Consider the following 230,686-nt stretch of genomic DNA (forward strand, 5'->3'; position numbering starts at 1 on the left):
TGCCCGTACGGAATATTTTGCAGTGCACGCCATACCTGTTCTTGAAAAGGAGTCCCTCTCAAATCATAGGCTATACTAAATTCCCGTCGTTCTCCCGCAAAATATTCACGCAGTTGATCTGCGGCTTCGCGCAGTTTTTCCGGCTCCTGCACATAGACATATTCCCCTATCCATGTCCGGGCCCATTGCTGAAGCAGTGCTTCCCTCGCATGAAAAACGCCATAGTCTATTCGGCACAGCCCCCGATCCGTAGCACACAGCGTCAAAGTGCCCACAGGTGTCTCCATTTCATTATAATAAATGGTAGTCGGTCCTTCTGAGACCTTTTGCTGTTCAGCCTGTTCTCGTTCCTCAAGTTTGGAATGCGCCTGCGCGACCATTTCGCGTACTTGCTCATGTTGTTCCTTCTCAGATGCTTGCTCGATCGCTGTCATTGCGTGTTTTCCTCCAATTCGGCTCAAAGCCCATGCTGCCGTACCCCGAAGCTCAGGACGCGGATCATCCAACAGAACCTCCGTCAGCTTGGGCACGGCGCTAATATCCTTGAAATTGCCGAGCGCAATAACCGCATTGCGCTGAATCGGCTTCTTTCCTCGCCAGGCTGCCGCACTTTGACCAAATCTCTCTTTGAATTCACGATTGCTCAAATCCAGTAACGGCAGCAGCAATGGCTTCACAATCTCGGGATCGGGTGTAAGCTCAGGATGATGATCCCAGTTGAGGCCCCGATTTTTGGGGCATACGATTTGGCAGGTATCACATCCGTACAACCGATTCCCGATTTTTAGCATAAATTCCTCATCCAGAAAACCTTTCGTTTGCGTCAAAAAAGACACACACCGCTGGGCATTAAGCTGCCCCGGTCCGACAAGCGCCCCCGTAGGGCACGAATCCAGGCATTTCGTACACTCCCCGCAACCGTCCGTCACGGGCTCATCCGGCTGAAAAGGGATATTCGTCAGCAGCTCACCAAGATAAATCCATGATCCCAGTGTTGGTGAAATCATCATCGTGTTTTTGCCGCTAAAGCCAATACCCGCCCGTTCCGCTACGGCCCGGTCCGACAGCTCTCCGGTATCCACCATGTTTTTCATAATCGCGTCGGGAACCCGTTCACCTATAAAAGCCTCCAGCTTTTCCATCGCCTCGCGCAGCACCAAGTGGTAGTCCTTACCCCAAGCGGAACGCGCCAAAATGCCACGGTACTTGCCTTTGTCCGACTTCGGCGGGTCCTTCATTTTGGAAGGATAAGCCACCGCAATGGCAATCAGGGATGCAGGCTGCGAACCGTACAATTCCGGGTAGATCCGTTTATCAATGTCCGGCTCCTCAAAACCGGATTCATAGCCTTTGGCGCGATGCTCTTCCAATATTGCTTTCAGAGACAGAAAGGGATCGGCGGATGCGAACCCGATGGAGTCGATGCCCAGCCCCGGAGCCGCTTCGATAATCTCCTGCTTGAGCGATGCCCAAGTCAAAGCGGTTCCAGCAGCCGTTGGTGTCTGTCCGCGTTGCATCCGATACTCACCTCTCTTTCATATCACTTATATGAGGATTTCTGTAAAATCCCCATATCTCAAATTTCAACAGAATATAGCAGCAGATGCTACCGTAAATTTTTAACAGCGCTGGTCGCCAAGAAATCACAATGATTGTTCAGCTCGTTGTCACTGTGACCTTTGACCTTCACGTACTCAACCTCATGCTTGCTCATCAGTTCCCACAGTTCTTCCCATAACTCCTTGTTTTCAACTGGCTGATTTTTACTGTTACGCCAGCCGTTACGAAGCCAATTCTTAATCCAGCCCTGTTTGAAGCAGTTTACAACATAGGCGGAATCACTGTGTACCTTTACATGGCAAGGCTCCTTGAGCAGCTTGAGCGCTTCGATCACGGCCTTGATCTCCATGCGATTGTTTGTCGTCATTTTTTCGGCCCCGGACAACTCCTTGCGATGCTCTCCATATAGTAAAACGACGCCCCAGCCCCCAGGACCGGGATTTCCCGAACAAGCGCCGTCGGTATATACCATCACTTCTTTCATATTTCTCTTTCCTTCCTGATCGGTCACCGCCTGCCCCGTCATGGTCCTGACGATTTGCACACGTTCCCCATTAATTTTCAGCATACAGACTATGGCTGCTCTACAGCCACTTCCACTCGGATAACGGCCAAAATACAAGCTCCGCACGCCCCAGCAAATCCTGAGATTTAATGCTGCCAAAATATCGGCTGTCCTTGCTGCCCGCGGCGTGTCGGTTATCGCCCATGACAAAAAAGTGCCCCGGCTCCACTGTAAAAGGACCATAATCACCGTCCTCAATCTCAGAGTCGGTGTAAGGCTCGTTTTGCAGCTTGCCGTTCACATATAGATGATTATGCTCAACCCGGATTACATCCCCCGGAGTGCCTATGACTCTTTTCACTAAAAATCTCGGACTGGACGGCTTGGAGTCGGGATCTTGTAATATCACAATATCACCCCTGCCCGGATCATGAAAATTGTAAACCAGCTTGTTAACGAACAAATGCTGGCTTTCCATCAGCGTCGGCTGCATTGAATGTCCCCTGACCGTAGACAAATTAAACACGAACAGGTTTAGCAGCAGCAAGACGGTCATCGCGATCAGAAGAGTCACCAACCAATCGCGTATGTAACTCCAACGACCTGCATGTTTGGACGTTTCCGGCGAAGGAAGCGGGCCTGACGAAGGAGCCAGTGTGTCCATAATAAACCTCCTCAACCCTGTTATAAATAGAAAAGCATATCCCGTACCCGATTGCAACGGTTACTCAGATATGCTCTAAATGGAAATATTAGCTTTAAAAATATTCGATTCTCTTTATATCCATTGCCGATTAATGAGGAGCCAAAATGCTGAGCTTCTGAAAAGTCTGTAAAATCTGACTTGCCCCGTAGCCCATCGCTTCATATAAAGGCATGGCCGCGCTGTTATGCTTGTCTCCGGCTACCCAGATGCGGCTAACCTTACGTTGCTGAAAACGCTGCTCCATAGACTCGACAAGCGATTTGCCAATTCCCATCCGACGATGGTCCGGGTGAATAGCAATACGATAATAACAACCATGATTCTGATCAATCGTGCCGATTAGAGCGCCAACCAGCTCTTCATCTTCTTCCGCAACGACGATCAAGCCGGAATCCCACGAAAGCTGACGGGCAAAAGCGCCCACCGTCTCTTTGTAGCACTCCTCAGACAAGGCAATCTGCATGAGTTCCATTACTGGATTCACATCACTCAATTGAAAGGAACGAACGTGCATAAGTAATATCTCCCTTTTCGTAAGCTTAATAAGACATTTTGAGACAGCACCGTCATTTTTACATAAATCCTTAAAGTTCTTAGCATGGTGTTAATCACAAGGCATTATGATAAAAATACGATCTGCTATATATGAATTGAAGAACAGGAAAAGGGTATATGCCCTCAAGTTCGTCATATCCGCAGACATGACAAGATATAGCAGACGACAAAAAAGCCGAAATTTCTGCTTCCTTGACCATTAAACCACACTTTTAGATGGAATACATCCCTTTTTCTCATGTAAGCGCTGTATATGAAGCGTTTACATTTAGAGCTGTATAATTCGCCTCTTATTACCTATACACCATGTATTCCAAGCGGGTTTTTGGACATGATAGCTACCAGGTCGTAATGCCCAGTTTGCTATTTTACAAACAAAAATGTTGATAAAATAGCCTGAATGCGGTTTAATATAACTGTAGAGGGTATTATTACATAGGAATACCTTACCCAAACCATATAATCAGGAGGGATTTTACAATGGCATTTCAATTACCAGAACTTCCTTACGCGAAAGACGCACTGGAGCCGCACATTGATGCGCTGACAGTAGAAATTCACCATGATCGTCACCATAACACATATGTAACAAACCTGAACGCAGCTCTGGAAAGCGCTCCTGAACTGCAAAGTAAAAGTCTGGAGGATCTGATCTCCAATCTGGACAGCATTCCTGAAAGCATCCGCACTGCGGTTCGCAATAACGGTGGCGGACACCACAACCACAGCCTGTTCTGGGAAGTTATTGGCCCTAACGGCGGCGGACAACCAACTGGCGCTATTGCTGAAGCAATCAGCAACGAGCTAGGCGGCTATGACAAATTCAAAGAAGATTTTACAAAAGCAGCTACAACACGCTTTGGTAGCGGCTGGGCTTGGCTGGTTGTCGGCAAAGACGGCAAACTGGCAATCACCAGCACTCCTAACCAAGACAGCCCACTCTCCGAAGGTCTGACTCCGGTACTTGGACTGGACGTTTGGGAGCATGCTTACTACCTGAAATATCAAAACAAACGCCCGGATTACATTGCAGCATTCTACAATGTTATCAACTGGGATGAAGTGAACAAACGTTACGCGGCTGCGAAGAAATAAGCCAGTAACAACATCTCTATCCTATAATAAAGGGCTGTCTCAAAAGTAGATTTTCTACGAGTGAGACAGCCCTTTTCAATTTAAGCTTCTTCGCTAAAGTAAATGTTAGATGTCTGTTTAATAGAGAAAGTGTCCATACTGTCTAGTAATAATAGGAAGAGGACGGGATGGAACATGTGGACCCCATTAAGCAAAAAGGATAATCTAATGAATGATGTGTTCAAGTTCATGTTAGACCTTGAAGAACCCTGGAAATTAGCTGATATTGAGTATGACCCGCAAGAAGAAGCATGGCACTTATTTATTGATTTTGAACGAGGAGCCCTGTTTGCCTGTCCGCATTGTGGAGCACCTTGCAAGGCCTACGATGCAGAGAAAAAACAGTGGCGCCATCTCGATATTTGGAAATGGAAAACCTATTTACATGCCCGGGTTCCCCGAACAGACTGCAAACAATGTAATAAAATCACGTTGATTCCCGTGAAGTGGTCCCGGCCGTTGTCGCATTTCACCTTGGATTTTGAGGCCTGGGCCATGCGTTTAATGGCTGAAATGCCCGTCAACGCAGCAGCGCGTGAATTACGAGAACATGACACACGCATGTGGCGGATTTTTCATCACTACGTCAATCAAGCCATGACCGAACTGGACGTCAGCTTAGTTCGGCGGATCGCCATCGACGAAACGTCCTCGCGTCGGGGTCACCGCTACATTACCTTGTTTGTGGATGTGGACACCAAAACGGTACTTTTTGCAACCGAAGGAAAAGGCAAAGATACCTTAGCGCGTTTCAACCAGTATTTACTACAAAAAGGCGTAGAATCGGCACAAATACAGGAAATCTGCTGCGATATGTCTCCCGCCTTTATTCGAGGTATTGAAGAGCAGTTCCCCACAGCCGAAATTACCTTTGATAAGTTCCACGTCATGAAGATGGTGAATGAAGCCGTGGATGAGGTGCGTAAAGCCGAGCAGAAAGAAGAACCTGGGCTCAAGCGAACCAAATATCTATGGTTAAAGAACAAAACGAACTTGAAGGCAGAGCAGCGAGATACCTTGGAAAGCCTGAAGGACAAAAACCTAAAACAGGCAGAGCCTACCGCTTAAAATTAGCCATGCAGGAACTATGGACGACCCCGCACGTCTTTGCTGACGTCTATTTACGGGAGTGGTTAGGCTGGGCTAGGCGCTCACAGTTGGGAGCGATGATGGATCTGGCAAAGACCGTGAAACAACATGAAGAAGGCATTCTGCGTTGGTTTCACAGCCGGATGACCAATGGTCTGCTTGAAGGCATAAATGGATTAGTGCAAGCAGCCAAACGAAAAGCACGTGGGTACAGAAACGTCCATAATCTAATAGCTATGGTCTACATGACCGCGAATAAACATCGGCTTCCAGCACTTGCAGCACACAGGCCCTAAACCCATTTTTACCCCGTTCCCTTTATACCATTTCTTTAAGAATCTACTGAAACAAGCTTGACTATGAACCTATTTCTATACGGCGTTACCCATCCAATAGAGCGAAGAGCCCAATTTAAATTGGTGCACAAAAGATTCTGTCCATTCGAGCCCTACTGGAGCCGCCAGAGTGAAGCTGAAAAAGGTTTGGCATTCCATGGTAAACTGGTGGAGACGTTTCTTAAATACAATCTCTGGAGGTTCATGGATGCAGACCTTTTTTCGTTACAACTGGATGATTCGGGAACAATGGTACCGCTGGTGTGAAGAGGTGCCGCAGGAGGAACTACTGAAAGAACGCGTCGGCGGGGTTGGCGGCATTCTGAAGACGTTGTTTCATGTCGTCGATGTAGAGTGGAGCTGGGTTCAAACAATTCAGGGCAAACCCGACTTTCAGGAGGACTTCTCGCGGTATGATACGCTGGACAAGGTTCGCGAGCTGGATGCGAAGTTTCGAATCGATGTCGAGCCGTTCGTGCTCTCCTGGCATGAAGGTCTGGAACGAAAAAGGTTTGAAGATCACCTCCCGGACGGCAGGATTGTGATTGATGCCTGGGGCGAGGTGATGCGCCATGTCATTGCTCACCAAATCCACCATATTGGGCAGTTGTCCATATGGTCCCGGGAGCTCGGCAAGCCTCCGGTTTCGGCCAATGTAATCGGCAAAGGGCTGATTGAGAGTGATCGTGGTGTCGATTAGCTTTAACGGCGTAAACGTATATCCATGTGAACACAGGGCCGTCCTCAGTAGTTTTTAACTGCTGAGGACGGACTCTTTTACTTTCTGGATATGTTTCGCATTACGTAAGAACTGCTTGCCGCTGCACACTCATCTGATACTGCTTGGGCGTAACGCCATACTTCTTTTTAAAAAGTCCAATAAAATAGGAAACGCTCTTATAATTCAAATCAAAAGCGACTTCCGTCACGTTCCGGTGCTGGAGCCATTGCTTGGCGAGCTGCATTTTTTGATTCGTTATATAGTCAAGCGGGGTTAATCCTGTTATTTTTTTAAACTGATTCGTGAAATTCGCATGTGACATATTATAGTTATCCGCCAAATCCTTCACATGCCTAATGCCAGGCAACTGCTCCTGAATATCCCGGATCGCTCGAAACACAGGATGCCGATGGTTCGTAAGCAGATTCTGCTCAAGCACCTGCATCTGTAGCAGATGATAGGCCATTTCCTGAGCGCTCAGATCAATCAGGAAATTTTTTCTTTCAGCGGGATGTGTCATATATTGCTTGATCCGCTCCATCGATGCGGTAAGTGAATCCGCCTTTTCGTTCAGCTCGCAGCGAACCACCGAATGGGTCGGGTAACTCTCCGGGACCTGAAATTCCTCCTCTACCACGTTCCTTAACCGTTCCATCAACTGATCGCTTAATTCAAAGACCAGTGCCTTGGTGTGTTCTTTGATTTTCATTTCAACGCTGGACTGTGGAGGAAGCAGGATAATCTCCTGAGAATCGTATTCAAAATGCTCCGTTTCATTAATTTTGACTTCTTTTCTCCCCTCCAAAATCGTACACAGCTTCGGGCATTCATATGAAGCATATTTCTCGTAATAATTTTCTGGAAGATCATAATACAAAATTCTGATCAGATCGGTTTCATATCCATATTGCAGTTCGCTATAACGATTAAAGTCGCCTAAAGTCTTGGAATGTTCCATCCGTCTCACCCTTTTAAAAATCACGATATTTTATAATAAAATGCGTTAGTTCCCGCCAATATAGGGCAGTATGATAAGGATATAAGGATGGTTGCAAGATCCTTTAATTCCATCATTATACCTTGATTTACCTCAAAATAATAACAAAGGTGGATGCATATTTATGACGGGAACTTCCAAATTCATGATGCCGGGTATGAGTCTTATGGGCTCAGGCGCACTGGCGGATGCAGGTACAGAAATCGGAAAATTGGGCTTTAAAAATGCATTGATCGTAACCGATAAGCCTTTAGTTGATATTGGGATTGTGGAAAAAGTAACAACCATGCTGGAAAGTCATAACGTAAAATCCGTCGTATACAGCGGCACACAGCCGAATCCCACGGTTTCCAATGTCAACGAGGGCTTGGCGCTGCTGAAACAATCCGGGTGTGATTTTATTATTTCGCTCGGAGGCGGGTCACCGCATGACTGTGCCAAGGGAATCGCTCTTTTGGCCTCCAACGGCGGACAGATCGGCGACTACGAAGGCGTGGATAAATCCGGGAAGCCTTCCTTCCCACTGATTGCCATTAACACTACGGCAGGAACAGCTAGTGAAATGACTATGTTTTGTATTATTACGGATGAAGAGCGTCATATCAAAATGGCGATTGTCGACAAGCACACGACACCACTCATTGCCGTCAATGATCCTGATCTAATGATGGCTATGCCCAAATCATTAACTGCCGCAACGGGGATGGATGCGCTCACTCACTCTATTGAAGCTTATGTTTCCACAAATGCCACACCGATCACAGATGCTTGCGCGCTTAAAGCAATTGAGCTGATTCGGGATCATCTGGTCAAAGCCGTCGATGACGGAAATGATGTGGAAGCCCGTAGCCAAATGGCCTACGCCGAGTTCCTCGCAGGGATGGCGTTCAATAACGCCGGATTAGGCTTTGTTCACGCCATGGCGCATCAACTGGGTGGCTTCTATAATCTGCCGCACGGGGTCTGTAACGCCATTTTGCTGCCGCATGTAGAGCGCTATAATGCCAAGGCTTCCGCCGAACGACTCACCGACATTGCCCGTACACTTGGCGAAAAAACGGACGGTGTTACACCGGAACAAGGTGCCAACCTCGCCCTGCACGCTATCGAAAAGCTGGCTAAACGGGTCAACATCCCTTCCGGGCTGGAAGAACTCGGCGTCAAACGCGAAGATTTCGCTGTTCTCGCCGCTAACGCACTCAAAGATGCCTGCGGTGCAACGAATCCGATTCAGCCTACGCAACAAGAAGTGATCGACATTTTTGAACAGGCGATGTAAATAAAGAATTAGCCTAAAACCTCAGCTACGACTATGGATAGGTATTGCCTATACGTACCGTTATTTAAATGAGATGTCGGGCTTAATAAAAAAAGAACACAAAAAAACTGCCGGGACTTCTCCCGACAGCTTGGGGACCTACATCAAGGTCCCTTTTTGCTTTGCAAAATATTCAGTGATCAGATCGAGGAACACCTTGGGAAACGCCAAGGTGTCCATATCGGCCTCGCTGATCCAGCGGTACCCCGCCAGCGGCGCCGTGCGCTCCTCCTGCTCCGCCAGCGCAAGCAACGCACCCGGCTTCGCACCGCTAGTGCTGTAGCCTGCCCGCTGCTCGGCAGCCAACGACTGTCCGCCAGCCTCTCCGGCAGGGCTGGCGACCTCTTCACACTGGAACACACGCAGGTTCCAGTGGATGTGGCTAAACGTGTGCTCCGCCTCACGTACAAACCGCACCGGACGCGCGAGCACGCCCTCCGCCAGCAAATGAGCCGCCAGGTGATCCATGGCTGGCTCATCCGGCACCGGGCCGTTGTAGCCCTCCGGCCCGACAAGCTCGTGCGGCAGCTCCCACATGCGGGCCAACAGGCCCTTGGCCGGGCGCTGACGCACGAGCAGGCGGCCTGCGTTCGCGCCGCTGCCCTCGATGAGGGCGACGGAACGCGGCTCCAGCCGCGGCGGCTTCGCCTTGGTCTTCACCGGTAGCGTCTCCTCACGTCCTGCCAATCGGCCCGAGCAATGCTCCATGACCGGGCAGGTCAGGCACTGGGGCGACTTCGGCGTGCAGACCAGGGCACCCAGCTCCATCAGTGCCTGATTGAAGTCGGAGGCTCTCCCTTCGGGGATCAGCTCCCTTACCAGACTTTCCATATGCGCTCGCGTGCTGCCTTTCATGATATCCTCTTCAATCAGGAAATATCGTGACAGCACCCGCATCACATTCCCATCCACAGCAGGCTCCGGCCGATTGAAGGCAATGCTCATAATCGCTCCCGTCGTATACGGGCCTACGCCTTTCAGAGCGGCGACAGCCTGCGTATCATCCGGCACTTCCCCGCCGTGAAGCTCAACCACTTGTTTCGCTGCAGTTTGCAAATTCCGGGCCCGTGAATAATAACCTAGCCCTTCCCACAGCTTAAGCACATCCTCCTCAGGCGCCTCCGCCAGCGCCTCAATCGTAGGAAAGCGTGCAATAAAACGGTTAAAATACGGAATCACCGTATCCACACGCGTCTGCTGGAGCATAATTTCCGAAATCCAGATGTAAAAAGGATTCCGGTGGCGGCGCCACGGCAAATCACGCTTGCTTCGTGTATACCAATTCAGCAGCTCGAAGCTGAAATAACGTTTTTGTTCCAATGTATGGGTAGTCATCACATCACGTCTCCTTATATTCAACAATCACAAAAGCAGAGGCAATGTTAGGTTGATGTGTAATACTCAGGTGAATGCTGTAATCCGAGCCGCCCGCACCTGGCAGCCCCAGTCTGTCCCACGCAGGGGCAGATAAATAAACCGTCGGCTTGCCCCCTGGCTCCGGTAAAATATCCATATCGCCGAACCCGATCACCTGCCCGATTCCGCAGCCGAAGGCTTTCGTTATCGCTTCCTTCGCGGCAAAACGCCCTGCAACAAACTCCGTCAGCCTGCCCTTTCGTTCCACAGCAAGGTCGCGTTCAGCCGGGGTCAACACCCGATTTAAAAAAGCATCTGCATACTTGCCTGCCAATATGTCAGCCATCCGGCTTATTTCCAGCACATCATGTCCAATTCCGTAGATCATTGGGTATTCCCCGTCCTTTTATACTTTACTGCACCTATTGTAACAGCGTGTCCACAACATGGCGAGTCACAAAGCCGTAAAAGCAGCACCAAAATATGTTAAAATAAGAGAGGCTATATGCGCATGTTGATTTAGCTTATATGCCTATTAAAAATTCCCGTAGAAAGGAAGGATAGGATGTCAGAATCACTCGTTATTGAAGCAGGTACGGAAGCAGGAACAGATGCGGTAATCCGGGCTTCCTGGTTTCCCGCCAAAAATACAGCCAAAAGCTTGCTCGTCATCGCTCATGGCTATAAGGGCTTTAAGGATTGGGGCATGTTCCCCTATATAGCAGAAGCCTTGAGCATAGACAATCATGTCGTAACCTTCAACTTTTCACATAATGGCATAGGTGAGGATCTGACGAATTTTACCGAGCTGGAAAAGTTTGCACGGAATACCTACAGCCGGGAACAAGAGGACTTGGACGTATTGCTGACAAATCTGCGAGCACGCCACGAGTTCAGAGAGCTGCCGTTGTTTCTGTTAGGACACAGTCGTGGCGCGGGAAGCTGCTTCATATACGGTCTGGATCATCCCGGCGAGATATCCGGCGTCATTTCATGGAATGGCGTAACTGACCTGGACCTGTTCACCTTGCCACAAAAAGAAGAAATGCGGACCAAGGGACGCAGCTACGTGCAAAACGCCAGAACCGGACAGCAGCTTCCGCTGGACCTTGTTATTTTGGAAGATATGGAGCAAAATCGCCAGCGCTTTGCCATCGTGGACAGGCTTAAAGACAGCCAACTGCCTGCCGTACTCATTCAGGGTACCGATGATTCCAAACGCCTGCGTGAAGGCTCTGCCCTGCTTACCTCGGTTCGTCCTGATATTGAATGGGTGCAAATTCAAGGGGGCAATCATACCTTCAATACCGTTCATCCGTTCCAGGGAAGCAGTCTTCCGCTGGATCAGGCGATTACCGAAACCCGCCGCTTTATTGAATGGATCACTAATTAAGCTACAACCTGTCGCCAAAATAAACGGCGATCCGCCGGGCGGATCGCCGCATTATTATTTTACAATTCCATAATTGTTCGCTGTTTAAATGCCTGGAATGCTTGTCCGCTTATGCGCTGTGCGTGTGAAGAAGCTTTCCAGCTTTTCACGTGCCGCCGGGTCAATTTCCTTGCCTTCCAAATAGTCGCTGTTCGCTTCGTAAGAGATACCCAGTTCCTTTTCATCCGTCTGGCCTTCCCACAATCCCGCTGTAGGGGCTTTGTCCAGAATGGCCTGCGGAACTCCCAGGTAACTCGCCAGCAAACGCACCTGACGTTTGTTCAGCGTGCTGAGCGGCGTAATATCAACGGCACCATCGCCCCATTTGGTATAAAAGCCTGTGATGGCTTCCGAGGCATGATCTGTGCCCACAACGAGCAGATTCAGCTCATTCGCAAGCGTGTATTGAACCACCATACGTGTTCTCGCCTTCACATTCCCTCTCACCTGCGGAGTAATGGAACGCTCAAGACCGATATCCTTCAACGAACGCTCTACTTCCACAGCAATCGTGTCCACCGCTTCCTGAATGTTCGTTTCCCCGGCAAATTTCAGGTTGAACGCTTTGGCTACTGCGTAGCTGTGCTCGATATCTTCCTGCTTGCCATACGGCTGGAATACTCCAAGCGTTTTGTACTCTTCACCTTGCTCCTGCGTCAGCTCGTCCGTTGCCTGCCTGCACAAGGCAGCCGCTACGGCACTGTCGATCCCGCCGCTGATGGCGATCAACAAACCCTTGCTTCCCGTTTTCGTGACATACGTCTTGAGGAAATCCACACGCTTGCGGACCTCAGCCTCTACGTTAATGGTAGGCTGTACTCCCAATTCAGCAATAATCTGTTCCTGCAAACTCATCAGATAAGCACCTCTTTTTTAGGAATTTCCTTCACAAGCCAACATGCAAAAGCCCCGGCAAGTTTCGCAAGCGAAAAATGCGGGGGCATAGCTTGAGCAGTTTTACCGGCAAAAACGGTCAAATGCACTGGTCAAATCAGCAGCGATTTGATCTGCCGAACGATCCTCCACCTGATGACGCTCGATGAAGTGAACCAGTTCGCCGTCTTTCAACAGCGCGATCGAAGGAGAAGATGGAGGATACGGTGCGAAAAATTCGCGTGCCTTCGCGGTTGCTTCCTTATCCTGACCAGCAAAAACCGTGTACAGGTGATCCGGTGTAATATCATGCTTCAGCGCTTCGGCTACCCCCGGTCGGCATTGACCTGCGGCACAACCGCATACCGAGTTCACAACGACCAGCACTGTACCTTTGGCATCAGGCAGCTTGGCCTCCACATCTTCCAGAGTACGCAGCTCCTGAATTCCGAGACTTGTCAGTTCATCGCGCATCGGCTGAACAGAATCTTTCATATATTGATCAAAAGACATTGACATATTCGTTCACTCCTTTTCGAAAAATCATGTATATTACATTGCTAATTTCAGCCTCTGCCGTGTTAAAGACATGGACATCTAATCTTTATTATACAATCTTTTTCACGCAGTTTGCAAAAATCCAGACATATATTTGTACAATTATTTCTGTATGGAATTCATGGAAGGGGATTCAGAATGTTCCCTGTAAGCAGGAATAGTTCTGCGCAATCGAACCCTAAACTGCGTTCCCATTCCTTCCACCGAATCTACGGCAATGGTACCGTGATGACGTTCCACAATGCTTTGGCATAAGGCCAGGCCCAGACCTGTCCCTTTCGTTTTGGTCGTGTAAAAAGGCTGGAACAGCTTTTCAAGCTGATTTTGCGGAATACCGGGACCCGTATCCTTCACTTCCAGCTCCACAAAATCGCCCTCTTCATGAGTCGAAATCGTCAGCACGCCTTTATCCCCCATAGCCTCCATCGCATTACGCGACAGATTAAGCAGCAATTGCTTCATTTCCTTAGGGTTCAAATGTAGCATAGTGATATGCTCCTCCAGCTTCAGTTCAATCGTCTGTCCTCTCAGGTTGGCATCTGCCCACAACAGAGGAGTGAGTTCACGAATAATGTCATGAAGATGGCATTGCTCCTTCTCGACAATTCGGTTCTGGGCAAGTGACAGGAAATCGTTAATAATTCCGTTCGCCCGATCCAGCTCCTCCATCACAATACGGTAGTAATGACCGAGGGAGTCGGGACTCTTTTCGCGCATGAGCTGTAAAAATCCGCGCACAACCGCCATTGGATTGCGTATTTCATGAGTAATGCCTGCCGCCATCTGTCCGACCAGACTAAGCCTCTCGAAATTACCCAGTTCGCTGCGCAGTGTCTCCAGCTCTGTAATGTCCTGCAAGGCGATAATGACACCTGTCGTTTTGCTTGCATGTTTATCACGAATGGGAAGGAAGCTTGAGAAAAACACTTTGGGAGACACATTTATAAAATCAGCACCCGCCTCCCCTTCAAGAGCCCTCGCAACCCGCTCATTGACCACTGGTGCAGTGCTAAAACCAAACAGCGATGTCAATGGACGACCCACCACCTCAGGGAGCGTAATAAACGGATCGACGTCCCGATAGAGTTCCAGCATCGTTTTGTTCATATGTATAACCCGTTCTTCGCTGTCCAGAGTGACCAGAGCTAACGGCATCAGATCCATAACTTGACGCAGCTTATCGGCTTCAATTAAATATTTGCTCGTAAACTCGGTCACATCCCGCCGTAACGCTATCTTCTCGAAGGCATTTTGCATCAGACTGACGACCATAAAGCTTGCCAGCACACCTACTGCAATGTTCCAAAGCGTCGTAAGGAGATCAGGAACATATACCCAAACATCCTGTTTGCCCCACAGTAGTGGGAATAACGCCTTAAACAGCATATCAGCTGCAACATAGGCAGAAATCAGAAGTTTTTTGTCCAACAATGTTCCTCTTTGAAAGAACTTGACGTGCAGCAGCATAAAAGGAAAAAGAATAAAACCCGTACCCACATACATTGGCGACATTGCCGTAGACTGCGCTATAATCAGAACACTGACCAGCGCAGAAGCGGCAAGAACAAATGCGGTGCGCCGTCTGCCGTACATGATGCCAACAGCGAGGGGGATAATTCCCAGGTTGGAAGGCAGGCCATAAGGAGACTGATATTGAAAGAGCGAACATAGCAGTATGGCCGGCAAGCAACACAAATAAAGGATCCCTTGATTAGATCCGGGAAGCAGATTGCCACCCCAAACCTTTTTCTTATCCCCACAATCCGTTAATATAGAGAAAAAACCCGCCGACATCACGGCAAGGAGAACTTGAAGCACACTTTCCTTCAACGCAATTAACAAGGACTTCTCCCCCTCATCATCTTTCCTTGACGCCGTTAGTTGAATTAAAGCACAGGCTACAATATATTACAATATATGTGTTAAAATCCCGGTATAGAACGACAAATTCTGCGAAACACCAGATAGATATGAAGATGACGGCTTTACGTATTTTCTGGAAAAATCGAGATGATGGCTTCTACTATCTATATATGGACTGAGATAATTTTATTCATCTATATATTGCATTCTAGAGCAAATGAAATCGAATACCCAAGATTGTGGTATGCTATATCTTTATACAAAAATACTGCGATAATGTGTATCTAAGATAACGGTATTACGATATGATGAAAATCCTGTTACTCCATTTTGGGTTTTCGAAAAATTTTTCTACAAAAAGGAAGAGGTTCATGAAATACGACGTTATTGTGATCGGAGGCGGCTCAGCCGGATTAATGGCCGCTGCGGCAGCCAGCGGTGAGAGCGCCAAGGTGCTTTTACTGGAAAAGGGAAATAAACTCGGACGAAAGCTGGGTATTTCCGGTGGAGGGCGCTGCAACGTCACGAATGCAAAAGAGCTGGACGAGCTGATTCGGCACATCCCCGGCAATGGCCGTTTTCTGCACAGTGCGCTGGCTGCCTTTGGCAACCGGGACATCATCGCCTTTTTTGAACAACTGGGAATAGCCTTAAAGGAAGAAGACAACGGGCGTATGTTTCCCGTGACGGATAAGGCCAAAACGGTTGTCGATGCTTTGGTAAACAAGGTACGTTCTCAAGGAGTGGACATTCGGACAGGAAGTCCCGTACAGGAGGTTCTTTACAAAGAAGGCCACACTGCCGGGGTAAGACTGCGTTCCGGTGAAACCCTTCGCAGCCGCAACGTTATTGTCGCGGTCGGCGGCAAATCTGTTCCGCATACAGGCTCGGAAGGTGACGGCTACGCATGGGCCGAGCAAGCAGGACATACGATTACCGAGCTGTATCCAACGGAGGTACCGCTGACATCAGGTGAGACCTTTATTCAGACGAAAGAGCTACAGGGGCTATCCTTGCGCAACATCAGCCTGACCGTGTGGAATGCGAAGCAAAAAAAGGTCGTCGTCCACGAGGGAGACATGATTTTTACACACTTTGGCCTGTCTGGTCCCTCCGCCTTGCGATGCAGCCAGTTTGTCGTTAAAGGGATGAAAAAGGATAAGACCAGCACGGTACTGCTGACTCTGGATTTGCAGCCTCATAAGCATGCCGATGAAGTCTACCGTGAAACACTGGAGCTGGCGGCAGCAGATGCCAAAAAAGCAATTAAAAACGTACTCAAGCCTTATTTGCCGGAACGCCTGATTCCGCTGCTGCTCCAGCAAACCGAGCTGCGTGAGGATTTAACGTACGATCATATTCCAAAGCAGCAATGGCAGGAGTTAGCCCATCGAATCAAGGCATTTCCGATTCGGGTGAACGGTACGCTCTCTCTGAAGGAGGCGTTCGTTACCGGAGGCGGTGTAAATTTGAAGGAAATTAATCCGAAAACGATGGAGTCCAAGCTGATGCCGGGATTGTTTTTCTGCGGCGAGATTTTGGATATTCACGGGTATACGGGCGGCTATAATATTACGGCGGCGTTTACCACGGGGCATACGGCGGGAACACAGGCGGCTTTAAACGAAATTCTTTAGGAGTGTGGAGACGCTACGCGTAGGCTTTGATCTTACAATCGCTGTCGCTTCTCCAGATTCAAATCCTCCGCTTCGCTGCATACCGCCACCACATCCTCGTTTTTTGGGGGAGGTAGGAAAAGGAGATTAAAAAAAGACTTAAATCATTCGTATTACTGATTTAAGTCTTTTTTTAATTGAAGGCGTAACGACCAAAATCTATGCCATTTTCTTAAACCTCAATAATGATAGGTAAAATCATGGGTCTTCTCTTCGTCTGACCGTAAATAAACCGACCAACATCATCTTTTAACATCTGCTTAATCAGTCCCCACTGACTCATTTCGATTTCTGTTAACTCGTTCACTGTGGACATAATCGTGTCGTGGATCTGACGCATGAGCTCTTCGGAATCCTTAACATATACAAAGCCTCTTGAAATGACCTCTGGTGTTGCGAGCATTTGCTTCTCGTTTTTGCTCAACGTCATCACAATAATCAGCATTCCGTCTGAAGAAAGCTTTTTACGGTCTCGCAGTACAATATTACCTACGTCCCCTGTTACCAACCCGTCTACCAAGCTATTGCCGGCTGGTACTTTGGGCCCCAGGGATGCCCTTCCCTCTTCAATTTGAATAGTGTCACCGTTATGGACGATAAATACATTCTCCATCGGTATCCCCACAGACTCCGCTAGCTGACGATGCTGATACAACATCCTGAATTCACCGTGTATGGGAATCAAATACTCGGGTTTCATCAGGGTCATCATTAATTTTAACTCTTCCTGGCTGCCATGACCGGATACGTGCATCCCTGTGGAGCTGCCTGATCCATAAATAACCTGGGCACCCAGCACATACAAGTTGTCAATGACCTGGGAAAGGTTTCGCTCATTCCCCGGTATGGCTCCCGCAGCAATGATGACCGTATCACCAGGCAAAATTTCGATTCTGGGATGCAAGGAATTGGCTAGTCGGGACAGTGCAGCCATCGGCTCACCCTGACTTCCTGTACATAAAATAGCAATTTCTTCTGCGGGAAACCGCTCTGTTTCCCCCGGCTCAATCAGCAAATCCTCAGGCATATGCAAGAAGCCCAGCTCCTTAGCCACCGATACCACATTTATCATACTGCGTCCGAGTAAAACCAGTTTGCGACCTGTTTCCACAGCCGCGTCAATGACTTGTTGGACACGGTTCACATTAGAAGCGAACGTGGAGATAAATACCTGCTGCTTGGCTCTGGCAAATGCATCTAGAATATGCCCGCCAACCAAACGTTCTGAAGGGGTAAATCCTGGCCTTTCCGCATTTGTACTTTCAGAGAGCAGCACTTTTACCCCCTTCTTTCCTATTTCAGCCATTCGATGAAGATCCGGAAAAGGTCCGCTTACGGGGGACATATCGAATTTGAAATCGCCGGTATGGACCACATTTCCTTCCGGTGTCTGAAAAAAGACACCCAGGCAATCCGGGATACTGTGGACCGTGGTGAAAAAGGATGCCTGAATCGTTCCCGCTTGAACGGTTGAATCCGCATCTATAAGATGAAGCTCAGCATCACGTAAAAGGTTGTGTTCCTTTAGCTTAATCTTAATTAATTCGATGGTGAGCTTTGTCCCGAATACGGGAATGTTGATCTGCTTCAGTAAATAAGGAATACCCCCGATGTGATCCTCATGACCATGAGTTACAATGAGCGCTCTGACTTTATCCTGATTTTCCAGCAGATAGGTGACATCGGGCACAATGAGGTCAATACCAGGCAAATTTTCATCAGGAAACTTGGAGCCACAATCGATAACGACAATATCCTGATCGTATTGGATGAAATACATGTTTTTCCCGATTTCATTAACACCGCCTAGAGCAGCAATGAGTAATCTATTATCAGCAAGCATCAAGTTTATTTCCTCCTTAGGAAAATGCTATCCATATTATTCATTTTCCCCGCAAACTTATGCACCATACAGGGAAAGAAGTGAACAAAAAAACCCTTGTCTCTAAAAGACAGGGGTTCTGTGCTTGATTTATTAGATACCCACCGCAGCCGAAAAGCAGCAAAAATAACAGCAACTAGCCACAGAATCGGGAATAGCTTGAAGATTACCTTTAGCCACTGTCCAAAGCTGATCTGGGCAATGGCCAATTCTGCCAGCAGTACGCCACCCGTCGGTGAAATGAGATTGGTTAACCCGTTACCGAATTGATACGCTGTGACTACGGCTTCACGATTAATGTCTACAAGATCGCCAAGCGGTGCAAGTACAGGCATGGTTAGTGCAGCTTCCCCCGAAGAAGAGGGTACTAGGAAAGTAATGATATTATGCGCAAGCAACATAATAGTAGTGAACAAATAACTTGGCAATCCTTCCAGGATGTTTGCGAGTGAATTCAATACGGTATCGATGATCATACCCTGCTCGGCGATGATCAGAATTCCGCGGCGAGACCTATGATCACTACAGCGTAGATACTTTTTTTATAACAAGTCATTAAAAAAGCTCTAATCCTTTTGTGGAAGAATTAGAGCTCCTATTGGGATTTAATTTATTGAGTGTTTGGTCATAACGAGGCTACTCCTACAATATACGCAAAAAATTGGTCTTACCCATGGGTTTGTCCGAATAAACTAAAATAGACAAATACATAACATCCAATAAAAAATCAAGGAGGAAAACACCATTAATACATTTATCAGTTATATTTTTCTTGGTCTGTCACTTTCGGCCCCCATTGGACCGATTAATGCTGCACAGTTGGATCGAGGTATTAAGAATGGGTTTTGGCATGCTTGGTTTATCGGGCTTGGGGCAATAACCGCAGATATAATCTATATGCTGCTTGTCTATTTGGGAATGATCCACCTTCTTAATGCCCCGTTTGTCAAAGCTTTTTTATGGATGTTTGGTTTTTTCGTACTTGTGTATACAGGTATTGAAAGTATCAAAAATGCAGGTGTGATTTCAGAGTCTGAATTAAGGGGAAATGGTAATACCCTAACCAACTCATTTCTAGCGGGCTTCCTGATGTCATTATTCAATCCTCTCTCCATCCTTTTCTGGCTTGGCATTTACGGATCCATACTCGCAAACGTCGCTAATACATATCCAGTACAACAGCTATTGATCTTTAGCGGAGCGATTGTATTAGGCGTGTTACTCTGGGATGTGACCATGGCAGCCGCTTCAAGTATTTTCCGGAGGTTTCTAAAAACCGGATTGCTTAAAACCATCTCTTGGATGTCCGGATTATCTCTTATCGGTTTTGGCTTTTATTTTGGTGTACAAGCATTTCAATTACTCTTTTTCCGCTGACTCTTGGTTTCTTGGAAAATTACCGAGACGCCTTCGTATGCTTTCGGCGAACCCATTGTACAATGAGGTCACATATTGCAATTAACAAAACAAGCAGTAAGCTGATGTAGACCCCCGGGCGGCTAAGTTTATGAAAAAATGATCCGACCACGGCCATAGCTATCAACAACAATCCAATCCAACGTTTAATATTGTTTGATCTGCTCGATTCCAGTAGCTTACCTGAAGACAGCAAAATAAAGCACCAATTATACAACAGCATTAAACCCGCTGCTGTAGTGATATATTCATATACTTTTCCCGGTAGCAGCAACGACATTACGATGGCTGAGATTAATCCAACGGAGATTAAACTAAGTGCATAAAGAGGATATTTGCCCTTCCACTTCCGTGAAAACAATTTGGGCGCATCTCCTTCCTGTGCAAGCGTAAGCATCATAGATGTCTCTGCATATAGAGATGCTGTCATTGTTGAGAACCCTGCAATAATAAGCACTCCATTAAATAAATGAGGCACAAAAACCAGATGATCGCTGCTGAGCGCAAGCACAAAAGGACTCTCTTTCGGGTTAAAGGCACTTAATGGCACCATAGACACAGCCAGACCAATCGAAAGCACATACACTACAACCAGCGTCATCAGCATCACTTTTCCTGCTTTGGGTGCATCCTCCGGTTTCTGAAGCCGATTAGACATAATTCCGAGCACTTCAATACCTCCGTATGCATAAAAGGCAAAAATAAAAGATGACCACAATCCCATGCCCCCAGTTGGAAAAAATTCTTTGTAACTGATGGGGAACTTTGGATTATATTTTCCTCCTCCGATCCAGCCTGCCAAAAGAGCAACGGCCAAGACCAGAAACATAACAATAGCTGCCATCTTAATGATGGCCAGTACATTTTCAACTCGATCAAAACCCTTATTACCAAAAAAAACAATCACAAGCCCTAAAATCCCGAAGCCTGCCGCAAAGATCCACATCGGTACCTGAGGAAACCAGAAGCGTGAGAATATAGACAGCGCGGTTAACTGGCTCCCATTAATAAGTAGTTCCGAGAACCAATATACCCAGCCACTGCCGAATCCTGCCCAACTCCCAAATGCTTTTTGGGCATAGGAACGGAAAGAACCCTGTTCAGGATGATCTGCCGTCATTCGCGAAAGAGCATCAAACACTATATACGTTCCCACTGCTGCCAAAAAATATGCAATCAGTACGGCTGGACCGCCAATTGAAATCGCTAAGCCGGACCCTAGAAAATATCCTGTACCGATAGTACCTGCAACTCCTAACAAGCTAAGTTGCCACCATTTTAGTTTTTTTTCTTTTTGCATATCTGACGATTTGTCCATTTAAAAAATCACCCTAATCCTGAATTTTGGGACAGATCTCTCCCCATTCTTTAGATTGCCCTCTCCAATATATTTCATGTGAATGAGTCTTCTTTATCTAAAAAAATGATATTGAGTAATTAATTAACTTATTATTAATTTAAAATATGGTGCACAATACCTTTCGAAACACTTCAATCACATTAAACGGAGGTATTACGCATGAGCGAACATCATTACCATGAGCATAAAGATGGATTTATCCCGAAATATCTACTTGAAAAATTAGCAGAAAGAGGTAATGAAGACGCAAGGAGAACGCTGGTACAAACAGAAAAAATCGAAAAAAAATCGAGGAAATAAAAAAAAACAGAATAGAAAGTAACTCTTTTCTAGCCAATGTCTCCGATCAATCCAAACGTTTTATTTACAATAGCGAAAACACGCCCAACTTTAAAAGAAAGCTGGAACGTAAAGAAGGTGACCTTCCTGCCCAAGATGAAGTTGTCAATATCACTTATGACTTTTGCGGCAAGACTCTTGAGTATTTCAAAAATAAGCTAGACCGGAACTCGATAGATGGTCAAGGTATGGATGTAATATGTAACGTTCACTTTAACGATGATCCTTCAGAAAAGGGATTGAATAATGCTTTTTGGGTTGGTGACCAACTTGCCTTAGGCGACGGCGACGGTCGAACGTTTATCAATTTGGCACGTAGCATTGATGTTGTCGCTCATGAATTTGCTCACGGTGTGACTCAATCTGTCAATGAGCTTATTTATGAGCGTCAATCGGGTGCACTGAATGAGCACTTTTCCGATGTGATCGGTACTGCTGTACAGCAGTATGTCAAAGGACAAAACGCCCAAACGGCAGATTGGCTAATCGGGGATGAAATTGTGGGACCAGCTTGGCCGGGAAAAGCGCTCCGCTCCATGAAAACACCTGGAACTGCTAGTGAAATTGACGATCAGCCTGACCATATGAGAGATTATAAAAAATTACCGTTAAGTAAGGATAATGGTGGAGTACACATTTACAGCGGTATTCCCAATAAAGCGTTCTTCCATGTAGCGATGGACATTGGCACAGATGCAGCTGCCTTTCTTTGGTATACCGCTTGGCATGATCGTGAGAATATTCATCCAAGGGCTACTTTCCTTGAAGCCTTCAAAGCCATTCTAAAAGCAGCAGAAGCGTTGGTTGAGAAAGGAAAATTGCCAGCAAAAACAATTGATTCTGTAAAAAGCGCCTTTGAGGAAGTAGGTATTACCTCATTGGTACACGCCTAAGAGGCCATTTTATGAAACCTAAACAAATATATGTCGTTCGCCATGGACTTGCTAAGGGGAATCTCCCCGATGATCCTTTGACTGAAGAAGGATGCCTAGAGGCAAAACAGGTCGCTGCCTTCCTGCGACAACGTCTTGCAGGAAGAGAACTTCAAATTATATCAAGCCCTTATATGCGTGCTATTCAAACTGCCGAAGAAATTGCTAATGTTCTGAATAAGGATTTTAGGCAGGAAAGTGGGTTAAAAGAACGGAATTTGGGAGATATCGGGGCGTTGCATAAGGAAGAATTATCTAATGAACTAAAGAAACAGTTTGATGATATTACATTGTTCTTCCCTAATGGTGAATCGAACTATGATGTAATTGAACGCATTAAACCAGTGCTTCACAATATTAATTCAAACCTAATTAACCAACCCATTATTCTAGTTACTCATCGATTGACGATGACGTTGCTATTACAGCAATATAACAAAAACATCGGTTACAAGGAATTCAATGAGATTACTCATCCCGATGTATATCTAGTAGATATAATATATGATGGTGTTCAGGTGAAGCATATCTGGAATAATTAAAACAATCCAACATATAAGGAAAAGCGCCTTGAACCATAAATAGTGGTTTGAAAGGCGCTTCTCCATTTCAAGAAAAGCCTAAACTTTAGGACTGAAATCAAAAGCTAAATATGGATGCTTCCAGAAAATCCATCCACTTCGTCTTCCAGTTGTTGATCAGAGCTGACGTTGTGCTCCTCCGTTGTGTTGCTGTACGTTCGAGAGGAACCGTTTTTATACGCTTCACTCCAATCCTCGTTGATCGTGTGCGCTGGGATAATCCAGTCCTCTGGGCTATAACCTGGATTTTGTACACCGACATTTCCTTGCAGATCGGGAATTGCATCCGGTCTAGAGAAAAGAGTCCCTGCCTCAATCATACTTCCTTCATAGGCTTGGCAAATCTCCAATGCAGACAGCACATCCTGGTTCTCAATATGAACACTGAGACCTGTGTCACCATTTGTGCTGGCAGAGTATCCAATTTCCTTTAATGTCTCACAGGCTTGGGCGGCTTGCTGCGGATCACGAAATTGAAAACGGAAAGAACCCGTATCCATGTGTTTCATCTCCTCTGAAGTAGCTTATTTTGTTAATTGGGGTTCATTAGGTTAGGTATGTTATTTTTAATATAACCAACCGGAACAGTATTTTTACATTCAAAACCTTTATTTTTCAAAAATTTACTTTAAAGCTTTGAAATTAAATAGTTAAAAAAGCAGCTACTGTGACAAATCGCATGTTTTCGCTACGTAAATCCCTTTATGCTAGTAACAAGGGTATGGTTGCCCGGTCATCCAAGCCGAGCGGTCAAAGGATGCCCAAATCCATACATAAAGGCGGAATGAAGATGATAGATTACCGAACATTGGTGACACAGCAATCCATGCATTTGTATAGCGTGTTTGGCAAGTCATTCAAAAGTGTAAATGAACATGCGGTTGCTGGCATCAAAACGGTGGGCTTTAACCCAACGGCCTTTGCCGTGATGGAAGTTTTATATCACAAGGGCGCGCAGCCGATCCAGCAAATTGGAGCAAAGCTGCTACTGCAAAGTGGAAATGTCACCTATGTTATTGACAAGCTGGAGAGCCGCGGTTATTTGCACCGTCACCCGTGCGACCAGGATCGTCGGATTATATATGCAGAATTGACGGACGAAGGACAACGTGTCATGGACGAAATTTATCCTGATTATACACGTCAGATTGAACGTGCCTTTAGCGGAATCAGTGAAACCGAAAGAGATCAACTCATCGGCTTGCTCAAAAAATTGGGCCGTAGCGCTGATAACCTGTCACCTTATCATAAATAGAATGAATAGTAGTTTAGCAAATGATAGTTTGTGAATAAACGAACAATCTTATAGCTGTGCTAAACGAAAATTAGATTTACACCAGAAAAGTCCACCCTTATATTCATGGGTGGACTTTTTATATACCTGAATGGAGCGAAATATGCCCAAGCTTACGAGCATCATAAGTACCTGCTAACGACTAAAATGTTTGACCACTACATTGTTAAACATAGCCGGGCCGCCATCGGTAAAAAGAGTAATTCCCTGATCCTCTAATCGCGGGAATATTAAACTGGAATACGCTACTTCTCCGTCATCTACAAAGACTTCAATGCTGGTTTTATCGACGAGAATTTTCAGGTGGACGTTTTTCTTAGTGGCATCAAAAGGCGCCCTGCTCTCTATATATTTTCCACTCTGATCCGGCTGCCCGGTGTTGGCTCTATTTACGTAAGAGTATTGCCCATCCACCGAAACACCGACATCCACATGACGCTTGCCGTCCGCTGACTCTCGAAGCCTGAATCCCGCATTTTTGATCATTGACCAAGATACATCCGCCTCTAACTGATAGGCATCGCCTGCTACCGGAAGCGGGTGAGCACCCTCTACCTTGATCTGTCCAAATGATTCCGTTGAGGTTTGGAATTGCTCCAAAGCTTTTACCGGCTGTGAAACCAAGCGATATCCGGCATCTGCTGTATGCTTCAACCGAATTTGACGAACAATCGAATCCATTCCATTAAAGCCTTCCTTCAGGGTAGGCGTGTTATTGGCATAATCCCAATTGTTCATCCAGGCCAGAGCATAACGGTGACTGTATTTATCTTTGTCTTTCCCATCCTCGAACGTAACTGCACCATACCAGTCAAAGCCATAATCCAGCCACTCAGGCTCACTGCGATCAGGGAGAAATGCTTCTCCATTAAAATCTCCCGTCCAGTAGGCATACGTGTTGGGTCCACCTGTCGATTTGCTATTTGCGCTCACGCCCAGAATCCATTGATAGCTTCCATCATCCGCCCGCATCTGGTAAAGGTCAGGACATTCCACAAGCCCGATATTTTCCGTTTGAAAGCCGCTTGTATAACGCCAATCCTTTAAATTATCAGACTCGTAAAAGCCAATCTTCGTTCCTTCCGCCATGACCATCATCCATTGATTACGTTGAATATCTCGGATGATTTTGGGATCTCTGAAGTCCTTTGTACCGGGGTTGGACATCACAGGCTTGTTGCGGTAAGAAGTAAACGTCTTGCCTTTGTCCGTACTGTACCACAAAAATTGTTCCTGCTTTCCTCCATCTGCGGAGGGCTGTGTCACAATGGCTACCAGCGTGCCTTTTCCAAAACCTGCGGTGTTATTATCGTCGATCACGACTGAACCGGACCAAGGATCTCCATTCGGGTTCGTATATTTGGGAATCGCCACCCCTTCATCTTTCCAATGAACCAGGTCGGTTGATGTGGCATGTCGCCATTCTGTACCGTTCTTTTTGGGATAGTCACGATTATATAAATAGTAATAATGATATTTTCCATCGAAATAAATGGGACGTTGAGGATCATTCTTCCACTTATCCGGAACGGTAAAATGATAGGAAGCCCGGTAGGTTGGCCTCTTCTGTGTTTCTAGACTTTCACTTTTAGCCGGGTGATAAAGGCTCCAGCCGATGGCTATTAATATACTCAGGCCCACGATGACCACGATGGATCGTATCCAAATGCTCTTAGAAGCTATGTTTTTCATCATGACGATCCTCCCCACTCTCTTTGTCTGGATAGTCTGACGAGCATGCGGGAATGGTCGGTTCCCATCCTCTCATTGCACGATATGTATCGTCCGGTATGGGACGGCTCGGTGAATCAAGGTAACCCTTAATTCACCAAGTTACTCAGAGACGTATGTATCTCAGTCTCAGTCCCCGATATCGTCCCACCGGAATACTTACTTATTTCTTTCCATAGTCATATGGTGGTACTTCCTTATCGTCCGTTGGATCAATTGTGATTTGCCCTTGTTCCAGAATTCTGTTCTTCACAACAGAAGTTTTGGTGCCTTTAATGTTCAGCAGGAAGCTTGGCGCAAAAGTGGATTTGTGATCCGGGAACAGTCCACGGTTCGTCATATAGCTGGTTACCACAACGTTATTTCCTTTGCCTTGCGGAATAGCAAAATGGGCATACGTCCAGGTAATATCATCACGATCCAGATTTTGGTGAAGAACGAGACCGGTTCCATTCAGGGGCTTATAAGGCCCTGTCAAAGAAGTCGATACGTAACCCAGCATGTAAATATCGTCGTCTCCAACGGCATCAACGGTAACTTTAGAACCTCTGGTGCTTGTAAACATATACCACAAACCGTTCATTTTGAAAACATTAGCACGCTCAATCTCATCTGTTACCAGATTGGATGCAATTAGCGGGTCCATAACTTTTTTCAATGTATAGTCATTATTTAATTCCACGATTCCCAGAGCACCGTTCGCCACTTCGGCCCCATTTTTTTTAGGACTTTGCAGCAGATTTTGTAGCTCTTTGGTGAAAAATTCGTTATTCCCGCCATAATACGCAGATTTATGAAGGGAATCCTCTCCCTGATAACCCGTCTCTGTACCGGTATTTGCTTCAAATATGATATATTTCTTCCCTTGATCTTCAATGTAGTGAGGGTCCCTGAATGTGTGATTATCCAGGTTTACTCCCACGCTTTGCAGGACATTCTGGTAAATTTTCCCGTCTCCAGCATCATAAATCGATTTGAGGTCCTCTATACCATTCACTTTCAGGGTTTCATCATCGGGTTGAGAGAGATTGACTTGGGCCGTAGCCAAGGTTTGCTTGCCGTACAGTTTGTTTTCCGGCTCATAAGGCTGTCTGCTGGTATAGAATAAACGCACTTCTCCATCCGATGTTAAAGTAGCAGAACCGGACCATTCCTCCGCCTGATTTTTCAGAATCGCATCATTGGCTAGGATTTTATCGTTATCCTTAAATACTCTTCCGGCATTTTTCCAGCCTTCCAACGAGGTGTTGCCTGCTTTTTGATAGAACAGATAAATAAACGTATCCTCTGCTCTTTTAGGATCGCCTGCCAATCCAAACACAATATTGTACCCCTTGTAATTAGCTATCGTGCCATCGGCATTTTGTAACGGCCAAGTATCCCACACATCAAAATCAATGAGCTTGCCCGACCCGTCGCGGCCTTTTGCCGAAGGAATATTTTTGATGGAAGATGCATCAAAGGATGGAACTTCGAATTTTTCCTTGCCCTGCTGTTTGAAAATGTTCAGCATATCATGACGCGTGATTTGAGTAAATCTGCTGTCATCCTCGAGATCACCACTGTCTTTTTCCTTCGCAAAAGCTTGAAAGCCGCCCCCTAACAGCAAGGTAGTTGCTACTGTTACGGTAGCTGCTTTTCTGAACAAGTTGTTAAACTTCAAGTACTCCATCTCCCTTATTCTAATTATGCTTTCTAGATTAGAAACCCAACTTTTTGGTTGGTAGGGCCATTTTATATTGTATGTCAAACGATTGATATAGACTAGATATCCCCTTTTATTCAAGGCTAAAAGAAGGAGATACGTCGAAACTCTATCCTCATATTTTCCTATTTATTTTCTGAAAATACCATTTCTTTCATTTCATTTACATTTAAATAAGTTCGTTCCTTGCTTTTTTTGCATATTCAATTTTGCTAGGTAGGTCGCTTTATTTTCCTTCAAAATCATTCAGAAACATTCATCAAAAAATCCATTTGCAAACGAATTCAGAAAAATGGTACTTTAGGGCCCCTTTAATTTTTGAGAAAAATATTAGATACATATGTAATAAGACTATTCTACCATTAATTTACTTATGTAATTATTCACATACAGTATTTCTGACATAAAAAATACACCTTTGATGCTCATTAGCCCAACTATATAAACTGAACTTAAAAGTTACCTATGGTGCCACTACGCAGTCGGATGTTGCTTCCCATCGCCACCACCCCTCGGATTTCTCGAAAAAAGCCTGTGATTAGGGGGGGGATTCCAAAAAATAGCAGTAGCTCTGGACGCTATTTCCCTGTCCCAAGCTACCGCTATTTTCCTATATATTCTGTATTTTCATACCGCTATACAAGCAATAAACATTCTGTTGGTAAGCACCACATGTAACAAGGAAACGATCTACGATTCCTTTATTCCTATGCAGTTCCTCCCTGTGCTGCCTTTGCAGGCTTGCTTGCTTCTTCCTCCGTACCCGGTGGACGGTTCCGCAACCCGAGGACGACAAACCAACTAATGACTGCAATAACGACCATGATGATGAACAGGGAATGCAGACTGTTTTCCAGCACGGAACGGAGCAAGCCAGCGGTTTTGTCACTCAAACTTTGTGAGGCATGAGGTGCAAGCAAGCCGTTAATATCCTCCTGCGTAACCCCCTGCTGTGTAAGCTGTCCATCTGCTGTCTGGGCAGCAATGCGATAATTCAGCCATGAACCGAAGGCTGCCACACCAATGGTTTGCCCCAATGTTCGCAGGAACGTATTCAATGCTGTAGATGCACCACGCAACTGGAACCCGACCGAAGACTGGGCAATAATGGTAAACACAGTCATGGAGAAACCAAAGCCCAATCCATACAATAATGTGGATAGGAACAGCAGCCAGATTGGCGCCGTTTCGCCCATTAGGGTCATCACGAAAGCACCCAGTACAATCAGGGTCAGTCCGACTAATGAGGTTCGACGCGAACCCAAAGTCAGCAAAATGCGTCCCCCGATCATGGAGCCGAACAGCCATCCTACTGACATCGGAGCCAGCGCCAGACCGGATGAAGCGGCATCTCCACCGTGTACGCCCTGAATCCAAAGTGGCAGGTAGCTGGTCAGCCCGATCAGCAGAGAACTGACCAGCAGTGCTGCGGCACAGGAAAAAGCGATATCCCGTATCCGAAACAGCTTTAGGGGCACCATCGGTTCCTGAGCGCGTTTTTCGATAACCAAAAACAGAATCAGGAATAAAATAGCAACGGCTGCCAAGGCCAGCAGTTCAGGAGAAGCCCAACCGATATATTGTCCGCCCAGTGCCAATACGAGCAAAAGGGCCGTCATTCCAATGGTAAAGGTAACAGCTCCCGGTACGTCGATGCGCGCGGTACGCTTGGCTACCTGCTCCCGCAGGTAACGAGCGATGAAGAACATTGCAAGCAGTCCAAAAGGGACGTTAAAACCGAAAATCCATTCCCAGCCAAAATAAGTGACCACGTAACCGCCCAGCAAAGGCCCGATCAGGGAAGAAATCCCCCATACCGAGCTGATCATTCCCTGAACTTTTCCGCGTTCCTCCATTTTGTATATATCTCCGATAATGGTAAAGGTAACGGGAATCACGCCGCCCGCTCCAATCCCTTGAATAGCCCGGTACAAAATAAGCTGCTCCATACTACCAGCCAGCATACAAAGCAAAGAACCGAGTATAAACAATGAACAGCCGATCAGAAAAATCGGTTTGCGACCAAATAAATCGCTAAGCTTGCCGAAAATAGGTGTAGTTACAGCCATCGTCAGCAAATAGGCCGTAAAAATCCAGCTGAGCAAATTCACGCTGCCCAGTTCACTAACAATAGTCGGTCCGGCAGGACCGATGACGGTTCCCTCAATCGCGGCCAGAAAGGTGGCCAACAGAACACCGGTCAGCACGAGCCCGCGCTTTATGGGTTTATCTTTTCCCAAGCAAATCACAAATCCTTTCCTTGTGTAAACTGGCTGCACCTGTGCAATTCGACTGCACAGGATTGGTATTACCCGCACTGCATAATCGTAAACAGGCGGCCTATATAGGCCGCCTGTTTTATACGATGTATATATATTATTGTCTACATATACTTAAATTTTGTCAACTGTAATCGTATGATAAATCCCCGGCACTTTCCGCTTCCTTAATCTGCCCCTTTTCCATGTACAGCATATGGCTGGAAAAGCTTTCAGCGAACTGCATATCGTGGGTGATGATCAGAAAGGCTGCTCCCTGGTCCGCTTGTTCAGCGCACATGCGAAGCAGGATGTTCGCTCCTTCATAATCCGTTCCGCCAGTAGGCTCATCCAGAATGTAAAGCTTTTTGGGCAGAATGAACTGCGCGGCTAAGCTTAAGAGCCTTTTTTCACCGCCACTCAGCAGGTACGGAGAGGCATTCAGCCTGTGATCCAGTCGGGCGGCTGTCAGCAACCGCTGCGCCCGTTCCTCATACGCAGCAGGAATCGCCTCCCCAGCCCGTAATCCAAGCTTGACGCGGACGCTGTACAAGCATTCGTCCCATACCGTTGTAGCCGCAAACTGATGCTCCGGCTGCTGGAACACGTAGCCGATCCCGGCGGCCAGTTGATGGATCGGCAGCTTCGCCATATCCTGACCCTCCCACCACATGCACCCCTTAGGTGCAGGCAGGAGGCCCATCAGCAGCTTGCCGAGCGTTGTTTTGCCGGAGCCGTTCTCGCCCAGCAGGACGGCTCGTTCGCCGGGGGCAAGGGCAAGGCTCACGCCTGCCAGTGCTGCCCGGCCACTGCCGGGATAGGTGAAGGTCAGCCCCTTCACCTCCAACAACGGCAGACCGGGCTTCGCCCCCGGCCCTTGGGGCACGCCTCCCCTCCCTGCGGGAGAGGGCAGCAGCCCCAAGGCGGCAAGCTGCGCGCCATGCTCGCGCAGCAGCTTGTCGGGCGGGCCTTGCAACTGCACAGCCCCGCCCTCCAGCACGATGACGCGTTGCGCTGCACGCGCGGCATCGTCCATGCGGCCGGACACGGTGACCACCGTCCGGCCTGCGGCATGGAGCCGCCGGCATAGCAGGGCGAAGTCGCTTTGGGCCGGCGGGTCCAGTTGCGCCGCTGCGTCGTCGAACACGACGAGCGGCGCTTCCAGCGCCAGCACCGCAGCGATAGCGGTGCGTTGGCGCTGGCCTCCCGAGAGGCGGCGCACGAAGGAGCCGCGCTCGGAGGCAAGGCCGACGGCCTCCAGCGCAGCCGTCAGGCGCTGCGCTATTTCCGCCGGAGGCACGCGCAAGTTCTCCGGCCCGAAGGCAATCTCGTCTTCGACGATTCCCTGCACCAGTTGGGCATCCGGGTCCTGAAGCACGACGCCGACGGTGGAGGCGACAGCAGCCAGGTCAGCCGTGTCCGGGTCCATCCCGTACACGATCAGCTCCCCAACCCGTTCTCCTTCACCGGAGCGGGACAATCCGCCGTGGAGAAGCTGGCACAGCGTAGATTTTCCACTTCCGCTGGCCCCGACAATCGCAACATGCTCACCTACCGCAATATCCAGCGTCAAGCCATGTAACGCGTGTTCCTCCTGATCATCATATCGATAGCCAAAATCCTTCATGGACACAGCTATTTTACATCCAGAACCATTATCGCTATGTTCATTCATAACCGAAATACCCTCTATCCCTGTTCTTGAAGAATACAATCTCGCCATGGCAAGTGCTATGTACGTGAAGCGCGCCCCAGCTCAAAACGTTTTAACAGTCCTGTCCGATTCAATGCATCGCCCAACAACTTAGTAAGCAGACCGCACAATACGATACCGCTCAGGATGCGCACGACCAGTGCAATCGTCAGCACCTTCCACCCCCAATGCATATATCCGAACATATTGGCTGCCACGATAAACCATAACGGCACCATAGCCCCGCCTGCCAGCATCAGCGAAACGGCATTCCAGCGTCGATAGCGCAGTACAGCAAATACCAGTTCAGCGACAATCATATAGCAGACCGCAGCCGCGATGATAGATGCGATTCCGTAGACTGAACCCATAAAGGACTGCACCACTGCGCCAAATGAATAGGCAATTACCGCCGTTCCCGGCTTACGAATAATATAATAGGCCAGCAAACCATATATCATGTACAGCCCGACAATGGAGGAAGTCGCGATAGGCCCTCCCAGACTGTTTAATGTTTTGTTAATCATCGACAAATAAACCGTCATGACTCCATTCAGCGTTGCCAGCATCGCCATCAATACGATATCCAGCGTCGTAAACTTTGCAAAAATACGAGATTCCTTCATATGTAATTCCCTATCTCCTCTCCAAATATAAACGAGCACGTTCTAAATGTATTCATACAAGCTCTCATTGTCAACCTAAATTTATTTATATGGTTGACAATGAGATCGAAAAAAGAGGCTGCTCCCTATAAGCTCCACCATAAAACAACAGTACCTAATACAGCAACCACAGCACATACATAACCGGAGCGCCCCTTCTCCAGCGAACGGAGATAGGTACGATCAGCATAAGCACCAAAGCCTTTGCCCTCCATCGCCAGCGCCGTCTGCTGAACTCGCCTCACGGCATTCACCAGCATAGCACCGACATACCCGCCCCACCATAATAGCCGGTTCCGCAGCCCTCGCGGCGGTTCCTGTCCACGCACACGCCGTGCCGCCATTATAGTACGTCCTTCCTCTTCCAATAAGGGGAGAAACGTCAGCGCCACAGAAATACCGAACGCAAACCGATAAGGAACACGCAAACGCAGATTTAAAGCCTGTACAAAATCTCTGGGATCGGTTGTCGACAAATAAATATACGAGGCCAAAAACAGCACAAAAATGCGAAGCGTCAACGCCCCTGCGATATCCAGTCCTTCCGCTGTAATCCAAATCGGCCCCCAGGCTGCCACGATATGTCCTTCCCGAATCGCCAGAATAGATAATATAAAATACGGAATACCCAGACCAATCAGAAATGACATGGCCCGAAGCTGACGTGCCAACGTTATGCCTGCCCCAAACCAAGCTGCAACGATCAATACAACCAGCAGTGCCGCTTCATGCAGTGTTGAATCCCATGCCATCGACAGCAGGCTAAAGCATCCCACCAGAATCAGTTTACTTAATGGCCCCAGCCTGTGCAGCGGGGACGCCCCTCCGTTATACTGAAACAGCATTTCGCTTTGCCTCCAGTCTGAGCCATTCTTCATGTAGCAAGGAGTACATCAGCATATCCTTAAAGCCTGTAGACGTATGCTGCACTTGCCGTAACAGCCCTTCCTGCGTCCAGCCCATAGAGGACAATAGAGCTTGCGATCCCGTATTTCGCGGGTCCACTAGCGCCTCCATCCGATTCAGCCGAATCGTGTCATACCCGAAAGACAACACCAGCCGCAGCGCCTCCGACATATAGCCCTTTCTCCAATAGGGCGTAGCTAGCTCGTAGCCGATTTCGGCTTTATAGGCTCCCTCGGTCTGCCAATAATTAAAGCCACAGCTGCCGATCAGCTTCCCGTCCTCCTTCAGCTCTATGCCCCAGCGCAACGCATCCTCGGTCCTCGCCAGCTCATTCAACAACTCGATCATATCCTCCGCATCCTCACGTCCGGACATCCCCGTCAGGTTCATATAACGGTGAACCTCCGGATCAGACCAGCAGGCAAACATCGTAGCCGCATCCCCGGTTTCCATCTTTCGGAGCCGAAGACGCGGGCTTTCCAGCGGTGGTATATGCCCCTTACATGCATATGCGCACATGTTCAATCATCCTTCCAGCATCAAAGTGACAATAAATATACGCTACATTTAAGCATACCCCTCCAACAAACGCAAACACCCCCCTGCTCCACAAATGCGCCGATCCGGCATCCATGAGAAAAGGAGGGTATGTTTTGAGCCGCTCATTTCCAAGTAGTTAGGCAGACATGAATGTTGACTATACTCTGCATTCCAATGCCACTTTAGGAGGAGGCGCGGGAAGCGGCACGGGCCTGTTTCTTCACAACATCCTTGTACAATACGCCCAGCATCGACTGAATTTCCTTCAATTCCTCGATCCCTGCACCGGTAATGCTGAACAAATCTTCATGCGGGGTCAGGAAGTTTTCCTGCGTCAGGTTCTCCAGCTCCTGCTTGACCTCACGTTCTCCTACGCGGTACCCGCGTTCTTCGAGTACAGGTTGAATATCTCTCACCGTCAAATCGTTTTGATGTGCATAGGAAAGCATCTGTATACGGATAAACAAATTTTGAACATCTGCATGCATGGTTGTAGCTCCTTCCCGGCTTAAGGCCAACATCGTTATATTGTTTTTACCCATAGGAAACAAGCCGGAAACAAATGAGTGGCAACCCTTTTGAATTGTAGAAACCAAGCAGCGAAGGCGATCCACTTTTCATAAAATGTACGACTGCCGTCAGAATCAGACTGGTCACCACCGCTGAGCTGATTGCACTATGTACCTTTTTCATACCTGACGACTCCTGTTCTTCTCCTGAAATTACGCTGTACAAAGATTAGAGTACGGAGGTCGCTGAAAAGGTTACAGATGTATTTTCCTCTTGACTGAATATATACAATCGTTATATCTTAAATTAATTAACCAATGGTAAAAGTAGCTTGCAGAATTACCTTTTTCTGCCCACATATACAACAGATAATGGTAAAAAATTTCACTGATAGGAGCGTGGACTACATGTTTCAGGCTATTCCTTATGAAGGCACACGTCACGAACAATTTGAATCGGTTCTCGGGCAACTCCGGGCACTCATTCATGATGAACCCAATACTATTGCAAACCTGGCGAACGCTTCTGCGTTGCTTGGTCATTTTCTACCGGATATTAACTGGAGCGGCTTCTATCTCTATGATGGAACCGAGCTTGTACTCGGTCCATTTCAGGGCCAGCCCGCGTGTATACGAATTCCGCTGGGACGCGGTGTATGCGGTACAGCCGCAGTGGAGCGACGGACCCTTGTCGTAGAAGATGTCCATGCGTTTCCGGGCCATATCGCCTGTGACGCGGCTTCCAACAGCGAAATCGTCATCCCCCTCATCAAGAACGGTGAACTGCTGGGAGTGCTGGACATTGACAGCCCGCTAAAAGCCCGCTTTGACCACGAAGATCGTGTATTCCTAGAGGAATTTACGGCTATTCTGGTAGCCAGTTTGTAATCAAAATCCGCGTATAATCATCGTCTTCCTTCGCCACAATATATAAGGGTCTGGAACCCGAAACCATCCGGTGAAGGAGATTAATGACAATGTACAACAACACCATGGCTCCACAACAGCAGCTTCGTCAATGTGAACAAATTATGCAGCAACTGGTTCAACAAACACAGCAAGGGACAACGATGTATCAACAGTTGCTGCAACAGGAGCAACAAAATGCATCCAGTCTTGAAAACCTGGTGCAACGTGAACGTAATGCAGCTCAAACGATCCAAACCGCAATCCAGCACCACCAACAAGCTATGGAGCAATACCAACAAGTCATTCAATTGTGTAGTCAGTTGGAAAACACTATCCGCTCCAGCAGCCAAATGACTCAGCCCGGATTTGGCGATAATTACGCCTCCCGCAGTATGCAGCCATCCTCCTATGGTACGGGAAGCCACATGAGCCAAAGCTTTCCGCAACACATGGGTACGGCTGGGCAGCATTATGCAAGCAGTGGTAGCATGCAGCAGTACGGAAACAACAGTCAGCAAGGCATGAGAGCGACACATAGCAGCATGTAAAGCTGCTTTACACACAAAAAGGGTGAACAGCAGGCCATCGGATTGGGTTGTTGTTCATCCTTTTTTCATACCTCTTACAGCCTTTTTCACCAGCTAGTGTTATTTTAATTCCCGCTTTGCCAGCACCTTCATCCCGTCTCGCAAATACTCAGCCAATCCGGGCTCATATCCTTCATACATTTTTCTGAAGTCCTCATGCTCCACATACAAGTCTCCCAGCCCGCTATAAATCTCTGCTGTAGGTGTATAGAATCTGCTTACCCATTGGAGATGGCGGCGGATCAAAGCCTGTACTTCTTCACTGCTATGCTTCAATCCCTTATTCATAGCTTCTGCCAACTGCCGATGAATTTGATCCGCCTCTGCCTGAGAATCCAAATAATCCTCTTTGGACCAATTCTTCGTTGCTGTTTTGCTCTCCTGAATTTTTTCATCTGCCTCATGACCATAACGTTCCGTCAGATCACGTTCATACATTTCCTGCTTTTCCGGGTCAAACCCTTGGTACAATTGCTCCGGTTTCATCGTCTGTTCTCCTTTCACATGAGCCACCGTTTCGTCGATGGTCTGTAGGAGAGTATGCAAGCGGAAGACTTTGTTCTGCACCTTGCTTCTATGCTCCAACAAAACCTCGGCCGTTTTTTCCTTCGTCTGCTCCAGCAAGTCGCCAATGTCGGATAATGGTAATTCCAGCTCTCTGTATAACATAATCTGCTGTAGTCTCAACAGTTGCTCCTGTTCGTAATAGCGATACCCGTTATCCCCGACATGATGGGGTTTTAGCAATCCGATTTCATCATAATAATGTAAAGTTCGTACGCTGATTCCCGACAGACCGGATACTTCCTTCACCGTGTAAGCCATTCCGCTTCACCTCCCTTGTTACACAGTCTACAGCCTCACGTGGCGTGAGAGTCAACCCAGCATTATTGTCCTAGTATTACCTTTTACCCGTTAAGCTTGTGGTGAACCGTCCCTGTGACTAGGATAAAATCAATTCCTTTATTTAAAGATCGTGATCAGGCGACTCATATATTTACGCATATTTACAATTAAATCCGAGTCGCCATCATGAAGACACCAGTTGTACATGACTCCACGAGCTGCAATAAATAAGTAGTCTGTTATCTCTTCGGATGTCATGCTTTGATCCAACTCTCCCACGGCTTGCCCTCTCTCTATAATCTGTTGAAGTATACTTTGCATACCACGACCCTTAGTAATGAAAAGCTTGTTATTACTTGTATATAACTGTTTGACCGTCTCTAAACCAACATTCTGATTATATTCCGCATAAACCTCAAAATATTGAATAAGATCCTGCATAATACTTTCTGATGGTAGTTCATTCTTAAATTTCAATTCAAAGTAGCCATCCGCCTGTGCATACATCTCCACCAAAATATCACTTTTAGTCTTGAAATGATTATAAAATGACCCTACTGACACGCCGGCCTTCCGACAGATATCCTCAATTTTAATTTTTTCCAGGCTCTTTTCATGCATTAGCTCTAATGTACTGTTATATATATTTTTTTTAGTCTGCAGACTTTGCAGCTTGCGTCCATTCAATTGTTTTTTTGACACTCACTTACTCTCCCTCTCTATTGTAAATATTTCTCTTTCTCAGGTGCCTTGTTCATATTACTTAATTATAATAGGAAATGCTATTTTGTTTAATTGTGAAAATAATCACATAATAATACCTACTCCTATTCTATACTGAACCCATTCGGTGAATGTATTCAGTTAAACGAATGATCCATACTTAGGAGGTATTCTTATGAAAGAAGAACATCAAATTTTATACGAGCCTATGAAAATTGGAAAACTGGAAATTAAAAACCGCTTTGTCATGGCTCCCATGGGTCCTGGTGGGCTTTGTGATGCCGATGGTACTTTTAATGAACGTGGCGTCGAATATTATGTTGAACGGGCAAAAGGTGGGACAGGTCTACTCATTACAGGTGTAACGATGGTTGAAAATGAAATTGAGAAATGTGCCCTGCCGTCCATGCCCTGTCCTACTCTAAATCCCTTGAATTTTGTTAAAACGGGTAAAATGATGACAGAGCGGATTCATGCATACGGCGCAAAAATATTTCTACAATTATCCGCAGGTTTTGGCCGGGTAAGTATCCCTTCAATTGTTGGTAAAACGGCTGTCGCCCCTTCTCCCATTCCTCATCGCTGGCTTCCCGATGTCACTTGTCGTGAGCTGACCATTGACGAAATCCACACCTATATCAGAAAATTTGCGGAATCCGCAGCTATTGCCAAAAAGGCAGGCTTTGACGGTATTGAAATCCATGCGGTTCATGAAGGCTATTTATTGGATCAATTTGCGATTTCTTTCTTTAACCATCGGAAAGACGAATACGGAGGAAGTCTGAGAAACCGCTTAAGATTTGCCATAGAGATCGTTCAAGCCATCAAAGCCGAATGTGGTCAGGATTTCCCGGTATCTCTTCGATACAGCATCAAAAGCTTTATTAAAGATTGGCGTCAGGGCGGATTGCCAGGCGAAGAGTTTAAGGAGCAGGGACGGGATATTGAAGAGGGGATTGAAGCTGCCAAAATATTAGAGGAAGCCGGGTATGATGCTTTCAATGGCGATGTCGGTTCTTACGACTCTTGGTATTGGGCACATCCACCCATGTATCAGGAAAAAGGACTTTATCTTCCTTACAACAAAATTTTAAAAACCATTCTAAAGGTACCTGTGATTACTGCTGGCAGATTGGATAATCCAGATTTGGCCAGCAAGGCTATACGTGAAGGAAAAACCGATATGATTGCACTTGGTCGACCATTGTTAGCTGATGCTGATATCCCCAATAAAATCAAGGCTGGGAAAATAGAAAAGATTCGTCCTTGCCTCTCCTGCCAGGAGGGCTGTATGGGTCGATTGGCATCTTTTGCAACGATTTCATGTGCCGTTAATCCGGCTTGCGGCAGAGAAAAAGACTACGCACTTGGAAAAGCAGACCAGTCCAAAAAAGTTTTGGTGATCGGTGGAGGGCCGGCAGGATGTGAAGCTGCCCGTGTAGCTGCTATACGGGGACATCACGTTACCTTATTTGATAAAAATAACCGATTGGGAGGTAATCTAATCCCGGGCGGAATTCCAGACTTCAAGGAAGACGATCATTTACTTGCGACCTGGTACGAAGGGGAATTAAAGGATTTAAAAGTTGACGTCCGATTGAACACCGAGGTTAACCGGACTACCGTAAAGGAATATGCAGCAGATGCCGTTATTTTTGCTACCGGCTCCTCTCCAAAAACCTTCTCCATCGGTACATCTACCAAGGTGTATTCCGCAGAAGAGGTTCTGCTTGGGAAAAAAGATCCCGGTGCTTCCACTGTGATTGTCGGGGGCGGGCTTGTGGGATGCGAAACTGCACTCTGGCTTGCTGATCAAGGTAAAAAAGTAACCTTGGTGGAGATGCAAGAAGATATTTTAACTGTAGGCGGACCCCTGTGCCATGCAAATGAAGATATGCTGCGTGACCTTGTTGCATTTAAGGATATCCATCTCCTGACCAACACCAAAATTGTCGATGCCAACGATCAAGAATTTGTTCTTAAAAACAAAAATGGTGAAGAAACGATTCTAAAGGCCGATTCAGCGATTCTAGCTGTAGGATATACTCCTCAACAATCGCTTTATGAAGACATCCAAAATGACGTTTCCGAAGCCTACTTAATCGGTGATGCCAAGCAAGTACAAAATATTATGTACGCTGTCTGGGATGCGTATGAGGTTACCAGAAATATATAGTGCCCTGCTCCCTCCGAAGAGCCGTTTGCTTTTTAAGCAAACGGCTTTGGCTTTTTTACCTTTGCATCAAATACTTGGTTAAGAGAAGTTTTTTCCCATAACCACATGATCATAATAGGCAATCTTCTGAATGATTTTCTCCAAATTGTGTTGTGTTTGGGCCATATGTTCTTCTACCTTTTTCTTATGAGCTACGAGAAGATCTCTTCTTTCATGTACGGTGGCTTCGCCTTTTGCATTAAGCTCAAGGTATGCCTTAATCTCTTCAATCGTCATCCCCGTATCTTTCATAGCCATAACAAACCTTAACCAGTCAATTTGTTTTTCCGTATATACTCTTCTTCCACCCTCATCCCGCCCCACTTCAGGTAATATCCCCTCTTTTTCATAATAACGAAGTGTAGATGCAGGCAGTCCGCTCTTGATTTGAACTTCTCTGATGGAGTACATTCTCATTCTCCTCCTCGTTATTGTTGTACTTCTTTAAGTCAGCTTTAACTATAAGTATAAGTTTTCATAGAAAAGAGTGCAAAGTAATGAGAAATATACTAAAAAAGAGCGAGTGACCCACGAAGGTTTCTCGCCCCAGAGTCAATTACTTTAAGCCGGTGGCTTTTTGACTCGCCTATAAAATGTTCGATTGTATTGATTAATCAACTCATCCAGAATCATAGATTGATTGAGCACAAGTGCATGTTCTAATCCGTATTTCGCTTGCAGATCGCAGAGCTTTTGTCTTGCCTTCTCTAATCTTAGTTTCAAAAGTTCTTGTTTTTCCATCCTTCCCCCTCCTTATTTAACCTCATTTTGGAATATTATGACTATATTTGATGAAAGTTTAATTCAGAAATTTTGTTTATTCATAACGAAAAAGACCAGCTCAGAGAGCTGATCTGGGAAATTCTATCTTGATTTAAAAGGGATCTGAATTAAAACCCTCCAACTTGGTCGGTAGGTCGTATACTATGGGAGTGGTTATGAGCTTGTCCAGGTATAGCCACTATGAACAGAAAGCTAGTTGCGACTACTAGAAGAGCCACTTTTCTTAACATTTTCTAACCACACCTTTTCAATCAAATTTTGATACTGAGCATGTATTTCAGGAACAAAGTACATTCTAAAATGTTCAAATAGTCCCGTACAGTTTATGAAGTATATTTTATTATTCAGTATATTCGCTTTTACTAAAGCATCTCTTAAGTATTTAAAGCCAACAGAATACATCCCTTTATATAAATAGTAATATGCCAATTCATATCCAAGACGCGCAAACTGCTCCGGTATCACTTGTTGAGTATACATATCAGTAGAGGATTGCTGATGAGCAAAAGAATCAATCTCTGTTTCAAATCGTTGAAGTATATCATCCACATCTATTTGATAGCGGTTAGCCGCCATCATAATATTCAAAAGCTCTGTAACCAATTCTTTTTCGGATTTATCCGGAGGAGCACAAATATACTCCACATAATCAGAAAGTACGCTTACATCTCCAGATAAAAGCTTGTTTACATAGATATTAACTTGTGCCCAATGCTGAAATAATTCCATCCAATGCCGCGTATCTTCATCCGTTTCTTTGACCCAGCTTAAATCAGCGTATGCGTAAGTATATTGTAATGCCTGCTCATAATCTCCATGTGCTTCACAGACACTTGCGCACAGCAAATCAGCGTAGGCGATGTATCCGAACAATGGACCCCTTGTTTTCCTTTCATTTCCCCTTTTCTTTCGCTTATGCTGACGATGGTCTAGGGAGTATTGAATTTTCGCTTTATCCCGCATTTTTTGAACTGTCTTATCAACCTTCGCCCACTGACGCAAGGAACGATATACATTCGCCAGGTCTTTCAGCGCATCAAGCTGGTCTATTTCATCAAGCCGCTCTACGAAGGGATGAAAATGGCATGCTGCCTCGAAATTTTGATTTTGGTCATCTCCGATGTTAATCGTAAACAAACGATACTGGCAAAGGGCCAGTCGTTCCGAATATTGCTTTCTCTCGCTGATCGCCACGCTCTCGTAAAGAATGGCTGCCGCCGCATGTTTGCCGTCTTTGAAGAAGTCTTCCGCCACATTAAACAGCAACACGGAATACACCAGATTATCCATTAACAAATCGGCCATTTGCTGGATACAGTCCAGCTTGTCCAACTCAGCGCAATTATACAAAAAAGGCCTGATCCTCCGCCAGTTAGGCGTGATATCCGTTAAATATTCCTGCATATATTGCTTGTAATAATGCCCTCTGGGATGCCCCATAACTGCCGTAATCCGATCCAGTTGATCGACGGAAAACGTACGATTTCCATTTACCAAGGTACTCACCGTACCTGCATTTAGTCCTGCTGTTCGTCCAAGTCGGGTAATGTTCAGTCCGTTTGTCTTCATGTATGTATCAAGCTCTGCTCGAATCGTGGTTGTATGGTTCACAATAAACAACCCCTTTAACGTTCATAGGATAAAGTTACGATGCTGCTCTATGGCAACAAATCCGATTACAATCTGGTATTAGACGCAAGCTGTACTAGAATCATTGTTTTTTCTACAAAATAGTATACCATTTTATAGAATTTTTTTGTATACTTTTCAACAGTTTACTTAATATATGCGATTGCTCCTCTAAGCCTATTTTTTTTTCTCCTCTTTATTTAGTATTATAAGGATATAAAAAAAGGAGGTTATCATTTGAAAAGTACAGGTATGACACGTCCCTTAGATTCGTTAGGTCGTATCGTCATTCCCAAAGAGATGCGTATTTCAATGGATTACAATATGGGTGATCCAGTTGAGATTTTTGCTGATGAGGAAACGGGTATTCTCGCCTTACGAAAATATACCGGGGTGACGTGTAAAATGTGTGGTTCTACGGAGCAATTGACTTATTTTAGAGACAGCTTTATTTGTGGGGAATGTATTCATAATTTGAAGAATGGTACAAATTCCACCCCTATCACAAGGCCGTCCAAATCGACTTTCTCCAACGGAGAAAGGCCAATGAAGCATTCCAAACGTCTGCGCCGTTCGACGCAACAAATGATCGAAAGCCTAAAAGAATTGATGCAGAAGCAACCCAATGCAGCACAGCACGAATATGCAAAGATACTTGAGGTTTCCCAAGCCCGTATATCCCAGCTCAAAAAATTGCTATAACTACAGCTTGCTACCCTACATAGGTATACATCACAAATTCCATGTACAATTACGTTTGAACCATGATACGCAGCATCATAGCTAACCAACAAAATCCATGGACCAACATGACGAGAATTTCATACTAGGCATAAAGAACCACCGGACGCCAGGCGAATAACCTGTATCCGGTGGTTCTTTATATCTAATTTTCAGTTTTCTTCAATTCTAAACAATTTTTCTTCTTGGGATAATTTCACAACATAGTACTTTTCATTCTTTATTTCCTTAGGAAGTTTATCCTTTAATATTGATGCTACAAGCTGAATATTTTTGTCACCAATATATCTTGCGACATTAAGTAGCTGATTATCATGCATAAGTTCTTTTTTATCGTTAAGTAAAAAATGTAGACAAGGAATATTTTCTGAATCAGCAAAAAGTATATATGCCAAATCAAAACATAAGATTTCACCTTGCTTTTTTCCTGAACTTAAATTCGCATTAAATGAGCTAAACTTATATAACGTTTGTTTGTTTTTATTCGTTATTTTATCATATTTTAAGGCGTACCTTTCTCCATAAAGCTCATTAGAAATTGCTGCAAAGAATTTATTGAACTTAAATGTTTGATTTTTAACAATTTGTTCAAATTCATCAGAAAACAAGACATCATCAATACCCTTTAGTTGATCATTGTAATCAACTATATTAGACTCTACCTCATTTATTTGGGAGATCACACTTTCATACTCTCCCTTCTTTCTATATCTCTCATTAAGTTCTGCAAGTAATTTTTCTAACTCGTCGAATGAATCACTTTTAGACAAGATCTCTGCCATTTCTTTCTCTTGAGATAAAAACTTTTTAAGTTTATCAGATTCTTCATTTATTTTTTCTTCTAAATGTGGAAGTTCACTAGCAATGAACCTCTTTTTTTCAGCAATCATGTTATTATGATAACTAACTAGCTCTTCAAAAGATTTTTGAATCCCACCAATTAAATTTGTAGCTTGCTCATAAATCAATTTTAACTGTTGTAAATCAATGTTAGAAATATTAGAATCAAGTTCTTCCTCAGTTTCTATAATCAAATCTCTACGCAAATTTAGATTACTAATAGTGGAACTGGCTCTATTAATTTGGTATTTTATATTATTTAGCTTATCCAAATCCTTCTCAAAATTTTCATTTATATTTAGGTTTGTCTTACGTTTATTTAATTCTAATATTTCGTCTTCAATTAGCAAAAGAGCGGCTTCATAAGCTGTTTTTGTTTGATTTTTCTCCAAACGTATTCTGTATGTTTCTTCTTGCTTCAGTTTAGTGAGAATTTCTTGTTTAACTTCTCCCTCCGCAAAAACACAGCCTAATAAAAACAAATACAGAGTCTCATACTCTGCATCCGAAGTAAAACGATCTAAGGTTTTTAGAGTATTATTTATGCTTAAATCTTTATATCTTATATTATGAGAAATAATTTGTCTAAATGTAGGTTTTCCAAAATGATAGTTTGGAAATATCAATTCTAATAGTGTAGGCTCAAAATCATCTTCCTTTAGATTCTCGCCATTAATTCTCCGAATTATTCTATTTCTGGACAGAAAGTTGCGCTCAATTTTAATTTCTTTTGAATCTTTATCATCTAAATCCCATGTTAAAATAAGAGTTACCAAAACTTCTTTATCAATCAAAAAATCCTTAACAGCCTTATACGTATCACGCTTTGACTCAGTATCAGCATATATAATAGACGGTTTGGCTCCTAGACAAAAATCAATGAGTTTTAATACTGTCGTTTTCCCCACATTATTTCCTGTACTTTGGTAGTCTTGAGTCGGAGTCTCATCTACGATTAAATTAAGCCCCTTATGAAATTTAATTTCTCTTATGATTTGATCTGCAGTTGAAATTTTCAACAATTTCAAGAACATAAATTAATCTCCCCCTCACTATTTATCTCTGCAATTTCAATCAAATATAGCCAATCTAAACACAAAATATACACTGGAAATGACATTTTTTTCTTTCTTTTTACATTCTGATATAAATCTAAAAGCCCCTGTGAGGGGTTAATTTGTAGTTCTCTCAAAACAATAGCCCCATTAAAATATATGCTGTCATCAGGATGCATATTATCTGGAAGTAACATAATCATACCCCTCCGGATTCTCAAATATTTTACAACGTATAAATGCATCTACAACGAGTATATTGACGCACAAATCTAATTCTTCAAAAGAAATATCAGCACATTCATTATTATTTTTAATAAAACAGTTTAGTTCTTCAATTACTTTCAAAAAAATTAGGTCGGAATTTTCAAAGCTCTTATCACTACATAATTTTATATATTGCTTACGAATAAATTGAAGAACAGCGAAACTTTTATTAGAACCTTGCTTATCAAATTCCTTATACTTTTTATCCAATTTACCGTAATGAATCTTATAATCATCAATTATCATTTTTGTTACAGTCAATTCATTGAATACTATTTTGTTATCAATCTCGAAACTATTTATAGTACTCAAATTGTCCATAATAGTGAAGTTTTCTTTTGATAAAATGTTAATTATAGTAGCTAGATTTGAATCTAACTTAACTATATCCAACTCTCTACCTAATTCTTTCTTTATGAAATCATAAATTCTCTTTTGAACCTCTATATCAGAGGAAAGTATATCTCTAAGTACTATTTGTGTATCTAAAATATCATTCTCAGGTGTAAAATCAACACTAAATGGATTTTCAAAAACGCTGCTTCTTAGGCTAGTGGCATCTTTTGAAATTGATATAAATTTAAATCGATAATCGGAATATTGCGATAGAATCTCTTTATTCAGGGCACTATTAACCTTTTGTTTTGTTGATGTTGAAGAGACTTGAACTATTAACTTATTTGTATCATCTATCAGATCAATTCCTTCAACATTTTGTTTAACATTATTCAGATTTACCAATTTCCATCCATAAAGTAGGTTCATGAAATTTAGATAAAAGTCTTCAGAGTGTATATGTAAATCTAATATATTTATTTTACCTCTACTATTTATCCTTGTTGCAAGAGTGTTCAGTTTCTCTTCTATATAATCAAAATAACGCGAACGGTTCATTTTGAAGCATCCTTTCACACTATATTAATCCAACAATTATCTTTAACAATAGTAACAGAATAAAGTTGAAAACAATATAATGAGTTATTAGTAAAAATGCTAATGTGCAAATTCATCGAATTCCTTAAGAAGGATTATATTAACAAAAACTACACCATGATTAAATAAATACTATGTGAATAAATGTATATTATTACGTATTATATTCACCATATATATTAATAATAAGAAAATAAATTATAAGAGCTTAAACACTAGTTCGTCTTATGAAAATAATAAGAATAATAACTTTTTCAACTTGTAAAATCTTATCCAGACCCCTATACTCCTTCCATTAGGTTTAAATGTTTAAACATTTAAGGAGAACTTATAGATATGGGAAAACAAGCAAACTACTCTTCTGGAGTCCCAATCCTGGTCTGATGCTGCGATGCAGGATGTAATATTCGGTCCGATCTGCCGATGCTGGAATTTGAACAGTGGAAGAGGCCATCCAGACGGTAATGGATCATCTGAAGCCACTGGCACTGTATTTATTTACAGAAGATAAACAGGTTGAACATGAAGTGCTTACCCGCCTTACGGCGATAAACTCAAGTGGGTTCGGAAAATTTTGCGCTAAAGATCCTTACTAAAAAAGCCCGCTGAATCTGGGTAGGTACACATTACGTGTATCTCCTTCCCTTTTCAGACAGGCTTTTGTTATCTTTTAATCACGACCAGCTTCACTTCCAGCATTTCTTCCATAGCGTACTTCACGCCTTCGCGTCCGGTACCGCTTTGTTTCACACCGCCATACGGCATATGATCGACGCGGAAGCTCGGAATATCATTGATCATCACACCGCCGACCTGAAGCTTGTCCGCCGCATCCAGCGCAGTCGTTATATTACGGGTGTAAATCCCCGCCTGCAAGCCATAGATCGAATCGTTCACATGATGAACGGCTTCATCTATGGAGCTTACGGAATGAATCAGCACCAGTGGGGCAAACACCTCGCGGCAGGACACCTTGGAAGTCGGGTCCACATTCAACAGAACGGTCGGCTCCAAAATCCCGCCTGCGGCTTGACCGCCCAGAGCGATCTTTGCGCCCGCCTGAACGGCTTCATCCAGCCATTCACGAACACGTTTGACGTCCTTCGCTGAAATAAGCGCAGATACATCCGTGTCCGGATCAAGGGGATCACCTGTTTTCAAGCGTTGGGCCGCCTCTATGAATCGGGATACAAAAGTATCATACAGCTCGTCCATGACGTAAATACGCTGGACCGAGATACATACCTGTCCCTGATTGGCAAAAGCTCCGCTCACACAACGGTCAATGACTGCGTCCACGTCCGTATCGCTGTCGACGATGACCGCTGCATTGGAGCCTAGCTCCAATGTGACCCGCTTCAAGCCAGCCTTGGAGCGGATTTCCGTACCTACCGCCGGGCTACCGGTAAAGGTGATATAGCTGACGCGCGGATCGGTAACGAGAACGTCGCCGATCGTTTTGCCGTCGCCGCTGATCACGTTAAGAGCGCCCGCAGGCAATCCTGCCTGCTCCAGCAGCTCCGCGATCAAGTAAGCCGACAGCGGCGTCTGCTCCGCTGGCTTCAATACGACCGTATTGCCTGCCGCCAAAGCGGGACCCACCTTGTGAGCGACCAGGTTCATCGGGAAGTTAAACGGCGTGATGGCTCCCACAACGCCGACAGGCTCCTTGAGGGTGTAGGCCATACGCCCCTCACCCCCGGTGCGGCATCCATCGGGATCGTTTCCCCGTGAATCCGCTTGGCTTCCTCGGCTGCAAACTTGTAGGTCTGCACCGTCCGGTCAACCTCTGCCAGCGCAGCCTTCCACGGTTTGGACGCTTCGCGTGCAATGATACGCGCCGCATCATCACGCCGCGCGTCCAGCAAATCAGCCAGCTTCTCCAAAATGGCTGACCGCTGATGCGCAGGCATAGCCCGCATTTCAGCGCGGGCATCAGATGCCGCCTGAATGGCAACCTTAGCATCCTCTGCTGTGGCCTCTGCCACCTCAGCAATCACCTCACCGGAATACGGTGAGGTGATTGCTGTATACGATAGTGCTGCTTTCCATTCACCGCCAATAAATAAATGCTGCTGCATACTTATGGCCTCCTTCTCCCTATATTAACGTTTATTCTACCGTTTATTTTACCGTCAGCACAGGGCAAGGTGCATGCTGGATCACATGATGGCTGACGCTGCCCAGGATCATTTCGGAAACCAGCCCTTTGCCCCGTGTTCCCATAATGATCAGATCCACCTGCTCTTGCTCTGCACTTTTGCAAATGATACTCGCCGGATCACCATGACCCGCCAGCATGCGGTAAGAAATACCCCCGTCCTTCAAATAATCGGATGCTGGCTCCAAAATATGGCGCCCTTCTTCCTCAATTTGCTCATCCACATCCACCCCAACCGGGGGCTCATTCATGGATAAAGCCGGGTTCACATGCAATACGGTCAGACGCGGTTCACCCTGAAGCTGTTTGGACAGCGCTTTGGCTGTCTCCAACGCCTTCATAGCCTGTTCCGAACCATCGAGCGCGACCAGAATATGCTTGTATTCGTTCATACTCTTTTCCTCCTCAGAAGTTCATTGTTAGTGAGCATCAATCTGTATATCCTGCATATGTCGACGACGTACGATCAGTACCACTACACCCAGCAGTACCATCAATGCGCCAAAATAAAATGGAGTTTCCGCCGTATACCACTCGGACAGCTTCCCTGCAAGCCACGGCGAGATCGCCCCGCCCAAAAAGCGCATAAAGCTGTAAGCCGCAGATGCCGTGGAGCGCTCCACCGGAGCTGCCTGCATCACAGCCGTTGTGATCAATGTATTGTTAATCCCCAGAAAAATACCAGCCACGATCACCGCAACAATGACAGTCTTCGGTGATCCTGCGACCGTTCCTATCGCCATAACGCCTAAATCAATGGCAAACAGCGTCAGCATGACACTAATGGAAGATACCACGCTAAAGCGTGCTTGAATCTTCGGTGCTACAAACACCGAGGTAAAGGCCAGCATAATCCCCCAGCCGAAAAAGACATAGCCCAAACCGTGCTCGTCCAAATGCATCACATATGGAGAATACGCCATCAGCGTAAAAAATCCGAAGTTATACAACAAAGCCACAATGCCCAGCGTTAGCAGGGCCGGATAAGTGAGCGCTTTGAACGGATCAGCAATCGAACCGCGCTTTTTAGGCTTCGGAATCGAAGGCAGCATAAATGTAATGAACAAAAATCCCACGACCATCAGCGCAGCTACACCGAAGAACGGACCGCGCCAAGAAATGGAGCCTAGCTCACCGCCAAGCAGCGGGCCGACCGAAATCCCTAGACCCAGGGCCGCCTCATACAAAATAATGGCTTTGGCTGTTCCCGAAGTGGACAGACCTACAATCGCAGACAGCGCCGTTGCAATAAACAGGGCGTTCCCCAGACCCCAGCCTGCCCGGTAGCCCACAATCCCGCCAACCGTATCGGCTGTACCTCCCAACCCGGCAAACACAATAATCAACAATATCCCGGTCAGCAGCGTCCATTTGACACCCAATCGGCTGGACACTACGCCCGTAATCAGCATAGCTACGCCTGTCACCAGATTATAGCTGGTGAACAGCAGTGACACCTGACTCTTGGTGGCATGAAGCTGATCGGCGATGGCCGGAAGGATAGGATCGACTAATCCCAGTCCCATAAATGAAATAACGCAGGCAAAAGCAACCGCCCATACCGCCTTGGGCTGAGACAGCAAGCCTGCCTGTTTTTTTAACTCATCAGGTAATGCGTGTTGTGAACTCATAGTAGGATGTAACCTCCATATCTAAATGTAAAATGATTCGCTTATGACGGGTCGCTGCCAAGCTCCTTATCAAGCAGAACCTTTCGTTCGCGAACCCTGACCCGCAGCTCCTCCAGCTCGGTCTGGAGCATACGGATGCTGTTGATTTTTCCCTCCATCAGCTCCAGTTGTTCGTTCAGTGTTACCTCCATATCCTCCAACATGGCCCGGCGCTCAACAGGATGCAGGATATCCGTTCGCTCACGATATTCCTCCCGCTGACCCTTGAGCATTTCCGCTGCGGACATGTAACGCTGAAGCTCTTGCAAGGAGAAACCAAGCACTTCCTTGGCACTCACAATTTTTTTCAGTAAATCCACATCCTCCTGCGTATACAGCCGCATATTTCCTTCGCTACGCTGCGGGGAGGGCAACAGACCGATTTCCTCATAATAACGAATGGTTCGCTTGGTCAAACCGCATCGCTTGGCGACCTCATCAATTTTATACGTAACCATGACACCCACCTTATGAAAAAGTTTATATATAAATACTACGCCTATCTAACATTAACGTCAACGTTAACTTTGGAGAAAAAAAAGAAACCGCTCCTATTAGAGACGGTTCCTGTTTCGACTTGCATGTTCATAGGCCCGAAGCATCGGCGCTCAAGCCCATGAAATATATAATTTAGATGAAAATAGTGCGAGTGATGATAACCAGCAAAATGAAGAGTACCAAAATAACACCAGTGGAAGTCCACATGCCGTAGCCACCACCGCCACAACCTCTGTCTACTTCACCCATCTCAAATTCCTCCTCCCTCCGTTGATTACAAATACATCGCCTGAATTCAATTCAGATTGTTAACAACGAGTTAGATAACGAATGCTTTAGAGATGATAACGAGCAAAATGAAAAGTACCAGAATCGCTCCTGTAGATGTGAAAGCTCCATAACCAGCGCCTACTCCAGACATACTGATTCCTCCCTTCATGGTTTACAAAAGCATCTTATGCGTATGTTGCCAACCATGATAGGTACAGATGCCGCGCCTCCCGCCCAAATGTAGGTCATTCGCTTTGGTTCCGTTATCCTTCATGCGCCAGCATGCCGTGATACAACAGGTTTCGCGTCTGCTTGGCAAGCACGGATGGACTTTCGCTGCCAGTCAGCAGTTTGGTTAACGTCAACCGTTCAATCAAACCAACGACGCATTCCGCTGTCAGCTCCGGGTCCAATTCCTCACGGCAAGAACCCCATCGTTGTGCCGCAAGCAGATGCTTTTTAATATGACCTGCCATTTCTGCCTTGATACGCACCGAGTCCGACGCCTGGTAAAATCCGACACGGGTTATCGCCGGATTATTGGATAACATACGAAAAATGGATTCCAGAAACACTAGCCCCCGGCTCAAAATTTCAGCTTGGCTTTGATCCGGTTCCACCTTCATGCATTGGACCGTCTCATTCACCAACACTCGGAAGCTCTCAACAAGCTCCTCATACATTTGTTCCTTACTCTCAAAATGAATATAAAAATCCGGCTGCGTCAATCCCGCACGCGCCGCGATCGAACTTACCTTGGTCTGATAAAAACCGGTCTGAGCGAACTCCTCAGCCCCCGCCTCCAGTAACAACCGTCGACCTTCCCGACTTCTGACTCCTGCTCTCGTCACGGTCCCTGCCCCCTTACTCCACAAATCTATCGTATTATAAAGTTCCCTTGCGGTAAGAACAATGGGCTTGAGGATGATATATGCCTGTCCTTCCAAAGTCCTAATACAGAAGAAATGAAGGTTTTGAATATATAAGGGCATCTCTCTTTAAGGTAGTATTAACCAATTAGACCGTGAGCAAGCAAGAATGATGACGCCGGATCAGTGGTGAGGACAATATTTGCGCATCATTTCAATGGTTGTCAGATCATCATCCCGCCCTCGGTTTTGCAAACCGTCGATAATCTGTTGACGTTCCTGCTCTTTAACATTCTGCCCGAATTTGAATTTTGCGGTCCACTCATCCGGTACAATCTTGATCAGCGCAACCCCTTTCAGACGTGAAGCATACCGGGGATCGCTGGCATCGATAGGTTCATAGCCGCCCTCCGGTTGCAGCTTACTCATAAAAATGGAAAAGGCAGATGCCTTTTCTTCCAGTTCCACTACCTGTTCCGCATGACCTCGCACGGTAATACTTTTAAAAAATGATGTCGCCGGACATGCCATATGTTCATCCGTAAAATAAGACGGGATGAGCGCATACTCTTTGGCAGCGGAAAAAGTAACCCGGTTGTCCTCCTTCATCCGTTCCATCTTCTCTCCGGCACGGCTGCCATGAATATAAAAAACACCATTTCCATAAGCAAAATTCAAGGGTACAACCCGCGGGAATCCATCCTCGCTGTTCATGCCCAGAAAACCGAAACTGACCTCGCTCAGAAATAGCTCTATTTCCTCTTCTTCTGCCACCGTAAATTCTTTTCTTCTCATGGATCATGCTCCTTTCGTCTATTGACCAGCGCTACATTTCAGATTATGTTAAAAATGGATCAATGAATAGATCCAATATGATCGAAAATGAGTAGTCCAATGGAAGGAGAAGGCTATGGATATTACGATTGCTTATCAGCGTGCTATTCAACTGTATCATCATAAATATTTGGCCTTGTATCATGCTCTTCGGGAAGGAATTCTGAACGGATCACTTGCCAGCGGTACGCGCCTGCCTTCCAGTCGTGATCTGGCTGTGATGTATGGAATTTCGCGGGGCAGTGTTGCAGAAGCCTACGATATGTTGTTGGCAGAAGGGTACGTGGAAACGGCGGTAGGCAGAGGGACTTTTGTCATTGAACAAACCGCGTTGCTACCCAACACATCATCGATTGATAAGCAGACCCGACAAGCACCTTCTGTTAAACAAACACCCCCAGCTCTGTCCACATGGGGACAACGGATTATGCAGATGGAAAGAGAGTCACGGCCGTCTTCTGCTTCTGGTGTAAATGAAGATGCGGCTCAACAACCCCTGATTTCTTTTCAGGCAGGAGAAGTGGTGTTGGAAGGCAATTCACTGACCGCATGGAAAAGCGCAATGGCTGCCGCTGGCAAAGACTTGCAAAAGCCTTCGTCTGCCTTGATGACAGCACCCGTGAATGGCGATGAATGGTTGCGTGAAGCGATTTGTCAGCATGTTGGAAGAACGCGGGGAATTATGGCCCACCCGGATCAAGTCGTATTATGCAGTGGCTCCATGGAAGTGATCACCTTATTATGCCAGTTGCTTATTAATGAGCAAGATCCCATCGTGCTGGAAAATCCCTGTTATCCCGGTATTCACCGTGCGGTTACCGCATCGGGCGGACAGGTGCAAGCTGCTGAGCTGGATCAACAAGGAATTATTCCGCAGGATTGGGATTCCAGATTACTATTTGTTACACCGGGACGACAGTTTCCAACCGGAGCTGTATTGCCATTAGCCCGCCGTCAACATATTTTGCAATGGGCGGTGTCCAGAGGCGCGTGGATTATCGAAGATGATTATGACAGCGAATTCCGTTGGGCAGGACGACCGATTGAACCGCTGAAAGCACTGGATCGCGCGGATTGTGTCATCTATGTCGGTTCCTTTTCCAAAAGCATGTTCAGCAGTCTTCGACTGGGCTACGCTATTCTGCCCGCTGCACTGGCTCAAGCGCTAACAGCCGCCAAACGGCTATATGACCCGCTGCCTCCTGCCCGTCTGGAACAGCGCGCACTGGCACGCTTTATGATACGCGGCGACTATGTTCGCCATCTGCGTCGGATGACCCGGATGTACAGATCACGTTACGAGGTGTTCCAGCGCGAAATGCAGCAGTTGAGTGGACTGTTTCAATGGCATCAGACTGACTGCGGCCTGCATGCCTATGCGGTCTGGAAGCATGAGCCTGCTCAGTATCAGCAATTGATGCAGGCGGCCCGGTCTTTCGGAGTCACATGGCGTGATGCAGCCGATTACCAACTGACGCCAGGCCCCCCATCCGCCTGTTTTATTTTTGCCCATTTAACGGAACACCAAATGATTGAAGGCATTAACCGTCTGCGCCAGGCTTGGGATAGTATTAAAAAATGAGTGGAACCTTCGCCTCAATCGACCTTCGCACCATATGAACGCAAGAACGCCAGCGCCTGGTCTCGATCCATCCGTGCACCTTTGACAACAAGTGCTTTAAAATCGACTCCATCCATAGTAGCACCACGTAAATCGGCTCCCTGTAGCTTGGCATGAGCTAAAATAGCTCTGGTCAGGTCGCAATCTCTGAGGTCTGCCTTCTGCAGATTGGCATCCGAGAGATCCGCTTCATAAAAGCGTACTCCTCTCAAATCCTGCTTTTCCAGCCGGGCCTGCCGCAGATTGGTATAAGACCAATCCCCCTGAACGAGCGTAATGCCGTCTATTTTTGCTTTTGAAAAGTCCGAACCCGTCATTTTACAATTGCTGAATTTGGTGACGAACAGATTGGCTTCAATAAAGTTACAATTTATAAAAGCTGATTCAGTATGAATAGAACCGTTCAACAGCGCCCCTTGAAAATCACATTCGATAAAACGACATTCGCTGGTCATGATTTCCTCCAACGAACCGTTCGTAAAAGTACAACGTTCAAAGGTGCAACGAATAAGTTCACCCTCCCTTAAATCTTTCCCACTATAATCAATGCCCTCATATTGCTGCTCTTGATACTGAAACATAATGATCCCCCTTATTTAATCACTAGCCCTAACAGCCCCACAAAAGACGAAGCTTGATGCGGAGAGATCATGCACCCATCCAGGTCTTCGATATCCACCTGTAGTCCATCGAATTCGCAATCGCTCAGATCAATCCCCTTGAGCTTGGACCCCGACAGCATGGCCTGATCCATATTGCAACGGGTAAAAAAGGTTTTTTGTAGCGTCAAATGATAAAGGTCAGAGCTTATCAATGAACAATCCTCAAAACCAACCTGCTTGAAATTGGCAAAGCGAAACATTGAATAATCTCCTAAGCAATCCAGAAAACGAACATTTTGGAGTCTGCTTCTGGAGAAGTCTGTTCCGAGCAGTTTGCAATTTCTGAACTCTACCCGGTGAATAAAGGAACCGGAAAAGTTAATATTAGACAGGTCGCATTTATCGAAAATAACATCTGTCCATTCACTTTCCGGCAATGACGATTCCATAATCGTAACATTTTTAAAAGTCATCTTCTCAAACGAAACCCTGGTAGCTTCCACATTATCCATGGTCATATCCTCTACAGACCCCGTGTTAAATTCATCCTTGGATCGTAAGGAGTACATTTCATCGGTTAATACAGGTAAGTCTGAAGGAATTTTCGGCAACTCTATCTTAATTTCCATAGCTATCTCCACCTTCTGAGTGCTTATTCCGGCATATGTCTAGTTTATATGATGATGCGACGCAGTAACAATGGCTTTATACACGTACCTGTAAAATGAGAAAAGCCGCGCTACCCAGAGGGTCACCGGATTTCGAATCTGTCATCTATGCACCCTAATATACGAATCTATTTTCTATCAATCTCCACACATAGCGTAGCAAAAGCATGTCTGTCACATATATTAACGTTGTGAGTATACTCACGAACCTTTTTTTAAGGAGGTTGATAGCATGGCAGTACAGCTATCCAATAATGTGTTCTCCATCTCAGTCGGAGATTACGGCGATATCTCTTCCTTACGTCTGGTAGGAGACACATTCAATACGAACTATGTCATGAACAGCTCCAACGCACCCAAACAGAATACGGTGGATCATCAGTGGCTTGGTGAACTCATGTTTACCTACCGTCTCGGTAACGGGGCGTGGACTCGGGCATGGACAAGCAGCTCTGCGGATGCACGCACGATCACTTCATCCGGCAGTAGTGTTCAAGTATCATACCAAAATTCGTCAAACAATCAGGGAATACGTAATTTTACATTAAATGAAACATATTCACTGGTTAATGATTACCTGCATTGGCAGATGAAAGTAACGAACACTTCCAATCAAACGCTGGAAATCGGAGATTGGGGGCTGCCGCTGACTTTTAACGAGTATTGGTCTGGCGGCAATAACGAACAAATCTATGAAACAAGGGTACTTTCCCACTCCTTTGTAGGGCATAACAGTTCTTTTATTACCGCTGGACGGCCTAGCGGCATCGGGCCTTATCTGCTGCTTGTCCCTGATTCCTCTACAGGCGCAGGTCTCGAATATCAGGACCATTGGAGAGTCGAGGAGCACCCGGGCAGCACGTGGGCTATGGAGCAAGGCGGCTGGTCCGAAGGACTAAATGTGTTCTATATCCACTCCAATGTCATCAAGAGTACCAACCGTGGCTATCTTTCCAACACCAGTCTGTCGCTGGCTCCAGGCGAAAGCAAAACGTATGCCTTTAAATTTTACAAGGTAGCGGACGAGCAGGCCGTGAAGGACAGGCTGTACAGCGAGGGACATGTGGATGTGACCGTGGTTCCGGGCATGATTTTCCCTACGAATCTCAAGGCTAAATTCGATCTGCATACCAGCAAATCCATTACCTCTGTCACAGCGCAATACCCGTCCGAAACGACCATCAGCTATTTGGAAACAGCCCCTACAAACCATAAAATATATGAACTTACACTGGGACGACTGGGACACAACAATATTACCGTGAACTACGGTAACGGCGAAAAAACCGTTCTCCAATTCTATGCCATCGAGCCAGTCGACGCTGCACTTCAGCGCCACTCTACCTTCATGGTCAACAGCACCCAATGGAACATGCCGGGCGACCTGCGGGATAAGGTGTTTGACGACTGGATGATGCAATATAAGGCCAAGCGCAATAGCTTTGCAGGCTACTGGGGTTGGGGTGACGATTGGGGATTAACCCATGGCCAGTTCCTGGCTGAGAAAAACGTTCAGAAGCCCGTGGCATCCGAGATTAAAGCAGTCGATGATTATCTGGAGGTTGCTGTCTGGACAAATCTGATGGAAGGCCATCATACCGATTATCTGGTTCCCGATTTCCTGATGCCGCAGCCCAACACAACACCGACGTACCGGGGCTATGCCTATCCGCATATTTACAACACGTTTTTCAGCATGTATAAGCTCGCCAAGCTGTATCCGAACCTGATTAGCTACCGCAATAGCAAAAACACGTATTTGCTGCGCGCTTATCGTATTTTCAAGGCATTGTATGAAGGCCCTGTCGCCTACAACTGGAACACAGGGCTCATGGGTGAACTGACCACGCCGGATATCATTAAAGCGCTACAGGAAGAAGGCTTGACCACCGAGGCTAACGACCTGATCGCCAAAATGGCTACCAAGTACAACAATTTCAAAAACACCACCTATCCCTACGGCTCCGAGTATAACTATGACAATACAGGCGAGGAGGCGGTATATACGCTCGCTAAAATGAACAGCAATACGACGATGATGAGTAAAATCAACGCCAAAACACGTGCCGCACGCGGTCATATGCCTGTGTGGTATTACTACGCCGATCCGGTCACGATTACCGGGGAAAATTGGTGGAACTTCCAGTACACCACCTCGCTGGCAGGCTATGCGATGGATGACTGGACACGCCGTTATTCATCCAAGCCCGAAGTGGATCAACGCTTGTCCTATGCCGCCAAGCTCGCTAACATCGGGGCGATTAACTCGGGACAGATTAGCTCCGACCCAGCCAATATCGGCGCGGTATCGTGGACGTATCAGGCGGGTAAGGGCAATTACGGTGCTCTTGGTCTGGACGGCGGTCCGCTCTTCAACGGCTGGCGCGGCATGTCCGGGGAAGCGGATTTGGGGCTGTTCGGAGCGATTAAAGTTCTAAGCTCGGACATTGCTGTCGATCCCATTTTCGGCTTGTATGGCTATGGCTGTGACGTTACAGAAAGCGGTAACAACTATACAATCACTCCCAAGGACGGTGTATTCCAGCGGCTGCATCTGATCACCCAAAAGCTGAGTCTGGAGCTGAATCGGGACCAATACAGCTCAGCCATCGTGTCCAAGTCCAGGAACAACGTTCGCTTCACGCTGAAAAATACAACAGCAGGCACAGCTCACACTACCATTCTGACCTTGACCGGACTGGCCGCAGGTACGTATGACGTGCTCGTAGACGGAACGAAAACTGGCTCCGTCACGGCTATTAACAGTTCAGCGGCTACGGTCAGATTGAGTATCGGTACGGCAGCCTCCTACGATATCCGTATTCAGACAGGCTCAGGTAATCCGACTCCAGCCGGAGACGTTGTAGCCCGCTATGATTTTAATGAAACAAGCGGATCTACCGCAGCCGATTTGTCAGGCAATGGGCAGCAGGCCAATGTGAACGGCGGCTCGTGGGGCGTCGGACGGAACGGCAACGCCCTGCTCTTAAACGGCACAGCCGCCTATGCCAGCCTGCCCGGTGGACTGGTCAGCAGCGTTAACGATTTTACGATTGCGACTTGGGTGCGGGTGAACACCCATAACGGCTGGGCTCGCCTGTTTGATTTTGGAGCAGGCACGGATCGATATATGTTTTTGACACCCAAGGCCGAAGGGACAGGTATGCGCTTTGCCATCACCGTCTCGGGTAACGGGGAGGAACAGCAGTTAAATGCCCCGGAACTGGCGACAGGGGTCTGGAAACATGTGGCCGTGACACTGTCGGACAACACGGGAATTATGTATGTAGACGGTATAGAAGCGACGCGAAATACGAACATGACGTTAAAGCCGTCCAGCCTTGGGCTGACGGACCGGAACTATATTGGAAAATCCCAGTTCGATGATCCTTATCTGAACGGGGCAGTAGATGAACTGATCATCTACAACAGAGCGCTCACAGCTCAGGAGATTCGCAGCTTGGCCTCGGTAAGCAGTACTGTTGCAGACCATAAAAAGGTAGCCAGTTCGTATGCCGAAGGGGCAGATTAAGCAGATGTAATTATTTTATACCATTAACTTTTTAAGTTGTGAATGATTCGTGTCGTGAATGATTTGTATCGTGAATCATTCACGCTATGAATGGTTTTATGCCCTATTCATTTGAGTAAAAAAGGCGGGCGGCTCACGTGGAAGCCTTGTTGCTGCCCGGTTTAGAGGCCGTCCGGCTTATGAGGAGGATTCCGCCATGTGTAAAGAACATGCAAGACCACCCCTGTTGGCAAGTGTTGACTGTGATTCAAGCTATACTGCTTCTGCTTCTGCTTCTGCTTCTACAAACCAGACTCTCCTCGAATCCATAACTGCACAAGTCTCAGCTTCCGGCGTATCCCCGCAAGCGATTGGCAGCGATGCCGAGGTGATTGACCGCTTCGGACGGATTATTAACTGGTACGGCGTTGAACTGGTGGATTGGCAAGGCTATATCGCCAATCCGTTCATCAATCTGACCGTGAAGCCACCTGCCAGTGCGGCGTATCCGATCAGCATCACGCTCAAGGCGCAGGGAACGTCCCGGCTTATGATGAATCTGCCCAGTACGTTATCTGCCACTGGCGCTACGAAGGTGCTGAATTTTAACAATGCATCCGAGAGGAAGGATTTTAAGCTGGAGGTTGCACCTGACCGCAACGGTGGCCCGGACGAGATTGAACACTATACGTTGTATCTCACCATTGCAGACAGCGCGGGAGCCACGCGGACCCATACGATTCCAATCCGGGTATGGGATCAGGACGATAATCAGGATACCAAATTCCCATTGGTGTTCGATTATCGCTACGATACAGTCAATCACTATTTTGACGATCTAGGTACTCGTAAGGCGGCCGAGCAGGCGATTAAGGACTGGTTCTATTTCTTTGATGTCCAGCCGTTCGATACTGTTCCCGCCGGAGCTGAACGCAACTATATTCCGAACAACGACTGGAACGGGCATACGATTGGCACGAATAACGCTCCTTATAATGGAGAATGGATTTTCCTGCGTGGTATCGATGGCCCTTATTCGACCGGATGGCCCGGTAACAGTGGTTATTACCACACGAAAAACGGCGTCCGCGTTCCGGGTCCTATCCACCGTTCGCTAGGAACTGCGCTCGATTTTTATCCAGATGCTCAGGTATTTACCTCGCTGAATGACGACGACTGGTACAAAACTGATCTGACTCAGGTAACAGACGTATACGGACTCATCATGCATGAGTTTGGCCATGCCGTCGCTTTCAGTGATACATGGTCGGGGATGCAGGCTTATCATAGCAGCGGCGGCGCCGATTCCGTCGTTGAAGCGTACCAAGGCGTCCGGGTTCCGCTGGATGGAAGCTATCACATCCCGGCGGATCGGCAATACTGGGACCGTCTCAGCGGACAAAGCGCAGGCTGGGTGGCAGAATTCCCGGTACGCCGCTGGATGCTGAACAAGCTGACGCTGCTCATTGCCGAGAAAGCAGGCTGGAAGCTGAACCGCAAGCTGACACCTTTCCTCGAACCGGAAATCGTCACAGCCTCCTTGCCCAAAGCCGTCAAAGGACAAAGCTACAGCCAAAAACTTATAGCCAAGGGTGGAGTCCCCTTCTACGACTGGACACTGAAAAGCGGCAATCTGCCTACCGGGCTGACACTCGACCGCTTTACCGGAACGATCAGCGGCACTGTATCCGCCAGCCAGTCGCAAAACAGCTACACCTTTACGATCGAGCTTCGGGATTATGATGAGTTGGCGAAGCCGTTCACACGCAGCTTTACGATTAGTTTGTGAGAAAGCAGTTATTCCACCTATGGGACATTAGCTCCGTCTAATCCGTGTCGTTCTTGGTCTTAAGCGAACCAGCTCCTCACTGGTGAGTTGCCTAGTATAGGAGCGAGGGGAAGATCCTGTATCGACCCTGAGCACCCTGCCTGCCCCGTTGGGGCGGGCTACCCGTGTGTTGAATACCTGCATGAACCACTGCACCGGAAAGGCTATGGATAAGCGGCCATCTGCCGTGCCTGCATAGTTGACCGCAGCTGCATAATTATCTGACTGTCTGAGCCATACAGAGCCGGAATCCCCAGGTAGTGATACAGGAGTCGTACCTCTAATAACCGTCTGATCTTCGAAGGTCAGCAGGCCCAACTCTCCGCCATAATTGATTTGCAGGTCCGTATAGACGGACTCTACCGTGCCATTGACCCGCCCGGTCGTACGCCCTACCTTCTTCAATCTTTCTCCTATGCGATAAGCGGTAACATGACCTGGAATCGCTCCTACTGTAGCATAACGCGGATTGAGCAGGTTGTTACGTGTCGGAAGCGAAAGAGCCGCATCAATCAGGTTCGTACCGGTGGGATTCAAGCGTACGTAACGATACAACCGCCCTATACGATCTCGGGTATCCGTCCCCCCATCGGCTCCGCCTGGCTGTATTGTAGCCTCTCGGTTATCTGTATTGGAGGGATTGAGGACATGATTATTGCTAAAAAGATAACGCGTCGCCGGCGCTCCAGTTGGGGCAACGATCAGCCCGGTCGTACCGGAGCCTTCAATCGTTCCGACACTGTAGCCGGCGATGACCGGGCGTATGCGTACCCTGTAGTCCGTGGCATTGGCTTTGATCTTTCCGGATTTAACAATCCGGACAGGAACGCTCGTTTGCTTGCCTAGTGCTGTGGCCGACAGAAGTCCGGTAGAGGCCGTGGCCAGCCGATCTGTGTACACAATGACAGCGGCCCCCTTTTTGGGATGTGCAGGGTCCCTATACCCTACGCCGATGCCGTGGACACCGGACATTTTTAAGACTCGCTTGGCCATCCGCTTTTTCACTTGAAGGGCGGCCGAGAAGGTAGCCAACATAATCATCCCCTTTGACATTCAGATGAAATATTGTATGGCTGTGGCCGCTCCGCGTTCCATTTGATCTTACGATCGCTGTTGCAGATTCAAATCAACCGATGCACTACCAAACGCCGTAAGATTAGTTGAATTCGAAAAATCCCCCAAATTATTATATATATATAAAGTAAACCATTGAAAGGTATACAAAAATATCCCAAAAGATGGTATACTCATTTCCGAAATTGACATTTTATCATTTGATTTTGATGTTCTTATTTTAAAATGATTGATATCCTATTTATTTAAAGGGGTGGTTTATTTTGTCCAATACAACCACGATACTCGCAGAACTGATGAAGTACATGAAAGAAAAAAAATTAGGTGTTAGCGATTTAGCCAGGGCATGCAATATGAATCCCGGCACAATTAGCGGCTTCGTCAATGGAAATCGCAAGCTCTCAGTCTACCAATTGGATCGAATCACAGAAACGATGGGACACCCTATTGGTTATTATTATGAGCACTATATTTCTGAGTACTTGGCCGATGCCGACCCCAACTGGCGAAGAATGAGTCCTTTTTTGGAAAGTTGTGCAAAATTGAATAAATTGGATTGTATTCAGCAAGTCGTGAATATGTTATTGGATAAGTTGGGCTATGCTACTCCATTATTTGAACTGGCTGAGAAACTATTTGAAGACGGTTTGTATGAGGCAGCAGCTATACTTTATGAAAACGTGGCTCTAAGTGAGAATAAGCAGCACTCGGAGCGCTTGGCTCTATGTCAGTACCGTCTGTTTCAGAGCAGGCAAGGGGATAACCAGGAAAAAAACTATGAAGCAGCCGTGCAGTTTGGGACCTACGTTGATCGTTTGGACGAACTAGACCAACTAGATGGGCTAAAAGCTTTAGCGAATACATATCGTTCGTTGCGTAAATGGGACAAAGTAGAATTATTCGCTAAAGCTTTGGGAGAAAAGGCTGAGATTCAATACAAATTGAGCAAACAGCAACATCGAGCAAAAAAAGAAAATTCAAAGCAACCAAGCTTCCCTTTGTTTGCTTACTGGGCTTTCTCACATTTACTTCGCGCACAAGCCTATGACGAGAGGAAAGACTATGAAAAGGGACTTCAGCATATTAAAAAATATGCAAATTTAGGCTGGGTAACGGATACGGATGAAGAAACCTTGAAATGGAAAAAGAATTATGAGGATTGGGCAGTAGTAAATATGTATGTAAATAAGCTTCTTTCGGGCGACAGGAACGTGCTTCCCGATTATGTAGCTTATATTTCTTCAAGAAAAGATGAGGTTCTTCCCGCGCTTGATAACATCCTTGAGGCTGCTAACCGATATCATTTTGATGTAGATGATATTCTAAAGCAATTCGAAGCAGATATTTCATCTTATCTGGGGCAACAAAAAGTTGAAAGCTTTTATACTCAACGATTAACAGAGCGTTTTATACATTTTTCAAGAAAGTTAGCGCTCTATTATTTGCGTAAAAGTATGTTTTCAGATGGGTTTAGATCTCTGTTGATTTGCATGGAAATATCTATTGCAATCAATAACAGGATACAAGCAATGAGGTGTATGAGGCTTTTCGTTTCTTTTCAAGAACATGCACCTTCTAATACGAGGGCATTTTACAGAAAATTGGCTAATGCTGTGGGTGAAGACGAAGAGTAAGACCCTTTTTAGTAACCAGCTTTATGTTAGTATCCCTTGTAACTGTTCCCTTACAACTTCAAGATAAAGGGTCCAGCTATCAACCGACATACCACGGCGAAATGTAACCCATTTTAGATGAAGTGAATTAAGGGACGTACTCTTAGAGTACGTCTTTTCTCTTTGGAATATATAGAACGCTTACCAAACATATACTTTTCAATGGTTTCCACATGAATCCCTAAAATAAGAGTACAAAGGGGGAACTGTGATGCAAACCGACAACATTTTGAGTCACCATGTAGAAGCAGCTAGACAAAAACTGCATGATCTCCAAAATAAATATGGCTTTGGTCACGCTAGTGTACTCAAACAATCCATGGTTCTGGACGAACTTATCAATCAATATCAATACACTTATTATAGACGTAAAAAAAATCCGACTGTTTAAATGTAGCTGATTTGGGTGAGTAAACGCGTCACTCAATGTGTTCACTCCTTCAATTTTTATGATCCTTATTTTAATAAATATAGTAATATATGCTTTTAATGAATGAAATTTTATAATATAAAGGATAAATGTGGTTATATAATGCTTTAGCATCATTTTACATTTTTTTCAATAAAAATATACAAATGATACCTTATATATGTTACTCTTGTGTGGTAATACAAAAAATAGAAATGGACGTGTTAGTATGTTAACATTGAAAAATACAGCAGTAATTCTTACGGGGGTCTTAGCTCTTACGGCAGTAGTTCCACTGGCAGCCTCTGCTGCTCCTACTGCGGGAATCAAAGTATCGAAGGATGGTAGAGGTATAGGTATCCAACAAACTGGTCAAGAGGTACATGAGCTTCTTGGTGGGACAAGTCCGACGATGAGCTTAATTGTTGAAAAAGGTTATGGACATGTAAGGATTAAAGTTCGGAATGCAGGAACATCAAATCTCACTTGGAGCTTGCAAGGTAACGGGAAAGAGTATGTCTATAAAACTGTTGGCAAAGGAGACACATTAACGTGGACTAGCGTTAATTCATTCCCTAATGGGATGCCTTCAGGAAAATATGTAATTCAATTCAGAGCCAACGGTAACGAAGTTAGAGGCGAAGCTTGGGGTACTACTGGTCAGTACACAGGAGACATTAGCTAACCATACTTGGGATTTTAATTAACTAATATTAATGAAAAAGAAAACTATTTTAATCATTGTCGGAGTCATTTTAGCGATCTTTATTCTCTGTTTCTTTTTAAACGTATGGGTGGTCAATAACATTCGTGTTGTCCCTAACTAATAGTCAAGGAGATTAATGAATAAGAAAAAAGTATGGAAGATTGTAGGGTTCTCTGTTTTGGGAATTGTTTTAATCTACATTTTCTTGGTTATTGTAGGAATTTCTCAGTTTGTTACTAACGTAACACCATAGGACTTGACTTTATGCTTTTTCGTACTTACAGTTGAATTATTGTAGGCTCTATCACAGCGGTCAAACACAAAAGACTTCCTTAATTATAGGAGGTCTTTTGTGTTTGCGGTAGAAGTAGCTAGACAACAACTGTATGATCTCCAAAATAAACATGGCTTTGGTCACTCTAGTGTACTCAAACAATCCATGGTTCTGGGTGAGAAACTTGTGGTGAGGTCGCTCGCCTATTTATTGTAACACCTAGTCTTACTTAGGGGGGATCTAATTCAGTCGTCTTACTTTTAAGGAGAGAGACATAAGTTGGTGAAATCTTCAATAGCTGCGCATAGGTTTTCATGGAAGCACCGGGATACTGTTTCATGAGGCTTAGCAGGAGCTTAACCATTTCTGCATCAGACAAATTTTTAATATCTTCTGATGTAGAGGGTAGCTGATTTTTTGGGATTGGGTACCCTTTGAGGTCATTTGCACAATAGATACATACATAAGATTTTTTGAAGCGAATGAGTTGTTTGTTTCCCCCGCATAGGAGACATGATTCACTTTCTAATCTACGCATAACAATAGCGCTTTCAGTTATGAAAAACTCCATTTCTGTGTTCTTGTTGATACCCAACCGATTTCTTATTTCCACTGGGATTACAACTCTCCCTAGGCTATCTAAATCTCTTTTCATTATCGCATCATTCATTGTATACACCCCTCCAAGACATATGATCCTTATTTTCATAAAGATAGAAATATATGCCTTGAGTGAGAGAAATTTTATAAACGAAAGGATAAATGTGGTAGTATGGTACCTTAGTATGATTTTACATTTTATTCTAGAAATCCAGCGCAATTATTGGAATATATATGTTATATTTCTATCGTTACATAAAATACTCAATAATAGGGAGAGATTGGGATGAAGAAATTTTTTTCCGTTTTCGCTGTGTTGGCCTTATTGCTTACAATTGCGCCATTCGGTTTAGTGTCAGCGCAAGAGATAACAACACAAGTCCAATCGAGTAACAGTATCGCACAGTCAGGTACACCCGTAACCGTCGATACTTATGAAACTAATGTGATAAGTCCTCAAAAAGCAAATTTTTACGTTGATCTGTCTGTACAAAAGTACGGAGGACTACTTGCTAAGTGGACTTATAAAAATCCGGGTAAGGTTATTACTGATGTGGACTTAATAATGACTTTAGAATACCGAGAGGATTTTCTACATGCTTGGAAGACAGTAGACACTGTAAGATTTGATTACCCCGGTGGTCTTGGTGCTACAGAACAAAATGAACGTACTTTCTACCCTGATCAAAAAGGAACGTATAGAGTGTTTGTGTCTGGTAACGTATATCACACTCCAGGGTTTACTAACATCCAAATGTTTTCTGGATCCAGAGCGTATGATCCGAAAATCATTATTTCCAATGATCCAGATAAAATTGAATTGAAATAAGTATAAACTTTATAAATGGACAATGGTCAGGACTTTAGAGACAATGTAATCATCTATGTTCCTGACTATTGTCATTTTGATTGAAAGGGGATTTTAAGGTGATAGATATCGAACAAGTGAGAGAGCGCAAAAAATTAAGATTAGATATACTAGCAGAGTTATATCAGCTTTGGTTTGGCGGTGAGAGTTCGTCTTTAGTTGGTACAAAACGAGATATATATCAAGAACGAAATACCGAACGCCACTTAGCTTTCCATTATCTGTTTGGCATGAAGTTCATTCATATTAAACCAAAGGATGGAGAAGGAATGGATGAAATATTGTCGATAAGTATTACTGCTGAGGGGATCGAGTTCCTAGAATCTAACTTAGACAATGAATAAGAAGAGGATTTGGAAAATCGCAGGCTTCTCAGCCTTAGGATACGTTGTAGTTATAGTTTTCTTGGTTGTTGTAGAATACTATCAGCTTGTTACTAATGTAAGACCGTAGAGCCTCTTGACTTTGTTCTATAATCGTACTTACAATTGAATTGTTTTGAACGCACTATTATAGCGTCCAAAACAAGGGCCTTCCTTAACGGAGGGTTTTTGTTTTATCACATTAAATCCGAACAATCCTGGGTAGGTAGATCAAGGAGTTGGTATTATCTATAATTCATTTACCCCAATGTTTTTCACTGCACTTACTATAATAATTCTTATAACGATACGAAAATTGGAACCTCGGACAAGTAAGAGAACAATGTTGAAAGTGAGAATTGCAATAATAACAACAGTCCTGCTTATCGGAGCCGTGTTGTATATAATCGACCCTCAATGGTGGATCATTGTAGCTTTTGTATTCTCCTTTGTAATCTTGTTTGTGATTACTGCTATTTTTTTATTGAAACGTTGGCGAGAAAAAAGTTGAATCATAAAAAAAGCCTTCCTTGTTGATAGGAAGGCTTTGATATATGTCATGGGGGGCGATGGGAAGCACCATCTGATTGCGCAGTGTCACCTCATGTACAACCAGCTTAACTACCTATCCACCTTATCCCTTAATTACTCTCTCCGCAATGCCCAAGGAGGTGCTTCATGGAACAATCTTTTTCATCAATATTGACATACAGCATACAAGCCATTGCGATTTTACTAATTATATTCAATTTTCTAAAGAAAAACGAAAAAAAAGTAGGTTGGGGATCACTTTCACTGCTTTTATCTCTTCTTGGTATGCTTGTTTCTTTTGAATTTGGCAATTACATATTTGGGGATCAGTTGCTTTCCCTTTTAGGATTACCCGCATGGTCTAACAGTGTTAATAATACTGGGTTTCACTACACCTTTTTTCTATCCATTATTTTCTTTATTCCCAGTTTAATCATTGGATATAAAAATCCTAAAGCATTTGGAGCTGAAATGGGAAAACTGGTTTCTAGTATATATCTAACTTTGATAACAGTTACGCTTTTATTTTTAATTATAAGCTAATTTCTCAAAGTGAAAGTTGTCTTAACGGAGGGCTTTTATTTTATCACATTAAATCCGAACAATCCTGGGTAGGTTGATCAAGGAGCTGGTTGTAACCCTTCCTATCTTTTTATTGAAACGTTGGCGCAAAAAAAGCTGAGTCAGAAAAAAAGCCTTCCTTGTTGATAGGAAGGCTTTCCACTTTATCCCTTAATCGCTCCCTCCGCGATGCCCTCCATGATGAATTTTTGGAAGAACGAATAGATCAGGATAACCGGGATGGAGGTCAGTACAAGTGCAGCCAGAATGAGCGACCAGTCCTTGTTATACTCCCCGAACAGCATATTCGTTGAAAGAATCAGGGTGTAGTGGTTCACATCCGTCAGCATCAACAAAGGAAGTAAAAAGTCGTTCCAAATCCACAGGAAATCCAAAATCGCAATCGTAACAGTGATCGGCAGCAGCAAAGGGAATATAATCCGGAAGAACGTTTGGAACTCATTACAGCCATCCATCTGCGCCGATTCCTCCAGCTCACGCGGGATGGATTTGACAAATCCGTGATACAAAAAGATCGCCATATTCACACCCAAACCGATATAGATCAGTGCCAAACCATACGTACTGCCTTGGACAGACAAATCCTTTGCCATCCGTGTAAGCGGTATCATAATGGAGTGAAACGGTACCAGCATGGATGCGACAAACAGGAAGAAGATCGCACTGCTCATTTTTCCCCGTGTACGAGAGAGCTTGTAGCCCGCCAGCGCCGAACAGATCACGATGCCGCCTATTCCAATAAAAGAAATGATCGTGGAATTGAGGGCGCTGTTCAGCAAATGAGTCTGGTGAAAAGCCTGACTGTAATTTTCAAAATGAAGCTTCGTCGGCAGCGACGTAAAGGATGCGAACATCTCACCTTGCGTTTTAAAGGAATTAATCACCGCCATGTAGATCGGGAAGAAGGACACCACAGCGCCCACGCAGAGGATCAGGGTAATCAACAAGGAGTTGGCTTTTTTCAGACTCATGCCTCCACCTCCCTCTTCTTCATCACACGTAACTGGATCAGCGTGAAGATCAGCACGATGGCGAACAAAATAACGGATTTAGCGCTTGCATAACCATAACGGAAGTTGTTGGAAAACGCCTCCTCATAAATGTTCATTGTAATTACCTGCGTACTGCGCCCCGGCCCTCCGCCAGTCAGTCCATAGACGACCTCGTAGACTTTGAAGGCACCGTTCAGCGTCAGGAAGAAACAGATGGTAATCGCATGGGTAATCATCGGCAGCGTCACACTTCTTAACGTCTGGAACGCGTTCGCCCCATCAATAATAGCGGCCTCTTTCAAGCTTTGCGGTACACCTTGAAGCGCAGCCAGATAAATGATCATCATATAGCCGACACCATTCCAGAGCGATACAATAATGATGGAAAAGAAAGATACCTTCGGATCGCCCAGCCACGATTGGCCCAAAACGGCGATAGCCGTCTTTTCGGCGATCTGTGGCAGCACGGAGGAAAACACGAACGTCCACATAAATGCGCTAATAATGGTACTGATCATATTGGGCATAAAAAATATCGTCCGAAAAAATCCTTTGGTGCGCGTACGTGATTCAATCAGCACCGCCAGCACCAGCGCCAGCACATTTTGCAGTACAATCATGACCAGTACATATTTGAGCGTGAACCAGAGTGAATTTAGAAAATCCGGGTCCTCCTTCAGCGCCTCCACAAAGTTCCCCAAGCCGATAAAGCTGTAATTCGGATTCAATCCGTTCCAGTCTGTAAAGCTGTAGTACATGCCGCTGATCGTCGGAATGAGCAGGAAGATGGCATAAAAGATCAGCGCCGGGGCGGTAAACGCCAGCAGCATCACGTATTTTTTATAGATTTTAAAGGGCATGGAGTCTCCCCCTCCTGATGTATTTCTGTAGGTTTCCGTTACTTGTTCACTTTGTTATACGATTTCCATGCCTTATCCAGCGCCTTAATCACGTCATCCTGCGAGAGCTGGCCTGCATAATAGGATTGCAGCGATTTGCCTGCCTCATCCTTGACCGCTTGCGGGATGGACGGATCTTGATACGACTTGCCTGCTTTCACATACTCGGTAGCATCATTGACCCAAGGATAGCTTTTGAACGTATGCACTTTAGAGATTGGGTTGAATTTCAATGATTCATAGAACGCGCTGGAATCCTTGTCGTCCAACACATAGTTTACAAAATCGAGTGCAACCTCCTTGTTCTTGCTTGTAGAGGATACAGCCAGCGAAGTCGAAGTGGACAGATTGATCAATGTCGCATTCGGATCATCATTGATTGGCAGTGGGGCTACTCCAAAATCCATCTTCGGATCAGATTTTAAAATCGTTTCCGCAAACCACGGCCCTTGAATCCACATCGCTGCTTTCCCCACAGCAAAGGCCGCCGATCCATCATCCCCGCCAATTTCCAGCGCCTTGTCTGTACCGTTGCTATTCACCAGATCAATAATATCGAACATACTCTTCATTTCGGAAAAAGAGCCCTTATCCTGATTCATCCGGTCAATAAAATCCTTATTCTGTGTGTTCATCATCGCACCCGCCGTCAGCGGCACGAATAACTGTGGAATCCACGATTCCTTGTAGGAGAGCAGGAACGGCTTCACATTATTCGCTTTCAGCTTCTCAACCACAGCCTTCATTTCGGTTAACGTTCCCGGCGGCTTCAAGTCCAGGTCCTTAAATATCTTTTTATTGTACAAGTACCCCCATGAAATCGTTTCCAAAGGAACAGCCACGACCTTACCGTCTTTCGTCGTCACCGAAGGCTTCACACTATCCAGCAATTTGCCGACAAACGGCTGACCGGACAAGTCCTCCAAATAGCCCGCTTTATAAAACGGAGGAATTTCATTCACTGCATGCAGTGCGAACACATCCGGCGCATCGTTGGATGCAAGTCTTGTCTTCAAAATTTGTGCGGCATTGTCGGAAGGCGGCATCTCCAATTGGACCGTAACGTCGATATTTTTATCTTTCTTTTCCTTCGCTACGAACGCGTTAATATATTTATCGTAATGCTCCTTCAAGCGGGGCTGTGCGATAAACATTTTGAGATTAACCGTTTTACCGTCTCCACCGGAACTGCTACTGTCACTACCTGAAGAATTCGCTCCACACCCGGCCAATAACGTGCCAACCAGCATCGTGCTCAATACACCTTTCCACATTTTCATGCAAAATGACCTCCTCTAAGTTGAAAATAACTGTGACCCACTGGCTAATCAGTTGTTATTCAGTACAGCTATGCTGTCGGTTTTCAACCTCCAATGATGCACTGTGTGAGCTGCATAGAGGCTAAATTCCTTTGTGCTGTTTGTTTTGTATACGCTTTCATTATAGAGTGGGAGGTCACTTCTGCCATTGGACACCATTAGCCTGTTGGGTTGGATTTTTTTAAACTACGGCTGTTAACAGCCTACATCATTGCTCCTTCCTCATTTCACCGGGAGCCATGCCAAAATGCTTTTTAAACACCCGGTAGAAATACGATACGTCCTCATATCCCGCCATCTCCGCCACCGCTTTAATCGAAATCTGTTTATCTGCCAGCCACTCGCGCGCTTTTTCCATTCTCCGCTGCACGATATAGTCCGTTACATTTTGACCATACTCCTGCTTGAATACCTTGCTCATATACTCCTTGCTGACAAAAAAGTTTTTCGCCAGTTGCTCCAGTGTAATCTGCTCGGCAAAGTGGCTGTCCATATAGCGCCGAACCTCCTTCAGATTCAGCTTGTTCTTATACTTCCGCTGCCGAATGAGCCGCTCCAGCTCCTGCACATAACATGCTGACACGAACTCCAGCGCACGATCCGCGGAGGATAGCGTGTCCTGCGAAAGCGGAATTCCAGCCTTGGCAGTGGGCGTATCCAGCTCGTTGGACGCTGCCAGCTCTTTAAGCTGGGAAAGAAGCTCCTGCACCAGCCTGCCCAGCATATGTGGACCGGGTTCCCCGTAGCTCTCCAGCTCCTGCAAGACCTGCTTACATGTCATTTGTACGCCTTCCCGGTTCAGCTCATTAAAATAAAGTCGCAGCAGTTGCTTATACCGGGACAGCTTGTGGAAGAACTCATAGTCCAGCTCCGCCGCCTCCTGCTGCTGTTCCGCTGCCTTGGCTTCCAGATCATCTTTGCATTTAAGCAGTACTGCATTCAGCTCGACGGGATTGACGGGCTTCAGCAAGTAATCAACGGCCTTGTACCGAATGGCATGTTTGGCATACGCGAAGTCGTCATAGCCGCTCACGACAATGATTTTCATATCGGGAAAATGGTTATTCAGCGCTTGCAGCAGCTCCACTCCGTCCGCGCCCGGCATACGCATGTCGGTAATCACAATCTGCGGGGACAATTCCCCGGCCAGCCTGAACGCCTCATCCCCGTCCTCAGCCTCACCAACCACCGACATTCCAAGCCTTTCCCATGCGCCGAACGTCTTTAGAATATCCCGGTTCCACGGCTCATCGTCGACAATTAATACCCGGATCATCCATTTCCCTCCTCTGCTGATGTGAATGGAATGCGGATGGTGACACGTGTACCGATTCCCGGCTCACTGTCTATCGTCACCCCGTAATTCACTCCAAAATTCATCCGTATGCGTGAAGCCACATTGCTTAATCCGATATGGCTACCCTGCGCCCAGATCGGCTCCTCCGATGGATTTTCCAGTCGTGCCCTTACTTCTTCCACTCTGTCGGGTGCCATGCCGCTACCATTATCGCAGACTGTAATGCATATGTCTTCTTTCATAATCTCCACCCGGATTCCCACCCGCCATGCTCCAGCCTTACGATCCAGACCGTGCTGAAACGCATTTTCCAGCAACGGCTGAAGCGACAGCTTGGGCAGACGAACATCCAGCGCCTGTTCATCCGTCTCCACCTGAAACACCAGTCGTTGCGGAAACCGCCGCTGCTGGATGCGCATATAGTGGCCTACATGGTCAATTTCCGCGCGTAAAGAGGCCATATCCTGCGGCTCCCGTACCACGTAGCGGAACATCTCACTCAGCGACCGAATCACCTCATACGTGTCCTCCGGCTTTTGGGAAAATACCATGCTTCCGATCATTTGCAGCGTATTTTGCAGAAAATGGGGGTGAATCTGCGCTTGGAGCGCTTTTAGCTCAGCCGTCTTTTTTTGCAAATTCATACTGTATTCCGTCTGGATATGCTCACGGATTCGTCCTGCCATGCCATGCAGACTTCTTTCCAGCAACCCAATCTCATCCGGGCGTGTACTGGGTTCTCCGGCAGGTCCCTTGATCATATTCAGTTCCTGCACCGAACGGGCCAAATGGACAATCGGACGTGCAGTACGCCAGGCAATAAAAACAGCAATGCAGATCGAAACCAATATGGAGATCCCGCCGATAATAATACCGTACAGCATGGTCGAAAAAGCGCTGTGGTTAATGGAGGAAGTAGGTACGATTTTGACCAGCCGCAGCCCTACCACATCCAAATCATTATAAAATACATAATTACCGGCTGTCTTGATCATTCCCGGACCCGACCGAACATCACGCAGTGCTGTTAGTACCTCCGCAGGAGGCGACTGGTGGGCCTGCGACGGATACATCACCTTTCCATCTGAACCTGTAATAAAAACCTGATGCTGGTCTCCCCGCCCCAGCAAACCCAGCGTCTGATCAAATTGGGACCACAGCACATCCAGCGAAATAGCTCCCGTCTGCTTCTGATCTTCAAAACGCCGAATACTGCGCGTCAGTGTAAATCGTTCCGGGTCAGCGTGACTTGTGCGAATCGAATAATCCTTATTCGCTTTCCACATCTCGGCATACTGAGGGGGTATACCGTTCACCGTCGTAATGTCATTTTGCATACCATTGAAGGTAAACAGCGTTTGCGGCTGCTTCAAATAGAGCTGGATGCCGATTACATGGCTCCCGGCCGAATAATATACATTCGCCAGCGTATTGAGCATTTTTCGCTGTGCATTAAATTGGCTGGAAAGGTTGCCAGGCTCACGCTCATTCAAATAATCACTCAGATCGGGGCTGATCTGAATGCTGTAAATCAGGTGGTTCAGACGATCTAACTGGTCGCTGACATAGATCCCCGTCCATTTCATGTTGGACATATTCGTCTCCACCACTTCGGTTTCCATCGACGCTCTGCTTTTTTCCGCAGCCAGCGCCGTGACGGCAATAACCGGCAGCACAGAAAGGACGATCATCGTCAAAATCAGCTTGAGCTGAATGCTGCGTCGATACGGGGCTGTCAGTGCCCGAAACCAGCGGACTACTCGGGTTGGCATAGCGATGCTCTCCTCTGTTCAGCCATATGCGAAAACGCCCCGCTATACGCAGGGGCGCTCATTTTCCGGGTATTCCCGGCTGGACACATATATGATTTCATTCATATGTCAATTTCAGCTCATTACTCATCATTTACGCTTCTTCGATAATTATAACACTCCAAGGCTCTAATTGAAGCGTTTGTCCTTGAGTAACTGTCTGCTCCCCGATCAGCTCCTTGCCGTCTCCATGCGGATACACAACTGAGCTTGCTTGTTCGGAATAGTTAAAATAGTACCGGATCGTCCGTTCCAGCTCATTTGTACCGGATTTAACAATGATCGGATACGACGCTTCCTGGTCCACTCCCCACACTCCCGCCTGCTTCGCGACAGAACGGAACAGCTCACGAATGACCGCCGGGCTTACGACACAGCCGATGTAGATCGCCGTTCCCTGACCATAGCGGTTTTGCGTAATTGCGGCATATTTGCCCCAATACGGATGGTCGTAATAGGCCAACACCTCGGCAGTTGTCGGTGTAATCAGCTCCATCCACGTATCCACCTGATTGTCCTCCGGTGTCACCTCAAAAGGATTATCTTTAAGCGTTACATTCTTCGGCTCCACGAACAGGCTGTAATGAATGCCGCAAGCTTCGCTAATCACGCCCGGCTGCCGGGAGGTTCTCACCTGCACATGCTCATCGGTAAACCCGCTTCGGAACGTGTATACCACATGACCGCCGTTTTCCACATAACGGTTCAGCTTTTCCAGTAACGCATTCGGTGCAGAGTAGAGAACGGGTACGATCAAGAGATCATAGTCGTCAAATGACTCCGTACCCGGATGAACGATATCCGTACCGATATTCAGCTTATACAGCTCGTCATACAAGCGACGTACAATGTCATTGTAATTCAGCGGACTATTCATATTGAACTTGAACCAGTCAATCGACGTTAACGCTTCGTTACTGACGAGGATCGCTGTCTTGTTTTTCTTTTTCAGGTTTACCAGATGAGGGGATAATCTTGCAAAATCCTTCCCAATCGTCTGTGCTTCCTCATAGACAGGATTGGGTTCAAAATCATGACTCAGCAGACCCTTCCAGTAGGTTTCGAAGGAATTATGGATGGAATGCCAATGCCAGTAGGCCACCATATTGGCCCCGGAAGCCAGATGACTGAACGCTTGCAGTCGCAATTGTCCCGGATAAGGAACCCAATGGGTAAAAGCCTGCGCTTCCGTTTCCAGCACCAGATAATTATTATTCTTCGTGGATCGCGCCACATCACCACCGAAGGAAATTTCAATCCCGGTCAAATCATCCTGTGTTGGATGGTAAATATCCACTCCCGTCACATCAAATGCTTGGGATGCCGCAAAATGATCCACATCCCGCTGAATGCCGAAGGAATGGCCTCTCCACTCAAAATCAAAGTTTTGCGTAACAAACTGATCTTCCCGCTTGTATTCATTCACGAGCGCAACCTGCCAGGCGAGGAAATCCGTGACCAGCTTGCGCTGGAATTGGGAAAATGCTGCGCCCAGGCTTCCATTAATCGTCCCGACCACGGAAGGGAAATCCTCCCAGCTATTGATCCGATTGCTCCAGTAATCAAGTCCGAATTTGCGGTTCAGAGCTTCCAGTGATTCAAACTGCTCACGCAAATGCTTAACGAATCGCAATTGTACATTCGGCCCGCTTGTGTTGTAATGCTTCGTTTCGTTATCCGTCTGAAAACCGATGACCGCCGGATGCTGACTCACCCGCCCAATCAGCTTGCGTATAATTCGCTCGGCATGGAACAGGTACACCGGGTTCGTAATGTCCATAATCTGACGGGCACCGTATTTCCCCGGTCCCTGAGGAGTTGTCGCCAATACGTCAGGATGCTCCTTGACCAGCCATGTCGGTACAGCATAGGTGGGCGTGCCCACGATGACCTCAATACCCGCCTTATGCATTGCGTCCAGCACCCGATCCACGGAGGTGAAATCAAACACTCCGTTTTGCGGTTCATGTGTACTCCAGGTGGATTCGGCAATTCGAACCACGTTGATGCCCGCATCCTTCATCATTTGAATATCCTGGTCCAGACGGTCATAAGGCATATATTCATCATAATAAGCAACGCCATACAGTAGCTTTTTCATCAGGTCGTCCTCCAATATGTTCGTAGTAGAGTGTCATGTGCTATGCGCATTATTTTTAAATGCCGTGGCTTTTATGCGGTTTTGACAGAGATTGAACGGCTATGGGTAATTGCCAGCCAGCGCATATCATATGTGGGTTGATGTTGTTTACATAGCTCTTCCTGATTCCAAAATGGAACCGTTTTCAACCGATCCTTATATAAGCACTCTCTTTTATATAAAAGCTTATATTATAGGATTTGTAAACGCTCTTTTATTATAGTTACATGTTAGGTACAATGAGATTGTCTAAGCCGTGTAAAATTTGCCCTAATCGAAGGTGATCTTATGATATTGAATTCTGAAGTTGATCCAGCTCTATTCGAAAATTGCCACTGGCTTCCTATCATTGATTGGAATGTAAAGTTTTTCGGCGCTCATATTCACCGGGTAAAAGCAAACTGGTGTATGCCGGAAGAGTCACATATCGGTTTTGAAATTGTACTGATTTTGGAGGGTCGTCAGGAGACGATCATGGAAAATAACGTGTATTCGGTTGGTGTCGGCGATATTCTGATCATCCCACCGGGATTCAAGCATGTGAGTCAATGTGCTTCCCCAGACGGGATGTATTATTTCAGCACCCATTTTAATATAGATGATCCGTTGTTCCGTCAGGAGATGATTAAGAGCAATCAGCTTTTTTTTCCGGCCGGTACTGAAACGAACAATAAGCTGCAAAAGGTCGTGCACAGCTGGATTGGCATGATGCAGGAGAACGGAGAATATACGACAGCGGATCGTTTTCGCATGCAAATTGCCTTGTTTGAGCTGTTCGGAATATTCTCGCAAATGATATCTACCGGGATGGAGCCTACGCTTTCGCCCTCATCCGTTCAGTATGCCAAGGCCATTATGGAGGCCATTCAATCCAGATTCAAGCCTTATCGGGATGATGAATCTGCCGAGCCGACGTTCCGAATTGAGGATGTGGCAGCCTCCCTCGGGATCAGTCCCGGATACGCACAGGAGGTATTCCGCAAGGTATACGGCTATTCGCCGCGTCACTACCTGTCGGAGACGAAGCTACACGAGGCGAAAGTGCTGATCCAGCAACCCAATCTGCCGCTGAACAAGATAGCTTCTCTGCTCGGCTACTCCAGCTTGGCCCATTTCAGCAGACAGTTCAAGCGCTGGACCGGCACCAGTCCGCTTAAGTACCGCCAAACGCTGAGTCCAGTTACTGATCAGGAGCAAGGTAGCTAAATAGAGACACGGTAACAGAGACTTCACTATTTTCATAGTGAAAAAAGAGCGTGACACCGAGCATCCCGGTTGCCGCGCTCTTTCTATTTTATTGCTATCGACACGTGTTCCATCCAGGATTACTCCTTCAGGGTATTCGGGTCACAGCCTTACATCCCCTATATGCTGGTGTACCACATACATCATCCCCATCAAAAACAAGGCCAGCCCCAAATAACCGATCCCAAATTTCCAGCGTGATGACGTGGGTACTTCGTAATATTTATCATTTTCAAACGGAATGTAATCAATCCCACACAGCAATCTGAGCTGGTACGCATCCGGTGTCGGGATATGCTCCACACCATTCAGCCATACATGCTGGACAAGACACTGCTGTGGCAGCAAAAGCGTCTGCTCCACATCAAGACTTTCCATATACACCGTCACATATTGCTGCCCTTCCAGATCCGAGTAGGTATTAAAGGATAGTCTACGAGTATGCTCCGGTCCGGGCAGTGGGTATCCTTGCTCATAAAGATGCTGTACGTTAACCAGCGGCTTTAGCAATAGAGATTGGACCTTGACCTCTCCTTTATTGCGTTTAACATATTTTTTGTACAAATCGTAGGCAAAAAACGCCCATATCAAGAAAAATAAAAAGGATTTTAAATATACTACTACTACAATTCCACCCAATAGGCCCACCAGCCACAGCCAACGCGTCACTGCCGTGGAAATCCGTCCTCCGTCGAGCGGATGAATCGGCAGCAGGTTGATCAGGTTCAGGAAAAAGCCGACATACGCCAGCGCATACAACAGGGGACTGTCTGTTGCATAGGCTCCTGCGTATACCGCCATAGCCCCAACCGTCCCCAGTAACGGGCCGCCCATCGCCACATAAGCCTCTGTCTGCGCATCCAACGGATGCCGTTTCATCGTAATCAGCGCACCCAGAAAAGGGATAAACAACGGTGCCGACACCGGAAGTCCTTTGCGCTTGGCAGCCCACACATGCCCTAGTTCATGCACAAACAATAGCAGCACAAAACCGACCGCAAATCCCCACGGATAAATGATCGCATATGTGCCAATCGTTATCGCCATAGATATCAGCACACCGCCGAATTTACCGAATTTCAATAGAGCCAACAACGACTTCCCTTTCAAAAGAAGCAGCGCCGCCGCACTGCCTAGATACCATTTGGATGAGCCGGATTTGGACTTAGCCTTTTTATCTTCTTTTTGCAAAAGCATCTGCCCCCTTTCTCTACACCTCCATTGTATCCTTCTATGTACGGCTTGTAAAAACTTCCTTGCTTCAATTAATGTACTGCGTCCGTTCGCTTCATCAATTCAACGTACTGGATTAACTCTGCCTTTTGCTGCTCCAGGACATGAATCCTGTTCGTTAACCCGGCAAAAAAAGCTTCGATTTGGTCCCTGATCACATTAGCCGAATGCCCTCTCCATTCATGCAGACGACCATACAACACCCGCGCCGCTTGTTCATCTGTGCGAAGCTGAGCGAGCAGCCATGTCAGCTCTTTTTCCGCAAGTAATAACTCTTCCAGTTCCACCCGTATTTGTCCGTTCAAATTACTGTCCGCCTCCTATGTATCCTACTGACTATAAAATATATAATCATTATCAGTACCTTGCTACTAGCTGTTGTCAGCTTGGATGAATTGCTCTATCTTGTGCTGAAGGTAATACAGAAATTCATTCGTATGTTGCAAGTACCATTGGCTGAATTCTGTCATGGAGGAATCAAGCTGCGTTACAATCGGTTGTAATCGGCGGCTTTGACTTGTATGCATATAGCGGGAAAGTCTTACCCTCACACGCTGAAAATCCGCATCGCATTGTTGCGCGTTTGCCTTCCATTTTTCGGCTACAGCAAGTAAATGCTCCGGCATGACCTGAATCGTACCCGCAGAAGCAGATGTAGCTGCCGTTACCAGCGCTGCCTTTTGAAATTGAGTTAAGGTCTGCCCCAATTGATGTATCCACCCGTCCACCGTATCCATCAGGTTGAAGTCAGATGGAATACGCGGAGAATCCGCAATTCGTTCGCCTGTTACGGGATCGTACAGCGGATTAGAGATATAGCCATTCTCATCAAACTTATAATACTCAAGGGAGTGATAGTAAGGTCCGCCCAACGTGTTGTCAATTTGCTCTTTTAACCCTATGCCGTCATTAGCCGTTTGATAATTACTGTTGATATGGTAAGAAGATCCTACGTGAAGATCGTATCCTCCCCCAATAAAGCTGGCTATCATATCACCTGGATGAAGGAAATTCGTAATTTGATGGTCAAATTCGCCTTTTTCTGCTTTATCCCTGTATTCTGGCGTCAAGCTGGAAATAACCGAAGGCGCACTGAATGTAACAGCACTCAACCCCGTGTAAGCTGCTGCATATTGTGCATTTCCTCCTCCCAGCGAATGTCCAGTTAGCGAGAAGTTATAGTTCTTGTATTTGCTTTGTAAATCCTTCGCATAGTCCTCTGCCTGATAGAACTGGTTTGAGCTACCGAACAAAGCCCTATCTACACTCTTTTCTTTTTCCCCCATCCAGTTGTTAAATGCCGTGAACCCTAACTCGTCGTCCATTTTCTTCATATTCTCGTTGTAAGCATCCGAATGAATATTTAAACTACCATGAATTTTTCGGTTAATTTCAGGAAGTGCGAGGGTCGCATCGTTATACAAATCCTGTGGATCATCCGTTTCCGTCCCACGATAGGCAATGACAGCCTGTTTCGTTTCTTCGTTGTAGAATGTAGTGGCCGCTAATCCTGAGTCTTCACGATTAATGGAGTCCAGTACCCTCCAGCCTGGAAGCTCTTCTACTTTTCCACCTGCTTCCCGATCTTCATATGCTATTTTTGACATTGTTCTATAAGTTTTATCGTCTACACGAGTTGAAATACTCATTTATAAAAACTCCTGTCATCGCATCTTAAAACAAGATACATTAGTTACAAACTCTAGCTCAGTTCATATCCTTTCTCTAATAAGACCTTCTCTAGCTCAGGGCTAATTATAAAATCAGAGGTTTCCTGTGTCTTATAATTTACTGAAATATCAAAGGTCTGTTCTTTTTGGCCCTTTACATTTCCTTTAAAGTTTATTGAATAAGCTACATACTTTGGTAACTTGTGTTCATAGGTGATTTCTACGTCTAGCTTGTATTTCTCCTTCAAATATTGGACAGCCGTAGCCTTCGCTTTACTAATGAGTTCAGCATCTTCATCTTTATTCACCTTTTGGCATCCTCCTAATATTAAAATTAGAGCTATTAACACCATTATTCCTTTTAGATATCGGTGGCCGATTCTAATCATTCCTTTCATATGCACAACGTCCTATCTTATATCCACAAAATCCCTTTTATGAATTGTACCTTTTCTCTATGGAAACAAACAATACGCCTTTAGGCTTAAGACATGATTAAGTCTACAGCATCAAAAGGATGTAGAAAATCCACGTTCTTAGCTGAATAGTTTCAGTTCAATAATAAAATTATCCATATTTTTCAATAAAATTTCGGTTATGCCCTTATAATATTCGCCTCCAACTATTAATTACTTGTCTAATGAATTTGTATTCGGATAGGTTCCATTTTCGATAAGGACTTTTTCTAATTCGGGACTTATAGCAAAATCCGAAGTTTCTTGAGTTTCGTAATTCACAGAAATGGTGAAATCCTCTTCCGCATGGCCTATTACATTACCATTTATATCGACCTTACTTGTTACATAAGTTGGAAACTTTTTTGCATATGTGATTTCTACATTTAATTTATACTTATCCTTCAAATACTGGACAGCCGTATCCTTAGCTTTATGAATTAATTCAGCATCTTCATCTGTATTCACTTTTTGACATCCTACTAGTATTAAAATGAGGACTAGACATAACCTCATTCCCCTCAAAAATCCCACTTGTCTAATCTCGATCACCCTCTCTCAGTACGTAGATGTCTTCGTTTATATCCAAAACTCTATTTAGATATAAGAATAAAAATCAGCTACTCCCTTGGTTTATATCCTTTTTCCATAAGAACAGTTTTCAATTCAGGACTGTATAGAAAATTGGAAGTTTCTTGAGTTTTATAATCTACGGAGATTCCAAATGTCTGTTCTTCACGACCTAGGACATTGCCCTTAAAATTCACTTTATAAACCACATAAGTTGGCATTTTTTTTGCATCAGTAATTTCATTTCTACATCAAGACCATATTTGTCTTTCATATGCTTAACTGCCGTAGCCTTGGCTTTACTGATCAGTTCAGCATCTTCATTTTTATTCACCTTTTGGCATCCCACCAGTACTAAAATGAGGGCTATCAATACCAGTATTCCTTTTATAGATTGGTGACTAATCTTCATCATCCTTTCGTGTACATAACAACGATTTAAGCCGAACTCAAAAAATGAGTATAAAAGCGAAGTAGGCAGAATGATGCTGTACAAGTGAAGCGGTGGTGATAAGAAGCACCATCCGGCTACGCAGTGTCACGATAAGAAATTTTTAAGTTCAACTTATATAGCTCAGTTTATGTCCTTTCTTTAACAAGCCCTTTTCCAATTCAGGTTCTATAACAACATTAGAAATTTCCTGATTATTATAATCAATCATTATTCCAAATGTCTGTTCTTTATGGCCAATGACATTCCCCTTGAAAGTGACTACATCGTCCACATACGTTGGTAATTTATGTTCATAGGTAATCTCTACATCCAGCTTGTATTTCTCCTTCAAATACTGAACTGCCGTAGCTTTCGCTTTACTGATCAGTTCAGCATCTTCATCTGTATTCACCTTTTGACATCCTCCGAGTATTAAAATGAGGACTATCCCCAACATCATTCCCTTTACAAATCTGCCACAGCTAATTTTAATCACCTTTTCCACAACGAAGTCATCTTGATCTATATCCACGACGCCCTTTCTCTTTCCATAAATTGTATCGTTAGTTCCCCTGTTCATTCAATAAGCTTTTAGACATAGAACTCATTTCATCCTATAGTAATAAATCGGAAAAGTTTTTCCACCCGTATAGTTTGTTAGTTTCATTTTTCGCATAATATTATCCATATATTTCAATAACCATCCGATGTGTCCACAATCACGCCTGTTCTGTTATCATAAAAGAAAACGGAATGACTCAGGAGAGGATTGCGAACCATGAGCTTTGAACTTACCCGGCGGGTCATTAGACAGCTATGCAGTCAAGCCGCTTATGACGACGGGGATGCCTATTATCGGGCCAAAAGAGTGGCCTTTACGCAAATAGATCATGATGATGGTGTATATGAGGCCACGGTCAAAGGCAGTCGCTTTTATGCCGTTGCTGCTATGATCCGCCCCAACGGCAGTATTCGCGCGGAATGCACCTGTAACACATTTCAGACTACCGGACAGTATTGTAAGCATATTGCTGCCGTTCTCATTAACGCCCATGAAATGCTGCACGGAAAAAGCCTGTCTGTACGTTCTTATGCTTCCAGACTCCATTCGGGCATGACCCCGGATTCAGTAAAAGGAACTGAGAAAGACGGAACCTACACCGCTACTGATGCTCAGCATGATCACGCCCGGACCGCACGCTTCTCTGGCATCACGCAAAGTGACCTCCAACTGACCGACAGTATGCTAAAGTTATTCAGCAGCAAGAAGCCGCTACGCAGCACCCCTACCCTGCTGGATACTCGCGCTGTTCTGGATTTTCAGTTTGTGATTCGGCCCTTTGCCTACGGTTATCAGAAGTACATGTTTGGCATAGAGATGAAAGCCGGACCCAAACGGTTGTATATTGTCCAGAAAATCCGTTCATTTCTCGACAGCATTGATCATGGCGACAGCTACATGTTTACGAGAAACTTTTCATACGAGCCTCAGTTATACCGATTTCGGCTTGAACATGATGCCATTCTCCAGCAGTTGGTTCAAGTTCGCCGCAATGAGCGGATGATCCGGGAAACCTCGGGCACATATTCATCCTCTGGCAGCCACATGAGTGGAGAACGGATGCTGCTCATTCCACCTGCGGCCTGGGAAAAGCTGCTCCCCTTGCTGGCAGCAGCACAGGGCGTCCAGTTTGAGATTCATGGAAACACAACCGAGGGTATTCCTCAGTCAGGCAACATGCTGCCGCTGCAATTTGAATTCGACAAGGCCGAGGCTGAAACCGAAGGCTACCAGCTAAGCATTCAGGGACTGGCTGATCTAACCATTATGGAGGACTACGGCATCGTCATTGCCAATGGCAAGCTCGTAAAGCAGAAGGATGATCCGCTGCGACGTCTGTCCGAGCTAAAACGGATGGTGGAAGTCCACCACAAGCGGAAAATTCAGATTGCACCGGAACAGATGGAGTCTTTTATGGACAAGGTTGTCCCCGGGTTGACGAAGCTTGGACGTGTCCATATGACACGGTCTGTCTCTGAGCGGGTCACACAGCAGCCATTGAAGGCGAAGCTATATCTGGATCGTGTAAGAGACAAGCTGCTGGCAGGACTGGAATTCCAATACGGGGAAATCATCGTGAACCCACTGGAAACCGACGAGCGGAAGCCTGACAACGAGCGTATTCTGATACGGGATGGAGAGCAGGAACAACAAATTTTGGATCTGATGGAGCATAGCTCCTTCGCCAAGACAGACAGTGGATATGTTATGGAAGATGAGGATGCGGAATATGATTTTCTATATCATACGGTGCCACAGCTGGAAAAGCTGGTAGAGGTGTATGCCACGGGTGCTGTTAAATCGAAAGTAAACAACACCCTGCCCACCCCGAAGGTACGAGTAGAGCTAGACGAACGTACCGATTGGCTTGAATTTAAATTTGATATCGAAGGCATTCCGGAATCCGAAATCCGCCTGCTGCTAAAATCATTGGAGGAAAAGCGAAGATATCACCGCTTGCCGAATGGTGCTTTGCTGCCGCTGGAAACAGAGGAATACAAGGAACTGATCCGGTTCATGAACGAAACGGGAATTCGCAAAAGCGACCTGGATGCCGCACAAATTCGCATACCCGTTACGCAAGGACTGTATTTAATAGATCCCCATGATCAAGGGAAGAATCTGACGCTGGGCAAAACGTTTCGCCAACTGCTGGAGAATATTCGTAATCCCGATCATCTCGACTTTCCAGTACCCGATACACTCGCTCCGATCCTGAGAGATTATCAGGTCTACGGCTTTCAATGGCTCAAGACGCTGGCGCATTACCGTTTCGGGGGCATTTTGGCAGATGATATGGGACTGGGCAAAACACTGCAAAGTATCGCCTTCCTCGTCTCTGTGCTGCCGGAAATCCGCAATCAGCAGCTTCCAGCCATGATCGTGTCCCCTGCGTCACTGGTGTACAATTGGCGGAATGAGCTTGAGAAGTTTGCACCCCATATCCGCGTCGCTATTGCAGACGGTAACACGGATGAACGCAGTCGGATCATCAGGGACGCAGCCCGGTATGATGTCATCATCACCTCCTATCCTCTGCTGCGTCGGGATACGGACTTGTACGGCAAGCTATCGTTCCACACGCTGATTCTGGACGAGGCGCAGGCATTCAAGAACCATGCCACCCAAACAGCACAGAGCGTGAAGGATGTAAAAGCCCGTTATCGTTTTGCCCTTACTGGAACGCCGGTGGAAAACACACTGGAAGAGCTATGGTCCATCTTCGATGTTGTATTTCCCGAGCTATTTCCCGGTGGCAAAAGAGCATTTCACAATCTCACCCGGGATGTGATCGCCAAGCGGGTACGACCGTTTCTGCTGCGCCGCCTCAAGAGCGACGTCCTGAAGGAGCTGCCGGAAAAAATCGAATCCGTTCAGGTATCGCGGCTCCTGCCGGATCAGAAGAAGCTGTATACGGCCTATCTGGCCAAGCTCCAGCATGAGACATTAAAGCATCTGAATGAGGAAGGCTTCCAGAAAAACAGGATCAAGATCCTTGCGGGTCTGACCCGGCTTCGCCAGCTCTGTTGTCATCCGGGCTTGTTCATTGAGGGCTACACCGGAAGCTCAGCCAAGTTTGAGCAGTTGCTTGAGATCGTTACGGAATGCCTTAGCTCGGGCAAGCGGATGCTCATCTTTTCACAATTCACGACGATGCTTCAAATGATCGGACGTGAGCTTGCTCAGGAAGGAGTGCCCTACTTTTATCTAGACGGGCAGACTCCTGCTTTGGAACGCGTGGAGCTGTGCAGCCGTTTTAATGAAGGAGAACGCGATCTGTTCCTGATATCTCTGAAAGCAGGAGGAACCGGCCTGAATCTCACCGGAGCAGATACCGTCATTTTGTATGATCTGTGGTGGAATCCAGCTGTAGAGGAACAGGCTGCCAATCGCGCACACCGGATGGGCCAGAAAAAAGTCGTGCAGGTGATTCGTCTCGTCGCGCAAGGTACGGTAGAGGACAAGATGTATGAATTACAGCAAAAAAAGAAAAATCTCATCGATCAGGTCATCCAACCGGGACAAGAAACCCTTTCGGCACTGACTGAGCTGGAGATTCGTGAACTGTTAATGATCTAGGCTGCGTCATTTTTCATAGAAGAGACTTCTGGATCATACCGCCTGACGCTGAAAGAATTCTATGTTCTCATGTTTCTTACCTGCACATCGCCGTGTGGCTCACGCGGCTGTGCAGGTTATTTTTTGTGATCAGACAAACCACCCGATCAGTAATGACCGTCCCTCTTTCTTCACAATCCCTCCAACCTGAAATGACTGGGGATATTTTTCAATGTTCAAACCATAACCAGAGCCCGTGAAATGGTACATTCCACGGACCTTGCATAGTTGAGTATAGTGGATTAATTTGAATGATGCTGTACATTAACAATGTGGATTCGTAAATGTTCTTGTTGTTGAAGCTCTCCAAAAACCCTTATTTATATAAGAATTTAGATAATCCATAATTACTTGTTCGATGCAACCATATTTATTTGTATTGTACAACTATAAAATTTCATATCAATCATTTATTTAAAATTATAACTATTCCAATAATCTGATGAACCACCACATTAAGGAGGAACTTATAATGAACCATCCTCTTCATGATTCTCACAGGAATAAAGCAGTGGAGCTTATTGAGTATGAGTTAACAACATTTATACGCCGCGCAGTATATATTGATCAGTCTGAGCACAAAATCGGCACTTTGGAGCGCGCCACGTATCTGCTATTGAGGCAGCTCATGGAGTATGGCCCCACTCGTGTAAAAACGCTCGCAAATATGTTTCTGCTCGATATTTCTACCGTCAGCAGGCAAACGGCCGCATTGGAAACCAAGGGACTGATTCGCCGTCTATCCGACCCTTCGGACGGGCGCGTCAGCCTGTTTGAAATCTCGGAGCTGGGTAAGAAACTGTTGCTGAAAGACAAGAAAATGAGAGTAGCCCGGTATTGCGAAATGCTGGAGAGCTGGACAGATGAGGAACAGGAAAAATTCGGGGAGCTGTTAGTAAGGCTGAACAAAACCTACATTGAGGGATAACCCCATACAGATGTCATAAAGCAAGATGCCACTGAAAAAATCTAAAACAAAAGGTCCAATTGCGGTAGAAGCACCCCGCAATTGGACCTTTTGTTAATCCTGCTTCAATACTCTAACTTCAATGGGAACCAGATTAGACTCAATCACGGAACGCTGAGGCTCAAACCACTCTGGCAGCATCAGCTTGTGCCCCAATTCGTTCAGCTCCTCATCCACGGTAAAGCCGGGTGGATCGGTCGCAATCTCGAACAAAATACCACCTTGCTCCCGGAAGTATACAGCATTGAAGTATTGCCGATCCACAATGCCGCTTGTCCCAAATCCATGCTGGCGAACCGTTTCGTTCCACACCTGATGTTCTGCATCATCCTGCGCACGCCAGGCGATATGGTGAACTGTACCCGCGCCGCCGTTACCCCACGGCACATCTTTTACTGGAATGTCGATCAGGTTGCCCAAATCTCCAGTCGCCTGATAGCGGATGTAGCCTGCATCTGCATCTTCTCCGATGGGAGTCATTCCCAGAATGTTCTCCAGCACGCCTTGCGTATGCTTGGAATTAGCACTGAACAGCACTGCGCCGCCGAAGCCCTTGATCGCTTTATCCGCTGGCACGCCGCCTGCCGTCCACGTGTTGGCCGGGCCTTCTTCCCGCTCCACCAGCTCAAGACGCAAGCCTTCATTATCCTGAAACTGAATAAATGATTCGCCGAAACGAGCTGATTTTGTGAAGGATACCTTCAAGCTGTGCAGGCGATTTTCCCAATAATCCAGAGTACCCGGCGGCACTACATACGTTGTAATTCCTACCTGCCCGCCTCCGAGCTTGCCCTTGCGTGTACCCGGAGCCGGAAAAAAGGTAATGATCGTTCCCGGGCTGCCTTCTTCATTACCAAAATACAGATGATATACTTCAGGAGCATCAAAATTAATCGTCTTTTTAATCAATCTCAACCCAAGCACGCCTGCGTAAAAATCTACATTACCCTGCGGGTCTGCTGCAAAGGACGTGATATGGTGAATTCCTGCGGTTTTCAATGACATCTCAATCACTCCTTTGGATAGTCTCATATATTATAAATTTCAAAATCCGTTGTAGCTGACAAATTGTCCAACCGGCTTGCGGTATCCCCGCGCCCGCTGACCAGATACATCTTCTTTACCCAAAGTAATCAGCATAACTGGCACGAAATTTTCTGGAATATTCAATACTTCCCGTACCTTCTCCGGGTCAAAACCGATCATCGGACAAGTGTCCCATCCTTTGTCCTTAGCAATCAACATGAACTGCATGGCAGACAGGCTGGCATTGCGGATCGCTTCTTCTCTTTGGAAAACAGGTCCCCGCTCGCGATAAAACTGGGTTACCGATTCCACCGTGCTGTCATACTCCTGCTTACTCAGGACGCCCAGGTTCAGAAATCCCTCATTAAGGTCAGCTACTTTCGTATATGCCTCTGTATCCCCCAGTACCACAATGGTCGCCGAAGCCGTTAATATTTTATACTGTTTACTTGCCTCATCATGCAGTCTTTGTTTCGTATCCGAATCCTGTACCACAATATAGCGTGCATGCTGTAAATTAAAAGCCGATGGAGCAAACTTCACCAGCTGGAATATCTCTTCCAGTTCTTTTGCATCTATTGTAACATCAGGGATAAATTTAGAAGCTGATCTTCTCTCTTGAATAATATTCACCAGTTCGCTCATGTTCAGTTCCACTCCTCAATATTATTCTCAAATGAATTATCTTTAAATTAAGAATATATCTTCAAAACCTTTCTGTCAAGTAAAACTATAAAAAATGTTAGTAAATATGTACTTAACCCTGTAGCGCGTATGAGAAGGATTTTACATAGAATCATCGTCAAACACACCTTTCACAGATCAGCTGCCCGTATTCTCATCGTAATCGCTTCACGCTGCGCTTTGGTCAAGCTTTTGAACACTAGCTCATATGAATGGTCAATCATGCTATATAAATCCTCTAATGGGAAGGTAGGATCAACCGTTACCGTGTTCCAATGCTTTTTATTCAAATGATAGCCTGGCTTAATCGCCTTGTTTTGCTCACGCAGGTTTTCCGCAATAACCGGATCACATTTCAGAGATACTTGGCAAATACCGTTCGCTTGCCTCAGAAGAGCAAATACTTTGCCTCCCACCTTCAGCACCAGTGGCTCAGGACCAAAAGGGTAATCCTCTATCGCTTCTTTTTTGCTTAGACCATACGTTACAATTTGCTCGTACATTAGCCTTCTCTCCTCTGCTCTAGTCATCATCCTATGAATCTTATTAAAGTCGTATTTGATCCTAATTATATCACCTCCGCACTCTTCAAATACACCACGTCCATGCTACAATTAGGGTATCTGTGCCAAAAGGAGAGTCATTATGGATACCATTACACATACATTGTTCGGCTTGGCCTTATACGGCGCAGTCAAGAAGCCGGACATGACGCGCAAGCAAAAGGGCGCACTGCTATTCACTACTGTTATTGGCTCGCAAATCCCTGATATAGATGTGATTTCTACGTTGTGGGATGTGTCGGGGCGATACCAGATGTGGCACAGGGGTCTTACCCATTCGCTGTTCCTCGTTCCCGTATGGGCGGCATGTATTGCCTTGCTGGTGCGCTTGCTCTTCCGACAATCCGGCTGGCGGTGGTTTGGAATAGCCCTGCTAGCTGTGTTCATTCACGATACGAGCGACCTGTTTAACGCTTGGGGCACAGGGTATTTTGAGCCTTTCTCGCAGATGAGAGTGACCTTCGGAACGATTCCGATTGTGGACCTTGTTCTATGGGCGTTGATGCTGGCGGGATTCCTCTATGTCCGCTTCCGGCGTTCTGCCCGGATATCCTCAATGGCTGTCTACCGGATCGTCTGGGTGCTGATGGCGCTGCATTTCGCCGTCCAGACTGCCCAAGGTATGCTGATTCTGCACCAGCAAAAGACACAAGCACCTTATGAGCAGGCAGCGCTATCTGCCGATTTTGTACCCGGTGTGTTTACGGTAATTAGCAAAAAGGACTCCGTGGTCACCTTGAGCAAAGGCTCCCTCTGGACAGGCTTTCACACGGTGGCAATGCTGCCATCCAAGGATGAGGCCAATCTAGATTCGCTGTTTGCTGGCAATCCGAAGGCGCAAACGCTTGTGCAATGGTCGCCCTTCGTGGTTGTAGTAGACGACGGACAGCGTCTGGGCGTATATGACCCGCGTTTCTATCGGGAGGGTCAATCCTTTCTATATGAATCTATCGACCGTCCGTGACCTCATACACGTCCTAAAGATTTAGCGATATTTCATTTAGTGTATCTGCCAAGCTGACAGCCCTTTCACTTCCGAATAGGAAGTTGGAGGGGCTTGTTTTGTTCATATAGTAGAGAATGTTATGCAACAGCCCTATATTTTGGTATACTTCCGTGAGAGGCTGTATCGATACATTCGAATGGTACTCTAGTTAGTGTAATTCAAATATGTAGATGTGTGAGCCTATGGAGGTGAACTCGTTGGATTTTGCTCTGATCCGCAAGGACCGAGACAAAAGAACGGTCGCAAATTGACTCTTTTTTTGCCTTTCGGACCTTTTCAGCCATATGCTGAAAGGTTTTTTTTGTGATCTAAAATAAAGGTAGGAAAGGATTTGAATGCAACCATGGCAACCTCGAAAGCACTTAATATTTTGCAATTGAAGAAAATGAAACGAGAAGGTTTACCTATAAGTATGATTACGGCGTATGACTATCCATCTGCTCGTTTGGCTGAGGAAGCCGGGATCGATATCATCCTTGTCGGTGATTCCGTAGGTAATGTGTTATCTAATTATAACTCCACACTGCCCGTCACTATGGACGATATGGTCTATCATACACGGTCTGTCGTGCGCGGTGCGGAACATACTTTTATTGTCGCGGATATGCCATTTATGACGTACCACGGGAGTAGTGAAGAAGCCCTTACTAATGTGCGCAGGCTCATGCAAGAGGGACATGCCCATGCCGTGAAACTAGAAGGGGGGATGGAAATTTGCGACACCGTGAAGCGAATTGTTCAATCCGGCGTCCCACTGCTGGGGCATATCGGACTTACACCACAGTCTGTGCATCAAATCGGCGGATACTTCATTCAAGGTAAAAACTCACAGGCCGCTGAGCGCCTTTTAAATGATGCCCGGGCCCTGGAGCAAGCGGGAGCTTTTGCCATCGTATTGGAGCTGGTGACAGAGGAAGTGGCGAAGAGCATTACCCGAGAGGTATCTATTCCGGTCATTGGCATCGGTGCGGGGAGATACTGTGATGGCCAGGTTTTGGTGTATCATGACATGCTGCAATACTCAGCTCCTTACCGAGAGAAAAAGTTCGTAAAAACCTATTCAGATATAGGTACTTTGATTCGCAACAGCGTCGGGCAATACGTCGAAGATGTGAAGAATCGTTCTTTTCCGGGCGAGGAGCATGTTTTTAAGGCAGATGAGAACGTAGTAGAAGGACTATACGGGAATGCAAAAGGAAAGGCAGGGACCCTATAATGCGATTTCTGATTGTAGGTGCAGGGGCGATTGGAGGCTATTTCGGGGGACTTCTTGTTCAAAAAGGAGAAGACGTGACCTTCTTCGTACGTCCTTCCAAAAAATCTCAGTTGAAAGAGAACGGTCTAATTGTTAAAAGTGTTCATGGGAATTTTCAGACGCCAATCCGTGCTATTACAAATGGTGAAGCTGCCGATCCGTTCGACTGTATTATCATTTCGGTCAAAGCGTATCATCTTTCCCAATTGCAATTCGATCTTGAGCCTTATGTCGGTGATCATACCATGATTCTTCCGTTACTTAATGGTTACGAACATTTTGACTTTTTGCGCAAGCAATTCGGTTCTGAAAAAGTGCTGGGCGGACTTTGTTATATTGAAACTACGCTGGATCATGATGGTTCTGTTGTTCAGACAAGTCCGTTCCACCGTATCGTCTTCGGTGAATGGAACGGAGTGCAATCAGAGCGTACACAACTGCTGCTGAATCATCTCGATCATGCAGGCTTCACAGTGGCACGAAGTCAGGATATCCAGCGTGAAGTTTGGCAGAAATATATATTTATTGCCAGCTTGAGTGGAATTACAACACTGATGGATGCCCCGGTTGGGACTATACTTGCCACGGCAGAGTCACGTGCCATATACGAAAAGTTGTTGCATGAGATTGTCACACTTGCTCGCAACGCAGGGATGCCGATTGATTCAGAGATGGAAGCTCATACACTGAAAACGATGGAGTCCTTACAACCAGAGATGATGTCATCCATGCAACGTGATATGTATAAAAAGCTTCCGATTGAAGCCAGTCACCTGCATGGTTCACTTCTTGCATTGGCTTCTGCCAGTAATACTGTTTATCCCATACTCGAAACGGTATATGCCCGATTAAAGGTATATGAGAGCTTATTAGTCACCGTCTAAAATTCAAACTTTAAAGTCATCTAAAAGGGGGCAGCGGCAGCTTCGAAGGTGAAAATGAAATCTTAGACTGCCGCTGCTTTTCCTTTATTAAACTTTAAAAATCTAAAGAGTTCCTGTGCTTAAGCAAGCTTGCTCAAGCCCTTGAAGTAATGCTTCTAGCTCCTGCCTAGTTTCAGCGTTTGTAATTTCACCTTCCTGATTTAGCTTCAAGGTGATATGCGGAATAATGACCTTTCCATTCTCCACAATCTCTGCATTGATCATTTGCAATGTGAGCAGCAGCGAGGCATGCGCCAGATTGCCGCCCATAGGAGACGGTGATGCACTAATGACCGCTGTAGGTTTATTTACAAACTCACCTGAAGATACGAGCCAATCCAAAGCATTTTTCAAAGCACCCGGCACACCATTCCCATATTCCGGTGTACAGATCAGCACTCCATCCACTTGTTTCAATTGTTCCCGTAGCTCTCTTACGGAAGCTGGCCCCTCATCTACATCCAAGTCAGGGTTAAAATGCGGAAGATCCCCCAATCCATCATAGACTGTGAACATCATATTTTCAGAAGCCAGCCCTATAGTAGCCTTCATAAGCGCTGTATTGGAGGACTTTTGACGAAGGCTACCCGATATAGCCAATACCTTAATTTTCTGTTCCATCCGTATCATCTCATTTCTTTTAACTTGATCTAATCTTGCATATTCAGTGTACTAGCTAACAAGAGAATTAAAAAGTAGGTGAGAACGCGGAATCGACCATATTGGAATCACGGTACCTGACGTGGAACAGGCAACGACCTTTTTACAGGACGCCTTCGGGGCCGACATCTGCTATGATGCCCTCAACAAGCCGGAGGAACACTCTTGTCCCCTCCACATGCGCTAACCGGAATTGAAGCAGGAGCACGTAACCAGTTTGTATATGGAAGATCACCCTGGGGAACGATCATTGAACTGATTAGCTACCCTGACGGTATTCATTATCCCCAAGAAAGCGAAACGTACCGTTGGACACCTCCTGCATGATAATGCAGCGTCAGCGATCCTTCCTATGCATAAAAGGGTAATAAAAAAATGCCTGCGGTTTCGCAGGCATTTGTGATAAACCAATGGCCTTATATACAAGGCCGGAATCTGTGGCGCTGAGTTAAGTATCCTTCTCTTGCTTGCGTTTTACCCCAATTAGATCGAGGAAGAAAACAAACAGCGGAATACCTACAATCAAGCCCCAAATTCCAATCAGATGTTCAGAGAAAATCAATACGACAAAGGTAAAGAAGATCGGTAAATTGGTTTTGGAAGACATCAGCTTCGGATTCAGGAAATAGGCTTCAATGGCATGTATCACCACAATCAGAATAACCAGATAAATGACATATTGAATGCCGCCGACACTGAAAGCAATCAGACCGAGCGGCGCCAGCGAGATAAACACACCTGCCACCGGTACCAATCCCAGCACGAATATGATGAGCGCAAGACCCAGCAGATTAGGAAAGCCCATAATCCAGAGCGCTATCGTGGTCAAGATACAGTTAATCAGTGAAATCAGCAGTTGAGCCTCCAGCACCTTCCCGAACGTGCCCAGGAACATACGACCAAAATGGCCCACTTCCTTGAAAAACCAACCCAGCTTGCTATCCACAAACGTTGCTGTAAAGCGTGTAATATAGGATTTTTCCATCAGGAAGAATAAGCTCAAAATAATCGAGACCAGCAGTTGTGTTCCCAATTGACTGACCTTCATCACTGCATTCAAGCCCGGCTCAAATAGCCGCTGGACATTCAACGTATCCATAAACTCAATGATCGTTTCATTCCATTGATTAAGATTAGGGTGCAAATACGCTTGCTGAATCATAAGATACACCTGCTTGACCTGTATGCTGATTAGCGGCACCATTCGGTAAACGCCCCACACCATAATCAGGATTAGCAGCCCATACACCAGTAGCAGCACGACCATTGACGGCACATTGACGAACCGCTTGACCAGCTTATTCACTCCGTTATATATGCTACCAATCAAGATCGTAAGCAGCAGTGTTAACAACATAATATTCATCATGCTTCTTAACATAAACAACAGCAAAACGATTATCGCAAGGACGGCTACCCGCCTGACGCCCGCATGATTCATCCAGTTTCTTACCATTCGTCTTTATTCCCTCTTTCCCACTTGACTGTCAACCTTGTAATCTGTCCTAACGATCAGCTTTCTCTTTTTAACAATTTACTGTTAGCGATCAATAGAGAACCTACCATGACCAGGATGGCAATGGACCACCAAAATGTGTTCTTGGCATCATCGTGATCTACAATAATGAGCCTGATGACGGCCGTGATACCGATATAGATAAAATAACGCAAGGGAAAATGGAGATTGGTTTTAAAGTACTTAACAATTAATGCAATGAACTCAAAATACAAGAAAAATACAAGCAGTTCCTCAGTGAATTCATAGTAATTCTTATCCGACTCTGTAGACAAAAAAACATAGGAAAAGATGGACCATGTTTCTCTCAGCAGCAAGAAGCTTAAAATCAGTCCGACCAAAAACAACGAGATATTCAAGATCATTTGCAGAAAACTAGGTAATTTTTCAATATGCTTCATAAAACCGTTCACTATAGATCCCCTCACTGGTTGTACAGTTTCTTTATTATATTATCGGCGGAATACATGAAAAATGCTACATTACTTTTGGTGTAACCTTATTGAAAGTGTATATTTGCTCCGGTAATATAACCAATCGAAATAAAAACGAGGGTCCATACGAGTGAGCCTGTGCTTGCCACCAGCATATATTTTCGAACAGGCATTGCGCTTATTCCAGACAAGTAACTTGTCGCATGCCTGACGCCCGGAATGAAATAACCGACCAGAATGGTCCACAGCCCGAAGCGTGCAAACCACCCCTTCACCCTTGCAAACCGCTTCGGTGTCAGCCCGACCCACTTGCCGTGCTTATCCACCAAAGGCTGTCCCAGCTTTTTGCCGAGCGTGTAGCTGATCATCATACCTGTCATGGCCCCCATAAAGCTGACCAGTACAGACATTGAATAATTCAGTACCATAATAGAGGACAGATAGCCGACAAAGACCATAATAATTTCATCAGGAACTGGAAGGCCGATAATCCCGAGAGCAAGAAGTGCAAAAATAGCAATGTACCCGTAATGTGTAATCATGCTCATAGCCCATTCCATAGGGTGCTACCTCCTGATCGGTTTTTTTTTGAAGGACGGGAACGGAATACGGCTAATCATCAGGAAAGACAGCACTACCATGAGCCCAAGCAATAATTCGGGTCGCAAATGCTCACTCCATAAAAACATAAAGGACAAAATAACACCCGCAGCCGTAATTGGCATACCTACGAAGCCTGTACTAAAAGCCATCAAGTTGAATCTTGCCAGCCTCACTGCACCGCATATCACAAACAAAACAGCCACAAGCGGCCCCATCCAATGTGTACCTCCCAGTTGGTAGAACAAGGTCAAGAAAGCAGGGGCAACGCCAAATGAGACCACATCCGCCAGCGAATCGAGCTGCTTGCCAAAATCACTGGAGCAATGCAGCAGCCTTGCCAGCAAACCGTCTAGCACATCCCACAAAGCAGCCACCATAATCAGAATAAAAGCGGTCGTATATTGTTCATGAATCGTGTAAAACAGGGATAGTACCCCTGCCCCCAGATTTGCCATCGTGCATAGTGAAGGCAACCAATTCCATTTCATACTGCTTGACTCCTTTGCCATAGCTTAACCTCCAAATATGACGACAAAACGAACGCCATCCCTGGTATTCTCCGCCATATAGCGAAAATCGTGCAAATCCAAAATCCGTTTGACGATCGACAGTCCCAGTCCCGTTCCCCTGTCTGACGGCTGCGTGAAAGCTCGGCCCGGTAAAACCGTTCCCAAATTTGCTCCAGTTGATCGTCGGGAATCGTTTCTCCTTTATTTTGAATGGAAAAGGTATTGATTTCCCCGGAGCCTTCGATACGGATCGTAATCGAGCTTCCTTCCTCAGCATGCCTTATGGCATTCATGACGAAGTTAAAAATCACCTGCTCCAGCCATCCGGCATCGGCGTGAATCGGCAGCTCATTAGCAGGGATAATGACCGCTTCCAGATGCTTTTCCTTTAGCAGATGGAACAGCTTGTCCACGACTTCCTCCACCAACTCGCTCAGTATAAAAGTCGTTTTGCGAAGCTTGAGGGTGCCGGATTCCAACTTGGCGAGATCCAGCATATCCTTGACCAGCCGCTCCATTTTGTCCGCTTCCTCCACAATCACCTTGATATAGTGGTCCTGCTTCCCGGCACTAACGCCATCCTGTAACCCTTCGGCGAAGCCTTTAACAATACTAAGCGGGGTCTTCAGCTCATGAGAGGCGTTGGCAAAAAAGTCCTGCTGCACAGCCTCCATCCTCTGTTTCTGCTCCATATCCTCAACCAGTTGCTGGTTAGCCTCCTGAAGCTCGCGCAAAGCGGTGTCCAGGTTCTGGGACAAGGTATACATGCTGTAGGACAGGCTGCCCAGCTCATCATTTTGCCGAATCGGTGTATGGGCTGTAAAATCGAGCTTTGCCATCCGCTTGGCGGTCTTGTTCAAGGCAATGAGCGGACGGGTCACCATTCGGGAATAGAACAAGGACAAAATAAGAATCAGTGCAAAACCCCGATGCCCAGGTACAGATAGAACCAGCGCAGAGCTTCATTCGTCTCGCTGATTTCCTGCAACGATGTCACTGTGAACAGCAGGTCGATCTCTCCGGTGCTTTGTCGCACAGGATGGACAATGACCGCATTACGCACACCCGTCCAAGGCTCCTTCCACTCTTCCTCCAGCACTTCAAAATTCTTGAGCTTCTCTAAATGGGTCTGCGACAAAGGAAACCATTCCTCCAAAGCACTAAACAGCAATCCTTGCCGCTGGCTCCAGGTTTTCAGATCCGGCAGCGCAATTTCTGTCACCGTACCGGACAACCTTACACTACCCTCTGTGCTCGACTCTTCCGAGGTCGTTCCTATATGTTTGGAGCCAGGCTTCTGAATGCCTGTCGGATAAATTAAATTGGCAGAAGAGATGCCGTCGGTTTCCAACACTTCACCTTCAACGGTTAATGAGTCGCCCGACTGAATCCGGGCTGCCCTCAGTTCATCTCCAAATTGACTCATAAACAGAGACAGCGATATTTTAACGATCTGCCCGTCTGCTTTTCGGAGATTGATATGGAACGGGTCATCCAGCTTTACTTTGCCGTCCAGCGTGACAATCGCCAACTGGTTCTTATTCTGAAACATAAAACGGGCTGCTTCTCGTGAAACCCTATCGGAGCCCCAGGCTTCCTTGACATAGCTTTGACCGAAGCTTTGCAAACGGCTTTCCACACGCCCGATCTTCTGTTGCTGATAAAAATTTTCAAAAAATAGCAGTTGGCACAAAATCACCATGCCGTAAAAACAAAGAAAAAATACAACGGTCATAATGAACAACTTAAAGGTAACTCCCCGTTTGTTCATTCTTCCTCCTCAAACCTGTAGCCTGTTCCAAAAACAGTTCGGATATGGCGTGATTCACGGCCCAGCTTGCTTCTCAGCTTTTTGATATGCGTATCCACGACCCTCGTGTCTCCTTCAAAGTCGATCCCCACACCCGGCTAAGTATCGCATCCCGTGAAATGACCATACCTTTGTTATGTATAAGCAGCCGCAGCAGCTCATACTCCTTGGGCGTCAGCTCGACTTCCGCCTGATCCACCTCAAGCCGATGAGCCATCGTATTGAGAATGGCCGTGCCGAACCGCAGGACATGCGACTCAGGCAGCACATGGCCCTCCACCCGTTTCATCAGCGCGTTCGCGCGGGCGATCAGCACCTTGGGGCTAAAAGGCTTGGTAACGTAGTCATCTGCTCCCAGCTCAAAGCCCAATATTTTATCATCATCACCAGATTTGGCGGTCAGCAAAATGATCGGCACACCGGAACGGCTGCGAACCTCACGGCATACCTCCCAACCATCCAGCTCCGGCATCATAATATCGAGTATGATCAGGTCGGGCTGCACCGAATCAAACCAGCTTAGCGCATCTTTTCCATTGCCTGCTTCATAGACTTCCCAATTATTCTGCTTAAAATAATCCGCAATGACTTCACGGATACGTATTTCATCCTCCACGAGAAGAACCCTTTTATTCAATCGACTTCCCTCTTTCGGTCATTCTAGGACATCAGCATACCAAAGACATGTGTTCTTTATGTGTTCTTGGCACCTCTTATCAGCAGAATCTACCTTGGATTAGGGCAAATTTGTCTTGGCTCAGACCATCTCATCTCTTATGATCCTACCCTATAATAAGAAGAGATACAAAAAGCGTTAACAGGAGGGTAATATATGAGCAATCAGACCATTCAGTGGTTTTCCACTTCCAAAGCTAAAGCTTGGCAATCCCGATCTCATCATCCTAGCGAAACCCAAGAGCCTGTCAACCTGACCATTACGAGGGAAACGTATCAGCTTGTCGAAGGCTTTGGCGGCTGTTTTAATGAACTGGGCTATGTAGCCTTGAACCATTTGGAGAGGGACGAACGGGAGCAGGTGCTTCATTCTCTCTTCCACCCGGAGGGCGAACACAAATTCACGATTTGCCGACTCCCTATTGGAGCCAGTGACTACGCGCTGGAATGGTACAGTCATAATGAAACGGATGGCGACGTGGAGATGAAGCACTTTTCCATTGAGCGTGATCAGCAGTATCTCATTCCTTTCATTCGGGAAGCGTTACAACTTAACCCGGACTTGAAGCTGTTCGCTTCACCCTGGAGCCCGCCGACATGGATGAAATCGCCCAAGGCTTACAATTACGGCACATTGCGCTGGGAAAAGGATATTTTGAAAGCGTATGCATTATACTTCGTCAAATTTGTGCAGGCTTACCGTGAGGCAGGCATTACGATTCATCAGGTCCATGTTCAAAATGAAGTCATTGCCGATCAAAAATTTCCTTCCTGTGTATGGACTGGTGAACAGCTTCGAGAATTTATTCGCGACTATTTAGGCCCTGCCTTCGAGGAACACGGACTAGATACGGAAATTTGGCTGGGTACCATTAACGCCCCTGATCCGTGGGAAGAATTAATGAAGAAGACTTCGACCGGATTCGATGAATATGCCCATACCGTACTGAGTGACCCGGAGGCCTACAAATATATTAAAGGCGTGGGCTATCAGTGGGCAGGCAAAAATGCTATCCAACGCACCGTAGCCAGCTACCCTGAGCTTCGTTATATGCAGACAGAAAATGAATGCGGGAACGGAGAAAATTCGTGGGACTACGCCAAATATGTATATAACCTGTACCAGCACTACTTCACCAATGGCGTGAATGCTTATATTTACTGGAACATGGTTTTGGAGCCGAAAGGCAAGAGCACATGGGGATGGGAGCAAAATTCGATGATCACCGTTGATCCGGCGGATCGTAAGCGTACCCTGAACCCGGAATATTACGTGATGAAGCACTTTTCTCATTTTGTATTGCCGGGTGCGAGACGCATTGGACTCCGTGGATCATGGACGGGAAATGCCGTTGCTTTCCGCAATGCTGACGGACAAACGATAGTGGTCATTGCCAATCCGTTCCACGAATCCCGTGTGCTGAATCTGTCCGCTGGAGAGGCTACGCATCATTTCGAGCTGGAGCCGGAATCATTTAACACCATCGTCATTCCTTTTTAACCGTCGCAGGCTTCTCAACTGTTCGTGCAGCATCACGTGTCACTGTCCGGTCCATCCGTATCCAAAAGTATGGTTAGTTTCCAAAATGAATGTATCCCCTTTTGCGTATAGTAGCCATAAATAGTATACTTGGAGTAACTACGGACAGGAGGTCGATGAACATCACTACTGTAAAAGACCGGATTGATTTGAAGCTGATTAATTGTGATAAGGAATTGACCCTCGCCGTCATCGGCGGGAAATGGAAGCTGATTATTTTATGGCATCTCGGCATGGAAGGCACCAAGCGGTTCGGTGAACTGAAAAAGCTGATCCCCCACATTACGCAAAAAATGCTGACCAACCAACTGCGCGAGCTGGAGGAGGATCAACTCATTCTTCGTAAGGTCTATCCTGTCGTTCCTCCGCATGTGGAATACTCACTGACCGAGCATGGCGAAAGCCTGATTCCGGTACTGAGAGCGATGTACGATTGGGGATCAAACTATCGTGAGAATGTGATTTGGAAAGAAGAAGAAGCGGTTCAGGACGTAACGCCCGTTTAATCAGCTTAACTATATATTTTCATGATGAAGACACCCCCGAGGGTGTCTTCAGATTGTCGAGAAACCCCGTCATTTTGAGACGTGGGTTTCTTTTTTTTACATCATAGTGCTCTGGTCTCTGGAGAAACAGGGGGGTTACCCCTGTTTCTCCAGGCGATCCAGGTGGATCGCTATCTTCTTCATGTTCTGCACGGCTGCCGTCATAAGGGCTTGTTCCCTGACGTTTGGAAGACCGCGCAAACGGCAATAGCGAAACCCATGGAGCTCTTTGGCATCCGCGAAGCTTCGCTCAATCGTCTCTTTTCGTTTGCGGTACAGCTTTTTACCGGATGGGCTCAGCCGGTTGCTCCGTACCCACTCTTTGCTGTCTTCCCAGACATGCCGAGTCACCACTTTGTGGTGGTTTCGAGACTGGGTGCACTGGCCCAGCAGCGGGCAATGCTGGCACTGTGCTGGGTCAGAGGCATACTGCCGATATCCCTTACGGTCTGTCGTTCGGTAGGGCAGTTCTTGCTGGGCCGGGCATCTATACACATTACGTTTGGCATCGTATTCAAACTTCCATTTCGGAAACAGTCCTTGTCTGGGATGGAATCTTCGGTGAGCAATCACGGCAAAAATCTTTCGGTTTTGTAAACCTCGACAAATCGGCGTCGTTAAATAACCGGAGTCTAGCGCCACGGCTTCTACTTGAAAACCAAAACGTTCTCTTTGGCGGTCCAAACGGGACAAATAGGGGACGGAATCATGTACATTCCCCGGTGTCACGTGCACATCGGTAATGAGATTGTACTTCATATCCACCGTTCGGTGATCCAGATAGAAGAAGCCTTCGGGCTTGCCATCACGGATCATATAGCCACTGTCCGGGTCGGTTTTGCTCACTTTTATTTCTTTTTCTTCGTTCACTTCCTCTCGAGATTTTAACGCTTTTTTCCGTGGTTTCTCCGGTCCTCCTTCACCGCTTCGTTAAGCTCGTCCATATAGTTTTTGGTATTCTGTAATACTTGCTCTTTGGTGTACTGATGTTTATTGGCGTTGGCCTTGAGGTGGGTGGAATCGGTCATGAGAACACGCCCGCCCACCATTCGGTGAGAGATCGCCTGCAGCACAATTTCATCGAAGATATCTTGAAAGATGGTGGTGTCTTTAAAGCGTGTACGGCGATTCCAGCTAATCGTCGTATGGTCTGGAACTTTATCGGTTAAGCCCAGCCCCAGAAACCAACGATAAGCTAGGTTCGTCTGAATTTCACGCTCAAGTTGCCGTTCTGAGCGAATGCCATAGAAATAACCGAGAAAGATCATTTTAAACAATACGGTAGGATCAATGGCAGGACGCCCGTTGTCCGCACAATACAGCGGGCTTACCTTCTCATGAATAAAGGAGAAGTCTATATATGTATCCACTTTGCGAAGCAAATGATCTTGGGGCACCAGTTCTTCCAGGGAAACCAATTCAAAGGATTGTTGTTTGTCTCGATGAGATCGCAGCATACCAACACCGTCCGTTCTATACAATAGTTACCTATATTATACAACATTAACGCGGTGTCGTCTTAAATAAAATTAACATAAAAACAGCTGTCGAGACTTTCTCGACAGCCTGAAGACACCCCCGAGGGTGTCTTTTTTTCATCCTTAATCTTTTTCTGAATGAGCAGCTCCACTTGCTTCTTCCAGAGAATGAATGAGAAGTCTATGATCAATCGGTGACGACATGACAATCAGGCTCGTGTAGGTTCCATACTTATCGCACTGGTTGCTAAACTCTTCTAGGGTGCGCGTCGAGTTGGTCACTACTTTTAATAAATAACTGTGATCTCCGCTTATACGGTGGCACTCGGCAACATGTGGAGATGTATGGACAAAATCAAGAAATGCATTGCAATCTCTAGTCCGAAACAATATATAGGCTGCCGTATCCTTTCCTATTTTTTCAGGAGAGATGATAGTGCGATACTCCTTGATAACCCCCTTTTCTTCCATTCGTTTAACTCGTTCTGTTACAGCAGGTTGGGACAAACCCACGCATTTCCCTAGCTCCGTCATTGAAATTCTTGCCTGACTTTGAAGATAAAAGAGGATTTGTTTGTCTACATGATCCACTTTGAATGCTCTCCTTTAAATTTAACGTTTTTATGAGAAATTCATTTAATTGCTTTGTATAATCATCATAATGGATTGATTGCCTTATGTAAAATGAATGATTTAGATTATATAATAAAACTCACATCGATAAGACGAAACATGAAAAGATAGAGAGGATGGCTTGCCCTTGAGCAAATACATTTTAAATAAGGTAGGAACAGTAGCAGATTTAGAAGTACATATTGAAGAGGCTATTGATCGTACAATTGACGGAAAAAGACTGGTTGGTGTTGTTGTACGAGTTGCGCTTAATGAGGCGCAATATTATAGTTGCGCTGCCGGATGTCCAGACCGTGAACAAAAGTCTGGGGGGCCTCTCAGTGAGCCTACCCTTCTCCCGCAAAAATATAATTGCATTGGCCGCTATATGTTTGTCCGCATTGATGTTCGGCCTCGAAATTTCCAGTGTGCCAGTGATACTGCCAACTCTGGAAAAAGTATTGCATGGCGATCTTAAGGATATGCAATGGATTATGAACGCTTACACCATTGCATGTGCCACAGTTCTGATGGCTGTTGGAACGCTGGCTGACCGGTATGGAAGGAGGCGTATTTTTATTATCAGCCTCGTCTTGTTCGGTATTACATCCTTGATTTGTGGCTTGGCGCAAAGCACATCGGTTCTGATCATCAGTCGGTTTCTCCAAGGGGTGGGTGCTGGTGCGATGCAGATTTGCCAGATAGCAATTCTTTCACATCGGTTTCAGGAAGGACAAGAACGCAGCAAAGCCTTTGGCATATGGGGGATCGTGTTCGGTATCGGCCTCGGTTTTGGACCTATCATCGGCGGCATGATCGTGGCCGTGTTGAACTGGCATTGGGTTTTCCTGGTCCACGTTCCGTTAACCATCCTCACTTTGATTCTTGTTTTCGGTGGCATAGAGGAGTCCAGAGACCCGCAGGTGAAAAAGCTGGACATTATCGGCATTATCACGCTTTCGTTGACAGTTTTTGGCCTTGCATACTTTATCACGCAAGGGCCGGAACTCGGCTTTACCAGCAGAGCATCCATCAGCATCCTTGTTGCAGTAGCAGTAAGTCTCATTGTTTTTCTATTTGCGGAAAAGCTCAGCGCCCATCCGATGTTTGACTTTTCCGTATTCAAGATACGTAATTTCTCCGGCGCTCTCCTTGGCTCTATCGGCATGAACTTCAGTTTTTGGCCGTTCATGATCTATCTACCAATCTATTTCCAGAGTGGCCTGGGTTACGGCATCGTAGCCGCCGGGCTGTCTCTCTTGGCTTATGCGCTGCCTACCTTGGTAATTCCGCCTCTGGCAGAGCATTTTTCGCTCCGCTATCAGCCGCGCATAGTCATTCCATCAGGTCTGTTCATCCTCGGTATGGGCTTCATTTTGATGAAATATGGCAGCGGCAGCGATCACGCCAGTTGGTTGACCATGCTCCCTGGCTCCTTGTTGGCTGGTATTGGACTTGGCTTAACCAACACGCCTGTGACCAACACGACCACCGGCTCTGTTCCGAGTGCTCGTGCAGGCATGGCTTCTGGTATAGATATGAGTGCCAGATTGATCACTCTAGCCATCAACATTGCTGCGATGGGATTCATCTTGCAGGAAGGTATTCTGTCTTATTTGAAGGGTACCCTTTCCGGGACTCTCAATGCAGTGCAATTGCGGTCTGTAGCCGAAAAAATAGCCGCCGGAAATACTGTATCTCTCAAGCAGAGTTTGCCAGAACTCTCCTCTCTGGATGCGTCTGGAGCCGTCGTCCATGCAGCGCTTGTGCACGGCTTTGGCTTGATAATGCTCTACGGCGGTATTGGTGTCTGGGTTCTAGCCGCGATCAGTTTTATGATTTTTGGACCTAAGAGAGCATAAAGACAATCCCCGGGATAAGGATATCCGGGGTTCTCTTTTTTTCAATATAAAGGACTATCGGCAAGATAATAAAAGAAACGGATGCAAGTATCCGCTTTCATGAGTATTAAAAGTCGGTTTTCGTTACTCATCCTCATTTTAAGCCCTTGTTTGTGATTTACATTACATCCGCTGTGACGTATGATTCTCCCATCCCTATTTACGGTGAATCGAAGGAGGCCATTCTAGCATGAGCATGACGCTTGCCCAGCCCAAAACGTCCAAAGCAACCCAATTACGCATTGGTTCCATGGCAATCATTCAGTACGACTATCGGCAGTTTCCAGACTCTAAACATGATCAACACCGCTGCTGTGGCTTGCTCACCATGTCGTGTAACGATGCTCAAGGCCGGGCAGAATATGAGCTGCCTGAAATCAAAGGAAGCTTCGACCTCGTCCGATGGGCTTCCGTGTTCACCTTGCTCAAGGGTCTATCCTTTACCGAGGCTCACCAATATATTCAGCACCACGCTGACAACTGGGGACATGTCAAAGCAGAGCTGGCTCTGTCCGCCTTATCCGACCTGACCACCCACGTGAACCTGCAAAGTCTCTCTCCTGCAACGCCCATCGTAAAACCACGGATTAGCCGTTCTTATCTGATCGAGCATGGTCTGGTCTACTATTCATTCTAAATCCCGCTCACAGATTAATCCCTGCCCTCTCTCCAATCAGCACAAAAAAGCCTGAGACTGCTTATCACAGACCCAGGCTTTACACCCATCAGCAAATGTTTGATTATGCTTGCAGCTTACCTGCACGAATATCGTCTGTCATACCTGCGTATGGCGCTTGAGAAATCAATTTTTCGTTGTTTACACCCGCATTTTCAATGAATGTAATATCTGCAAATTCAGGGACAACATATTTAGGATAGGTTTCGTATTTTTCACGCGATTCTTCCATCAGTGGAATAAAATCGTTCTGATAGCGTACAGTGATTTCGGGATGCTCATGAACCCATTTAGGGAAGAAAATAATGCCGTGCATCCGTTTTTCCTCTGGCATAAAGTTCAGGGAAACGTCCGTACCTGTCGGTTCAGTCCAAGATACTTTGTACACATTCTCCACCAGCTTCACCAGGTTGACCTTCTGGTCACGAACCCAACGTCCGCCTACCATGCCGCTATGAATGCGATAGTCGATGGTATCTTCATTTTTAATATATATTTCGTATTCCCAACCATTTTCGTAGGTGTAGATCATGTGACTGCCGATAAACTTGTCCATCTTGCATCCTTCTTTCTGTATTATGAGTTTTCATGAATTTGAACATCATGCTGAAAATAATAAGTATTGAATTTTAAACATGTAAACTCAAACATGTTTTTTATTACATATAAATTGTAGCACTGTGGTATACTAATGTCAAATACCGCATTGCGAGGAGAGCTACGTTGAAACGTATATTAAAATATGCCATTTTAGGCCTGGTCTACAAACAGGAAATGAGCGGCTACGATATAACAAGCCAATTCAAGAAGGAAATCGGACAATTTTGGAGTGCCAAGCACAGTCAGATTTATCCTGAGCTCAAAAGGCTAACCGAAGAAGAGTTAATTGAATATCGCACCTCCATTACAGGAGCCAAGCTGGAAAAGAAACTGTACTGCATCACACCCAAGGGAACCCAAGAGCTGACCGAGTGGCTGTTGAGCCCCAAAGAGCTGCCGGAAACGGAAAAGGATGAGTTTATGCTCATGCTGTATTTCTCAACCACCCTCCCCAAGGAAGAGAACAAGCTGCTGTTCGAGGATCAGATCGCCAAACGTAAAGAGAAGCTGGAGTATTTGTACGAAAGCAAAAAATCCCTTCAACTGCAGGACAAGAACCTCCAAACTCCCGGCTCTCATCAATTCGGGCATTATTTGGTGCTGAGTCGTGCTATCAATCGGGAAGAAAGTTATATTACATGGCTGAAAGAAACGCTGTCCCTGTTTGAATAGTCTTTTAGGAGAAAGCGATAAGAAGTATTAAAAAACCTTCAACGCCACGTAGATTCGTGGTATTGAAGGTTTTTCATAACACGTGCAAACTAAATACTTTAATCTGCCGTCGTATTGGAAGCTCCATAATCCTCAATGTGAATATCCGTGCTGAATCGGACTGGAATCGTGCTAAAGGTCGTATCCCAATCCTTTTTGACCTTGCGCCATACTTTAGGATGCTGAATCCGCAGGGCTTCTCCGAAACCTCCAACATCCGCCCGCAGCTTATGCATTTTGGCTACGGTTTGTTCTGCTAATGAGTTGACTTTCTCCTGAAAGATACTCTCTTCTCGTCCGAGCAGTTGATTACTGCTCAAATTTTCATTCGGATTAAAATTTTCCGAAATGCGTCCCTCTGAAGTCATTCTCACGCGGAAAGATATCTCATCCCCCTGAACTATGGCCTTGATGCTGCTTTTCACCGATTTGATCTCATAAGCAATATTTTTACCAGTTTTGGGATCAATACTTTTCAGAAGACCTCCTTCCAGTTCGCCTTTGATCCACATGAGACCCTCTACCTCAGACTCATTCAGAAAACCACCGTACTTCTGCGTCTTTCCTTTGATGATTCCTGCGCCCGCGAGCTTGATTTCACTATCCGCCGTAATGACATTTGGCAATAAAAAGCTGCTTTTAGCCTTCATGGGTCCGATCACTTTAGCCAATGACACGGGCTTTAACATCCGTGAATTCCGTTTACGGTTTAGAAAAATATCCTTTAATATAAAGGCCGGGGTCTGACCGGGGATTTTCTCCTCAAGTGCATCACCTGCCTTGCCCGTACTGATCAGCAATAGGACGCTGGGTCGGATGTCATTATCCCCCAGAAAAAAGTCCAGCAACTCATACAACGGAACCTTACGAAGCAGACTGGAGCTGATAATGACCGTCTTCAAATGAAATCCGATAGGAGGACGATTGGTCCGTAATGAAATTTCCCTCAGCATCTCAAAGACAGAATCACCAGTTTCCGTAATGTTGAAAAATTTTTTAGTTTGCGAAGGAGAGTTTCCTGAACCTTTGCTTTCCTCTGGCACTACGAATTGAAATGTCCCTTTAATTAACTCTTTCTTCGGATAATCTCCTCCCTTCCGATTGATTTGCTCTTCCTGCGAAGATTGTTCCGCTACATCCATAGCAATGCCTGCCTCCAGATTTAAATCCTCCACCGGAGAGCTGCTCCAGCAGCCTGAGAGTGTACTGCATATCAGGAGAGCCACCATTCCGAGTAATCCTAACCGGACTCTCTTCATGACCGCACACCCCTCCAGCGAGAAATAAGCAGCAGCGGCAGTGGAAGCAATACGAATAAAAAGATAGCTGCATTCCCAAGGATCGTTCCAAAAGAAAACAACTCGTTAAGGTTTTGGGGAATTTGAGATAGAATGTAAATGACTGGGAGCAGAATAAACAGGGTTGCGGAATAGGATTTATTTAAAATTTGAGAAACTCCGAGCGAAGCGCAGTAAAATGCGATACTGAATGTGGCAAAAATTTGCATAATCCAGATCGACAATAATAGGGATTCGAAGCGTTCAAATACCAGATACTCCACTTCAAAGCTGCGAGCTAAATCCAGAAAAGGCCAGGTTCTGGTCATGACCCCTTCCACCGAAAAAGCGCCAATGCACAGGATCACCGCAGCTATATAAAAAACGACCGCTATTCCAATCGCCAGACCGATCACCCTGGTTGCTTTCTCGGGTTTTTCCATGCGACAAAGAATGATAAGCATGCACTCAGTCCCCGTAAAAGTAAGCGTTGTAGTTTTCAGTACTTTAAATACTGGCATCACCCCCTCCGACAAGACAGGACGCAAATTATTCAATTCAAAAACATTTAATCCCAGCAAGCATATTAACAAAAAGATAGATGCCGTAATCGGGAAAATGATTTGGCATATTTTACCAAGCGTCCCGATGCCCCCCATGCACATATACAGAGAGATCCACATAAAAGGTGCTGAAATCGCCCATGCCGGTGTCCCTTCAAGCAGGAAGAACGCTGTTACTTCCTCTACAGATCGAATTTCGAATCCGGCTATACAAACAAAGTAGATGACTAACAGCACGCCAATAACTTTGCCAGCGGCTTTACCTATGATCCGCTGTACATACTGGTAAAAGGTAGTTTCCGGAAATCGTTGACTTAGTTTAACAATAATCCATCCGGACAGGAATACGATCCCCCCTGCCAAAAAAATGGATATCCACACGTCTGGCGACCTTGAATCCTCTACCATGACCCGGGGAAGCGTAAGCAACCCGGCGGCCAGCATAAAAGAAACAATAATTACTGTCGTCTGTAACGTTGTAATTTTATCTGCCTTTTCTTTTCCCACGGCCGTTCGGCCCCCTTCATTGTCGAAATCAGTCTTTGCGCTTGGGGTCTTTATGCTTCAATAGAATGGGTCTGTTTCTCATAAACTGGAGCGGTGCCCGTATGAAGTAATCCTTCCAGTCCCTCAACGAACGGGGAGCCGTTAGACTAAGGAACGGCACGCCGAAGCTTTTTAACTTCGCCATATGAATACTCAACATCAGAAAAAACATGATCACCCCATACAAACCGAAGGTGGCCGCCGTGAACATAACCGCAAAACGAAGAACACGCATGGAAATCCCGGCGCTGTATACAGGTGTTGCAAAAGAAGAAATCGCTGTAACTGCTACCACAATGACGAGAATCGGACTTACAATCCCCGCATTGACCGCTGCCTGTCCAATAATAAGACCGCCGACAATGCCCATGGCCGGACCAATGGGTTTAGGCAGCCGTAGGCCTGCCTCACGTAAAATTTCGATGGAGATTTCCATAATCAGGGCTTCAATCAACGTAGAAAAAGGGACCCCCTGTCTCGCACTAATAATGGAAATGACCAGCTTGGTCGGAATCAGACCGGGATGAAATGAGATAAAGGAAATATAGAGAGCCGGTGCGAACAAAGATATTGAGGTTGCCATGAAGCGGAGAAATCGAATAAGCGACCCTGGTAACCATCGTTCGTAGTAATCTTCGGGAGACTGAAGCATCATCCCGTACGTTACAGGCATAAGGAGCGCAAAAGGAGTACCATCCAGCAGAATCGCTACACGCCCCTCCAGCAAAGCGGCCATGACCCGGTCCGGTCTCTCCGTATTCTGAATCTGCACAAACGGGCTAAGAAAGTTATCCTCTATAAGCTGCTCCACATAGCCCGACTCCAGCACTTCATCCATATCAATGGTTTTTATCCGGCGCTTTACCTCATCTACAAGCTCAGAATCAGCGATATCTCTGAAATACACCACCATTAGCTGCTTCTCCACTCGTTTGCCGACTTTGAAGGACGACATAGCCAGTTCCGTACTTTCTCCATGTCTGCGCAGCATCGCCGTATTGTCGCTGAGTGTCTCCGTAAAACCGACTCGCGGTCCTCGCAGCACCGACTCTGATATTGGATCTTCCACCCCCCGGGTATTTCCCTTGGGTGTACCGAGAACAAAAGCGCCCGGCATGCCCTGAATCATGAGTATGACAGAACCGAATAGCACCTTTTGCAAAGAAAATTGAACATCCAGCGTGTACTGTGTCTCTGATACCAGCATGACCTGACGAATAATCATATCCCGAAGCAATTCTCCCCTCGGAAGATCATCGCTCTCTAGCCCAGAGCTTCCCCAATCCATCAGCGGCTTTAAAATGTTCTGGTCCATGCCAACCTTGTCCGTTAATCCATCCACAAAAAAAAGTGTGCCTACAGCATTCAGATTTTCCAGAAAAATCGACCGTTCGTTCACATCCGCCATATCCGCCGCTGCTTGTCTAATTTTTGTTAAATTGACGTCATAGTCTTCGGTAAAGCTCTCCCTTTCCTTCTCTTCTTCACTTGCAGAGAGATTAAGATCTGATTGCTCCGAACGGTCTTGTTCTTCCAGAAGCTTCAATCGCTCCATACGTCTGCTCTCTCGACCATCCAGCGCTTTAATTTGTCGTACCGTCAGAAAAATAATCAAAGGTACAATGAACAAAAAGAAGGCTTCTATCCACACGGCCCACTTGGGTACATGAGTTCCGATTGCCTGCCACACGTCCATTCCTCCTTCACTTCCATCCGATTTGTATATATATTTACCGAAATTAGAAAAAAGATGCATACATGATGGGTGACTTATCCATCCTCAGTTGTGCATAAAGGACATAACAAGTGATTCTCGCATCTAAATATGCCCATTTCATGGGATAAATTTATTGATGAATAAAAGGAATAAAAAGGTTGATTTGATGGAGGACTTGTAGTGTAAAAAGTGGAATTTCATGATAATATCTATTCATTCTATGACTAATGTCGCAATTTCACTGAATTCATTGTCCATTATTCGAATTTAAAAGGAGCTGTAGGTATGAAAAATCATTTTTGGAAGAAATCCGCTGTGTTGAGTTTGTTAGCGGTCATTTTGGTTGGAGGGACCGCGGTAAGCCCCAAACAGGCACAAGCCGCAGATATGCCTTACCTCGGAGAAATTACGATGTATCCTTACACGTTCGCTCCTAGTGGATGGCTAAAATGCGAAGGCCAAGTCTTATCTATTTCACAGAATCAGCCGTTATTCTCTCTGCTAGGCACTAATTTCGGTGGCAATGGAACAACCACCTTTGCTTTACCTGACCTGCGCGGAGCCTCCCCGATGCCGAATGTGGACTACTACATTTCAACTCAAGGTACATTCCCACCTCGTGACTAATGAGTGTGCAAAGCGCTATGCTATTTTTCTAAAGAAGAGGTGATCGCGTGCTCGAAGGCAATAACTTCACACGCAACAAAATAAAACCCTATCATTTGCTGATTCCACTGCTGCCTATCATCGGCGGTGCGGTTCTACTCATAGGGACGAATGAAGCCCATGCTGCTGGCTCGGAAAATGTAGTACTCAACAAACCGGTAACATCAAGCGGCTACAGCCAACCTTATGAACCCGCCAGAGCAGTGGACGGCTCCTATGAGCCGACAAGCCGCTGGTATCAAGCCAGCAACGGTGAAAAATGGCTTCAGGTGAATCTGGGAGACTGGTATATCGTGAATCGCTATGGTGTAGCAGGCATGGGAATCATGAATGGCTGGCAGGATCAACGCGATCCTTACAGTTTCCGATTGCAAACGAGCAGTGATGGAACGAATTGGGCTACTTCCGATACTGTTCAAAATAATGCTGACGCTCATTTTAGCAGAAGCATTTCCCCGGTGACTGCACGATACTTGCGTCTGTATATTGATCAAGGAAATGCGAGAAACAACCAATGGGCTTCTGTCATGGAATTTGAAGCTTATGGGGAAAGATTGCCCGTTCCACAGGCTCCAGGTCATTTTACAGGAACCCAAAAAGGAAATACGGTGGAATTAAGCTGGGATGCTGTTCCTTATGCGACTTCATACAAGGTCATCCGAAATGGTGTCACCTTGTATACAGGACCCTTAACCCAATTCACAGATTCTTCGCCATTACCTCCCGGTGCAGCTCTTTACAGCCTTCAGGCTGTGAATGTTAAGGGCGAAAGTGCTCCCGTAGAGGTCACGGTGAATATTCTGACCGATGCCGATTATGTTGCACAGGCTAAAGCTGCACTGGCTCCTGGCTTCGCATCAGGAGATTCGGCTGCTACGGTATCACAAGGGCTGACACTGCCGCTGACCGGGTTGAACGATACAACGGTAAGCTGGAGTTCGGATACCCCTGATGTCATCACCAATGAGGGGGCTGTCACACGCCCGCGCTACGATTCGGGTGATCGGAAAGTAAAGCTGACCGCGACGATTACAAAGGGAACCGCTTCGGATACCCAAACTTTTGACGTTACCGTATTGAAGGTAGCTGCACAAAATACACTGGATCAGGCAGCAGATAGCCTATCACTGGGCGATTTGTCTGCGGTGAAAGAAAATTTGTCTCTTCCTCTGTCCGGCTATGGTGGTGTCCAGATCGAATGGTCCTCTGCCAATCCACTTGTTATCGCACCAGATGGAACACTTAGCAGACCCTCCTATATTGATGGAAATACAGATGTTACCCTGACGGCTGTCCTGCATCTCGAAGGCTTAACGAAAACAAAGAATTTCACTGCACATGTGCTCAGTCTGCCGATGAACGATATTGAAGCCGTAAACGCAGCTTACGCGGCACTTGATGTACCTGTAACCACCGTAACCGGGGACGTATATTTGCCGAAAGAAGGCTTGAACGGCGTTGAGGTATCGTGGACTTCGAATCACCCCGAGTTCCTGGATCACAACGGTCATGTCACGTTCCCGAGCTATGTACAGGGCGATCAAACCATTACGCTGGAAGCTGTTCTGACAAGAGGCGGAGTTGAACTTCGAAAAACATTCAGCCTGCTCGTGCCCGCACTGCCCGTAAGTGCTGATGAAGCAGTGAATTTGGCAGCAAATACCCTGAAACTGGATTACCCACAGGGGATTAAGGATTCCATCACTTTGCCCAATACAGGAGCATTCGACACACGTATTGATTGGTCTTCGGATCAACCGGATGTTCTCAGCAGTACGGGTCAAGTAAATCGGCCGAAGTTTATAGACGGTGATGTGAATGTACAATTAAAGGCCACTATATCCAAAGGTTCAGCCTCCGTACAAAGATCATTCATGATCACGGTATTGAAGGCGTTACCGAATACGCCCTATGTACGTTTGAACGGCAACAACCCGATCATACTGGAAGCTGGCAGCAACTTCACCGATCCGGGAGCCAGCGTGCTGGACAGCGTGTACGGTAATGTTCTGGTACCTGAACTAACAGGTATCGGCAACATGGATACGAATACGCCCGGTGTATACGTATTGAACTATGCTTATAGCGATCATTCAGGTTGGTCGGCTGAGCCAGCCGAACGCCACATAAACGTGCTGCCCCGTGCTATTGAAGCCGCAGCAGGCAATGACGCTACCGCCTCGGTGATCGTTACAGGCGCTTGGCCGGGCGCACGGCTTGAGCTGTACAATGCCCAGCAAGAGCTGATTGCGCAAGGAACCGCTTCTGGAGAAGGGAAATATGTATTTACACCTGTTCCTGAAGGAGTCAGCTACTACGTGCTACAGATCGTGAATGGTATGGAAAGTGCTCCCTCCAGATTAGTGTATGCACAGGGATTAACCGCCCAACGTGTAGCCGATTCCATAACAAGCCTGGCTGCACCTGCCGCCAGTGATACCCTGCTCAAGCTACCTGCTGTGCCCGAGGGCTTACGCCTGACCATCAGCAGCACTAGCCAGCCGGATATGATTCGCACAGATGGAGCTATCTTCCCGGCAGCAACCCAAACGGCGGTTACTGTGATACTGGAGGTCACCAAGGTAAGCGATGGTTCTCATGCCTTGACACAACCAATCGAAGTAACCGTTCCCGCAAAGGTCATTGTGGACACAGGCAATTCTAATAAAAAAGACGAGGACCATAACAACGCTGTTATCCAAAAGCAGCCTGGATTTTCTGAACAAGGAAAAGCAGTCATCATCCATATTCCTTCTACTGCATTTCTGGACGGACAAATCAATCAGGCCCGTTTGGAAGGCAAGGCTTACGCGGATATTTATCTGGAGCAGGAAAAGAATATTAGTCAGGTTATTCTTCCCTTTTCTTCGCTGAATAAATGGGATACCATCGGAGCCTCGGTCATATCCCAATATGGAACACTAATGCTATCCAGTCATACCTTAACCGACATGGCCTCGGGTCAGCAGGACGTTACGTTGTCATTCCAGCAGGCAGATGCACAACATGCACAGCAAATACGCGATTGGGCCGGACAACAATCCAATCTGAAGCTGATCGGTGCGTCTGTAGAATTCAAGGCTAACGTTACAGGCACATCGCATATCGTTCTGCCACTGGATACCGAATCCATCCGTGAATTGCAGGGCAAGGAACCCCAGTTTTCTATTCTCGTTATTCATGACAATGGAGAGCATGAGATTCTGAAAGGTACGGCAGTGAGGGATTCCAAAGGAAATCTGTCGGCTGTGGGTTTCGATACGACCCGGTTTAGTACCTTTGCGATTGCTGTCTCTACTGATACAAAGTCTCCACCCGATAATACAAACGCGCAGGACAGCACAACAAATTCAGCGGATTCGCAAGGCACAGCTCCGGTATGGCCGGATGTCCAAGGCCATTGGGCGGCGAAGTCCCTGCAATCGCTGGCAGACAAAGGCTGGATGCAAGGCTACAAAGATGGCAACATGCGTCCGGAGCGTGCGGTAAGCCGGGCAGAATTTGTATCCATACTGACCAGAGCGTTGGGAACCAATGGAGATGAGAGTGTGCCCACCTCATTTACAGATATGAAAGGGCACTGGGCTGCATCAGCCGTGGATGCCGCTCATCGTCAGGGATGGATCGAAGGGTTAAATGCTCAGACATTCGGCCCCGATGAACGTCTTACCCGTGAACAGGCGATGGTGATATTGTCACATGCGATGGCGGATAAGGCATCGGCTTTAAGCACGGTCACATTGCAATCCTATAAGGATGAGCAGCAGATCGCTTCCTGGGCTTCCTCAGCCTTCGAAAAGGCTGTTTCCTCCGGTTGGATCAGCGGATATCCTGATGGAACGCTCAAACCAAAGGCAGCCATTAGCAGAGGCGAGATGGCTGAACTACTGGTACGTATTTTCAAATAAGACTGATTAAGTACCCAATGGATTTAGATATATTAGTGGAGTATAAGCAAAACAGCGCGGTTTCCGAGTTATTCGGAGACCGCGCTTTGTTTATGAATGATATGGACTAACCTTGCGTATCATGCTGCTGGAATCAGAAAATCGGAAGCACGCCTTAAGTGGTTTACTGCGTTTGGGCACTATGCCTGCGGAAATGGCGACACTGGTCAACGTTATTGTCTCACTAAAGAAGGAGCATCCGGAAGTTCACATTGAGGTCACGACTGTTCTGCAATTAACGAATATTTTTTACAGCGTTACAAGTTAGAAGCCCGGTTTGGAAATACAGAAAATCGATATTAAAGCTTATGTACAAGCCTCCAATAATAATTCTTGTGTGGTGATTCACCCTTTTCGCTTCAGTAAATATATTGTTAATATCTGCGAAACGGGGGCGATGATCCACTTGTCACCTCTACAGTAGGGAGAAATGTGAGGAGGAGATATTTGAACATGAAACACAGAAAACCGTTCAGGTTCAGTGGTGCTTCAAAAAAAGAAGAGGATTGCAAACCACCTAAAATTAGCAGAGAAACGGAAGAACTTCTCAAGCTGATTCAGGAATTAATCGCGATCATCCCGCTGGTTTTCGCTAATCCCTCTGCAGCTAATGTATCTTCATTGCAACAGATTTTACGCCGGTTATTAGCTCTGGCGAATACCTTAAAACTTAAAGGCTCCATTAAAGCAGATTTACTGGCGGCGTTGGAACTGGCTATCGTAGCGTCGGAAGCCACCCCTTTCTCTCCGATCGGCGTTGGAACCACATTGCAACAACTACTGGATATCTTGTTGTCTATCATTTTGCAGGAACCCATTGACCCTGCCCTTAAAGACAGTTTGATCAGTGCTATAAGAAGTGCCGGGACGGCTATCAGTATTGCATTGGGAGGCACGTCAGGCACACCCGGGCTACAAGGGCCTGCCGGACCTGTTGGGCCGGGTGGTGCGCCAGGTCCTGTCGGTGGACCAGGACCTGTGGGTGCGGCAGGACCACAAGGCCCAGTTGGACCTGCTGGGCCTGCTGGGCCTGTCGGGGCTGCCGGACCTGTTGGAGCCGCCGGGCCTATCGGCGCCGCTGGACCAGTAGGAGCCGCCGGGGCTGCTGGAGCCACAGGCGCTACGGGCGCAGCGGGGGTCGCTGGGGCTACAGGAGCTACAGGCGTTACTGGAGCCACGGGTTCGGGAGCGATCATTCCGTTTGCTTCTGGCGGACCTGCGATTTTGACAACCATTGCTGGCGGCTTGGTGGGCACTACCAGTCTAATCGGCTTCGGAAGCTCGGCAACAGGCATTAGCCTTGTGGGTGGAACCATAGACCTGACAGGTACGCTTGTCGGTCCACTGATCAACTTTGCTTTCTCCGTTCCACGGGATGGCGTCATTACATCGATTGCCGGATATTTTAGTACAACGGCCGCGCTTGCTCTAGTAGCTTCATCCTCAACGATTACTGCCCAGTTGTTCAGTTCGCCTACACCTAACAATACCTTTACAGCGGTTCCTGGAGCCTCAGTTACTCTGGCACCACCACTCACAGGCATCGTTGCCCTGGGCACAATTTCCAGTGGTATCACAACAGGATTAGCAATACCGGTAACTGCACAAACTCGTCTGCTTCTGGTCTTCTCCGCGACTGCTACGGGAGTTTCTCTTGTGAATACCGTTGTGGGTTATGCGAGCGCAGGCATTACCATTACCTGATCCAAGACGAAAAAGGCTCAGCAGGACTTGTTCCTGCCGAGCCTTTTCTTATTTGCATTAAAGTGATATTTTCACTTCGTCTCCATCTTCCCGAATGGTGAATGTTTTAATTTGTCCGTGATCAGGCTCTTGAACGATACCCGTCTCCAAATCAATCTTCCAATCACATAGCGGATCATAAATGTAATGACCGGATACCATCGCTTCGGTAAGCGGCCCTCCTTTGGGATGAGGGCTGGAATTTTCAACAGCGTAAAGCTTGTTCTCCGAAGTGCGAAAAACGGCGATTTCGTTATCATCCAACCGGATAGTCCGCCCAATTCTATTGGGGAAATCCTTACTGTTACCGACGATAAGCCATTCAGCATGCTTGATCATTCGCTTGATTGCTCCCTTCTTAAGGCATTATTTAAAAAGCATTCACACAACAGATGGTGTAACTACTTCAAATAAATTTTTGCGTGAATCGGCATCGTTGATGATCTTTTTCCAGGGATCTTCAACCTGCTGCAGTGCAAATTCGATCCGTTCTACTAAAGCTTTGCGATGATCTACATCGTGAACGACAGCCTTCCGTATCTCTTCAAGGCCGGTCCGTTCGACCCATTCCGAAGTACGTTCCAGGTATTGGCCTGTTTCCCGGTACAGTTGCATCACGCTTCCCACAATATCAATCAATTCATCGTCCGTCTTCACTTTACAGAGCGAATCAGCCAACCGTGCTTTTATACCGCCGTTTCCACCGATAAAGATCTCCCAGCCTCCATCATTACCTACAATCCCGATATCCTTCGTACACGATTCCGCACAGTTGCGGGGACACCCGTTGACCGCTAATTTAAATTTTGCCGGAAAATCCAATCTTTCAAATTTCCGTTCCAGCAACTCTCCCATTCCCATGGAATCCTGTGTGCCAAAACGGCAAAATTGTGATCCAACACAGGTTTTAACTGTACGAAGAGATTTGGCATAAGCATATCCCGACGGCATATCGAGTTCTTCCCATACTTTAGGCAAATCCTCTTTACGGACACCAATCAAATCTAGCCGCTGTCCTCCTGTTACTTTAACAACTTTAACGTTGTATTTAAGAGAAACATCAGCTATTTTCTTCAAATCCTCTGGAGTTGTTACACCGCCGTACATTCTTGGAACAACTGTAAACGTTCCATCTTTTTGAATGTTCGCGTGCAACCGCTCGTTGACGAAACGGGAATCTTCCTCATTTTCATAGGTATCCGGGTTAATCATACCCAAGTAATAATTCAGCGCCGGGCGGCATTTGGAGCATCCTTCATCATTATGCCAACCAAGCACATTCATGACTTCACGCGTCGTTGTAAGACCCTTGGTTTTAATAGCCGCTACAATCTCGTCCCGGCTCAATGTTGTGCAGCCACATATTCCTTGCTTGGCTGTCGTCTTGAAGCTGTCTCCAAGAACATACTGGAGAATTTGTTCAACGACCGGCTTGCACCCCCCACAGGAACGTGTGGCACCGGTACATGCCTTAATTTCGTCGACTGTGGTCAGTCCATTTTCATTGATCGCATCGACAATCGCCTTTTTGGTCACACCGTTGCAGCCACAGACAATTTCATCATCTGCCATGGTCTCGGCGGATAAGGTCTTAGCCCCGTCTTTACTGCATCCGGTACCCATGATCTGTCCATATATCTCATCCGTCATCAACGTTTGCTGACGCACATATTTTTGAAGGCTAGCAGATTCGCTCACATCGCCAAACAGTACAGTTCCAACAATCTTATTTTCACGAAGCAGCACTTTTTTGTACGTGCGCTTCCACTCATCCTTTGCCACAATCACCGTATGTTCAGGCTGGGTTATGAATTCACCAGCCGAGAAAACATCCACCCCTGAAATTTTGAGCTTGGTGGAAACCACCGATCCCATATAACCTTCAGTATCCGCACCTGCCAAATGTTTGGCAATTACACTCCCCTGTTCAAACAGCGGAGCTACCAAGCCGTAACAGGTTCCGCGGTGTTCAACACATTCCCCTACAGCATATACATCCGGCACAGAGGTTCTCATCAAATCATCGACTACAATACCACGGTTCGTTTCCATACCACTTTGCACAGCTACCTGAATATTAGGTTTGATCCCGACGGCCATAACGACCAAATCCGCTTCCAACTCGCTTCCGTCTGAAAACCGCAATCCTTGTACCCGATTTTGACCGTACACCTCCGAAGTTTGCATTTGCATAGCAAACTTGATTCCCTGGCGTTCTAGTTCTGCTTTCAGCATCGCAGAGGCTTCCCGGTCCAGCTGACGTTCCATCAAATCCTCCATTAAATGAACGACCGTAACATCCATACCCAGGTTGACCAAGCCTTTAGCTGCTTCCAGCCCCAATAGACCTCCACCAATGACAGCTGCCTTTTTAAAGGTCTTCGCCGCCTCAAGCATTGCCGAGCAATCGGCGATATCTCGGAAACCGATGACACCCGGTAATTCTTTGCCCGGAATAGGTAGAATAAACGATTGTGAGCCAGTAGCCACCAAAGCCACATCGTATTCAATTTCCAGTCCGTCTTCGGTGTGAATCTTCTTGTGCTCACCGTCGATGCTTTTCACCATTTTTCCTGTATATAAAGTAATCCCTTGATCCGCGTACCATTGCAAATCGTTCAGTATGATATCATCAATCGTTTTACTACCTTCCAACACATAAGAGAGCATGATCCTGTTATAGTTCGGATGCGGCTCATTTCCCAGGACCGTAATTTCATACTTATCCGTTAATTTCAAAATTTGTTCGACCGTATTGATACCAGCCATCCCGTTCCCTATAACCACAAGTTTCTGTTTACTGTTTATCATATACCGGTTCCTCCATTCATTCGGCGATGCTTCCTATCCGACGACATCTCCTACGTTCCTATGAATATTGCTTATGCTTCTATTCTAATGCAGCAGATAGAGCTATATGTGATCACAGTCACAATGTAGTTCAAATTATAAATGTTTAGGGATTTCCCTATTCAAATTCAAGGGATAAAGGTAAGAAACTGAAACCGAAATTGAAATTGAAATTGAGTTATAATGACGATTTTTGAAAAGTGGATGCTCCTATTTGACTCTTCTCAATATTTGATTTAAAATTTAATTAAATGATACAAAAAACTATCAATTAATAATATATGATATCAAATAAATAAGGAGTTCCAATGAAGAAAGACATGACAACGATCAAGCAAGCGAGGCTTAACAGCCTTTTGGATGTAGCTACCATGCTACTTATTGAAAAGCCAAACGCCTCCATGAATGAGATTGCCGATTATGCCGGAATTGGTATTGCCACATTGCATCGATATGTTGAAAGCAGAGAGCAACTGATGATTTATCTGGGATTTCGGGCCATCGAAGTCGTAAGTGAAACCATGAAAGGGATTCCCTTGGACGAGGAAAACTATGAAAATTACATTCCAGAGTTGATTGAGGCACTTATTCCGTTAGGAGATAAAATTTATTTTCTTGCTCATGATGCATCCGTCAACTTCAACAAGGAAATTGAAGGAGCGGATCAGAAGCTAAGGGAACCCATATTACATGTAATTGAAATATTGCAACAAAAAGGTTATTTTCTTCCGCATATCGATAAAGATTGGATCATGAATGTCCTCTACTCGCTGCTTTTTCTAACATGGCAGCAAGTAAGGAACGGCAATATTGCGAAAAATTCTGCAGCGGCACTGGTAATAAATACTTTTTACCATGGATTCAAAGCAACTGATTAATGATCACACTGGATTATGAAGAGGCGTACCACGCGAGGAGGAATCTACATGTTGATTCAAAACGTACTAGGGAGTATTGCGATTTCCAAGGATGCTATTTCTAAAATCATTGGCAAGACAGCAACGGCAACAATGGGAATTGCATCGATGTCAACAGGAGTCGTTGAAGGAATCACTAACAAGTTAAGTGGGAAAAGCCTGCAAAATGGCATTGAACTTCATGTGACAGGATCAGGACTGGATGTCGATTTAAGCATTGTTGTTCATTACGGAACAAGAATGTACGATGTAGGCAGAGAATTACAGAAGAATGTTCGGGAAGCCATTGAGAAATATACGGGCCTATCCATTGGCATGATAAACGTCAAAGTACAAGGGATATCCCTATCCGTTAATTAATCGCGCAGCAATCCTTTCTACAGAACAGCTTAACTTCTATGGCACTCCACATTATATATTTTATAGATTAATCGACAAAGAAACCGTCCTCTGGAAGAATGGAACTACCATTCAACTTGCTCCAGAAGCGGTTTCTTTGCTTTATGAATTATTGACTTTGACTCAGATTGATGAAATATTTATCAACTTGCCGTGCAGCCCGGGATGAACCCCAGCCGCGATTTTTTCCGTCTGTGTACTATGAACCATAAGAAATTTGTTTTTCTTCGTAAGCAATGGGTTTCCCTGATGGTCCCCACTTATTTCAAGCGGCATATTCGTTCCTGCCGATAGGATCACTATCGTCAAATATCCTTCACTGTCAACCTTGCAAGGAGCATAATGAAGTGTCGTTGAATATAGCTCAACTACTGTGTTTTTAGGCTGGAAAAAAGCCTGAACATTTTCGCTACCATAGGTATTATTTTCAATGTCCTGTACTTTGCCGACAAGGTGGATACAGTCCGTCGCGGCAATCACCACCTCGCTGCCCTGATGATATTCCAGCCCTGTTAGTCCTGTATTCTGCCCTGCACAAAAGCCAGCCTGAATCGGGAGTTGGCCATACACTTCATCTTGAATCCGATGAATTACACCAAAGGCTTCGAGTTCTGCAACCGAGGGTACATAATGATTTCCCTGATTGGGAACGATAGTGGTTTCTTTTGCATACTTGATAAGCCCTGTCGTATTGAAATGAGTCAGCAGCCTCCCATACGGGCGGAACGCCTCACTCATTACCTCTTGAATGACCAGAGGTGCATTGACTTGATTTAGTCTTTCCATTGTATTCATAGCTTGACCTCCAGCAATGAATCTCCCGTGTGCACTCGGTTGTTTCCCAGCACCTTAACATCAGAGTATTCGGCTGTATTGGTCACAATAATCGGTGTAGTCATGTCATAGCCCAGAGCTTTAATCTCCTCAATATCAAACTCGACTAGCAGTTGACCTTTGGTAACCCGATCCCCTTCTGAGATATGCGTTTTAAAATGCTGTCCTTTCAATTTGACGGTGTCCATACCGATGTGGACCAGGATCTCCGTTCCTCCATCCGATACAATGCCAATCGCATGGCCTGTGCGGAAGGCATTAGCTATAGTTCCGTTGAATGGCGAAAGCAGCTTGCCGTCCTCAGGCACAATAGCAACGCCTTTACCCATGGCTCCTGTGGAGAATACTTCATCAGATATCTCGGATAAAGGTTTGACAACACCCGTCAGCGGGCTGGAAATGTTCTCATTCGTCAGCGCAGGAGCTGGGGTTTCAACTTCTTTCTTCTCTTCATGGACTGCAACCATTTCTTTTTCCATGGAATCATTAAATCCAAAGAAATACGTGGTAATGGCTGTGAATACATAAGCCACTGTAATGGCAATTACGAATCCGGCGAATCCTGTGCCGAAGAAAATCGGCAGGGATGCCAAGCCTGGTATACCTGGAGCAATGGCCACGGAACCCGAAGCACCCGTGATCGCCCCGGCGATAGCACCCCCGATAACAGCCCATACGAACGGTTTTTTGTAGCGGATACTAATCCCGTAGATGATCGGTTCCGTGATACCAAACAGACCGGTTATCGTTGCAGGACCTGCAATAGCTTTTACTTTTGGATTTTTAGTTTTAAGGAATACACCCAGTGCCGCACCTGCTTGTGCAAAGTTAGAAGGCGCAAATAATGGTTTCAGGGTATCATGACCGTATACCGCAATGTTATTGTACATAATAGGAACAAACGCCCAGTGCAGCCCCATAACAACCAGCATCTGCCACCCAGCACCTACGATGACTCCTGCTACAATTGGACTCAAATTGTATAAGAAAGTGTAACCCTTAGCCAGTCCCAAGCTTGCATATATTCCAATCGGCCCAACCGCGATCAGAGTCAAGGGAACAATGACCATAAGACAGATAAGTGGCGTTATAAAATTTTTCACGCTATCATGAATAACTCTATTCAGGAATTTCTCCAGAATCGATAGTAACCAAACCGCGATAATCACTGGAATAACCGAAGAAGTATAACTCATAAGAACAACAGGAATATTGAAGAAGGTAATATCTGCTTTATCGTTATATAAAGTAATAATATTCGGGTACACCAAAGCCCCTGCTATCGCAAGCGCAACAAAGGTATTGGCTCCAAATTTCTTCGAAGAGGTCACAGCAATCGCTATCGGCAGAAAATAAAAGATACTGTCTGCGGCAGCGAACCAGATCGAATAGACACCACCTGTTTTGGTGAGCCACCCCAACGAGGCAAGCATTAATAAAAGCCCTTTCAAAATTCCTGAAGCTGCCAGTGCCCCCAAAAATGGTGTGAAAATACCCGAAATAATGTCCACCGTTTTGTTAAACCAATTACCTTCAGACGCGGAGGACTGGTCTTGGGCAGCATTGTCACCAATACTGCTGATTTTGGAAATTTCTTTAAATACATCACCTACCGTATTCCCAATAACCACTTGATATTGTCCACCGTTTTCAACAACTGTAATAACCCCGGGAATATTTTGTGTTTTGTTCTTGTCGGCCTGATCCCTGTTTTTTAATTTAAATCTCAGCCGAGTGGCACAATGCACCAAGCTAGAGACATTTCCTTCTCCGCCAACGGACGCTAAAATGTCTTTTGCCAGTTTTTCATTGGACATGATGCTCGCTCCTTTAATCCTCATTTGGCATATTTCTATGAAAGTAAACGTTTACATAAATGGTAGTAATCCAAAGACTCTACACGCACTCCAAGGAGTACGAAAAGGATATAGAGTCTTTAAATTACGTGGGTCAATCGTTACCGACTTCTCCCTACCATTCTCTTGATTGTATGTCTGCGTCCTTTAATGGATAATGCAAGCTGGTACACGTTCTCGGGAAGAGGTGTTCCTGCATAACCACCATCTCCAATAGCATGGATATCTGCACCCGTCTGCTTCATCATGAGTGCGATCCAGGCGATCGTTTGAACATCTGCCCCTTCAACTGAGCTGTTCAGGAAAGAAAGAGCAAGAGTTCCCGGTTTATACGAATGGACAAACTCTACGCACTGTCTAACATGCTCCACTGTAATGCCGTGTCTGGAGCCAGGAGCCGGTAAAGTAATAACGTCAGCACCCGAATCAATCAAATCCTTGATAATATCATTGGAAGGTCTCTCGCTCAGCGGATCACCCAATACCTTCTCAATGGTGCCATCTTCCCACTTCCCTGCACAGATCAAGATTTTGTCTCCCAGCGTTTCTTTTGCCAGTTTGGTTGCCTCAATGATCCGTTCAAAGGTTGTACCCGCGGAAGGGTTGCCTCCCAATACGATAAAATCGGCTCCGATCTCCAGGGCGCGCAGGAAGTTCTCTCTGGAAGCGACTCTACCTTCTTTGGCCTCTACATATTGCTCTCCCGCAACCTGTGCATCAGGGCTTGGACACTCAAAATAAATACCAAGCGGAATACCGGCCCATTCCTTGATTTGCTTCAGGCTGTACGGCTTCTCAGCCAGCTTGCCATGCTTCATTTCACGCAATCCGATATTGGATTCTTCTTTGATCATATCAAAGCCGTTCAGCATAACCATATCTGCGCCGTAGGCAGCCTGGATTTCCGCATTGGTGACACCATCAACCAAACCGGTGTTTATCATTACAAGATGTTGTCCCATAATGACGCGCCCTTCAGAAGCCAGAATGGACTCTTTTAGATCTGCTGCGCTAAATTTCAAAATATCCGTTTTCGTGCTCGCGATTAATCTTTTAGCCAATGTAATCTCCTCCAAGTCATTTATGTTTTATAAGTGGTTGTTTATCAGCACAAATGCTGCTCTTCAATATCTGAAATCATCTTGATGCGGTCACCATGGCGGCCACCTTCAAATTCAGCCTCCAGCCATGATTTTACAATCATTTTCGCCAATTCACTTCCCACGACACGCGCACCAAATGCAAGAATATTCGTATTATTATGCTGCTTGGACAACTGTGCCGAATAAGGCTCACTGCATACTACGGCACGAATTCCCTTCACTTTGTTGGCCGAGATGGATATGCCCACGCCTGTGCCGCAAATGAGAATACCTGCATCAGCCTGCTGCCCGGCAACAGCCTCTGCAACGATTTTTCCATACTTCGGATAATCGGTTCTTTCTGAACTTTCCGGTCCATAGTCTATGACCTCATGACCCAACTCACGAACGTAAGCTGAAATAATCGCTTTCAGCTCTACAGCCACATGGTCACTCCCGATGGCAATTTTCATGGCTCTATTCCTCCCCAAATTAGATATTTTTTAATCTGTTAATGATGGTTTTGTAGGATTCTTCTTTACCAAACAAAGTGGATGTCCCCAAAACGAATCCTTCAACGCCGTAGTGTGTCAATTCGTTGATCTTCTCTTCGGAGATAGCCCCATCTACCACAATTGTATAATTCAATCCCTTTTCATGTTTAAATGCTTGCAGTGCTTGAATCTTGTCATTCACAAAGGGTAAATATTTTTGACCTGCAAAACCCGGATTTACAGTCATGACCAGCACATAGTCGACCATGCCAAGCAAAGGTTCCACCGCAGCAATAGCCGTTCCTGGATTAAGGGCAATTCCTGCTTTTACCCCTCTTCCAACCATTCGATCAATTGTGCGCGTCGGATGCATATCAGACTCCGGATGGAAGTAAATAATATCTGCACCCTTATCAGCAAATAAATCAATATAGGCAGAAGGGTTGTCAATCATCAGATGGACATCTACTGTTTTTTGGGTTTGTTTGCGGATGTACTCCAAATCCTGAAGCCCCATTCCAAAGTTGGGGACAAATTTACCGTCCATAATATCGATATGATAAATATCCACATTTGCTTCATCCAGAGCGTTTACTTCATGCTCCAAGGATCTGAAATTGGCGCACATCATAGAAGGACATAATAGCATACTCATTAAAAATCACCCTTTCCAAAACCTAAAGGTAAACGATTACTCTAATGACGTAATTCATGTCTGAGATAACGATTACCCTTCTAAAAAATAAGAAGAAATACGTGATTTGAATTTCATCGGATTAACTATTCATCTCGTTAATAATTAATATCGAGAATTAGTTGGGTAAACGTTTACCTTTTCGCTATTAAATTATCATTTTCCGATACCTTTGTCAAACGTTTTTTAGTCACATTGCCACTTCATCGGCCTTTGAATCCCCGTTTCATATTTAATGAGTAAATACAACCTTTATAAGGAATACTTTAGGAACAACTTGTATCTTAAGGGAAAATGAATTGAATCGTTTGGAGGTGATCATCATGTGGTCTAAAATAATTTCTTATATTCCAAGCTGGAGTACACTCTTTCAAGCAGGTCTCGCGTTGATTATTCCTTTAGGAATTTATTATATAAACACATCGATTTATTCGTTTGTTGGCAGTAAGGGGCAAAACCCAAACATTCTTCTGATCGTCCGCTCTCGGACGAACATAACGAAGGCCACGCGGATCAACAGCATGAACCAAGCTCCAAAATTTCAGGGAATTATGATTCCGATTTAAAATCGATCCGAGAGGCTATAGGCGAAAATAGTGATGTGCATTTTCGTGAGTTTGTAGTAAAGAAATTTCATGCACGGTCCGTGTTAGTCTTCATAGAAGGTATGCAGGATGAAGAGCTTATGAACAAGCAGGTATTGCAGGTCTTGATGTTTGAAGGCCAGCAGGACCCACAGGAACAGCAGGAAAGTATAAGTAACTCTTTTATAAAAGATAGCTTGATGCCACTTACGCAAATTAGTGAAGTTGCTGATATGGAGGACCTGCAGGAGTCTATACTTTTAGGCCATACTGCCTTATTAATTGAAGGAATGAAGGGAGCACTGCTAGTCGGGTCTCCTAACGGCTCTATTCGCTCCGTCAATGAACCAACCTCTGAAGCGTTACTTCGGGGTCCCAGAATTGGTTTTACGGAGGTATTAAGTGAAAATACTTCGATGCTTCGACGCCAAGGCTTAAATAAAAGTCTGGAAATGAAGAAATTCCAAGTGGGAAGCCGAATCAAAAAAGATCTAGTTGTCGCGTATATAAAGGATATTGTGAATCTGGATCTCCTCGAAGAAGTAAACCGCAGAATTTCAAAAATAGACATGGATTTTTTGGCTGAATCCGGTTATGTGGAACAACTTATTGAAGACAATTATTTAAGCCCGTTCCAGCAGGCTCACAACACAGAGCGCCCCGACCGTGTCATTAACGCTTTGTTGGAAGGAAGAATAGCCATTTTGCTGGATGGAACACCTTTCGCACTTATTGTTCCGGTGACCTTCAGTATGCTGCTTCAATCACCCGAGGACTATTATGAGCGCTGGATTCCAGGAACACTTTTGCGTCTGCTGCGATTTTGCGGAGCGTTTATAGCGCTTATGGGGCCTGCTTTGTATATCTCTTTTATATCGTTTCATCCCGGTTTGATTCCAACCAAGCTGGTCATTAGTATCATCGAAACCCGCCAAGGCGTCCCTTTCCCATCTGTCATAGAAGTCATGATTTTGGAAATCTCTATCGAAATCCTACGGGAAGCAGGCATTCGCTTGCCCAAACCCATTGGTCCTGCAATGGGCATTGTGGGAGGCTTGGTCATCGGCGACGCTGCTGTAAATGCGGGTATCGTTAGCCCATTCCTTGTGATTGTGGTTTCGGTTACTGCGATTTCTTCGTTTTCGATACCGACATACAGTACGGGCATTACCTTGCGTCTTTTGCGTTTTGTCGGGATGCTCTTTGCAGCACTCCTGGGCATGTTAGGAACCATATTGTTCTTTCTGTTAATTTGTATCCACCTGACGAAATTGAAAAGCTTTGGCGTACCGTATGTAACCCCCTTTTCGCCCATGCGTCTAAGCGACTGGAAGGATGTGTTCATTCGTGCTCCTATATCTATGATGAAACGAAGACCTGTTATGATGAAAACCCAGCAAAAAAAGCGTAGACCATGATGCCAAGATGAAGGAGGTGCTAATGTGTTTACACGCTCTGATGATAAGATCACAACTAAGCAAGCTGCTGTATTCCTGACCAATACCGTATTGGGGGCAGGGATTTTGACACTGCCGAGAGGTGTAACTGAAAAGGTACAGACTCCTGATGCATGGCTTTCTGTCCTAATCGGAGGATGCATTGTCATATTAGTCGTCTGGCTTATGGTGAAATTAAGTCAACAGTTCCCCGGAAACACCGTGTATCAATACTCCAGAAAAATCGTGGGCACGATTCCAGGAGGATTTTTAAGCGTGTTATTAATTATATATTTTATTATCATTGCTGGCTTTGAGATTCGCGTTTTAGCTGAGGTGACGATGTTTTTCCTGCTCGAAGGGACACCCATCTGGGCAATTGTCATTCCATTCATATGGGTAGGGAGTTATTTGGTTTTTGGAGGCATTAATCCCATCGCTCGGCTATACCAGATTGTACTTCCGATCAGTCTCTTCTTTCTGCTGCTCTGTTTTGTCTTTAGCTTAAGGATTTTTGAAATTGATCATCTTCGTCCTGTACTGAGTGAGGGGATTTTACCTGTCATCAAGGGTCTGAAATCGACTGTTCTTGTTTTCACTGGATGTGAAGTCATCATGACACTGGTCGCTTTTTTGCAGCACCCCGAAAAAGCATTTAAGGCCATGGTAGTAGGGATCAGTATCCCTTTGGTTTTGTACTTTCTGACCGTAGTTATGGTGATCGGCGGGTTATCGATGGACTCCACTGTGACAAGTACTTGGCCCACCATTAATTTGATGCGCAGTTTTGAAATCCCCGGATTTCTTTTTGAACGGCTTGAGTTTCCGCTGCTGGTGATCTGGATGATGCAAATGTTTTGTAATTTCTGCAGTTTTTTCTTCAATGCATCCTTAGGTGTCTCACAGGTGTTTGGCCTTAAATATCGTTATGCGATTTTTGGCTTAATCCCAATTATCTTTATCTCCACAATGACTCCTGTTCGTATGATGGAAGTGTTTAGTCTAGGCGATGCGATCGGATACATGGGAATCATTTTATTTTTTCTGGTCCCGGTACTTCTCTCCATCGTTTTCATGATCAGGAAGAAGGGAATGAAGCAAAATGTGTAGACGACCTATCCTATCATTGCTGCTTGCCTTCATTCTTCTGGTGACTCAAGTCGGCTGTTGGAGCAGCAAAGAAGTAGAGGAACTAAGCATATATACAGGACTGGCTCTGGATAAGGGGGAGCTTACTCCATTAGAGCAGGATCTGGAGAAGAAAGGCAGCCGTTACTTCAAGAAAAATAAAATTACCGCCAGCGTACAAATCGTCCCCAAAAAATCATCTGGAAGCACAGAGCAGCAAGGCGGCGGTGGACAAGGGCCAAACTATATCAATATAGCTGGCACCGGGGATTCTTTACTTGAAATCTTCCGGCAATTATCCCTCCGTTTGGATCGCCCGATTATTGGTCACCATCTAAAGGTCATGGTGGTTTCCACCGATTTGGCGAAAGAACAGACGATGCAGCAATTAATGGATTTTGTGCTACGTGATAATGATATTCGCCCGAGTTGTTTGGTTTTCTTAAGCAAGGAACGAGCAGCTAACACTTTAGTTACCAAATATGAGGACGAGGTCCCATCCATTCATATTTTGTATATGCTTCGTAACCATTTCAGAACCAGCAAGGTAATGAAGGGAGTCAATTTGTCTGAGTTGGATGGATTGATGCATTCTAAAAAAGCTATATATTACAAAGCATTACTGAATCAAATGGAGAATTAGAATTTTCAGGGGCTGGCATTATTAAAGGAGATACCGGTCACTGGATCGGTAGTTTGGGACAACAAGACGTGGAGAGCATTGCATGGATTAAAGGTGATGTTGAGGGCGGAGCTGTCAAAACGTATGACAAGCGGAATGAAGCTATAACTTATGAGATCAAGTCGGTAAAAAGTAAAATAACAGCTAAGGTGACCGAGGGTAACGAAATCTCGTTTCACGTAAAAATTGAATCCAAAGGACGTTTAATCGAAAACTGGGATGAGAAAGTGGACCCGACTGAGACACGAAACATGAAAGAGGCTGAGAAAGAGTTTGAAAAACAAGTGACTCGCAGGATTAAGTCTGTTATGCACAAATTACAGTCAGAATATAAAGTCGATGTTGCCGGTTTTGGTGATCATTTGCATATTGAGAAACCTCAGGTGTGGAAAAAAGTAAAGGATGATTGGGATTATAAGTTCAGTAAAATACCTGTAACTTTCGATGTCAAGTTATCCATTACGGATTTAGGTTCATCTGCTGAATGAAGTCCTCCCTTGATGAGTCTGTATAATATATTGTGTAAACTCCCAAAACCATTAAAATGGAAATCAAAGATGCTCAAACTGTACGCACCAATATGGATAACATTCTGAATAAAGGACTTCCATTGATTATTGGTGAATTTGGCGGTTACCATCAGGGAGCGGATGTCGATGAGACAGAAATCATGAGATACGGCCAATCCAAAGGTATAGGCTGGTTAGCCTGGTCCTGGTATGTAACATTCCGGCCTTTCCTATCTTGATCTTGTAACAGGACATAATGGCAGTCTGACTGATTGGGGTAAAACTATAGTTAACGGAGCCAATGGGATCAAAGAAAATCGAAAAAAGCGGGTATCTTCTAAAAACACACAACCCAAAATGAAGACCTTATATCATAATAGCCGCTCCTGCATTTTTTTCAGAAGCGGCTTACTGAGCATGGACGGCTGACCCTAGTTCTCCACTTCATTCCCAACACTCCACATAAAAACACTGGGATGGTTCCTGTCTCTTATGAGCATCGCTTCCAGATCCTTTTCCCACCATTTATCGTATAAATGCTCATAGGAAGAGCAGGCATTATCTGTCGTCGTAAGTGTTCTGACATACGTTAGAGTAGGTTCATATTGGAATTACGTATGTGAAGGTTTCAGCGGAAGTGTAGACAAACCCGCACTAACTCAAATACCTATTAAAATAATGCAGGAGTTCCGTTTGAAAACTTTTTGCGGTAAAACTAAGCTCACGATTTTTATGAACAATTAGACCATGCGAAAAGCTCATTTTCGAACTAAAAGGAAGATGCTCTAGTCTGCCTGTTTTTAGTTCGTTGTGAATAGCTATTTCAGGAAGCAAAGCGAAACCTTTCCCACAACTTACAATTTGTTTAATCATCTCAAGACTCGATAGCTCTAACGCATCTTTAACCAGAATCCCAGCATTTTTTAAAACATCTATGGCAGTCGTATGGTACAAACAAGATGTGCCGCTACTGATAAAAAGCTCGTCATTCAGAATCTGGACTCCCGAGCTTTCCACTTGCCGAGCTATATTCTCAGATGCAGCAAAAACGATGGTTTCCTCCAAGATTGGATAAAAGAGAATATCATGGCGCTTAGGATTTTGAGGGACAATTCCAAAATCCAGTGCATAATCCAGCACACCATTTAGGATGTCTTGATGCGTTCCCTCTTCTATACGCAGATTCACGCGTGGAAAGTTTTTCATATATTCCTGCATAAAGGGAAGCATTCGTGTAAGAAAAAAAGATTCCTGTGTTCTGATATGTATTGTTCCACATTGCTGATCCAATTCACTCATACTTTCTTTAATGGATTGACTTAAGTGAATATACTGATAAGCATATTTAGAAAATATCTTCCCCGCTTCCGTAAGTTCTACCCCTCGTGGAAACCGATGGAACAATTTTTGTCCACAGATTTTCTCCAACTGTTGAATATGAGTTGTTACTGTGGACTGCACATAGCCTAATCGATCCGCGGCACGACTGAAACTTTTTTCTTCAAGCAAGGCAATAAAGGCTTGAAAAAAACGACCTTCCAATGAATCAATCACATCGATCATCCTTTATATTTCAATTTGCAATAGTAGACATTTAATTTATTCATTAGTCAAATATATACTTTCATTATACAATGACCATACTTCGAAGCCAATTGTTGTAACACCATCACATCATGGAGACATAAATATGTTGGTTCTTGAGGAGATGGAGATTGAAAGAAAATGATATTGGCCTCTTAATTAAAAAATCTAGAGAGGGATGAAGAAAATGAGGATTTGTTATCATCAGCAAAAGGTTGGGGATGTCGAAGTTTTTTATCGTGAAGCTGGCCCTAAGGATGGTCAAGTTATTTTACTTTTACACGGGTTTCCAACTTCAAGTCATATGTTTCGCAACCTAATCCCCCAATTGGCTGAACACTTCGTGTCATTGCCCCTGATCTCGCCGGATTTGGTCATACAGTAACCCCGCCGCGCAGTCAATTTAACTTTACATTTGACAGCCTGTTCCAAGTTATTGAAGGGTTTACCGAAGCATTAGCTCTTAAACAGTATGTACTTTATGTGTTTGATTACGGTGCACCTGTTGGTTATCGTTTGGCAGTAGCTCACCCGGAACGAGTTCAAGCAATTATTAGTCAGAATGGCAACGCTTATACCGAAGGATTTAGTGACACATGGGGATCCTGGGAGACTTATTGGCATTCTCCAACATCTGAAAATCGTGAAAAATGCCGTGATTCCTTGACTCCCGAAACCATCCGCAATTTTCAGTATCTTCATGGATCTGATGCCAGCCTCGTTTCTCCAGACGGATACTCGCTGGATATTGCTTATATGTCGCGCCCGGAGGCTAGAAATCCAACTCGATTTGATCCTTGATTATAGAACAAATGTGGATCGTTATCCTGACTTTCAGGCCTATTTTCGTAAGTATCAACCTCCTTTTTTAGCCGTATGGGGCAAAAATGATCCCGCCTTTCTCCCTGCTGGAGCCCAAGCGTATAAGCGTGACATTCCTTCCGCAGAAGTGCATTTACTTGACACTGGGCATTTTGCTCTTGAAACACATGCCCTAGAAATTAGTGAGATAATCCTCATGTTCTTAAAAACAGGATCTTAAAACGTCACACTATTTTATCCGGATTCTCATTCCCATATGTAAAATATGAGCTTGAAAAGCTCAAAAAATCTATGTTAACATCCTCTTATTTGTTAATTCAAAACAAAAAGAGGATGTTTTTATTTAAGTTTATACTAACAAATCTCAACATCAAAAAACGCAAGGACCTTTCACAATGCGTTTTTCAAAAGCTCTTAACAAAAGCTAGCTCATCATAAAGGAGTTATCATAATTATTTCCGAAAATATTGTGAGTTACACAACATTTTCAATTTTAAACTCGACTGTTTTTCAAAGGACAAAGACGAGTGAAAAAACGCGCACCTTCCATCATCTCGTACTGGCCTATCATGAACGCTCGATCACAAGCTCGGACGTTACCGTATCCGTAAGGCTACGCCGAACTGGCGGCACTGCTGCCGTACCCATACGGCTACATCCGCTTCACGTGTCAGATCGACCGCTTCCTCAACCTTGAATTGTCATTTGTATTCATGTTCAATTTTCAGTCTGGTTTCTCCCTGCAACCCTCCATCTGCTGAAGCTTGAAGCAACAGCTCACCTGCCAGATGCCCGGATTGCACAATAACGAGACACCTTCCTCTGTGTGTTCGTCTCTGGTTCCCCTTGAAGGGTTCATCACTGGTGAGGTCGCCGTTGTCTATTCCAAGGATACGACCAGCTCCATGTAGTTTAAAGGTTAAATCAAATTCCTGATTAGGTGCAATGATTCCATCTTGGTCTGTGACGGTTATTTCCACATGGGATATCTCATGCCCATCGGCAGGTAGAACCGTCCGATCAGCCTCCAACTTTAGAGCATAAGGAAGCCCGGCAGAGATTAATTCATGCTCACAAACTTTTTGATTTCCATTGCTGCCAATAGCCCGGATTTTGCCAGGTGTATAGGGAAGCTCCCATATGATTAAATGATCAGGGTAATCGGCCAGCTTCCTCACACCGTATGATTCATCGTTCACGATCAATTCGACGCTCTCACAATTGGTGAAGGTAACCAACCGTATCAATTTTCCACCGTATTCAGGAAATGTCCAATGATCTTCCATGGCCGGGGATTTCCAGTGCATCGTCCATGACGGATTGTATTCCGGTTTCATATGTTCGTGAAATACGGCTATGTGCACAACAGGCTGATCTGACCATAAACTTTGTTGGAGATAGGACACAGGTTTGCGGAACCCACAAGTATCGATCAGGCCCGAGGACCACCCTTTGGAGGGATAGCTTGTTTCTCCCAGATAGTCAATTCCACTCCAAACAAATTGACCGATCACATAATCGTGATTAGCGACATCAAACCAAGGATTCATGGGCAAATAACCTTTAACCCGATTATCTTTACCACGGTAGTATGGAAAAGTCTCCGTTCCAAGGATAAGAGTATCTGGCATGGCCCCCCTATAGTGCTCATACCACTGCTCCTGATAGTTCAACCCCAGAACATCCACTCGTTGTGCCAGCAGCTTGGTATGCTCTACCTTGGCTTGAATCGAACCTTCACGCAAGCTTATCGGTGTATTATGCGGCTCAAGCGCACATGTAACAGGCCGGGTTGGGTCTTTTTTATGGCAAAAGGCAACGAGTTGCTCCAACATCCTGAGCATGGACGGCTGACCCTGGTTCTCCACTTCATTCCCAACACTCCACATAAAAACACTGGGATGGTTCCTGTCTCTTATGAGCATCGCTTCCAGGTCCTTTTCCCACCATTCATCATATAAATACTCATAAGAAAGAGATTTCCATTTGTCAAAAGCTTCATCAATCACCAAGAACCCCATCTGATCACAAAGAGCCAATAATTCGGGCGCCATAGGATTATGAGCAAAACGAATCGAATTACAGCCCATTTCCTTCAACTTCTGCAGCCTTCTCTTCATTGCCGTATCATGGTAAGCAGCCCCTAGACAGCCTAAATCATGGTGAATGCAAACTCCCTTCAACTTCAGGCTGCTTCCATTCAGAAATAACCCTTTTTGGGCATCAAGGATCACTTCTCTTATGCCAAAAGGGGTACAATAACGATCCACCTCTGTATTGTCGCAATAGATCGTCGTTTGGGCTTCATAAAGCACCGGGTTGTCCGGTGACCATAATTCCGGTTCTAAAACACGCGTTTTTTGCTCCATTTCGCCCGTCTCGAAGCCCGAAAGAATTACTCGGTTTTCAATTTTTCCTTTTATTTGTCCCTGTGAGTCCAGAATTTTAGTCACCATATTACACTCTACGGCATGCTCATGATGATTAGTAACCTGTATTCTGGCACTCACCTTGGCTTCATCTGGCGAAATTTCAGGTGTGGTGATGTAAGTCCCCCATTCGGTTATGTGAATATATTCCGTACAAATCAGCCAGACATTACGATAAATACCGGACCCCGAATACCATCTGTCAGGCGGAAGAATCGTATTGTCCACTTTGACAGCAATCACATTCTCCTCTTCCCACCGAATATATGGAGTCAAATCATATTGAAAGCTAACATATCCATAGGGCCGCTTGCCCACATAATGCCCATTGACCCAAACCTCACTGTTACTGTGAATGCCATCAAATTGTATGTATACGCGCTGTTTTGGAGAGGAGGGCTTCACCTTAAAATGCTTTCTGTACCATCCGACAGACCATCTCGGCAAATAAGCTTGATTGCCACCATACAGCATATGTGGATCAAAGGACTTTTCAATGCTCCAATCATGAGGGACTTGAAGGAGCCGCCAATGCTCATCGTTGTAGTCCATTTTCTCAGCACCCGCGTAATTTCCCTCTATAAATTTCCAGTCTGTTTTGAACGGCATAATCACTCTGCTTCCCATCATCTTGCCTCCATTTCATAAAGTGGATGAACGGATATAACAGCAGTGCGGGATGACCATCACAAAAGACATGTTCTCATTACAATATTTGAAACACCGGGCGATCTTCAATAAAGTGTACGGGAAGCATGGGAAACTGGGCGGAAAGTACATCTGCGAGATACTTCATCCCAGGTGCTTCACTTTCAGCATGTCCCAGCATGATAAGTGCTTTACTTTGTCCTTGATAGACAGCATCTTTAACATATTCTGGTGTTTCCCATTCTGGGCCCTCACCGGCAATGACTAAATCTACATTTTCATTTAAAAATAATGGAATGGCTAGATCACCACCTCCCCTGTATCCTACTGAGATTCCCACTCGTTCACATGGCATGGAAACCTCGCCAGCTACCCGTACATAACGAATATGTAATTTGGCTTTGATATATTCAGCGATCTCCTTAACTTTCATAGTGGGAATCGTCAAAATGGCGAAAGCCGGCTGCTGTTTCACAATGTAATTGTGCCAGCAAAGCGCCTGAAGAAGCCCAACCATCACTCCATCCGGTTGATAACGATGTATGGCGTCATGAAACCGATAAATGCCTATACCTGCATCGGCAATGAGGCGAGATTTTTGCAAAAAAACAGGATCATGTAGTAAACAATCCTGCATCCCCCGATGGCTATAAAAAATGCCTTCATGCGTTATGATAAAATTTGCGCCTAGAGAAATAGCTTGTTCTATCACATACTGCGAAGCGGAGAAAGCGGTTACAATCCCTTGTACCTCAGTATCTATATATCCTGGTTCCAGCAGATCTACGGTGATGTTGGGTATGCTTATTCCCTTGGTCAGATGATTCACAATCTGACCCATAGTCATGGTCATACACGTCCCCTCCTCATGAATAATGCATATCAATTGTACCATTTTATTTCAATCATAGGTGCTATTCTTTCTAGCAAAACAGCCAGTTCCAAAGGAACCAGCTGTTTTACGAATGGTTCTATTATTTATACAGAACTCCTAAAATGGAGTCGATTCGTTCTTTTGCTCCTTGCCAGGATGTCATGACGGGGAACTCATATTGCTCTCTTGCTCTCAGATTCCATGGATGAGGAATACAAAGCACCTTTTTCCCCCCCTCTAGCGCAGGCACTAAATTATGAGGACCATCATCAATCAGGAGATCATAGTTAATCAGGTTCTTTCGTTTACATGGGAAAAAGTTCTCGATCGGAATGAATGGCATATGCCTTTGAAGCCAGTTCCATTTCTCCACGACGGTCTTGGGTTCTGCCGCTGTCACAATAATGACATCAAAAGCATTGCAAAGTTTCTCCATTTCTTCTACAACATACTCGTCAAACAGTTCAAGCTCCTCGAACAAACCCGGTCGCCCATAAAATACATCAAGCGTGCTTTTCGGATGACGTAGATGATCGGTGTTCCAATCTAACATTTCTTCATAACGGAGCGGATGAGTAGGAAATTCACTATTGTTATGGTATATGGCTCGTTTGACGAGATGACAGATGGTATCGTCCATATCGACTGCAATGATTGGTTTTCTCATCAGCTTACCCCTATCCATTCTGGTAAAAGTTTTCACAAGAGTATCATACTATAATTTAATATCTTGGTGAAGCTTAGGTATGAGTTGTCCCATTGGACTCTCACATTTTTCAAGATAATCAGCCAAGTAGAACGTTAGGTTTTGCTACATAAAGTAGGTACATGAATGGATTATATACGTATTTCATCATTAGAGCTGCACTCGGCTAGGAGATGGATAGATTATGAATAAGAAAGCTGATGGATTTGAGGGTGAAAGGTTATATGTCCTTCCACCCTAAATGTTGAATAAATTAAAATTGAATCCGCCTACAAGTAATCTATATATTACGGATATAGGCTGCTTTAGCCATACCCGCCATCATTTTCGCGGAAGAACTCACGGCTGTGACTCTCATATATTCATTTAATGTGCCAGCGGAAAAGGTTGGGTACGAACGGAGGATAACATAACCATTTGCATGACGGAGCGAAGCTTCGCGTACATTCCCAGGAACATGCCGCATGCTTATGAGGCGGACGATACCCTTATTACTTCTCCAGACTGTTCAAAAAAATAATGGGCTGCTCTCCTTTGGAATACCGAAATAATCTGAAGGGTTGACCCATAGATGAGCCCCCGTTCACTGCATGCACCATTCTCATGGATGATCCCCTACGACCGGCAGCATACCTAATTAAAAGATGATAATTGAATGGTCCACCAATCAATTAATTTATTATCAATAAAATTATAACAAGAAGAGGCGGCGGCTGAGAGGTCAGAAATAGATTATAGTCCACGCAAATTTGCTGGTTGTAAGCATTTTGAGGAGTTACTTTAACCCTCAGAGACTATCGTTCTGTTTCTTCCTCTGCTCTTGGCCAGGTACAATGCCTGATCCGCCTTCTCTATCAGCTCCTCCCGCTCTGACGCATGCAAAGGATAATGGGCGATGCCCAGAGAGACCGTAACTCGTGTCGGAATGGGAGCCCTGCTTTGTTCCAAAGCCCGACGGACTCTTTCCGCTACGTTGAAGGCTTCCTCAGGTCGGTTCAGCAGAATGACGAACTCTTCGCCGCCGTAGCGATAGCAGACATCATCCGGGCGAAGCGAGGTAACTATAACTTCGGCAACATGTTTCAGCACTTCGTCACCGATGAGATGGCCGTAGGTGTCGTTTACGAATTTAAATTTGTCTACATCCAGCATAATGAGCGAAAACGGCAGACCAGAGGCCATCCATTGACTCATCGTATATTCAAGCGATCTTCGGTTCATTAATCCGGTCAGAACATCCGTCACAGCTTCCTGCGTCAATTGATCCGTCTGCTTCTGAATATTCAACATGGCAAGCATTACGGCCTTGGTGAGCAAATCGGCCTCCTGGCTCCAATGCGGCTTCGCTTCCGGCATTACAATCTTTTCCTTGCCTATCTTGCTCACCAGATTTGCTAGATAGACAAAAGGCCGGGCCAACCTGAATGCTACGAGTATGACGCCCATCAGCAATATGATGAACGGAAACAACGAATACCACAGAATTGTCCGAATGTGGTCCATCAGTTGATGATGGATTAGACCAATCGGCGAAACGACCACAATTCCCCATCCGTTGGCCGGGACACTGGAGTACCCGGCAAGCATCTCGACGCCACTGGTGTTGCGAACTTGCTGTTCCCCGCTTTCCCCCTTCATCAACTTCTGTACTACCTTGTTGCTGCTGACATCCTCCCGAGGAGCTGCTTGTCCGGGTGATACAGCAGGCGTCCGTTGGAATCCACAATATAATAATAAGAACCGGAATCGTCCACATTACTGTTGCCAAAAATATCAGACAGGATATTGTTCTCCTGAAGATAAAGCGTGCCACTCAAAATACCGAGATATTTACCGGCGCTGCTGAAAATCGGTTGACTCATAAATACGATTAGTCTCTTAGTGTTTGAAGTCATGTATGGGGAAGAAATATACGGTTTTTGGAGTGCCAAAGCTTCCAGACTGGCCTTAGACGTGATACGCCGACCTGCCGTTCCCACTCTAGCCGGCGCTACATTGCGGATCAGCCCGTTGGCTTCGACCACTGCGATGGAATTGAAGAAATTGCTGCTCTTGCGCATCAGATCTAAATAATCGTACACTTGCTTCGAAGTCATGGCATCAACATCGGAAAGTTTATCGGCACTGTATTCCAAGCTGCTGCGCATGGATCGAAATAAAGAATCCATCGTCTTGGAAATGCGATCAGCGTTGGAGTAATTCAGATGGAGCGTCGTCTCCATCAATGAATTCTTTTGGGACTCATAAGAACCAACCAGAAGAATGCTTGAGGTTAGCAGAACCACCAGCGTCACCAAGCCCGTAAGCAACGATATGAGACTTAGCTTTTTACTTTGACGATGTTCGGCTCTTCTCGGTGTAGACAAACTATGACCCTCCCTGGTTCCTGAAAACTTGTTTAATCCATAATACATCAAATTCTGAGGTTATTCGACAATTAGTCGGTGAACTCCATCTTCTCATAATATAAATGAGGAAGACTGGCAAAATGCAAGGGCCTCGGGATTTAAATAACATTTCGATTCATATCAACATTCTCCAATAAAAGTATCCCTGTCAGCAATATGCCGACAGGATTCTGAGTAAGTCGTTTCGGAATGATTTTTGTATAACGGGTTGGTTATGATCTGTACTCGAAAAGCATAATTGGGAACGGGTAATGGCGGAAGGTGAGGTACTACAGAGGAATGAAAGTAAAGCGCTTACATATTCAAAAAGCAGGTTTCCGGTCAAGGATGGCTACTTGACCGGATCACTTTAAAAATCGGCTTAAGCCAATACACCCAGAGCGTATCCAATAATTCCTATTGCGAATAAAGCAAAAATTAGAGCTATAGCATTCACTTTCTTTTTGAGCAGTCTCATACACAAAAAAGTCAGCAAGAGAGGTAACAGACCAGGTATCAATTGATCCAGAATCATCTGTATCGTCGTAACCACCTCTACTCCATCCGAACGGGTATATCTGGATACTTCAAGCGGCACATTCAGGGTAGTCCATTTGGATACGAGTGCGCCCATGACAAAAAGTCCCAGGATGGAGGCCGATTCCGTAAGCTTTTGCAACCGGTTTCCGGACATGTCGGACACAATCTCCGTCCCTTTTTGGTAGCCGTATTTCAGCCCGTACCACTTGGTTGCCAGGCGAAGAACGTTAAAGAGCAAGAAGAAAAGGACAGGCCCGATGATGCTTCCGGACAAAGCAATGGAAGCTCCCAACGCAGCCAGAACCGGGCGTAACGTTCCCCAGTAAATAGGGTCCCCTACTCCGGCTAAAGGCCCCATCAAGCCGATTTTCACTCCACTTATGGTAGCATTGTCAATAGGCTGGCCATTTGCTTTCTGCTCCTCCATAGCCGCCGTTACACCCATAATCGGTGCTGAGATAAACGGTTGAGTATTGAAAAACTCCAGATGCCGCTTTAATGCTTCTTTTTGGTCTTCTTTCTTGCTGTATAGCCGCTTGATTGCCGGAATCAAGGTGACACAAAAACCAATCGACTGCATACGCTCAAAGTTAAACGAGCCCAGCAGGAACCATGAACGGAAAAACATTTTGTTTAGATCGCTTTTTGTCAATTTTTTTTCTTCCATAGTACCCCACTCTTTCATTAGGTATTCTTTAGAGCTCTTCAATTTCACCTATTTGATCTTTTCGCTGACTATATTTAGGACTGAGCTGGATATACAGCAAAGCCAGAACCGCTCCTATGACCCCAAAGCCAACCAGATTGATGCTCGTAAATGCCGCAATGACAAAGCCCAAGAAAAAGAAAGGCATCAGGTATTTGGCTGCCATCATGTTGATAACCATGGCATACCCTACAACGACGATGAATCCTCCTGCTATTTGCAACCCTTTTGTAATGACCTCCGGGATCGCATCAAGCAAAGCCGTAACCAGACCGGTTTCTGCTGCAATAGCCACCAAAACGGCAGGCAGAGCGACGCGCAATCCCTGAAGAAGGAGGGCGATGAAATGACATAATTCAATTCCTCTGAAATTTGAAGATTCGGCATATTTATCTGCCAAGTGCTGAAAGAACACGGTAATCGTTCTAACAAAAATCGTCAACACTTGCCCAGCAGCTGCAATCGGAATCGCAACAGCAATTCCGGCTCCGATCGACTGATGTCCAACAATAACCAATATGGTTGAGATTACACTGGCCAAAGCGGAATCCGGAGCCATTGACGCCCCGACATTCATCCAGCCCAATGCCATCAATTCCAGCGTACCGCCTAGAATAATACCCGTTTTGAGATCGCCCAGGACCAGACCGATCAGTGTACACGCAACCAGAGGCCGATGAGTCTGTCCTTCATCCAAAACGCTGCCCATTCCGCAAATGGCTGCAACCAGCGTTACCATTACGATTTCAAAAACACTCATGTTTAAACCCCTCTCTTATGCCAACCTGCTCTTGTGCCAACCTGCAGTTAAAACTGGACATTCTGGAGCTTGTTAATCAAATTGATTTTAGGATCACTGGCCACTTTTCTAATTTCCAGTTCAATCCCCTTTTCGTGGAGTTTATGAAATGCCTCTACATCCTGCTTATCTACGGACACCGCTCCGGTAATCTGTGTCTTGCCTTCTTTAAAGCACATTCCACCTACATTTACAGATGTAAACGGTACCCCGCCTTCTACGACCCGCAGTACATCAGTCGGATTGGTAAACAGGAATAAGGTCTTGAAATCGTTATATTTAGGATTGTTGTAAGCTTCAATCGCTTTTGCAATCGTGACGACATAAGCCTTAATTCCCGGCGGCGCCACCTGTAATAATAAGGTTTTGCGCAGCGTATCCGCAGCGACCTCATCGCTGACCGCGATGATTTTGTTACACTTCGTTTCTTTTACCCACACAGTAGCCACCTGACCATGGATCAGACGATCGTCAATACGAACAAATGAAATTTCCATATCTATAATTCCTCCTCTGTTTGTATGTCCCGGATGACACGAAAAGACTTCATCGAATCCTGACCCGCACGGATGGCCAGATCACTCAGATTCTCCACTTCCTCCAGCCCTCTATTTGTCAGCAGGTCTACGATCATTGGCAGGTTTACCCCTGTTACAATGTCCATTTTTTCATAGCCGGCCACAATCCTGCTGGCCGCATTATAGGGGCTGCCACCAAACAAATCGACGAGAAAGATAAGTCCATCCGTCCAATCAATCGTTTCCAATGCCGCTTTGTACTTCTCAACAAGTCCGTTAACGCTTTCACCAGGCTCAAACGTCACGCCCACCACATTTTCCAGATGTCCGAAAATCATTTCCGTGGATCTTAGGATCTCTTTGGAAAGTTTCCCATGTGTGCCAACAATAACACCTATCACTTGTTTCACCCCCTCCTTACATCCTTCGCCTATACTTATATGCAAGTCTCGTGCCAACATTCTGTATGATTCGTTCAATCATCAAAGAAAAGACCAAACCCCTCGGCTGTTCCAGGGATTTGGTCTTTTCTCGCCATATGCTTATTTTCAACATCCGCATTATTGATACACATCTGAAAGCGTTTTATACACTTACGCCATTACTCGGGAATACAGTTATATACTTCGCTTAAGATTTCACAAATATAATATTTTTCATCATTGGTCAGCTTCATGTTCATACTGGAAGCAAATATATTGCAGGAATGGTTCACCGCATCGAGAATTCGTTGATCAAGCAAGGGTACATCCCCCTGATATACTAACCCTTCTCCAATGACCATTCGTTCCATGGCATGAGCCGTATGAACGGCAAGTTGAACTTTCTTTGCATAATGAAAATCGACTTCCAGTTCCTGTTCCAGCTGTTCGATAAATTTCATCAAGATCCCCAAAATTTTGTGGGGATTCAAATAAGTCATAAACTCCTTTAGCGTATCCTCACATAGCTCTCTAACGACTACGCTTTCGTTAGCATGCATAACAGGCAGTTGATTGTTCAGCAACAGTTCTCTTAATGCATGCTCACCGCTTGCCTCGATCAGTTTTTCCAAAGGAATAAACGGTACATTCAGCTCGCTTGGCCGCTTAACTCCAATCACTGCAAGAATCGTATGCTTGGCCCGTAAATCTTTCACCGTTTTATCCAATTCCCTGACTTTTGCCGGTACAACGACGATTTTCTCTTCTGTTAAGTCGTAAACGACCTTCTCCACAAACTCCTTCAGCTTGACTGCGGCGCCTTTGCCGGAAGAACAAACCGTCACGATCACCTTATTACTGACCTTCTCTGCTTTCACTTCGGCATTTCCATTGTTATATCCACGAAAATCCTTCAGGGATTGGTAAATTTCCTCTATATTCATATCAAAAATACTGGCCTTCCGCACGGCCTCCAACGTAAGGGGAGTTGATACCATATCAATGGTCTTCACCTTGATCCCGACGCGTTCCATAATGGTTGCTTCAAGGTTGAGCAGGGAGCCCATATCAACTAGCAGCAATACGCCTCTGCCATTGTCAATGTCCTTTACTTTATCAATAACAACCTCTAGAATTTCCCTGGGACTAACATCCAAAGGCATATCTACTGCACAAATATTTGAGCTTCCCAGCAGGCTATTGACGACGCCGACGATACTGCTCGCCGTACTGTTGCCATGTGCAGCTACGATGATCCCCACATTTCCTTGATGCTCCTCCTCCACCGATTTCAGGAGAATCGCCACATAGGTAGTCTCGGCATCGGGTACGCTGACTTCAAACTTGGACTCGATCAACTCCTTGATAATCAGTGCCAGTCTGTATTCCTCATCCTGATCATTCATCGGGTCATAGATTTGTTTGCTGATGTATTTCTTCTCTCGGATTCGCTTTAAAAAGGCACTCAAATGAAGGCTGAAGGCATAAACAAACCTGTCGCTGTAATTTCTGTTCAGTTCTTTTTGAGCCATCTCCTGCACCTGTTCAGCAAACTCCAGGATATTTCTACCCACGATTTTAAGGATCCGTTCCCGTCCCCCTTTGATGTTATAAAATCGGTTATAGAAGCTTTTGATATGAATATTGACATCTGTAGTAATAAACTTATTGATAAAGCTGTCGTCAAGTCCTTCTTCCTTCAGCATACCTATTTTGTCTTCAATCAATTTGTACAGGTTGAACGGCAGTTCAGAAGCGTCTGCTTCATCCATTCCTTTGCTGCCTTCAGGAGTGATATACAGCGAGGAGTTGACCATTTCCATTTCGGCAATCTCCTTGCGGTTTTTCCCCATATTAAATAGACCTTCCTTGATATTTCCGGGCAAAATTTTAAAATCAAGTTCAATCTCTTCCTTATTTTCATGTATGCTGTTCAAAAATCCTTTGGCACATACAAGCTGAATGTTCGATTTCAACTGGCCGATATTGCCATAGGTTACGCTGCCAATCAGTGCTTTTACAGTTTCCAATTCAACCCTAATGGGCTTGTTAACACGATGGGCCTCGTTTGCGAAGAGATGCTTCAGGATCAAAAACCGCTCTTCAACTGCTCGTTCTTGCAGGGAAGGAATGTTGATCGTAATCGGTATCCGTCTGATAAAGGTTTTAAGCATGGAAGAACTGGGATCTTCTGTCGTAGCGCCGATGAGCAGCACATTCGCATCCCGCTTACGCTCCGACTCGCCCAATTTGTTGTAACTGTTCGTGTCCATGAAATAAAAAATCATTTCTTGGCCTTCTGGAGGCAACCGGTGAATCTCATCCAAAAACAGGATGCCTCCATCCGCTTTCTCGACCAGTCCCTCTTTTTCCCGATCAGCCCCGGTAAACGCCCCTTTCACATGTCCAAAAATATGGGAAAGTAGCAGTTGAGGGTTATTGTAATAATCGGCGCAGTTAAATACGATAAATGGTGCTTGCTCCGAAAACCGCTTCATATATTTTCCATAATTATACATTAATCTGGCAAACATCGTTTTTCCTACGCCAGTCTGCCCCACAATCAGCGTATGCAGACCCTTCGGCGGGTATAATATTGCCGCTTTTCCCTGCTCAACCTGATTTCTCATACTGCCCATGAAACCGATTAAGGCGTGAAACGGATCGACTTGCTCTCCAGGCAGCAATATTTCATTAATGCTGTTTACTTGGATTTGTCTCTCTTTAAGCTGAACCGTAAAAATCTCCTCGATTACCTGCTTGTGCAAAAACTTGACGGGTCTTCCCTTGATTTTAATAATCAAGTCAGCGCGAAGTAGGCTATTAAGCTCCTTGCTTACATTATTTCTTAGCATATTCTGACGATCGGCTATTTCCGCAGCCGTAATTCCATCGCCATCCAGCAAAGCCTCTACCGACAGTTTCTTTGTGCCTTTGGCAATATACTCTAAAATCTCATCAATTCGTTTCACAGTATTCCCCCAGCCTGACGAGTTCTCATTTAATTAGTATATAAAAAAAGAAGTAATCCTCTACAAAAAAAGCAACTGACAAGATAATCAGTAATGTGATACCCTTCATTAGATCTATCCAAAATTCATACTCAACCCACTCAATTCACTTATTTTCCAAAATCAGAGGTTGGCAGTATAATTGCATAAGCTTCAAGAATAAATTGGTATTGAAACCATATTAAAGGCTTTGTTGCTGCCCAGCAAGGAGATGAGATAAAATGATACGATACGGATTACAGCAAGAGCAAGCATTCAGGCTGGCTATGACTCCTGAATTACGACAAGCCATCACGATCCTTCAATATTCTTCAGCCGATCTAATGTCCTATCTTCATGAGCAAGCGAATGAAAATCCAATTATTGATTTGACAGAGATCGACATGTCCATCGAAAGAATGAGTAAAGAGGAAGAATATTCACCACGAAAAAACGATAATCCGGTAGATCTTCTGGATTTTGTCTCTAACCCTGCAGATAATTTATATAGACATCTCAAAGCGCAACTCGGGATGGTCCGCGGGTTATCCAAGCTACAACAGATGATTGCCATGTTTCTTATTGGGAATTTAAATGAAAAAGGCTACCTCGAGTTGGATGTAAGTACAGTTGCTGGAATACTTGACGTCCCCACCGAAGAGGTTGAAAATATACTCGCTCTGATCCAAGGCTTTGAACCGGCAGGAATCGCCGCTCGCAGCCTGGAGGAATGTCTTCTTTTGCAGCTACGGTATGCTGGCAAGGTTGGTGTTTACCTGGAAGAGATCGTGCGACACCATATGGTCAACCTTTCATGTAACCGCATACAAAAAATCGCGGATGCTCTGGCTATCAACATTCGTGAGGTACAGCAAATAACCGACCAAATACGCAAGTTGAATCCTTGTCCAGGAGCGGCATTTGCCCAATATGAACACCAGTATCATATAGCAGATATCTCGGTTGAAAAATCCAAGAACGACTATCTTGTGACAGTTAATGATATCACAGTCCCACGCGTCGGGATTAATCCTTTTTACCAGCGTATGCTCCGGGAGCAGACGATGGGGGAAGAGAAGCAGTTTCTTCATGAGAGGATGAATACGGCATTATGGCTAATTCATAGCCTTGAGCAACGCCGCCTGACCCTGATGCGTGTAGCCCAAGCCATTGTTGATAGACAGTGGGAATTTTTCGAGCATGGCGTTCATTACCTCAAACCGATGACCCAAAAGGAAATTGCTGAAATAACCGGCTTGCACGAATCCACGATCAGCCGGGCGGTCAGTAATAAATACATGCAGACGCCCCGTGGAATGTTCGAGCTCAAATATTTTTTCACCTCCGCCCTAGTTTCGAAAGACGGAGATGCCACTTCATCGGAGAGCGCAAAAATGCGTATTAAGCAGATCATCGACGACGAAGAGAAGCAAAAACCGTTTTCGGATCAGGCAATCACAGAACTGCTGGCAAAGGAAGGGCTGGAGTTGTCACGCAGAACGGTGGCCAAATACCGGGAAGAGCTTGGATATCTTTCTTCTAGCAGGAGAAAAATTTATTAAAGCTTCGGTGACCATATCGGTTATAGCCCTGCCACCTTACTCAGGGGAAAGCCGTTGTGAATATGAAGGAGCGGCAAGATCAAACTCAAAAACTATCCTATTGTCCAAATATCAAAAATACTTTCCCATTGAGTAGGTCTAGGCGGCGATTCGCCGCTCCTTGGCCTTGCCTCGGTCATGGCGGCTCAACAGAAATCCGACCAGAGACGCGGTGGATTGTTGGAAAATCATTCCGAGCACAACAGGCAGCGCTACCGGAGCTGGGAAGTAGGTGATAGCAAGCACGGCTCCTGCGCTGATATTGCGCATGCCGCCGTTAAAGACAAGCGCCGTACGATCGGCATCGTTCCACCCCATCAGCCTGGAGATCAGGTAACCGATCACATATCCAGTGGAAGCAAGGGCGATTATCGATAGGCATACCCCAACAAGCTTTAGATTAAAATCGACCAGATATGGCGCGATTACAGATCCGTTAATCATCACGACAAGAGCCATAGCCAACTTGGAGAACGGGCCCAGCCGAGGTTCCCACACCTGCTTGATCTTCCCTTTGGTCCATTCGTTCAACACCATGCCGATTAGCGAAGGAACGACAATCATCCAGAACAGGCTCTGCATCATTGCCCAAGTATCAAGTTGTACATCCGCTCCCACCAGCAGGGACATAATGCCGGGCACGGCGAATGGGGCTAATATCGTATCGATCAGAATGATGGCTAGCGTCAGGGCCGTATTGCCTTTGTAGATGTTGACCCACACGAAGCTGGAAATGCCCGTAGGGATGGCCGCACCAAGAATAAGCCCGGTAATCGTATAAGGATCGTCGCCGAAAGCGAGATGTCCAAGCATCATCGCGAGCAGCGGCATAGCCAAGTGAAGAATAAACAGACAGGCGATCAGCGGACCGGGATGCTTTATCACATGGACGAAATCTTTGAAACCCATGCTGATACTGCCCGCGAAGGTCATGAATGCAAACAGCCAGGGAGAGAATCCGGTGTATTCCGACAACGGCGTACCGATCAGGACGCCGATTAGAATGCTGATGGGCGTGATCAGCGGCATAGCTGCATTTAGTCTCCGATTCAACGTTCTGAACATACATAACTTCCTTTTTTTACACCATAGTATAGACCTTGCAGCGCCAATTCGTAAACGAAAGAAATCATCATTTATTTAAAAACACACCGTGTTACAGCAGAAGAGACCCACATAGTGTAGATCTCTTCAAAGTTTTTTTGCTATTGATGTGCAATATGACATTGGGTTCCCGGTCTGTCGATCTGTATCGTAATATGCTTGATCTTGTATTGTTCATTGAACAATTTTTGTGCCTGCTCCATCACAACACTACTGTACATTGGATCTTGAATAACAATATGATAGTTCAGCAATAGAACATCTGATGATAACGCCCATACATGAAGATCGACAATTCCATGTGCAGAGCAACTAAAGCTCAACATAAAGCTTGCATCCTGTTTTTTAACATGTTTCATTTAATTAGATAATTATCAAATCGGCTTAGATACATGTTCTTGTCCTTAGCTTGGGACAAGAACTTACATCGTTAGAACAAAAAAGCCACCAAACGCGTTCATATTGGCAAACGCATGGATTCGTTCTGGTTTTACCAAACGTGAAAAACTCAGTATCAACTGTTTCACCGCTTCTTGAGAAGAGAAATAGCTCCCTTTTACATTCGTAGCGAACAGCATGTCAAAATCCGCTTCCGTGATCTCTGCAATGGATTTAGTAATAATGATTCCCGCGTTATTAATAACAATATCAAGCTTGCCGAAAGCTACGAGAGTTACTTGAAATAATTTCTCAAGCTCGCTCAAGCGGCTGACGTCGGCAGGGACAGTAATCGCTTCTCCGCCAGCTTTCTTTATGCTCTACGACATCTGCAGTTTACTCTGCACTGGCGTGAAATTCACAACGACCTTTGCACCATACTGTGTTAAGTCTATAGCTATCCTTTTACCTATTCCTCTTGGAGCGCCAGTAATTTCTAAGCAAATATCACATATGTGATATTTTCATCAAAAATAATACCTTCTTCATGAAGGCGATTTCTAATTGGGATAGCAGATCGCTAGTAATCGCGCAAGCTGGTCAACGCTTATAGAATACATCTGCCGCTATCCCAATGAGTCAGGGGGTGTCCTTTACTGCATCGTTGATGCATTTTTATGATCTAGATACTTCCCCTCTCGAGAAAAACGTTGCAAGTCAATTCCGGACGTCCCAGTTGTCACTAATCTCGTTGTTTCATTCTTTGTCATCTACTATCAATATGACTTTCCCTTGGCTATGCCCCGTCGCAATCTTAGTAATCGCGGCATTCACTTGGTCAAAGGCATACTCGGTATCAATCACCGGTTTAATGGTTGTTTTTTCAAGATACTGTGTGATAGCGGCTAATTGCTCACCATTCGGTTGTACATATAAAAAGTCATTACTTTTCTTTTGCCATTTTTGGCGACCCCATCAAAAGGTGTTCCCAGTAAACTGAAGAGGATTTTCTTTGACGTAGACAATTCTGCGATTTGATTAGCAAAGCGGGCATTGGGACCTGCGTTTAATGACACTAATTTACCACCGGGCTTCAGTATCTTCATTTGTTTGCTAAATTCGCTGGCTCCCCGATTATCAATAACGTAATCATAGTCTGTCAACATGTCAGTATAGTCTTGCGTTGTATAGTCGATAAATTCATCTGCCTCGAGTCTTTGGGACAAGGCACGTGCGGATCCACTACCACTCACGGTAACGAACAGACCTTGTGACTTCGCGTAAGGAACGGCAATCTGACCAAAGCCCTCCGTACCGCCGGGGATAACACTCCTTTCCTTTTGATGACCCAGACTCATATCGTTAAGCTGCTTCGCAACATTTCCTGTGTTAAAGTCGTATTTCTTTTAATTTCCTTGAGAGGAATCATAATAGATCAAGTTGGTCAGCTCCTTTTAGGATGTTTGTTAAAACAGATACCGGAGAACCGAGATCGATTCAACCGTTCAGTGTTTATCGTTTCTCATTCGGATTAATGACCCCTTCTGTCCTGTGAGGATCTAATCACACGGGTCATCATCTTACGCGGCAGCAACCGCGGCATAAACGCAATGAACCTGTTTCGAGCACCAGGCATTATTAACGTCTTGCCACGCAAGAAGCCGCGATATCCTTCTTCAGCCACCTGCCCAGCATCCATGATCGCGCCATTCAGCATCTTCGAGGCCCCCATACCCGAACGATCAACAAAACCGGTTGATGTCAGCCCTGGGCACAGTGCCGTCACAGTAACTCCTGTGCCGCTTACTTCGTTCTCCAAAGCCTCAGTGAACGATAGCACGTACGCCTTCGTCGCGTAATAAACCGACATCATAGGTCCAGGGAAGAAGCCCACCAACGAAGCCACATTCATCACTCCGCCTTGCCCACGTTTGATCATATCCGGCAGGAAAAGCTTCGTCATAACCGTTAGAGCCTTGATATTGATGTCAATCATATTTATTTCTTGCTCCATATCTGTCTCCATAAAAGTCCCAAACAAACCGAAGCCGGCATTGTTGACAAGATAGTCAACGATGATCCCCTTCTCTTTAAGCTCCGTGAAAATTTCCTCCGGAACCCCAGGTGCTGCAACATCCTTGGCAATGACCGTCGCCTGAATGCCATATTTCCTCTCATACTCCTGCGCAAGCTCCAAAATCTTACCCTCACTGCGAGCTACCAGTACAATATCATGTCCCCCCTTGGCAAAACGATCTGCTAACTCTTTACCGATCCCACCGGATACCCCTGTGATAAGAACTGTCTTTCTCATTTTGTAGCCCACCTCTTTTTTATTTTAAAATTTAAACCATTTAATACCGTTTTTTAGCTCGCTGAAATGCACGGTGTAGAAACAAATAGGAGAACGAACATTCTAGTAATATGAAAAAAACTGTCATTTTACTATAAGCTGCATGGATAGATTAGCTATACGGCGAAGTTTTTCTTTTGTAATCGAAGTTTTGGATATCACTCTTAACCCAACCCCCACATTATGCAGATATTCCGCCAATTCCCTTGCGTCGTACTCAGATGTGAATTCACCGTCTTGCTGCCCCCACAGAATAATGTCCTTGAATAGTTGCTCTGCAGTCGAAAACACTTCAATTGATTTGTTATTAATATCGGCATCACGCGCCGCCAATTCCACCGTCGAATTCACCATTAAGCAGCCAAAAGCTGGATTCTCTTCTCCGCAGATCAAGAAGCCAACAATAAACTGAAGTGCTTCCGTTGCAGTTTTGGAGCTTTTTACCCCTGCTGCAAGTGCGGTGCTAATTTTATTATCATAAAGCTCTACTGCCTTTAGAAACAGCGTATGTTTGTCGCCAAATGTGTCATACAAGCTTCTGCGATGGATTCCCATATGCTCGACCAGATCGGTCATGGATGTCTTCTCGTAGCCCTGTTCCCAAAAAAGTCTCATCGCTTTATCTAATACAACGGACTCTTCGAACTCTTTGCTTCTGGCCATTTGAATTCCCTCCTGTCAAGAAAAAAGATCATTGAATAAAATGATGATCTCGTAGTCCCCCTTACTTCGTTTTACAGTATACTTTGTTTATTCTCAGAACACGCGAGCAACACCACTTAAGTTGCTTGTAGTTTAGAAGGTCACAATCACTTTGCCCTGGGAGTGGCCCGTCGACACTTTAATCAACGCCTTATTAATGTCATCAAACGTATAAGTTAAATCTATAGAAGGCTTGATATTTTCTTTTTCAACAAGTTTAGTGATTTCTTGTAATTGACTTCCATTGGCTTGCACAAATAAAAAACGATATTCATTTTGATGTTTACGCGCTAAAGAATCTAAGCGAGCACCCACTAGACCAAACAATGCTTTTTTCCACATCGGAAAATGATTGTCAACCGCAAAGCGATAATTAGGTCCGGCTTTCAATGATACCAATTTGCCTTGTGGTTTTAAAATGCCCAGTTCAGCTTTGATCTCTTTGGTACCCAAGGTGTCGATCACATAATCGATATCGGACAGTATGTCAGCATAGTTCTTTGCCTTATAATTTATGAATTGGTCAGCCCCGATCGACAGTGTACGTGATCTGCCTCTTTCACTGCCACTTGTAATAACATATAATCCCATTGATTTGGCAATGGGGATTGCCATAGCGCCGAAGCCTCCGGTTCCTCCAGGAATGAATAGCTTTTTATTCGGCTGGGCATCGAGTACTTCGTGTAACGCTTGATAAGCAGTCAAGGCAGTAAGGGGTACCGCAGCAGCTTCAATGAAAGATAGATTTTCAGGCATGATGGATAAAGCATCTTCATTCACGGCCGCATATTCAGCAAAAGCACCGATTTTAGCAAATGGCAACCTCGTATACACAGGGTCACCAACCTTAAAATTCAAAACATCATCACCAACGGCTTCAATAACGCCAGATAGTTCATTTCCTAAAGTTAATGGCAACTCATAGTCGGCAATCAACCGAACGCTGCCATTCAAATTAAGAATGTCCAGTGGATTTACACCTGCAGCTTTTACTTTGACAAGTACCTCGTGGCTATTGATCTGTGGTATGTTAATATCATTTAATTCCACTTGGATTTTTTTTGAATATTTCTGTATTTGTGCTGCTCTCATGTTTCATCCTCTTCCTTTGCTAATTTTGGGGTAGCACACCATGAACGCAATCGAGTTTTTAGGTTGACCCGCTCGCTATACCATTTTTTATCAAATACGTTTTTTTGAAAACATCGAACATCCTTAGACTAAAAACATGGCGCACAATTTTCAGTTGTACGCCATGTTTCACCCTTTATGCTATTGTAGCCCCTCTTGCGATTCTAATTCTTCCATCGTAGGATAATCCGTGTAACCTTTACTTCCCAGACCAAAGAATGTTGTCGGATCTGCTTCATTCAATGGCGCACCTTTTTGAAGTCGTTCCACTAAATCCGGATTGGCTAATGACCATACGCCAACAGGCACCAGATCAGCAAGGCCACTATCTATATCCACGCTAAGATCCTCCAGAGCTCGTCCAGCACGATTGACTAACAAAGGATTCGTCCAGATTGAACGAATGTCTTGGAGCAGTTTTTCGTTTCCAAGATGCATGACATGAAGGTAAGCTAAATCCAATTGAGCTAATTCTTTTACAAGATAACGATAAAGTTCAGGACCTTGTTCACCATCTTGAATCCCACCAAGAGGTGTCCCTGGCGAGATACGGAAGCCTGTTCTTTCTGCTCCAATTTCTTCGACAATGGCTTTCGTTACTTCAATCGCGAAGCGAGCACGATTTTCTATAGATCCCCCATATTCATCCGTCCGTGTATTCGAATTTTCTCCGATAAATTGATTAATCAGATAGCCATTGGCTCCATGGATTTCAACGCCATCTGCACCTGCTTTAATAGCCGCAGCTGCTGCTTTTCGGAAATCTGCAATAGTCGTTTGAATATCCTCTTTACTTAACTCACGCGGAACGGGGATGTCCTGCATACCTTTAGCAGTAAACATTTCTACACCTGGCGCGATTGCAGATGGCGCAACAGGTTGACGATGATGTGGTGTATTGTCTGGGTGCGACATGCGACCAGCATGCATTAATTGGATATACATATATCCACCTGCTTCATGCACTGCATCTGTAACCTTTTTCCATCCTTCAATATGCTTATCCGTATAGATCCCAGGTGACCATAAGTACCCTTGACCATCATCAGAAGGTTGTGTACCTTCCGTAATAACGAGTCCCATTGACGCTCGTTGAGCATAATAAAGGGAAGTTAGCTCTCCCGGTGTACCATCTTCTTGCGATCTACTACGTGTCATTGGTGCCATTGCTAAACGATGTGGTAACTCCATTTCTCCAATTTTCGTTTTACTCCACAACTTTTCCATTCTGATACTCTCCTCTTCAAATGAAATTATACGGATATATTAATTCGATTTAAAATTCTGAAATTATTGGATATATTTCGCCTCTCAGATTGAAATCATAGTTCTGGTCTACAATCCCTACCACCTCGTTGCTATCATAAAGATCTACCATGAAGCCCGCCATTTGTTTGGCAGTGTGGTACTTAGGCATGTTTGCTTTGTAATCAAATTCTTCAGCATCTATTGATTTCTTCACGAATTCCGTTTCCGTTATAGCTGGTGCTAAAACTTTTGCCTTTAGTTTTGCCCCTTTCAGTTCTAGTTCTTTTGCAAGCCCTTCTGTGAAGGCACTAACGTAGTATTTAGATGCAGAATAAGCAACGCTCCCAACAGCAATGGCATATCCGAGTGCGGATGATACGTTAATTAACTGAGTTCCTTCTACATCAGCATAATCTCGCACAAATAGTGTAGAAAGGATCGTCAAGGATTCGATATTAACACGTAACATGGTTTCAACTTTATCTAAATTCTGTTTTGCTACAAATGAAGCTTCACCAAGCCCCGCATTGTTAATCCAGGTCTCAATTTGGTATTCCTTTAAATTGTTATACAGTGTGTAGGCCTGATCTGTAACAGACAGATCACTTGTACGAACAATAACATTTACATTAGGATCAATTTCCTGAATTGTTGATTTAAGCTCTTCTAACTTATCTAATCTTCTAGCTACCAAAATTAAGTTTTTGCCACGTGCAGCAAACGCCAATGCCGTCTCATATCCAATTCCTGAACTTGCTCCTGTGATAACTGTGTACTTCATAATATTCTCTCCTTCATAAAATGCAGATTATTGTACATGAATTTCAAAAACAAATTTAGAACAATCATTCTTATTTGGGTAAAAAAAAGTTAGATCTAACTTGCTTTAAGTATATCTATTTTAGAACGAACAGTAAAGAATTATTTTCGCGGCTAAGAATTTTAATTTTGAGACCGAATTTCTTGTCTTGTTTGGGGCATAAGATACAAGTTCTTTCCTCCGCTAGAGGGACAAGAACTTGTATCGCGAAAACAGCCATTTAGGTGACTCCTTTTGCCCGATAAGTTGTAATTACACTTTTAATCTAATCCGGACAGTGTCATATCAATAATATCCTTTAATTTTTGTTGATCCGTTGTTGTCTTAACCAACGTCCGTAGCCCCAACCAGGCATTCATTAAATAATGGGAAATAACTCTAGGTTCAAAGTTAGCCTTGATCTCACCCGTTTGCTGACCCTCCAGAATAAGGGTAGTCAATAATTCCTCAGTTTGGGTATAACTCTTCTGTACCAGGGATGCAACTTCTGGATCCAACACGCCCAGTTCCACGCCTGAATTCACGAGGAAACATCCTAGAGGTTCTCCTTCATTTCTTAATGTCGACTCAAACATTTCTCGAATTAAGTCCTTGACCGGTTTTTGTTTTTCAACCAGAAATTTCATTTTGCTGGTCTGCTTAGTTTCATATCGTTCGAGTGCCTTCATAAATAAGGCATGCTTATCACCAAAAGTATCATAGATACTTCTTCGGTGAATGCCCATAAAATCAACCAATTCTTGCATTGAAGTTTTCTCATATCCTTGTGCCCAGAACAGGCGTATTGCTTTATCTAATACTTCATTAACTTCAAATTCCTTGGATCTTGCCATTGTAATCACCTCGAATAATCGTTATACATTGAAGTGAACGATCGGCAAACTGGAAAGAAGAACGTGAATAAAATCAAACGATAAGTCGCTTGATTTTATTCTTGGTGTATGGAATACAGGTATGATGCCTATCTTATATATTTAACGCAGGATTCTTCGTTTGTCTGCTTGTAACCAATCGGGTGTCCAACCTTTTTCCAACGCATCCAGGGTTACTCCTGGTGGAACAATGGCATCTATCGCATCCAGTATATCGCTGCTTAATCGGATGTCACTACCCTTTAACGTTTCCCGGAGTTGTTCAATTGTTCTTGCCCCAACAATGGCAGAAGTAATGGACGAATGAGCTTGTGTGAATGCCATGGCAAGATGAGGTAATGTTAATCCTGCTTCATCTGCAAGGATTTGGAGTTTGGCGATGGCTTCAAACTTGGTGCGGTTTTCTTCTCGACTAGGGTCAACAACAGATTTTAAGCGTCCAGCGAAGGTGGCTGCTCTTGAATCCGGGGCGACAGCTTCTCCTGAACGGTATTTTCCCGTTAATAAGCCACCCGAAAGTGGGCTCCAAACCAAAACACCCATTCCATATTTTGCTGTGGCAGCAAGCAGATCGAATTCGATACTTCGGTTTAAAATGGAATACGGGGCTTGCTCAGAGACAAAACGTGCTACATTTTTGCGTTCGCTAGTCCATTGAGCTTCGGTCACTTGCCATGCCTGAAAATTGGATGTACCAATATAGCGAATCTTCCCTTCACGAACCAGGTCCGTAAGTGCGTCAAGACTCTCTTCAATATCGGTATGGAGATCCGGCTGATGTAGTTGATACAAATCGATATGATCCGTTTGCAGCCTTCTCAAACTATCCTCTACTGCACGCTTAATCCAATATTTCGAGTTACCGGATTGATTAAGTCCACTACCCATGGGCATTCCGCCTTTCGTGGCCAGAATAACATCCTGTCTGCGTTCTTTTAGAATGTGACCCAGAATTTCTTCGGATTGACCACTTGAATAGACATCCGCAGTATCGATCAGGTTAATTCCTCCAGCCAAAGCTTCATCCAACATGACTGCAGCTTCTTTCTCCGTGTTGTTCCCCCAAAAACCAAATGTACCTGTACCTAATACAAAACTGCTTACTTTAAGGCCTGTATTTCCTAATACACGATATTCCATGTTCAATCCATCCCTTCTCCATCTGTTATAATAAGAATGATCATTCTAATAAACGTATAAGAACTCCAAGGCAAGATCATATACCACTTCTCATAACTCTTGGCTTCTTACCCGTTTATTCCTCCTACGACAACAATATAACATATTGAGAACGACCGGTAAATAATAATTATTTATGACCGCAATTAATCGAGCATGTCTTTTGAGTCTTGGCTGCGTCCTACTCTCTCAGGACCTGCGGTCCAAATACCATTAGCGTTAGAAATGGAAGAACAACATAGATCGCTGCAAAAGGAAGTCAGACAACAAGTATTACGTTTGAAGAGATAATTCCCTATTGGGTCTGTCATTAAATCTCGAATGCTAAAAATAGCATAATCAATGCTTATTGAAAGAAAATAAGGACTATCTCCCATAGGAAATAGCCCCTTTACTGTATAGATTTAATTACTTGGATGGGTAAAATCCCTTCAATACATCACGCATTTCTTGCTTGAAGTGGATATCCGGACGTTTTTCTTTAGCCAAAGTTTCCGCCTCTTCCACTGTGGTGGCCAAACCCAGCTCAAGTAACACTCCAGTTGCTACGGTTCCAGTACGATTGCGTCCACCGGCACAATGGAAATAAGCTGTCTTTCCCCTGTTTACCGCTTCTTTAACAGCCTGAATAGCGGCTTGCACAGAAGCCTCCTGGCCAGTCTCATCTTCCACAATCGGATAGTGATGACGCGTTACCTTTGCCGGAAATCCTTCTGCCTCTGTGCCGTTATCTCGCAGATCAAAAACATCTGTGATCTCTTGCTCCCGAAGAACTTGAAGCAATGCACTCTCTCCACCAATATATACTTTGTTCTCAACAAGCGCGTGATAATTCGCCATAATCATTCTCCCTCTATCGAGTTAATAGCAGTAACTACTATTCTCCGGCTTCTGCAAATTGTTTAATACGTTCTCCCACCTGGTCACGAACCCGCTGGAAGACGCCCCATTTCTCTTCTTCCGATCCTTCTGCCATTTGACTTCGGCAAGAATTATCAGTACACAAAAAGTAAATTGTCTTTTTTTCCATGATAGACGTCTCCTTTAATGTTCAATTATGAAATGATTAACCACAGATATAAGCCCAGCAGGGTAATAAAAAGTGTAGGAATCGTTAAAACAATGCCTGTTTTAAAATAAGTTCCCCAGGAAATTTTCACGTCTTTTGAGCTAAGCACATGTAGCCACAACAATGTAGCTAATGAACCAATCGGGGTTATTTTCGGTCCCAAATCAGATCCAATCACATTAGCGTAGATCAGCGCCTCTTTGATCATACCTGTTGTATGGGTGGCATCTATAGCAAGCGCATCAATCATGACCGTAGGCATGTTATTCATCACCGACGAGATAACCGCCGCGATAAAACCCATGCCCATGGTGGCCACAAACATACCTTGATCGGCAGCCGTTTGAATCACATGAGCCAGCAGATCCGTCAAACCGGCATTACGCAAGCCATACACCACAACATACATCCCAATGGAGAAAAATACGATGGCCCATGGAGCGCCCTTAATGACTTCTTTCATGGGGACCGCAGGGCTTCTTCTCGCCATTAGCAAGAAAAAGACGGCAATGATCCCGGCTACCACCGAAACGGGAATGCTAAAAAATTCGCATGCAAAGTAACCAACCAACAGCACCGCGAGAACGATCCAAGACATGCGGAACATTTTTGGATCTTTAATCGCTTCTGCAGGTGTTATTAATTGTGCAGTATCAAATGTTTTGGGAATCCTTTTGCGAAAAAAGAGATACAGTACCACGATACTAGCCGCTAAGGAAAATAAATTAGGTACAATCATGCGACTCGCATATTCCATAAAGGTGATTCCAAAGAAATCGGCTGATACAATATTCACCAGGTTGCTGACTACAAGTGGAAGCGACGTCGTGTCCGCAATAAATCCGCTCGCTATGATGAAAGGGAAAACCATTTTCTCATCAAATTTCAGTGCCCGAACCATCGCTAGAACAATCGGTGTCAAAATTAAGGCCGCACCGTAACTCAATTAATGTATATCAATGCATAAATATTCATTTCTCATCAATTGTGAAATTTTTTCTCATTTGATCTGAAAATATTCCATTAATTATGACACCACACACACTGTGAGTAATGCTTATAAATGAGACTAAATAAGCACAAAATAGGCTGTTTTTATGGTTACAAATGAGATTAATTATATAGTAACTTGAGACTTTTTGTATTTTATATAATTATGGTTGAGACTTTACGTTTTCTATGACTAGCGGTAGATCAAAATATAAAAAATTCAGCTTCTACTAAACTCTGAGTAGACCGATAATACTAAATTCACCGAATTGTATAGACGTAAGGTAAGCTATGAGTGTAGATAATCGATTTGCAGAACTGTTAACTGTATATTTATTAAATATTTTTTAAATATATAGGCCGCAATTAAGATCATAACCTGACAAGCAGGCGATCAATCGTTTCCAACGGTTGCTGATTGATTCGCTTCATAAATTGACTGACATGAAGTTTAATCTTATAGAATTTTTCAAAAAAGACGTTGTTCACTACATCGGCTTTGAGCCACAACCACAGCCCTTCAACTGGATTGAGGTTTGGACTGTAAGGCGGCAGAAAAACCAATTGCAGACGCGAGTGTTCCTCCAAAAAAGGCTGTAACTCTATGGCATGATGAATCCGGCTGTTATCCAGAATTAAAGCGATTTTTCCATTCGGATATGCAGTGAGAAGATCCTGGAGAAATCGAATAAAGGCTTCTGTGTCGGCCTTTTCTTCTTCCCGGTGATGCACCTGACCGGTTTCATAGTTAATGGCTCCAAACAATTTGGCTCCTTCGTGTTTACCGTACGTAGGCACTTTGCGTTGTCGGCCGCGCGGGAACCAATTGTACTGCAACGCTTGATAAGAGCGAATCATCGACTCGTCTTCAAAGAGCAAGTGATTGATCTTTTCGGCTTCCACTTGCCTCTTGAGCTCAGCAAAAGTGTGCTTTTTAAAAAAGGCTTGGGCGTCTTCATCGGCTTTAGCTAGCGTATAGGTGGCTTTGGTAAAACTGAAGTTCATCCGCTTCAGCATCGCACTAATCCCACGCACGCTCATGGTGACGCCGAACTCCTGCTTGATCCACTCCGCCACTAGCGGAAGTGTCCAGGTATACCGAGCTTCAAAACCTACATCGGCTGGTTGATGCTGCTCCAGCATCGCGGCTAACTGACGACGCTGCTCCTCCGTGAGTTTTGTCGGTTGTCCAGGAGAGTGATCCATTTTAAGACCGGACAGGCCCTGTTTCTGGTAGGTGTGCCAATAGAGGCTGATGGTTTGACGTGCACGTCCGAGTATATCACCGATCTCTTCCAGTGTATGGCCTTCCAGACGAAGTCGGACCGCCAGATACCTTTCGTAGAGTCGTTTGTCTGATACCTTTTTCATCGCTGTATTCAAATACTCGATTTCTTCATTGTTCATCTTCATCGCCGCCTTGTGGTGAGTTACCCTTTATTACCCGATTTGGCGGTTGAAGTGAATTTGGTAGCTTATTAATTGCGTTCTATATAGATGGTTATGAGTAAAAAATAATACCCTAATTGCACTCACTGTTAAAGTTTGATTCTTAATTAAATCAGTAGATCTCTCACACAGTTTCTAATGCTTGTCATTGGATAGAAATTATGCTCATAAGATAATATCTATTTGAGGATGAGTCAGGTGTATGTCTTGTTAAGTTCTATGTTAGTGATTTGAATGTGATAATGGCCCCGGGTATGTTCATTCTCTTCCGCTAAATAAATGTCCCTCTCTTTAAACTTTATTCGCACCTAATAAAGATCACTCATAGCATTTTAGGTGATACAGGTCTTGCATCCTCCAAATTAAACCAAGTCTCAATATGCTTACAAAGGGGCTAAATATCCTGGATTGCTGTCTCGCATATATAGCCGTATCTATCTTTTAAAATCTCTTTTACATTGTAATGCTCACGAAATTCATCTGTAGACTTTTGCCATGTACAGGCCGTAGAGCAAGCCCTTGGCTCTAGGGCGGCGTATTGCGCGAGAATGCAAGAAGCACCTGCCAGTACAGTACAACGGATGAACTTCAGCTTCACCAAAGCAACCTATACACTGGCCCATGCCGACGAGGAGGCGCAGGCTTATTTTCGCAAGCATACCTTCGCACAGCTCAAGAAGCAGGTGGAAGCTGAAGAGATCGATCATCTGCTGTTTGAAGACGAATCCATGATTCGTTCCTATCAAGCGCTTCAATACAACTGGTTTCCGCGCGGAAAGCAACGCCAAGTGCCAACGTACGGCAAACATGAAGGCGCCAAGTTGTTTGGAGCGATCCACTACGAAACCGGACAGGTGTATCACCGTGAAGAAGAAAAGGTTGATGTGGAGGCCTTTATTCGCTTCCTCCAAGATCTTCTGTCGGCATACCCTATCGGGAAGATGGCTATGATTCTGGACAACAGCCGGATTCATCATGCCACGGGGCTGCAGCCTTTTTTAAAGGAGCATCCGCGTCTGCAACTCGTCTTTCTACCGCCTTACAGTCCAAACCTGAATCCGGTCGAAGGATTATGGTTGTGGCTCAAATCCGATGTGGTCAACAACGTTTTTTTTGAGAAGTTTTATAAGATTAAGCTTCACATCAGCCAGTTTATGAAGCGAATCAATAAGCAAACGATGGAAACGATTGATCGCCTATTGATTAGGTTTTAATCTTAATTGCGGTTTATATAGAAGTTTATTTTTTTCCAGTCAGTCTCACATTTTTTTTCGTATGTTATAAAACCTTCAGTCGAAAACCTTTTTTCAAGCGCCCTACTAGCCTCATATTTACTACAATCCTTTTCCACATAAATTTCATCTTGTAAAAATAATATAAATATAGAACTAGATGCATCGTTATTCGCCAAATAGAAACCCAATAATTCGTTGTATTGAGTACTAAAAAACAAACCTATATACTCTATTCTGAGTTTAATATTTTCCTTAGATTCAACCAATCCTTCATAACTTGCAAATAAATTAAAATCATCCAAATCGTAAATTCTATTCACTGAGATTAACGGATTCATGCCTCTTATATACAAGCCTATAACATTACCATCATCTTTCTCAAGGAAAAGGACATGGTCTAATCTCTCATTATCATCCTCATCATGTAAATAAATAATATTTGAGATTTCTTTTTGCTCGAAAAAATAATCAAACTTTTTTGTAAACGATATTATATAGTTATTCATAGTCGTCCTCACTCTCCAATCAAATCTAATTCGGATTTTAACTTACTTGATAAACGATCTCCTTTTTTATTTAAGAAAGTCAATATTTCGTTTGTTTGTCGATTAACTAAAACAACTGCATCCCCCTTAACAAAAGCGTCTACAGACTCGATTGTATTCCATTCAAAAGGTTTCGAATTAGCGAGATTTTTTGGGTCATTTACAATTGAGGAAACAAACTCTTTCATCCCTTCTTTATCCCCTTTTTTAACTGGAACACCTAAATTCCTTGAAGTTTCATAGATATCTTGAGCATGTTTTTTTAATTTTTTATCGAAATTCGGGCTAAAATTCGGCTCAGCCCCACTATGTTTCGGGCCACCATTATCCGTCCCCTCAGAAGAATGATCCTCCTTCTTATGTGGGGATCCTCCTGGTGAAGCACCGTCATCTTTAGAATGTTTCTTTCCTTTCCTTCCAACTACAAACGCAAATGCTGCTTCTACTAACAGATGGGCATTTTCTTGTTTGGAGCTGTTCTTCGTTTTTTCATAAGCAGCATCTGGATCCGTTATAACTTTAACAATTTTATCTGCTACGTCTTGTTTTCCTTCGAAGTTATCAACCACCATTTGACGAATATCCAGATTAGGAAAGTTACGTATTCGCTCCCATGTCGCCTCTACATTTTCATGAGCAGATTTTTTGATTTCATTGAGCACAATCCGCTCAGTTTCATTCAGGTCTTTCATAAAAGGACTTTCCCTATACGGCCCGTACTCTTTTCTATAATCGTCAATTGAATTCAGAAAATCAATTAGATATTTCTTCTGTTCCGTCGTATATCCTTTCATATCATCCCGATACTTTAGACTTGGTTAATGTTCTTTCCACCCTAATTATTGTTCTATGTATATTGCTGCAATTAATCTTAAAAATGCGAGAAAGCGAAAATAGCAAAAAAACAGGTCAATCATGGTGGTATCTGACCATAATCAACCTGTTCAATATAACGGAATAGCATTATTTAGGATATAAAATTCAAGCATTGATGTGCGTACAAAGTAATGGAGAAATCATTGTATAGATATTACATGGTTTATATGTGTTATTGGTTTGTATGTTGGGTTCACTCGAAATTGGTATTTATTACAAAACCAGCATCTTCTAAATAAGGTGGGCTATCTCCGCTTAACCCCAGGAACATACCATCAAGTGGTTAGGCAAAATCATTTTACATAATTTTCTACATCGGCAAAGTAAAGATTACTTCAAGTGGATCTTTACCTTCGAAAAAATCTTCATACAATTTTCTGACTTCCATCGAATCTAATTCTTCTCCTTGCATATTAATTAACCTATCCAACTCTTCTAAAATACTTACTTCCTTTGATGACAACACCTTTGACTTAATAAGCGTGTCTTTCATATTAGGAAGTAACCCTCTTGGCCAGCAATCCTCATACACACCTCTGTATGAATCATATAAGAAAGTGATCTGACTTATTCCCGCATATTTCCGAACGTGTGGATGTACTAATAATAAAAATTGAGCAACAATTCCAGAACGCTGGCTTAAATAATAGGCCTCTTGCACTTCCTTCATCAAGTAAGATTTGGCTTCTACAGAATTAGCAAGATAACTGATGTACATTCTTGAGAGTACGCTTATTAAGTGCTCTTTCTCTAAATTCTCCTCCAACTTCTTAATTATTTCTTTTTCACTAATTCCCGCTTGTATAAACCCTATTAAACAAGCTGACATCCCTTTCACATTAACAGCTTTTTCAGCTATACATAACATATATTTATCAAAGATTTTCTTGAGGTAGTTTTCACTAAATGTGTAAATGTCTAAACATTCAATGATCGTTTCTATTAGTGAAGCTTGATCATACTTATCTTCTATACGCGGGAGTAGATCTATCATATATTCTACAAATTCTTCTCCGTAATACTCAAGCAAGCTAGGATTATATTTTATTTTTTCTAGTAGAGCAAAAAACGTTTGATATTCTTTTGTATTATTATTTTGTGTTAGATATTTGAACAGCTCATTAATATATTTAACTTTCTCATCCACCAGAATTTCTCCCCTTCTATTGTTAGTGTTACTAAATTTAACTTTTTTACAGACTTTATATCAGATTACTAGCAATAAAAAAACAATTCTACCATAGAAAAACTTAGTGCCATTGTACTACATGCCACTCAATCCCTTTAGGAGTTTGCTTATAAATAATTCGCATTACACCATTGTTTCCATATTCATCTCGTATATATACAGAATTCCACCCTGCGTAATTCTGCCCATTACGCCTATTATCAAGAACATGATCGTTTAATGCCTCTAAACGCGCTCTAGCGCTTTTGTCACCCCGAGCTTGCGCTGAAATATCATCAAGAATTTTATTAGCTAAAATTCTCTCATGTTTAGTTAAATGACGACTTTCTGTTTTTCCTGATATACCGCCTCTTACCGGAATTTTTTGGTTTAAGGAATCTCTTGGATTTAGTATATTTGCATGTTCAATTCCTAATAATTTCTCAGGTGGTATAGATTCTGGCCCCTCAGAAGTGTGATCATCCTTCTTATGCGATCCTCCTGATGAAGCACCGTCATCTTTAGAATGCTTCTTTCCTTTCATTCCAACAATAAACGTAAATGCTGCATCTACTAACAAATGAGCATTTTCTTGTTTGGAGCTGTTTTTTACTTTTTCATAAGCAGCATCTGGATCCGTTATGACTTTAACTATTTTATCTGCTACGTCTTGTTTTCCTTGGAAGTTATCGGCCACCATTTGACGAATATCTAGATTAGGAAAGTTACGTATTCGCTCCCATGTCGCCTCTACATTTTCATGAGCAGATTTTTTGATTTCATTGAACACAATCCGCTCAGTCTTATCCAGGTCTTTCATAAAAGGACTTTCCCTATACGGCCCATACTCTTTTCTATAATCGTCAATTGAATTCAGAAAATCAATTAGATATTTCTTCTGTTCCGTCGTATATCCTTTCATATCATCCCGATACTTGGAGCTCATCAAAGCTCTGTCACTATATCGAAAATGGTTGTCCGTCTGCCGCTGATGTTCCATTAATGCGACTATATCTGTGGAGAGATCCTGATTATTATAATAAGCATTCAGCGCATCCTCAAACTGTTGATCCACGTTTCTTTGATACCAGCGTTCCCGTATATCAGAAGGAATATCACTATAGGCTTGGACGGAAGCCTGATTGACTCCCTTTACATAGTTGATGAAGTCATGTATGGATTGGACTTCTCCATACCCTCTGGCACTCGTCCATACCTTACCAAGAAAATCCATCATCGCATGCCGTTCACGGGCCCTCTGTTCCTCCGCGTGCGCATGTAGGGTTTGGGCAGCAACCTTGGCGGTCTTCCCCAGCACCACTCCCCACCCATGAGAAGGTACGCTGGCAATCATGGACAAACCGGCTGCCGCGTATTTAACTATGGATGAGGGTCCGGAGGAAGCCACTTCGGAACGGATCGAAGCTATTTTTTGACTTGCTACTTTCGGTATGGCACCCAATACAGGAATAGACGCAGCCACATCACATACTTTCTGAGCTAATCCCAATACGCCATCCAGTAGACTAGCCTTCGGTGAATTCGGAGTGTTTACGGCTGACTTAACGGCTCCCCCATCTTTCGATGTAACGCTTGAATTGGAGCTTCCCCCTGTACTGCTGTTTGCTGCACTTTTCGCCGCCTGCGCCTCCGCATAAGCTTTCACAGACATTAGTGGTGGTTCCCAAATCGGTGCTAAATCAGCAACAAAAACCGGTCTTTTAACCGTGCCTTCCAGCTGTACCTTAGCGGACCGTATATCCGTTTCTCCATCCAACACCAAGCTACTGCTGCCTGCTTTGAAATAAATAGCCTCGACAGCTTGAATATTCAGCTCCCCGTCTGCATGCAAGGAGAGCGTCTTACCTGCCGACAATGACAATTCATGTTCACTGACGACCTGAATTCCTGAACCATTCAATTGAATGTGAACCTGTTCCGATTTAGCCGTCACCTTCAATTCACTAGCACTCAGCTTGATGTCCTTGCCATGAGGCGTCCCCCAATACTTGGTGGCTGGATCAGCTAGCTTGGGTGACGAGCTTCGCTCTTGTCGTATGGAACTCTCCGCATATCCATCCGCCTCCTGCTCTGTAGGGAAACGGACAGATATTCTATCTCCTCGTTCCGGCATGACGTACCAACCGCTATGACCTTCAGCGGTGTAACTGCTGGCATATGAAAACCACCATGCCTTATCCCGATCTTGTTTTTCATCCACTGTAAGATGAACACGGATTCGGCCTGATTTAGCTTCTAATACACGTCCTTCGAATGAAGCTCCTGTGAGGTGAGGGCACAAAATCTCTGTTTGCTGAATTCCCTGTTCGTGAACCAGTTCATATTCGTGTAACAGCAACCCTTTCCGCAATTCAGAAATGACTTCTGCCACTATCCATTGCTCACCATTCCAATTCGTAAGGTCTCCGGGCCGGGCAAGCGTTTCACTCTCCATCATATAGCTGAATTCCGCTATCCTTTTCGGATCAAAACTACGTCGAGTACGGTAAACCGGATGCTTCATCTCAACGTACTGCCCCTCAGGCATACCAAACCAGAATTTAGGTCCATTCAATGAGATCTCTGGGATCAACACCGTTCCAAACCGGGAAGCCATCCGTTTGAGAAAGGCCCAATCCGTCTCTCGATATTGTAAAGTAAATCCATGCAAGATAGTACTATCTGTTATGTTATCAATAACATCGGCTTGATTGTACTTTTGAACGATTTGTTTGATCAAATTTCCGTAGGGCATTAAGGTATCTTGATAAGACCGCGTTACAGGTGTTATATCCAACTGAATCGTATGAGAAACGGCTTCAAACTCCACATAATAGATGCCACGCACCATCCGTGTTTCTGCATGGACCAGTAAACCATGGAACAAAATGCGTTCAGGCTGACCATTCTCTGTTTTGGTACGGATAATGACCGGTTCGTTATCCTGATCCTGTTCTATGTATTGATCTCTCTGTTCTTCATCTAACCATCCACTGATCTTTAACCGGGCATGGTCATTTAATTTTCGTTCAATACGCAGTTCGTTTATCGTTTGAAGAGGATACGGACCTGTACATTCCAACTCCGTATACGTTAACATCGTTTGTGTGTGATTCAACTTGTACCTCCTTACTCCAGCGTCTGGCCATCGTCTGTAATCCGAATCATTCCCCCGTATAGGCACGCATTCGAGCATTGATCCAGCAAGGCTGGTTCTCCCTCCACAAGCACATCACTTTTGCCGCCGATCCAGGGTCCGGTGATGACCGGAACACAGTTCGCTTTTTTCACCCCGTAGATATCCACCATGTCACTACTTTTGACCGCTGGATTAGCTGGACAGGAGCAACGACCGAAATTGCTGATATGGGTGCCGGGCAAGTAATCTCCAACGTTCATTTGCGCTTTCTCTTTTACATATACACCGTGACTGAACGGACGTTTGAGACGTGTCGGTTGCGTACCAAAGCTGCAGCTTAAGATCGCTCCAGCAACAACATATCCTTGTTTACTTCCCCGTCCAGCTTGAATAGGTTCCTTATCGGAATGAGACTTATCTGCCATTCTTCTATTCCCCCTTTCATGCCTTTCTTAGTTCGTCTTCACTTCACTACCCAGAACATTGGTTATTCCGCCCAGCGATACGGTGCTGCCTTTGCTGGTCATTTGAATTTCATCCCCTGCCGTGATCTTCACTTTACTGCCGGAATGAATGGAGATATTTCCTCCTGCTGAGAAATGGATCTGTTTGTCGCTTACAATATGAATACCATCCTTCTCATTTAACTGTATATACACAGCTCCCTCCTTACTGGTGATTACAATTTCATCGGGAGTTAATTTGATTTCCTTACCGTGGGCCGTACGGAATAATTTGATGTCGGGATTAGCAAGAGCATACTGCTCTACACTCTGATTCTTTTGGCGCAGAGATGTACTTGCCATGCCTTCTTCTTCCCGATGGGCAGGGAAATAGAGTAGCACGGTATCTCCCAACTCAGGCATCACGTACCATCCGCTATGTCCTTCCGCAGTATAAGGAGAAACATACGTGAACCAGTGGGCCTTCGCAGGGTCTTGAACGGCATCTATATTCAAATGTAATTGGATACGATCTCGCTCTACCTGAATGACTTTACCTGGTAAAGACAGACCGATAAGCTGTTCGTTAAATACTTCCTTGTGTCTCAATCCCTTGTGAGAAGTTAAGGTATACACATGCTGTAGCACACCCTTTTGCATGTGAGTGTCTACCTTGTACACATACAAGCTTTTACCTTTAAAGGTAACGGTGCTACCTAACTCTAAAACTTGCTCCGCCTCAACCAGGTAATCAATAAAATCATGCTCGTTTACATGTGCTGTATCATTGCCGTTAAAATAACGATAATCCGCAACTCGTTTGCTGACGGTATAATGATAATTCGTTAAATCAAGTCCTGACTGGGTCTCCTCAACACCAAAATAACACTTCGGCACTTCAAACACCGAGGCAGGCATGAGTGAAGTATGATAACGCGAAGCGATCCGCTTAAGGAACTCCCAATCTGTTTCACGATATTGGACTGCTAAACGGCCTAAAGCCGCTCCCCCTGTAGCCGAATCAATGATGTCAAAACCGGGATAATCCGCACCTACAGCCCGCAACAATTCCTCTACCTTCATATTTTTATCTTGAAAGGACCTGTCTTTTTTGCGAATATCTAATTTATACGTGTGTGATATAGCATCGACCTCCAGGTAATACACATCTCGGACAGCTTTGACTTCCATATGAAGCACCGTTCCGTTAAATAGCGGTGTTGGAGTGCCTGCCTCATCCAATTGTGATACACAAACCGGGGAATCGGCTTCGATCAATTGAACATAACTGTCCTGTAAGTCTTCAGGTAAAATAGCCGTAAAAGAGAGCCGGGTGTGCTCATTCACCCGCTTGGTCATACGCAATTCCTGAATACTCACCAATTCAAATGGTGTAATTTGCAGCCGATCATATGTAATGTGGTTTAATGTCATAAGGGTTTATTTTCCTTTCGATCAGACTCGATTTTCAAAGTTAGCAGCATACCACGGGCTACCGGCTGCCAGGTTGCCATCTCTTCATCCGTACAATTAAAAGTACACATTAGCGCACGTTCTTCCAGCACTGTAAAAAAGGATAGATTATACACACGGGCGTTCCATACAGGCGTCATAAATTCGCAGTATCCAATCCGACACTCTTCATTCTCCAGCACTTCATGACCAAACCATTCAGTCAACTTCTGGGTTTGTTTGACCACCTGAGCCATCTCATCCGTAAAGTTCTCCAACTCTTCTGTTTGTAACGGACTTTCGGTATGCTTGAAGGTTAAGTTAATCGTGCCTGCCTCATTGGTGAAAATAAAATCTGGGCGATGGTGAGAAGGATATTTTAATCGTTGCTCGTGAATGGGCATATCCCGAAAGCTCTTTGGCATTGTAATACTGATGCGTTCATCCAATACATATCGCTGAGCAAAAACCAGACTTTCCCCATTAAGCTGCATGAGTGTTTGTAAAGGTTGCCCAAACGGCTCCTTCTCGTGCGCGTGACTTAAAGCTTCAACCTCAGTTGAGGATGGATTATTTTCGGCATTTTCAGTTGTTACTGTATGTAGCAAAGAAACAATTTTCTTATCCAGATGTTCCACAAATATCTCCTCCCATTTCGCTACTGCATATCGACTTCCTGAAAGGAGATACCGCTCGTTCCCCTCCGCAACAGACTTTCTGCTAATGCCAGATTTACTAATGTACAGGTTTCACGCAAACCTTGAACTTGCAATAAAGGCCTTCCCTCGGTGCGCTCTCGATCTACTACCAACTTCATCAATGTTCCTCCGGGATGAAATTGACTTAGCTCACCTACACAATCCACTAAAGGGGGCTGAATCATCCAGTACAACTTTTGCTGCGAACGCTCCATATCCCGAAACAAAGCCATACGACTGAACAGGCTCGGCGTATAGACCTGTAACAACTCATGCACAGAATCAGATACCATCATCCTGGAACCCATCAGAATATCAGGGTAAACCGTGTATTCGTGACCCTTGACCTTAAACTGTGCAGCATAAGAAGAGGGCCATTCCGTCCAATCATTTATATTTACCATCTCTGCATTGGCCTCTTCGTCCCATACGGGAACAGCAGAATGCAACATCCGATCATCCTGCTGACAAAGAAAATACTCCACTATGCCACGTCCCTTCCATTCCATCTGTCCCACATGGTGTCATCCAAATGAAGTTCAATCCTGGGCAACTGGATGCATGCCTAAACTGAATCGGGTTCCATCCAGCACCGCTCCTTTGAAACAGGCTCCTTCTAAAGCTGCACCAATGAAGTTTGCCCCCTGCAATATGGCCCCGGTGAAATCCGCATCCTGTAAGTAAGCACCCTGAAATTGGGCTCCTGTAAGATCCGCTCCTGCAAAACTTACGGGTTGAAAACCGGGTCTTTCCCATCTTTCAGACTGGTAAATTCCAGGTACAGCTATTGCATCCCGGAAAGATGCTCCTTTTAAGTTGGCTTGTTCAAAACGGGCTTCCTGAATCAAACAACCGCTAAAATCCGCTTCTTGTAAACAGGCTTTATTCCAACGGGAACCGATCAAATTTCCTCCTGTAAAAACACTATTGTTAAAAGAACTTTCACTCAAATAGGCATATTGTAGACGTATTCCCTCATAATTTCCTTGAGACCCATCGATCCTGCGGAAAACTTCATGTATGTAGTCGTAGGGCTTTTTTTCCTCTAGCCAGTCTTTCATCACGATGGAATCTTTGACACGTATATCCCGTTTATAAACGACTTCACTTTGGTCTAAATACTCTCCGACTCTTAGTTCGAACACATCTTCCAACTGTATTTCATGAGCAAACTGTATTTCATCCAGCCATTCTTCTGTACTAAAACGCGCCAAAGCAATGATATATTGATGAACATGTACTGCCACGTGCAATTTCATCCTCTGAATATCATCTAATCCGATTCTTCCACCATATTTCTTAGCGTGCTTACTTAATTCCGTCTCCCACTCGTCCAAATAGCGAAATGCCCAATTCGCATCATAAGTATCTCGGCAAGGATGGAGATCCATAAACCATCTCTTATCCATCGCCTCCACTAAATAGGTCGCCCTTCCGTTTGCTAATTCGGTACGGAGCATGGAGTAAGATATATATCCCAACGCCTGTTTGGTACCTTCTTGTTGCATCTGCTTGACTTTCCTAAGTATTTGCCCCAGTGAATTGCGAAATGTCTTGGCCAAAGCATGCTTATGATTTTGAAAAGAGGCTTCCAACACGAATAACATTTGGTGCTTAAGCGGTTCGTAGACCTCATTTGCAAAATGTTGAAGAATTTCCTCACGATTCACGTTCCATCTCCTTTCTGGTTGTTGCATTACATAATGCTGTGCATATTAAAGTAGCTGGTTATCTTGAACCGAAATCTAATATAAATGATATGTGAAATCATAATTTTCAAGGGTATATTTAACAATAAATCATCCTTATGTATGTATCGGACAGATTAGTGATTTTGTTTACAGAAAGAACCATAACTGTGTTCAATGGAAAATGGGTGGATTCACAATTGAACCCACCCATTCGGAGAAATTACATATTATTTAGTTTCTTTTACCGAACGACCACAGTCCCACGTAAGACTTCCAAGCCCATCATTCCTCCTTGAGTGGCTTGAACCTGTTGTACTCATGGCCGTCTCTTCAAATAGTTTATTTCTCTGCTACCTTCTTCTACTCAGACACCATACAACAACTCCACACTAATGTATATCAATGCATAAATATTCATTTCTCATCAATTGTGAAAATTTTTTCTCATTTGATCTGAAAATATTCCATTAATTATGACACCACACACACAAATCAAATTCAATCTTATACCTTGTACGCCTTCATGGCCTTTCTTAACTCCTTGAACGAAGGACGTTTGCCATACATTAAGACGCCCGTACGGTAGATCTTGGCGGCCAGCCAACCGAACAACAAAATGGAGGCGACCAGAATACCAAGTGACAGCCAGATTTCCAGCAGGCTCGCCCGCTCCAGACCAATCCGCAGCAGCATAACGGTCGGCGAGAAAAATGGGATATACCCGGCGACCTTGACGAACATCGTGTCAGGTGCGGCGATGTTGAAGATGCCGATATAAAAGGCCGCCAGTGACAGTACAGTAATTGGCATAATCGCCTGACCCAACTCTTCCGTACGGCTAACAATAGAGCCGACAGCGGCGAACAATACCGCGTACAGGAAGTAACCGAGGATATAGAAAACCAGGCCATAGCTAAGCACTGAGGTATTCAACTGCGACAAATCCAGCCCGGCCGAGCTGAGGATAACGCTGTTATGCGGCAGCATGAGGTTCGCACTCACCACAGCGGCAAAAACAGCAATTTGCAGCAGGCCCACCAGAAAGATACCAATGATCTTCCCAAACATCTGGGTCAACGGCGATACGCTCGTGATGAGAATTTCCATGATGCGTGAGCTTTTTTCCGAAGTCACTTCTGAGGCAATCATATTACCCGTCATCATCGACGAGGTGAAAAATAAAATCATGAGTACATAGACCAAGCCATAGTTAATCATGGAAGCTTCTTTGTCCTCTGTTCCGGCAGCACGACCTGCCTCAGAGGGACTGTTCACTTCTCGACTGTGCACGGTAACAGGCGTACTAATTTCACGGACTTGCTCACTGGTCAAGGTATTCACACCGATCATAGCCTTGACCTTTGCCTCCTGAAGTCCGGTTTGTAGCAATGTGATTACAGCCGGGGACGGCTCTTTTTCAACCGATACGTACTCTACCTTGGGAAAAGTTTCTCCCGTTGCGGTAGGCTCCGTGAACTGCACGTAACCTTGCAGCTCTCCGTTTTTCAAGGCTTGCTGCATTGCTGGCGTTTGTATGTTGTCATAACGCACCCAAATGGCTGCCGGGTTGGATTGCTCCTTGGTGAATTGCTCCAGCTGACTCGCCACTTCTGTCCGGCTCCCGGCAATCAGTCCCAGGCGATGATGCTCAGCAGCGGATTTACCGGAACCCCCTGCACCACCCATTCCTTCTCCCTTAAACAAAGAAATCAGATACGGCAGATTCATGCCAATGGTAATGAGCAATGCCAGCACCAGCGTTGTAATGACAAAAGATTTGGTTCTCGCCTTCTGGCGAAACGTAAAACCGATAACCGTACCCAGTCTATTCATGAGAATCACCCACCTCTCGTATGAAAATTTCATTCAGCGTAGGCTCTTTAATTTCAAAATGCTCTACATCCGTTTGCTCCAACGCCGTTTGTAAAATCAACTTGGCCGCATCCGGCTGTTCAATATGCAGCATCCAGCCCCGGTCCATTCGCTCTACACGGCGTACGCCGGGCAGTTGTTCCAGTCCGTTCACTTCGCCAGTCGTGATGAGACGAACCTTTTCACGCGGGTAGCGGCCTTTAATCTCCTGCACATTTCCCTGCACAACTGTATTCGAACGATGCAAAATCGTAATATGGCGACACAGCTCCTCTACATGCTCCATCCGGTGAGTCGAGAATAAAATTGCAGCCCCGTCGTCCCGCAGCTCCTTCACCGTATCCTTAAGCAGCTCGACGTTCACAGGATCAAGCCCGCTGAATGCCTCATCCAAAATGAGCAACGTCGGGCGATGCACAACGGCTGCAATAAAGCCCATTTTCTGCTGATTCCCCTTGGATAACTCTTCAATCCGCTTATTGTAATATTCAGGCACGCCGAAGCGTTCCAGCCAATAGCGCAGACTTTTGTCCGCATCCTTGGACGACATTCCGCGCAGCCTGCCTAAATAGTTAATTTGCTCGCTCACCTTTACCTTGGGATACAACCCTCGTTCCTCAGGCAAATAACCCATCGTCCGTTGAAGCTCCTTGCTATATGGCTTGCCCTCATATTGAATGCTTCCGCCATCAGGGTAAATCAGACCGAGTACCATGCGCATCGTTGTCGTTTTGCCTGCTCCATTGCCTCCCAACAGTCCGTAAATCTCTCCGCCGCTCACATCCAGCGAAATGCCGTTAACCGCCGTGTGGTTGCCATATTGCTTCACAACCTGCTCCAATTGCAGCATACTCATGAATCCCCAGCCCCCTTTTTCTCCCCTAAAATCTCAGTACCTCCCGGGATTTGTCCCGCAGACCAATGCCATAAAATATCATCCAGCTCCAAACTCCGCACACGGATCGGACGAATGCCCTCCTGCTCCAATATGGCGCTAGCTTCTCCGGCTGCCAACGTTACAATCCGCTGCAATCCGCCATCGCTCTCTGTCTCTATAACCCCCGGCAGCTCCGATGCTTCCTCTGGCGTCCCCTCAAACCACATTTCCTTGCTATTTTCGAGCAAGTGGTCCTTTTCCAGCTTGCCGAGCAGCCGTCCTTCATGCATCAGGACAATATAATCGGCCAAACGCTTGATCTCTTCCATGATATGAGTTGCGATAATGACCGTCGTTTTACCGTTTTCCATACAATCTCGCAGTTCCTCCAGCATAATCTTCCATGCAAAAGGGTCCAATCCCGACGAAGGTTCGTCGAGCAGCAGCAAACGGGGATGAGGCGCCAAGGCAGCAGCCAGCTCAAACTTGCGGCGCTCTCCCTTGGACATACGCGATAATCTCGTATGCTGCGGGACCTGAAAGCGTTCCAGCAACCGCTGGAAACGCGTTTTGTCCCAGCCCGGATACCACAACGCCCGAAAAGCCGCTGCTGCTTCTGCCGTAAGTCGGTCTTCCTCACGGGTCGGCTGTTCCGGCACATATCCAACCCACTGCCGCGTATCTATGGGCATACCATCCGGATACGCCTGACCGAACCAGCGAATTTCACCAGAATCCGGATGGACAAGCTGGGTTAGCAGATGCAGCAATGTGCTTTTCCCTGATCCGTTATGTCCAGCCAAAGCGACCACATATCCCGGTTCTATCGTCAAATTAATTGGTCCGATCTCCCGGTTTCCCCGCTTTTTATAGACTTGGCTCATCTCTATGATTGGTGTTTCCACGGGCATCACTCCTTCGCTTGGACTCATACTTTCTCTTCACCATGTCTGCGAAAAGCTCCAACAATTCCTGTTCTGTCATCTGCACAGCGATGCCTGTGTCAACCGCCGTTTCCAACGCCTCGGTCACTGCTTTAAGGCGGTAACCTGAGCGCTTATCGTCCTCGACCAGAGCTACGAAGGTGCCCGTCCCCTGCCGGGTACGAAGCAAGCCCTCGTTCTCCAAATCCTGATAGACCCGCCGGATGGTGATGACGCTGCAGCGGAGCGTCCCTGCAAACTCCCGAATGGAGGGAAGCAGCGTTCCCGCTGCAATCTGTCTGGTTACGATGAGTGAACGAAGTTGCTTTTCAATCTGCGCATACAGCGGTTCCGCGCTATTCTCATCAATTTGCACTGGTATATTCACCTGCTTCCCCCCCTTTATAGTTATCTTTATACACATACTGCTAAGCTAAATCCCGTTTCATGAGCTTACGCTGTGTCACCCGATAGGACACCCACATGCCCAGAGCTCCTGCCAGCAGCGCTCCCCACATCACCGGAGACAACAGCCGCCATTCCTTGCTGTAAGATGCCGTTATCGATACCAGATTGGTCCCACATACTCGAACTATAATTGTAACAATCCCGCATATTAGCATGATGACAATAGATAGCCAAAAGTAGGCTTTTCCTTTTTTAAGAAATTCCAAATGAATATAAATGGCTTGAATCAGCATTCCGTAGCCTATCCAGGTAAGTGCAAACGATACAAAGAAACCTGTACTGGCATATACCCGAAACGTAGCTGACAACGTAAACAAGAGAGTAAAAAATATCACACTATTCGCAACAAACGCCAAAAGCGCCTGTTGAATTCGGCTCATAATCACCGCACTCACTGGTATAGGCAATAGACGGAGAAAAGCCAGCATATGCGTATAGGAATCTTCCTGCAAATATTTGAATGTACGTCGGTTATAAATGAATCCGAGAAACGGAATCAGCACCAGCATGACAAAATCGGCTGCTGGACTCAAGTCTCCACGTTCACCCCATTGCACACTTACAGCAAAACTCATGGTAAATCCCAAATACGCAATAAACAGCAATGTCCACAGCATGACATATGGATTGTTGCGAAAATCCTGACGGGTAATCTTCCATGCCTGCTTGATGATTGTCATTTTCTTATCCTGATCCCTTCTGCACTGCCTGTAATGACGACCTCGTTCTCTCTCATACGAAGTTATTATTACAATAATCAGTGTGATTACTGTATATGTCTTTATACACAGTATATAAACTGTGAATTACAACTGTCAACACCTGAATGTAAATTGTGCGTACAATCACAAAAGCTCGTCAGGACCTATGCTACTCTGTAAATGATAAACGTTCTCAATCTAGGGGATGAACAAATGGATAAGATACTGCACTGGGATGAGCCAATATTTAACCTTGTTAACCGCTATCCCGAAGTGAAGGACATTATGGTAGAACTGAGTTTTCACGATATCGCCAAGCCTGGCATGTTACAAACCGCAGGTCGTTTCATGACACTGTCCAAAGGTATTGCATTGAAAAAAGTAGCTATGGAAACCGTGCAGCGGACATTTTTGCAACATGGTTTTACTATTCAAAAATAAAGGAGCTAACCATCATGAGCGAGCTGATCAATAACCGCGAACACACAGCAAAGGAACTCACAGAACGCCAGCAAATATTAAAGGAAATTATGAAGGAACTACATGACGGGAAAAGCGTGGATGAAGTCAAAGCGCGCTTCGCAGTGGCAGTTGGCGGAGTAAGCGTGGCAGAAATTTCGGCCATGGAGCATGCATTGATGACCGAGGAGGGAATTCCCGTATCGGAAGTGCAGCGTCTTTGTTCCGTGCATACATCGATATTCAAGGGTTCCATTGAGGATATTCATCGTCCTTCAGGGCCAGAGGAACAACCGGGACATCCCGTTCATACCTTCAAACTGGAAAATCGGGAGATCGAACGACTAGTCAACTTCCAGCTCGCACTGCACGCAGATCAATTTCAAAAGGATGATAGCCCCAAAATCATTTACAAGCTGCTGGAGGATTTAAGTCTGCTGCTGGATCTTGATAAGCACTATAGCCGTAAAGAAAACTTGGTATTTCCTTATTTAGAACGCTATGGAATTTTCGGCCCAACCAAGGTAATGTGGGGTGTAGACGACAGCATTCGTGCCGCGATTAAGGAGGCGAAGAGTCTGCTCGCCGAATATAACGGAGATCGTGAACAGATTGGAAAGGCGCTTGCCCATATCATGACCGAAGTGAACGAAATGATATTCAAGGAAGAGAATATTTTGCTGCCGATGGCACTGGGTAAGCTAACAGAGGATGAGTGGCTCAAAATAGCCCGTGAAAGTGCAGAAATCGGATTCTGCCTGACCGCTCCCGAGCGGGAATGGATACCTGAGCGGGCAGAGGAGCCTGTGGAAATGGATGAGCAACAGGAAGGAACATCAGGAACTCCCCAAGGCTTTGTGCGATTCGAGACGGGGATTGTATCTGTGCAACAATTGGAACTGCTGTTGAACCATCTACCCGTTGACCTGACTTTTATCGATGAAAATGATGTCGTTCGCTATTTTTCCCATGGTAAAGAACGAATCTTCGCTCGCACGAAAGCCGTCATTGGACGTACCGTGCAGAATTGCCACCCGCCGCAAAGCGTGCATGTCGTCGAGAAGCTGCTGGAGGATTTTAAGGCTGGCCGCAAGGATGCTGAAGATTTTTGGATTCCGATCAAGGACAAATTTGTCTATATCCGCTATTTTGCCATCCGTGATGCAGAAGACCGCTATCTGGGAACGCTAGAATTCACGCAAAACATCGCACCTATTCGTGCCTTGGAAGGGCAGAAACGGATTTTATCCGAGTAATCATTATCCGCTACAAAAAGATTACTCACCGTATTCCTGTCGCCTCCAGCTAACATCAAAGGAGTCTTTCTCCACTTTACATGTAGAGAAAGACTCCTTTCCATTTGTACAGTCCGCTATTTATGTTCCCACCCGTAAGCCACCATGTTCAGGTTCTTGTCACCCATTTTTATAAGATGCTGCTCTACTATAAGCTTGGCTCCCAGTTGCTCATAAAAATAGCGAGCCGGATTATCTGCTAACACCCACACGATGGCAGAGTGTATGTCCATACTGCTTAAATGTTGAAGAAGACGCATGAATAATTGCTTTCCCCATCCTAGACTGTGGTATTCTTTTAACACATAAATAGCAGTTACCTCTCCCTCATACGGGGGATATTCACCTGACTTTTCCGGCCCTCCACTCACAAATCCGCTGATTTCCCCCTTCTCATTTTCTACCACATATACCTGATGATCGTCTTCACTGGATATATTTGATTTCCACAGCTCTGTTCTTTGCTCATAGGAAAGTCGTTCCAGAACCTCGGCGGGTATGATATTTTTGTAGGTGGTTCTCCAGCAATCCACATGTACCTTGGCGATGCCTGCCGTATCTGATATCGTCGCTTCTCTGATCATCATGTTGGCTCCACTTCCATTTCCAATATTATGCTCTCTATTATACCGATGAGCCCATTCTTGATCTATAATAAGAATTACCATTGTTTACGGAAGCTCGATGCAACGGCAATCCCTTTACTCATCATTCATTACTGGAGGATTGGACTTGAATAAAATCATTTCATTCTACGTTCCGCTTGGCATCTCATCATTGATTGCCGCGCTGACTCATGTCATCGTCAATGCCGTGCTCGCGCGCTCGGAGCATCCTTCGTTCACATTGAGCAGCTATGCGGTGGCAGTCAGCCTGTGCCTGCTGCTGGAAACCCCGTTAACCGCCGTACGACAGATGACCACGAAATTCGGATATGACCGCAAATCCGTTCGTTCTATCAGTATTTTATGTGCGTGTGTAGCGGCGGCTGTACTGGTCATCGGCTGGAGCATTGGTCTTACACCTGCTGGAAACCTGGTCTTTGAATATGTATTCGGCGTATCTCCTGCCTTGATCGAACCCACCAAGAGTGTGTTTCAGGTGCTTACTTTACTGTACATATTAGTAGCCGTCCGCAACATCTATCAGGGGCTTATTATTAACAAGCACCGGACGGCCTGGATGACGTTCAGCTCGTCCATTCGTATTGTCGCGATGCTAATCGCATCCTGGTTCCTAATTCGTGCAGGCTGGACGAATGACGGACGGATTGGTGCTGCCATCTTTATTGCAGGCATCTTCATTGAACTGGTCGTTACCTTTTTGGAAGGCCGCGTTTTGAAAAAAAAGCTGCCGCCCGACAACGGCGAGCAAACCATCCACCGTGCAAGCCATCTGCTTCCTTTTTATCTCCCCTTGCTGTATTCGGCGCTGGTGCTGGTTGTTCTGAATCCGTCCATACAGGCTGCGCTGAACAATACAACCGATCCATTATTGGCCGTAGCCTCCTTCTCCGTGGCTCTGCAAATCCTGAATCTGTTCGTCTGGTTTTGCAGTTCCCTGCATCAGATCGTCATTCAATTCTACACGAGCAGGCGTCGGGAGGTACTGATATTTTTGAGCGTTCTGTCCGCCCTGTCGCCGTTATTATTGCTGCTGCTGTCCTTTGAATTTGCAGGTGACCCTATTTTGCGGAATGTGTTGGGACTGGAAGGGGAACTACTGGTGGAAACGAGAGGATTGCTTCGCATACTTTCAATCTATGTTGCATTTTATCCATGGGTAGAATATTTCATCGGACGGTCGATATTGATCGGCAATACCAAACCTGTTTTCATCGGCAGGCTGTTCTCCGTTTTCTTTGCGATTCTCGCGCTCATTTTATGCATCTCCTTTTTTCCGGGGCTGGACGGACAGGTGGCAGGAATCGTTATGGCTGTTTCCTCACCCGTCGAATTAGGTATCTATCTGTGGCTTTACCGGAAAATCTCTCTGAATACGATGAACGTGTCATCCTGAATAAAAAGCCCGCCAAGAGAGCCCTTTGCCCATGCCAGGCAAATTGGACTCCCTATGGCTGTACCGATCTTTATGCGGTCAAAATGTACGGGCCGTTCTTCGTGATCGCAATCGTGTGCTCATATTGTGCGCCCCAACTGCCGTCCGCCGAGGTGATGGTCCAGCCATCATCCCCCCACAATACAGCCCCCTCCGTTCCGAGGGTAAATACCGGCTCGATGGTAATCACCATCCCTTCGCGCAGCGGTAACCCCGTCCCGGCACGGCCATAGTGCAAAACATCCGGCGGCTCGTGCATCTGACGACCAATACCGTGCCCGATCAAGGGCTTCACGATGCCGTACCGCCGCCATCCTGTCGCTTTTTCCACTGCGTGCCCAATGTCCCCCAGTGTCCTGCCCGGACGGGCGACTTCGATTCCGCGCACCAGTGCCTTATGCGTTTGCCGTAGCAGCCTCGCTACTGGGCGACTGACGTTACCTACTGCATAGGTCCAGCCCCGGTCGGCCAGCCAGCCGTCCTTATTGACGACAATGTCGATGGTCACAATATCCCCATCATGAAGCACTCGCTCCGATGGAAAACCATGGCACACCACCTCGTTGACCGAAGCGCAGGTGGCATAAGGGAAACCTTTATAGCCCTTTTGTTCAGGCGTGGCTCCGCGCTTGCTTAAAAACTGCTCCACCCAAGCATCGATTTCAAGCGTTGTGATTCCCGGAAGAATACGACTTTCCAGCGCACGATGGCAATCTGCCAAAATACGTCCGGCCTCCCTCATATAGCCGATTTCCTCCGGTGTTCGTATCGCTATCTCTATTGGAATCCGCCTCCTTTAGGCATACAAATTCACTAAACCTATCCCATTGTATGCAGGGCGGACACAAAAAAACCGTCTCCTCTGTGGATAGACGGTTTATAAAAGTCGTATTTCTAGTTTTTCGGGTAATCGAACCCTTTAAGATACTGAAGAATTTATGCGACCGAGTTCGTTTTCCACCACCATGGTCAACTCTTCCTCATACCCTCCTGTAATCCGGTATTTTCGCACATATTCCTTTACAAATTTTTTGGGATCCTTAGGCCGGAAAATTCGAGTCATTTCCCGCAGACTTTCCTTAACTTCATTGTGACCTTTCGTTGCCATGTTACTCCCTCCCAAAACGTTGAAAATAAGTGCTCCGTTGAAGAGAATGCCGAAAAGTATTGATGTCCTTATGCAGTGAAGTAGTATGTCTTAATGCAGCTTAGGTCGGGAATGCCTTATGTAAGGCGTGTACCTGACACTATTATTAACCGAATTTCTATTGGCTGAATCACTTCCCCATTATAACATATTCAGGTACAGCTTTCAGCTTTCCAGCAATTTTACATATATTTTACCCAAATTTTACGTTACACGTCATATCTGGATGTCCCTTTTGATTGGTGCAGGACAGTATACTCTATTTATCGGCTTTTGGAGTGTATGTGTTTGGGGTAAAATAAATAAACATACAGGGAGAATGGATGGGAATGTTCCTGAAATGAGCTACATGTGCTTATTGAATAATAGGGGGCTAGACATAATGGAAGCCGCAGCACCAAAAATTTTAATATTGTATGCCAGCTACGGAGAAGGCCATGTGCAGGCCGCCCGGGCGATTATGGACAGTTTGCGGAGACTCGGACGCTGCGAGGTTCAGTTACTCGACCTGATGGCTGAATCCCATCCCTGGTTGAACGGTTTAACCAAATTTGTCTATATGCAAAGCTTCAAAACCATTCCCGGGCTTTACGGTTGGGTCTATAACATAACCCGTGGAATGCAGGCAAAATCGGCCTTTGGCAGTGTGCTGCATTCCTTTGGGATGCGCCAGCTCGCGCTCACTCTGGAAGAGGAGAAGCCTGAACTTGTTATACATACGTTCCCGCAGCTCGCTCTCCCGGCGTTACGCCGCAAATTGGGGTTGAAGCTGCCCATTGTGAACGTGGTTACAGACTTTGACCTGCACGGGCGCTGGCTGCATCCCGATATTGATCGTTACTATGTGGCAACCGAGGATATACAACAGGAAGCCGCACAGCGGGGAATCCCTTCCGAACGGATTGTCGCCACAGGCATCCCGATTCATGCTTCGTTTTATAAAAGGCTTGCCGAAGATACTGATCCAGAAGATGCTGATGCTGATGTTGCTGAGGATTATCCAATTCCTCCGTCAGATCCGGGAACGACAACACTGCTCATTATGGCAGGTGCCTATGGCGTGATGTCAGGCATATTGGACATTTGTCGGCAATTGAGCCGTCTCCCGCAGCTGCGGCTACTGATCGTCTGCGGACGTAATCCGCAGCTAAAAGCCGAGTTGGATGCGCTGTATGCAGATCATCCCGGTATCCGCATCTTTGGATTCATCGACTATGTTCCCGCACTCATGCGTGCAAGCGATATGGTCATTACCAAGCCCGGCGGCATCACACTCTCGGAAAGCATCGCCTCTGGATTACCCATCCTTGTGTTCAAGCCTGTACCCGGTCAGGAGCTGAATAACGCCCTGTATCTGGAGCAAAAAGGAGCTGCTCGCATTGCCCGTAATACGCAAGAGCTAATTCAACTTTGCGTCGACCTGATCTCCAATCCCTCTCTCGCTCTAGGAATGAAACAGTCGATTGAGCAACTGCGCAAACCTCATCCCGCAGACCGGATTGCCGAGGATATTTTACACCAGCTTGTGGATAAAACCCCTTCCATACGGACAAATTAACGAAGAATAAGCCAGACGGAGGAGATACCAATGGAACGCAAAGGAAAGGATTTGCTCCCGCTTACGGGTGAGAAGGTAGAAGTAGACGGTATTTATGTCGATGAGGACGGACATGAGCAGCATTTACATCGGGGACAGCATTTTCCCTCTGATGTTGTTTTAGGCGATTCCGAGTGGAAAATGACCGAATACGCCTTTGACAATCATCATGACGGACGTACCGATGAACGACTTGTCCCCAAAGAGGATGACGAGGATAAAAAGGGTAAAATTACACATCCACGCCGTCGTTTACAACGCGGAGATCGTTAACACGGGAAAGAACGGATCTGAATGAAATATCCACAGATAAGTATATCTTGTTGATATATTGTGCACAATTTGTGCATAAAGCGTGGGTATATTCTCTGTTGTCTACAACTTGTGCACAAATTGTGTATAACAACTGTTTGTTTTGTGGATAAATATTATGAATCAGTGGATAAATTGCGTACAACATGTGCAAAAATTGTGGATAACGTTAAAAAGGGCTGAGCGAAACCTATTCGTTCGGCCTTTTTCGTGTTTTTATACACATGCTCGGCTTGAACTTTTTCTGCCGCAGGTTGGCATAACCTTAATTCCTGTCCTCATACCCTGTATAGTACGGAGCTTGCGCATGAATAACTTATAAAGGGGGATTTGCCTTACATGTCAGTCTATAAGTCTTCCACAGGAATGGATGAAAATATAGCGGCTGTCCTGTGCTACCTGTTCGCATTCCTTGGTGCACTAGCCTTCGTGTTGCTGGAAAAGAAAAGCAGATTCGTCCTGTTTCACGCGCTGCAATCTATTTTTTTGTTCGTAGCCCTCATGATCGGGCATGCGCTTGCAGGACTCATTCCGCTACTCGGCCCTCTACTCGCTTCCCTACTGACACTGGCAGGCATCGCATTATGGATCGTCTTGATCATTCATGCTGGACAAGGCAAGTGGCTCAAGCTTCCTTGGGTGGGTGATCTAGCCCTCCATCAAGCCCGGCAGTTGTGAGAACGTATGTGTATTTGACCAAGATTTAAAAACAGCAAAAACCTTGATCCTGAGAAGGAATCAAGGTTTTTGTAGCTTGTCGGCTTTTTCTGCTCATACACGAATATGCCCCAGCTTGTCCGGATTGATCATCAAGTAAAAATCCTGAATATGCTCCCCGTCCGGTGCCAGACTGATGCATAAGACCTCCCTCACTGTACCTTCTTTCAAGAATACGAGCTGTACCTCACCATTGATGACGGTGCGGACCAGCTCTCTCTCCCGTAGTACGGTTAATACACGACGAGAGGTCAGCAGGGCGAGGACGCCCTTGCGCACGACCATAGGTCTCATCACCGTATGCACATTGCCTCCGCCATCTGCCACAAATACGGGTTGCTCAGCCAGCAGCTCTAGCATAGCGCTAACATCGTAGGCGAGAAAGGCGGCTGTAAAACGTTCCAGTACCTTTATTCTGGAAGGGCTCATTATATTACTGCTTACCGGATCGGCATGGGCAGATTCCTCGGAAGCAAGAAGACGGCGGGAGCGACTGAACAGTTGACGACAGTTACTTTCGGTCTTTCCCAGTAATTCCGCGATCTCTTTATAGTCATATTGAAAAGCTTCCCTGAGCACAAAAACAGCCCGTTCCATCGGCTTGAGCTGCTCCAGCAGAACCAGAAAAGCGTAAGATATCATATCTTTACGCTCCAACCAATCTGCTGGAAGATCTGCGCTCTCACCAAGCGGCTCCGGCAGCCACTGTCCAACATACGTCTCCCTTTGCTTACGGGCAGAGTTCAGAAGATTCAGACACCGATTCATCGTCATTTTGGCTACATAGGCTTTGGGATTCTGTAAGTCATTGAGGGGCTTTTTCTTCAACTCGACAAAGCAGTCTTGAACTACATCCTCGGCATCCGTCACCGTCCCAAGCATTCGATAAGCAATGGCAAAAGAATATTTACGATATCTTTGATATAGCTCCTCCAGACTTAACGCTACCGATTCTTGTCCAATTCCATGTTCTTTGCCAGTCAAAGTATGGCCTCCTGTTCGATTAAAGACTGCCCGGATACATCCCCGTCGCAATGGCAATCCGGTTCCAACCATTAATGACGTTAACCGCCATAATTAAATCCACATATTCTTCCTCACTAAAATGTCCTCTAACCCGATTATACAAATCCGTAGGTACCCCTTGTTCAGAAATGCGGGCAACCGCTTCAGCTAATTCAAGCATAGCACGTTCTTTTTCCGTGAACAAAGGAACTTCCCGCCATAGGGCCAACTGCAAAATGTGATCACCATAGTCCCCCAGTTTCAGTAGATCCTTGGCATGCATGTCCAAACAATAAGAACACCCGTTAATCTGGGATACTCTAATTTTCAGCAGCTCGTACAACACCTTGTCTGTAAAACGTCCGGAAATATATTTTTCCATCTCCATCATAGCCTTAAACGTACTTGGACTCACTGCTCTGTAATTCAATCTTAAACTCACGATACATCGCCTCCATTATTGGTTTACACCTAGAAGACAAGTGAACCTGTGGATTTGTGACAAAGTGCAATAGAAAGAATCTGGAATTGCCCTCAATTGACATAGCATGTATTATAGATAAATGATTTTATGTAAAGAAGGTGAGCACTCACATGAGCGGAAAAGGTTTTATTAAGGAGTTTAAGGAGTTCGCTGTACGGGGGAACGTTATTGATCTTGCAGTCGGTGTTATCATCGGTGGAGCATTTGGCAAGATTGTCACTTCTGTAGTAAACGATATTATTATGCCTCCGATTGGTAAGCTGCTGGGCGGTATGAATTTTCCAGACTTATATGCTGCTTTAAGAACTGCCGAGCCTTTGAATGCTGACGGCACACGCATGACTCTGGCACAAGCCAAAGAAGCAGGGATTGCCGTTCTTGCCTACGGTCAGTTTATTAACGTTCTGCTCGACTTTATGATCGTGGCCTTCTGCGTGTTCCTGCTGGTCAAAGGGATCAACATGCTGAAGCGTAAAGAGGAAGAAAAACCTCCTCAGGAAAAAACGATCAAGGAATGCCCGCACTGCCTGTCGGAAATTCCTGTAGCTGCTACACGTTGTGCACATTGCACTTCCAAGCTAGAAGGGTACGTAGAAGCACGCTAACGGTTTAGTCGGCCAAAAAACACATATGACTACAAAAAGCGGCTTAGACGATGCAACGTCTAAGCCGCTTTGATTATAGTATTGAAGGCTTGATCAGCTAAAATTGGTGATGATGCCGCGGGGTCTGACGGGTAAGCCCTCTGCGTATAGATGGGAGACGTCACCGAAGCCGATGCAACGGGGAGTCGCCCACTCCTTGGAACGCTCATCAAACAAGATCGTGGTTACGGAGCTAGGTGGCATCCAGAAACCGGACCAGACCAGGGCCAGTGGCAGCTCCAACAGATGGGCAAGCCAAGTCAGTCCGAAGCCGCCATGGCAAAATACGGCCACCCGGTCTTCGGTATGCTTCAGAATCCGATATTTCCCCCCAACCCGCTCAAAGCCTTGGCGATTCAAAAATTCATCGGAATGAAGCTTTAGCTGCTCGAACGTTTCAGGACTTTGCGTTCCCTGATAATAGGAAATCTCCTTCCAGGAGTCATGAGTCGGCAGAGGCACCTCGGAGCGAATCACTTCACCGGGTAAATCCCAATGAGAGAGACGGCCGTAGGGAGTTTCCTCCAGCTTCAAGCCCAACTCCTGCGTCCAGTGCTCCACTTCATGAGTCATACCGAGAGAATCGGCGGTGTATCGCATCGTATCCAGCGCACGTCCCATAGGAGAAGCATAAATACGGTCCAGTCCGTGACTGGACAGCCTTTTGGCCAATGCCTGAGCCTCTAAGTGCCCTTCCGGAGTTATGGTATTGTTCGGATAATCGGGATCTGCGTGCCGAATGATATACAATCTCATATTTCTTTTCTCCGTTCCTATGAAATGACAACAGGACAGCTTTATCTCATCCTATCCGTTAGCCCTCCTGATCTCTTAATGCTTATTCAGCAAGGTTTCCAGAATAGCACGTAAATCCCGGTCTTCCTGATAGACTTCCTCACCCGTATCCAGCTCAATAACCCGGATATATGTATAATTCGCTCTGGCATCGACTGGCTTGAAAATCAGTTCCTCCGGATTGTCCGGACGGACATCATAACCCATATTTTTGAACATATCCGTGATTTGCTCGATTCCTGGCTTGCCTCCGCTTTCCAGCATAATCAGCCCGCGCAGCTCCTTGGGTTCTTCCGGATGCATGACCCGAAAATGTACGATACATTCCATGTAAAATCGCTCCTTTCGATCGTATACCTATTTTATGGCGTAAATCTCCATGTTCCCAGCATACCCCAAACCCCACTCCACATTCCATAGCCGCCTTCATATCGTCAGGATGGAAAACACGTTATACTGTGAAATAGACCTTTTACATCTGCTTATAATGAGGAGGAACCACGATGACTAGCGAGCTTCTGGACATCTATGACAATGAAGATAATCCCCTTGGCACAGCTTCCCGCCAAGATGCACACGCCAAGGGATACTGGCACCATACCTTTCACTGCTGGCTGGCACGAGACACCTCAACAGGCCGCCGCTTGCTCTTTCAGCAGCGCCAGGATACGAAGGACACCTTCCCCGGCTACTACGATATTACGGCAGCGGGCCATTTAACGGCAGGTGAAGATGTATCTCAGGCAGCGCGTGAGCTGGAGGAAGAACTGGGCATTCACGTTCCCTTTACCTCATTGACACCGCTGATGACCGTTCGTTATGAGAGCAAAGGAACCGCACAGGGCATATCTTTTTGGGACCGTGAGGTCAGCTCGGTGTTTGGTTTGCTGTCGAACCAGCCATTGGAGCACTATCGTCTCCAGCAAGAAGAAGTGGCCGGGCTGTACGAAGCAGACCTCGAACAAACACTCGCCCTCTTTGAAGGACGTATTCCTTTTCTCGAAGCCAACGGCATATCCTCGGGGCCGAACCCCGAACAATATCGCCGCCTGATTACATCGGATCAATTCGTTCCTCATAAGGCCGGATACATTACATCTATATGCCGGGCTCTGATGAAACTTCCTGGTCTATAATTCTTATTTTATTCTCCAGCCGACATATATTTACCGATAATGCCCTCATACCGCCAGCCATACCGGGTCGACAGCTCGCTGCCCATGTCATGCTCCAGCTCATACAGAATCAGATCCTGGGCAAAATGATTCAGCAGCAGTCCTGTCATCACCGGATGCTCGGTAATGAGCGCCTGTGTCGGGCAATTCTCTCCCCGCATGCCCAGCATGCACCAGCGCCGATCAATGACAAAAGAAAATTTGCGCCCCGAAGGTTCCTGTCCGGCCTCATGAGACGCACGCGGCAGCCATGGCCCAAGCACACTTTCTCCGTTATCGCAGGACCATAACAGGCGCACACCCCGTTTTTCGGCTTTTTCCAGCTCTGTCCGCAGCAGTTCAGCTTCCTCACGCCACAAATCCAGCACAATCTCATGCTCCGCCCGTTCCAGCTCACGTGTCAGGCTTTCCAGTACATTCCGGTCGCCTTCCGCGTTATAAAAGGTCGGCTTGGCCGGCTCTGCTCTCGGCATTTCCTTCTCGACCGCACGCAGGGACTCCTGTAACTGCCCTTCAATCATCCGGGTCAGCTCACCCGATGGCAGCATGCTGTAACGCACAGGTTCTCCCGCACTCGCCCTGAGATACCCCTGCCCGGCCAAACGCTGCAAAGCCGCGTATACATTGGAGCGTGATGCACCCAGACGCTTGGCGACTTCATAGCCGGAGGCCGCATTTTGCCTTGATAGCTCGACCATAACCTTGGCTTCCATTTCCGTAAATCCCAGATTCCGCAGATGATGCAGCAAACGCTCCATATGTTCTGTTCCCCCTATGCTGCCCGGCGTTCTGTCCATGTCCTGCGGCAGCCTGTTCGGCTGCGTCAAATCTGTTCAGCTCCGCAACGCGGGCACCACTTGGAGCCTTTGGGCAGCTCGGCTGTACAAATTTGGCATTTCACATTCTCGCGTACCTGTGCAGCCGGAGTTGCCGGCTTTTCTGCCTCGGAGTTGTTAGCCTTCCAGTACCGAATGCGCTCGTCCAGCTCCTCCTGACGCTCCCGTTCACGTTCCAGCTCCTCCAAACGACGATGCTCTTGCTCCAGCTCTTCCTGACGACGGCGCTCCCACTCTTCATCGAAGGCAGCCTTTTCTTCCGGTGTAAAGTCGGACACCGTATAGTTGCGTTCCAAGCTGGATGGTTCGTGTGTTTCATGCAGCTCATCCTGCTCCAGTTCATGCCGATCATACGGCTCATGTTCTTCGTAATGGTTGTAAGCAGGCTCAGCACTCTTGGCTGGCTCTTCGTGCTTGCGCAGATCAAACGAATATACGCCCGTTGGCGCCTCTTCGCGCACAGCAGCTACTTGCTTGGAAGCTGCCTGTCCCTCATTCAGCTTGCGCCCACATTTCGGGCAAAAGTTCGCATCCAGTGGCACAACAGCTCCACAGGTGCATAAATGAGCATTTTTCAGCTCTGCAATTCTGCCGCGCAGCTCGTCAATTTCATCCTGAAGCTCATCACAAGCGGTAGATAGCTGTGTCATTTCCTTTTCTGCCACCGACATATCGGATGCCCGGTAGCCTTCATAAAAAATTTGACCCATTCGCAAAAAATGAACATCCATTTCCTGCTGAATCGCTGTAATCTGTGAGTTTATTTTACTAATCTCGACAGCATGCTGTGCCTTTTCTGTAGCGCGATTAGCGCCTTCCTTAATACGTTGAATCAGCTTCATCGTGATTTCCTCCCTATATCCAGCCGGATTTCCCCGTACCGTGCATATATCCAAGTTTTTTTCTGTTGGCAAACCTCGAACTCCTGTATAATGGAATGCGGTCATATCGCCTTTTGGAAGGATGCAAGCATCCGCGGCAACGTTCTGACATTCTAACAATCTGTTCAGACCCGCATGCGTTCAGCATATATTTCAGTCTATTGTCTTGTTCTCAAGGTCAGCTCATGCTGACTAGAACTCTATCATACCAAAAACTACCCCCATTTGTGAAAATGGAAGATTTTATAATCGAAAGGGGTTTCAGGATCATGGACCCAAATCCTGCTTTTTACCCCCGACCTATCGGGGTTCCTTATTCAACGTCGAGCCCGCAGGCCCGCCGTGCTTCTATGGATACCAGCACAACACTGGTATCTGACAGTGACCGCGACTCGGCTTATTTTCGCGCTTTGGAGAACGCGGGCATTCACTTGAACCGCCCGCAAATTCAGGCGGTCCGCCATGGTAAAGGCCCCCTACTGACACTAGCCGGGGCAGGCTGCGGCAAAACCACAGTACTGGCCGCCCGTGCAGGCTACCTGATGGCGCTGCGGGATGTTCCTGCATCGTCCATCCTGCTGGTCACCTTCACCAGCAAGGCGGCTGCCGAAATGAAGCTGCGCATCGCAGGATTGCCCGGTGTGCGCCCGGCTGCCGCACGTGCCGTCCAAGCACGTACCTTCCACTCGTTCGCTTTGGCGATGCTGCGGCATCGCGGTGTGCAGGATGAAGTATTCGGCGAAACGCAGGCCCAGCACACCGTTATGAAAATGATGCTGCGCCAGCTCGGGCTTAGCGAGGCGTTCCAGCCTGAAAGCCTGCTGTCCGCCCTCTCCGCCTGGAAGGCGGAAGGCCGCAGCGCGGACGAGCTGCCGGAAACCGTACGCGAGGAATCGGATGCCAAACGTGCCATGCTCGCTTATGAAGCGTGGAAACAGGAGCGCAATAAAATGGATTTTGACGATATTCTGCTGCGTGCCTCCGTTCTGCTGCGTGACCCGGACGTGCTTCAGCCGCTTCAGCGGCGTTTTTCCCACATCATGGTCGATGAGTTTCAGGATACGAATGCCCTGCAATATGAAATGGTGCAGCGATTGGCTGCCCGTCACCGCAATCTGATGGTCGTCGGTGATGATGACCAGACGATCTACACCTTTAACGGGGCGCGTCAGGAATCCATTCTGGAGTTTGACAAGGTTTATAAGGATGCAAAGGTCATTACCCTTGATATTAATTACCGCAGCGATGCGCGGATATTGGGGTTGGGCTCCAACATTGTCGCCAAAAACGTCCACCGACGCTCCAAGCGCCTTTCGGCTGCCGGACGTGAGGGCCTGGCCCCACAGTTTGCTACGCCATCCGGGCCGGAGGAAGAAGCGGCGCATATTGTTACACATCTGCTCGGACAGGTAGAGGAAGGTCAGCTTCGCTACCGGGATATCGCTATTTTGCACCGGACAGCCAGCGGAAGCCGTTCTATTTTGAGCAATTAATCATGCGGGATGTACCGTTTATTCAGTATGGAGCCGGGGCGGTATTTTATGACCAATCCCTGATTCGCCCCTTGATGGATCACCTGCGTCTGTCGCTGAACCCCCGGCGGATGGAATCCATTCCGAGTACCCTTGGGCCGCTGTATGTCTCCCGTGAAGCGGGGATGGAATGGATTATGCGCGAGGAAAAGCAGCAGGCTAAAAAATATCCGTTAATCCATCTCAGTCGCTGGGATCGGCTGCGCGACTTTCAGCGTGAACAGGTGAAGGAGCGTATTCGGCTGATTCGCAGCCTCACCACGATGAAGCCGACCTATGCCATTCAGGAAATGCGGCGCGTCTTCTATGATAAGTATTTGGAAAGCGGCGATACGGGCGCGTGGACTCATTATAAGGAAACGATGCAGGAAAGTCTGGAGGAGCTGGAAACGGCGGCGAAGCGTTTTGACACGGTGGAGGCGTTCGTCAGCTTTGCGGACGAGCTTTCCGAGCGCCACCGTCAGATGGAATCGCTGCGCAGAGAGGAAGACAGCGATGCTGTCCGCCTGATGACGATCCACCGGGCCAAGGGACTGGAGTTCCCTTGCGTCTACTGGATCGGCGCAAGCGAAGGCATCCTGCCGCACAGCTCCGCGTTGCACAGCGAGCTGCCAGAGGATCGGCGGGCAGGCGCAGCCCCCGCAGCAGCCGTAGATAACGACGCGGCGCTGGAGGAAGAGCGCCGCCTCGCCTACGTGGCCGTCACCCGGGCGAAGGAGCTGCTGTACATCACCTCCCCTGCCTCCAACCATGGCAAGCCTGCCGCCGTGTCGCGGTTTCTGCTGGAAGCCTACGGGGTCACACCCCCTGAGGCTTCCAAGCCGGAAACGCGGCGCACCAGCTTCGGCCAGCCGAAGGGTGCGCCCGGGCACGGTAGCCGCCCCAGCAGCGGAACGAACGCGTCCGGCACGGCTACCCGCGTGAGCAGCAGGCCCGGACCAGGCAGCGGGCCAGCGCGGACGGCCTCGTCGGTGGCAAGTACACGGGAGGAGCCACGCATCAGCGTGCCCGTGTGGAAATGCACCGACGACGCCTGCAAGGCGTGGATGCGGCGTGATACGACAGGCGCCCGCCGAACGGCTTCGGCTGGAGCAGGCACGCCGCCGGTGTGCCCCTCTGCTCATCCCCGATGACTGAGGGGACACGCAGCATCCCGGCTAGATAGGCATAAACTAAATCATTCTTCCCCTGAAAAAGTATAAAAGCACCATCAAAACCACTAGCTACATGGATTTGACGGTGCTTATTGTTCATTATATATCTGTCATTTTCTATTTATACCATTTCCAAAGCCATCAATATATTAGGTGTTACAGCGAACCTTCATGTTTTAATCTTCTACAAAACGGATATATGGACGTTGGAAATATCTTTGGTCAGACACGAAGTAATATTCTTTCCCCACAACAAGAGGAGGGATAACGGACTTTGAAGAGATATATAATTTTTTAATCTCGCCTCCGTTAGAGGCATCGCTTTGGATGACTAAGTAATCATCTTTAACTTCGACTAATTTAGCGGTTTCACTTGGATGAGATCCTGAATAATAATAAATCAAACCAATGATTAGTGAAATAAATACAATTTTTAGAATAAATGATGAAATTTTATTTTTTGTTACTGACATTAGAATGCACCTCCAATAATTGATCATTATACTATATCTATGTATTATTGGAAATAGAATTACAATATTATTCCACTTTGGAGGTAAAAGATGAAAAAGAAGACAGGGTTACTCTCGCTTGTGGTAGTTGGACTCCTTGCATTATCTCAAGGCTCAGTTAGCGTGGCTAGTGCGGCAGAAATGGAGGTAATGGACTATACTCCACTGAAAATTGACAACAATCTAACGGTTAAAAAATTTTCTGATGGCCGTATTGAGCCGATTGAGAATGCAAAATCTTTGACGGAGAAACAACAAGACGAGATCTTAAGCGAAATGGGTTATACCGAAAAAGAAAGTGAAGAACTCTCTGAGGCAGAGAAAGTTTATCTCATTACTGAGGGTGGAGTGAAAGTTAAAGTAACCCAAAGTGAAATGGTTCACAAATATTTTGATCTTAGTGGTAAGGAACATATAATTACACCAGAAAATGAAGCTGAAATCAACAAAATCAGAGAAGCTGATTTGAAAAAAATAAAAGGTGATAAGTTCAGCACATCTGCGATGGGATCTGTTAACGACGGTACTTTTTCAGGCACTTCTTCAATTCATTATATGGGGAAAACAGCAAATGGTAGAGAGTTCAAGTATTCATACGGAACACATTTTAGCTGGAGCAACATCCCTTGGTTTACCTTAACAGATAAGGTTGCGCATGCTTTCCAATCCCATACTACTGCCATTGGGTCAAAAGCCGAATTCTTTAATCGACAGCAAATGGAAACTGGCATGATGGTGAATTTAGTAATATTGACCAGTCACAAACTTTGGGAACTATTGGGTCAGTCCGCTTAATACCCATCAAAGAGCAATACGGAACTTTATATACCGAAGTAAGAATACCAGTAGCGCATGATGGTAGTACAGGTAGCTTTGCCAATAGTTATGCTCATGCATATAGTGAAGTACCATTCGCTATATCTTTAGGTTCAGTGAGTATTACTGGGACTGGATTAGGCGATTTTTGGAGTTGGAGAAGCAATTTCACAATTGGTCAATGGGACTAGTAATATTTTTGACTGGAAAATGACCGCTTTATGGCCCGCCACTGGACTTTTGCTGTGGTAAATTTGTATCATGGAAAATCGAATAAGGAACACGTCGCTGCTTTCGAGCCTCGGTGAATCAGGTCGGCCAATGTGCCGACCTTTTTTATATAATCCTTGCAGAATCTTTGGAACTCTTGCAGTTCTTGCTCCATATGAAAAAAAAGTAGAAGGATATAAATTTCACTTTGTAGAAGGATGCTGTTATGGGGAGGCGTTGTTTCATTGGGTTTCTGGCAATTAATAATCGCGTGGATGTGCACCGTTTGTTTGGTAATCATTTCTAAAGATAGGGTTAGCAAGTGGCTGCTCTATCCTTTGTCGCTTATTTGCATATTGGGTACATTGTGTTTTTGGGTTTATGATCAATAAATTGGGCAAATAGAGGAAATCCGTTATTCCTCTACCGCTCAACTATGATTTTAACGACAACTACTTCCGAGTATCACTTACCTTCCAAATAAGTTACAGGCTCTTTAACCTCTACCTTGGTGCCGCCAAATTCATCTTTAATGTATTTTTGAGTATCCTCGTTATGATACAGATCTGCCAACTTTTGAAGTCCTTTGTCATTCTCCTTATCGGATGAGGTAACCAGGACATTGATATTATTTTTAGTCGCCTGACTAATCTCTTCGTGGAACAAGGAATCCTTCAGCACATTCAGTCCACCCTCTAGAGCAATCGTATTCCCGATCAATACCAAGCCCACATCTTGAATGACACGCGGTCCTGTTTTATCGTCGATCAGCTCGAATTTCAGGTTTTTAGGGTTGCTGGTGATATCTTTGACCGTGCCTAAAGCATCATCAAAATCTGCTTTCAGCTTAATTAAGCCGGAAGCCTCCAACAGCTTCAAGCCTCTTGCCGTATTGGCCGGATTATCTGCCAAAGCCACCAAAGCTCCGTCCGTCACTTCATCAATGCTTTTAAATTTTTGTGAGTAGATGCCCATCGGCTCCAGATAGGTTGTGGCAATAGCCTTCAAATCCGCCTTACTTTCCTTGTTGTAGGTAACGAGATACGCCCACGACTGGAATGCATTCACATCTACTTCGCCTTCCTTGGTGGCATTGTTCGTTTCGATCCCGCCGTTAATTTCCTTCACTTGAATATCCAGCTTGGCATCCTTAGCTGCTTGAGATTGGGCAATATGCTTCCAGATCTGTGCGTCCGAGCCCATGGAACCGATGACTATTTTCTGTGTTTCCGAACCGGAAGTGGAGCTGGCACCACTACTGTCAGAGCTTTTATTGCCACATCCTGCAGCTACTAATAATAAACTGATTCCTAATAGTAAAACGAATGATTTCTTCATCTCTACTTCCCCCCAGATCTTGCTAGTGCATCGTCATTCCGCCTGTAACATTAATCGCTTGTCCTGTCATATATGCGGAGAGCGGACTTGCCAAAAACAGCACCACATTGGCGACATCCTCCACCTCAGCCGTTCTTCCCAGAGGTACCTGAGAACAATCTTCCTCATATATTTCTTGAGCGGTCATTCCACGAATGACGCCCCCCTCAATCCGTTCCCGATGCTTCATCGGCGTTTCTACAATGCCGGGACACACCGCATTAACCAAAATATTTTGGGGCGCAAGCTCAATCGCCATGACCTTGGTTAATCCGAGAACCGCGTGCTTGGAGGCGCAATAGCCTCCCATCGCCCGATATCCATTTTTTCCAGCCTGCGAAGCGATTTGAATAATTCGTCCTGGCTTATGAGCGTTCACCATTTCTTTGGCAAACCGTTTGGACGTCACATATAATCCGGTTGAATTAATAGAAAATACCTTCTCCCAGTCTGCTAGCTCGCTATCAATAACATAGTCCATCGTGGAAGTGCCCGCACAGTTTACCAATATGTCAGGGACTCCCGTTTCACTGAACAGTACATTACACCATCTCTCAATATCGTCCGGCTTGGAAATGTCCAAATGAGTTTCAACCAACTGCGGATTGACCACTCGATACGGCTCTTCATAAGAAATATCAGCAGAAATCACTTTGGCCCCGCTTTGGATGAACAGTTCCACAATTCCCTTGCCTATACCTGACTTGCCGCCTGTCACTACCGCTGTCTGATGAGATAAGTCGATCGAAATCATAAATTTTAAAAAACTCTTTCGAAAGGATCTCGGCTAATGCCAGCTTCCAATACAATTTTCACATATTCCTGCGCCGAGAAAAGAGAGTGGTCCTTGTAGTTCCCGCATTCCAAAGGCGTCACAGCCGGGACCTCCGTCGTTTCCAGAATTCTTTTCAAGGTTTTTTCCAAAGCGACTGCAATTTCCTCGGGCTCATGTTCATTCCAAAGAATCAAATAGAACCCGGTTCTGCATCCCATCGGAGAAATATCGATAATTCCTTTAATTTCATCTCTCAAATACGTCGCCAACAAGTGCTCCAGCGTATGTACAGCGGCTGTTGGAATTGCATCCTCATTTGGCTGTAAAAATCTCAAGTCATACTTTTGAACTGTGCTTCCTTTTTCGTCATGCTCTACTCCGGCTGCTCTTACATAAGGGGCTTTTACAATCGTGTGATCTAATTGAAAACTTTCTACTTTTGCCATTTCACTCAACCTCATTTTCTGTAATTTATATTTTTAATCTAATGACGGATACTCTACATTCGTGCTATTTTTTTAAAATTAAATGCTCCAAATCAGCATTTTTGTAATTATACATCGGATTACTCGGTTTTACCACAAAAATTCTTGTCCTATTTCTCCTTTCTTTGACCTTCTCTCCTTTGCCTCTAGGTTTTGACATAGTGTACAATATATACGGGAATGCATATTTACGAAATAGATCGAGGACATCGTAAGCCTCATTTAGGAGAATGCCCTGTGAATGAACCGGATTGGAAGCACTTGAATGCTGTCCCTTTGCCCTTACAGGAATTTCAGCTACAGCTGGAGCAGAACGGAGTTAACGCCAAGCAACTGGAGGAATGGAGAAAAATCCCTGTCCTTTATCAGCTGGCTCTGGAGGAATTAAAGAACAAAATTAAGCTGATTCAGACGGAATGGAAGCTGTTGGACGGCTTTAGCCCGATTGAGCATATCAAGACCCGAATCAAAGAGCCTCACAGCATTGTGGAAAAGGTTCGACGCAAAGGGTATGAGGTCACCCTGGACAATATATTGCGTGAAATTCATGATATCGCGGGAATGCGGGTCGTGTGTGCTTTTGTTAAAGATATTTACCGCCTGATGGATCATCTGCGTACACGGGAAGACATCCGTATTCTGGAGGTCAAGGACTATATTGCCCAACCCAAACCCAACGGCTATCAGAGCCTTCATGTCATTGTAGAAGTTCCGCTAATTCTGTTTGAAGGTACGCGCTGGATCAAGGTTGAAATTCAGCTCCGCACACTGGCTATGGATTTCTGGGCCAGCATGGAGCATATTTTGTACTATAAGTTCGATAAGAAAGTGCCTGAGCATGTCGTCAATGGGCTGTCCGAGGCTGCGCGTGCAACCTATGAGCTGGATCAGAAAATGCTAAAGCTGCGCGGCGAAATCTTGTCGCTCAGCGAGGATCAGGAAGAATCGTCTGCGCAACCGCCTGCGGCTTCAGCTCCGAGGAAGCACGCTCTGCCTACAGATCACGCCGTATCCCGGCCGCAGACCTGCTAGAGCTTCACTACTTATCTGATAACCTGAGCAATTCGTCGGTCAGGGGGACAACCGCCTTGGCTCAGCTTCGCTAAAACCTATGTATTCTGTAATGTACAAAAAAAGAGCCATCAAAACCACGTTCATCATGGTTTTGATGGCTCTTTTGCTCATTTTTCAATCAAATATTACTGCTTCTCACGGATCTCTGTGCTGATTTTCTCAACGATGTCCGCAATGCTGAGTGATCCCAGATCGCCTTCGCCCCGTTTACGAACCGCTACAGTACCGGATGTTTTTTCATTTTCCCCGATAACGAACATATATGGAACCTTCTCCAATTGTGCCTCGCGGATTTTATAACCAAGCTTCTCATTACGAGTATCCACTTCGACGCGCAGACCTGCTTTCAGCAACGCATCCCGTATCTCATTGGCAGTCTCGATATAGTTCTCGGATACCGGCAGCAGCTTCGCATGTACAGGGGCCAGCCACATTGGGAATGCACCTGTAAAATGCTCAGTCAGGATGCCCATGAAGCGGTCAATCGAACCGTAGATGGCACGGTGAATAACGACTGGACGGTGCTTCTGGTTGTCCTCGCCCACATAAGTGAGTTCGAATTTCTCAGGCATTTGGAAGTCCAATTGGATCGTTCCGCACTGCCAGCTGCGTTTGAGCGCATCGAGAATGTGAAAGTCAATTTTCGGACCGTAAAACGCTCCATCTCCCGCATTGATACGATAGCTGATACCCAGGTGATCCAGCACGTTTTGCAGAGCTTGTTCCGCTTGATCCCACAGTGCTGGCTCGCCCATAAAGTCATCTGGACGTGTGGACAGCTCCACTGTAAAATCAAAGCCAAACACACTATACATTTCGTTAATCAGCTTGATTACATCTGTAATCTCTTGCTCAATCTGACCCGGAGTAACAAAAATATGCGCATCATCCTGACAGAATGTACGAACACGCATCATACCGTTCAACGCACCGGACAGCTCATGGCGATGCACTTGTCCAAATTCGGAAATCCGAATCGGCAGATCGCGGTAAGAATGAAGCTCATTTTTAAACACAAGCATATGCCCCGGGCAGTTCATCGGTTTCAGAGCAAATGTAGTTTCATCCACTTCGGAGAAGTACATGTTTTCCTTGTAATGCTCATAGTGTCCTGATTGTTCCCACAGACGATTGTTCATCATCAGCGGTGTGCGTACTTCCTCATAGCCATGCAGACGTTGTGTTTCACGGGAGTAATCTTCCAGTGCAGTACGGACAACCATACCTTTCGGCAGGTAGAACGGCATACCTGGTGCTTCTTCGGAGAACATGAACAGCTCCAGCTCTTTACCCAGCTTGCGATGGTCGCGTTTTTTCGCTTCCTCCAGTAAGTGCAGATGCTCGTCTAGCTGTGCTTTTTTCGGGAATGCAGTTCCGTAGATACGTTGAAGCATCTTGTTGTTGGAATCGCCTCTCCAGTATGCGCCTGCTACACTCAGCAGTTTAAAAGCTTTAATGCGGCCTGTAGATGGCAAATGCGGCCCGCGACACAGGTCAAAAAATTCGCCCTGATCGTAGATCGTGATTTCCGCATCCTCTGGCAAATCGCGAATCAGTTCCAGCTTCAACGGATCTTCCAGCTCTCCGAAAATACGAGTTGCTTCCTCACGGCTAACGACACGACGTGTAATCGGCAGATTTTCCTGTGCAATCTTCGCCATTTCCTTCTCGATCTTTGCCAGATCGTCAACGGACAACGGGTTTTCAATATCAATGTCATAGTAGAAGCCGCTGTCAATGACCGGACCAATACCCAGCTTCACGTTTTTCTCGCCATAAATGCGTTTGAGGGCTTGTGCCAGCAAATGCGCTGTGCTGTGACGATAAATTTCCAGACCGTCCGCACTGTCCAACGTAATAATTTCAAGGTCGCTGTCCTGATCCAAAACGGTGTTCAGATCCACAGCCTTCCCATTCACTTTACCTGCGACTGCGTTCTTTTTCAGCCCGGAGCTGATCGAACCCGCCACGTCGGCGATCGTTACGCCCTGCTCGTACTCGCGTACGGCTCCATCCGGTAATTTCACTTGAATACTCACGATTAAAGCCTCCATTCAAATTGTAGGTTGCATGCTATATATCAAAATTGAACGCAAAAAAACGCCTCTCTCCCTCAAGGGACGAGTGCGTTCAGCTCGTGGTTCCACCCTAGTTCGGCCCGCTCCTGTGTGTACATTCATGTTCATTAAAACATGCTCATGCACGACATGCGTGACCCTCCATTGGTATCCGTTAACGGGGATAAATCGGTAGGCGCTTACTGATGTCACTGTCACATTGCACAGCTACATGTTCAACGTTACGGCTACAAAGGGGTAACTTCACATGCGGTTGCCGGAAAAGCTCTCAGCCTCGTCTTTTCTCTCTGAACGGCCCTTCAAGGAAATCATGTCTTTGGTCAATGCCTTGAATATCACTATATGCTACAGCATTATAGATCAAATCCGCCGGTATTTCAAGTGGGAGTTTATGTATCAATGGATTCAGAAAGGAATCGAACAGTTTGAACAGGGCGGCATTGAGCAGCTCGTTATTGAAAAAATGGCCATTTCCTTAGGATGCAGCAAAAGCAGTTTTTATTGGTATTTTAGCAATCGCAGCAGCTATATTAGACAGATTGTTGAGACGTGGAAGGAACAGACAACACAACCGGTTATTGCATCGTCCATTGTCCATGCTACCGCAGACGAACGAATCAGAGACGTGCTGACTCGGATGTTCAGGACGACGAAACGAGGAGATTTCTTGTTTTATCTACGAAAACTATCATTGAAGGATGATACGTATCACTCCATTCTGGATGAAGTGGAACAGATGAGAATTGAGTTTATGCAGCAGTTATTTATCCAAAAAGGGATGCAGCCAGAGAAATCCTTTCGGACATCATGGATGTTGTACCATTATTACTTAGGGTGGTATGAACGCCACAAACAAGAGACGTTCAATGACGAAACGGTTCAGCAACATGTTCACATGATTTGGACGGAGTGGATTTCAATTTAAGGAGGATGTCATATGTTGGAGTTTCTCACATGGGCAGTTGGCGGAGTTCTTTTTATATTGAGTGGCATGCATGTATATTGGGCAGTTGGCGGGAAAAGAGGATCTAAGGCAGCGATCCCGAGCACAGGAACGGCTTTGCTCTTTGAGCCCTCTAAAACAGGTACAGCGATTGTAGCCATTTTATTAGCTGTAGCAGCCTGGTTCGTCTTTGAACTGGGGGGAGTTAGGCGATTATTGTTTTTCGATTCCTTCTATTCCTACGGAGCAGGCTTGTTGTCGTGTTTGTTTATTTTACGTTCTATCGGAGATTTCAGATGGGTAGGTTTTTTCAAGAGAAAGAAGGGAACAGCCATTTTAATGATTATGTTCTTGCGTGTTGACATCCAGTAATGCTACTCCACCAGCTTTTCAGACTTTAACACCATGTCTCGTAAAACCTGAGCGACTCGGCTTTTTCGGCCCTCTGCATTCTTTTTTATCCATCGTAATGATTTTTTATACGCATGGGTATGGTTTGGTTGAACGAACTGCTTGGCTGCCATTCGCAATGTTCTCCTCAATAACAGTGCTGACGAACGTGTTTGCTTGGATCGGCTTCCCCTGCGCAGTACCCGCAGCGTATTTTTGTAAGCCTCCAAATCCTGGGATGGAGGTACAAGGGCGAATAAATTTAGCGAGGAGTCATTGAATCCATAGGTTTCAAACATGATTTTCAGATTTTCCGTATTTAAAATGTTTCCTCTGAGGTGGGTTGGATGCTCCTGGTGATATCCGACTACCTCTTTGATGCAATAAAAAGGGATTTTCAATCGATGCAGTCTGTAGCCAAGGTCCCAGTCTTCGAGTCCATAAAGTACAAACCGTTCATTGAAACCTCCAATACGAGTCAAATGGCTGCGTCTGATGGATACACAACGAGTAACTAGTAACATCCAGGGAGCTACATCCGTTTTGGCAAATTGCTTTTTGACATTGGTGGGAACTCTTGAGGGGATAATAACTTTTGACAATGCATCCGTTTGATGAAGGATATCTTCTGGCGTTATTAACGGAATAATTTCATTCGCTGCTTCAAAGTCCGGACTCCATAAGTTGGATTGTGTAAGTGCATTACGACATTGTTCTTTTTCCTCTGGGGAAAAGTCAGGGTAATAATGGGTATAAGCATCATCCCACGAGTGAGGGAAGCCTGAAAGCACGGCTTGGGGATATTTGCGGTGATAACGGCTCACAACTCTAATGAATTCAGGTAACAACAAAAAATCAGCATCGCAGAAGATGATATATAGCCCTTTCGCATGGCGCAGCCCCAAATTTCTAATGGCAGATCGACCGCGTTGTTCCTGATGGAATACATATTGAAGTGCATAGGATGCCTGGAAGCCCTCGACCATTTCCTTTGTCCCGTCCGTAGAACCGTCATCAGCTACAATCACTTCGAATAAATGCTTCGGATATGTTTGTGTTTCAAATGAAGCGAGCGTGAGTAACAACTGCTGGGCTCGATTATAGGTTGGAATGATGATACTGTAGCGGATAGTCAATGTAATCCCCCCGACCATTTTTTAAAAAACCCTTAAATAACATGAATGATAACAATATATTCAATGGCTTTAGCGTGGTCAGGTCAAACACCCTCTAAGGTTCGAAACAGGCTTGATCTTATTGGAGATGTATTTTTAAGCCGTACGGGGGGAACGGCCCATGATCTCACTGTATACCTTTATTCGCCCGAGTCTATACTAATCTTTTGCAGTAGGGTGATAAGAAGGTCTTCTTCCTCATCAGATAAATTATGGACGAGATCAGCATTGAACTCATCCATAATTCCTTGCAAAACAGGAGAAAATTCTAATGCCTTGACCGTTGGGGACAAAAGATAGGAACGGCGGTCATTCGGGTCCGGTTTCCGCTCAATGTAACCCGATTCCTCCAACTGTTTTACAGAGCGCGCAGTGGTTGCTTTGTCAAATTTGAGTTCATTCGTCAACTGTTCCTGTGTAATGCCCGGACGCTGCAAAATGAGCTTTAAAAAGCTGTGCTGGCCGCCACTGCCGATCCCATAAGGAGACAGTTTCTTGGACAGTATTTTTTGATTTCGACGATACAGGTGGGAAATCAGCTTTCCAATCGGTTTTTTTCTCATTAATTACACCCCAGTAGCTTAAAATGGCAAATCCGCAGGTAGAACCCAAGCAAATTCTACAACAATATGGTTGCGTGCGCAACTAATTTACTATACACTAGAACTATTCATTTAGTTGCGCGTGCAACCAAACAGTCATCGTCAACGATAAAGAGGTGCTTATCATGAGTTCAACTGCTACAACCACTGCAACGTATCAGGAAAATAGCGAAATCCAGAAGAAACGTTGGATGATTTTGATTGTATTGAATCTGTTTACGTTTATGTCCACGCTGGATGGAAGCATCGTCAATATTGCTCTACCCGTGTTGTCCCGCACGCTAAATTTACCCGTAGCACAGATTGAATGGGTCACAACAGCCTATTTGATGGCTATATGTACAGCCATTTTATTTTTTGGCAAGCTTGGGGATATTGTCGGCAAAATTAAAATATTCAAGTTCGGCACGATCGTGTTCATCCTTGGCTCACTGCTGTGCGGTCTCAGCCATTCATTGCCCATGCTGCTGATCTCCCGAATCATTCAGGCGCTTGGAGCATCCATGACCATGGCCAACAGCCAGGGAATCGTCACGGATATCTTCCCTTCCACTGAACGAGGCAAGGCACTCGGCCTAATCGGAACCTTCGTTTCCCTCGGCAGTATCGCGGGACCCAGCTTGGGTGGTATTATCGTCTCTTCGCTAGGCTGGCAATATATTTTCTGGGTCAATGTACCGATTGGTCTGGTGGCCGTTTTTCTCGGCTGGAAGCTGCTCCCAAAGGATCTGATCAAGGTGAAAGACAAGATCGACGTTCCCGGCAGTCTGGTGTTTGCTGTTTTTATCCTCACTTTGTTCGCCGGATTACTACTGGGACAACAGGTCGGATATGGAGACAGCCGCATCATTGCTCTGCTGGTGATTGCTGTGATTGCTTTTGCGGTATTCCTTCGGGTGGAAATTCGCCGTCCACAGCCATTGTTGCAGCTCACTTTATTCAAGAATCCGTTGTTCTCGCTCAGTATTCTGTGCGCTTTTCTCGTATTCGCCGCTAACTTCTGCTTTAATATCATTTCGCCTTTCTATACGCAGAATATGCTGAACTTGTCGCCTTTTTATGCAGGGTTCCTGCTGATGCTGTTTCCAATCTCCATGGTTATCGTTGCCCCTCTCAGCGGTGCGCTTTCAGATAAAATCGGGTCTGAACTGCTCACCTTTGCCGGACTGGTAGTCATGGTAGTCGCCCAGATTGGCTTGGCTCGTCTCCATGCAGGCAGTCCCGTTCCGTTCGTGGGTCTTTGGATCGCTATGCTGGGTATCGGCAGTGGTTTATTCCAATCGCCGAACAATTCGCTAATCATGTCCAAGGTGCCCCGCACGCAGCTCGGCTCAGCCGGGAGTGTCAATTCACTGGTCCGCAACGTCGGCATGGTGGTGGGGATTACCTTGGCCACGTCGATCCTGTTTTATATCATGAGTAAAGAGGCTGGTTATCGGGTCACCGGATTGGTTCCGGGTCACCCGGAAATTTTTCTATCAGGAATGCATGTGGTCTTTATGACTTCCGCGTCCATTTGTCTGGTGGCGGCACTGCTGACAGGCTGGCGGCTGATCGGGTCCAGACGGGCAAAGGTACAGGAGGAAAAGCAATAAAGGAGTCGAGAGGAACGAAAACGCGCATAGACAGAATAGTTATTGTGGAATTAAGATGATGAGTATTCCGTACGAAGTACGAACATGGAATAACAAGCAACATTTACAATTTGAAAATGTGATATAAGGTGGCGCTTAGATGAAGTATTGCTATGAATGTGGAACAAAACTAATGGTGAAGGAGTGTGAAGGAGAAGGCCCTATTCCCTATTGCAATACATGTCAGGTCTTTCGGTTCCCGATATTCAGCACTGCAATTAGCACCGCTGTAATCAATCGGCAGAGAGATAAAGTGTTGCTCATACAGCAGTACAATATCAAGGATTTTATTTTGCTGGCTGGTTATGTGAACAAGGGCGAATCCGCCGAGCAGACATTGGTGCGCGAGGTAATGGAAGAAGTAGGATTGCAAGTGGATGAGTATAAATATATGCGCAGCGAGTATTTTGAACGAACCCATACACTGATGCTGAATTTTGTATCCATTGTAAACGATGACAAGCTGGATGTTCTCAGCGCAGAGGTGGATCAAGCACGTTGGTTTACGCTGGATGAAGCCAAGCAGGTTATTTTGAAAAACAGCTTGGCTGAAACCTTCCTGCTGAACATTATTCAAAAGATTGAGGCCGGATTCATTTGAAGTGATTACAAGCGGCGGTACCAACGTCGGCACAGGTTACCGCTGCCGTGGGATCGTCTCTTTTTTTGCTACAGATGAGATCTATATTAGGGTTATTCGTATTGCCTTATACTTCTACAAGACGTCCGTTTTCTTTCCACGATTGCAGTATTTTCTCAAGCACCCACTGGTTTTTGTAGCCATCCTTGAATACCGGGGCACGATCCACGGATTTTCCCCTTGCCAGTTCAACAAAATCTCCATAGGCCGTATGATCATAGATTGCAGGGACAGCCCAAGTCTCGTATTCGGCATCCGGATGTTCCGGGTCACGCAGCACGATGCGTATATTTTCCGGGTTGTTAAGGCTGGCATGCAGCGTACCGAGTTCGCCATAGATATCGACTTCGATATCGTGGCGTTTGCCGATGGCATTTTTGTGGGTGATGAACGTGCCAACGGTATTATCGCCTACGATTCCATGGAAAGCAGCGAAGTCTTCCACATCCACTTTTACAGGCAGACCTGTGACCGGATCAGGCCGCTCGGGTGTAATCGTATGTAGCAGCGCCGCGACGCTTTTAAATTCACCCACCAGAAAACGGGCCAGGTCAATAATATGCGAGGCTGTATCGCCCACGACTCCAGAGCCTGCCTTGGCTAAATTATGGCGCCATGTATACGGATGTTGACGATATGGTGAGAATGCATCCATCAGATAACGGAATTGAATGTTGTAGATTTTGCCCAGCTTTTGTTCATCCAGCAGTTGCTTGGTATATTGGAAGGCCGCGCCGTAGCGATGCTTGTAGTGAACCAGAAAAGGCACCGGATTTGCTGTATACAGCTTGTTCAACTGATCCGCTTCCTCCCAATTGAGGGTCAACGGTTTTTCTGCCAATACAGCTTTGTGCTCTTCGAGCGCAATACGAATAATGTCAAAATGCACATCATTGGGTGTCAGTGACAGAATCGCATCTACTTCAGGGTCTCGGATTAGCGCTTCATAATGGGGGTAATGCTTGGAAGCAGGTAGCTCCAATTGCTCACCGATCAGGTGAAGACGATTTTCATCCACATCACTAACGGCGACAATGGAAACCCCCGAGATGGTTTGTAGTGATCTAACGTGATATTCAGCGATACGACCAAGACCGATGACACCCATACGAATGGGTTTGGTTGGGGAGATGGAGGTATTCATGTGTTCAGGCTTCCCTTCTCTTCAAATTGTTTAATATCTGCAGCAAATTCCTTTTTGCTATGCAGTATCACCCGTAGCTTTGTAGAATAGTCTCCACAAAAGCGATAGTCGTAATCTTCAATTCAACAGACCGATGGCGGACAGTGAATTGTGTTTTCCCATACAAAAAAGGATCTGCATCTCCGTTGTCCGGTTTTGCAGATCCTTTGTATACCTTTTCTATATCGAGCTACATTAAAAATGTACCTACGACAAAAGCCACCCCGACGATGATCGAGCGCAGCAGTTGCGCCAGAGTCACATTGCCGCGCACAATTTCTTATTATCGTTATAACGTATCAGCAAGCTGAACACAAAATATCCTACGATTTATGGCAAACAGGATAAGCAGGCCGATGCCTACATTACCCAATGCGTTGCCTAAGCTGATATGTGAGTCCAATCTTCTTCCTCCTTATGGATACTTATCAAAGTAATTAATTTGAGGGTTAATATGGAAATAAATAATATATTTAATACTATATTACTATTTTTTTGTCGAAACACTACAATACGTGGAATCTTTTGGTATGATGAGATGGTAGTTTTATACAAATATAAGGAGGAATAATCAATGAAGAAAAAACATTTAATTGCGTCAGCCTTATCTTTAGGTTTGTTAGGAGGAGCTATTGCCGTTCCCAGTGCGATTTTTGCAGATTCAGGTGTAACTAATTCTGCAAATACATCGACTTACGCGACCCAAGATGAGGTGAAAACACCTGGTAATCATGACGTGGGTCTTTTTAGGACAAAAGATCTTTTTAATGTGAACCTTGACGGCAAGTCGCCATTAACAGAGTTCTCCATATCTCCTGGATATGGTCATGTTAAGCTACGTGTAAAAAACAACACCAATGCGACGCTTACTTTTACCTTAAAGCATGTCGACAGTGGGAAAGATTATTTTACCAAGTATGTGGGTGCAGGTGATACATTTAATTGGTATAGCACGGATGGGTTTTCAAGCGGATTGCGCTCAGGAAACTATGAAATACAGTGGCGTGCTGGCGGAGCTTATGTAGACGCCTCAGCATGGGCTATATCAGCCACTAACCCAGATGAACTTTAATTAAACCAAGCCATAAAGTTTTGTATAAGAAAAGCGACCTGGTAGCTCGCTTGATTGGAGAAGTTATAATAAATGGTTTCAAGAGCGATTTGCGTTCGGGAAGCTACACCCTTCAATGGCGTGGTGGCAATTATTAGGAATCAATTTTAAGAGATAAGGATACTGTAAGAAGCAAAGAAAGCTCCAACCTTCATCCGGTCTGGAGCTTCTTTATTATATTTCTCAAGGTCACGTCGTAGTTTGAATGAATCTTTTATCATATCAAATGATACAATAAATTAGCATTTATGTAAGAAACAATTGACCATTGGATAGAAAATGGCTATATTTGTATTAGATTGGTATAATTTCTGGAACTTGCATCTTGGCGTACATACTCCATATCACGAATAAAACTATGGGAGGAAGTTGGATGGAAGAAGTTTTGGAAGGGAAAGATGCTACTTATTTATTGACGGATCACCACAGGTTAGATAAGTGTATTGAATTGCTTCATTTGCAGTTCTCTCAACATGCCTGGGAAGATATATTGGCTATAGCCGACCATTTGCACAGCCTTGCTGAAAAAATGTATAACGAAGCGCAAGAAGCAAGCTTGCAAAAAATACCTTATCTCTTTAAGGCAGAACGGCCTTTAGTATTCTATTACGGGTTCAGCTATTTGGCCAAGGGAACGGCTCTTCAAAAACTCGGTTTGTACGATCAGGCCAAAGTATACATTTTGAAGTATTCGGAATTGGGCTGGTTTTCGGGGTTGGACAAAATCGGCTGGGAAGAAGTCGAGCGATTCAAATTTTTTGCTAAAGCAAATCTGTATACCAATGATTTGCTGTCTGGAGAATTGAGTGTGCTGCCTGAGTATGTTCAATTTTTAGAAGATAATCCGGAAGAGTTATTACCCGGACTCGTCACGATCATGGAGACAGCTTCGCTTCATTCGGTTAATGTAGATGATCTACTTGAAAGATTCTCAGAAAAAATTGAGGATTTTGGAAATCTCGAAGACGCTACAAATAGAACTCACTATTTTAGATTGTTATATCATCGGGCTATTTACTATGCTAAACATCAAAGGTATCAAGATTCTGTAGAGCTTATTTTACTGTTTTTAACATCATATAATATGATTAATGATGCGGACTTCAAAAAGTTTGTTGTACTATTTGAAGTTTATCGGCAGTATGCTTCAAATGAGCAAATAGAGCAGTATCAAAACCTTTTTAAGGAGCTGTTGAAGCATGAAGAAGGCATTAGTATCTGTGATGGTGATATTCGCTCTTGTTAGTATTGTACCCCTAAGTGGTTTTACCAGCGGATCAATCACAACTTTTTCACCTTCTAATCACGGTTGGAATTAATATGTGATAGCGGTAAATAAGAACCATCGGTGTGGAGTGAACACCGATGGTTCTTTTATTTTGACGCTTGTCCGAAACAATTCTCGTGCGAATTTTTAAAGTCTCTCGGTTCTTATTCTGCTCTACGATTCTAATGGTCCCCATATTCATCCTAGCCCCCGGAATGAGATCGGCTACGCGAGCCGCCATAGGAATAGCCGCTGCTGCCGCAATCCCCAGGATTACGGCTTTGTTCTCAGCTACTACAGCTTGATATTCTTCTCGTCAAAATATTCCTCCAGCGTCATCCCCTGCTTGGCTACATCCTCCGCAATGTCTACTCCCACATAACGGATATGCCAAGGCTCGTATACATAGCCGGTCGTATCTTCCTTGCCCTTCATATAACGAATAATAAATCCGTATTCCGGCGCATGCTTCTCCAGCCACTCGCCTTCCTTGGAAGCTCCGAAGGATTGCTCGAGCACATTGCCTACGCTTGGACTGGACACATCAATCGCCAATCCTGTCTGGTGCTCGCTTGTACCCGGTACAGCACTGACTTTCGAGGCGTATTCCTGCCCCTTTGTCTTCACATTGTTGTTAAAAATGGAAACCTGACGCTTATAGGAACGGTATCCCGATACAGCTCGCAGCTCAACGCCGTCCTTCTTCGCACCGTCAAACAACTTCTCCAGCGCTTCTGCTGCTTCCTTACGCATTTGCCGCTTCTCATGTGGACCTTCGAAGGAAAAAGGCACCTTCGGCTCCACCAGATCATCCGGGGCATAGCCTACAGGCAAGCTGCGCTTTTTGTTCACCACGACCGTATCAGACGTCGCGTTAGTGACGATCGCCGTACCACCATCTTCCTCCACCGTGGCTTGCAGCGCACTCTCGCTTCGCAGCGTCATCACGGGATCTGCCTGTTCGCTTCCTGTACCCGCCGGGGCTTGTCCAGTACCCGATTCAGTGCTACTATTGCTCGCATTCGACTGGGTAGCAGGCTGCACGCTCTCCTGCGTCGTCGGGGATGCTTTCAGCGGCTGGCTTTCCTGTCCGCCCGAACCTCCCTGTTGGCACGCTGCCAACAACAGCCCCGGCAAAATCAGTCCCGGGATAAGCGCCTTGGTCCAGCGCTGAGGGGTTCGTTTCTGTTGCATATGTTGTTTCATGCGGGTATCTCCTCCAATATTACATTTGATGCATGGCTTGCTATAGTTTTCGTTTTCCTATTGTAACTGAACTTTCGACACTCTTCGAAGCTGTTATCCGGTTCGATAAAGCTGAATAGGCGCGAAAAAGAAAGGATAGCCCCTAATTATTGCGGAGTATGACGTTTTTTTGAAATTGTGACCCGGGCGCGCTCGGCTACACGCTCACGTATGAGCTTCAGCGCCTCTTCCACACGGGGCAGTCCCGGCAGTAATGCCGTAATATCCGCTTCATTCACTGGAACAAGCTTCTGCGGCAGGCGAATCTCAATGGCATGAAAGCCCGCGCCTGGGCGGTGCAATGCTCCTTCGGCGGCAGATTCAGCAATCCATTCGCTGATCGCCACCGATCCGCTACGTGCGCCCTCTGACCGCGAGGTCGGCTCAAGCGCGGGAGATGCCCCCTGCACATGGGACAGTTCACCTGCCCAAGCGCTGAATACGAATTCCAGCAGCGCTTCGCGCGTCATGCCGATCAGCTCCAGACCGAGTAGCGGATCGCTTTCCAACCCGGCCTGGAGAGCCTTCCTGGCTTCTTTGGCGGCACCAACGCCGTCCTCCAGGCTGGATGTAGCCGTATCGGCTGCTGCCTGAACGACTTCATCCAGCGAGGGGCAGGCTTCCCCCTGCATAAAACGGTAAATGTCCCAAGGCTCCGCCTTTAGCTGCTCCAGCCACGCCGTTCGCTGTTCCGGGTTCAATACAGGCACGGAGCCAGTCCAGCGGACAGCCTGAGCAGTCGCCGAATCGTTTTCCGTTCCGTACCCCTCTACATCCGCCTCCCATTGACCGTCAGTTACCCGTAGCTTCACACTCGGCCTTGTCATCGTCTTCATCCTTTCTGTGTTTACTCAATCCATATATCATTTTGCAGCGCAATCAGACCGCGCAATTCATCGTCAGACATTTCCGTCAGCCAATGCTCACCAGAGCCGACAACCTGCTCGGAAAGCGCCTTTTTGCTCTCGATCAGCTCGTCAATCCGTTCCTCCAGCGTACCTTGGCAAATCAGTTTATGCACCTGCACGTTGCGGCTTTGACCAATGCGGAATACTCGGTCCGTCGCCTGATTTTCCACCGCAGGATTCCACCAGCGGTCATAGTGAATAACATGACTGGCACGCGTCAGATTCAAGCCGACGCCGCCTGCCCGCAAGGAAAGCACAAATATATTCGGCCCTTCCCCCTGCTGGAAATTGTGGACGATTTCGTCCCGTCTGGTTTTCGCCAGCCCCCCATGCAGGAAATACGGTTCTTCCCCGAAAATCCGGGCCAGCCGTGCTACCAGCAGCTCTCCCATAGACACATATTGGGTGAAAATCAGAGCGGATTCTCCATTCTCCCGAATAGTTTCCACCAGCTCCAGCAGCCGTTCCATTTTACCCGAATTTTCGGTTTTTCCTGTGTCAGCGCGGCCCGGAATGATCAGACCCGGATGGTCACAAATTTGCTTCAGCTTGGTCAACGAAGACAGGACAAGTCCCTTGCGGGCGATACCGATCTGCCCGTCCAGTGTCCCCATGAGTTGATCCACCACGCCGCGATACAATCCAGCCTGCTCCGGTGTCAGCACACAATACGATTTCAGTTCCAGCTTCTCCGGCAAATCCTTGCGTATATCCGGGTCGCTTTTGAGTCGACGCAGCATGAACGGCGAGACGAGACGATACAGCTCGCGCAGCGCGGCCCCTCTTTCCTCTCCCGCCATACTGTAGCGCTGACGGAACGAAGAAGAAGTGCCGAGGTAACCCGGATTCAAAAATTGAAAAATGGACCACAGCTCACTCAGCCGATTCTCCACCGGAGTGCCCGTCATGGCAATCCGATGCGGTGCCGACAGCTTCATCACACTCTGAGCCTGCTTTGTCCGTGCATTTTTAATATATTGCGCCTCATCCAGCACGATGGAGGACCAATAGACCGCAGATAAATCACTGCCGTCCCGGCCCGCCAAATGGTAGGTCGTGAGGACGATATCATATTCGCGGACGCTTTCTTGAAATACCTCCCCGTGAAGTCGCTGGTTGCCGTGATGAATATAAAGTGACAAGTCCGGCGAAAAACGCTTCAACTCCCGCTGCCAGTTACCAAGCAGCGAGGTCGGACAGACGATCAGCGCTGGACGCTGATCCGCGGCCCCGATGCCGCCATCGAGCAGGCAGGTAATCACCTGAATTGTTTTACCGAGCCCCATGTCGTCTGCAAGGCAGACGCCGAAGCCCAGCCCGCGCATGGCAGCCAGCCATTGGAAGCCGCGCTCCTGATAAGGACGTAATGCGCCATGCAGCGTCTTCGGTACAGGGCGTGGCTCCACAGAACGAAGCACGCCGCCCTCAACCAGAGAGGCCAGCAACCCGGCGGATTCCGCACCGAAGATGGACAGGCCCTTCCATGAGGCCTCGCCTGCACCTTCATTTTCCGCGGCCAGATGCATCCACTCGGACAAGGTCATTTCACCGTCTTCGCCGCGCTTGATAAAACGCAGCACCTGACGTATTTCCTTCGGATCGACCTCAATCCATTCGCCTCCCAAACGTACATACGGCAAATTGGCCGCGACGATGCTTTCCAATTCCTCCACCGTCAAGGTCGTATCGCCCAGCACAGCCTCGGCATCAAAGGAAATCATACGGTTAATGCCGACCGTCGATGTGTCGGCAATCACGCCTTCCGGCGGTGCGCCGCGCTCCGCCGAACGCATTTTGAGCCGCAGGCCTGCGCGGCGGCGGCCCTCCCGGCTCCAGCGTGAAGGCATTTGCACGGTGGTGCCGTTCTTTTGCAGAGCGGGCACGGCTTCCGTCAGGAAGCGAAAAAACAGCTCTGGCTCCAGCGTGAGGCCCTCGGGATAAGGGCGACTTAACGCTTCTTGCAGTATCGGCGCCGCTTCGGCCGCCTGTCCAAGCAGCAGCAGCAGCTGTGCCTGAACTTGGCGATACACGATGGTTCCACGCACCAGATCGCGCTCGGGATACGCCCACAGCGCCAAAGCAGGCAGTCGCAACCCCGGCTCGGCATCGCTTTCCGCCCAAAAGGTAATACGCCATTCCTTCACATTCTCTTCCAGTGAAGGCTCCAGACGAAGACATAGACGAACCTGCCCTTCGATCGGCTCCTGATCCTTCCGTTCCGTGACTGGCATTGCGCTTCCTTCAAGAGAGGCCGCCTGGAGGACCAGTTCCTCCATCTCGGCAGGCGTTCCCTGTATCGCAACCGGACGGGAACCTGTTAGCAGACTGTTCCACCACAGTTCTGCCAGCGGCGATCTCCCGCGCCGATACTCTGCGCGATATCTGCTCAGCTCACGGTCTGAGGCTGCCAGTACCGCAGTCGTTTCCGCATGGATGACCGCACACAGGAAGGAATAGAGCACGATCCCCGCTGCGTCCTCCCGTGTTTCCGGCTCCTTGCCCGCGAAGACGGCGGGAGCCGCCATGCAGACGGCAGGCATCGCCGAAGCCAGCTCATGAAAGCGGCGAACGTCCTCTTCCAGACGCAGCCGGGGAATCCACACCCCAACCGCCGCCTCCGGGCCACGACGGCGTGGTCCCGATGGACGCGCCTCTGTAAGCGATGGCGCAATTTCGCCTCGCTGCATCAGTTCCAGCGCAAAATGAGCGGCTTTTTGCCAATATTGCATTTCCTCTCCCAGCGTAATGCCCGACGCGACACAGCCCTTCTCGTCCATACGGGTCAGCAGGGCCAGCGTTTCGCGCGGTTCCAGCGCCAGGCCCTCCAGCGTGCGCCCCAGCATGGAGCGTCTTTTGCCTCCTCTGCCTGCGACTTCCACACGAGCGGTGTTCGGTATCCGCACCTCAGCAAGACGCAACGCAGCCTGCCGAAACGGCCGAAGGTCTCCCTTCAGCGTCAGCCTGCGGACCACACTGCTCCACACATCAATACGTGGTTCCGACGTCTCACCAGAAAAGCAAAAAAACACATCTCCGAGCCATATTCCATAAAGCGGTTGATTCATATCTGTCTCCCGTCCAGCCTTTTGAATTATTACTCTTCATCATATACGAAAACGGGCTCTTTTCAAAACTTTATCGCAAAAATAAATGGAAACTCATAAGTTAATAACCTTAAATATTCATGTGATTAACTATAAATATTCATGTGGTTAACTATAAATAAGAGACTCCATCTATTGGATCAATTCTCTTTTTCTTCATCATCCGCTTTATCATCTTTCAGATAAGGATTCAGGCTATCTTGAAGCAGTTGCTTGACTCGCATACGCAGCTCTTCCGGATATATGACCTCGGCCTCTGGCCCATACTTTAGCAGGAGTCTGGATACATATTTAAATTCTTCGAACGGAATATATCCCTGCCATTCCAGATGGGAGACATTCTGGAAGAGGGGATCTGATTCCGCCAGCCGGGCACCAAACGCGGTAAACTTTATTTTTGACGGAATTCCCGTACGAGAATCATCCGAAGCCATCCATTCCCGAAGTGTGGGAAGGCCGGGTAAGGTTTGTTCCAGCATGGTCATTGCGATTACCCGATCTGAACGGTACAGGATAATCCGGCCTTTGCTATGCGCTGGCATGTACCAATATCCATGATCAAAATATAGCCCAACCGGATATACTTCAGTCCACTTTTCCCCGGAAGCGGAGCGGTAATGCATCTTCACCTGGCGCTTATTCAACGCAGCCTCCAAAATGAGCGAGGTGTAGGGCGACTCTGCGTGAGTAGGCATCATGCGAAAAGAGATATAGTCCTTCAATTGATCAATGCTGTCCCGTACATCCTGTGGAAGCCCGGCATAATAATGCTCGGATACATGCCCACGAACCGATCCAAAAGGAATATCCGGAATGTCTTCCAGCAGTTGCAGCATGAGAAAAAGACCGAGGGCCTCGTCGCGGGCAAGATGAAGAGGCGGAAGAAGTCGATTGGGAAGCGCCCGGTACCCGCCATGAGGGCCAGTTTCGGTATAAAGGGGTAACCCGGTCTGTTGCAAATAGTCGAGATCTCTTTGTATCGTCCTGACGGAGACGTCAAAACGCTCGGCAAGCTCACGTGCCGTATATTTTTTTCGGGAATCCAGTATCCTCATAAGGGCAATTCTGCGTTCGTTCATAAGGGACTCCTTTTATTAAAAATTCAATCGGGTACGCAATTTAACTACGACATAATATGTCATAAATATATTGTAACATAGGAGATAGAAAGGAGTGATGAAGGATGAAGGATACAAAGCCTCGCAACAAAATCGTGCTGTATATTGCCATGAGTCTCGACGGGTATATAGCGCTGCCGGATGGCTCAGTGGACTGGCTGTATGATGTCAAAGGAGATGGCGGGGACAATGGATATGCCGACTTTTACGACACCGTAGGCACGGTGCTGATGGGCAGGTTAACGTATGAGGAGGTATTGAAGCTTTCAGATGATTTCCCTTATGCCGGCAAGCCGTGTTATGTACTCACCCGGTCATTAACGAAGCATCAGCAAGCACCGCATGTTACGTTTACAGACGAAGCTCTATCTGAGCTTGTTTCGCGTCTACAAGAACAATCGGAAGGTGCAGTATGGCTAGTGGGTGGAGGACAGTTAGTTCAGGACTTCATGCGAGAGGGACTGCTGGAGAAAGCTATCATTGCGATTATCCCCAAGGTACTCGGACGAGGAATACCGTTATTTCCGGAAGGAACACCGCCAAGTACGTTTGAACTCAAAGAAATAGAACGCCGCGGGGATATCGTTATGCTTCATTATCATATATAACTCTGTTTACAGAAAAGCCTTCGTATTTCAGGATCATGCAATCTCCCTGAAATACGAAGGCTGTATCGCGTGCTTTTGTTCATTATTTGGTCTTCAAATTATCCCAAGTGCTCTGGAAATCCTCGAACAGCTTCCCGGCATCCGATTTACCCGCCACATAGGCTTGCATCTGACTGCCGAATTCCTGCTGCGCTCCTTCAGGATAGCGGCTAAAGAACCAGCCCAGCAACTTGTTTTCCTGACTGTATTTCACCACTTCGGCACCCAATTGGCCCATATCGGCCTCTGACCCTTTGATGCTCTTGAACGCCGGAATGAATTTGAATTCCTTGGTAATATACTTTTTACCCTGCTCGGATGTCACCATCCAGTTTAAAAACTCCTTCGCCTCGGCTTTGACAGATGAATTTTGTTAACTACCCAGTTGTTGGCGACTCCTACAAACAGCTTATCTCCGGCTGCGGCGTCTTCACCAATCGGCATAGGCAGAATACCCAGATTCAGCTTTGGATTAATCCCGTCAATTTGTACCTGGGTCCAGTTCCCTTGCTGCATCATGGCAGCCTTGCCAGTAGCAAAATTCGTTACCTGTGTGTTGTAATCAGTCGTCAGCGGCTTGGAGCTGCCATACTTGAGCGTCAGATCGAACAGCTTGATCCACTCGGCGAATACAGCGTTGCCCGGGATTTTCGCTGTTCCATCATTCAGCCCTTTCACGAAAGCTGACGGGTCCGGTTGATTGGCAAATGCCACGTTCAGCAAATGATTCCCCAGCACCCAAAACTCCTGATATCCATTAGAAAAAGGGGTAATGCCTGCGGCTTGGAGCTTTTGGGCAGCCCCTTCCAGCTCGGACAGCGTTTTGGGTGTCTCGGTAATGCCCGCTTTCTTGAATAAATCCTTGTTATAAATAAAGCCGTAGCCCTCCAGATTCATCGGTTGACCGTACAGCTTGCCGTCCTTGCTCATGGGTTCCTTGGCGACATCGACCACGTCACCGACCCAAGGCTGGTCAGACAGGTCCTCCAAATACTCCAGCCACGTATCCAGCTCCCGGTAGCCTCCTACGTTAAAAATATCCGGTTGCTCCCCGGAGGCAAACTTCGCCTTCAAGGCAGCCCCATAGTCGCTACCTCCGCCCACGGTCTGAATATCGAGCTTGATTCCCGGATGGGACGCTTCATATTCCGCCTTCATGCGATTGAGCGCTTCTGCAATTTCCACTTTGAACTGAAAAATATGAATCGTCTTTTCCTTGGCTTCCTCTTTTCCTGCATTTTGTTCACCACCGCTACTGTTACAGCCTGCCAGAACAAGTGCAAAAGCAGCGAGAAGCAGAATCAGAGCTTGGGCTTTCTTTTTAAAAGTATGCGTTTTCATAGTTATGTTCCTTTCTATCCAAAAAGTGATAGTTATTTTCAGGGTACACTCAGCCCTTGACTGAGCCAGCCATAATACCTTGAATAATATATTTTGCATGGCCAGAAAGAATACGATCACTGGCAAGATGCCTAGTACCAGTGCAGGCAATGCCAAATCCCACTGCTTGGTGTATTGCCCGAAAAAGGCATAGGTCGCAATTGGAATCGTTCGCAGCTCCGCCTTTTGCAGCACAAGAGAAGGCAGCAGATAGTCATTCCAAATCCAGAGTGTATTCAAAATAATAACCGTTACCATCATCGGCAGCATCAACGGATATACAATGCGGAAAAACACACCGTAAGGCGTACAGCCGTCTACCGTAGCCGCCTCCTCCACCTCAACCGGTACGCCTTTAACAAACCCGTGAAAGAGAAAGATGGACATAGGCGCCCCAAATCCCAAATAACAGATAACCAGACCACCGATGCTGTTCATTAAATCCAGTGTACTGACCACCTTGACCAAAGGAATCATCACGGATTGAAAAGGAATGACCATGGCAGCCACAAACAGGGTGAACAACACCCGGTTATAACGCGTCGGATGCCGGACCATCCGGTAAGCAGCCATCGAGCTGATCAGTGCGAGCGACAGATTACTGACCACCGTAACCACGAGTGAATTCCATAAGGCCTCGGGAAAACGCGTAATGCTCCATGCTCTGGCATAGTTACTCCATACAAACGTTTGCGGCCAGGCCGCCGAATCGGTGAGCAGATCACCAAAGCTTTTGACCGAATTCACGAATAAAAAGTAAAACGGGACGAGGAATAACAATGCGACGAGGATCATCACCAGCTCGGTCGCCCATGTTCCAAAGCGGTAGCGCTTGCTTGTTTCCATTTACGCCTCCACCTCCCGGCTTTTCGTCAGTCGTACCTGAAGACTCGTAACCAGAGCAACAATGATAAAGAATATGAGTGCCTTGGCCGTTCCCAGCCCATAACGATTATTCACAAACGCCTCGTTATAAATATTGAGTGCGACCGACTCCGTGGAACCGAAGGGGCCCCCTTTGGTCAGTGACAAGTTGAGATCGAACATTTTAAACGACCACGAGATCGCCAGGAAAAGACATACCGTAACGGCAGGCATGATCAAAGGCAGTATAATCGTCCGCAATATTTGCATCCGGCTCGCTCCGTCAATTTCGGCTGCCTCCAGCATATCCCGGGGCACATTGGTCAGGGAAGAGATGTAGATAACCATCAAATATCCGGCGGTTTGCCAGATAAACACGATCACAATACCCCAGAAAGCCGTGATCTCATCTCCCAGCCAGGGCAGATTGAAGAAGGACAAGTCCGTACTCTCTCCGATCGCTGCAAATCCTTTGACAAAAATAAACTGCCATATAAATCCCAGCAACAGCCCTCCAATCACATTGGGCATGAAAAAAATAGTCCTCAGCACATTTTTTGTTTTCAGCGGCTTGGTTAAAAAATACGCCAGCAGAAAACCAATCATATTCGCAGCCACCACTCCAATCACCGTAAAACGGACCGTAAACCAGAACGCTGTCCTAAACTTGTCATCATCCAGTAAAATGTGACTGAAATTATCCAATCCGACCCACTTCGCCTGATTAGCAACTCCATTCCACTCAGTAAAAGAATAGTACATTCCCAGCATGAAAGGGATTACAATAATGATAACGAAAAATAACGTCGACGGCCCTACGAAGATCCATTGCTGGAGCCATTGTGACGATTTGGCGCGGTTCAAGCTGATCCCCTCCTTTGTTGTCTGTTGGTGTCTGAAGCGCTCCTTACGGCTTCCTCATCAAGCAGCATGGACGCTTTGACCATACGATTTGCGGTTCACATGTTCATTATGTCGAATAAGCGCTCTGGAGAACACGCAAGATCGTGAACCATTCAGGGGGAAAATATTGACCTCCGGCTTGCCTTGAATCGTGAAAGGAGCTATCCGCATGAAATTCCATAGCATTCGTTCCCGCTTGATCTGGTTTCTGTTAATTGCGGTCACTCTGCCTCTGCTGCTGTCGATGACCATGACCTTCATTCTTACCAAGCAATCCTTGCGAGAGCAGGCCACACAAGAAAATGAACGGCTTATTTTTCAGGGAATTACGAATCTGGATAACTATTTACAGGGATTGAACCGCGCGTCCATTGGAGTCTATAATGATCCTCATTTCCTGCGCAACCTGGCTAAAATTCCGGATGATTACCGGGCCGTCGCCGAAATTTACACCACGCTGCAAACGATGATGAATGCTTCGTCAGGCATCGACCAGGTGTATTTGCACTCTTTTGAGGCCAGGCAATCTACGCTGATTACCAGCACGGTCCCTCTACGGGAATTCCGGCTCGCCCCCTTTCCCGGCTCTATTCATTACAGTTCTTCCGGATTGTTCATCCAGCCTTCACATACGGAGCATTTGTACGGCTTTTCGGCGGTTTCCTATGCGGAGCACAACACACAGCGACAGGTATTCACACTCCATCGGGCGATTCGGAACATTCCTTCCTCAGAGACGCTTGGGGTACTTGCTATGGATGTTCGTCTGGAGCCGCTGCGCAGCATTTGCCGTCAATTGTACGATGCAGATACAGAGGAGCTGTTTTTGGTCGACCGGAACGGAACGATCATATATAGTGGACAGGAAGAGGCGATTGGAACACACTGGAAGGAATCCGGTCTGCTTAATCGAATTTCTAAAGAAGGCGAGCACGGTGTTATTGAAGACGATACGGCATTGCAGGTGTATGGCAAGCTGGATGCCAACCTGTCAGGCTGGACGATCGTCAAGAAAATCCCTAATCGCACGCTTTATTTACGGGCCACTCGCCTGACCCAGATCAATGCAGTCATTACAGGCGCAGCGTTGCTGCTCGTCATTGTCGCCACCTTGTGGATTTCCATCAAAATCACAGAGCCCATCAAGCGACTGACCCGCTACATAAACCAGATTCAGTCCGGTCAACTGGATGTAGACATCCAGGCCATGAGCAATGATGAGATCGGAGTGCTGTCACGCCGTTTCAGACAGATGATGGATACGATCAACAACCTCATTTTACGGGAATACAAGCTCGAACTGGCGAACAAGACACATCAATTGAAAGCGCTTCAAGCACAGATTAATCCTCATTTTTTATACAATACGCTACAATCTATCGGAACGCTGGCTCTACAGCATGAGGTGCCGCGAATCTATTCTCTGCTCTCTTCCCTTGCCAAAATGCTGCGCTATAACATGCGGGATCATACAGTCGTTACACTCAAGGAAGAAGCCGAGCACGTAAAGCAATATCTTGATTTGCAAAAAGAACGCTTTGGCGAGCAATTAGAGGTTACTTACCAGTGGGATGATGGGGTCCTGAATGATCAAGTGCCCAAAATGATTCTCCAGCCATTAGTGGAAAATTACTTTAAACACGGTGCTGATCCGCGGCTGGGACATGGTGAGATTCGAATTGCAGGCTGCCAGATTCGGGAAGGAATCGTGAAGATAACAGTGGAAAATAACGGAACTTCCATTCCGCAGGCTGAGTTGGAGCAGCTTCAGCATATGCTGAAACGTCCGCTGAAAGCCTATGAGGAACCGAACAATGGCGAGTCGGATTCCATCGGACTCCGTAATGTGCTGCTGCGCATCCAGCTTCACTCCGAAGATGGCTCTAATACCCTGTATGTAGACAATATTCTGCCTCATGGCGTTCGTTATACACTCGAAATTCGTACCGAAGCCCATACCGAAATTCATATTAAGGGAGAGTGACCTGTCATGAAAGTGCTGATTGTGGATGATGAAAAGCATGTGCGCCATGCCATTCGAATGCTTGTACATTGGGAAGCTTGTGGCGTGACTGAGGTCATTGAAGCTGAGTCGGGCGATCAGGCGATTGAGGTCATCACCGCCCTTTCGCCACCTGTTGTACTTACGGATATGCGAATGCCAGGCAAGGACGGGGTGGCCCTGATGGAGTGGATTCAGGTGAATTCCCCCGCGACCAGAGTCGTGGTGGTCAGCGGCTATGACGATTTTGAGCTGGTCCGGCAGGTCATCCGTCGGGGAGGCATGGACTATATTCTCAAGCCTGTGGACCCGGTGGAGATTAACGAGGCTTTAACCAAAGCCACTCAAGCCTGGCAGACAGCGGAGCAAGACCGGAACAGGCACACGATGCAGGCCATTGAGGTGAACCGGATGAGACCGCACTATGCCGACAAGCTCCTGACCGAGCTGGTGTCCGGCACGGCGAATACCCATCTTTCCATCACGCCTTTACGTGAGGAACTGCATCTTCCTGCGGCTATTCATATGTGCAATGCAGCGGTGATGAGCACCACTCAACTGGATGCCGATATACTGGACAAATACAAAACGCGGCACACGCTTCTGGGCTTCTCCCTGATTAACATCTGCAACGAGTTTCTCGGGAATTCACAAACCGGGATTGCGTTCCGTCATCTGGAGCGTATGGACGAAATTATTCTGCTGTATTGGGGCGAACCGTCCCGCTGGCCGCTGCTCTTGCAGGATATACACACAGGGATAAGAACGGCGTTGCGGTGCTATATGCATATTGGAATCGGCTCTTTCGGTGCCTTTCCCGTGGCGGCGGCCACAGCCTACCAGGAAGCGCGGCAAGCATTGTGGAAACGGGATGTGCTGCAAGCCGCCGACTGGCTGCACCATAGCTCTCTTGCACGGCAAGCCGTACGTCTTCCTCAGCTTCCCGAGATGGAGGAGGAGCTGCGGCTTAGTGCGCTTAGCTGCAACGCCAGTCGTATAGCTGCGGCGGCAGGAGGCTGGATAGCAGCCGTAGCCGAGCTACCTTCGGTTACGGCAGAGCAACTGGTCGGCTGGAATCAGGAGCTGGACTGGATGCTGGCTCGCTGGCTGAATGACAGACCCGGAGATGCCGCAGGCGAGGAACTGGCAGACGAGCACAGCTCCATCCCTGCCCTGCCGATCGACAACCGGGGCTTGCTATCCCTGCCCCTATGGCAGAAGCAGGTTGAAAACCGACTGCTTGCAGCCGGGCAGGCCCTTACACCAAGCCATAGCCCAAGCAATCCTGTTATCCGTGATATTGCCCGCTATCTGGACACTCATTACGATGAGGACATTTCCCTACAGGATATGGCGAGCCGTTTTTACCTCAGTCGGGAATATATCTCTCGTAAATTCAAGCAGGAATACGGCGTTAATCTGTCCGAGTATCTATGTCGGATCAGGATGGACAAAGCGAAGCTGCTGCTGTTAAACGACAAGCTACGCCTTCATCATATTGCCGGTATGGTTGGTTATCAGGACGAAAAATATTTTGGCAAGGTATTCAAAAAACTGGAGGGCATCACGCCCGGCGAGTTCAGAAAACGACATTCTGTAGATCCTCAGCCGTTAACGCATACAGCACATGATCTTCCCAGACACCATTAATCTTCAAATAGTTTATAGCCAGCCCTTCCCGGCGAAATCCGGCCTTTTCCATCACTCGATTGGATGGCGTATTTCTCGGCATAACCCCGGCCTGTATACGGTGCAATCCCAATTCATTGATGGCGTAACGTACAACATCCTTTACTGCTGAGGTGGCGTAGCCTTGTCCGTGATGTGCAGGATCTACGAAGTATCCCAGATTCGCATTTTGAAAAGGGCCTCTGGCTACGCCCGATAGCTCCATTCTGCCGATCAGCTTATCATTTTCCGGCAAAAAAAGTCCAAACGTATATCCCTGCCCGGCTCGTGCAGCCTCAAGGCCGATGGAAATCAGGCGGGCCTGTTCTTCCAGCGTAAAGTAAATTTCAGGCCGTTCCGGCTCAAATGGCTTAAGAAAATCAAAATTTTCGCGTCTAATCTCCAATAATCGTTCTGCATCACTTACTTGTAAAAGCCGAATCTGTAGCCCCGGATGGGTGGAAGTGATCAAACTTGCGCCATTGGATTCATTTAACATTGTCATTTCCCTTCTTTCTCTGTTTTTCGTGTGCATGTATTTACAGGGCAGAAAAATACCCCAGGTGCATGAAAGCAACCCAGGGTATCCTCATCTAATTCATTCGAGATTTAGTCCGTAACAGGCATCCAGCCAGGCATCGTCGTCAACGCACCCCACAGGTAGTCCGGAATGACCAGCTCCTGTTGAGCTTGCTTGGACAATGTCGTGCGGATCGTATCTTCAGTGCCGTGTTGCACCTTCTGAACCCATTGCGGTTCCATCAAAAGCGGACGTCCCAGTGAAACCAGCGGTACACCTGTCTCCAGTGCGCCGAGAGCTTCGTCAGGCGTATTCAGCGAGCCAACGCCCATGACAGGCACACGGTCGCCCACCTTTTCATGAATAATAACGGTACGGGATTGTTCTGCACTACGATCACGAATGGACCCGCCGAAGAAATGATTGACGGAAATGTGCAGGTAATCCAGACCTTGATCTGCCAAGCGGTCAACGAGCACCAACGTATCGTCCAGTGTAATGCCCGGCGTGGTTCCTTCTTCGGGAGACAAGCGATATCCAAAAATGAAAGGCTGCTTCGCATGCTCTGCGATCACTTTCTTCACTTCATGGACAATCGCCAGCGGGAAGGTCAAACGCTTCTCAAGGCTGCCTCCCCACTCATCGGTACGAAGATTGGAATGCGGAGAGAAGAACTGCTGTACCAGATATCCATTCGCTCCGTGAAGCTCCACACCATCATAGCCCGCTTCAATCGCGCGGCGAGTAGCTTCGCCATAGGCACGGATAACGCGGTGAATATCGTCGGTAGTCATTTCACGCGGCACAGGTGCGCCTTCTTTTTCCTCAGCCACCGCGCTTGCGCTGATCGGCTGTCCGTCCGGTATCTGATCCGGTGGGCACAAACGACCGCCATGATAAATTTGCAGAATCGCTTTTGCGCCCTCCTGATGAATCGTGTCAGCTAGACGGCGCAGGCTCGGAATCATTTCATCCTTGTCCGCACCAAACTCATTTACAAAGCCTTTACCATCTGGAGTCACGTACACGCAAGCGGTAATGACCGCACCTACACCGCCGGAACGCTCACGATAGTAAGCCAACTCCTGATCACTGACTTCACCATTTTCATGAGACGCAAAGTTAGTCATCGGTGCCATCGTAATACGGTTTTTCAACGTAACGCCGGATGGCAGAGTAAAAGCTTCAAATAACGGTTTATATTTTGGATTCATTTCGGTACTCTCTCCTTTAATGTAAGTCAGATCAAAACGAATATGGGCTGTTACCATGATGCCGAAAACGAATTCAAGGCAACTTTACTCTTATGAAGCATGTGTAATATTGCTTACTTAAATACAGTGGTTATAATAACCACAGTATAATGATCCGCTCATATAAAGTCAAATAAAACCCTTCTGATCCTCCCTAAAAACCATTCGGTGAGCCTGTACAATTCCAAGTGCCTGACGGCGTTTTAGCTATCTCCCTGCTGTGCTGTCCTTTTCTTCCCGACGGGAAAACCAGGTCGCAAGCAGCGAGCCGGAAATATTGTGCCACACGCTGAAAATTGCACTCGGCACAGCGGCAATCGGATTAAAATGAGCCGCTGCCAGCGCAGCGCCCAGCCCGGAATTTTGCATCCCTGTTTCCAGCGTAACGGCTTTGCGTTTGGACAGATTCATTCCGAACAGCTTGGCAAACCAATACCCGAGCAGGAACCCGATGCCGTTATGCAAAATCACCACAGCAAAAATAATCGGGCCGGTTTCCAAAATCTTGCCTCTGCTGCCTGCGACTACAATAGCCACGATCAGCACAATAGCCAGCGTCGATACGAGCGGCAGTGCCTTGACACTTGCTTCAGCCTGTTTACGGAACAGCGATTTGACGATAACCCCCAGCACAATCGGTACAATAACCACGACGAGAATATCCATAATTAGCGACTTTGCATCAATATTCATCCACCGTCCAGCAAGCAGGCTGATCATGGCCGGGGTTGCCAGTGGCGCGATCAGCGTCGACACCGAAGCAATGGATACTCCCAGCGCCACGTCGCCTTTTGATAAAAGGGTCATCACGTTGGAAGCGGTGCCGCTTGGGCAACACCCTACCAAAATAACACCAACAGCAATATCTGGCGGTAGCTGCAATACCAGCGCTAACGCAAAAGCCAAAAACGGCATGATTAGATAATGCCCAACTACACCAATAGCCACATCAACCGGACGCCGGAATACTTCACGAAAATCAGCCGAGGACAGCGTCATCCCCATACCGAACATCACGATGCCAAGGAATAGCTGTATGTATCCTTTCAGTCCTGTAAACGCCGCAGGAAAGAAAAATCCCAGACATGCAAATAAAAGTACCCAGATCGAAAAGGTTCCTCCTACGAACTTTCCCGCTTTTTCCAAACCATTCATCCCTCTTGTCTCCTTACTTCTAGTGATTAAAATTTTTATCATTGGACTACATATGACAGCATATACATACACCTTTTTAATAAAATATTTGTAGCATGAAACTTTTCCCGGCAAGGACATATTTGGTAGCAAAGTGGGTATATTCATAGTAGAAGATTGTGACCAGTCGGTCATTCCACGGTTCATTATTCATTGAGGAGGAGATGCCCTATGTCACGAAGCCATTCATTGAAATGGTGGAATATCATTGCGTTTATCGCTGTCATCGTCATTAACATTCTGGCTTCCACACTTCCCATCGGCGGAAGAAGCACTGCTGCCGTATCCAATATGTATCCTACCCTGCTGACACCTGCGGGTTATGCCTTTTCCATCTGGTCGGTTATTTACTTGCTGCTTGCCTGCTTTATTGTGTATCAGGCTACATCGGCAGGACAAACCAAGACGAGCGTTCAGTCTATCGGTTTTTTCTTTATTTTAAGCTGTATCTTCAACATGATCTGGATTTTTTTGTGGCAGTATGTATATGTAGAGTTGTGTGTGATCGTCATTATCCTGTACTTGCTCTCTCTGGCTGTCGTATATGTACGCTCTCGTACGCCGCAACCAACCCTCGGGAAATGTGGTTCGTCAAGCTACCGTTCAGTCTGAACCTTGGCTGGGTATCCGTCGCTACCATCATCAACATCGCGGTGGCACTGGAAAAGAACGAGTGGAACGGCTGGGGACTCAGCGATACCACATGGGCGATCATCTTCCTGTTCATTGGCACCGTGCTTGCTATCATGGTCAGCTTTCCATATCGTGACAGCATTTATCCACTTGTGTTCGTGTGGGCTTATGTCGCCATCGCCATCAAGCATCCGGACAATGAAAACGTGCGGCTGGCTGCATTCATTCTGGCCGCAATCATCCTGGTGTACTCGCTTTGGCTGTTCTTTGCCCGTAACCGGGACCGGGACTAAAGGAATCTCATCACGTATACCACAGGCATAAAAGAACTTCCATTTCCACATCATGTGTGGATTTTGGAAGTTCTTTTGTATTCCTTAGCCTATTCGCCCTTCAAGGCGATAACTTCAATCTCCACCAGTGCATCCTTCGGCAGACGAGCTACCTCCACCGCACTACGAGCCGGATACGGTTGTTCGAAGAAAGAGCTGTATACTTCATTTACGCTGACAAAGTCGTTCATATCTTTCAGGAATACGGTCGCTTTCACGACTTGGTTCAGGCTGCTTCCAGCTGCTTCCAGAATAGCTTGTACGTTGCTCAAGGACAGACGAGCCTGCTCCTGTACATCTTTACCGAACTCACCTGTTGACGGATTCAGTCCAAGCTGTCCTGAGGTGTAAATAAAACCGCCCGCCTCTACAGCTTGGCTATAGGGTCCGATAGCGCCGGGCGCTTTTTCAGTAGCAATTGTTTTTTTCATATGGGTTGAATGCTCCTTCCTAATACTGGTTCTCCGTATTATAGCACGGGAAGTCCAAAGCCACTATTCCGCATTAATGGATTACAGCATAACGGGTCCCCCCCCAAGGTACCCTGTTATGGCTGTGCTTTAATTTTACACATTTTTATCGGCACCCGTTTTTGTTTCGGGTTCATCCTCACCGGGTGTCAGCTCAGCTCCGATGACCCGAATGATATCATTCGGATAAATATGTACGCCGCTCGCATGCGCGAGAGCGATTCGTACCATAGCCCGTGCGATCACCGAGGCCGGGATGGCGCGGTAGGAAGCCAGTTTGCCTGTCATCACGCCATCCAGTGCCTTCATCACGACGGCCGCGGCGGCTTCGCCAAAACGACGTTCGGGCCTTGTGCCTAAAATCAGCGACGGACGGAACAAATGCAACGCAGGCAAGCCAATATCGGCAAGCGCCTCCTCAGCCTCACCCTTCGTACGGTTGTAAAACACGCGCGATTCCGGGTCCGCTCCCATCGAGGAGATGGCGAGCATCTGCACCGCACCGGCCTCTTTGCCCAACCGGGCGGTCAGAACCGGATAGTCCAGATCCACCTGACGAAACTGCTCCTTGGAGCCAGCCTTTTTCATCGTCGTCCCGAGGCAGCAAAAAACATCATCAACCCCCTCGAAGGCGGATGCTGCTTCCAGCGGCTGCTCCCAGTCGATGAGTGCCTGCTCCAGCTTGGGATGCTTGATTTCCAGCGCACGTCTGCCCACAACCATGACGCGGCTGTATTCCTTTTGCACCAGCAGCTCCCGTACAACATAACCCCCGACAAGCCCCGTTGCACCCACGACGACCGCTTTACGCTCCACGATAGACCTCCTTATGCCTGTCACCTGTAACGCACCTGCTCCTGCACTTGTTTACTAGGCTAATTTAAACGGCTGTTCTCCCGCCTCTCTGCTTTTAGACGGACACATGGGCAGGTACAGGGAAAAGGTGCTTCCCTTGCCCTCCTCACTCTCCAAACGTATAAAACCGCCCAACAAGCGGGATAAATCACGACTGATCGATAGTCCCAGCCCGGTTCCTCCATATTTGCGGTTAATGGAACCGTTCGCCTGCTGGAATGCCTCAAAAATAACATGCTGCTGGAGCTTGGAAATACCGATGCCCGTGTCTTTTACCGCAAATACAACCCAATCTCCCTCCTGCCCCTTTCGTTCCAGATGCTGTGTGCTGATCTCCAGCAATACACTTCCCTCATGAGTGAACTTAAAAGCATTAGATAACAAGTTGCGCAAAATTTGCTGTACACGTTTGGCATCGGATCGAATTTCATCCGGTATATCGCCATGCTCGTTCAAGCTGAATTCAAGCTTCTTGTCCTTGGCAGTGACTTCAAAATGCATCATCATCACCTGCGCAATCTCGCGCACACTGATCGGCTCACTGACGATTTCCATCCGCCCTGCCTCGACTTTGGACAAGTCCAGAATGTCATTGATCAACTGGAGTAAATCATGCCCCGAAGCATAGATCAGCTCGCTATACTGGTAAAGCTCGTCCTCATCCAGTTCTTTTCCCTGCTCGTTGATGATCTGCGCCAGATTAATAATGCTATTAAGTGGTGTACGCAGCTCATGCGACATCGTTGCCATAAAATCCGATTTATATTGGGAAGCCACCATTAACTGTCTGGCCCGTTCTTCCAAAATGATTTTCGTCTTCTGTAACTCATCGCGTTGTTCCGATAATAGCTGATTGGCCTGTATAATCTGATAATTACGCATCTGCTCCATCTGGAAATCACGTAAAATCAGCGCAAATAAAAAGCTGAGTACAATGCCAATAGGCAAAGTGAGAGGAACAACCTCCGCCACATAATAGCGCCATGGAATGACGCCCAGAAAGGCAATATTCAACGTATTTACGATATTAACCGCTAAAATAGTCACTGATGCCTTAATAATCAGACGGCAGGTGGAACGGCGCATCCAGTAGTTCAATCCGGCGCACAGCATGCCCAGAATGCTCATATTCAGAAAGCCGACCCACGCCGCCATATTCACCCCGAAGGTAAACCTTGTAAGCCCGATCGCTACCCCGATAATAATAAGTGTATAGGAGCGGGGATACACCAACGCCGCGATAATCAACGGAACAAAGCGCAGGTCAAAAATAACCGTCTCACTAAAGTTAAAACCGAAGCAAGAGCTAACCCATCCGCCAAATACCACCAGCAGTACCGAGCTGATATATTTAAATCGCGAAGAGGTACGACTCAACCCATATTTATAAATCACGTTCGCCACATAGGCAACGGCAATCAGCATCCCCAGATTCATTAGAAACATCATTGAAAACTGCATGGACTCACACTCCCATAGCGCGAAAAATTGGATGCCAGGCCTATGCTGACCGCTTTTGCTTTTCTCGTATATCATAACATGAAGCTTCAGCTTTCGACATGTCAAAGATGCGTACATCCCTATATAAAAAGACGAACCGCAACGGCTCGCCCTGGTGGATATACAGTATAGGGTCAACTCATGATGCCCTTGTTCCGGCGCCATTCTTCGACAAATAATTCAGCAAAGTAAGGGTCCCACTGGGTTCCTTTTCCCTCTTCCAATATCATAACCGCTTTTTCTTTCTGCATACCCTTCCGGTATGGGCGGTCAGACGTCATCGCATCATACGCATCCGCTACCGCGATGATCCGTCCAAATAGCGGGATATCCTCCCCGCAGAGCTGGTCTGGATATCCTTTGCCATCATAACGCTCATGGTGCGAACGCACGCCGGGCAAATAAGGAGCCATGGCATCAGCCGGCTCCACCTGGCGGAGAATGCTTTCTCCCATGACCGGGTGCATTTTAATCTGGTCAAATTCCTCGTCCGTCAGCTTGCCATCCTTGAGCAGCACGGCATCGGCTACGCCGATTTTGCCGATATCATGCAGCAATGCCGTTTTGCGCAAAAGGTCGAGCTCCATCTCGTTCAAGCCGCCCCTTCGCCCAATAATCACCGAGTATTCAGCCACACGCAAAGAATGTCCTGCGGTATAAGCGTCCCTCGCATCCAGTGCTGCCGCCAAGGTGGCGAAATAACTTTCCTGTAGCTGACTGTTTTTGTCTTCCCGTTCCTTCAATCCCTCGACCATGATGTTAAAGCCTTCAACCAGCTTCGCAAATTCGTCAGAGTACAAATCGCTAGCCTTATCGTTCAGGCGGCCT

The 230,686-nt window shown here is 46.0% G+C and carries 208 protein-coding genes and 16 pseudogenes (2 of these 224 cut by a window edge); 73 read left to right on the plus strand and 151 right to left on the minus strand.

Annotated elements, in window-relative coordinates; genetic code table 11:
• From queG to ASL14_RS08380, 4 genes are all read right to left on the minus strand, one after another.
• A protein-coding gene (queG, locus tag ASL14_RS08365) for a tRNA epoxyqueuosine(34) reductase QueG (RefSeq protein WP_134911220.1) crosses the window boundary here: on the minus strand, window positions 1–1,517 show its 5' portion. Its footprint begins 196 nt before the window's first position; only the first 1,517 of its 1,713 coding nucleotides appear in the window; the start codon lies at window positions 1,515–1,517; its stop codon lies beyond the left edge, outside the window.
• A gap of 89 nt (window positions 1,518–1,606) precedes the next feature.
• Complete coding sequence (gene rnhA / locus ASL14_RS08370; protein ID WP_025681918.1) at window positions 1,607–2,044, minus strand: ribonuclease HI; 438 nt, start codon at window positions 2,042–2,044, stop codon at window positions 1,607–1,609.
• A gap of 100 nt (window positions 2,045–2,144) precedes the next feature.
• Window positions 2,145–2,729: a signal peptidase I gene (gene lepB / locus ASL14_RS08375; RefSeq protein ID WP_134911221.1), complete on the minus strand. Its 585-nt coding sequence runs from the start codon at window positions 2,727–2,729 to the stop codon at window positions 2,145–2,147.
• Window positions 2,730–2,859: 130 nt separating this feature from the next.
• Window positions 2,860–3,285 carry a GNAT family N-acetyltransferase gene (locus ASL14_RS08380; protein ID WP_014279774.1) on the minus strand — a complete coding sequence of 142 codons (426 nt, stop codon included), beginning with the start codon at window positions 3,283–3,285 and terminating at the stop codon, window positions 2,860–2,862.
• A 521-nt stretch (window positions 3,286–3,806) separates the two neighbouring features.
• On the opposite strand from ASL14_RS08380, the gene ASL14_RS08385 reads away from it, so the two are divergent.
• From ASL14_RS08385 to ASL14_RS08395, 3 genes and pseudogenes are all read left to right on the plus strand, one after another.
• Entirely contained in the window at window positions 3,807–4,421 is a 615-nt protein-coding gene (locus ASL14_RS08385) for a superoxide dismutase (protein ID WP_134911222.1), read from the plus strand.
• Window positions 4,422–4,649: 228 nt separating this feature from the next.
• Window positions 4,650–5,845 (plus strand): annotated as a pseudogene (locus tag ASL14_RS08390) (ISL3 family transposase).
• Between the two features lie 247 nt (window positions 5,846–6,092).
• Entirely contained in the window at window positions 6,093–6,584 is a 492-nt protein-coding gene (locus tag ASL14_RS08395) for a DinB family protein (RefSeq protein WP_025681914.1), read from the plus strand.
• Between the two features lie 100 nt (window positions 6,585–6,684).
• Here ASL14_RS08395 and ASL14_RS08400 read toward each other — a convergent pair whose 3' ends face one another.
• On the minus strand, window positions 6,685–7,563 hold the full coding sequence (locus tag ASL14_RS08400) for an AraC family transcriptional regulator (protein ID WP_134911223.1): 879 nt from the start codon (window positions 7,561–7,563) through the stop codon (window positions 6,685–6,687).
• Between the two features lie 163 nt (window positions 7,564–7,726).
• Here ASL14_RS08400 and yiaY point away from each other — a divergent pair, with 163 nt between their 5' ends.
• Complete coding sequence (gene yiaY, locus ASL14_RS08405) at window positions 7,727–8,881, plus strand: L-threonine dehydrogenase (RefSeq protein WP_134911224.1); 1,155 nt, start codon at window positions 7,727–7,729, stop codon at window positions 8,879–8,881.
• Window positions 8,882–9,019: 138 nt separating this feature from the next.
• Here the strand turns inward: yiaY and mutY are convergent, their stop codons facing one another.
• Both mutY and acpS read right to left on the minus strand, forming a co-directional pair.
• A complete protein-coding gene (mutY, locus tag ASL14_RS08410; RefSeq protein WP_134911225.1) occupies window positions 9,020–10,255 on the minus strand; it encodes an A/G-specific adenine glycosylase in 1,236 nt (411 codons plus the stop codon).
• Between the two features lie 4 nt (window positions 10,256–10,259).
• A complete protein-coding gene (gene acpS, locus ASL14_RS08415; protein WP_134911226.1) occupies window positions 10,260–10,664 on the minus strand; it encodes a holo-ACP synthase in 405 nt (134 codons plus the stop codon).
• A gap of 177 nt (window positions 10,665–10,841) precedes the next feature.
• Here acpS and ASL14_RS08420 point away from each other — a divergent pair, with 177 nt between their 5' ends.
• On the plus strand, window positions 10,842–11,669 hold the full coding sequence (locus ASL14_RS08420; protein ID WP_134911227.1) for an alpha/beta hydrolase family protein: 828 nt from the start codon (window positions 10,842–10,844) through the stop codon (window positions 11,667–11,669).
• Window positions 11,670–11,753: 84 nt separating this feature from the next.
• Here ASL14_RS08420 and nadE read toward each other — a convergent pair whose 3' ends face one another.
• The 3 genes from nadE to ASL14_RS08435 form a co-directional block, all read right to left on the minus strand.
• Entirely contained in the window at window positions 11,754–12,563 is an 810-nt protein-coding gene (gene nadE, locus ASL14_RS08425; RefSeq protein ID WP_134911228.1) for an NAD(+) synthase, read from the minus strand.
• A gap of 102 nt (window positions 12,564–12,665) precedes the next feature.
• Window positions 12,666–13,100: a BrxA/BrxB family bacilliredoxin gene (locus tag ASL14_RS08430; RefSeq protein WP_134911229.1), complete on the minus strand. Its 435-nt coding sequence runs from the start codon at window positions 13,098–13,100 to the stop codon at window positions 12,666–12,668.
• A 141-nt stretch (window positions 13,101–13,241) separates the two neighbouring features.
• Window positions 13,242–14,981 carry a two-component system sensor histidine kinase NtrB gene (locus ASL14_RS08435; protein WP_134911230.1) on the minus strand — a complete coding sequence of 580 codons (1,740 nt, stop codon included), beginning with the start codon at window positions 14,979–14,981 and terminating at the stop codon, window positions 13,242–13,244.
• A 392-nt stretch (window positions 14,982–15,373) separates the two neighbouring features.
• On the opposite strand from ASL14_RS08435, the gene ASL14_RS08440 reads away from it, so the two are divergent.
• The gene (locus tag ASL14_RS08440) at window positions 15,374–16,639 is read left to right on the plus strand and encodes a BaiN/RdsA family NAD(P)/FAD-dependent oxidoreductase (protein ID WP_134911231.1); all 1,266 of its coding nucleotides are present in this window, start codon (window positions 15,374–15,376) and stop codon (window positions 16,637–16,639) included.
• A 211-nt stretch (window positions 16,640–16,850) separates the two neighbouring features.
• Here the strand turns inward: ASL14_RS08440 and ASL14_RS08445 are convergent, their stop codons facing one another.
• On the minus strand, window positions 16,851–18,521 hold the full coding sequence (locus ASL14_RS08445) for a ribonuclease J (RefSeq protein ID WP_134914471.1): 1,671 nt from the start codon (window positions 18,519–18,521) through the stop codon (window positions 16,851–16,853).
• Between the two features lie 5 nt (window positions 18,522–18,526).
• Window positions 18,527–19,036 carry a TIGR00366 family protein gene (locus ASL14_RS08450; RefSeq protein ID WP_237171623.1) on the minus strand — a complete coding sequence of 170 codons (510 nt, stop codon included), beginning with the start codon at window positions 19,034–19,036 and terminating at the stop codon, window positions 18,527–18,529.
• Window positions 19,037–19,304: 268 nt separating this feature from the next.
• On the opposite strand from ASL14_RS08450, the gene ASL14_RS08455 reads away from it, so the two are divergent.
• Entirely contained in the window at window positions 19,305–19,937 is a 633-nt protein-coding gene (locus ASL14_RS08455; RefSeq protein WP_134911232.1) for a LysE family transporter, read from the plus strand.
• Between the two features lie 19 nt (window positions 19,938–19,956).
• Here ASL14_RS08455 and ASL14_RS08460 read toward each other — a convergent pair whose 3' ends face one another.
• A complete protein-coding gene (locus ASL14_RS08460; protein ID WP_134911233.1) occupies window positions 19,957–21,294 on the minus strand; it encodes an amino acid permease in 1,338 nt (445 codons plus the stop codon).
• Between the two features lie 201 nt (window positions 21,295–21,495).
• Here ASL14_RS08460 and ASL14_RS27920 point away from each other — a divergent pair, with 201 nt between their 5' ends.
• From ASL14_RS27920 to ASL14_RS08470, 3 genes are all read left to right on the plus strand, one after another.
• Window positions 21,496–21,636, plus strand: coding sequence for a hypothetical protein (locus tag ASL14_RS27920; protein ID WP_223264257.1), 141 nt, complete (start codon window positions 21,496–21,498; stop codon window positions 21,634–21,636).
• Between the two features lie 149 nt (window positions 21,637–21,785).
• A complete protein-coding gene (locus ASL14_RS08465) occupies window positions 21,786–22,568 on the plus strand; it encodes a M4 family metallopeptidase (RefSeq protein WP_335338625.1) in 783 nt (260 codons plus the stop codon).
• Window positions 22,569–22,579: 11 nt separating this feature from the next.
• The gene (locus tag ASL14_RS08470) at window positions 22,580–23,149 is read left to right on the plus strand and encodes a histidine phosphatase family protein (RefSeq protein ID WP_134911234.1); all 570 of its coding nucleotides are present in this window, start codon (window positions 22,580–22,582) and stop codon (window positions 23,147–23,149) included.
• Window positions 23,150–23,253: 104 nt separating this feature from the next.
• Here the strand turns inward: ASL14_RS08470 and ASL14_RS08475 are convergent, their stop codons facing one another.
• The gene (locus tag ASL14_RS08475; protein WP_134911235.1) at window positions 23,254–23,688 is read right to left on the minus strand and encodes a hypothetical protein; all 435 of its coding nucleotides are present in this window, start codon (window positions 23,686–23,688) and stop codon (window positions 23,254–23,256) included.
• 290 nt (window positions 23,689–23,978) lie between these two features.
• Here ASL14_RS08475 and ASL14_RS08480 point away from each other — a divergent pair, with 290 nt between their 5' ends.
• Window positions 23,979–24,443: a MarR family winged helix-turn-helix transcriptional regulator gene (locus tag ASL14_RS08480; RefSeq protein WP_014279758.1), complete on the plus strand. Its 465-nt coding sequence runs from the start codon at window positions 23,979–23,981 to the stop codon at window positions 24,441–24,443.
• A 174-nt stretch (window positions 24,444–24,617) separates the two neighbouring features.
• On the opposite strand, the gene ASL14_RS08485 is transcribed toward ASL14_RS08480, so the two are convergent.
• The 9 genes and pseudogenes from ASL14_RS08485 to ASL14_RS27320 form a co-directional block, all read right to left on the minus strand.
• Window positions 24,618–26,174 carry a glycoside hydrolase family 32 protein gene (locus ASL14_RS08485; RefSeq protein ID WP_134914473.1) on the minus strand — a complete coding sequence of 519 codons (1,557 nt, stop codon included), beginning with the start codon at window positions 26,172–26,174 and terminating at the stop codon, window positions 24,618–24,620.
• Window positions 26,175–26,376: 202 nt separating this feature from the next.
• Window positions 26,377–27,876, minus strand: a complete 1,500-nt coding sequence (locus tag ASL14_RS08490) for a glycoside hydrolase family 68 protein (protein WP_134911236.1) — start codon at window positions 27,874–27,876, stop codon at window positions 26,377–26,379.
• A gap of 749 nt (window positions 27,877–28,625) precedes the next feature.
• Complete coding sequence (locus tag ASL14_RS08495; RefSeq protein ID WP_134914475.1) at window positions 28,626–30,140, minus strand: MDR family MFS transporter; 1,515 nt, start codon at window positions 30,138–30,140, stop codon at window positions 28,626–28,628.
• Window positions 30,141–30,311: 171 nt separating this feature from the next.
• Window positions 30,312–31,851 (minus strand): annotated as a pseudogene (locus tag ASL14_RS29250) (ABC transporter ATP-binding protein).
• Between the two features lie 56 nt (window positions 31,852–31,907).
• The gene (locus ASL14_RS08505; protein ID WP_134911237.1) at window positions 31,908–32,495 is read right to left on the minus strand and encodes an ECF transporter S component; all 588 of its coding nucleotides are present in this window, start codon (window positions 32,493–32,495) and stop codon (window positions 31,908–31,910) included.
• A gap of 125 nt (window positions 32,496–32,620) precedes the next feature.
• Window positions 32,621–33,379, minus strand: coding sequence for an energy-coupling factor transporter transmembrane component T family protein (locus ASL14_RS08510; protein WP_134911238.1), 759 nt, complete (start codon window positions 33,377–33,379; stop codon window positions 32,621–32,623).
• Window positions 33,363–33,959, minus strand: coding sequence for a GNAT family N-acetyltransferase (locus ASL14_RS08515; RefSeq protein WP_134911239.1), 597 nt, complete (start codon window positions 33,957–33,959; stop codon window positions 33,363–33,365). Before ASL14_RS08515 ends, ASL14_RS08510 begins: the two co-directional genes overlap by 17 nt.
• Window positions 33,960–34,162: 203 nt before the next feature.
• On the minus strand, window positions 34,163–34,468 hold the full coding sequence (locus ASL14_RS08520) for a hypothetical protein (RefSeq protein ID WP_134911240.1): 306 nt from the start codon (window positions 34,466–34,468) through the stop codon (window positions 34,163–34,165).
• A gap of 46 nt (window positions 34,469–34,514) precedes the next feature.
• Entirely contained in the window at window positions 34,515–34,673 is a 159-nt protein-coding gene (locus tag ASL14_RS27320; RefSeq protein ID WP_187644921.1) for a hypothetical protein, read from the minus strand.
• Window positions 34,674–34,897: 224 nt separating this feature from the next.
• On the opposite strand from ASL14_RS27320, the gene ASL14_RS08525 reads away from it, so the two are divergent.
• The gene (locus ASL14_RS08525; RefSeq protein ID WP_134911241.1) at window positions 34,898–35,377 is read left to right on the plus strand and encodes a GAF domain-containing protein; all 480 of its coding nucleotides are present in this window, start codon (window positions 34,898–34,900) and stop codon (window positions 35,375–35,377) included.
• An 89-nt stretch (window positions 35,378–35,466) separates the two neighbouring features.
• Window positions 35,467–35,946 carry a hypothetical protein gene (locus tag ASL14_RS08530; RefSeq protein ID WP_134911242.1) on the plus strand — a complete coding sequence of 160 codons (480 nt, stop codon included), beginning with the start codon at window positions 35,467–35,469 and terminating at the stop codon, window positions 35,944–35,946.
• A 99-nt stretch (window positions 35,947–36,045) separates the two neighbouring features.
• Here ASL14_RS08530 and ASL14_RS08535 read toward each other — a convergent pair whose 3' ends face one another.
• On the minus strand, window positions 36,046–36,810 hold the full coding sequence (locus tag ASL14_RS08535) for a MerR family transcriptional regulator (protein ID WP_134911243.1): 765 nt from the start codon (window positions 36,808–36,810) through the stop codon (window positions 36,046–36,048).
• 138 nt (window positions 36,811–36,948) lie between these two features.
• Window positions 36,949–37,533 (minus strand): TetR/AcrR family transcriptional regulator, encoded by a 585-nt coding sequence (locus ASL14_RS08540; protein WP_134911244.1) that lies wholly within the window; start codon window positions 37,531–37,533, stop codon window positions 36,949–36,951.
• A gap of 196 nt (window positions 37,534–37,729) precedes the next feature.
• Here ASL14_RS08540 and ASL14_RS08545 point away from each other — a divergent pair, with 196 nt between their 5' ends.
• Entirely contained in the window at window positions 37,730–39,730 is a 2,001-nt protein-coding gene (locus ASL14_RS08545; RefSeq protein WP_134911245.1) for an oxidoreductase, read from the plus strand.
• A gap of 78 nt (window positions 39,731–39,808) precedes the next feature.
• Here the strand turns inward: ASL14_RS08545 and ASL14_RS08550 are convergent, their stop codons facing one another.
• The 3 genes from ASL14_RS08550 to ASL14_RS08560 all read right to left on the minus strand — a co-directional run bounded on the left by ASL14_RS08550 (window position 39,809) and on the right by ASL14_RS08560 (window position 42,163).
• Window positions 39,809–40,180 carry a MerR family transcriptional regulator gene (locus tag ASL14_RS08550; RefSeq protein ID WP_134911246.1) on the minus strand — a complete coding sequence of 124 codons (372 nt, stop codon included), beginning with the start codon at window positions 40,178–40,180 and terminating at the stop codon, window positions 39,809–39,811.
• Window positions 40,181–40,330: 150 nt separating this feature from the next.
• The gene (locus ASL14_RS08555) at window positions 40,331–40,510 is read right to left on the minus strand and encodes an aspartyl-phosphate phosphatase Spo0E family protein (protein ID WP_134911247.1); all 180 of its coding nucleotides are present in this window, start codon (window positions 40,508–40,510) and stop codon (window positions 40,331–40,333) included.
• A 234-nt stretch (window positions 40,511–40,744) separates the two neighbouring features.
• Window positions 40,745–42,163 (minus strand): helix-turn-helix domain-containing protein, encoded by a 1,419-nt coding sequence (locus ASL14_RS08560; RefSeq protein WP_134911248.1) that lies wholly within the window; start codon window positions 42,161–42,163, stop codon window positions 40,745–40,747.
• 255 nt (window positions 42,164–42,418) lie between these two features.
• Between ASL14_RS08560 and ASL14_RS08565 the strand changes: the two genes are divergently transcribed.
• A complete protein-coding gene (locus ASL14_RS08565) occupies window positions 42,419–42,883 on the plus strand; it encodes an AbrB/MazE/SpoVT family DNA-binding domain-containing protein (protein ID WP_134911249.1) in 465 nt (154 codons plus the stop codon).
• 191 nt (window positions 42,884–43,074) lie between these two features.
• On the opposite strand, the gene ASL14_RS08570 is transcribed toward ASL14_RS08565, so the two are convergent.
• From ASL14_RS08570 to ASL14_RS08610, 10 genes and pseudogenes are all read right to left on the minus strand, one after another.
• Entirely contained in the window at window positions 43,075–44,796 is a 1,722-nt protein-coding gene (locus tag ASL14_RS08570; protein ID WP_134911250.1) for a DUF2326 domain-containing protein, read from the minus strand.
• Window positions 44,787–45,014 (minus strand): ABC-three component system middle component 6, encoded by a 228-nt coding sequence (locus ASL14_RS08575; protein ID WP_134911251.1) that lies wholly within the window; start codon window positions 45,012–45,014, stop codon window positions 44,787–44,789. Before ASL14_RS08575 ends, ASL14_RS08570 begins: the two co-directional genes overlap by 10 nt.
• On the minus strand, window positions 44,998–45,978 hold the full coding sequence (locus ASL14_RS08580; RefSeq protein ID WP_134911252.1) for an ABC-three component system protein: 981 nt from the start codon (window positions 45,976–45,978) through the stop codon (window positions 44,998–45,000). The genes ASL14_RS08575 and ASL14_RS08580 overlap by 17 nt, the downstream gene beginning before the upstream one ends.
• Before the next feature lie 702 nt (window positions 45,979–46,680).
• Window positions 46,681–48,098, minus strand: a pseudogene (locus ASL14_RS08585) (aldehyde dehydrogenase family protein).
• 43 nt (window positions 48,099–48,141) lie between these two features.
• Window positions 48,142–48,570 carry a universal stress protein gene (locus ASL14_RS08590; RefSeq protein ID WP_134911253.1) on the minus strand — a complete coding sequence of 143 codons (429 nt, stop codon included), beginning with the start codon at window positions 48,568–48,570 and terminating at the stop codon, window positions 48,142–48,144.
• A 27-nt stretch (window positions 48,571–48,597) separates the two neighbouring features.
• On the minus strand, window positions 48,598–49,809 hold the full coding sequence (locus ASL14_RS08595; RefSeq protein WP_044645298.1) for an MFS transporter: 1,212 nt from the start codon (window positions 49,807–49,809) through the stop codon (window positions 48,598–48,600).
• A 41-nt stretch (window positions 49,810–49,850) separates the two neighbouring features.
• The gene (locus ASL14_RS08600) at window positions 49,851–50,306 is read right to left on the minus strand and encodes a MerR family transcriptional regulator (RefSeq protein WP_134911254.1); all 456 of its coding nucleotides are present in this window, start codon (window positions 50,304–50,306) and stop codon (window positions 49,851–49,853) included.
• Between the two features lie 359 nt (window positions 50,307–50,665).
• On the minus strand, window positions 50,666–50,767 hold the full coding sequence (locus tag ASL14_RS27935) for a hypothetical protein (protein WP_014599460.1): 102 nt from the start codon (window positions 50,765–50,767) through the stop codon (window positions 50,666–50,668).
• A gap of 112 nt (window positions 50,768–50,879) precedes the next feature.
• A complete protein-coding gene (locus ASL14_RS08605) occupies window positions 50,880–51,467 on the minus strand; it encodes a TetR/AcrR family transcriptional regulator (RefSeq protein WP_134911255.1) in 588 nt (195 codons plus the stop codon).
• 201 nt (window positions 51,468–51,668) lie between these two features.
• Window positions 51,669–52,280, minus strand: a complete 612-nt coding sequence (locus ASL14_RS08610; RefSeq protein ID WP_134911256.1) for a pyridoxamine 5'-phosphate oxidase family protein — start codon at window positions 52,278–52,280, stop codon at window positions 51,669–51,671.
• Between the two features lie 115 nt (window positions 52,281–52,395).
• Between ASL14_RS08610 and pdxR the strand changes: the two genes are divergently transcribed.
• Entirely contained in the window at window positions 52,396–53,901 is a 1,506-nt protein-coding gene (gene pdxR, locus ASL14_RS08615; RefSeq protein ID WP_134911257.1) for a MocR-like pyridoxine biosynthesis transcription factor PdxR, read from the plus strand.
• 14 nt (window positions 53,902–53,915) lie between these two features.
• Here the strand turns inward: pdxR and ASL14_RS08620 are convergent, their stop codons facing one another.
• Both ASL14_RS08620 and ASL14_RS08625 read right to left on the minus strand, forming a co-directional pair.
• Window positions 53,916–54,521, minus strand: coding sequence for a pentapeptide repeat-containing protein (locus tag ASL14_RS08620; RefSeq protein WP_134911258.1), 606 nt, complete (start codon window positions 54,519–54,521; stop codon window positions 53,916–53,918).
• Between the two features lie 11 nt (window positions 54,522–54,532).
• Entirely contained in the window at window positions 54,533–55,171 is a 639-nt protein-coding gene (locus ASL14_RS08625) for a pentapeptide repeat-containing protein (RefSeq protein WP_134911259.1), read from the minus strand.
• Window positions 55,172–55,442: 271 nt separating this feature from the next.
• Between ASL14_RS08625 and ASL14_RS08630 the strand changes: the two genes are divergently transcribed.
• Window positions 55,443–58,742, plus strand: a complete 3,300-nt coding sequence (locus ASL14_RS08630; protein ID WP_134911260.1) for a DUF5695 domain-containing protein — start codon at window positions 55,443–55,445, stop codon at window positions 58,740–58,742.
• Window positions 58,743–58,938: 196 nt separating this feature from the next.
• The gene (locus tag ASL14_RS08635) at window positions 58,939–60,510 is read left to right on the plus strand and encodes an Ig domain-containing protein (RefSeq protein WP_134911261.1); all 1,572 of its coding nucleotides are present in this window, start codon (window positions 58,939–58,941) and stop codon (window positions 60,508–60,510) included.
• A gap of 27 nt (window positions 60,511–60,537) precedes the next feature.
• Here the strand turns inward: ASL14_RS08635 and ASL14_RS08640 are convergent, their stop codons facing one another.
• Window positions 60,538–61,584: a hypothetical protein gene (locus ASL14_RS08640; RefSeq protein ID WP_134911262.1), complete on the minus strand. Its 1,047-nt coding sequence runs from the start codon at window positions 61,582–61,584 to the stop codon at window positions 60,538–60,540.
• A gap of 302 nt (window positions 61,585–61,886) precedes the next feature.
• Here ASL14_RS08640 and ASL14_RS08645 point away from each other — a divergent pair, with 302 nt between their 5' ends.
• The 3 genes from ASL14_RS08645 (at window position 61,887) to ASL14_RS08655 (ending at window position 64,390) form a co-directional block, all read left to right on the plus strand.
• A complete protein-coding gene (locus ASL14_RS08645) occupies window positions 61,887–63,257 on the plus strand; it encodes a helix-turn-helix domain-containing protein (protein WP_134911263.1) in 1,371 nt (456 codons plus the stop codon).
• A gap of 250 nt (window positions 63,258–63,507) precedes the next feature.
• Complete coding sequence (locus ASL14_RS08650) at window positions 63,508–63,687, plus strand: aspartyl-phosphate phosphatase Spo0E family protein (RefSeq protein ID WP_134911264.1); 180 nt, start codon at window positions 63,508–63,510, stop codon at window positions 63,685–63,687.
• A gap of 247 nt (window positions 63,688–63,934) precedes the next feature.
• Window positions 63,935–64,390: a hypothetical protein gene (locus ASL14_RS08655; protein WP_134911265.1), complete on the plus strand. Its 456-nt coding sequence runs from the start codon at window positions 63,935–63,937 to the stop codon at window positions 64,388–64,390.
• Window positions 64,391–64,914: 524 nt separating this feature from the next.
• Here the strand turns inward: ASL14_RS08655 and ASL14_RS08665 are convergent.
• Window positions 64,915–65,355 carry an AbrB/MazE/SpoVT family DNA-binding domain-containing protein gene (locus tag ASL14_RS08665; protein ID WP_134911267.1) on the minus strand — a complete coding sequence of 147 codons (441 nt, stop codon included), beginning with the start codon at window positions 65,353–65,355 and terminating at the stop codon, window positions 64,915–64,917.
• 216 nt (window positions 65,356–65,571) lie between these two features.
• Here ASL14_RS08665 and ASL14_RS08670 point away from each other — a divergent pair, with 216 nt between their 5' ends.
• From ASL14_RS08670 to ASL14_RS08680, 3 genes are all read left to right on the plus strand, one after another.
• Complete coding sequence (locus tag ASL14_RS08670; RefSeq protein ID WP_134911268.1) at window positions 65,572–66,114, plus strand: hypothetical protein; 543 nt, start codon at window positions 65,572–65,574, stop codon at window positions 66,112–66,114.
• Window positions 66,115–66,212: 98 nt separating this feature from the next.
• Entirely contained in the window at window positions 66,213–66,497 is a 285-nt protein-coding gene (locus tag ASL14_RS08675; protein ID WP_134911269.1) for a hypothetical protein, read from the plus strand.
• Between the two features lie 696 nt (window positions 66,498–67,193).
• Entirely contained in the window at window positions 67,194–67,589 is a 396-nt protein-coding gene (locus ASL14_RS08680; protein ID WP_134911270.1) for a hypothetical protein, read from the plus strand.
• Window positions 67,590–67,771: 182 nt separating this feature from the next.
• Here the strand turns inward: ASL14_RS08680 and ASL14_RS08685 are convergent, their stop codons facing one another.
• The 6 genes from ASL14_RS08685 to ASL14_RS08710 form a co-directional block, all read right to left on the minus strand.
• Window positions 67,772–68,599, minus strand: coding sequence for a carbohydrate ABC transporter permease (locus ASL14_RS08685; RefSeq protein WP_044645319.1), 828 nt, complete (start codon window positions 68,597–68,599; stop codon window positions 67,772–67,774).
• A complete protein-coding gene (locus tag ASL14_RS08690) occupies window positions 68,596–69,480 on the minus strand; it encodes a carbohydrate ABC transporter permease (RefSeq protein WP_134911271.1) in 885 nt (294 codons plus the stop codon). The genes ASL14_RS08685 and ASL14_RS08690 overlap by 4 nt, the downstream gene beginning before the upstream one ends.
• A gap of 38 nt (window positions 69,481–69,518) precedes the next feature.
• The gene (locus ASL14_RS08695; RefSeq protein WP_134911272.1) at window positions 69,519–70,799 is read right to left on the minus strand and encodes an ABC transporter substrate-binding protein; all 1,281 of its coding nucleotides are present in this window, start codon (window positions 70,797–70,799) and stop codon (window positions 69,519–69,521) included.
• A gap of 247 nt (window positions 70,800–71,046) precedes the next feature.
• Window positions 71,047–72,114 carry a response regulator transcription factor gene (locus ASL14_RS08700; protein ID WP_134911273.1) on the minus strand — a complete coding sequence of 356 codons (1,068 nt, stop codon included), beginning with the start codon at window positions 72,112–72,114 and terminating at the stop codon, window positions 71,047–71,049.
• On the minus strand, window positions 72,111–73,907 hold the full coding sequence (locus ASL14_RS08705; protein ID WP_134911274.1) for a sensor histidine kinase: 1,797 nt from the start codon (window positions 73,905–73,907) through the stop codon (window positions 72,111–72,113). The genes ASL14_RS08700 and ASL14_RS08705 overlap by 4 nt, the downstream gene beginning before the upstream one ends.
• Before the next feature lie 133 nt (window positions 73,908–74,040).
• Window positions 74,041–76,047, minus strand: coding sequence for a beta-galactosidase (locus tag ASL14_RS08710; protein ID WP_134911275.1), 2,007 nt, complete (start codon window positions 76,045–76,047; stop codon window positions 74,041–74,043).
• A 327-nt stretch (window positions 76,048–76,374) separates the two neighbouring features.
• Here ASL14_RS08710 and ASL14_RS08715 point away from each other — a divergent pair, with 327 nt between their 5' ends.
• Window positions 76,375–77,292: an AraC family transcriptional regulator gene (locus ASL14_RS08715; RefSeq protein ID WP_134911276.1), complete on the plus strand. Its 918-nt coding sequence runs from the start codon at window positions 76,375–76,377 to the stop codon at window positions 77,290–77,292.
• Between the two features lie 141 nt (window positions 77,293–77,433).
• Here the strand turns inward: ASL14_RS08715 and ASL14_RS08720 are convergent, their stop codons facing one another.
• The 7 genes from ASL14_RS08720 to ASL14_RS08750 form a co-directional block, all read right to left on the minus strand.
• Complete coding sequence (locus ASL14_RS08720) at window positions 77,434–78,522, minus strand: site-2 protease family protein (protein ID WP_134911277.1); 1,089 nt, start codon at window positions 78,520–78,522, stop codon at window positions 77,434–77,436.
• Window positions 78,523–78,596: 74 nt separating this feature from the next.
• Entirely contained in the window at window positions 78,597–78,869 is a 273-nt protein-coding gene (locus tag ASL14_RS08725; RefSeq protein ID WP_134911278.1) for a hypothetical protein, read from the minus strand.
• A gap of 66 nt (window positions 78,870–78,935) precedes the next feature.
• Window positions 78,936–80,213 carry a Tle-like phospholipase domain-containing protein gene (locus ASL14_RS08730; protein WP_134911279.1) on the minus strand — a complete coding sequence of 426 codons (1,278 nt, stop codon included), beginning with the start codon at window positions 80,211–80,213 and terminating at the stop codon, window positions 78,936–78,938.
• 53 nt (window positions 80,214–80,266) lie between these two features.
• Entirely contained in the window at window positions 80,267–80,542 is a 276-nt protein-coding gene (locus ASL14_RS08735; protein WP_134911280.1) for a hypothetical protein, read from the minus strand.
• A gap of 321 nt (window positions 80,543–80,863) precedes the next feature.
• Window positions 80,864–81,157: a hypothetical protein gene (locus ASL14_RS08740; protein ID WP_134911281.1), complete on the minus strand. Its 294-nt coding sequence runs from the start codon at window positions 81,155–81,157 to the stop codon at window positions 80,864–80,866.
• A gap of 295 nt (window positions 81,158–81,452) precedes the next feature.
• Entirely contained in the window at window positions 81,453–81,593 is a 141-nt protein-coding gene (locus tag ASL14_RS27940; RefSeq protein WP_223264258.1) for a hypothetical protein, read from the minus strand.
• A gap of 226 nt (window positions 81,594–81,819) precedes the next feature.
• Complete coding sequence (locus ASL14_RS08750) at window positions 81,820–82,224, minus strand: hypothetical protein (RefSeq protein WP_223264259.1); 405 nt, start codon at window positions 82,222–82,224, stop codon at window positions 81,820–81,822.
• A 246-nt stretch (window positions 82,225–82,470) separates the two neighbouring features.
• Here ASL14_RS08750 and ASL14_RS08755 point away from each other — a divergent pair, with 246 nt between their 5' ends.
• Window positions 82,471–85,833: a DEAD/DEAH box helicase gene (locus tag ASL14_RS08755; RefSeq protein WP_134911282.1), complete on the plus strand. Its 3,363-nt coding sequence runs from the start codon at window positions 82,471–82,473 to the stop codon at window positions 85,831–85,833.
• Between the two features lie 511 nt (window positions 85,834–86,344).
• Window positions 86,345–86,800 carry a MarR family winged helix-turn-helix transcriptional regulator gene (locus ASL14_RS08760; RefSeq protein ID WP_134911283.1) on the plus strand — a complete coding sequence of 152 codons (456 nt, stop codon included), beginning with the start codon at window positions 86,345–86,347 and terminating at the stop codon, window positions 86,798–86,800.
• A gap of 93 nt (window positions 86,801–86,893) precedes the next feature.
• Here ASL14_RS08760 and ASL14_RS08765 read toward each other — a convergent pair whose 3' ends face one another.
• The 3 genes from ASL14_RS08765 to ASL14_RS08775 form a co-directional block, all read right to left on the minus strand.
• Complete coding sequence (locus tag ASL14_RS08765) at window positions 86,894–87,844, minus strand: ring-cleaving dioxygenase (RefSeq protein ID WP_134911284.1); 951 nt, start codon at window positions 87,842–87,844, stop codon at window positions 86,894–86,896.
• Window positions 87,845–87,883: 39 nt separating this feature from the next.
• Window positions 87,884–88,510 carry a nitroreductase family protein gene (locus ASL14_RS08770; RefSeq protein WP_134911285.1) on the minus strand — a complete coding sequence of 209 codons (627 nt, stop codon included), beginning with the start codon at window positions 88,508–88,510 and terminating at the stop codon, window positions 87,884–87,886.
• A gap of 170 nt (window positions 88,511–88,680) precedes the next feature.
• Window positions 88,681–89,052: an MmcQ/YjbR family DNA-binding protein gene (locus ASL14_RS08775; protein ID WP_134911286.1), complete on the minus strand. Its 372-nt coding sequence runs from the start codon at window positions 89,050–89,052 to the stop codon at window positions 88,681–88,683.
• Window positions 89,053–89,194: 142 nt separating this feature from the next.
• Here ASL14_RS08775 and ASL14_RS08780 point away from each other — a divergent pair, with 142 nt between their 5' ends.
• The 3 genes from ASL14_RS08780 (at window position 89,195) to ASL14_RS08790 (ending at window position 92,257) form a co-directional block, all read left to right on the plus strand.
• Window positions 89,195–90,076, plus strand: coding sequence for a metal-dependent hydrolase (locus ASL14_RS08780; RefSeq protein ID WP_134911287.1), 882 nt, complete (start codon window positions 89,195–89,197; stop codon window positions 90,074–90,076).
• A 385-nt stretch (window positions 90,077–90,461) separates the two neighbouring features.
• Window positions 90,462–91,334, plus strand: coding sequence for a 3-methyl-2-oxobutanoate hydroxymethyltransferase (gene panB / locus ASL14_RS08785; RefSeq protein ID WP_134914479.1), 873 nt, complete (start codon window positions 90,462–90,464; stop codon window positions 91,332–91,334).
• Complete coding sequence (locus ASL14_RS08790; protein ID WP_134911288.1) at window positions 91,334–92,257, plus strand: ketopantoate reductase family protein; 924 nt, start codon at window positions 91,334–91,336, stop codon at window positions 92,255–92,257. The genes panB and ASL14_RS08790 overlap by 1 nt, the downstream gene beginning before the upstream one ends.
• Window positions 92,258–92,359: 102 nt before the next feature.
• Here ASL14_RS08790 and ASL14_RS08795 read toward each other — a convergent pair whose 3' ends face one another.
• Window positions 92,360–92,926 (minus strand): NADPH-dependent FMN reductase, encoded by a 567-nt coding sequence (locus ASL14_RS08795; protein WP_134911289.1) that lies wholly within the window; start codon window positions 92,924–92,926, stop codon window positions 92,360–92,362.
• 112 nt (window positions 92,927–93,038) lie between these two features.
• Between ASL14_RS08795 and ASL14_RS29255 the strand changes: the two genes are divergently transcribed.
• Both ASL14_RS29255 and ASL14_RS27945 read left to right on the plus strand, forming a co-directional pair.
• The gene (locus tag ASL14_RS29255) at window positions 93,039–93,143 is read left to right on the plus strand and encodes a hypothetical protein (RefSeq protein ID WP_335338617.1); all 105 of its coding nucleotides are present in this window, start codon (window positions 93,039–93,041) and stop codon (window positions 93,141–93,143) included.
• Window positions 93,122–93,283, plus strand: a complete 162-nt coding sequence (locus ASL14_RS27945) for a VOC family protein (RefSeq protein ID WP_223264260.1) — start codon at window positions 93,122–93,124, stop codon at window positions 93,281–93,283. The genes ASL14_RS29255 and ASL14_RS27945 overlap by 22 nt, the downstream gene beginning before the upstream one ends.
• A 121-nt stretch (window positions 93,284–93,404) precedes the next feature.
• On the opposite strand, the gene ASL14_RS08805 is transcribed toward ASL14_RS27945, so the two are convergent.
• The 6 genes and pseudogenes from ASL14_RS08805 to ASL14_RS08830 all read right to left on the minus strand — a co-directional run bounded on the left by ASL14_RS08805 (window position 93,405) and on the right by ASL14_RS08830 (window position 98,465).
• Entirely contained in the window at window positions 93,405–94,412 is a 1,008-nt protein-coding gene (locus ASL14_RS08805) for an AI-2E family transporter (protein ID WP_134911290.1), read from the minus strand.
• Window positions 94,413–94,468: 56 nt separating this feature from the next.
• A complete protein-coding gene (psiE, locus tag ASL14_RS08810) occupies window positions 94,469–94,885 on the minus strand; it encodes a phosphate-starvation-inducible protein PsiE (protein ID WP_134911291.1) in 417 nt (138 codons plus the stop codon).
• Between the two features lie 86 nt (window positions 94,886–94,971).
• The gene (locus ASL14_RS08815) at window positions 94,972–95,466 is read right to left on the minus strand and encodes a DedA family protein (protein ID WP_134911292.1); all 495 of its coding nucleotides are present in this window, start codon (window positions 95,464–95,466) and stop codon (window positions 94,972–94,974) included.
• Window positions 95,467–95,472: 6 nt separating this feature from the next.
• Complete coding sequence (gene pssA, locus ASL14_RS08820; protein WP_044645397.1) at window positions 95,473–95,997, minus strand: CDP-diacylglycerol--serine O-phosphatidyltransferase; 525 nt, start codon at window positions 95,995–95,997, stop codon at window positions 95,473–95,475.
• Between the two features lie 24 nt (window positions 95,998–96,021).
• A pseudogene (locus ASL14_RS29260) lies at window positions 96,022–97,789 on the minus strand (sensor histidine kinase).
• Window positions 97,786–98,465 (minus strand): annotated as a pseudogene (locus tag ASL14_RS08830) (response regulator transcription factor). The pseudogenes ASL14_RS29260 and ASL14_RS08830 overlap by 4 nt, the downstream one beginning before the upstream one ends.
• 195 nt (window positions 98,466–98,660) lie before the next feature.
• On the opposite strand from ASL14_RS08830, the gene ASL14_RS08835 reads away from it, so the two are divergent.
• A complete protein-coding gene (locus ASL14_RS08835; protein ID WP_134911293.1) occupies window positions 98,661–100,004 on the plus strand; it encodes a glycoside hydrolase family 30 protein in 1,344 nt (447 codons plus the stop codon).
• 155 nt (window positions 100,005–100,159) lie between these two features.
• Window positions 100,160–100,549, plus strand: coding sequence for a winged helix-turn-helix transcriptional regulator (locus ASL14_RS08840; protein WP_134911294.1), 390 nt, complete (start codon window positions 100,160–100,162; stop codon window positions 100,547–100,549).
• A 135-nt stretch (window positions 100,550–100,684) separates the two neighbouring features.
• Here ASL14_RS08840 and ASL14_RS08845 read toward each other — a convergent pair.
• Together ASL14_RS08845 and ASL14_RS08850 are read right to left on the minus strand one after the other, a co-directional pair.
• A protein-coding gene (locus ASL14_RS08845; protein ID WP_134911295.1) for an IS1182 family transposase occupies window positions 100,685–102,045 on the minus strand; the annotation gives its coding sequence in 2 pieces (ribosomal slippage) (window positions 100,685–101,478 and window positions 101,478–102,045; 1,362 coding nt in all).
• A gap of 144 nt (window positions 102,046–102,189) precedes the next feature.
• Entirely contained in the window at window positions 102,190–102,657 is a 468-nt protein-coding gene (locus tag ASL14_RS08850; protein ID WP_134911296.1) for an Lrp/AsnC family transcriptional regulator, read from the minus strand.
• A gap of 236 nt (window positions 102,658–102,893) precedes the next feature.
• Between ASL14_RS08850 and ASL14_RS08860 the strand changes: the two genes are divergently transcribed.
• Both ASL14_RS08860 and ASL14_RS08865 read left to right on the plus strand, forming a co-directional pair.
• A complete protein-coding gene (locus ASL14_RS08860) occupies window positions 102,894–104,540 on the plus strand; it encodes an MFS transporter (RefSeq protein ID WP_223264263.1) in 1,647 nt (548 codons plus the stop codon).
• Between the two features lie 229 nt (window positions 104,541–104,769).
• On the plus strand, window positions 104,770–105,216 hold the full coding sequence (locus ASL14_RS08865; RefSeq protein WP_134911298.1) for a hypothetical protein: 447 nt from the start codon (window positions 104,770–104,772) through the stop codon (window positions 105,214–105,216).
• A gap of 103 nt (window positions 105,217–105,319) precedes the next feature.
• Here ASL14_RS08865 and ASL14_RS08870 read toward each other — a convergent pair whose 3' ends face one another.
• Window positions 105,320–105,811 carry a phenolic acid decarboxylase gene (locus ASL14_RS08870; RefSeq protein ID WP_014279672.1) on the minus strand — a complete coding sequence of 164 codons (492 nt, stop codon included), beginning with the start codon at window positions 105,809–105,811 and terminating at the stop codon, window positions 105,320–105,322.
• Between the two features lie 167 nt (window positions 105,812–105,978).
• On the opposite strand from ASL14_RS08870, the gene ASL14_RS08875 reads away from it, so the two are divergent.
• Window positions 105,979–106,527 (plus strand): PadR family transcriptional regulator, encoded by a 549-nt coding sequence (locus ASL14_RS08875; protein ID WP_134911299.1) that lies wholly within the window; start codon window positions 105,979–105,981, stop codon window positions 106,525–106,527.
• A 98-nt stretch (window positions 106,528–106,625) separates the two neighbouring features.
• Here the strand turns inward: ASL14_RS08875 and ASL14_RS08880 are convergent, their stop codons facing one another.
• Genes ASL14_RS08880 through ASL14_RS08890 form a run of 3 tightly spaced genes read right to left on the minus strand, consistent with a single transcriptional unit; the run spans window position 106,626 to window position 110,642 of the window.
• Window positions 106,626–107,825 carry a Ger(x)C family spore germination protein gene (locus ASL14_RS08880; RefSeq protein WP_134911300.1) on the minus strand — a complete coding sequence of 400 codons (1,200 nt, stop codon included), beginning with the start codon at window positions 107,823–107,825 and terminating at the stop codon, window positions 106,626–106,628.
• A complete protein-coding gene (locus ASL14_RS08885) occupies window positions 107,822–108,913 on the minus strand; it encodes a GerAB/ArcD/ProY family transporter (protein WP_134911301.1) in 1,092 nt (363 codons plus the stop codon). The genes ASL14_RS08880 and ASL14_RS08885 overlap by 4 nt, the downstream gene beginning before the upstream one ends.
• A gap of 28 nt (window positions 108,914–108,941) precedes the next feature.
• Window positions 108,942–110,642, minus strand: a complete 1,701-nt coding sequence (locus tag ASL14_RS08890; RefSeq protein ID WP_134911302.1) for a spore germination protein — start codon at window positions 110,640–110,642, stop codon at window positions 108,942–108,944.
• Between the two features lie 312 nt (window positions 110,643–110,954).
• Here ASL14_RS08890 and ASL14_RS08895 point away from each other — a divergent pair, with 312 nt between their 5' ends.
• The 4 genes from ASL14_RS08895 to ASL14_RS08910 all read left to right on the plus strand — a co-directional run bounded on the left by ASL14_RS08895 (window position 110,955) and on the right by ASL14_RS08910 (window position 116,986).
• Window positions 110,955–111,296, plus strand: coding sequence for a phage tail protein (locus tag ASL14_RS08895; protein ID WP_134911303.1), 342 nt, complete (start codon window positions 110,955–110,957; stop codon window positions 111,294–111,296).
• 47 nt (window positions 111,297–111,343) lie between these two features.
• Complete coding sequence (locus tag ASL14_RS08900; protein ID WP_134911304.1) at window positions 111,344–115,243, plus strand: immunoglobulin-like domain-containing protein; 3,900 nt, start codon at window positions 111,344–111,346, stop codon at window positions 115,241–115,243.
• 121 nt (window positions 115,244–115,364) lie between these two features.
• Entirely contained in the window at window positions 115,365–115,550 is a 186-nt protein-coding gene (locus tag ASL14_RS08905; RefSeq protein ID WP_134911305.1) for a type 2 periplasmic-binding domain-containing protein, read from the plus strand.
• A gap of 185 nt (window positions 115,551–115,735) precedes the next feature.
• Complete coding sequence (locus ASL14_RS08910) at window positions 115,736–116,986, plus strand: exosporium glycoprotein BclB-related protein (protein ID WP_134911306.1); 1,251 nt, start codon at window positions 115,736–115,738, stop codon at window positions 116,984–116,986.
• A gap of 57 nt (window positions 116,987–117,043) precedes the next feature.
• Here the strand turns inward: ASL14_RS08910 and nirD are convergent, their stop codons facing one another.
• Both nirD and nirB read right to left on the minus strand, forming a co-directional pair.
• Window positions 117,044–117,364: a nitrite reductase small subunit NirD gene (gene nirD, locus ASL14_RS08915; RefSeq protein ID WP_134911307.1), complete on the minus strand. Its 321-nt coding sequence runs from the start codon at window positions 117,362–117,364 to the stop codon at window positions 117,044–117,046.
• Between the two features lie 42 nt (window positions 117,365–117,406).
• Window positions 117,407–119,836, minus strand: a complete 2,430-nt coding sequence (gene nirB / locus ASL14_RS08920; protein ID WP_134911308.1) for a nitrite reductase large subunit NirB — start codon at window positions 119,834–119,836, stop codon at window positions 117,407–117,409.
• Between the two features lie 347 nt (window positions 119,837–120,183).
• On the opposite strand from nirB, the gene ASL14_RS08925 reads away from it, so the two are divergent.
• Together ASL14_RS08925 and ASL14_RS08930 are read left to right on the plus strand one after the other, a co-directional pair.
• Window positions 120,184–120,753 carry a TetR/AcrR family transcriptional regulator gene (locus ASL14_RS08925; RefSeq protein WP_134911309.1) on the plus strand — a complete coding sequence of 190 codons (570 nt, stop codon included), beginning with the start codon at window positions 120,184–120,186 and terminating at the stop codon, window positions 120,751–120,753.
• Between the two features lie 48 nt (window positions 120,754–120,801).
• The gene (locus ASL14_RS08930) at window positions 120,802–121,152 is read left to right on the plus strand and encodes an Asp23/Gls24 family envelope stress response protein (RefSeq protein ID WP_134911310.1); all 351 of its coding nucleotides are present in this window, start codon (window positions 120,802–120,804) and stop codon (window positions 121,150–121,152) included.
• Between the two features lie 162 nt (window positions 121,153–121,314).
• Here ASL14_RS08930 and ASL14_RS08935 read toward each other — a convergent pair whose 3' ends face one another.
• From ASL14_RS08935 to rpe, 5 genes are all read right to left on the minus strand, one after another.
• Window positions 121,315–121,986, minus strand: coding sequence for a DUF4867 family protein (locus ASL14_RS08935; protein ID WP_134911311.1), 672 nt, complete (start codon window positions 121,984–121,986; stop codon window positions 121,315–121,317).
• Window positions 121,983–123,842, minus strand: a complete 1,860-nt coding sequence (locus ASL14_RS08940; protein WP_134911312.1) for a beta-glucoside-specific PTS transporter subunit IIABC — start codon at window positions 123,840–123,842, stop codon at window positions 121,983–121,985. Before ASL14_RS08940 ends, ASL14_RS08935 begins: the two co-directional genes overlap by 4 nt.
• A 140-nt stretch (window positions 123,843–123,982) precedes the next feature.
• Window positions 123,983–124,942 carry a DUF7916 family protein gene (locus tag ASL14_RS08945; RefSeq protein WP_134911313.1) on the minus strand — a complete coding sequence of 320 codons (960 nt, stop codon included), beginning with the start codon at window positions 124,940–124,942 and terminating at the stop codon, window positions 123,983–123,985.
• 44 nt (window positions 124,943–124,986) lie between these two features.
• Entirely contained in the window at window positions 124,987–125,436 is a 450-nt protein-coding gene (gene rpiB, locus ASL14_RS08950) for a ribose 5-phosphate isomerase B (protein WP_134911314.1), read from the minus strand.
• Between the two features lie 19 nt (window positions 125,437–125,455).
• Window positions 125,456–126,112: a ribulose-phosphate 3-epimerase gene (gene rpe, locus ASL14_RS08955; protein WP_134911315.1), complete on the minus strand. Its 657-nt coding sequence runs from the start codon at window positions 126,110–126,112 to the stop codon at window positions 125,456–125,458.
• Window positions 126,113–126,474: 362 nt separating this feature from the next.
• On the opposite strand from rpe, the pseudogene ASL14_RS08960 reads away from it, so the two are divergent.
• The 4 genes and pseudogenes from ASL14_RS08960 to ASL14_RS29510 all read left to right on the plus strand — a co-directional run.
• A pseudogene (locus ASL14_RS08960) lies at window positions 126,475–128,153 on the plus strand (spore germination protein).
• 24 nt (window positions 128,154–128,177) lie between these two features.
• A complete protein-coding gene (locus ASL14_RS08965) occupies window positions 128,178–129,281 on the plus strand; it encodes a GerAB/ArcD/ProY family transporter (protein WP_025719983.1) in 1,104 nt (367 codons plus the stop codon).
• Window positions 129,274–130,469, plus strand: a pseudogene (locus tag ASL14_RS08970) (Ger(x)C family spore germination protein). The gene ASL14_RS08965 and the pseudogene ASL14_RS08970 overlap by 8 nt, the downstream one beginning before the upstream one ends.
• A 65-nt stretch (window positions 130,470–130,534) precedes the next feature.
• Window positions 130,535–130,831 (plus strand): annotated as a pseudogene (locus ASL14_RS29510) (cellulase family glycosylhydrolase); the annotation flags it as partial.
• A 93-nt stretch (window positions 130,832–130,924) separates the two neighbouring features.
• On the opposite strand, the pseudogene ASL14_RS29515 reads toward ASL14_RS29510, so the two are convergent.
• Window positions 130,925–131,038: pseudogene (locus tag ASL14_RS29515) on the minus strand (glycoside hydrolase family 2 TIM barrel-domain containing protein); the annotation flags it as partial.
• 106 nt (window positions 131,039–131,144) lie between these two features.
• Window positions 131,145–132,053 carry a LysR family transcriptional regulator gene (locus ASL14_RS08985; protein ID WP_431090599.1) on the minus strand — a complete coding sequence of 303 codons (909 nt, stop codon included), beginning with the start codon at window positions 132,051–132,053 and terminating at the stop codon, window positions 131,145–131,147.
• Between the two features lie 369 nt (window positions 132,054–132,422).
• Between ASL14_RS08985 and ASL14_RS29265 the strand changes: the two genes are divergently transcribed.
• The gene (locus tag ASL14_RS29265) at window positions 132,423–132,875 is read left to right on the plus strand and encodes an alpha/beta fold hydrolase (protein WP_335338626.1); all 453 of its coding nucleotides are present in this window, start codon (window positions 132,423–132,425) and stop codon (window positions 132,873–132,875) included.
• Window positions 132,784–133,116 (plus strand): alpha/beta fold hydrolase, encoded by a 333-nt coding sequence (locus tag ASL14_RS29270; protein ID WP_335338627.1) that lies wholly within the window; start codon window positions 132,784–132,786, stop codon window positions 133,114–133,116. Before ASL14_RS29265 ends, ASL14_RS29270 begins: the two co-directional genes overlap by 92 nt.
• 481 nt (window positions 133,117–133,597) lie before the next feature.
• Here ASL14_RS29270 and ASL14_RS08995 read toward each other — a convergent pair whose 3' ends face one another.
• From ASL14_RS08995 to ASL14_RS09005, 3 genes are all read right to left on the minus strand, one after another.
• Complete coding sequence (locus ASL14_RS08995) at window positions 133,598–135,952, minus strand: glycoside hydrolase family 2 TIM barrel-domain containing protein (RefSeq protein ID WP_134914482.1); 2,355 nt, start codon at window positions 135,950–135,952, stop codon at window positions 133,598–133,600.
• A 79-nt stretch (window positions 135,953–136,031) separates the two neighbouring features.
• Window positions 136,032–136,826 (minus strand): Nif3-like dinuclear metal center hexameric protein, encoded by a 795-nt coding sequence (locus ASL14_RS09000; RefSeq protein ID WP_134911317.1) that lies wholly within the window; start codon window positions 136,824–136,826, stop codon window positions 136,032–136,034.
• 121 nt (window positions 136,827–136,947) lie between these two features.
• Window positions 136,948–137,514, minus strand: coding sequence for a 5' nucleotidase, NT5C type (locus ASL14_RS09005; RefSeq protein WP_134911318.1), 567 nt, complete (start codon window positions 137,512–137,514; stop codon window positions 136,948–136,950).
• Between the two features lie 543 nt (window positions 137,515–138,057).
• On the opposite strand from ASL14_RS09005, the gene ASL14_RS29520 reads away from it, so the two are divergent.
• The gene (locus ASL14_RS29520; protein WP_134914484.1) at window positions 138,058–138,117 is read left to right on the plus strand and encodes a helix-turn-helix domain-containing protein; all 60 of its coding nucleotides are present in this window, start codon (window positions 138,058–138,060) and stop codon (window positions 138,115–138,117) included.
• 216 nt (window positions 138,118–138,333) lie between these two features.
• On the opposite strand, the gene ASL14_RS29275 is transcribed toward ASL14_RS29520, so the two are convergent.
• The 7 genes from ASL14_RS29275 to ASL14_RS09045 all read right to left on the minus strand — a co-directional run bounded on the left by ASL14_RS29275 (window position 138,334) and on the right by ASL14_RS09045 (window position 145,897).
• Entirely contained in the window at window positions 138,334–139,191 is an 858-nt protein-coding gene (locus ASL14_RS29275) for a GGDEF domain-containing protein (RefSeq protein WP_335338628.1), read from the minus strand.
• An 11-nt stretch (window positions 139,192–139,202) separates the two neighbouring features.
• Complete coding sequence (locus tag ASL14_RS29280) at window positions 139,203–139,919, minus strand: cache domain-containing protein (protein WP_335338618.1); 717 nt, start codon at window positions 139,917–139,919, stop codon at window positions 139,203–139,205.
• 403 nt (window positions 139,920–140,322) lie between these two features.
• Entirely contained in the window at window positions 140,323–141,165 is an 843-nt protein-coding gene (gene manZ / locus ASL14_RS09025) for a PTS mannose transporter subunit IID (RefSeq protein WP_269465364.1), read from the minus strand.
• A 10-nt stretch (window positions 141,166–141,175) separates the two neighbouring features.
• A complete protein-coding gene (locus tag ASL14_RS09030) occupies window positions 141,176–141,946 on the minus strand; it encodes a PTS mannose/fructose/sorbose transporter subunit IIC (RefSeq protein WP_134911320.1) in 771 nt (256 codons plus the stop codon).
• A gap of 47 nt (window positions 141,947–141,993) precedes the next feature.
• Window positions 141,994–142,482 carry a mannose/fructose/sorbose PTS transporter subunit IIB gene (locus ASL14_RS09035; RefSeq protein ID WP_025682751.1) on the minus strand — a complete coding sequence of 163 codons (489 nt, stop codon included), beginning with the start codon at window positions 142,480–142,482 and terminating at the stop codon, window positions 141,994–141,996.
• A gap of 2 nt (window positions 142,483–142,484) precedes the next feature.
• Window positions 142,485–142,913, minus strand: a complete 429-nt coding sequence (locus ASL14_RS09040; RefSeq protein ID WP_223264266.1) for a PTS sugar transporter subunit IIA — start codon at window positions 142,911–142,913, stop codon at window positions 142,485–142,487.
• Between the two features lie 191 nt (window positions 142,914–143,104).
• On the minus strand, window positions 143,105–145,897 hold the full coding sequence (locus tag ASL14_RS09045) for a sigma-54-dependent transcriptional regulator (RefSeq protein ID WP_134911321.1): 2,793 nt from the start codon (window positions 145,895–145,897) through the stop codon (window positions 143,105–143,107).
• Window positions 145,898–146,157: 260 nt separating this feature from the next.
• On the opposite strand from ASL14_RS09045, the gene rpoN reads away from it, so the two are divergent.
• Window positions 146,158–147,477, plus strand: coding sequence for an RNA polymerase factor sigma-54 (gene rpoN / locus ASL14_RS09050; RefSeq protein ID WP_189338245.1), 1,320 nt, complete (start codon window positions 146,158–146,160; stop codon window positions 147,475–147,477).
• A gap of 138 nt (window positions 147,478–147,615) precedes the next feature.
• On the opposite strand, the gene ASL14_RS09055 is transcribed toward rpoN, so the two are convergent.
• From ASL14_RS09055 to ASL14_RS09125, 16 genes and pseudogenes are all read right to left on the minus strand, one after another.
• Window positions 147,616–148,401 carry a bile acid:sodium symporter family protein gene (locus ASL14_RS09055; protein ID WP_237171624.1) on the minus strand — a complete coding sequence of 262 codons (786 nt, stop codon included), beginning with the start codon at window positions 148,399–148,401 and terminating at the stop codon, window positions 147,616–147,618.
• 320 nt (window positions 148,402–148,721) lie between these two features.
• Window positions 148,722–148,946 carry a cation transporter dimerization domain-containing protein gene (locus ASL14_RS09060; protein ID WP_223264267.1) on the minus strand — a complete coding sequence of 75 codons (225 nt, stop codon included), beginning with the start codon at window positions 148,944–148,946 and terminating at the stop codon, window positions 148,722–148,724.
• Between the two features lie 96 nt (window positions 148,947–149,042).
• Window positions 149,043–149,375, minus strand: coding sequence for an SDR family NAD(P)-dependent oxidoreductase (locus ASL14_RS09065; protein WP_134911323.1), 333 nt, complete (start codon window positions 149,373–149,375; stop codon window positions 149,043–149,045).
• Between the two features lie 379 nt (window positions 149,376–149,754).
• Window positions 149,755–149,898, minus strand: coding sequence for a zinc-binding dehydrogenase (locus ASL14_RS29525; protein WP_134914488.1), 144 nt, complete (start codon window positions 149,896–149,898; stop codon window positions 149,755–149,757).
• A gap of 5 nt (window positions 149,899–149,903) precedes the next feature.
• A complete protein-coding gene (locus ASL14_RS09075) occupies window positions 149,904–150,356 on the minus strand; it encodes a zinc-binding dehydrogenase (protein WP_134911324.1) in 453 nt (150 codons plus the stop codon).
• A 173-nt stretch (window positions 150,357–150,529) separates the two neighbouring features.
• Window positions 150,530–151,312: an SDR family NAD(P)-dependent oxidoreductase gene (locus ASL14_RS09080; RefSeq protein WP_134911325.1), complete on the minus strand. Its 783-nt coding sequence runs from the start codon at window positions 151,310–151,312 to the stop codon at window positions 150,530–150,532.
• Between the two features lie 123 nt (window positions 151,313–151,435).
• A complete protein-coding gene (locus tag ASL14_RS09085; protein ID WP_134911326.1) occupies window positions 151,436–152,014 on the minus strand; it encodes a TetR/AcrR family transcriptional regulator in 579 nt (192 codons plus the stop codon).
• A 132-nt stretch (window positions 152,015–152,146) separates the two neighbouring features.
• A complete protein-coding gene (locus ASL14_RS09090) occupies window positions 152,147–153,145 on the minus strand; it encodes an NADP-dependent oxidoreductase (RefSeq protein ID WP_134911327.1) in 999 nt (332 codons plus the stop codon).
• A 180-nt stretch (window positions 153,146–153,325) separates the two neighbouring features.
• Entirely contained in the window at window positions 153,326–154,411 is a 1,086-nt protein-coding gene (locus ASL14_RS09095) for an alkene reductase (RefSeq protein WP_134911328.1), read from the minus strand.
• Window positions 154,412–154,460: 49 nt separating this feature from the next.
• On the minus strand, window positions 154,461–155,213 hold the full coding sequence (locus tag ASL14_RS09100; protein WP_134911329.1) for an SDR family NAD(P)-dependent oxidoreductase: 753 nt from the start codon (window positions 155,211–155,213) through the stop codon (window positions 154,461–154,463).
• Between the two features lie 299 nt (window positions 155,214–155,512).
• Window positions 155,513–156,085 (minus strand): TetR/AcrR family transcriptional regulator, encoded by a 573-nt coding sequence (locus tag ASL14_RS09105; RefSeq protein ID WP_134911330.1) that lies wholly within the window; start codon window positions 156,083–156,085, stop codon window positions 155,513–155,515.
• A gap of 141 nt (window positions 156,086–156,226) precedes the next feature.
• On the minus strand, window positions 156,227–157,264 hold the full coding sequence (locus ASL14_RS09110) for an aldo/keto reductase (RefSeq protein WP_134911331.1): 1,038 nt from the start codon (window positions 157,262–157,264) through the stop codon (window positions 156,227–156,229).
• A 447-nt stretch (window positions 157,265–157,711) separates the two neighbouring features.
• Entirely contained in the window at window positions 157,712–158,143 is a 432-nt protein-coding gene (locus ASL14_RS09115) for a protein-tyrosine phosphatase family protein (RefSeq protein WP_189338246.1), read from the minus strand.
• 37 nt (window positions 158,144–158,180) lie between these two features.
• A pseudogene (locus tag ASL14_RS29530) lies at window positions 158,181–158,276 on the minus strand (arsenate reductase); the annotation flags it as partial.
• 82 nt (window positions 158,277–158,358) lie between these two features.
• Window positions 158,359–159,309, minus strand: a pseudogene (locus ASL14_RS09120) (arsenic transporter); the annotation flags it as partial.
• A gap of 425 nt (window positions 159,310–159,734) precedes the next feature.
• Window positions 159,735–160,775, minus strand: coding sequence for an IS630 family transposase (locus tag ASL14_RS09125; protein WP_134910485.1), 1,041 nt, complete (start codon window positions 160,773–160,775; stop codon window positions 159,735–159,737).
• Window positions 160,776–161,317: 542 nt separating this feature from the next.
• On the opposite strand from ASL14_RS09125, the pseudogene ASL14_RS09130 reads away from it, so the two are divergent.
• Window positions 161,318–162,025: pseudogene (locus ASL14_RS09130) on the plus strand (IS630 family transposase); the annotation flags it as partial.
• Between the two features lie 2 nt (window positions 162,026–162,027).
• Here the strand turns inward: ASL14_RS09130 and ASL14_RS09135 are convergent.
• The 14 genes from ASL14_RS09135 to ASL14_RS09200 form a co-directional block, all read right to left on the minus strand.
• Window positions 162,028–162,552, minus strand: coding sequence for a hypothetical protein (locus tag ASL14_RS09135; RefSeq protein WP_134911334.1), 525 nt, complete (start codon window positions 162,550–162,552; stop codon window positions 162,028–162,030).
• 8 nt (window positions 162,553–162,560) lie between these two features.
• A complete protein-coding gene (locus ASL14_RS09140) occupies window positions 162,561–163,283 on the minus strand; it encodes a hypothetical protein (RefSeq protein WP_134911335.1) in 723 nt (240 codons plus the stop codon).
• 494 nt (window positions 163,284–163,777) lie between these two features.
• Window positions 163,778–164,614, minus strand: a complete 837-nt coding sequence (locus tag ASL14_RS09145; RefSeq protein ID WP_039270733.1) for a hypothetical protein — start codon at window positions 164,612–164,614, stop codon at window positions 163,778–163,780.
• A 103-nt stretch (window positions 164,615–164,717) separates the two neighbouring features.
• A complete protein-coding gene (locus tag ASL14_RS09150; RefSeq protein ID WP_189338248.1) occupies window positions 164,718–167,753 on the minus strand; it encodes a hypothetical protein in 3,036 nt (1,011 codons plus the stop codon).
• Window positions 167,754–167,764: 11 nt separating this feature from the next.
• Window positions 167,765–168,199 (minus strand): DUF4280 domain-containing protein, encoded by a 435-nt coding sequence (locus ASL14_RS09155; RefSeq protein WP_134911337.1) that lies wholly within the window; start codon window positions 168,197–168,199, stop codon window positions 167,765–167,767.
• A 27-nt stretch (window positions 168,200–168,226) separates the two neighbouring features.
• Window positions 168,227–169,651 (minus strand): phage baseplate assembly protein V, encoded by a 1,425-nt coding sequence (locus ASL14_RS09160; protein WP_134911338.1) that lies wholly within the window; start codon window positions 169,649–169,651, stop codon window positions 168,227–168,229.
• A complete protein-coding gene (locus ASL14_RS09165) occupies window positions 169,648–170,307 on the minus strand; it encodes a hypothetical protein (protein WP_134911339.1) in 660 nt (219 codons plus the stop codon). Before ASL14_RS09165 ends, ASL14_RS09160 begins: the two co-directional genes overlap by 4 nt.
• Window positions 170,308–170,327: 20 nt before the next feature.
• Window positions 170,328–170,876 (minus strand): hypothetical protein, encoded by a 549-nt coding sequence (locus ASL14_RS09170; RefSeq protein ID WP_223264341.1) that lies wholly within the window; start codon window positions 170,874–170,876, stop codon window positions 170,328–170,330.
• 30 nt (window positions 170,877–170,906) lie between these two features.
• Window positions 170,907–172,037, minus strand: coding sequence for a pentapeptide repeat-containing protein (locus tag ASL14_RS09175; protein ID WP_134911341.1), 1,131 nt, complete (start codon window positions 172,035–172,037; stop codon window positions 170,907–170,909).
• A 525-nt stretch (window positions 172,038–172,562) separates the two neighbouring features.
• Window positions 172,563–173,891 carry an ABC transporter permease gene (locus tag ASL14_RS09180; RefSeq protein ID WP_134911342.1) on the minus strand — a complete coding sequence of 443 codons (1,329 nt, stop codon included), beginning with the start codon at window positions 173,889–173,891 and terminating at the stop codon, window positions 172,563–172,565.
• The gene (locus tag ASL14_RS09185) at window positions 173,884–174,786 is read right to left on the minus strand and encodes an ABC transporter ATP-binding protein (RefSeq protein ID WP_134911343.1); all 903 of its coding nucleotides are present in this window, start codon (window positions 174,784–174,786) and stop codon (window positions 173,884–173,886) included. The genes ASL14_RS09180 and ASL14_RS09185 overlap by 8 nt, the downstream gene beginning before the upstream one ends.
• Window positions 174,783–175,691 (minus strand): ATP-binding cassette domain-containing protein, encoded by a 909-nt coding sequence (locus ASL14_RS09190; protein ID WP_442953259.1) that lies wholly within the window; start codon window positions 175,689–175,691, stop codon window positions 174,783–174,785. The genes ASL14_RS09185 and ASL14_RS09190 overlap by 4 nt, the downstream gene beginning before the upstream one ends.
• The gene (locus ASL14_RS09195; RefSeq protein ID WP_134911345.1) at window positions 175,675–176,118 is read right to left on the minus strand and encodes a GntR family transcriptional regulator; all 444 of its coding nucleotides are present in this window, start codon (window positions 176,116–176,118) and stop codon (window positions 175,675–175,677) included. The genes ASL14_RS09190 and ASL14_RS09195 overlap by 17 nt, the downstream gene beginning before the upstream one ends.
• 40 nt (window positions 176,119–176,158) lie before the next feature.
• Window positions 176,159–176,878: a hypothetical protein gene (locus ASL14_RS09200; protein WP_134911346.1), complete on the minus strand. Its 720-nt coding sequence runs from the start codon at window positions 176,876–176,878 to the stop codon at window positions 176,159–176,161.
• 234 nt (window positions 176,879–177,112) lie between these two features.
• Between ASL14_RS09200 and ASL14_RS09205 the strand changes: the two genes are divergently transcribed.
• Window positions 177,113–177,340: a DUF1858 domain-containing protein gene (locus tag ASL14_RS09205; protein WP_134911347.1), complete on the plus strand. Its 228-nt coding sequence runs from the start codon at window positions 177,113–177,115 to the stop codon at window positions 177,338–177,340.
• A gap of 14 nt (window positions 177,341–177,354) precedes the next feature.
• On the plus strand, window positions 177,355–178,614 hold the full coding sequence (locus tag ASL14_RS09210) for a DUF438 domain-containing protein (protein WP_134911348.1): 1,260 nt from the start codon (window positions 177,355–177,357) through the stop codon (window positions 178,612–178,614).
• A gap of 116 nt (window positions 178,615–178,730) precedes the next feature.
• On the opposite strand, the gene ASL14_RS09215 is transcribed toward ASL14_RS09210, so the two are convergent.
• Window positions 178,731–179,240 (minus strand): GNAT family N-acetyltransferase, encoded by a 510-nt coding sequence (locus ASL14_RS09215; protein ID WP_134911349.1) that lies wholly within the window; start codon window positions 179,238–179,240, stop codon window positions 178,731–178,733.
• Between the two features lie 145 nt (window positions 179,241–179,385).
• Between ASL14_RS09215 and ASL14_RS09220 the strand changes: the two genes are divergently transcribed.
• Window positions 179,386–180,672, plus strand: a complete 1,287-nt coding sequence (locus ASL14_RS09220; RefSeq protein WP_134911350.1) for a hypothetical protein — start codon at window positions 179,386–179,388, stop codon at window positions 180,670–180,672.
• A 70-nt stretch (window positions 180,673–180,742) separates the two neighbouring features.
• Here ASL14_RS09220 and map read toward each other — a convergent pair whose 3' ends face one another.
• On the minus strand, window positions 180,743–181,492 hold the full coding sequence (gene map, locus ASL14_RS09225; protein ID WP_134911351.1) for a type I methionyl aminopeptidase: 750 nt from the start codon (window positions 181,490–181,492) through the stop codon (window positions 180,743–180,745).
• Between the two features lie 138 nt (window positions 181,493–181,630).
• Window positions 181,631–181,819 carry a hypothetical protein gene (locus ASL14_RS09230; RefSeq protein WP_007428354.1) on the minus strand — a complete coding sequence of 63 codons (189 nt, stop codon included), beginning with the start codon at window positions 181,817–181,819 and terminating at the stop codon, window positions 181,631–181,633.
• A gap of 421 nt (window positions 181,820–182,240) precedes the next feature.
• Between ASL14_RS09230 and ASL14_RS09235 the strand changes: the two genes are divergently transcribed.
• From ASL14_RS09235 to ASL14_RS09245, 3 genes are all read left to right on the plus strand, one after another.
• Complete coding sequence (locus ASL14_RS09235) at window positions 182,241–183,416, plus strand: MGDG synthase family glycosyltransferase (RefSeq protein WP_134911352.1); 1,176 nt, start codon at window positions 182,241–182,243, stop codon at window positions 183,414–183,416.
• A 30-nt stretch (window positions 183,417–183,446) separates the two neighbouring features.
• On the plus strand, window positions 183,447–183,728 hold the full coding sequence (locus ASL14_RS09240; RefSeq protein WP_044649310.1) for a hypothetical protein: 282 nt from the start codon (window positions 183,447–183,449) through the stop codon (window positions 183,726–183,728).
• Window positions 183,729–184,106: 378 nt separating this feature from the next.
• On the plus strand, window positions 184,107–184,445 hold the full coding sequence (locus ASL14_RS09245) for a DUF4870 domain-containing protein (RefSeq protein WP_134911353.1): 339 nt from the start codon (window positions 184,107–184,109) through the stop codon (window positions 184,443–184,445).
• A 93-nt stretch (window positions 184,446–184,538) separates the two neighbouring features.
• Here the strand turns inward: ASL14_RS09245 and ASL14_RS09250 are convergent, their stop codons facing one another.
• Together ASL14_RS09250 and ASL14_RS09255 are read right to left on the minus strand one after the other, a co-directional pair.
• Window positions 184,539–185,468, minus strand: coding sequence for a sigma-70 family RNA polymerase sigma factor (locus tag ASL14_RS09250; RefSeq protein WP_134911354.1), 930 nt, complete (start codon window positions 185,466–185,468; stop codon window positions 184,539–184,541).
• Between the two features lie 19 nt (window positions 185,469–185,487).
• Window positions 185,488–185,931, minus strand: coding sequence for a carboxymuconolactone decarboxylase family protein (locus ASL14_RS09255; protein WP_134911355.1), 444 nt, complete (start codon window positions 185,929–185,931; stop codon window positions 185,488–185,490).
• A 152-nt stretch (window positions 185,932–186,083) separates the two neighbouring features.
• On the opposite strand from ASL14_RS09255, the gene mscL reads away from it, so the two are divergent.
• Window positions 186,084–186,578, plus strand: coding sequence for a large conductance mechanosensitive channel protein MscL (gene mscL, locus ASL14_RS09260; RefSeq protein WP_134911356.1), 495 nt, complete (start codon window positions 186,084–186,086; stop codon window positions 186,576–186,578).
• 93 nt (window positions 186,579–186,671) lie between these two features.
• On the opposite strand, the gene ASL14_RS09265 is transcribed toward mscL, so the two are convergent.
• Both ASL14_RS09265 and ASL14_RS09270 read right to left on the minus strand, forming a co-directional pair.
• Window positions 186,672–187,373: a histidine phosphatase family protein gene (locus ASL14_RS09265; protein WP_044646567.1), complete on the minus strand. Its 702-nt coding sequence runs from the start codon at window positions 187,371–187,373 to the stop codon at window positions 186,672–186,674.
• 75 nt (window positions 187,374–187,448) lie between these two features.
• A complete protein-coding gene (locus tag ASL14_RS09270) occupies window positions 187,449–187,742 on the minus strand; it encodes a hypothetical protein (RefSeq protein ID WP_025682722.1) in 294 nt (97 codons plus the stop codon).
• Between the two features lie 173 nt (window positions 187,743–187,915).
• Between ASL14_RS09270 and ASL14_RS09275 the strand changes: the two genes are divergently transcribed.
• Complete coding sequence (locus ASL14_RS09275) at window positions 187,916–188,548, plus strand: NUDIX hydrolase (RefSeq protein WP_134911357.1); 633 nt, start codon at window positions 187,916–187,918, stop codon at window positions 188,546–188,548.
• An 8-nt stretch (window positions 188,549–188,556) separates the two neighbouring features.
• Here the strand turns inward: ASL14_RS09275 and ASL14_RS09280 are convergent, their stop codons facing one another.
• The gene (locus ASL14_RS09280) at window positions 188,557–189,345 is read right to left on the minus strand and encodes a TrmB family transcriptional regulator (RefSeq protein WP_134914490.1); all 789 of its coding nucleotides are present in this window, start codon (window positions 189,343–189,345) and stop codon (window positions 188,557–188,559) included.
• A gap of 65 nt (window positions 189,346–189,410) precedes the next feature.
• Window positions 189,411–190,265, minus strand: coding sequence for a zinc ribbon domain-containing protein (locus tag ASL14_RS09285; RefSeq protein ID WP_134911358.1), 855 nt, complete (start codon window positions 190,263–190,265; stop codon window positions 189,411–189,413).
• A gap of 308 nt (window positions 190,266–190,573) precedes the next feature.
• Here ASL14_RS09285 and ASL14_RS09290 point away from each other — a divergent pair.
• Window positions 190,574–193,001: pseudogene (locus ASL14_RS09290) on the plus strand (UvrD-helicase domain-containing protein).
• A 165-nt stretch (window positions 193,002–193,166) separates the two neighbouring features.
• Here the strand turns inward: ASL14_RS09290 and ASL14_RS09295 are convergent.
• Entirely contained in the window at window positions 193,167–193,463 is a 297-nt protein-coding gene (locus tag ASL14_RS09295; protein WP_134911359.1) for a hypothetical protein, read from the minus strand.
• Window positions 193,464–193,553: 90 nt separating this feature from the next.
• Between ASL14_RS09295 and ASL14_RS09300 the strand changes: the two genes are divergently transcribed.
• A complete protein-coding gene (locus ASL14_RS09300; protein WP_134911360.1) occupies window positions 193,554–194,297 on the plus strand; it encodes a hypothetical protein in 744 nt (247 codons plus the stop codon).
• A 696-nt stretch (window positions 194,298–194,993) separates the two neighbouring features.
• Here the strand turns inward: ASL14_RS09300 and ASL14_RS09305 are convergent.
• From ASL14_RS09305 to ASL14_RS09315, 3 genes are read right to left on the minus strand one after another with little or no spacing between them, the layout of a single operon-like run.
• Window positions 194,994–195,866, minus strand: coding sequence for a MetQ/NlpA family ABC transporter substrate-binding protein (locus ASL14_RS09305; protein ID WP_134911361.1), 873 nt, complete (start codon window positions 195,864–195,866; stop codon window positions 194,994–194,996).
• A 22-nt stretch (window positions 195,867–195,888) separates the two neighbouring features.
• Window positions 195,889–196,659, minus strand: a complete 771-nt coding sequence (locus ASL14_RS09310; protein WP_134911362.1) for an SDR family NAD(P)-dependent oxidoreductase — start codon at window positions 196,657–196,659, stop codon at window positions 195,889–195,891.
• Between the two features lie 5 nt (window positions 196,660–196,664).
• On the minus strand, window positions 196,665–197,126 hold the full coding sequence (locus ASL14_RS09315) for an S-ribosylhomocysteine lyase (RefSeq protein ID WP_025685885.1): 462 nt from the start codon (window positions 197,124–197,126) through the stop codon (window positions 196,665–196,667).
• A 276-nt stretch (window positions 197,127–197,402) separates the two neighbouring features.
• On the opposite strand from ASL14_RS09315, the gene ASL14_RS09320 reads away from it, so the two are divergent.
• A complete protein-coding gene (locus tag ASL14_RS09320) occupies window positions 197,403–198,197 on the plus strand; it encodes a GTP pyrophosphokinase (protein WP_134911363.1) in 795 nt (264 codons plus the stop codon).
• A 167-nt stretch (window positions 198,198–198,364) separates the two neighbouring features.
• On the opposite strand, the gene thrS is transcribed toward ASL14_RS09320, so the two are convergent.
• Window positions 198,365–200,278: a threonine--tRNA ligase gene (gene thrS / locus ASL14_RS09325; protein WP_134911364.1), complete on the minus strand. Its 1,914-nt coding sequence runs from the start codon at window positions 200,276–200,278 to the stop codon at window positions 198,365–198,367.
• 286 nt (window positions 200,279–200,564) lie between these two features.
• Between thrS and ASL14_RS09330 the strand changes: the two genes are divergently transcribed.
• Entirely contained in the window at window positions 200,565–201,242 is a 678-nt protein-coding gene (locus ASL14_RS09330) for a TetR/AcrR family transcriptional regulator (protein ID WP_223264268.1), read from the plus strand.
• 12 nt (window positions 201,243–201,254) lie between these two features.
• A complete protein-coding gene (locus ASL14_RS09335; RefSeq protein ID WP_134911365.1) occupies window positions 201,255–201,632 on the plus strand; it encodes a DUF3995 domain-containing protein in 378 nt (125 codons plus the stop codon).
• A 2-nt stretch (window positions 201,633–201,634) separates the two neighbouring features.
• Here ASL14_RS09335 and ASL14_RS09340 read toward each other — a convergent pair whose 3' ends face one another.
• The gene (locus ASL14_RS09340; protein WP_134911366.1) at window positions 201,635–202,786 is read right to left on the minus strand and encodes a glycosyltransferase family 2 protein; all 1,152 of its coding nucleotides are present in this window, start codon (window positions 202,784–202,786) and stop codon (window positions 201,635–201,637) included.
• Between the two features lie 179 nt (window positions 202,787–202,965).
• A complete protein-coding gene (locus tag ASL14_RS09345) occupies window positions 202,966–203,388 on the minus strand; it encodes a MarR family winged helix-turn-helix transcriptional regulator (protein WP_025685891.1) in 423 nt (140 codons plus the stop codon).
• 164 nt (window positions 203,389–203,552) lie between these two features.
• Between ASL14_RS09345 and ASL14_RS09350 the strand changes: the two genes are divergently transcribed.
• Together ASL14_RS09350 and ASL14_RS09355 are read left to right on the plus strand one after the other, a co-directional pair.
• Window positions 203,553–205,022, plus strand: a complete 1,470-nt coding sequence (locus tag ASL14_RS09350) for an MFS transporter (RefSeq protein WP_134911367.1) — start codon at window positions 203,553–203,555, stop codon at window positions 205,020–205,022.
• 139 nt (window positions 205,023–205,161) lie between these two features.
• Window positions 205,162–205,662: an NAD(+) diphosphatase gene (locus tag ASL14_RS09355; protein ID WP_134911368.1), complete on the plus strand. Its 501-nt coding sequence runs from the start codon at window positions 205,162–205,164 to the stop codon at window positions 205,660–205,662.
• A 106-nt stretch (window positions 205,663–205,768) separates the two neighbouring features.
• Here the strand turns inward: ASL14_RS09355 and ASL14_RS09360 are convergent, their stop codons facing one another.
• Entirely contained in the window at window positions 205,769–206,845 is a 1,077-nt protein-coding gene (locus ASL14_RS09360; RefSeq protein ID WP_134911369.1) for a Gfo/Idh/MocA family protein, read from the minus strand.
• 613 nt (window positions 206,846–207,458) lie between these two features.
• Here ASL14_RS09360 and ASL14_RS09370 point away from each other — a divergent pair.
• Window positions 207,459–207,956: a hypothetical protein gene (locus ASL14_RS09370; RefSeq protein WP_134911370.1), complete on the plus strand. Its 498-nt coding sequence runs from the start codon at window positions 207,459–207,461 to the stop codon at window positions 207,954–207,956.
• Window positions 207,957–208,368: 412 nt separating this feature from the next.
• Window positions 208,369–209,241: a DNA-binding protein gene (locus ASL14_RS09375; RefSeq protein ID WP_134911371.1), complete on the plus strand. Its 873-nt coding sequence runs from the start codon at window positions 208,369–208,371 to the stop codon at window positions 209,239–209,241.
• 315 nt (window positions 209,242–209,556) lie between these two features.
• On the opposite strand, the gene ASL14_RS09380 is transcribed toward ASL14_RS09375, so the two are convergent.
• The 4 genes from ASL14_RS09380 to ASL14_RS09395 all read right to left on the minus strand — a co-directional run bounded on the left by ASL14_RS09380 (window position 209,557) and on the right by ASL14_RS09395 (window position 215,598).
• Window positions 209,557–210,468, minus strand: coding sequence for a M15 family metallopeptidase (locus ASL14_RS09380; RefSeq protein ID WP_134911372.1), 912 nt, complete (start codon window positions 210,466–210,468; stop codon window positions 209,557–209,559).
• A 146-nt stretch (window positions 210,469–210,614) separates the two neighbouring features.
• Complete coding sequence (locus tag ASL14_RS09385) at window positions 210,615–211,334, minus strand: phosphoribosylglycinamide synthetase (protein ID WP_134911373.1); 720 nt, start codon at window positions 211,332–211,334, stop codon at window positions 210,615–210,617.
• A gap of 20 nt (window positions 211,335–211,354) precedes the next feature.
• Window positions 211,355–214,480: a DEAD/DEAH box helicase gene (locus ASL14_RS09390; protein ID WP_134911374.1), complete on the minus strand. Its 3,126-nt coding sequence runs from the start codon at window positions 214,478–214,480 to the stop codon at window positions 211,355–211,357.
• A 179-nt stretch (window positions 214,481–214,659) separates the two neighbouring features.
• The gene (locus ASL14_RS09395) at window positions 214,660–215,598 is read right to left on the minus strand and encodes a helix-turn-helix transcriptional regulator (protein WP_134911375.1); all 939 of its coding nucleotides are present in this window, start codon (window positions 215,596–215,598) and stop codon (window positions 214,660–214,662) included.
• Window positions 215,599–215,702: 104 nt separating this feature from the next.
• Between ASL14_RS09395 and ASL14_RS09400 the strand changes: the two genes are divergently transcribed.
• Window positions 215,703–216,245, plus strand: a complete 543-nt coding sequence (locus ASL14_RS09400; RefSeq protein ID WP_134911376.1) for a dihydrofolate reductase family protein — start codon at window positions 215,703–215,705, stop codon at window positions 216,243–216,245.
• A gap of 82 nt (window positions 216,246–216,327) precedes the next feature.
• Here ASL14_RS09400 and ASL14_RS09405 read toward each other — a convergent pair.
• The 3 genes and pseudogenes from ASL14_RS09405 to ASL14_RS09415 all read right to left on the minus strand — a co-directional run bounded on the left by ASL14_RS09405 (window position 216,328) and on the right by ASL14_RS09415 (window position 219,392).
• A pseudogene (locus ASL14_RS09405) lies at window positions 216,328–217,625 on the minus strand (ABC transporter substrate-binding protein).
• Between the two features lie 49 nt (window positions 217,626–217,674).
• Window positions 217,675–218,510, minus strand: a pseudogene (locus tag ASL14_RS09410) (carbohydrate ABC transporter permease).
• On the minus strand, window positions 218,511–219,392 hold the full coding sequence (locus ASL14_RS09415) for a carbohydrate ABC transporter permease (protein ID WP_134911377.1): 882 nt from the start codon (window positions 219,390–219,392) through the stop codon (window positions 218,511–218,513).
• A gap of 208 nt (window positions 219,393–219,600) precedes the next feature.
• On the opposite strand from ASL14_RS09415, the gene ASL14_RS09420 reads away from it, so the two are divergent.
• Both ASL14_RS09420 and ASL14_RS09425 read left to right on the plus strand, forming a co-directional pair.
• Complete coding sequence (locus ASL14_RS09420) at window positions 219,601–221,415, plus strand: sensor histidine kinase (RefSeq protein ID WP_134911378.1); 1,815 nt, start codon at window positions 219,601–219,603, stop codon at window positions 221,413–221,415.
• A gap of 6 nt (window positions 221,416–221,421) precedes the next feature.
• On the plus strand, window positions 221,422–223,083 hold the full coding sequence (locus ASL14_RS09425) for a response regulator (protein WP_134911379.1): 1,662 nt from the start codon (window positions 221,422–221,424) through the stop codon (window positions 223,081–223,083).
• On the opposite strand, the gene ASL14_RS09430 is transcribed toward ASL14_RS09425, so the two are convergent.
• The 3 genes from ASL14_RS09430 to ASL14_RS09440 all read right to left on the minus strand — a co-directional run bounded on the left by ASL14_RS09430 (window position 223,013) and on the right by ASL14_RS09440 (window position 226,029).
• The gene (locus tag ASL14_RS09430) at window positions 223,013–223,600 is read right to left on the minus strand and encodes a GNAT family N-acetyltransferase (RefSeq protein ID WP_134911380.1); all 588 of its coding nucleotides are present in this window, start codon (window positions 223,598–223,600) and stop codon (window positions 223,013–223,015) included. The two genes, ASL14_RS09425 and ASL14_RS09430, sit on opposite strands and share 71 nt — an antisense overlap.
• Before the next feature lie 110 nt (window positions 223,601–223,710).
• Complete coding sequence (locus ASL14_RS09435) at window positions 223,711–224,835, minus strand: NADH-dependent flavin oxidoreductase (protein ID WP_134911381.1); 1,125 nt, start codon at window positions 224,833–224,835, stop codon at window positions 223,711–223,713.
• Window positions 224,836–225,081: 246 nt separating this feature from the next.
• A complete protein-coding gene (locus tag ASL14_RS09440; protein WP_134911382.1) occupies window positions 225,082–226,029 on the minus strand; it encodes a bile acid:sodium symporter family protein in 948 nt (315 codons plus the stop codon).
• A 210-nt stretch (window positions 226,030–226,239) separates the two neighbouring features.
• On the opposite strand from ASL14_RS09440, the pseudogene ASL14_RS29285 reads away from it, so the two are divergent.
• Window positions 226,240–226,994 (plus strand): annotated as a pseudogene (locus ASL14_RS29285) (tryptophan-rich sensory protein).
• Between the two features lie 89 nt (window positions 226,995–227,083).
• Here ASL14_RS29285 and ASL14_RS09450 read toward each other — a convergent pair.
• From ASL14_RS09450 to ASL14_RS09465, 4 genes are all read right to left on the minus strand, one after another.
• Complete coding sequence (locus ASL14_RS09450; protein WP_134911383.1) at window positions 227,084–227,464, minus strand: RidA family protein; 381 nt, start codon at window positions 227,462–227,464, stop codon at window positions 227,084–227,086.
• Window positions 227,465–227,599: 135 nt separating this feature from the next.
• Window positions 227,600–228,319 carry an oxidoreductase gene (locus ASL14_RS09455; protein ID WP_134911384.1) on the minus strand — a complete coding sequence of 240 codons (720 nt, stop codon included), beginning with the start codon at window positions 228,317–228,319 and terminating at the stop codon, window positions 227,600–227,602.
• Between the two features lie 54 nt (window positions 228,320–228,373).
• Window positions 228,374–229,819 carry an ATP-binding protein gene (locus tag ASL14_RS09460; RefSeq protein WP_134911385.1) on the minus strand — a complete coding sequence of 482 codons (1,446 nt, stop codon included), beginning with the start codon at window positions 229,817–229,819 and terminating at the stop codon, window positions 228,374–228,376.
• A gap of 173 nt (window positions 229,820–229,992) precedes the next feature.
• Window positions 229,993–230,686, minus strand: partial view of an HD-GYP domain-containing protein gene (locus tag ASL14_RS09465; protein ID WP_134911386.1) — the 3' end only. The gene runs 809 nt beyond the window's last position; 694 of the gene's 1,503 nt are visible here — the last part of the coding sequence; its start codon lies off the right edge, out of view; it ends in the stop codon at window positions 229,993–229,995.

This window comes from Paenibacillus sp. IHB B 3084 (assembly GCF_001447315.1).
Taxonomy (GTDB): Bacteria; Bacillota; Bacilli; order Paenibacillales; family Paenibacillaceae; genus Paenibacillus.

Bases quoted from the DNA above. Each gene is read 5' to 3' on its own strand.
- ASL14_RS09200 (WP_134911346.1), bottom strand. From the start codon at position 176,878: ATGACAATCATCAAGCAGGCATGGAAGATTACCCGTCAGGATTTTCGC.
- ASL14_RS08835 (WP_134911293.1), top strand. From the start codon at position 98,661: ATGAGCAATCAGACCATTCAGTGGTTTTCCACTTCCAAAGCTAAAGCT.
- ASL14_RS09240 (WP_044649310.1), top strand. From the start codon at position 183,447: ATGGAACGCAAAGGAAAGGATTTGCTCCCGCTTACGGGTGAGAAGGTA.
- ASL14_RS08690 (WP_134911271.1), bottom strand. From the start codon at position 69,480: ATGCCCTTTAAAATCTATAAAAAATACGTGATGCTGCTGGCGTTTACC.
- ASL14_RS09370 (WP_134911370.1), top strand. From the start codon at position 207,459: ATGAAGAAAAAACATTTAATTGCGTCAGCCTTATCTTTAGGTTTGTTA.
- ASL14_RS08985 (WP_431090599.1), bottom strand. From the start codon at position 132,053: ATGATCGATGTGATTGATTCATTGGAAGGTCGTTTTTTTCAAGCCTTT.
- ASL14_RS08930 (WP_134911310.1), top strand. From the start codon at position 120,802: ATGTTGATTCAAAACGTACTAGGGAGTATTGCGATTTCCAAGGATGCT.
- ASL14_RS09190 (WP_442953259.1), bottom strand. From the start codon at position 175,691: ATGAGCCAAGTCTATAAAAAGCGGGGAAACCGGGAGATCGGACCAATT.
- ASL14_RS08680 (WP_134911270.1), top strand. From the start codon at position 67,194: ATGGAACAATCTTTTTCATCAATATTGACATACAGCATACAAGCCATT.
- ASL14_RS08485 (WP_134914473.1), bottom strand. From the start codon at position 26,174: ATGAAAAACATAGCTTCTAAGAGCATTTGGATACGATCCATCGTGGTC.
- ASL14_RS09425 (WP_134911379.1), top strand. From the start codon at position 221,422: ATGAAAGTGCTGATTGTGGATGATGAAAAGCATGTGCGCCATGCCATT.
- ASL14_RS09060 (WP_223264267.1), bottom strand. From the start codon at position 148,946: ATGTTGAGCTTTAGTTGCTCTGCACATGGAATTGTCGATCTTCATGTA.
- ASL14_RS08445 (WP_134914471.1), bottom strand. From the start codon at position 18,521: ATGCTTGCTGATAATAGATTACTCATTGCTGCTCTAGGCGGTGTTAAT.
- ASL14_RS09160 (WP_134911338.1), bottom strand. From the start codon at position 169,651: ATGACATTAAACCACATTACATATGATCGGCTGCAAATTACACCATTT.
- ASL14_RS09080 (WP_134911325.1), bottom strand. From the start codon at position 151,312: ATGAGAAAGACAGTTCTTATCACAGGGGTATCCGGTGGGATCGGTAAA.
- manZ (WP_269465364.1), bottom strand. From the start codon at position 141,165: ATGAAAGAGTGGGGTACTATGGAAGAAAAAAAATTGACAAAAAGCGAT.
- ASL14_RS09280 (WP_134914490.1), bottom strand. From the start codon at position 189,345: ATGGAGCGTTTGCTGCATCATCTGCGGAATCTGGGATTTACGGAAATG.
- ASL14_RS08460 (WP_134911233.1), bottom strand. From the start codon at position 21,294: ATGGACAAATCGTCAGATATGCAAAAAGAAAAAAAACTAAAATGGTGG.
- nirB (WP_134911308.1), bottom strand. From the start codon at position 119,836: ATGATAAACAGTAAACAGAAACTTGTGGTTATAGGGAACGGGATGGCT.
- ASL14_RS09180 (WP_134911342.1), bottom strand. From the start codon at position 173,891: ATGAATAGACTGGGTACGGTTATCGGTTTTACGTTTCGCCAGAAGGCG.
- ASL14_RS09125 (WP_134910485.1), bottom strand. From the start codon at position 160,775: ATGAAGATGAACAATGAAGAAATCGAGTATTTGAATACAGCGATGAAA.
- ASL14_RS08535 (WP_134911243.1), bottom strand. From the start codon at position 36,810: ATGGCTTACACGGTGAAGGAAGTATCCGGTCTGTCGGGAATCAGCGTA.
- ASL14_RS08440 (WP_134911231.1), top strand. From the start codon at position 15,374: ATGAAATACGACGTTATTGTGATCGGAGGCGGCTCAGCCGGATTAATG.
- ASL14_RS08510 (WP_134911238.1), bottom strand. From the start codon at position 33,379: ATGCTGTTTCAGTATAACGGAGGGGCGTCCCCGCTGCACAGGCTGGGG.
- rpe (WP_134911315.1), bottom strand. From the start codon at position 126,112: ATGAGTATGCTATTATGTCCTTCTATGATGTGCGCCAATTTCAGATCC.
- rpoN (WP_189338245.1), top strand. From the start codon at position 146,158: ATGATACGATACGGATTACAGCAAGAGCAAGCATTCAGGCTGGCTATG.
- ASL14_RS09140 (WP_134911335.1), bottom strand. From the start codon at position 163,283: ATGAAAGACCTGAATGAAACTGAGCGGATTGTGCTCAATGAAATCAAA.
- ASL14_RS08505 (WP_134911237.1), bottom strand. From the start codon at position 32,495: ATGAAGGAATCTCGTATTTTTGCAAAGTTTACGACGCTGGATATCGTA.
- ASL14_RS08610 (WP_134911256.1), bottom strand. From the start codon at position 52,280: ATGAGAAGAAAAGAATTTACGGTGGCAGAAGAAGAGGAAATAGAGCTA.
- ASL14_RS08770 (WP_134911285.1), bottom strand. From the start codon at position 88,510: ATGAGCGAACTGGTGAATATTATTCAAGAGAGAAGATCAGCTTCTAAA.
- ASL14_RS08925 (WP_134911309.1), top strand. From the start codon at position 120,184: ATGAAGAAAGACATGACAACGATCAAGCAAGCGAGGCTTAACAGCCTT.
- mscL (WP_134911356.1), top strand. From the start codon at position 186,084: ATGAGCGGAAAAGGTTTTATTAAGGAGTTTAAGGAGTTCGCTGTACGG.
- ASL14_RS29275 (WP_335338628.1), bottom strand. From the start codon at position 139,191: ATGAAGGGGGAAAGCGGGGAACAGCAAGTTCGCAACACCAGTGGCGTC.
- ASL14_RS09285 (WP_134911358.1), bottom strand. From the start codon at position 190,265: ATGAAGCTGATTCAACGTATTAAGGAAGGCGCTAATCGCGCTACAGAA.
- ASL14_RS08910 (WP_134911306.1), top strand. From the start codon at position 115,736: ATGAAACACAGAAAACCGTTCAGGTTCAGTGGTGCTTCAAAAAAAGAA.
- ASL14_RS09350 (WP_134911367.1), top strand. From the start codon at position 203,553: ATGAGTTCAACTGCTACAACCACTGCAACGTATCAGGAAAATAGCGAA.
- ASL14_RS08995 (WP_134914482.1), bottom strand. From the start codon at position 135,952: ATGGGAAGCAGAGTGATTATGCCGTTCAAAACAGACTGGAAATTTATA.
- ASL14_RS08580 (WP_134911252.1), bottom strand. From the start codon at position 45,978: ATGAACCGTTCGCGTTATTTTGATTATATAGAAGAGAAACTGAACACT.
- ASL14_RS09380 (WP_134911372.1), bottom strand. From the start codon at position 210,468: ATGAAACAACATATGCAACAGAAACGAACCCCTCAGCGCTGGACCAAG.
- ASL14_RS08620 (WP_134911258.1), bottom strand. From the start codon at position 54,521: ATGTTTCAGTATCAAGAGCAGCAATATGAGGGCATTGATTATAGTGGG.
- ASL14_RS08685 (WP_044645319.1), bottom strand. From the start codon at position 68,599: ATGAGTCTGAAAAAAGCCAACTCCTTGTTGATTACCCTGATCCTCTGC.
- ASL14_RS09385 (WP_134911373.1), bottom strand. From the start codon at position 211,334: ATGACAAGGCCGAGTGTGAAGCTACGGGTAACTGACGGTCAATGGGAG.
- ASL14_RS09450 (WP_134911383.1), bottom strand. From the start codon at position 227,464: ATGAAAAAAACAATTGCTACTGAAAAAGCGCCCGGCGCTATCGGACCC.
- ASL14_RS08665 (WP_134911267.1), bottom strand. From the start codon at position 65,355: ATGAATGATGCGATAATGAAAAGAGATTTAGATAGCCTAGGGAGAGTT.
- ASL14_RS08430 (WP_134911229.1), bottom strand. From the start codon at position 13,100: ATGTCAATGTCTTTTGATCAATATATGAAAGATTCTGTTCAGCCGATG.
- ASL14_RS09330 (WP_223264268.1), top strand. From the start codon at position 200,565: ATGCGGTTGCCGGAAAAGCTCTCAGCCTCGTCTTTTCTCTCTGAACGG.
- ASL14_RS08545 (WP_134911245.1), top strand. From the start codon at position 37,730: ATGAAAGAAGAACATCAAATTTTATACGAGCCTATGAAAATTGGAAAA.
- ASL14_RS08760 (WP_134911283.1), top strand. From the start codon at position 86,345: ATGAACCATCCTCTTCATGATTCTCACAGGAATAAAGCAGTGGAGCTT.
- mutY (WP_134911225.1), bottom strand. From the start codon at position 10,255: ATGACTACCCATACATTGGAACAAAAACGTTATTTCAGCTTCGAGCTG.
- ASL14_RS08635 (WP_134911261.1), top strand. From the start codon at position 58,939: ATGTGTAAAGAACATGCAAGACCACCCCTGTTGGCAAGTGTTGACTGT.
- ASL14_RS09270 (WP_025682722.1), bottom strand. From the start codon at position 187,742: ATGGAATGTATCGTACATTTTCGGGTCATGCATCCGGAAGAACCCAAG.
- ASL14_RS27935 (WP_014599460.1), bottom strand. From the start codon at position 50,767: ATGTCTGGAGTAGGCGCTGGTTATGGAGCTTTCACATCTACAGGAGCG.
- ASL14_RS29270 (WP_335338627.1), top strand. From the start codon at position 132,784: ATGCCAGCCTCGTTTCTCCAGACGGATACTCGCTGGATATTGCTTATA.
- ASL14_RS08475 (WP_134911235.1), bottom strand. From the start codon at position 23,688: ATGGATACGGGTTCTTTCCGTTTTCAATTTCGTGATCCGCAGCAAGCC.
- ASL14_RS09090 (WP_134911327.1), bottom strand. From the start codon at position 153,145: ATGAGAGCAGCACAAATACAGAAATATTCAAAAAAAATCCAAGTGGAA.
- ASL14_RS09075 (WP_134911324.1), bottom strand. From the start codon at position 150,356: ATGAGTCTGGGTCATCAAAAGGAAAGGAGTGTTATCCCCGGCGGTACG.
- ASL14_RS09005 (WP_134911318.1), bottom strand. From the start codon at position 137,514: ATGAGAAAACCAATCATTGCAGTCGATATGGACGATACCATCTGTCAT.
- ASL14_RS08570 (WP_134911250.1), bottom strand. From the start codon at position 44,796: ATGTTCTTGAAATTGTTGAAAATTTCAACTGCAGATCAAATCATAAGA.
- ASL14_RS08805 (WP_134911290.1), bottom strand. From the start codon at position 94,412: ATGGTAAGAAACTGGATGAATCATGCGGGCGTCAGGCGGGTAGCCGTC.
- ASL14_RS08705 (WP_134911274.1), bottom strand. From the start codon at position 73,907: ATGCCAACCCGAGTAGTCCGCTGGTTTCGGGCACTGACAGCCCCGTAT.
- ASL14_RS09205 (WP_134911347.1), top strand. From the start codon at position 177,113: ATGGATAAGATACTGCACTGGGATGAGCCAATATTTAACCTTGTTAAC.
- ASL14_RS08795 (WP_134911289.1), bottom strand. From the start codon at position 92,926: ATGATACGGATGGAACAGAAAATTAAGGTATTGGCTATATCGGGTAGC.
- ASL14_RS08670 (WP_134911268.1), top strand. From the start codon at position 65,572: ATGAAGAAATTTTTTTCCGTTTTCGCTGTGTTGGCCTTATTGCTTACA.
- ASL14_RS08640 (WP_134911262.1), bottom strand. From the start codon at position 61,584: ATGTTGGCTACCTTCTCGGCCGCCCTTCAAGTGAAAAAGCGGATGGCC.
- ASL14_RS09440 (WP_134911382.1), bottom strand. From the start codon at position 226,029: ATGAATGGTTTGGAAAAAGCGGGAAAGTTCGTAGGAGGAACCTTTTCG.
- ASL14_RS09085 (WP_134911326.1), bottom strand. From the start codon at position 152,014: ATGGCCAGAAGCAAAGAGTTCGAAGAGTCCGTTGTATTAGATAAAGCG.
- ASL14_RS09390 (WP_134911374.1), bottom strand. From the start codon at position 214,480: ATGAATCAACCGCTTTATGGAATATGGCTCGGAGATGTGTTTTTTTGC.
- ASL14_RS08880 (WP_134911300.1), bottom strand. From the start codon at position 107,825: ATGAAGAGAGTCCGGTTAGGATTACTCGGAATGGTGGCTCTCCTGATA.
- ASL14_RS08870 (WP_014279672.1), bottom strand. From the start codon at position 105,811: ATGGACAAGTTTATCGGCAGTCACATGATCTACACCTACGAAAATGGT.
- ASL14_RS08715 (WP_134911276.1), top strand. From the start codon at position 76,375: ATGATATTGAATTCTGAAGTTGATCCAGCTCTATTCGAAAATTGCCAC.
- nirD (WP_134911307.1), bottom strand. From the start codon at position 117,364: ATGATCAAGCATGCTGAATGGCTTATCGTCGGTAACAGTAAGGATTTC.
- ASL14_RS08865 (WP_134911298.1), top strand. From the start codon at position 104,770: ATGAGCATGACGCTTGCCCAGCCCAAAACGTCCAAAGCAACCCAATTA.
- ASL14_RS09300 (WP_134911360.1), top strand. From the start codon at position 193,554: ATGAAAAAGAAGACAGGGTTACTCTCGCTTGTGGTAGTTGGACTCCTT.
- ASL14_RS08815 (WP_134911292.1), bottom strand. From the start codon at position 95,466: ATGGAATGGGCTATGAGCATGATTACACATTACGGGTACATTGCTATT.
- ASL14_RS08380 (WP_014279774.1), bottom strand. From the start codon at position 3,285: ATGCACGTTCGTTCCTTTCAATTGAGTGATGTGAATCCAGTAATGGAA.
- ASL14_RS08480 (WP_014279758.1), top strand. From the start codon at position 23,979: ATGATAGATTACCGAACATTGGTGACACAGCAATCCATGCATTTGTAT.
- ASL14_RS09360 (WP_134911369.1), bottom strand. From the start codon at position 206,845: ATGAATACCTCCATCTCCCCAACCAAACCCATTCGTATGGGTGTCATC.
- ASL14_RS09110 (WP_134911331.1), bottom strand. From the start codon at position 157,264: ATGGAATATCGTGTATTAGGAAATACAGGCCTTAAAGTAAGCAGTTTT.
- ASL14_RS08575 (WP_134911251.1), bottom strand. From the start codon at position 45,014: ATGTTACTTCCAGATAATATGCATCCTGATGACAGCATATATTTTAAT.
- ASL14_RS08630 (WP_134911260.1), top strand. From the start codon at position 55,443: ATGGCAGTACAGCTATCCAATAATGTGTTCTCCATCTCAGTCGGAGAT.
- ASL14_RS08940 (WP_134911312.1), bottom strand. From the start codon at position 123,842: ATGTCCAATGAAAAACTGGCAAAAGACATTTTAGCGTCCGTTGGCGGA.
- ASL14_RS08935 (WP_134911311.1), bottom strand. From the start codon at position 121,986: ATGAATACAATGGAAAGACTAAATCAAGTCAATGCACCTCTGGTCATT.
- acpS (WP_134911226.1), bottom strand. From the start codon at position 10,664: ATGATCTACGGAATTGGACATGATGTGCTGGAAATAAGCCGGATGGCT.
- ASL14_RS09245 (WP_134911353.1), top strand. From the start codon at position 184,107: ATGTCAGTCTATAAGTCTTCCACAGGAATGGATGAAAATATAGCGGCT.
- panB (WP_134914479.1), top strand. From the start codon at position 90,462: ATGGCAACCTCGAAAGCACTTAATATTTTGCAATTGAAGAAAATGAAA.
- ASL14_RS09095 (WP_134911328.1), bottom strand. From the start codon at position 154,411: ATGGAAAAGTTGTGGAGTAAAACGAAAATTGGAGAAATGGAGTTACCA.
- ASL14_RS08655 (WP_134911265.1), top strand. From the start codon at position 63,935: ATGTTAACATTGAAAAATACAGCAGTAATTCTTACGGGGGTCTTAGCT.
- ASL14_RS08595 (WP_044645298.1), bottom strand. From the start codon at position 49,809: ATGAGTTCACAACACGCATTACCTGATGAGTTAAAAAAACAGGCAGGC.
- ASL14_RS08515 (WP_134911239.1), bottom strand. From the start codon at position 33,959: ATGTGCGCATATGCATGTAAGGGGCATATACCACCGCTGGAAAGCCCG.
- ASL14_RS08470 (WP_134911234.1), top strand. From the start codon at position 22,580: ATGAAACCTAAACAAATATATGTCGTTCGCCATGGACTTGCTAAGGGG.
- pdxR (WP_134911257.1), top strand. From the start codon at position 52,396: ATGGATATTACGATTGCTTATCAGCGTGCTATTCAACTGTATCATCAT.
- ASL14_RS09135 (WP_134911334.1), bottom strand. From the start codon at position 162,552: ATGAATAACTATATAATATCGTTTACAAAAAAGTTTGATTATTTTTTC.
- ASL14_RS08790 (WP_134911288.1), top strand. From the start codon at position 91,334: ATGCGATTTCTGATTGTAGGTGCAGGGGCGATTGGAGGCTATTTCGGG.
- ASL14_RS09000 (WP_134911317.1), bottom strand. From the start codon at position 136,826: ATGACCATGACTATGGGTCAGATTGTGAATCATCTGACCAAGGGAATA.
- ASL14_RS08700 (WP_134911273.1), bottom strand. From the start codon at position 72,114: ATGATCCGGGTATTAATTGTCGACGATGAGCCGTGGAACCGGGATATT.
- ASL14_RS09100 (WP_134911329.1), bottom strand. From the start codon at position 155,213: ATGAAGTACACAGTTATCACAGGAGCAAGTTCAGGAATTGGATATGAG.
- ASL14_RS08840 (WP_134911294.1), top strand. From the start codon at position 100,160: ATGAACATCACTACTGTAAAAGACCGGATTGATTTGAAGCTGATTAAT.
- ASL14_RS09460 (WP_134911385.1), bottom strand. From the start codon at position 229,819: ATGCAGTTTTCAATGATGTTTCTAATGAATCTGGGGATGCTGATTGCC.
- ASL14_RS08895 (WP_134911303.1), top strand. From the start codon at position 110,955: ATGAAAAATCATTTTTGGAAGAAATCCGCTGTGTTGAGTTTGTTAGCG.
- ASL14_RS09355 (WP_134911368.1), top strand. From the start codon at position 205,162: ATGAAGTATTGCTATGAATGTGGAACAAAACTAATGGTGAAGGAGTGT.
- ASL14_RS09315 (WP_025685885.1), bottom strand. From the start codon at position 197,126: ATGGCAAAAGTAGAAAGTTTTCAATTAGATCACACGATTGTAAAAGCC.
- nadE (WP_134911228.1), bottom strand. From the start codon at position 12,563: ATGAGTTTGCAGGAACAGATTATTGCTGAATTGGGAGTACAGCCTACC.
- ASL14_RS08525 (WP_134911241.1), top strand. From the start codon at position 34,898: ATGTTTCAGGCTATTCCTTATGAAGGCACACGTCACGAACAATTTGAA.
- ASL14_RS08780 (WP_134911287.1), top strand. From the start codon at position 89,195: ATGGATACCATTACACATACATTGTTCGGCTTGGCCTTATACGGCGCA.
- ASL14_RS27920 (WP_223264257.1), top strand. From the start codon at position 21,496: ATGAGCGAACATCATTACCATGAGCATAAAGATGGATTTATCCCGAAA.
- ASL14_RS09030 (WP_134911320.1), bottom strand. From the start codon at position 141,946: ATGAGTGTTTTTGAAATCGTAATGGTAACGCTGGTTGCAGCCATTTGC.
- ASL14_RS09395 (WP_134911375.1), bottom strand. From the start codon at position 215,598: ATGAACGAACGCAGAATTGCCCTTATGAGGATACTGGATTCCCGAAAA.
- ASL14_RS27320 (WP_187644921.1), bottom strand. From the start codon at position 34,673: ATGAAAAAGGTACATAGTGCAATCAGCTCAGCGGTGGTGACCAGTCTG.
- ASL14_RS08905 (WP_134911305.1), top strand. From the start codon at position 115,365: ATGCTGCTGGAATCAGAAAATCGGAAGCACGCCTTAAGTGGTTTACTG.
- ASL14_RS09115 (WP_189338246.1), bottom strand. From the start codon at position 158,143: ATGGCGAATTATCACGCGCTTGTTGAGAACAAAGTATATATTGGTGGA.
- ASL14_RS08520 (WP_134911240.1), bottom strand. From the start codon at position 34,468: ATGCATGCAGATGTTCAAAATTTGTTTATCCGTATACAGATGCTTTCC.
- ASL14_RS08530 (WP_134911242.1), top strand. From the start codon at position 35,467: ATGTACAACAACACCATGGCTCCACAACAGCAGCTTCGTCAATGTGAA.
- ASL14_RS08765 (WP_134911284.1), bottom strand. From the start codon at position 87,844: ATGTCATTGAAAACCGCAGGAATTCACCATATCACGTCCTTTGCAGCA.
- ASL14_RS09105 (WP_134911330.1), bottom strand. From the start codon at position 156,085: ATGGCAAGATCCAAGGAATTTGAAGTTAATGAAGTATTAGATAAAGCA.
- ASL14_RS09435 (WP_134911381.1), bottom strand. From the start codon at position 224,835: ATGAATCCAAAATATAAACCGTTATTTGAAGCTTTTACTCTGCCATCC.
- ASL14_RS09210 (WP_134911348.1), top strand. From the start codon at position 177,355: ATGAGCGAGCTGATCAATAACCGCGAACACACAGCAAAGGAACTCACA.
- lepB (WP_134911221.1), bottom strand. From the start codon at position 2,729: ATGGACACACTGGCTCCTTCGTCAGGCCCGCTTCCTTCGCCGGAAACG.
- ASL14_RS09230 (WP_007428354.1), bottom strand. From the start codon at position 181,819: ATGGCAACGAAAGGTCACAATGAAGTTAAGGAAAGTCTGCGGGAAATG.
- ASL14_RS08590 (WP_134911253.1), bottom strand. From the start codon at position 48,570: ATGAACGAATACAAGCATATTCTGGTCGCGCTCGATGGTTCGGAACAG.
- ASL14_RS09155 (WP_134911337.1), bottom strand. From the start codon at position 168,199: ATGGCAGATAAGTCTCATTCCGATAAGGAACCTATTCAAGCTGGACGG.
- ASL14_RS09400 (WP_134911376.1), top strand. From the start codon at position 215,703: ATGAAGGATACAAAGCCTCGCAACAAAATCGTGCTGTATATTGCCATG.
- ASL14_RS08730 (WP_134911279.1), bottom strand. From the start codon at position 80,213: ATGAGTATTTCAACTCGTGTAGACGATAAAACTTATAGAACAATGTCA.
- ASL14_RS09335 (WP_134911365.1), top strand. From the start codon at position 201,255: ATGTTGGAGTTTCTCACATGGGCAGTTGGCGGAGTTCTTTTTATATTG.
- ASL14_RS09375 (WP_134911371.1), top strand. From the start codon at position 208,369: ATGGAAGAAGTTTTGGAAGGGAAAGATGCTACTTATTTATTGACGGAT.
- ASL14_RS09215 (WP_134911349.1), bottom strand. From the start codon at position 179,240: ATGATGATCAGAGAAGCGACGATATCAGATACGGCAGGCATCGCCAAG.
- ASL14_RS09420 (WP_134911378.1), top strand. From the start codon at position 219,601: ATGAAATTCCATAGCATTCGTTCCCGCTTGATCTGGTTTCTGTTAATT.
- ASL14_RS08385 (WP_134911222.1), top strand. From the start codon at position 3,807: ATGGCATTTCAATTACCAGAACTTCCTTACGCGAAAGACGCACTGGAG.
- ASL14_RS09275 (WP_134911357.1), top strand. From the start codon at position 187,916: ATGACTAGCGAGCTTCTGGACATCTATGACAATGAAGATAATCCCCTT.
- ASL14_RS09295 (WP_134911359.1), bottom strand. From the start codon at position 193,463: ATGTCAGTAACAAAAAATAAAATTTCATCATTTATTCTAAAAATTGTA.
- rnhA (WP_025681918.1), bottom strand. From the start codon at position 2,044: ATGAAAGAAGTGATGGTATATACCGACGGCGCTTGTTCGGGAAATCCC.
- ASL14_RS08695 (WP_134911272.1), bottom strand. From the start codon at position 70,799: ATGAAAATGTGGAAAGGTGTATTGAGCACGATGCTGGTTGGCACGTTA.
- ASL14_RS08550 (WP_134911246.1), bottom strand. From the start codon at position 40,180: ATGTACTCCATCAGAGAAGTTCAAATCAAGAGCGGACTGCCTGCATCT.
- ASL14_RS09265 (WP_044646567.1), bottom strand. From the start codon at position 187,373: ATGAGATTGTATATCATTCGGCACGCAGATCCCGATTATCCGAACAAT.
- ASL14_RS08625 (WP_134911259.1), bottom strand. From the start codon at position 55,171: ATGGAAATTAAGATAGAGTTGCCGAAAATTCCTTCAGACTTACCTGTA.
- ASL14_RS09310 (WP_134911362.1), bottom strand. From the start codon at position 196,659: ATGATTTCGATCGACTTATCTCATCAGACAGCGGTAGTGACAGGCGGC.
- ASL14_RS08755 (WP_134911282.1), top strand. From the start codon at position 82,471: ATGAGCTTTGAACTTACCCGGCGGGTCATTAGACAGCTATGCAGTCAA.
- ASL14_RS09035 (WP_025682751.1), bottom strand. From the start codon at position 142,482: ATGGAAATTTCATTTGTTCGTATTGACGATCGTCTGATCCATGGTCAG.
- ASL14_RS08600 (WP_134911254.1), bottom strand. From the start codon at position 50,306: ATGGTTACGTATAAAATTGATGAGGTCGCCAAGCGATGCGGTTTGACC.
- ASL14_RS08450 (WP_237171623.1), bottom strand. From the start codon at position 19,036: ATGATCATCGATACCGTATTGAATTCACTCGCAAACATCCTGGAAGGA.
- ASL14_RS08775 (WP_134911286.1), bottom strand. From the start codon at position 89,052: ATGTACGAGCAAATTGTAACGTATGGTCTAAGCAAAAAAGAAGCGATA.
- ASL14_RS08650 (WP_134911264.1), top strand. From the start codon at position 63,508: ATGCAAACCGACAACATTTTGAGTCACCATGTAGAAGCAGCTAGACAA.
- ASL14_RS09185 (WP_134911343.1), bottom strand. From the start codon at position 174,786: ATGAGTATGCTGCAATTGGAGCAGGTTGTGAAGCAATATGGCAACCAC.
- ASL14_RS09170 (WP_223264341.1), bottom strand. From the start codon at position 170,876: ATGGAATGGAAGGGACGTGGCATAGTGGAGTATTTTCTTTGTCAGCAG.
- ASL14_RS08710 (WP_134911275.1), bottom strand. From the start codon at position 76,047: ATGAAAAAGCTACTGTATGGCGTTGCTTATTATGATGAATATATGCCT.
- ASL14_RS09235 (WP_134911352.1), top strand. From the start codon at position 182,241: ATGGAAGCCGCAGCACCAAAAATTTTAATATTGTATGCCAGCTACGGA.
- yiaY (WP_134911224.1), top strand. From the start codon at position 7,727: ATGACGGGAACTTCCAAATTCATGATGCCGGGTATGAGTCTTATGGGC.
- ASL14_RS08555 (WP_134911247.1), bottom strand. From the start codon at position 40,510: ATGGAAAAACAAGAACTTTTGAAACTAAGATTAGAGAAGGCAAGACAA.
- ASL14_RS08420 (WP_134911227.1), top strand. From the start codon at position 10,842: ATGTCAGAATCACTCGTTATTGAAGCAGGTACGGAAGCAGGAACAGAT.
- pssA (WP_044645397.1), bottom strand. From the start codon at position 95,997: ATGAAATGGAATTGGTTGCCTTCACTATGCACGATGGCAAATCTGGGG.
- ASL14_RS08400 (WP_134911223.1), bottom strand. From the start codon at position 7,563: ATGGAACATTCCAAGACTTTAGGCGACTTTAATCGTTATAGCGAACTG.
- ASL14_RS09305 (WP_134911361.1), bottom strand. From the start codon at position 195,866: ATGAAGAAATCATTCGTTTTACTATTAGGAATCAGTTTATTATTAGTA.
- ASL14_RS09345 (WP_025685891.1), bottom strand. From the start codon at position 203,388: ATGAGAAAAAAACCGATTGGAAAGCTGATTTCCCACCTGTATCGTCGA.
- rpiB (WP_134911314.1), bottom strand. From the start codon at position 125,436: ATGAAAATTGCCATCGGGAGTGACCATGTGGCTGTAGAGCTGAAAGCG.
- ASL14_RS09430 (WP_134911380.1), bottom strand. From the start codon at position 223,600: ATGTTAAATGAATCCAATGGCGCAAGTTTGATCACTTCCACCCATCCG.
- ASL14_RS08395 (WP_025681914.1), top strand. From the start codon at position 6,093: ATGCAGACCTTTTTTCGTTACAACTGGATGATTCGGGAACAATGGTAC.